This is a genomic window from Rossellomorea sp. ABR4_012 (genome assembly GCF_056159545.1).
In genome coordinates, this window is sequence record NZ_JBSWVK010000003.1 from 224,427 (window position 1) to 455,112 (window position 230,686).

At 41.7% G+C, this 230,686-nt stretch carries 237 protein-coding genes, 1 other RNA gene, 1 pseudogene, 2 riboswitches and 2 other annotated features (2 of these 243 only partly in view); of the genes and pseudogenes, 168 read left to right on the plus strand and 71 right to left on the minus strand.

Going from position 1 to position 230,686, the window contains the following annotated elements; translation table 11 throughout:
* The 10 genes from ACXAFV_RS14145 to ACXAFV_RS14190 all read left to right on the plus strand — a co-directional run.
* On the plus strand, positions 1–612 hold the 3' portion of the coding sequence (locus ACXAFV_RS14145) for a GNAT family N-acetyltransferase (protein WP_475127378.1). Its footprint begins 249 nt before the window's first position; only the last 612 of its 861 coding nucleotides appear in the window; the start codon falls outside the window, past its left edge; the stop codon is at positions 610–612.
* Positions 613–688: 76 nt separating this feature from the next.
* Positions 689–935, plus strand: a binding site (T-box leader).
* A 45-nt stretch (positions 936–980) separates the two neighbouring features.
* Positions 981–1,231: a binding site (T-box leader), on the plus strand.
* A 57-nt stretch (positions 1,232–1,288) separates the two neighbouring features.
* Entirely contained in the window at positions 1,289–2,674 is a 1,386-nt protein-coding gene (trpE, locus tag ACXAFV_RS14150; RefSeq protein ID WP_475127379.1) for an anthranilate synthase component I, read from the plus strand.
* Entirely contained in the window at positions 2,671–3,282 is a 612-nt protein-coding gene (locus ACXAFV_RS14155) for an anthranilate synthase component II (RefSeq protein WP_475127380.1), read from the plus strand. Before trpE ends, ACXAFV_RS14155 begins: the two co-directional genes overlap by 4 nt.
* Positions 3,254–4,279 carry an anthranilate phosphoribosyltransferase gene (gene trpD / locus ACXAFV_RS14160; RefSeq protein ID WP_475127382.1) on the plus strand — a complete coding sequence of 342 codons (1,026 nt, stop codon included), beginning with the start codon at positions 3,254–3,256 and terminating at the stop codon, positions 4,277–4,279. Before ACXAFV_RS14155 ends, trpD begins: the two co-directional genes overlap by 29 nt.
* Positions 4,280–5,068: an indole-3-glycerol phosphate synthase TrpC gene (gene trpC, locus ACXAFV_RS14165; RefSeq protein WP_475127383.1), complete on the plus strand. Its 789-nt coding sequence runs from the start codon at positions 4,280–4,282 to the stop codon at positions 5,066–5,068. It abuts the gene before it with no gap.
* Positions 5,065–5,697: a phosphoribosylanthranilate isomerase gene (locus ACXAFV_RS14170; RefSeq protein WP_475127384.1), complete on the plus strand. Its 633-nt coding sequence runs from the start codon at positions 5,065–5,067 to the stop codon at positions 5,695–5,697. The genes trpC and ACXAFV_RS14170 overlap by 4 nt, the downstream gene beginning before the upstream one ends.
* Before the next feature lie 2 nt (positions 5,698–5,699).
* Positions 5,700–6,902: a tryptophan synthase subunit beta gene (gene trpB, locus ACXAFV_RS14175; RefSeq protein WP_475127386.1), complete on the plus strand. Its 1,203-nt coding sequence runs from the start codon at positions 5,700–5,702 to the stop codon at positions 6,900–6,902.
* Entirely contained in the window at positions 6,895–7,689 is a 795-nt protein-coding gene (gene trpA / locus ACXAFV_RS14180) for a tryptophan synthase subunit alpha (RefSeq protein ID WP_475127388.1), read from the plus strand. Before trpB ends, trpA begins: the two co-directional genes overlap by 8 nt.
* A gap of 145 nt (positions 7,690–7,834) precedes the next feature.
* Positions 7,835–8,008, plus strand: coding sequence for a hypothetical protein (locus ACXAFV_RS14185; RefSeq protein ID WP_475127389.1), 174 nt, complete (start codon positions 7,835–7,837; stop codon positions 8,006–8,008).
* Between the two features lie 354 nt (positions 8,009–8,362).
* On the plus strand, positions 8,363–8,728 hold the full coding sequence (locus ACXAFV_RS14190) for a VOC family protein (protein ID WP_475127391.1): 366 nt from the start codon (positions 8,363–8,365) through the stop codon (positions 8,726–8,728).
* A gap of 68 nt (positions 8,729–8,796) precedes the next feature.
* Here ACXAFV_RS14190 and ACXAFV_RS14195 read toward each other — a convergent pair whose 3' ends face one another.
* Positions 8,797–9,396, minus strand: a complete 600-nt coding sequence (locus tag ACXAFV_RS14195) for a class I SAM-dependent methyltransferase (protein WP_475127392.1) — start codon at positions 9,394–9,396, stop codon at positions 8,797–8,799.
* 108 nt (positions 9,397–9,504) lie between these two features.
* Here ACXAFV_RS14195 and ACXAFV_RS14200 point away from each other — a divergent pair, with 108 nt between their 5' ends.
* A complete protein-coding gene (locus tag ACXAFV_RS14200) occupies positions 9,505–9,999 on the plus strand; it encodes a metallophosphoesterase family protein (RefSeq protein WP_475127393.1) in 495 nt (164 codons plus the stop codon).
* A 48-nt stretch (positions 10,000–10,047) separates the two neighbouring features.
* Here the strand turns inward: ACXAFV_RS14200 and ACXAFV_RS14205 are convergent, their stop codons facing one another.
* Both ACXAFV_RS14205 and ACXAFV_RS14210 read right to left on the minus strand, forming a co-directional pair.
* On the minus strand, positions 10,048–10,872 hold the full coding sequence (locus tag ACXAFV_RS14205; protein ID WP_475127395.1) for a GNAT family N-acetyltransferase: 825 nt from the start codon (positions 10,870–10,872) through the stop codon (positions 10,048–10,050).
* 152 nt (positions 10,873–11,024) lie between these two features.
* Positions 11,025–12,086, minus strand: a complete 1,062-nt coding sequence (locus ACXAFV_RS14210) for a DUF3900 domain-containing protein (protein ID WP_475127397.1) — start codon at positions 12,084–12,086, stop codon at positions 11,025–11,027.
* A gap of 513 nt (positions 12,087–12,599) precedes the next feature.
* Here ACXAFV_RS14210 and ACXAFV_RS14215 point away from each other — a divergent pair.
* From ACXAFV_RS14215 to ACXAFV_RS14230, 4 genes are all read left to right on the plus strand, one after another.
* On the plus strand, positions 12,600–13,574 hold the full coding sequence (locus tag ACXAFV_RS14215) for a cation diffusion facilitator family transporter (protein ID WP_475127398.1): 975 nt from the start codon (positions 12,600–12,602) through the stop codon (positions 13,572–13,574).
* A gap of 127 nt (positions 13,575–13,701) precedes the next feature.
* Positions 13,702–14,331: an NUDIX hydrolase gene (locus ACXAFV_RS14220; protein ID WP_475127399.1), complete on the plus strand. Its 630-nt coding sequence runs from the start codon at positions 13,702–13,704 to the stop codon at positions 14,329–14,331.
* Positions 14,332–14,878: 547 nt separating this feature from the next.
* The gene (locus ACXAFV_RS14225; RefSeq protein WP_475127400.1) at positions 14,879–15,721 is read left to right on the plus strand and encodes an STAS domain-containing protein; all 843 of its coding nucleotides are present in this window, start codon (positions 14,879–14,881) and stop codon (positions 15,719–15,721) included.
* Positions 15,722–15,759: 38 nt separating this feature from the next.
* Positions 15,760–16,203 carry a hypothetical protein gene (locus ACXAFV_RS14230; RefSeq protein WP_475127401.1) on the plus strand — a complete coding sequence of 148 codons (444 nt, stop codon included), beginning with the start codon at positions 15,760–15,762 and terminating at the stop codon, positions 16,201–16,203.
* Between the two features lie 28 nt (positions 16,204–16,231).
* Here ACXAFV_RS14230 and ACXAFV_RS14235 read toward each other — a convergent pair whose 3' ends face one another.
* Entirely contained in the window at positions 16,232–16,483 is a 252-nt protein-coding gene (locus ACXAFV_RS14235; RefSeq protein WP_475127402.1) for a DUF2164 domain-containing protein, read from the minus strand.
* A 232-nt stretch (positions 16,484–16,715) separates the two neighbouring features.
* On the opposite strand from ACXAFV_RS14235, the gene ACXAFV_RS14240 reads away from it, so the two are divergent.
* From ACXAFV_RS14240 to ACXAFV_RS14250, 3 genes are all read left to right on the plus strand, one after another.
* Positions 16,716–17,267 (plus strand): DinB family protein, encoded by a 552-nt coding sequence (locus ACXAFV_RS14240; protein WP_475127403.1) that lies wholly within the window; start codon positions 16,716–16,718, stop codon positions 17,265–17,267.
* 181 nt (positions 17,268–17,448) lie between these two features.
* A complete protein-coding gene (gene cspD / locus ACXAFV_RS14245; protein ID WP_032088076.1) occupies positions 17,449–17,646 on the plus strand; it encodes a cold-shock protein CspD in 198 nt (65 codons plus the stop codon).
* Between the two features lie 136 nt (positions 17,647–17,782).
* Positions 17,783–17,995: a hypothetical protein gene (locus ACXAFV_RS14250; protein WP_475127404.1), complete on the plus strand. Its 213-nt coding sequence runs from the start codon at positions 17,783–17,785 to the stop codon at positions 17,993–17,995.
* A 92-nt stretch (positions 17,996–18,087) separates the two neighbouring features.
* Here ACXAFV_RS14250 and ACXAFV_RS14255 read toward each other — a convergent pair whose 3' ends face one another.
* Together ACXAFV_RS14255 and ACXAFV_RS14260 are read right to left on the minus strand one after the other, a co-directional pair.
* A complete protein-coding gene (locus ACXAFV_RS14255) occupies positions 18,088–18,219 on the minus strand; it encodes a hypothetical protein (protein ID WP_272867395.1) in 132 nt (43 codons plus the stop codon).
* Positions 18,220–18,314: 95 nt separating this feature from the next.
* Positions 18,315–19,493, minus strand: coding sequence for an endonuclease (locus ACXAFV_RS14260; RefSeq protein WP_475127405.1), 1,179 nt, complete (start codon positions 19,491–19,493; stop codon positions 18,315–18,317).
* Between the two features lie 449 nt (positions 19,494–19,942).
* On the opposite strand from ACXAFV_RS14260, the gene ACXAFV_RS14265 reads away from it, so the two are divergent.
* Complete coding sequence (locus tag ACXAFV_RS14265; RefSeq protein WP_475127406.1) at positions 19,943–21,433, plus strand: BCCT family transporter; 1,491 nt, start codon at positions 19,943–19,945, stop codon at positions 21,431–21,433.
* Between the two features lie 123 nt (positions 21,434–21,556).
* Here the strand turns inward: ACXAFV_RS14265 and ACXAFV_RS14270 are convergent, their stop codons facing one another.
* Positions 21,557–22,660, minus strand: coding sequence for an AI-2E family transporter (locus ACXAFV_RS14270; RefSeq protein ID WP_475127408.1), 1,104 nt, complete (start codon positions 22,658–22,660; stop codon positions 21,557–21,559).
* A gap of 155 nt (positions 22,661–22,815) precedes the next feature.
* Here ACXAFV_RS14270 and ACXAFV_RS14275 point away from each other — a divergent pair, with 155 nt between their 5' ends.
* Genes ACXAFV_RS14275 through ACXAFV_RS14290 form a run of 4 tightly spaced genes read left to right on the plus strand, consistent with a single transcriptional unit; the run spans position 22,816 to position 27,394 of the window.
* Positions 22,816–23,592, plus strand: coding sequence for a nucleotidyltransferase domain-containing protein (locus ACXAFV_RS14275; RefSeq protein WP_475127410.1), 777 nt, complete (start codon positions 22,816–22,818; stop codon positions 23,590–23,592).
* Between the two features lie 40 nt (positions 23,593–23,632).
* The gene (locus ACXAFV_RS14280) at positions 23,633–25,201 is read left to right on the plus strand and encodes a spore germination protein (protein WP_475127412.1); all 1,569 of its coding nucleotides are present in this window, start codon (positions 23,633–23,635) and stop codon (positions 25,199–25,201) included.
* A complete protein-coding gene (locus ACXAFV_RS14285; protein WP_475127413.1) occupies positions 25,185–26,294 on the plus strand; it encodes a GerAB/ArcD/ProY family transporter in 1,110 nt (369 codons plus the stop codon). Before ACXAFV_RS14280 ends, ACXAFV_RS14285 begins: the two co-directional genes overlap by 17 nt.
* Entirely contained in the window at positions 26,291–27,394 is a 1,104-nt protein-coding gene (locus tag ACXAFV_RS14290; RefSeq protein ID WP_475127414.1) for a Ger(x)C family spore germination protein, read from the plus strand. The genes ACXAFV_RS14285 and ACXAFV_RS14290 overlap by 4 nt, the downstream gene beginning before the upstream one ends.
* Positions 27,395–27,494: 100 nt before the next feature.
* Here the strand turns inward: ACXAFV_RS14290 and ACXAFV_RS14295 are convergent, their stop codons facing one another.
* Genes ACXAFV_RS14295 through ACXAFV_RS14305 form a run of 3 tightly spaced genes read right to left on the minus strand, consistent with a single transcriptional unit; the run spans position 27,495 to position 28,753 of the window.
* Positions 27,495–27,809, minus strand: coding sequence for a DMT family transporter (locus tag ACXAFV_RS14295; protein ID WP_475127416.1), 315 nt, complete (start codon positions 27,807–27,809; stop codon positions 27,495–27,497).
* A complete protein-coding gene (locus ACXAFV_RS14300) occupies positions 27,797–28,153 on the minus strand; it encodes a DMT family transporter (RefSeq protein WP_475127417.1) in 357 nt (118 codons plus the stop codon). The genes ACXAFV_RS14295 and ACXAFV_RS14300 overlap by 13 nt, the downstream gene beginning before the upstream one ends.
* 3 nt (positions 28,154–28,156) lie before the next feature.
* The gene (locus ACXAFV_RS14305) at positions 28,157–28,753 is read right to left on the minus strand and encodes a TetR/AcrR family transcriptional regulator (protein ID WP_475127419.1); all 597 of its coding nucleotides are present in this window, start codon (positions 28,751–28,753) and stop codon (positions 28,157–28,159) included.
* 91 nt (positions 28,754–28,844) lie between these two features.
* Here ACXAFV_RS14305 and ACXAFV_RS14310 point away from each other — a divergent pair, with 91 nt between their 5' ends.
* From ACXAFV_RS14310 to ACXAFV_RS14330, 5 genes are all read left to right on the plus strand, one after another.
* On the plus strand, positions 28,845–29,240 hold the full coding sequence (locus ACXAFV_RS14310) for a hypothetical protein (protein WP_475127421.1): 396 nt from the start codon (positions 28,845–28,847) through the stop codon (positions 29,238–29,240).
* Between the two features lie 92 nt (positions 29,241–29,332).
* Positions 29,333–29,698, plus strand: coding sequence for an aminoacyl-tRNA hydrolase (locus tag ACXAFV_RS14315; protein WP_475127422.1), 366 nt, complete (start codon positions 29,333–29,335; stop codon positions 29,696–29,698).
* Between the two features lie 26 nt (positions 29,699–29,724).
* Positions 29,725–30,063, plus strand: a complete 339-nt coding sequence (locus ACXAFV_RS14320; protein ID WP_475127423.1) for a VOC family protein — start codon at positions 29,725–29,727, stop codon at positions 30,061–30,063.
* A gap of 92 nt (positions 30,064–30,155) precedes the next feature.
* The gene (locus ACXAFV_RS14325; RefSeq protein WP_475127424.1) at positions 30,156–30,389 is read left to right on the plus strand and encodes a hypothetical protein; all 234 of its coding nucleotides are present in this window, start codon (positions 30,156–30,158) and stop codon (positions 30,387–30,389) included.
* A 90-nt stretch (positions 30,390–30,479) separates the two neighbouring features.
* Positions 30,480–30,941, plus strand: a complete 462-nt coding sequence (locus ACXAFV_RS14330; protein ID WP_475127426.1) for an NUDIX hydrolase — start codon at positions 30,480–30,482, stop codon at positions 30,939–30,941.
* Between the two features lie 403 nt (positions 30,942–31,344).
* Here the strand turns inward: ACXAFV_RS14330 and ACXAFV_RS14335 are convergent, their stop codons facing one another.
* On the minus strand, positions 31,345–31,545 hold the full coding sequence (locus tag ACXAFV_RS14335; protein WP_475127428.1) for a hypothetical protein: 201 nt from the start codon (positions 31,543–31,545) through the stop codon (positions 31,345–31,347).
* A gap of 186 nt (positions 31,546–31,731) precedes the next feature.
* Between ACXAFV_RS14335 and ACXAFV_RS14340 the strand changes: the two genes are divergently transcribed.
* Both ACXAFV_RS14340 and ACXAFV_RS14345 read left to right on the plus strand, forming a co-directional pair.
* A complete protein-coding gene (locus ACXAFV_RS14340; RefSeq protein ID WP_475127430.1) occupies positions 31,732–32,313 on the plus strand; it encodes a histidine phosphatase family protein in 582 nt (193 codons plus the stop codon).
* 40 nt (positions 32,314–32,353) lie between these two features.
* Complete coding sequence (locus ACXAFV_RS14345) at positions 32,354–32,758, plus strand: thiol-disulfide oxidoreductase DCC family protein (protein ID WP_475127432.1); 405 nt, start codon at positions 32,354–32,356, stop codon at positions 32,756–32,758.
* Between the two features lie 26 nt (positions 32,759–32,784).
* Here ACXAFV_RS14345 and ACXAFV_RS14350 read toward each other — a convergent pair whose 3' ends face one another.
* The 3 genes from ACXAFV_RS14350 to ACXAFV_RS14360 all read right to left on the minus strand — a co-directional run bounded on the left by ACXAFV_RS14350 (position 32,785) and on the right by ACXAFV_RS14360 (position 34,315).
* On the minus strand, positions 32,785–33,183 hold the full coding sequence (locus tag ACXAFV_RS14350) for a secondary thiamine-phosphate synthase enzyme YjbQ (RefSeq protein ID WP_475127433.1): 399 nt from the start codon (positions 33,181–33,183) through the stop codon (positions 32,785–32,787).
* A 74-nt stretch (positions 33,184–33,257) separates the two neighbouring features.
* Positions 33,258–33,983 carry a LamB/YcsF family protein gene (locus tag ACXAFV_RS14355; protein ID WP_475127435.1) on the minus strand — a complete coding sequence of 242 codons (726 nt, stop codon included), beginning with the start codon at positions 33,981–33,983 and terminating at the stop codon, positions 33,258–33,260.
* Positions 33,984–34,144: 161 nt separating this feature from the next.
* The gene (locus ACXAFV_RS14360; protein WP_475127437.1) at positions 34,145–34,315 is read right to left on the minus strand and encodes a hypothetical protein; all 171 of its coding nucleotides are present in this window, start codon (positions 34,313–34,315) and stop codon (positions 34,145–34,147) included.
* A 97-nt stretch (positions 34,316–34,412) separates the two neighbouring features.
* On the opposite strand from ACXAFV_RS14360, the gene ACXAFV_RS14365 reads away from it, so the two are divergent.
* The 3 genes from ACXAFV_RS14365 to ACXAFV_RS14375 all read left to right on the plus strand — a co-directional run bounded on the left by ACXAFV_RS14365 (position 34,413) and on the right by ACXAFV_RS14375 (position 37,438).
* Positions 34,413–35,084: an HAD family hydrolase gene (locus ACXAFV_RS14365; RefSeq protein ID WP_475127439.1), complete on the plus strand. Its 672-nt coding sequence runs from the start codon at positions 34,413–34,415 to the stop codon at positions 35,082–35,084.
* Between the two features lie 258 nt (positions 35,085–35,342).
* Positions 35,343–36,023 carry a response regulator transcription factor gene (locus ACXAFV_RS14370; protein WP_475127441.1) on the plus strand — a complete coding sequence of 227 codons (681 nt, stop codon included), beginning with the start codon at positions 35,343–35,345 and terminating at the stop codon, positions 36,021–36,023.
* A complete protein-coding gene (locus ACXAFV_RS14375) occupies positions 36,020–37,438 on the plus strand; it encodes a HAMP domain-containing sensor histidine kinase (RefSeq protein ID WP_475127442.1) in 1,419 nt (472 codons plus the stop codon). The genes ACXAFV_RS14370 and ACXAFV_RS14375 overlap by 4 nt, the downstream gene beginning before the upstream one ends.
* A gap of 5 nt (positions 37,439–37,443) precedes the next feature.
* Here ACXAFV_RS14375 and ACXAFV_RS14380 read toward each other — a convergent pair whose 3' ends face one another.
* Positions 37,444–37,953, minus strand: a complete 510-nt coding sequence (locus ACXAFV_RS14380; protein ID WP_475127444.1) for an Hsp20/alpha crystallin family protein — start codon at positions 37,951–37,953, stop codon at positions 37,444–37,446.
* A gap of 626 nt (positions 37,954–38,579) precedes the next feature.
* Here ACXAFV_RS14380 and ACXAFV_RS14385 point away from each other — a divergent pair.
* Positions 38,580–41,429: a 2-oxoglutarate dehydrogenase E1 component gene (locus ACXAFV_RS14385; protein ID WP_475127446.1), complete on the plus strand. Its 2,850-nt coding sequence runs from the start codon at positions 38,580–38,582 to the stop codon at positions 41,427–41,429.
* A gap of 19 nt (positions 41,430–41,448) precedes the next feature.
* On the plus strand, positions 41,449–42,696 hold the full coding sequence (gene odhB / locus ACXAFV_RS14390; RefSeq protein WP_475127448.1) for a 2-oxoglutarate dehydrogenase complex dihydrolipoyllysine-residue succinyltransferase: 1,248 nt from the start codon (positions 41,449–41,451) through the stop codon (positions 42,694–42,696).
* Positions 42,697–43,101: 405 nt separating this feature from the next.
* Here odhB and sda read toward each other — a convergent pair whose 3' ends face one another.
* Positions 43,102–43,236, minus strand: a complete 135-nt coding sequence (gene sda, locus ACXAFV_RS14395) for a sporulation histidine kinase inhibitor Sda (RefSeq protein ID WP_172251557.1) — start codon at positions 43,234–43,236, stop codon at positions 43,102–43,104.
* 333 nt (positions 43,237–43,569) lie between these two features.
* On the opposite strand from sda, the gene ACXAFV_RS14400 reads away from it, so the two are divergent.
* From ACXAFV_RS14400 to ACXAFV_RS14410, 3 genes are all read left to right on the plus strand, one after another.
* The gene (locus ACXAFV_RS14400) at positions 43,570–45,204 is read left to right on the plus strand and encodes an AMP-binding protein (RefSeq protein ID WP_475127926.1); all 1,635 of its coding nucleotides are present in this window, start codon (positions 43,570–43,572) and stop codon (positions 45,202–45,204) included.
* Positions 45,205–45,379: 175 nt separating this feature from the next.
* Positions 45,380–46,264 carry a gamma-glutamylcyclotransferase family protein gene (locus tag ACXAFV_RS14405; protein WP_475127450.1) on the plus strand — a complete coding sequence of 295 codons (885 nt, stop codon included), beginning with the start codon at positions 45,380–45,382 and terminating at the stop codon, positions 46,262–46,264.
* A 161-nt stretch (positions 46,265–46,425) separates the two neighbouring features.
* Complete coding sequence (locus ACXAFV_RS14410; protein ID WP_475127452.1) at positions 46,426–47,052, plus strand: DedA family protein; 627 nt, start codon at positions 46,426–46,428, stop codon at positions 47,050–47,052.
* Positions 47,053–47,084: 32 nt separating this feature from the next.
* Here ACXAFV_RS14410 and ACXAFV_RS14415 read toward each other — a convergent pair whose 3' ends face one another.
* Entirely contained in the window at positions 47,085–47,423 is a 339-nt protein-coding gene (locus ACXAFV_RS14415; protein WP_475127453.1) for a hypothetical protein, read from the minus strand.
* Between the two features lie 191 nt (positions 47,424–47,614).
* Here ACXAFV_RS14415 and ACXAFV_RS14420 point away from each other — a divergent pair, with 191 nt between their 5' ends.
* From ACXAFV_RS14420 to ACXAFV_RS14440, 5 genes are all read left to right on the plus strand, one after another.
* Complete coding sequence (locus ACXAFV_RS14420; protein ID WP_475127455.1) at positions 47,615–47,821, plus strand: DUF6501 family protein; 207 nt, start codon at positions 47,615–47,617, stop codon at positions 47,819–47,821.
* Positions 47,822–47,894: 73 nt separating this feature from the next.
* On the plus strand, positions 47,895–48,806 hold the full coding sequence (locus ACXAFV_RS14425; RefSeq protein WP_475127457.1) for a GNAT family N-acetyltransferase: 912 nt from the start codon (positions 47,895–47,897) through the stop codon (positions 48,804–48,806).
* A 520-nt stretch (positions 48,807–49,326) separates the two neighbouring features.
* Positions 49,327–50,208 (plus strand): ATP-binding protein, encoded by an 882-nt coding sequence (locus ACXAFV_RS14430; protein WP_475127459.1) that lies wholly within the window; start codon positions 49,327–49,329, stop codon positions 50,206–50,208.
* A gap of 10 nt (positions 50,209–50,218) precedes the next feature.
* A complete protein-coding gene (locus ACXAFV_RS14435; protein ID WP_475127460.1) occupies positions 50,219–52,141 on the plus strand; it encodes a cobaltochelatase CobT-related protein in 1,923 nt (640 codons plus the stop codon).
* A 173-nt stretch (positions 52,142–52,314) separates the two neighbouring features.
* Positions 52,315–53,889: a cation:proton antiporter domain-containing protein gene (locus ACXAFV_RS14440; protein ID WP_475127462.1), complete on the plus strand. Its 1,575-nt coding sequence runs from the start codon at positions 52,315–52,317 to the stop codon at positions 53,887–53,889.
* 23 nt (positions 53,890–53,912) lie between these two features.
* Here ACXAFV_RS14440 and ACXAFV_RS14445 read toward each other — a convergent pair whose 3' ends face one another.
* Positions 53,913–55,046: a toxic anion resistance protein gene (locus ACXAFV_RS14445; RefSeq protein WP_475127463.1), complete on the minus strand. Its 1,134-nt coding sequence runs from the start codon at positions 55,044–55,046 to the stop codon at positions 53,913–53,915.
* Positions 55,047–55,063: 17 nt separating this feature from the next.
* Positions 55,064–55,693, minus strand: coding sequence for a 5-bromo-4-chloroindolyl phosphate hydrolysis family protein (locus ACXAFV_RS14450; protein ID WP_475127465.1), 630 nt, complete (start codon positions 55,691–55,693; stop codon positions 55,064–55,066).
* A gap of 466 nt (positions 55,694–56,159) precedes the next feature.
* Between ACXAFV_RS14450 and ACXAFV_RS14455 the strand changes: the two genes are divergently transcribed.
* Positions 56,160–57,338, plus strand: a complete 1,179-nt coding sequence (locus tag ACXAFV_RS14455; protein ID WP_475127467.1) for a D-alanyl-D-alanine carboxypeptidase family protein — start codon at positions 56,160–56,162, stop codon at positions 57,336–57,338.
* Positions 57,339–57,414: 76 nt separating this feature from the next.
* Here ACXAFV_RS14455 and ACXAFV_RS14460 read toward each other — a convergent pair whose 3' ends face one another.
* A complete protein-coding gene (locus ACXAFV_RS14460) occupies positions 57,415–57,867 on the minus strand; it encodes a cupredoxin domain-containing protein (protein ID WP_475127469.1) in 453 nt (150 codons plus the stop codon).
* Positions 57,868–58,027: 160 nt separating this feature from the next.
* Here ACXAFV_RS14460 and ACXAFV_RS14465 point away from each other — a divergent pair, with 160 nt between their 5' ends.
* Positions 58,028–58,387, plus strand: coding sequence for a DUF1033 family protein (locus tag ACXAFV_RS14465; RefSeq protein ID WP_475127471.1), 360 nt, complete (start codon positions 58,028–58,030; stop codon positions 58,385–58,387).
* A 39-nt stretch (positions 58,388–58,426) separates the two neighbouring features.
* On the opposite strand, the gene ACXAFV_RS14470 is transcribed toward ACXAFV_RS14465, so the two are convergent.
* The 3 genes from ACXAFV_RS14470 to ACXAFV_RS14480 form a co-directional block, all read right to left on the minus strand.
* A complete protein-coding gene (locus ACXAFV_RS14470) occupies positions 58,427–59,581 on the minus strand; it encodes a Ger(x)C family spore germination protein (RefSeq protein WP_475127473.1) in 1,155 nt (384 codons plus the stop codon).
* Positions 59,581–60,693: a GerAB/ArcD/ProY family transporter gene (locus ACXAFV_RS14475; RefSeq protein ID WP_475127475.1), complete on the minus strand. Its 1,113-nt coding sequence runs from the start codon at positions 60,691–60,693 to the stop codon at positions 59,581–59,583. The genes ACXAFV_RS14470 and ACXAFV_RS14475 overlap by 1 nt, the downstream gene beginning before the upstream one ends.
* A 74-nt stretch (positions 60,694–60,767) precedes the next feature.
* Complete coding sequence (locus tag ACXAFV_RS14480) at positions 60,768–62,282, minus strand: spore germination protein (RefSeq protein WP_475127477.1); 1,515 nt, start codon at positions 62,280–62,282, stop codon at positions 60,768–60,770.
* 142 nt (positions 62,283–62,424) lie between these two features.
* On the opposite strand from ACXAFV_RS14480, the gene ACXAFV_RS14485 reads away from it, so the two are divergent.
* From ACXAFV_RS14485 to recQ, 4 genes are all read left to right on the plus strand, one after another.
* A complete protein-coding gene (locus ACXAFV_RS14485) occupies positions 62,425–62,556 on the plus strand; it encodes a YuzL family protein (RefSeq protein WP_475127478.1) in 132 nt (43 codons plus the stop codon).
* Between the two features lie 229 nt (positions 62,557–62,785).
* Positions 62,786–63,001, plus strand: a complete 216-nt coding sequence (locus tag ACXAFV_RS14490; protein ID WP_475127480.1) for a cold-inducible protein YdjO-related protein — start codon at positions 62,786–62,788, stop codon at positions 62,999–63,001.
* Positions 63,002–63,143: 142 nt separating this feature from the next.
* Positions 63,144–63,287, plus strand: coding sequence for a hypothetical protein (locus ACXAFV_RS14495; protein WP_475127481.1), 144 nt, complete (start codon positions 63,144–63,146; stop codon positions 63,285–63,287).
* A 235-nt stretch (positions 63,288–63,522) separates the two neighbouring features.
* A complete protein-coding gene (gene recQ, locus ACXAFV_RS14500) occupies positions 63,523–65,670 on the plus strand; it encodes a DNA helicase RecQ (protein WP_475127482.1) in 2,148 nt (715 codons plus the stop codon).
* A 1,004-nt stretch (positions 65,671–66,674) separates the two neighbouring features.
* Here recQ and ACXAFV_RS14505 read toward each other — a convergent pair.
* Positions 66,675–68,276, minus strand: coding sequence for an ABC-F family ATP-binding cassette domain-containing protein (locus ACXAFV_RS14505; RefSeq protein ID WP_475127484.1), 1,602 nt, complete (start codon positions 68,274–68,276; stop codon positions 66,675–66,677).
* Between the two features lie 265 nt (positions 68,277–68,541).
* Between ACXAFV_RS14505 and ACXAFV_RS14510 the strand changes: the two genes are divergently transcribed.
* Positions 68,542–68,970 carry a DUF4395 domain-containing protein gene (locus tag ACXAFV_RS14510; RefSeq protein ID WP_475127485.1) on the plus strand — a complete coding sequence of 143 codons (429 nt, stop codon included), beginning with the start codon at positions 68,542–68,544 and terminating at the stop codon, positions 68,968–68,970.
* Positions 68,971–69,021: 51 nt separating this feature from the next.
* Here ACXAFV_RS14510 and ACXAFV_RS14515 read toward each other — a convergent pair whose 3' ends face one another.
* Complete coding sequence (locus ACXAFV_RS14515) at positions 69,022–69,747, minus strand: ZIP family metal transporter (protein WP_475127486.1); 726 nt, start codon at positions 69,745–69,747, stop codon at positions 69,022–69,024.
* A gap of 161 nt (positions 69,748–69,908) precedes the next feature.
* Between ACXAFV_RS14515 and ACXAFV_RS14520 the strand changes: the two genes are divergently transcribed.
* The 3 genes from ACXAFV_RS14520 (at position 69,909) to ACXAFV_RS14530 (ending at position 72,904) form a co-directional block, all read left to right on the plus strand.
* Positions 69,909–70,445, plus strand: coding sequence for a YhcN/YlaJ family sporulation lipoprotein (locus ACXAFV_RS14520; protein WP_475127488.1), 537 nt, complete (start codon positions 69,909–69,911; stop codon positions 70,443–70,445).
* 164 nt (positions 70,446–70,609) lie between these two features.
* On the plus strand, positions 70,610–71,821 hold the full coding sequence (locus tag ACXAFV_RS14525; protein WP_475127927.1) for an MFS transporter: 1,212 nt from the start codon (positions 70,610–70,612) through the stop codon (positions 71,819–71,821).
* Positions 71,822–72,052: 231 nt separating this feature from the next.
* Entirely contained in the window at positions 72,053–72,904 is an 852-nt protein-coding gene (locus ACXAFV_RS14530; RefSeq protein WP_475127929.1) for a CvfB family protein, read from the plus strand.
* Positions 72,905–73,193: 289 nt separating this feature from the next.
* Here the strand turns inward: ACXAFV_RS14530 and ACXAFV_RS14535 are convergent, their stop codons facing one another.
* Both ACXAFV_RS14535 and msrA read right to left on the minus strand, forming a co-directional pair.
* Positions 73,194–73,340: a hypothetical protein gene (locus ACXAFV_RS14535; protein ID WP_475127489.1), complete on the minus strand. Its 147-nt coding sequence runs from the start codon at positions 73,338–73,340 to the stop codon at positions 73,194–73,196.
* A gap of 59 nt (positions 73,341–73,399) precedes the next feature.
* Positions 73,400–73,918 carry a peptide-methionine (S)-S-oxide reductase MsrA gene (msrA, locus tag ACXAFV_RS14540; RefSeq protein ID WP_475127931.1) on the minus strand — a complete coding sequence of 173 codons (519 nt, stop codon included), beginning with the start codon at positions 73,916–73,918 and terminating at the stop codon, positions 73,400–73,402.
* A 185-nt stretch (positions 73,919–74,103) separates the two neighbouring features.
* Positions 74,104–74,301, plus strand: a riboswitch (cobalamin riboswitch).
* A gap of 220 nt (positions 74,302–74,521) precedes the next feature.
* On the opposite strand from msrA, the gene ACXAFV_RS14545 reads away from it, so the two are divergent.
* From ACXAFV_RS14545 to ACXAFV_RS14575, 7 genes are all read left to right on the plus strand, one after another.
* The gene (locus ACXAFV_RS14545; protein WP_475127490.1) at positions 74,522–75,460 is read left to right on the plus strand and encodes a helical backbone metal receptor; all 939 of its coding nucleotides are present in this window, start codon (positions 74,522–74,524) and stop codon (positions 75,458–75,460) included.
* Positions 75,423–76,475 (plus strand): FecCD family ABC transporter permease, encoded by a 1,053-nt coding sequence (locus ACXAFV_RS14550; protein ID WP_475127491.1) that lies wholly within the window; start codon positions 75,423–75,425, stop codon positions 76,473–76,475. The genes ACXAFV_RS14545 and ACXAFV_RS14550 overlap by 38 nt, the downstream gene beginning before the upstream one ends.
* Before the next feature lies 1 nt (position 76,476).
* Entirely contained in the window at positions 76,477–77,949 is a 1,473-nt protein-coding gene (locus ACXAFV_RS14555) for a heme ABC transporter ATP-binding protein (protein WP_475127492.1), read from the plus strand.
* 281 nt (positions 77,950–78,230) lie between these two features.
* On the plus strand, positions 78,231–79,184 hold the full coding sequence (locus ACXAFV_RS14560) for an LCP family protein (protein WP_475127494.1): 954 nt from the start codon (positions 78,231–78,233) through the stop codon (positions 79,182–79,184).
* 523 nt (positions 79,185–79,707) lie between these two features.
* Positions 79,708–80,553: a pyrroline-5-carboxylate reductase gene (gene proC, locus ACXAFV_RS14565; RefSeq protein ID WP_475127495.1), complete on the plus strand. Its 846-nt coding sequence runs from the start codon at positions 79,708–79,710 to the stop codon at positions 80,551–80,553.
* 130 nt (positions 80,554–80,683) lie between these two features.
* Positions 80,684–81,799, plus strand: a complete 1,116-nt coding sequence (gene proB, locus ACXAFV_RS14570; protein ID WP_475127496.1) for a glutamate 5-kinase — start codon at positions 80,684–80,686, stop codon at positions 81,797–81,799.
* Between the two features lie 295 nt (positions 81,800–82,094).
* Complete coding sequence (locus ACXAFV_RS14575) at positions 82,095–83,357, plus strand: glutamate-5-semialdehyde dehydrogenase (protein WP_475127498.1); 1,263 nt, start codon at positions 82,095–82,097, stop codon at positions 83,355–83,357.
* 75 nt (positions 83,358–83,432) lie between these two features.
* Here ACXAFV_RS14575 and ACXAFV_RS14580 read toward each other — a convergent pair whose 3' ends face one another.
* From ACXAFV_RS14580 to ACXAFV_RS14605, 6 genes are all read right to left on the minus strand, one after another.
* Entirely contained in the window at positions 83,433–84,173 is a 741-nt protein-coding gene (locus tag ACXAFV_RS14580) for a 3'-5' exonuclease (protein WP_475127499.1), read from the minus strand.
* A complete protein-coding gene (locus ACXAFV_RS14585; protein WP_475127500.1) occupies positions 84,173–86,086 on the minus strand; it encodes a DUF294 nucleotidyltransferase-like domain-containing protein in 1,914 nt (637 codons plus the stop codon). Before ACXAFV_RS14585 ends, ACXAFV_RS14580 begins: the two co-directional genes overlap by 1 nt.
* Before the next feature lie 138 nt (positions 86,087–86,224).
* Entirely contained in the window at positions 86,225–86,761 is a 537-nt protein-coding gene (locus ACXAFV_RS14590) for a D-glycero-alpha-D-manno-heptose-1,7-bisphosphate 7-phosphatase (protein ID WP_475127501.1), read from the minus strand.
* A 221-nt stretch (positions 86,762–86,982) separates the two neighbouring features.
* Positions 86,983–88,176 carry a class I SAM-dependent rRNA methyltransferase gene (locus ACXAFV_RS14595; protein ID WP_475127502.1) on the minus strand — a complete coding sequence of 398 codons (1,194 nt, stop codon included), beginning with the start codon at positions 88,174–88,176 and terminating at the stop codon, positions 86,983–86,985.
* Positions 88,177–88,309: 133 nt separating this feature from the next.
* Positions 88,310–89,149, minus strand: a complete 840-nt coding sequence (locus ACXAFV_RS14600) for an alpha/beta hydrolase (protein WP_475127504.1) — start codon at positions 89,147–89,149, stop codon at positions 88,310–88,312.
* Positions 89,150–89,703: 554 nt separating this feature from the next.
* Positions 89,704–90,936 (minus strand): aminopeptidase, encoded by a 1,233-nt coding sequence (locus ACXAFV_RS14605; protein ID WP_475127506.1) that lies wholly within the window; start codon positions 90,934–90,936, stop codon positions 89,704–89,706.
* Positions 90,937–91,054: 118 nt separating this feature from the next.
* Here ACXAFV_RS14605 and ACXAFV_RS14610 point away from each other — a divergent pair, with 118 nt between their 5' ends.
* Positions 91,055–91,723: a DUF421 domain-containing protein gene (locus ACXAFV_RS14610; RefSeq protein WP_475127508.1), complete on the plus strand. Its 669-nt coding sequence runs from the start codon at positions 91,055–91,057 to the stop codon at positions 91,721–91,723.
* Between the two features lie 168 nt (positions 91,724–91,891).
* Here the strand turns inward: ACXAFV_RS14610 and ACXAFV_RS14615 are convergent, their stop codons facing one another.
* Positions 91,892–93,148, minus strand: coding sequence for a helix-turn-helix domain-containing protein (locus tag ACXAFV_RS14615; RefSeq protein ID WP_475127510.1), 1,257 nt, complete (start codon positions 93,146–93,148; stop codon positions 91,892–91,894).
* 285 nt (positions 93,149–93,433) lie between these two features.
* Between ACXAFV_RS14615 and ltaE the strand changes: the two genes are divergently transcribed.
* On the plus strand, positions 93,434–94,450 hold the full coding sequence (ltaE, locus tag ACXAFV_RS14620) for a low-specificity L-threonine aldolase (RefSeq protein WP_475127511.1): 1,017 nt from the start codon (positions 93,434–93,436) through the stop codon (positions 94,448–94,450).
* 138 nt (positions 94,451–94,588) lie between these two features.
* Here ltaE and ACXAFV_RS14625 read toward each other — a convergent pair whose 3' ends face one another.
* Positions 94,589–94,921: a YckD family protein gene (locus ACXAFV_RS14625; protein ID WP_475127514.1), complete on the minus strand. Its 333-nt coding sequence runs from the start codon at positions 94,919–94,921 to the stop codon at positions 94,589–94,591.
* A gap of 133 nt (positions 94,922–95,054) precedes the next feature.
* Between ACXAFV_RS14625 and ACXAFV_RS14630 the strand changes: the two genes are divergently transcribed.
* From ACXAFV_RS14630 to ACXAFV_RS14700, 15 genes are all read left to right on the plus strand, one after another.
* Positions 95,055–95,459, plus strand: coding sequence for a sporulation protein (locus tag ACXAFV_RS14630; protein ID WP_475127516.1), 405 nt, complete (start codon positions 95,055–95,057; stop codon positions 95,457–95,459).
* 237 nt (positions 95,460–95,696) lie between these two features.
* Positions 95,697–97,436, plus strand: coding sequence for a carbon starvation CstA family protein (locus ACXAFV_RS14635; RefSeq protein ID WP_475127518.1), 1,740 nt, complete (start codon positions 95,697–95,699; stop codon positions 97,434–97,436).
* Between the two features lie 90 nt (positions 97,437–97,526).
* Positions 97,527–97,784, plus strand: coding sequence for a cory-CC-star protein (locus tag ACXAFV_RS14640; RefSeq protein WP_475127932.1), 258 nt, complete (start codon positions 97,527–97,529; stop codon positions 97,782–97,784).
* Positions 97,785–97,811: 27 nt separating this feature from the next.
* Positions 97,812–98,762 (plus strand): ArsA family ATPase, encoded by a 951-nt coding sequence (locus ACXAFV_RS14645; protein ID WP_475127519.1) that lies wholly within the window; start codon positions 97,812–97,814, stop codon positions 98,760–98,762.
* A 208-nt stretch (positions 98,763–98,970) separates the two neighbouring features.
* The gene (locus tag ACXAFV_RS14650) at positions 98,971–99,231 is read left to right on the plus strand and encodes a metal-sensitive transcriptional regulator (protein ID WP_475127520.1); all 261 of its coding nucleotides are present in this window, start codon (positions 98,971–98,973) and stop codon (positions 99,229–99,231) included.
* A gap of 90 nt (positions 99,232–99,321) precedes the next feature.
* Positions 99,322–99,549, plus strand: coding sequence for a sulfurtransferase TusA family protein (locus ACXAFV_RS14655; RefSeq protein WP_446243185.1), 228 nt, complete (start codon positions 99,322–99,324; stop codon positions 99,547–99,549).
* Between the two features lie 53 nt (positions 99,550–99,602).
* On the plus strand, positions 99,603–100,082 hold the full coding sequence (locus tag ACXAFV_RS14660; RefSeq protein WP_475127521.1) for a DsrE/DsrF/DrsH-like family protein: 480 nt from the start codon (positions 99,603–99,605) through the stop codon (positions 100,080–100,082).
* Positions 100,083–100,130: 48 nt separating this feature from the next.
* Positions 100,131–100,700 (plus strand): rhodanese-like domain-containing protein, encoded by a 570-nt coding sequence (locus tag ACXAFV_RS14665; RefSeq protein ID WP_475127522.1) that lies wholly within the window; start codon positions 100,131–100,133, stop codon positions 100,698–100,700.
* Positions 100,701–100,760: 60 nt separating this feature from the next.
* Positions 100,761–101,888, plus strand: coding sequence for an MBL fold metallo-hydrolase (locus tag ACXAFV_RS14670; RefSeq protein ID WP_475127523.1), 1,128 nt, complete (start codon positions 100,761–100,763; stop codon positions 101,886–101,888).
* 81 nt (positions 101,889–101,969) lie between these two features.
* Positions 101,970–102,746, plus strand: coding sequence for a sulfite exporter TauE/SafE family protein (locus tag ACXAFV_RS14675; RefSeq protein ID WP_475127524.1), 777 nt, complete (start codon positions 101,970–101,972; stop codon positions 102,744–102,746).
* Between the two features lie 271 nt (positions 102,747–103,017).
* Complete coding sequence (locus ACXAFV_RS14680; RefSeq protein ID WP_475127526.1) at positions 103,018–103,944, plus strand: DUF1002 domain-containing protein; 927 nt, start codon at positions 103,018–103,020, stop codon at positions 103,942–103,944.
* A gap of 142 nt (positions 103,945–104,086) precedes the next feature.
* Complete coding sequence (locus ACXAFV_RS14685; protein WP_475127528.1) at positions 104,087–104,407, plus strand: hypothetical protein; 321 nt, start codon at positions 104,087–104,089, stop codon at positions 104,405–104,407.
* 173 nt (positions 104,408–104,580) lie between these two features.
* Positions 104,581–104,943, plus strand: a complete 363-nt coding sequence (locus ACXAFV_RS14690) for a rhodanese-like domain-containing protein (RefSeq protein ID WP_475127530.1) — start codon at positions 104,581–104,583, stop codon at positions 104,941–104,943.
* 25 nt (positions 104,944–104,968) lie between these two features.
* Entirely contained in the window at positions 104,969–105,265 is a 297-nt protein-coding gene (locus ACXAFV_RS14695; protein ID WP_475127533.1) for a rhodanese-like domain-containing protein, read from the plus strand.
* Positions 105,266–105,372: 107 nt separating this feature from the next.
* Positions 105,373–105,735 carry a YidH family protein gene (locus ACXAFV_RS14700; RefSeq protein WP_475127535.1) on the plus strand — a complete coding sequence of 121 codons (363 nt, stop codon included), beginning with the start codon at positions 105,373–105,375 and terminating at the stop codon, positions 105,733–105,735.
* A 44-nt stretch (positions 105,736–105,779) separates the two neighbouring features.
* Here ACXAFV_RS14700 and ACXAFV_RS14705 read toward each other — a convergent pair whose 3' ends face one another.
* Positions 105,780–106,046 (minus strand): hypothetical protein, encoded by a 267-nt coding sequence (locus tag ACXAFV_RS14705; protein ID WP_475127536.1) that lies wholly within the window; start codon positions 106,044–106,046, stop codon positions 105,780–105,782.
* A gap of 225 nt (positions 106,047–106,271) precedes the next feature.
* On the opposite strand from ACXAFV_RS14705, the gene ACXAFV_RS14710 reads away from it, so the two are divergent.
* A complete protein-coding gene (locus tag ACXAFV_RS14710; protein WP_475127537.1) occupies positions 106,272–106,412 on the plus strand; it encodes a hypothetical protein in 141 nt (46 codons plus the stop codon).
* 62 nt (positions 106,413–106,474) lie between these two features.
* Positions 106,475–106,993 (plus strand): type 1 glutamine amidotransferase domain-containing protein, encoded by a 519-nt coding sequence (locus tag ACXAFV_RS14715; protein ID WP_475127539.1) that lies wholly within the window; start codon positions 106,475–106,477, stop codon positions 106,991–106,993.
* 70 nt (positions 106,994–107,063) lie between these two features.
* Here ACXAFV_RS14715 and ACXAFV_RS14720 read toward each other — a convergent pair whose 3' ends face one another.
* The gene (locus tag ACXAFV_RS14720; protein WP_475127541.1) at positions 107,064–107,366 is read right to left on the minus strand and encodes a phage holin family protein; all 303 of its coding nucleotides are present in this window, start codon (positions 107,364–107,366) and stop codon (positions 107,064–107,066) included.
* Between the two features lie 227 nt (positions 107,367–107,593).
* On the opposite strand from ACXAFV_RS14720, the gene ACXAFV_RS14725 reads away from it, so the two are divergent.
* The 32 genes from ACXAFV_RS14725 to ACXAFV_RS14880 all read left to right on the plus strand — a co-directional run bounded on the left by ACXAFV_RS14725 (position 107,594) and on the right by ACXAFV_RS14880 (position 139,163).
* Complete coding sequence (locus ACXAFV_RS14725; RefSeq protein ID WP_475127546.1) at positions 107,594–108,031, plus strand: peptidylprolyl isomerase; 438 nt, start codon at positions 107,594–107,596, stop codon at positions 108,029–108,031.
* A gap of 58 nt (positions 108,032–108,089) precedes the next feature.
* A non-coding RNA gene (ssrS, locus tag ACXAFV_RS14730) (6S RNA) lies at positions 108,090–108,277 on the plus strand.
* A gap of 114 nt (positions 108,278–108,391) precedes the next feature.
* Positions 108,392–108,811, plus strand: coding sequence for a flavoprotein (locus ACXAFV_RS14735; protein ID WP_475127549.1), 420 nt, complete (start codon positions 108,392–108,394; stop codon positions 108,809–108,811).
* A gap of 30 nt (positions 108,812–108,841) precedes the next feature.
* On the plus strand, positions 108,842–109,921 hold the full coding sequence (locus ACXAFV_RS14740) for a DUF1835 domain-containing protein (RefSeq protein ID WP_475127551.1): 1,080 nt from the start codon (positions 108,842–108,844) through the stop codon (positions 109,919–109,921).
* A gap of 129 nt (positions 109,922–110,050) precedes the next feature.
* The gene (locus tag ACXAFV_RS14745; RefSeq protein WP_475127553.1) at positions 110,051–110,446 is read left to right on the plus strand and encodes a nuclear transport factor 2 family protein; all 396 of its coding nucleotides are present in this window, start codon (positions 110,051–110,053) and stop codon (positions 110,444–110,446) included.
* A 255-nt stretch (positions 110,447–110,701) separates the two neighbouring features.
* Entirely contained in the window at positions 110,702–112,441 is a 1,740-nt protein-coding gene (locus tag ACXAFV_RS14750) for an ABC transporter ATP-binding protein (RefSeq protein WP_475127555.1), read from the plus strand.
* Positions 112,438–114,225, plus strand: a complete 1,788-nt coding sequence (locus tag ACXAFV_RS14755; protein ID WP_475127557.1) for an ABC transporter ATP-binding protein — start codon at positions 112,438–112,440, stop codon at positions 114,223–114,225. The genes ACXAFV_RS14750 and ACXAFV_RS14755 overlap by 4 nt, the downstream gene beginning before the upstream one ends.
* A 71-nt stretch (positions 114,226–114,296) precedes the next feature.
* Positions 114,297–114,695: a GNAT family N-acetyltransferase gene (locus ACXAFV_RS14760; RefSeq protein ID WP_475127559.1), complete on the plus strand. Its 399-nt coding sequence runs from the start codon at positions 114,297–114,299 to the stop codon at positions 114,693–114,695.
* Positions 114,696–115,243: 548 nt separating this feature from the next.
* Positions 115,244–116,533 (plus strand): ATP-binding protein, encoded by a 1,290-nt coding sequence (locus ACXAFV_RS14765; protein WP_475127561.1) that lies wholly within the window; start codon positions 115,244–115,246, stop codon positions 116,531–116,533.
* Positions 116,534–116,661: 128 nt separating this feature from the next.
* On the plus strand, positions 116,662–117,558 hold the full coding sequence (locus ACXAFV_RS14770) for a cupin domain-containing protein (protein ID WP_475127564.1): 897 nt from the start codon (positions 116,662–116,664) through the stop codon (positions 117,556–117,558).
* Positions 117,559–118,178: 620 nt separating this feature from the next.
* The gene (abc-f, locus tag ACXAFV_RS14775; RefSeq protein ID WP_475127565.1) at positions 118,179–120,095 is read left to right on the plus strand and encodes a ribosomal protection-like ABC-F family protein; all 1,917 of its coding nucleotides are present in this window, start codon (positions 118,179–118,181) and stop codon (positions 120,093–120,095) included.
* Positions 120,096–120,204: 109 nt separating this feature from the next.
* Positions 120,205–120,627, plus strand: a complete 423-nt coding sequence (locus ACXAFV_RS14780; RefSeq protein ID WP_475127568.1) for a GNAT family N-acetyltransferase — start codon at positions 120,205–120,207, stop codon at positions 120,625–120,627.
* Positions 120,628–120,768: 141 nt separating this feature from the next.
* The gene (locus ACXAFV_RS14785) at positions 120,769–121,629 is read left to right on the plus strand and encodes an STAS domain-containing protein (RefSeq protein ID WP_475127571.1); all 861 of its coding nucleotides are present in this window, start codon (positions 120,769–120,771) and stop codon (positions 121,627–121,629) included.
* Between the two features lie 413 nt (positions 121,630–122,042).
* The gene (locus ACXAFV_RS14790; protein WP_475127572.1) at positions 122,043–123,401 is read left to right on the plus strand and encodes an ethanolamine ammonia-lyase subunit EutB; all 1,359 of its coding nucleotides are present in this window, start codon (positions 122,043–122,045) and stop codon (positions 123,399–123,401) included.
* 18 nt (positions 123,402–123,419) lie between these two features.
* Positions 123,420–124,274, plus strand: coding sequence for an ethanolamine ammonia-lyase subunit EutC (eutC, locus tag ACXAFV_RS14795; protein WP_475127574.1), 855 nt, complete (start codon positions 123,420–123,422; stop codon positions 124,272–124,274).
* 138 nt (positions 124,275–124,412) lie between these two features.
* Positions 124,413–125,843: a sensor histidine kinase gene (locus tag ACXAFV_RS14800; protein ID WP_475127575.1), complete on the plus strand. Its 1,431-nt coding sequence runs from the start codon at positions 124,413–124,415 to the stop codon at positions 125,841–125,843.
* The gene (locus ACXAFV_RS14805; protein ID WP_475127577.1) at positions 125,840–126,412 is read left to right on the plus strand and encodes an ANTAR domain-containing response regulator; all 573 of its coding nucleotides are present in this window, start codon (positions 125,840–125,842) and stop codon (positions 126,410–126,412) included. Before ACXAFV_RS14800 ends, ACXAFV_RS14805 begins: the two co-directional genes overlap by 4 nt.
* A gap of 230 nt (positions 126,413–126,642) precedes the next feature.
* Entirely contained in the window at positions 126,643–127,905 is a 1,263-nt protein-coding gene (gene eutH, locus ACXAFV_RS14810; protein ID WP_475127579.1) for an ethanolamine utilization protein EutH, read from the plus strand.
* A 35-nt stretch (positions 127,906–127,940) separates the two neighbouring features.
* Positions 127,941–128,282, plus strand: coding sequence for an ethanolamine utilization microcompartment protein EutS (gene eutS / locus ACXAFV_RS14815; protein WP_475127933.1), 342 nt, complete (start codon positions 127,941–127,943; stop codon positions 128,280–128,282).
* Between the two features lie 14 nt (positions 128,283–128,296).
* On the plus strand, positions 128,297–128,797 hold the full coding sequence (locus ACXAFV_RS14820; RefSeq protein WP_475127581.1) for a EutP/PduV family microcompartment system protein: 501 nt from the start codon (positions 128,297–128,299) through the stop codon (positions 128,795–128,797).
* A gap of 151 nt (positions 128,798–128,948) precedes the next feature.
* Positions 128,949–130,394, plus strand: coding sequence for an ethanolamine ammonia-lyase reactivating factor EutA (locus ACXAFV_RS14825; protein WP_475127583.1), 1,446 nt, complete (start codon positions 128,949–128,951; stop codon positions 130,392–130,394).
* Positions 130,395–130,411: 17 nt separating this feature from the next.
* Positions 130,412–131,776, plus strand: a complete 1,365-nt coding sequence (locus tag ACXAFV_RS14830; RefSeq protein WP_475127584.1) for an ethanolamine ammonia-lyase subunit EutB — start codon at positions 130,412–130,414, stop codon at positions 131,774–131,776.
* 12 nt (positions 131,777–131,788) lie between these two features.
* On the plus strand, positions 131,789–132,793 hold the full coding sequence (eutC, locus tag ACXAFV_RS14835; protein ID WP_475127586.1) for an ethanolamine ammonia-lyase subunit EutC: 1,005 nt from the start codon (positions 131,789–131,791) through the stop codon (positions 132,791–132,793).
* Between the two features lie 12 nt (positions 132,794–132,805).
* A complete protein-coding gene (eutL, locus tag ACXAFV_RS14840) occupies positions 132,806–133,459 on the plus strand; it encodes an ethanolamine utilization microcompartment protein EutL (RefSeq protein WP_475127589.1) in 654 nt (217 codons plus the stop codon).
* A gap of 33 nt (positions 133,460–133,492) precedes the next feature.
* Positions 133,493–135,016 carry an acetaldehyde dehydrogenase (acetylating) gene (locus tag ACXAFV_RS14845; protein WP_475127591.1) on the plus strand — a complete coding sequence of 508 codons (1,524 nt, stop codon included), beginning with the start codon at positions 133,493–133,495 and terminating at the stop codon, positions 135,014–135,016.
* A 15-nt stretch (positions 135,017–135,031) separates the two neighbouring features.
* Entirely contained in the window at positions 135,032–135,325 is a 294-nt protein-coding gene (locus ACXAFV_RS14850; protein WP_071617466.1) for a BMC domain-containing protein, read from the plus strand.
* 29 nt (positions 135,326–135,354) lie between these two features.
* Positions 135,355–136,008, plus strand: a complete 654-nt coding sequence (locus ACXAFV_RS14855) for a phosphate propanoyltransferase (RefSeq protein WP_475127593.1) — start codon at positions 135,355–135,357, stop codon at positions 136,006–136,008.
* Positions 136,005–136,658 (plus strand): hypothetical protein, encoded by a 654-nt coding sequence (locus ACXAFV_RS14860; RefSeq protein ID WP_475127595.1) that lies wholly within the window; start codon positions 136,005–136,007, stop codon positions 136,656–136,658. The genes ACXAFV_RS14855 and ACXAFV_RS14860 overlap by 4 nt, the downstream gene beginning before the upstream one ends.
* A 17-nt stretch (positions 136,659–136,675) precedes the next feature.
* Positions 136,676–136,960: a EutN/CcmL family microcompartment protein gene (locus ACXAFV_RS14865; RefSeq protein WP_475127597.1), complete on the plus strand. Its 285-nt coding sequence runs from the start codon at positions 136,676–136,678 to the stop codon at positions 136,958–136,960.
* On the plus strand, positions 136,960–137,376 hold the full coding sequence (locus ACXAFV_RS14870; protein WP_475127599.1) for a BMC domain-containing protein: 417 nt from the start codon (positions 136,960–136,962) through the stop codon (positions 137,374–137,376). The genes ACXAFV_RS14865 and ACXAFV_RS14870 overlap by 1 nt, the downstream gene beginning before the upstream one ends.
* Positions 137,377–137,412: 36 nt before the next feature.
* Complete coding sequence (gene mdh, locus ACXAFV_RS14875) at positions 137,413–138,360, plus strand: malate dehydrogenase (RefSeq protein WP_475127601.1); 948 nt, start codon at positions 137,413–137,415, stop codon at positions 138,358–138,360.
* 332 nt (positions 138,361–138,692) lie between these two features.
* A complete protein-coding gene (locus tag ACXAFV_RS14880; protein WP_475127603.1) occupies positions 138,693–139,163 on the plus strand; it encodes a hypothetical protein in 471 nt (156 codons plus the stop codon).
* A gap of 79 nt (positions 139,164–139,242) precedes the next feature.
* Here ACXAFV_RS14880 and ACXAFV_RS14885 read toward each other — a convergent pair whose 3' ends face one another.
* Positions 139,243–140,016 (minus strand): putative hydro-lyase, encoded by a 774-nt coding sequence (locus tag ACXAFV_RS14885; RefSeq protein WP_475127605.1) that lies wholly within the window; start codon positions 140,014–140,016, stop codon positions 139,243–139,245.
* Between the two features lie 715 nt (positions 140,017–140,731).
* Between ACXAFV_RS14885 and ACXAFV_RS14890 the strand changes: the two genes are divergently transcribed.
* Together ACXAFV_RS14890 and ACXAFV_RS14895 are read left to right on the plus strand one after the other, a co-directional pair.
* The gene (locus tag ACXAFV_RS14890) at positions 140,732–142,180 is read left to right on the plus strand and encodes a SulP family inorganic anion transporter (protein WP_475127607.1); all 1,449 of its coding nucleotides are present in this window, start codon (positions 140,732–140,734) and stop codon (positions 142,178–142,180) included.
* Positions 142,181–142,194: 14 nt separating this feature from the next.
* Positions 142,195–142,614 carry a universal stress protein gene (locus ACXAFV_RS14895; protein ID WP_475127610.1) on the plus strand — a complete coding sequence of 140 codons (420 nt, stop codon included), beginning with the start codon at positions 142,195–142,197 and terminating at the stop codon, positions 142,612–142,614.
* Between the two features lie 187 nt (positions 142,615–142,801).
* On the opposite strand, the gene ACXAFV_RS14900 is transcribed toward ACXAFV_RS14895, so the two are convergent.
* Positions 142,802–143,740: a nucleoside hydrolase gene (locus tag ACXAFV_RS14900; RefSeq protein ID WP_475127613.1), complete on the minus strand. Its 939-nt coding sequence runs from the start codon at positions 143,738–143,740 to the stop codon at positions 142,802–142,804.
* Positions 143,741–143,996: 256 nt separating this feature from the next.
* Positions 143,997–144,491, minus strand: coding sequence for a lactoylglutathione lyase family protein (locus ACXAFV_RS14905; protein ID WP_475127615.1), 495 nt, complete (start codon positions 144,489–144,491; stop codon positions 143,997–143,999).
* Between the two features lie 109 nt (positions 144,492–144,600).
* On the opposite strand from ACXAFV_RS14905, the gene ACXAFV_RS14910 reads away from it, so the two are divergent.
* Positions 144,601–144,954, plus strand: coding sequence for a winged helix-turn-helix transcriptional regulator (locus ACXAFV_RS14910; protein ID WP_475127616.1), 354 nt, complete (start codon positions 144,601–144,603; stop codon positions 144,952–144,954).
* Positions 144,955–145,011: 57 nt separating this feature from the next.
* Here ACXAFV_RS14910 and ACXAFV_RS14915 read toward each other — a convergent pair whose 3' ends face one another.
* Positions 145,012–145,365, minus strand: a complete 354-nt coding sequence (locus tag ACXAFV_RS14915; RefSeq protein ID WP_475127618.1) for a hypothetical protein — start codon at positions 145,363–145,365, stop codon at positions 145,012–145,014.
* A gap of 45 nt (positions 145,366–145,410) precedes the next feature.
* On the opposite strand from ACXAFV_RS14915, the gene ACXAFV_RS14920 reads away from it, so the two are divergent.
* The 3 genes from ACXAFV_RS14920 (at position 145,411) to ACXAFV_RS14930 (ending at position 148,085) form a co-directional block, all read left to right on the plus strand.
* Positions 145,411–146,658 carry an MFS transporter gene (locus ACXAFV_RS14920; protein WP_475127619.1) on the plus strand — a complete coding sequence of 416 codons (1,248 nt, stop codon included), beginning with the start codon at positions 145,411–145,413 and terminating at the stop codon, positions 146,656–146,658.
* Positions 146,659–147,029: 371 nt separating this feature from the next.
* A complete protein-coding gene (locus ACXAFV_RS14925; protein ID WP_475127934.1) occupies positions 147,030–147,737 on the plus strand; it encodes a DNA alkylation repair protein in 708 nt (235 codons plus the stop codon).
* A 141-nt stretch (positions 147,738–147,878) separates the two neighbouring features.
* Positions 147,879–148,085 (plus strand): transcription initiation factor TFIIIB, encoded by a 207-nt coding sequence (locus ACXAFV_RS14930; protein WP_475127620.1) that lies wholly within the window; start codon positions 147,879–147,881, stop codon positions 148,083–148,085.
* A gap of 63 nt (positions 148,086–148,148) precedes the next feature.
* Here ACXAFV_RS14930 and ACXAFV_RS14935 read toward each other — a convergent pair whose 3' ends face one another.
* Complete coding sequence (locus tag ACXAFV_RS14935) at positions 148,149–149,093, minus strand: MBL fold metallo-hydrolase (RefSeq protein ID WP_475127622.1); 945 nt, start codon at positions 149,091–149,093, stop codon at positions 148,149–148,151.
* Between the two features lie 146 nt (positions 149,094–149,239).
* Entirely contained in the window at positions 149,240–150,538 is a 1,299-nt protein-coding gene (locus tag ACXAFV_RS14940; RefSeq protein WP_475127624.1) for an MFS transporter, read from the minus strand.
* Between the two features lie 325 nt (positions 150,539–150,863).
* Here ACXAFV_RS14940 and ACXAFV_RS14945 point away from each other — a divergent pair, with 325 nt between their 5' ends.
* Together ACXAFV_RS14945 and ACXAFV_RS14950 are read left to right on the plus strand one after the other, a co-directional pair.
* On the plus strand, positions 150,864–151,592 hold the full coding sequence (locus ACXAFV_RS14945) for a hypothetical protein (RefSeq protein WP_475127625.1): 729 nt from the start codon (positions 150,864–150,866) through the stop codon (positions 151,590–151,592).
* The gene (locus tag ACXAFV_RS14950) at positions 151,589–152,332 is read left to right on the plus strand and encodes a hypothetical protein (protein ID WP_475127627.1); all 744 of its coding nucleotides are present in this window, start codon (positions 151,589–151,591) and stop codon (positions 152,330–152,332) included. Before ACXAFV_RS14945 ends, ACXAFV_RS14950 begins: the two co-directional genes overlap by 4 nt.
* A 72-nt stretch (positions 152,333–152,404) precedes the next feature.
* Here the strand turns inward: ACXAFV_RS14950 and ACXAFV_RS14955 are convergent, their stop codons facing one another.
* Entirely contained in the window at positions 152,405–153,121 is a 717-nt protein-coding gene (locus tag ACXAFV_RS14955) for an alpha/beta fold hydrolase (protein ID WP_475127628.1), read from the minus strand.
* Between the two features lie 321 nt (positions 153,122–153,442).
* Between ACXAFV_RS14955 and ACXAFV_RS14960 the strand changes: the two genes are divergently transcribed.
* The gene (locus ACXAFV_RS14960) at positions 153,443–153,853 is read left to right on the plus strand and encodes a hypothetical protein (RefSeq protein ID WP_475127630.1); all 411 of its coding nucleotides are present in this window, start codon (positions 153,443–153,445) and stop codon (positions 153,851–153,853) included.
* Positions 153,813–154,292 (plus strand): hypothetical protein, encoded by a 480-nt coding sequence (locus ACXAFV_RS14965; protein ID WP_475127631.1) that lies wholly within the window; start codon positions 153,813–153,815, stop codon positions 154,290–154,292. The genes ACXAFV_RS14960 and ACXAFV_RS14965 overlap by 41 nt, the downstream gene beginning before the upstream one ends.
* 529 nt (positions 154,293–154,821) lie before the next feature.
* Here the strand turns inward: ACXAFV_RS14965 and ACXAFV_RS14970 are convergent.
* Positions 154,822–156,093, minus strand: coding sequence for a S8 family peptidase (locus tag ACXAFV_RS14970; protein WP_475127633.1), 1,272 nt, complete (start codon positions 156,091–156,093; stop codon positions 154,822–154,824).
* 1,061 nt (positions 156,094–157,154) lie between these two features.
* Here ACXAFV_RS14970 and ACXAFV_RS14975 point away from each other — a divergent pair.
* Positions 157,155–158,699 (plus strand): CPBP family intramembrane glutamic endopeptidase, encoded by a 1,545-nt coding sequence (locus ACXAFV_RS14975; protein ID WP_475127634.1) that lies wholly within the window; start codon positions 157,155–157,157, stop codon positions 158,697–158,699.
* A 4-nt stretch (positions 158,700–158,703) separates the two neighbouring features.
* On the opposite strand, the gene ACXAFV_RS14980 is transcribed toward ACXAFV_RS14975, so the two are convergent.
* Positions 158,704–158,946, minus strand: coding sequence for a hypothetical protein (locus tag ACXAFV_RS14980; protein WP_475127636.1), 243 nt, complete (start codon positions 158,944–158,946; stop codon positions 158,704–158,706).
* A 747-nt stretch (positions 158,947–159,693) separates the two neighbouring features.
* On the opposite strand from ACXAFV_RS14980, the gene ACXAFV_RS14985 reads away from it, so the two are divergent.
* Complete coding sequence (locus ACXAFV_RS14985) at positions 159,694–160,452, plus strand: TerC family protein (protein WP_475127637.1); 759 nt, start codon at positions 159,694–159,696, stop codon at positions 160,450–160,452.
* 163 nt (positions 160,453–160,615) lie between these two features.
* Complete coding sequence (locus tag ACXAFV_RS14990; protein WP_475127639.1) at positions 160,616–162,298, plus strand: hypothetical protein; 1,683 nt, start codon at positions 160,616–160,618, stop codon at positions 162,296–162,298.
* Positions 162,299–162,395: 97 nt separating this feature from the next.
* Here the strand turns inward: ACXAFV_RS14990 and ACXAFV_RS14995 are convergent, their stop codons facing one another.
* Positions 162,396–163,232 (minus strand): YitT family protein, encoded by an 837-nt coding sequence (locus ACXAFV_RS14995; RefSeq protein ID WP_475127640.1) that lies wholly within the window; start codon positions 163,230–163,232, stop codon positions 162,396–162,398.
* Positions 163,233–163,374: 142 nt separating this feature from the next.
* Here ACXAFV_RS14995 and ACXAFV_RS15000 point away from each other — a divergent pair, with 142 nt between their 5' ends.
* On the plus strand, positions 163,375–164,043 hold the full coding sequence (locus ACXAFV_RS15000; protein ID WP_475127642.1) for a GntR family transcriptional regulator: 669 nt from the start codon (positions 163,375–163,377) through the stop codon (positions 164,041–164,043).
* 99 nt (positions 164,044–164,142) lie between these two features.
* Here the strand turns inward: ACXAFV_RS15000 and ACXAFV_RS15005 are convergent, their stop codons facing one another.
* From ACXAFV_RS15005 to ACXAFV_RS15015, 3 genes are all read right to left on the minus strand, one after another.
* On the minus strand, positions 164,143–164,907 hold the full coding sequence (locus ACXAFV_RS15005) for an HAD-IIB family hydrolase (protein WP_475127643.1): 765 nt from the start codon (positions 164,905–164,907) through the stop codon (positions 164,143–164,145).
* Positions 164,908–165,440: 533 nt separating this feature from the next.
* Positions 165,441–166,049 carry an FMN-binding negative transcriptional regulator gene (locus tag ACXAFV_RS15010; protein ID WP_475127645.1) on the minus strand — a complete coding sequence of 203 codons (609 nt, stop codon included), beginning with the start codon at positions 166,047–166,049 and terminating at the stop codon, positions 165,441–165,443.
* A 131-nt stretch (positions 166,050–166,180) separates the two neighbouring features.
* Positions 166,181–166,675 (minus strand): DinB family protein, encoded by a 495-nt coding sequence (locus ACXAFV_RS15015; protein WP_475127647.1) that lies wholly within the window; start codon positions 166,673–166,675, stop codon positions 166,181–166,183.
* A gap of 544 nt (positions 166,676–167,219) precedes the next feature.
* Between ACXAFV_RS15015 and ACXAFV_RS15020 the strand changes: the two genes are divergently transcribed.
* Both ACXAFV_RS15020 and ACXAFV_RS15025 read left to right on the plus strand, forming a co-directional pair.
* A complete protein-coding gene (locus ACXAFV_RS15020) occupies positions 167,220–167,783 on the plus strand; it encodes a sigma-70 family RNA polymerase sigma factor (RefSeq protein ID WP_475127648.1) in 564 nt (187 codons plus the stop codon).
* On the plus strand, positions 167,780–168,799 hold the full coding sequence (locus tag ACXAFV_RS15025) for a DUF4179 domain-containing protein (protein ID WP_475127650.1): 1,020 nt from the start codon (positions 167,780–167,782) through the stop codon (positions 168,797–168,799). Before ACXAFV_RS15020 ends, ACXAFV_RS15025 begins: the two co-directional genes overlap by 4 nt.
* A 366-nt stretch (positions 168,800–169,165) precedes the next feature.
* On the opposite strand, the gene ACXAFV_RS15030 is transcribed toward ACXAFV_RS15025, so the two are convergent.
* The 4 genes from ACXAFV_RS15030 to ACXAFV_RS15045 all read right to left on the minus strand — a co-directional run bounded on the left by ACXAFV_RS15030 (position 169,166) and on the right by ACXAFV_RS15045 (position 171,432).
* The gene (locus tag ACXAFV_RS15030) at positions 169,166–169,612 is read right to left on the minus strand and encodes a hypothetical protein (protein ID WP_475127652.1); all 447 of its coding nucleotides are present in this window, start codon (positions 169,610–169,612) and stop codon (positions 169,166–169,168) included.
* A 118-nt stretch (positions 169,613–169,730) separates the two neighbouring features.
* Complete coding sequence (locus ACXAFV_RS15035; RefSeq protein WP_475127653.1) at positions 169,731–170,081, minus strand: S-Ena type endospore appendage; 351 nt, start codon at positions 170,079–170,081, stop codon at positions 169,731–169,733.
* Between the two features lie 115 nt (positions 170,082–170,196).
* Positions 170,197–170,541, minus strand: coding sequence for an S-Ena type endospore appendage (locus tag ACXAFV_RS15040; RefSeq protein WP_475127655.1), 345 nt, complete (start codon positions 170,539–170,541; stop codon positions 170,197–170,199).
* A gap of 405 nt (positions 170,542–170,946) precedes the next feature.
* The gene (locus tag ACXAFV_RS15045; RefSeq protein ID WP_475127657.1) at positions 170,947–171,432 is read right to left on the minus strand and encodes a hypothetical protein; all 486 of its coding nucleotides are present in this window, start codon (positions 171,430–171,432) and stop codon (positions 170,947–170,949) included.
* A 563-nt stretch (positions 171,433–171,995) separates the two neighbouring features.
* On the opposite strand from ACXAFV_RS15045, the gene ACXAFV_RS15050 reads away from it, so the two are divergent.
* Together ACXAFV_RS15050 and ACXAFV_RS15055 are read left to right on the plus strand one after the other, a co-directional pair.
* Positions 171,996–173,186, plus strand: a complete 1,191-nt coding sequence (locus tag ACXAFV_RS15050; RefSeq protein WP_475127659.1) for an MFS transporter — start codon at positions 171,996–171,998, stop codon at positions 173,184–173,186.
* A 357-nt stretch (positions 173,187–173,543) separates the two neighbouring features.
* Positions 173,544–173,891 (plus strand): VOC family protein, encoded by a 348-nt coding sequence (locus ACXAFV_RS15055; RefSeq protein WP_475127661.1) that lies wholly within the window; start codon positions 173,544–173,546, stop codon positions 173,889–173,891.
* Positions 173,892–174,417: 526 nt separating this feature from the next.
* On the opposite strand, the gene ACXAFV_RS15060 is transcribed toward ACXAFV_RS15055, so the two are convergent.
* A complete protein-coding gene (locus ACXAFV_RS15060) occupies positions 174,418–174,570 on the minus strand; it encodes a hypothetical protein (protein ID WP_475127662.1) in 153 nt (50 codons plus the stop codon).
* 130 nt (positions 174,571–174,700) lie between these two features.
* Entirely contained in the window at positions 174,701–175,003 is a 303-nt protein-coding gene (locus tag ACXAFV_RS15065) for a hypothetical protein (protein WP_475127663.1), read from the minus strand.
* Positions 175,004–175,320: 317 nt separating this feature from the next.
* Here ACXAFV_RS15065 and ACXAFV_RS15070 point away from each other — a divergent pair, with 317 nt between their 5' ends.
* The 8 genes from ACXAFV_RS15070 to ACXAFV_RS15105 all read left to right on the plus strand — a co-directional run bounded on the left by ACXAFV_RS15070 (position 175,321) and on the right by ACXAFV_RS15105 (position 181,155).
* Complete coding sequence (locus ACXAFV_RS15070; RefSeq protein ID WP_475127664.1) at positions 175,321–175,761, plus strand: GNAT family N-acetyltransferase; 441 nt, start codon at positions 175,321–175,323, stop codon at positions 175,759–175,761.
* 159 nt (positions 175,762–175,920) lie between these two features.
* Entirely contained in the window at positions 175,921–176,190 is a 270-nt protein-coding gene (rpsN, locus tag ACXAFV_RS15075) for a 30S ribosomal protein S14 (protein WP_475127665.1), read from the plus strand.
* Positions 176,191–176,214: 24 nt separating this feature from the next.
* The gene (locus ACXAFV_RS15080; protein ID WP_475127666.1) at positions 176,215–176,463 is read left to right on the plus strand and encodes a type B 50S ribosomal protein L31; all 249 of its coding nucleotides are present in this window, start codon (positions 176,215–176,217) and stop codon (positions 176,461–176,463) included.
* Positions 176,464–176,519: 56 nt separating this feature from the next.
* Positions 176,520–176,894: a hypothetical protein gene (locus ACXAFV_RS15085; RefSeq protein ID WP_475127667.1), complete on the plus strand. Its 375-nt coding sequence runs from the start codon at positions 176,520–176,522 to the stop codon at positions 176,892–176,894.
* A 362-nt stretch (positions 176,895–177,256) separates the two neighbouring features.
* On the plus strand, positions 177,257–177,886 hold the full coding sequence (locus tag ACXAFV_RS15090; RefSeq protein ID WP_475127668.1) for a class I SAM-dependent methyltransferase: 630 nt from the start codon (positions 177,257–177,259) through the stop codon (positions 177,884–177,886).
* A 122-nt stretch (positions 177,887–178,008) separates the two neighbouring features.
* Positions 178,009–178,899, plus strand: coding sequence for a fructose bisphosphate aldolase (locus ACXAFV_RS15095; RefSeq protein ID WP_475127669.1), 891 nt, complete (start codon positions 178,009–178,011; stop codon positions 178,897–178,899).
* A gap of 149 nt (positions 178,900–179,048) precedes the next feature.
* Positions 179,049–180,005 (plus strand): phospho-N-acetylmuramoyl-pentapeptide-transferase, encoded by a 957-nt coding sequence (mraY, locus tag ACXAFV_RS15100; RefSeq protein ID WP_475127671.1) that lies wholly within the window; start codon positions 179,049–179,051, stop codon positions 180,003–180,005.
* A gap of 64 nt (positions 180,006–180,069) precedes the next feature.
* Positions 180,070–181,155: an NAD(P)H-dependent flavin oxidoreductase gene (locus tag ACXAFV_RS15105; protein ID WP_475127672.1), complete on the plus strand. Its 1,086-nt coding sequence runs from the start codon at positions 180,070–180,072 to the stop codon at positions 181,153–181,155.
* A 115-nt stretch (positions 181,156–181,270) separates the two neighbouring features.
* Here the strand turns inward: ACXAFV_RS15105 and arr are convergent, their stop codons facing one another.
* The gene (gene arr / locus ACXAFV_RS15110) at positions 181,271–181,687 is read right to left on the minus strand and encodes an NAD(+)--rifampin ADP-ribosyltransferase (protein WP_475127673.1); all 417 of its coding nucleotides are present in this window, start codon (positions 181,685–181,687) and stop codon (positions 181,271–181,273) included.
* 301 nt (positions 181,688–181,988) lie between these two features.
* Here arr and ACXAFV_RS15115 point away from each other — a divergent pair, with 301 nt between their 5' ends.
* From ACXAFV_RS15115 to ACXAFV_RS15125, 3 genes are all read left to right on the plus strand, one after another.
* Positions 181,989–182,636, plus strand: coding sequence for a hypothetical protein (locus tag ACXAFV_RS15115; protein ID WP_475127674.1), 648 nt, complete (start codon positions 181,989–181,991; stop codon positions 182,634–182,636).
* The gene (locus tag ACXAFV_RS15120; protein ID WP_475127676.1) at positions 182,633–182,902 is read left to right on the plus strand and encodes a GNAT family N-acetyltransferase; all 270 of its coding nucleotides are present in this window, start codon (positions 182,633–182,635) and stop codon (positions 182,900–182,902) included. Before ACXAFV_RS15115 ends, ACXAFV_RS15120 begins: the two co-directional genes overlap by 4 nt.
* Positions 182,903–183,217: 315 nt before the next feature.
* A complete protein-coding gene (locus tag ACXAFV_RS15125; protein WP_475127678.1) occupies positions 183,218–183,661 on the plus strand; it encodes a GNAT family N-acetyltransferase in 444 nt (147 codons plus the stop codon).
* Between the two features lie 342 nt (positions 183,662–184,003).
* Here the strand turns inward: ACXAFV_RS15125 and ACXAFV_RS15130 are convergent, their stop codons facing one another.
* Positions 184,004–184,639 carry a hypothetical protein gene (locus ACXAFV_RS15130; protein ID WP_475127679.1) on the minus strand — a complete coding sequence of 212 codons (636 nt, stop codon included), beginning with the start codon at positions 184,637–184,639 and terminating at the stop codon, positions 184,004–184,006.
* A 195-nt stretch (positions 184,640–184,834) separates the two neighbouring features.
* Between ACXAFV_RS15130 and ACXAFV_RS15135 the strand changes: the two genes are divergently transcribed.
* Positions 184,835–185,065, plus strand: a complete 231-nt coding sequence (locus ACXAFV_RS15135) for a hypothetical protein (RefSeq protein WP_475127680.1) — start codon at positions 184,835–184,837, stop codon at positions 185,063–185,065.
* A gap of 72 nt (positions 185,066–185,137) precedes the next feature.
* On the opposite strand, the gene ACXAFV_RS15140 is transcribed toward ACXAFV_RS15135, so the two are convergent.
* From ACXAFV_RS15140 to ACXAFV_RS15155, 4 genes are read right to left on the minus strand one after another with little or no spacing between them, the layout of a single operon-like run.
* Positions 185,138–185,371: a twin-arginine translocase TatA/TatE family subunit gene (locus tag ACXAFV_RS15140; RefSeq protein ID WP_475127682.1), complete on the minus strand. Its 234-nt coding sequence runs from the start codon at positions 185,369–185,371 to the stop codon at positions 185,138–185,140.
* Positions 185,372–185,392: 21 nt separating this feature from the next.
* Positions 185,393–186,826 carry an alkaline phosphatase PhoX gene (locus tag ACXAFV_RS15145; protein WP_475127683.1) on the minus strand — a complete coding sequence of 478 codons (1,434 nt, stop codon included), beginning with the start codon at positions 186,824–186,826 and terminating at the stop codon, positions 185,393–185,395.
* Positions 186,823–187,587, minus strand: coding sequence for a twin-arginine translocase subunit TatC (gene tatC / locus ACXAFV_RS15150; protein WP_475127684.1), 765 nt, complete (start codon positions 187,585–187,587; stop codon positions 186,823–186,825). The genes ACXAFV_RS15145 and tatC overlap by 4 nt, the downstream gene beginning before the upstream one ends.
* Positions 187,588–187,616: 29 nt before the next feature.
* Positions 187,617–189,371, minus strand: a complete 1,755-nt coding sequence (locus ACXAFV_RS15155) for an alkaline phosphatase D family protein (RefSeq protein WP_475127686.1) — start codon at positions 189,369–189,371, stop codon at positions 187,617–187,619.
* A 473-nt stretch (positions 189,372–189,844) separates the two neighbouring features.
* Between ACXAFV_RS15155 and ACXAFV_RS15160 the strand changes: the two genes are divergently transcribed.
* The 4 genes from ACXAFV_RS15160 (at position 189,845) to ACXAFV_RS15175 (ending at position 196,497) form a co-directional block, all read left to right on the plus strand.
* Positions 189,845–191,704 (plus strand): GAF domain-containing sensor histidine kinase, encoded by a 1,860-nt coding sequence (locus ACXAFV_RS15160; protein WP_475127687.1) that lies wholly within the window; start codon positions 189,845–189,847, stop codon positions 191,702–191,704.
* Positions 191,679–192,329, plus strand: coding sequence for a response regulator (locus tag ACXAFV_RS15165; RefSeq protein ID WP_475127688.1), 651 nt, complete (start codon positions 191,679–191,681; stop codon positions 192,327–192,329). Before ACXAFV_RS15160 ends, ACXAFV_RS15165 begins: the two co-directional genes overlap by 26 nt.
* 226 nt (positions 192,330–192,555) lie before the next feature.
* On the plus strand, positions 192,556–193,995 hold the full coding sequence (locus tag ACXAFV_RS15170) for a S8 family serine peptidase (protein WP_475127689.1): 1,440 nt from the start codon (positions 192,556–192,558) through the stop codon (positions 193,993–193,995).
* 24 nt (positions 193,996–194,019) lie between these two features.
* Positions 194,020–196,497, plus strand: a complete 2,478-nt coding sequence (locus ACXAFV_RS15175) for a S8 family serine peptidase (protein ID WP_475127690.1) — start codon at positions 194,020–194,022, stop codon at positions 196,495–196,497.
* Between the two features lie 248 nt (positions 196,498–196,745).
* On the opposite strand, the gene ACXAFV_RS15180 is transcribed toward ACXAFV_RS15175, so the two are convergent.
* A complete protein-coding gene (locus tag ACXAFV_RS15180) occupies positions 196,746–197,351 on the minus strand; it encodes a hypothetical protein (RefSeq protein ID WP_475127691.1) in 606 nt (201 codons plus the stop codon).
* Between the two features lie 344 nt (positions 197,352–197,695).
* Between ACXAFV_RS15180 and ACXAFV_RS15185 the strand changes: the two genes are divergently transcribed.
* The 4 genes from ACXAFV_RS15185 to ACXAFV_RS15200 all read left to right on the plus strand — a co-directional run bounded on the left by ACXAFV_RS15185 (position 197,696) and on the right by ACXAFV_RS15200 (position 199,746).
* The gene (locus tag ACXAFV_RS15185) at positions 197,696–198,061 is read left to right on the plus strand and encodes a DUF2089 family protein (protein WP_475127693.1); all 366 of its coding nucleotides are present in this window, start codon (positions 197,696–197,698) and stop codon (positions 198,059–198,061) included.
* Positions 198,062–198,073: 12 nt separating this feature from the next.
* A complete protein-coding gene (locus tag ACXAFV_RS15190) occupies positions 198,074–198,463 on the plus strand; it encodes an SHOCT-like domain-containing protein (protein WP_475127694.1) in 390 nt (129 codons plus the stop codon).
* A 10-nt stretch (positions 198,464–198,473) separates the two neighbouring features.
* Positions 198,474–198,755 (plus strand): hypothetical protein, encoded by a 282-nt coding sequence (locus ACXAFV_RS15195; protein WP_475127695.1) that lies wholly within the window; start codon positions 198,474–198,476, stop codon positions 198,753–198,755.
* Between the two features lie 19 nt (positions 198,756–198,774).
* A riboswitch (purine riboswitch) is annotated at positions 198,775–198,878 on the plus strand.
* 256 nt (positions 198,879–199,134) lie between these two features.
* The gene (locus tag ACXAFV_RS15200; RefSeq protein WP_475127696.1) at positions 199,135–199,746 is read left to right on the plus strand and encodes a dienelactone hydrolase family protein; all 612 of its coding nucleotides are present in this window, start codon (positions 199,135–199,137) and stop codon (positions 199,744–199,746) included.
* A 73-nt stretch (positions 199,747–199,819) separates the two neighbouring features.
* Here ACXAFV_RS15200 and ACXAFV_RS15205 read toward each other — a convergent pair whose 3' ends face one another.
* Entirely contained in the window at positions 199,820–200,194 is a 375-nt protein-coding gene (locus ACXAFV_RS15205) for a VOC family protein (protein WP_475127697.1), read from the minus strand.
* A gap of 576 nt (positions 200,195–200,770) precedes the next feature.
* Between ACXAFV_RS15205 and ACXAFV_RS15210 the strand changes: the two genes are divergently transcribed.
* The 9 genes from ACXAFV_RS15210 (at position 200,771) to ACXAFV_RS15250 (ending at position 208,593) form a co-directional block, all read left to right on the plus strand.
* Complete coding sequence (locus ACXAFV_RS15210) at positions 200,771–201,535, plus strand: IclR family transcriptional regulator (RefSeq protein ID WP_475127698.1); 765 nt, start codon at positions 200,771–200,773, stop codon at positions 201,533–201,535.
* Positions 201,536–201,552: 17 nt separating this feature from the next.
* Positions 201,553–202,449 (plus strand): fumarylacetoacetate hydrolase family protein, encoded by an 897-nt coding sequence (locus tag ACXAFV_RS15215; RefSeq protein ID WP_475127699.1) that lies wholly within the window; start codon positions 201,553–201,555, stop codon positions 202,447–202,449.
* Positions 202,450–202,459: 10 nt separating this feature from the next.
* The gene (locus ACXAFV_RS15220) at positions 202,460–203,476 is read left to right on the plus strand and encodes a zinc-dependent alcohol dehydrogenase (RefSeq protein WP_475127700.1); all 1,017 of its coding nucleotides are present in this window, start codon (positions 202,460–202,462) and stop codon (positions 203,474–203,476) included.
* A 21-nt stretch (positions 203,477–203,497) separates the two neighbouring features.
* A complete protein-coding gene (gene rhmD, locus ACXAFV_RS15225) occupies positions 203,498–204,682 on the plus strand; it encodes an L-rhamnonate dehydratase (protein ID WP_475127702.1) in 1,185 nt (394 codons plus the stop codon).
* Between the two features lie 37 nt (positions 204,683–204,719).
* On the plus strand, positions 204,720–205,730 hold the full coding sequence (locus ACXAFV_RS15230; protein ID WP_475127935.1) for a TRAP transporter substrate-binding protein: 1,011 nt from the start codon (positions 204,720–204,722) through the stop codon (positions 205,728–205,730).
* A gap of 61 nt (positions 205,731–205,791) precedes the next feature.
* Complete coding sequence (locus ACXAFV_RS15235; RefSeq protein ID WP_475127704.1) at positions 205,792–206,256, plus strand: TRAP transporter small permease; 465 nt, start codon at positions 205,792–205,794, stop codon at positions 206,254–206,256.
* Positions 206,253–207,530, plus strand: a complete 1,278-nt coding sequence (locus ACXAFV_RS15240; protein WP_475127706.1) for a TRAP transporter large permease — start codon at positions 206,253–206,255, stop codon at positions 207,528–207,530. The genes ACXAFV_RS15235 and ACXAFV_RS15240 overlap by 4 nt, the downstream gene beginning before the upstream one ends.
* A gap of 175 nt (positions 207,531–207,705) precedes the next feature.
* Positions 207,706–208,203 (plus strand): LURP-one-related/scramblase family protein, encoded by a 498-nt coding sequence (locus tag ACXAFV_RS15245; protein ID WP_475127708.1) that lies wholly within the window; start codon positions 207,706–207,708, stop codon positions 208,201–208,203.
* A gap of 204 nt (positions 208,204–208,407) precedes the next feature.
* Complete coding sequence (locus tag ACXAFV_RS15250) at positions 208,408–208,593, plus strand: hypothetical protein (protein WP_475127710.1); 186 nt, start codon at positions 208,408–208,410, stop codon at positions 208,591–208,593.
* A gap of 284 nt (positions 208,594–208,877) precedes the next feature.
* On the opposite strand, the gene ACXAFV_RS15255 is transcribed toward ACXAFV_RS15250, so the two are convergent.
* The 3 genes from ACXAFV_RS15255 to ACXAFV_RS15265 all read right to left on the minus strand — a co-directional run bounded on the left by ACXAFV_RS15255 (position 208,878) and on the right by ACXAFV_RS15265 (position 210,814).
* Positions 208,878–209,567 carry an MBL fold metallo-hydrolase gene (locus tag ACXAFV_RS15255; protein WP_475127712.1) on the minus strand — a complete coding sequence of 230 codons (690 nt, stop codon included), beginning with the start codon at positions 209,565–209,567 and terminating at the stop codon, positions 208,878–208,880.
* Between the two features lie 449 nt (positions 209,568–210,016).
* The gene (locus tag ACXAFV_RS15260) at positions 210,017–210,160 is read right to left on the minus strand and encodes a hypothetical protein (RefSeq protein WP_475127713.1); all 144 of its coding nucleotides are present in this window, start codon (positions 210,158–210,160) and stop codon (positions 210,017–210,019) included.
* A gap of 36 nt (positions 210,161–210,196) precedes the next feature.
* On the minus strand, positions 210,197–210,814 hold the full coding sequence (locus tag ACXAFV_RS15265; RefSeq protein WP_475127715.1) for a hypothetical protein: 618 nt from the start codon (positions 210,812–210,814) through the stop codon (positions 210,197–210,199).
* A gap of 290 nt (positions 210,815–211,104) precedes the next feature.
* Between ACXAFV_RS15265 and ACXAFV_RS15270 the strand changes: the two genes are divergently transcribed.
* Positions 211,105–211,893 carry a hypothetical protein gene (locus ACXAFV_RS15270; RefSeq protein WP_475127717.1) on the plus strand — a complete coding sequence of 263 codons (789 nt, stop codon included), beginning with the start codon at positions 211,105–211,107 and terminating at the stop codon, positions 211,891–211,893.
* A gap of 162 nt (positions 211,894–212,055) precedes the next feature.
* Here ACXAFV_RS15270 and ACXAFV_RS15275 read toward each other — a convergent pair.
* Positions 212,056–212,331: pseudogene (locus ACXAFV_RS15275) on the minus strand (DNA/RNA non-specific endonuclease); the annotation flags it as partial.
* Between the two features lie 115 nt (positions 212,332–212,446).
* Here ACXAFV_RS15275 and ACXAFV_RS15280 point away from each other — a divergent pair.
* Positions 212,447–214,846 (plus strand): zinc-ribbon domain-containing protein, encoded by a 2,400-nt coding sequence (locus ACXAFV_RS15280; RefSeq protein ID WP_475127719.1) that lies wholly within the window; start codon positions 212,447–212,449, stop codon positions 214,844–214,846.
* 546 nt (positions 214,847–215,392) lie between these two features.
* On the opposite strand, the gene ACXAFV_RS15285 is transcribed toward ACXAFV_RS15280, so the two are convergent.
* Both ACXAFV_RS15285 and ACXAFV_RS15290 read right to left on the minus strand, forming a co-directional pair.
* On the minus strand, positions 215,393–216,367 hold the full coding sequence (locus ACXAFV_RS15285; RefSeq protein ID WP_475127721.1) for a DNA/RNA non-specific endonuclease: 975 nt from the start codon (positions 216,365–216,367) through the stop codon (positions 215,393–215,395).
* A gap of 614 nt (positions 216,368–216,981) precedes the next feature.
* Positions 216,982–217,194 (minus strand): helix-turn-helix domain-containing protein, encoded by a 213-nt coding sequence (locus ACXAFV_RS15290; RefSeq protein WP_475127724.1) that lies wholly within the window; start codon positions 217,192–217,194, stop codon positions 216,982–216,984.
* A 236-nt stretch (positions 217,195–217,430) separates the two neighbouring features.
* Here ACXAFV_RS15290 and ACXAFV_RS15295 point away from each other — a divergent pair, with 236 nt between their 5' ends.
* The 5 genes from ACXAFV_RS15295 to ACXAFV_RS15315 all read left to right on the plus strand — a co-directional run bounded on the left by ACXAFV_RS15295 (position 217,431) and on the right by ACXAFV_RS15315 (position 223,125).
* Complete coding sequence (locus ACXAFV_RS15295) at positions 217,431–218,468, plus strand: tetratricopeptide repeat protein (RefSeq protein WP_475127728.1); 1,038 nt, start codon at positions 217,431–217,433, stop codon at positions 218,466–218,468.
* Between the two features lie 61 nt (positions 218,469–218,529).
* The gene (locus ACXAFV_RS15300) at positions 218,530–219,927 is read left to right on the plus strand and encodes a M20/M25/M40 family metallo-hydrolase (RefSeq protein ID WP_475127731.1); all 1,398 of its coding nucleotides are present in this window, start codon (positions 218,530–218,532) and stop codon (positions 219,925–219,927) included.
* Between the two features lie 114 nt (positions 219,928–220,041).
* On the plus strand, positions 220,042–220,365 hold the full coding sequence (locus ACXAFV_RS15305) for a nucleoside triphosphate pyrophosphohydrolase (protein ID WP_475127732.1): 324 nt from the start codon (positions 220,042–220,044) through the stop codon (positions 220,363–220,365).
* 22 nt (positions 220,366–220,387) lie between these two features.
* Positions 220,388–221,392, plus strand: coding sequence for an HNH endonuclease (locus ACXAFV_RS15310; protein ID WP_475127733.1), 1,005 nt, complete (start codon positions 220,388–220,390; stop codon positions 221,390–221,392).
* A 356-nt stretch (positions 221,393–221,748) separates the two neighbouring features.
* Positions 221,749–223,125 (plus strand): Sau3AI family type II restriction endonuclease, encoded by a 1,377-nt coding sequence (locus tag ACXAFV_RS15315; protein ID WP_475127734.1) that lies wholly within the window; start codon positions 221,749–221,751, stop codon positions 223,123–223,125.
* A 270-nt stretch (positions 223,126–223,395) separates the two neighbouring features.
* Here the strand turns inward: ACXAFV_RS15315 and ACXAFV_RS15320 are convergent, their stop codons facing one another.
* Positions 223,396–224,079 carry a hypothetical protein gene (locus ACXAFV_RS15320; protein WP_475127736.1) on the minus strand — a complete coding sequence of 228 codons (684 nt, stop codon included), beginning with the start codon at positions 224,077–224,079 and terminating at the stop codon, positions 223,396–223,398.
* 175 nt (positions 224,080–224,254) lie between these two features.
* Here ACXAFV_RS15320 and ACXAFV_RS15325 point away from each other — a divergent pair, with 175 nt between their 5' ends.
* The 3 genes in view from ACXAFV_RS15325 to ACXAFV_RS15335 are tightly spaced (at most 12 nt apart) and all read left to right on the plus strand, a layout consistent with a single transcriptional unit that may run on beyond the window.
* A complete protein-coding gene (locus ACXAFV_RS15325; protein WP_475127737.1) occupies positions 224,255–226,768 on the plus strand; it encodes a UvrD-helicase domain-containing protein in 2,514 nt (837 codons plus the stop codon).
* A gap of 12 nt (positions 226,769–226,780) precedes the next feature.
* Positions 226,781–229,384, plus strand: a complete 2,604-nt coding sequence (locus ACXAFV_RS15330; RefSeq protein ID WP_475127740.1) for a hypothetical protein — start codon at positions 226,781–226,783, stop codon at positions 229,382–229,384.
* Positions 229,365–230,686 carry the 5' portion of a UvrD-helicase domain-containing protein gene (locus ACXAFV_RS15335; protein WP_475127742.1) on the plus strand. It continues 364 nt past the right edge of the window, so 1,322 of the gene's 1,686 nt are visible here — the first part of the coding sequence; the start codon lies at positions 229,365–229,367; its stop codon lies off the right edge, out of view. Before ACXAFV_RS15330 ends, ACXAFV_RS15335 begins: the two co-directional genes overlap by 20 nt.

The window sequence follows — 230,686 nt, forward strand, 5'->3', positions numbered from 1 at the left end:
CACACCATTGCAGAAGAACTGAATAAACTTTTAAGTAAGGAAGGATTAGCGGTCCCGGGATTCGTCTCTGAAAAGACTACCGCACAAAAACTTACTGAAGCATGGTGCAATCTGAAAGGCTGTAATCATGAAATCGGTATGAATCAACGTATATACAAGTTGAATCAAGTAAATGATAGTGCATCCCCTGAAGGTAGATTAGTTACACCGAAGGAGAAAGATCTCCTCCTTCTGGCTAAATGGGTAAAGGCTTTTACTGAAGAGACAGGGGTACACATTTTATCCGAACATGAAGCTCTTGAAAGGGCGCAGGATATGATTTCTAATGAAAAGTACCTCTATTTTTGGAAAGTTGATGGGGAACCTGTTTCCATGGCAAGAGGCGGGAGATGGACAGATAGGGGGATCACCGTGAATTTTGTCTATACCCCGAAGCCACATAGGAGGAATGGATATGCGTCCGCCGTTGTAGCAGGGTTGAGCAGGTTATTGCTAAAAGAGTTTGAATTCTGTACGTTGTACACTGACTTGGAGAATCCGACTTCCAACAAGATCTATATGGAGATCGGATATGAGCCAATCGGTGATTCACTGATGGTAAATATTAAGTGAATTCAAAAAAATGTTCATGTTTTGTGTTGACATCTAAAGTGAAACGGATTAGTATAGAAAACAATAATTCAATGAGCGAATGGCGTTGACGAAGAGAAGTACCCTTTGCAGACACTTAAGAGAGCTAGTGGCCGGTGTGAACTAGTGTGAATGCTTTGGGGAATGGACTTCCGAGCCTCCAAACCGAAATCCCTTGGAGAGTAGGCTTTGGCGAATGTCTTATCGTTACAAAAGACACGCATTCAAGCTATGGACTTCGATGCGGAAGAGTGGACTGTTCAGGCAGTCAACAAAGGTGGCACCACGGGTATCTCGTCCTTTTTATAAGGAATGAGATGCCCTTTTTTATTGTTTCTAAAATAACATATAGTAAATCGTCGAATAAGAGTAGTAAGCTTAAGTGAAGCTTTACAGAGAGTCAAGGAGCGGTGAGACCTTGGCAGGATAGCTTAAGTCGAATGGACTTATGAGAGATGACTTGAAAAGTGAAGTAGGGTCATACGGGATTCCACCGTTATATGGATAGAATATCGGGATTTAAACCCTGTATTCGAAATGAAGAGGGAGTAAATTTGTTACTCCAATCTGAGGTGGCACCGCGGTCAGCATCGTCCTCTATAAGCACATTACATCTGTGTTTATAGGGGACTTTTTTATTTGATTGGAGGAATGGAAAGTGAAACAGCAGGAAGCAGTCAATTATGCAGTGAAAGAATTAAATGGTGATCTATACACGCCCATTTCCCTTTATCAGTCCTTGAAGGGATCTAAAAAGTTTTTGCTCGAAAGTTCATTGAAGCATGAGCAGTCAGGAAGATATTCCTTCGTTGGAAGCGACCCTTATTTAGAATGTAAAGCACACGGAGATGAAGTACAAATCGTAAATCACAAGACAGGTGAAAAAGAAGAGCGCAAAGGTAATCCGATAGAAATTATCCAACATCTCGTCCCTCATGTAGATCAACAGGATCTTGATTTACCTTTTGCAGGAGGAGGCATCGGATACCTCGGGTATGACTCGATCAGGCAGTATGAAGATATCGGGCCCGTGCCTCATGATGAATTAAATATGCCCGATCTTCATTTAATGTTTTACGAAAAAGTGATTGTTTTCGATCATGCTGAACAAAAAATGTATATCGTAGTCCTGGATGCAGAAAAAGGCAAGCTTGAAGAAAAGCTGAATGAAGTCGAAAACCAGATTACAAATGTTTACCTTGATGTCAAAAAAGTACAGCTGAAAGGACTGCAGTTTCAATCTCAACTATCTGAACAGGAGTTTATCGAAAAAATTAAAACAGCTAAAGAATATATCAGGAATGGAGATATTTTTCAGGTCGTACTTTCTCAAAGAATGCAGGCATCTTTTACTGAAGATTCGTTCAGCTTCTACAGAAGGCTGCGACAATCCAACCCGTCACCATACATGTTCTTCATAGACTTTGAAGATTATGTGGTACTCGGGGCATCACCTGAAAGCCTGGTAAAAGTACAAGGCCGGAGGATTACAACCAACCCAATAGCTGGAACGAGAAAAAGAGGGGCCACCGAAGAGGAAGACCACCTTTTGGAAAATGAACTGGCTTCAGACGAGAAGGAAGTGGCTGAGCACAGGATGCTTGTCGATTTAGGGAGAAACGATTTAGGAAAGGTGTGCGAACCCGGATCGATCAAATTATCAAAATACATGCTGGTGGAGCGGTATAAATATGTGATGCATCTGGTATCCGAAGTGAAAGGAATTCTCAAAGAAGAGGTTACTGCTCTCGAAGCCTTGGTAAGCTGCTTACCGGCCGGAACAGTAAGTGGTGCTCCAAAAATCAGGGCCATGCAGATTATTAATGAACTTGAGGTAAAAAAGAGAGGGGTTTACTCAGGAGCCATCGGTTATATAGGGGTGAACGGCAACCTTGATTTTGCCTTGGCGATCAGGACGCTCGTATTGAAGGATAATACTGCTTATGTTCAGGCTGGCGCCGGTATTGTTTATGACTCTGATCCTAAAAGTGAATATGAAGAAACGATCAATAAAGCCAAATCTTTATTGGAGGTGGGAGTATGATCCTGCTCATCGACAATTATGATTCCTTCACGTATAACCTGTATCAGTATTTAAAGGAACTTGGTGAGGAAGTTCTAATAAAAAGAAATGATCAAATCACAATCGAAGAAATTCAGGAGCTGAATCCATCCGGAATCATTTTGTCTCCCGGACCTGGAACACCTGAAAATGCGGGTATCTGCATCGATATTATACAGAATCTTCACTCTAGCGTGCCGATTCTGGGTGTGTGCTTGGGCCATCAGGCAATCGGAGCGGCCTTTGGTGCAAACATCGTGATTGCAGACCACATCATGCATGGTAAAACATCCCTGATACGTCATAACGGTCATGGAATATTCCAATATTTAAGTCAGCCATTGAGTGTGATGAGATATCATTCGCTGGTCATAGAAAGAGATTCCCTTCCGCCACAGTTCGAAACTGCTGCCGTATCGATGGATGACAAAGAAATCATGGCTATAAAACATATACGTTACCCTGTTTTCGGGGTACAATTTCACCCGGAATCGATAGGGACTGCTACTGGCAGAAAAATGCTGAATAATTTTATAGATGAGATGAGAAAGGGGAATACCCGTGAAACAGTTTCTACAAAAGCTATCTAACGGACATTCATTAGAGAGAGATGAGATGAGAAGAGCAGCATACGAACTATTCAGTGACGAAACGACAGATAGTCAAATCGCGTGTTTCTTGACACTGTTGAAAACAAAAGGTGAATCAGTGGACGAAATAACAGGGCTGGTCGAAGTGCTCAGGGAAAAGGCCTTGCCTGTAAGAAACAATATGAGTGGAGTATTGGATAACTGCGGGACCGGTGGAGACGGCTCCAACAGTTTCAATATCAGTACAACGAGTGCATTTGTTTTGGCCGGTGCGGGAGTGAAGGTGGCAAAGCATGGAAACAGAAGCATTTCAAGTAAAACCGGCAGTGCCGACGTACTGGAGAACCTGGGAGTGTCTCTGGACTTCCATGCAAATGATATCAACACCCTTCTGACAGAGTGTAATATCGCATTTCTTTATGCCCCACTCATCCATTCAGGGCTTAAGAGAATCATGAAAGTCAGAAAGGAAATGAAAATTCCAACAATCTTTAATCTGATCGGTCCTTTGACAAATCCGGTGGAGCTTGAAACTCAGCTGATCGGGGTGTACAGGAGAGATAAGCTTGAGACGATGGCCAGGGTATTAGACCAATTAGGGAGAAAAAGGGCGATTGTTTTAAACGGGGCGGATTACATGGATGAGGCTTCACTAGCAGGAGAAAATTATCTAGTGCTGCTCGATAACGGCAGCATCACTTCTTTTACCTTGAAAGGGGAAGATGTCGGACTGCCCCATTATCCCAATTCAATGATCAGAGGGGGAGAAGCTGCTGATAACGCGTTAATTCTTCAAGCGGTCTTAGAAGGGGAAGAAGGACCGTATCTTGACACCGTTTTATTCAACGCAGGAATTGCTTTATTTGCACATGGCAGTGTATCTACGGTAGCAGAGGGAATCAAAGCGGCCCGGGAAAGCATTTTCTCAGGAAAAGCGAAAGAAATCCTTCACTCGCTGATTACGTTCAGTGGGCAAAAGAGAAAGCAGGTGATCTAAGTGTCTACCATCCTTCAAGAAATCATAAATAGGAAAAGCGGCGAAATAAAAGAACTGAAAGAACAGGGTTTCAAAACATATAATCAGTCATTGAAGCATTCGGGCGGTTTATATGATTCTCTAGTAAAAGCAGACAGACTGCAGGTGATTGCAGAAATAAAACGGGCTTCACCTTCCAAAGGAGATATCAAAGTGGAGGTTGATCCCGTCGAACAGGCAAAGGATTATGAACGAGCAGGTGCCGCCGCCATTTCAGTTTTAACGGACACCCCTTACTTTAAAGGAACGATGAATGACCTGGCAGAGGTCAGGAAGCAGGTCAGCCTCCCTATTCTATGCAAGGATTTCATCATTGATCCCATACAGATCGACAGGGCTCATGATGCTGGTGCCAACATCATCCTTCTGATTGTAGCCGCCCTTGATATATCAACTCTTCACTATTTGTTCGACTATGCAGAAAATCTGGGGCTTGAAGTATTGGTAGAAGTCCACAATGAAGAAGAAATGAGAATTGCTTTGGAAATGGGTGCGAGCATAATCGGCATCAATAATCGCAACTTAAAAACGTTTGAAGTAAGCTTGGATGTAACGGAGAACCTGGCAGCCATGATTAACAATAAAAAAATCGTCCTGATCAGTGAAAGCGGGATTAAAAATGAATCTGATTGTGAAAGAGCGGCAAAAGCCGGTGCTCATGGAGTATTGGTCGGAGAGACCTTGATGAGAAGTGAGGATAGTGGAAAGACCCTCTCCTCCCTTCAAGTGTTAAGGGGTGGAGTGTTATGACAAAAGTAAAGGTATGCGGGATACAGCATTTGGAAGCGGCTCAATGGGCGGTGGAAGCAGGTGCAGATGCCGTGGGCTTCATTTTTGCCGACAGCAGACGAAGAATTTCAGTGGAAAAGGCGGCTGCCATCTCTGATTCAATTCCCGAAGGTATTCTTAAAATCGGTGTATTTGTGAATGCATCTAAGGAGGAACTGGAATCCATCGTACAAAAGGTGAATCTCAACTATGTTCAACTGCACGGAGATGAAAGTCCGGCATTTTGCAGTAACCTAAACGTTCCTTATATAAAGGCAGTTGCGGTTAAAGAAAAGAGAGATTTAAATACCCTGCCGCATTATAGTGGCAAATTCGTGCTTGTTGACAGTGGAAAAGGACCGTACAGGGGAGGCAACGGGACCTCTTTCGACTGGGATTATCTTAAAAATTATCACTCCAGTAATCATAAATTGATACTCGCAGGAGGCTTGAAGAAGGATAACGTAAGGAAGGCAATCAGCATAGTAAAACCTTATATGGTCGATGTTTCAAGCGGAGTGGAAAGCGGCGGAATCAAAGATAAAGAAAAGATATTGGATTTCATTAATGAAGTAAGAGCCATAAAAACAGATAGTGAAAGCGGGGAATGACAATGATTTATGCACAGCCGGACCAAAAGGGGTTATTTGGACAGTTTGGTGGAAAATATGTTCCTGAAACATTGATGAAAGCAGTAAAGGAACTTGAAGCGGCTTATAATGAAGCTTCACAGGACGAAGAATTCCAGCAGAAGCTGGGGTATTATCTTAAGGAATATGTCGGGAGGGAGAATCCACTTTACTTTGCGGAAAATTTAACGGAAAAAACAGGCGGGGCAAAACTGTATCTGAAAAGGGAAGACCTAAACCATACCGGAGCCCACAAGATCAATAACACAATTGGTCAGGCCCTCTTGGCCGAACGGATGGGCAAGCGGAAGATTGTAGCCGAAACCGGGGCGGGTCAGCATGGGGTAGCCACCGCTACAGTTTGTGCGCTTCTGAACCTTGAGTGTGTCATTTTTATGGGTGAAGAAGATATCAGAAGGCAAAAATTGAATGTTTTCCGAATGGAACTGCTTGGTGCCAAAGTGATCAGTGTTACGGCAGGAAGCGCCACATTGAAAGATGCAGTCAACGAAGCCCTGCGTTACTGGGTCACGAATGTGGAGGATACTCACTATATTATCGGATCGGTTCTTGGTCCACATCCGTTCCCAAAAATGGTACGGGATTTTCAAAGTGTAATTGGAAAGGAAACGAAGAAACAATTTTTCGAAAAAGAAAACTCACTCCCGCAGGCGATTGTGGCGTGCGTAGGGGGAGGAAGCAACGCAATCGGGATGTTCCACCCGTTTATTGAAGATAAAGATGTTCAATTGTATGGGGTCGAAGCTGCCGGTTCCGGCCTCGATTCAGATAAACATGCGGCAACCCTTACGAAAGGAACGCCGGGGATACTTCACGGGAGCTTAATGTATCTCCTCCAGGATGATGATGGCCAGATTCAGGAAGCCCATTCTGTCTCTGCCGGGCTGGATTATCCCGGGGTCGGTCCCGAACACAGCTATTTGAAGGATATTAATAGAGTCCAATATACTTCAATCTCTGACAAAGAAGCATTGGATGCGTTCAAGCAGTTGTCTCAAACAGAAGGGATCATTCCCGCATTGGAAAGCTCACATGCTGTTGCCTATGCGTTGAATTTAGCAAAGGATATGAATCCGGGCGAATCGGTCGTCATTTGTCTGTCGGGAAGAGGAGATAAAGACGTGGAACAAGTGAAGGAATTGCTGGGAGGTAATGAGAATGGGTAAGGTTTTCATGGAACAGGCATTTCAATATGAATTGGATAAAGGAAATAAATTGTTCATCCCCTATATCATGGCAGGAGATGGGGGGATCGAGAGTTTTATAGATACATTGAAACAACTCGAGGAAGCCGGGGCGACGGCCATCGAAGTCGGCATCCCCTTCTCAGATCCGGTCGCTGATGGCCCTACAATCCAGAAAGCAGGAAAAAGGGCTCTCGAAAAAGGAGTCACCTTGCAGCAGGTATTGGATGAGTTAGTCCGGAGACGAGAAGAAATTGGCGTACCACTAGTGTTCATGACGTACATCAATCCGGTTTTTAAATACGGCATTGACCGCTTTTTCACTCGATGTGAAGAAGCTGGAGTGGACGGGCTGATTATCCCGGATCTGCCAGTTGAGCACCTTGATTTGGTCTCGGCGCCTGCTGAGAAACACGGGATAGCAATCATTCAGCTTGCAACCTTGACCAGTTCCCGTGAACGGATCAGTGAACTTGCAAATCTGACGGAAGGATTTTTGTATGCCGTGACCATAAACGGTACGACAGGGGCGAGAAATGCTGTTAATGAAAAGATTGGCGATCATCTGCAAATACTAAAAGAATATAGTAAAGTACCTGTCCTTGCTGGCTTTGGTATCTCCACCCCTGAGCATGTAAAAGGGATGACCGAGAATTGTGACGGAGTTGTAGTCGGGAGCCGGATCATCGACCTCCTTCAGGAGAACAGGCTCAGCGAAATAAAAGAATTAATCGATGCAGTGAAAGTGAATTCGCTCCAAAGTAAATGATTCACATATTATTTTGTAAACTTGATGGTTATTAAGTAAACGAGGTTTAAAGATAGGTTAATTTATGGTAAAAAGACTTTTCTATCGGTGAAAAATCGATATGATAGAGGTGTATTACAAATGCATCTTATTAGGAGGTCTTTACATGAAATCAATGAAGAAATGGTTATTAATGCTTTTGACGTCGGTATCAGTAATTGGATTTGCAGCAGGATGCAGCGGGGAAACAGAAGAAGATACAGGAACAGAAGAACAAATGGAAGAAGAGTCTAATACAGAAGAAGAGTCAAATACTGAAGAAAGCAACACTGAAGAATAAATAGCTGAACAGTCAGTCCTTTTGGGGGCTGGCTGTTTTTTACTGTCCGGCGGCTATTGATCCTAGTAACTTGTTTCACTCTCCTGAGAGAAAAGAAACTTTACATATTTCTTGTCTTTGATCAAGTGTCCTCATTGATGAAGAAAGGCAGGTATTTTTGTCGCAAAATATACATATTGGGGTATAAAGTAATAGCGGTATTAAGAGACTACTCTAAAATTGTACCTCTTTATGTGGTGGTTTTTTAGTTTAATCCCAGCTTCTTTTTGTTGTCTCTTTTGGAAAATTCAGTTAATGTTAAATTGACAATCCATTTCTAAGATGTTTTTTTGGATAAATAAGGAGGCTTTTATTTTGATAGTAAATAAAATTAATACTGTATTTATTCCTGTTGCCGACTTGAGAAAATCTGTGGATTGGTACGGGCAGATACTGGGATTAAAGATTGATCAAGAGCAATATCGTGAAATAGATGGACTGCCTGTCTATACATTTTCCATGGGGGAGACATCTCTGACTCTAGAAAAAGAAGAGTCATATATGCCGTCAGCATCCACCGTGCCGATTTGTAACATTCATACAACGGAAATAGGAAGAGTAAGAGAAGACTTCCTTTCAAGAGGTGTGGCTGTAGAATCAGAAATTGTCACATTCCCTGATTTTTCCTATTTTAATTTTCGGGATTTGAACGGTAATTTGTTGATGATTTGCACAGGATAATTGATGGTTGGTTAAGATTCCAGCTGCACAATAAAAAACCTTCCAGAAGGATTATGGGAGGTTAACCATTATTTAGTGCACTTTACAGAAACAGTTAATGCAGGACGTACTTTTTTATAAGATATTTGAACGCTTTTGAATCCTGCACCGTCCAAATCGTTCGAAATTTGTTCTGCGTAACTGTGGGCTCTGCTGTCTTTTTCTTCCTCACCCCTGGGTTGTACGGTAATAACCAGGGTTCCGCCGGGTTTGAGCATTTGATGTAAATGGGATAGAGCTTTTTCCGCGTCATTCCACAGTGGATAATTATTCACAGAAAAAATATGGTCATATTCCTCGTCCTTTATATGGAATTGAGAAATGTCCTGGACAAATAAACGGACTCTGCCTTCCTCGATGGCTGCCTTGTTTTTTTGGTGGGCAGCCTCCTTCATCGTGGATGATATGTCGACTCCGTCTACCTTCGAGCCACGATAATCTTGTATGATTTTATTGATGCAATAACCAGGTCCGAATCCTACTTCAAGGATGTGGTCTCCTTTTTTGATGGGCAGCCGCTGAATGGACCACTTATTGATTCTCCGGTTGTCGAATTCCATTACCTTTCCGACGATCCACCCCAGGATTCCCTTCGGTCTCTTGAATTGCTTTTGCAGTGAAAATAGCATGTTATCCCCTCGTTTATGCTTGATAATTGCATCTTTCCACCAACCAGCCATTTTGAAACATCAAACAACCCCAATAGTTTTGATTTTTAATATCGAAAGGAGAAGAAGATGAAAATAACCATACTTTCAGACACACACTTGCCTAAGAAGGGAAAAGGATTTCCGGTCGATTTAGTGAATGATCTTAATGATAGTGAACGGATCATTCATGCCGGGGATTTTCAAACTGTTGACACTCATAACATTTTGATGGAATACGGGGAAATGACCGGAGTGGCAGGAAATGTTGATGAAGAGGGATTACAGGAAATGCTCCCTAAGAAAAGGAAATTGGTATTAAATGGAATCAGAATAGGGGTCGTCCATGGAGACGGCAGCGGCAAGACTACTGAAAAAAGAGCAGAGGAAGCTTTTAATGACGATCCGGTTGATTTAATCGTCTTTGGACATTCCCATATTCCTTATCTACGGTACCATCAAGGCGTATTATTATTTAACCCGGGTTCACCGACAGATAAGCGCAGGCAGCCGATGTATTCCCATGGGGTGCTTAACATTGAAGACGAATCCAAGTGGTCCATCCAGCATAAGTTTTACTCATGAAAAAGGGTGGTGAAAGGTCAGCAGCACCTTATTACCACCCGATTGAGGTCAAATATTGTATCTATAATAATCCTGGCTGTATATCGTTTTAAAACCGCTTTTTTCGTATAGCTTCAATGCATTGCTGTTCGTCGCTGCAACGTCAAGGAATATATCCTGTGTCCATTGGGATTCCTCTCTGACAGTAAGCGAGAGTGCCTTTCGTCCGATCCCCATACCTTGAAATGAAGGCTCAACCGCAAATCCATAGATGAAACTCTGCCCCTGCATTCGCTGTACCCGGATTTTCCCGACAGCTTTTCCGCCAGCTTCGATCATCAAACTTCTTTGTCCGGTTTCCTTACTAATCTGCTTCATCCTGGATTCAGCATCAGAGTGGCTAGTACCGAAACATTCGATGTCTAATTTGATGCAAAAGGGAATATCCTCATCCCTCATTTGTCTGGTAACGATATTCTCCGTCAAGGGTAGATGACAACTCGGATCCCATTTCATTTCATACTCTGTGAAGTCATATGCTGCCCCAATCGAAGAAGCGAATATTTTGCCAGATTGAGACGTACCGGGGACATTGATTAGAAGGGAACTCGCATCCCTGTGTTTCAATGACTCCAGCGCTTCGCTGAACATGTGATGAAAGATTCCCCGTTTCCTGGTCAGGGGATGAACCATCCCGCACAATTCATATCGATTGCCGAAACCATAAAGAGCAAGATATCCGGACAATTGATTCTTATCGTAAAAAAAATAATCATCTTTTAGAGAACCTCTTTGTGCAAGCATGTCCCAATTCAATTTCAACTTTATCCCATCATGGTCTTCACAAATATCCTGGAGGGATTTGATATCGTTAAGCTGATTCTTATTTAACATGTTAACTCTCCTGTAAAAGATAGAATTTTCTTACTAATTTTATTTGATATCCATCTTTAAAACAACTGTTTTTTTTATTTTTTGAAAAAACTCCATAAACAATGGGACCGGAACATTAAAAAAGTCACGGGAAGTTCCGTGACTTTTTTAATCTATTCTTTTGTTTCTATTCGCTGGATTACTTCATGCAGGTCGTCTGGTTTTAAAAATTCCAACGGTGAGAAACCTTTTTCGAACATTACCGAATCGCTTTCGATCATAAGGACATATTTGCCGTTCACTTTCGCTAAATGAATGCTGTCACCGAAGTCGGAGAGAAGGGCTTTTACCGAAACATGATCAAGCTTGACTTTCAATTCCACTTCTGGAGAATGCTCGACAATTTGAGATGCAGCCTCGACTACCTGCTCGGTGGAGAAACGTTCCTGCAGCTCCCGTTTCGGACTGATCGCCCATTCCTCCATTGCCTGTTCGAACTCCACCCGTTCATCGCTTTCTTCTACATATGTTTCTTCAATATGTTCCTTCACCATGCCGTATACTTGGGACTTCACGATCTCTGGCATCGATTTCTCATATTCGACCCACTTAAGGAAGTCTTCAAAGTAGCGTGCATGGGATGCTTGATGGATTTTCAGTTCAGCGGAATCCATCATTCCTTCTTCAGGCATGTAAGGGTATTGAATCGATTTCATATTTTTAGTGGTGATGGCCATTTCGACATTGTGAATCAGGGTGGATGCATCTGTAATTCTTGCCACCTTTGGTTCAAAGTCACACTTCATTATGAACACAAAAGGTTCATCGAAGAATTTTGTCAGTTTTGCAGTAGCTACTAATAAAGCTCCACCACGAATCGCACTTGTCTCGATATACATTTGAACAATCTGGTCACAAGCATCCCTGAACGTCTCCTTATCTTCAGCGGATCTCGTCTTATGAAATAAATTGTAGTTTGGATTGGAAGTTAGTTCATGGCCCGGTTCTACTATAAACCGTCCGATTTTGGTAGGGGCTGAATCCGACTTGGCGTGACGGTCAACCTTTCTTTTTACAATTTTCGTTAGTTCCCCATCCAGGAATGTCTTCAGATGGCTTTCCTCGTATTGTTCGGAAGAAAGTGTTTGAAAGTGTTTATAATGTTTATCTGCTTCTTCACCTTTTCCATCTACTTGAATCAAATAAAAAGAAAGATGTTGAATCGTAAAATCCATTTTTGTGCTCCATTTCTTTGTGGATGATTTTCTCTCTGAGAACCCCTTATAATTTTTCAGTATAAGAAAGGAAAAATGGTTCGTCAATTCACTAATGAAACTTATTCTTTGGAGAGATACTAAATTTGATTGAAGTCCTTTTTATAAAGGGTCTGTTAAAGGCCGCTGTAGATTTCCGTGCAAGACTTCGCTTTCCGCGGGTGACACGTGAGCCTCCTCGTCGCTACGCTCCTGCGGGATAGAAAAGCGGAGGGGCTTTGTTCAGAGGCGGGTGGCATAAGGCGAATCGTCCAAGAAGGCGTTTTTTGCCTTCTTGGACGATTTGACTTATGACATGTGCCTCTAAGCCCGGAGCTGGACAAGTCTCACAATAGTCACTTCTCCCGCAGGAGTCTTCGTCTTGCACTCCAATCAACAGTTAGAAACATTCAAAAACCAACAATAATCTTTAACACAACCAAAATGTTCTTCACGAAAAGAAACTTTAGATAAAGAAGTCCAGAGGTGAATTGTATGAGTAAGCAATCGATATGGGAATTAGTGAAGAAAGGGAATAAGTCCTCTTTGTATGCGATGATTGGCAATACTGTACTTGCAATAGCTAAGGGAGCTGCGTATGTGGCCAGCGGAAGCGGGGCGATGTTTGCATCTGCCATGCATTCATTGGCAGACTCTATAAACCAAGGTTTTGTGTTTATCGGAAGTGTACTGTCCGAAAAAGAACCCACTAAGAAATTCCCGACAGGTTTTGGCCGTGTCATCAATCTATTCTGTATGATTGCCGTGATTGTTGTATCCATCATGGCGTATGAAACAATCAAAGAAGGTGTTCACCTGATCAATCATCCGGCAGAGGTAAGGGGGATTCTGCTCAATCTATCCATATTATTATTGAATATCATTATTGATGGAGCTATCCTAGTCAAGGTGATGAAGGAAATCGGGGAAGAAGCCAGAGATATCAGAAAGGGCATGGGAATCATACAAGGGGCCATCAAAAATGTAAAAAAAGCTTCTCCTCCTACCAGGCTCGTTTTTTATGAAGATGTAGTAGCAGTATGTGGAGCTGTCCTTGCACTTATTGCGGTACTCGTTTCTTACTTCACAGCTTTTCAGCTTCTGGATGGAATCGTCACGATCATCATAGGGTTCCTGATGGTAGGTGTAGCATTCAGAGTGGGGTATGACAACATGGTCGGTTTGATTGGAGTGGCTGCCCCGAAAGATGTTGAAAACAAGGTTGCCGATATGATACTTGAACACGATATGGTAATGGATATATTTAAAATGAGAATTATCCAAGAAGGGAGATATTATCATGTCGAGGCATATCTAGAGTTGAAAAAAGGACTGCCATTATCACAAGCGGACGACATTAAGTTTTCAATCCAGGAAAAATTGATTGCTGACCCTGACATAACGGATGTCACACTGGGAATCATTGAAGACGATGGTATTCAGGGATGGGGAAGAGATGATACTACTTAAATATAAAGATGAAAAAACCGGCAATGAAGTCATTGCCGGTTTTTTGCTGAATTAACATGAAACTTTTCATTTTGTCAGTTACTCTGTTCATATTATAATAAAGGAATAGCTGAAAGGGGGTGGAGAAATGAATGGGGACGATATCATGCAATCAATAAAGGGACGAACCCCAAAGGTCCTGGGCAGTGAAAACTTTAACGAGTACGCCATTTTAGTGCCATTAATAGAAGTTGATAAAGAAACACATATCTTGTTTGAGGTAAGATCTTATAAACTGCGAAGGCAGCCGGGTGAAATTTGTTTTCCGGGTGGAAGAATCGATAAGACCGATAAAGATGCAAAATCAGCTGCCATACGTGAAACCTCGGAAGAATTGGGGATTTCACAAAAGCTCATTACCGATATTCACCCCCTGGATTACCTTGTTTCTCCTTTTGGTACGATCATTTATCCGTTTGCAGGGAAGCTGAATGCAGGGATAAAGGACCTGAAACCAAACGGGGATGAAGTGGAAGAAGTGTTCACCTCCCCTTTGAAAGACCTGCAAAGAAAAGAACCGGAGTTATATGATATTAAATTTTCAATGGAGCCTGAAGAAAATTTTCCATATAAAAGCATTCCAGGTGGAGAAAACTATGACTTTCAGCCAAGGAATTTGAAAGAACACTTTTATTATTATGAGGACAAAGTGATTTGGGGATTGACTGCCAGAATACTTCATCATTTCATTGAAATCGTTTCAAACCAAAAAAAATAATTTAATATCTACAAAATGCAAATAGAATAGACACGATCATCTCATTTTTACTTTCTTCTGCAAAGAAATTTGTCGGAGAAAGTATTTTTATTTGCCTTCATGTCGGCATTTGTTTGGTTTGTTTCCGTTTAAATAGAGGTAAACATAAAACAAATGAAAGAATGTAATCAGGAGGGGAAAAAATGATCATTCGTGCAAAATCATGGAGAATGCTAAGTGTACAAGAAAAAATGTTTATTTTAAAAGCAGTTTGCAATAAGACCATTCAATCAAGTAAGACGGCGGTGAAATAGTATCCTATTCATGAATAGCACCACACAGAGGCAGAGAGGATTTTATAGTATTACATTAGATTAGTACCAGTACCTCCGGCTAAAATTCTCTCTAATCATTCTTTTTATACAGAATCCCCCGCAAGCAACCCAAATGATCTAAACCCACTATAAAAGAAAAAATGAAATGACCTTTGTCAAATTAATACTTTTTTGAAGTAACAATTTTTATCTTGTGATAAAATAAATAGAGATAAATTTGACGGAGGAAACGAATGAACGAGAATATTAAAAAAATCGGACAAGCAATCATTGATAGGAAATTAGAGCTAGCCAATGAAGTTCATGAGGAAAGATTCGGAGAGATACCTGCTGAAGAGAGAGTAAAGATTGCATCAATAGAAAAAGAAATACTTGAAATACGTGCTGGATTTATACATATTTTTGGAGAAGCGCTTATCGATACTCAAAACAAGGAACACTATAAGGATCTCCTCTCTAAATGGGGAAAAGATACTGGAGAGCGAATTTATAATATGGGTGTTCCTTTAGATGAGGCACTGAAAGATACGAATCATTATAGGAGTGGGATTTGGAAAGAGGTTAAACAGCAAGCTCAGAAACATAATATGTCATTGGAGACAGTGTTTGAAGCTCAGGAAATATTGGATCCGCTTCTTGATCAGGCGGTGTATTCATTCAGTTTGACGTATGTGACATTTCATAAAGAAACACTTGAAAAGGCCAATACCGCGTTTTTGGAATTATCTGTTCCTGTCGTTCCGCTTATCACAGGTGTCGCTGTCCTGCCTCTCATTGGAAACATCGATACTCAAAGAGCCCAGCTTATCATGGAGGAAGCTCTTATGCAGGCCAATAAATTGAAACTGAATAAACTCTTTATAGACCTTTCAGGTGTTGCCATTGTGGATACGATGGTGGCTGACCGTATCTTCATGGTCATTTCTGCATTAAAGCTGCTCGGTGTTAAAACCATCCTGACAGGAATACGTCCTGAAATCGCCCAAACCATCACTCAGATTGGCATCAACTTCAGTAATGTCGAAATAAGGGCAAATCTTCAACAAGCTATAGAGGAATTGAAGACACTCATGTAATGGAGGAATAAACCATTGAAGTGCAGGGGGATATACAATTGAAGAGAAAAGCAACCATCATCGCACTTTTATTTGTCATCGTATTATCGGGCTGTAATGGAAATGCAGCAGAGATGATCACCGATGGAAAAGTGATTATCAACAAAGTAGATCAGACCATCACATTTCAAGGAGTATTGACAGATCGGAAATTGGAAGCAAACACATCATTCCAAGCCCGTTTTTTCCTTCAAGGAAGTACGATTAGAAATGCATTGGAAACGGATTTAGTATATACCGATGAAGAATTAAAAAGTGATGCAGATTTGAAAAAGTCTGAAGAATATAAAGTTCAAACAACTCTTAAAATTAAACAACCACAAAAAATGGACGAATTAGTCCAAGTGATCAAAGATAAGGAAGAGAAAGCTGTCACCATTGAAGTCATTAACAAAAATGGGCGGATAGATGATCAGGTCATACATAAGGTGGAAGAAAAGTAGAGTCAACTGACTCTACTTTTCTTAGTTTTTATTTACGCTGCAAAGGTCTTTTTAAAGCATATAAATCATCTTCCATAAGGAGCATTTTATCCATAAGCACCCTTTTGGAGTCCTCGACACCTTTGTTATAAAGAAATGGACCAACCTCTTTCATGAAGAAATCAAACCAATTTTCCGCTCCCAGATCACCAATTTCGTCACCGGTTTGTTCATAGTAAAAGGTTTGGATACGCTGTATCATCTCGTCTTTTTGTTCCTTTGGTATATTTGTAAAAGTCAATTTTTCAACCCTCCACGACTGCTTTCTTATCATCTTAACATAGGATGAGACGTGGATGGTGAGCGTCTACTTTCTCAGGATCCTTATACTATCAAAATTTCTTGTCTTTTACTATTTGCAAGTATAAGGATGCGTACTTTATTTTTTCACTTTTCTGAATTACTTGATAGAGGAAGGAAGTGGATAACTTTTATCTAATAGTATAGAAGTGGATTAGAAAGGGGACATGACAATGGAACAAGATTCTACTTTTTTGATTAAGGAAAAATATGGTCTGCCCAAGGATTTTGGCCTTCTGATGTCGATGATGGACTATGCGAGGTTAACAACTCTTCAGGAAGTTGAACATCTCTCTATGGAAGAACTGGATTACAGGGCGCATGACGAAGCGAATTCAATAGGAATGCTATTGGCTCATTTTGATGCAGTTGAAAAAATCTATCAGGCACTGACTTTTTCTCATTTAAGTGATGAAGAGGTGGACCGGTACGCAGAAACTCTAGAACCTGCTCTGAGTTTAGGGAAAGCGGCGGAAGTGATCAAAGGTAAGGAAGCCCGTGAGTATCTAGAGAGGTTAAACGAGACCAGAAACAAAACGATAAGCCACTTCAGGCAATTACCAGAAGAATGGCTTTATGAAGAGACCGATTGGTGGTATGGAAAGAAAGGCAATAACTTCTTTAAATGGTTTCATGTCTTTGAAGATGAGATTAATCATCGCGGGCAGATTCGTATGATCAAAAAAATCCTATCTAGAGAAGGGAAAATGGAAAAAATCGATTAAACAAAGCAGTTTGACCTATTTTTTTTCCTTTTCTTGAGTTTTGAAGAACAGTCTGTTATAGTATAAATAATTATTTTTGTTCGGTTAAATTTACACGATAGAAGAACATTCGTCTTGAAGCTTAATCGAAGCAAGAATATTAATATTTTTATGTGCAACTGCACTAGGAGGTACTTGTTTTATGCTACAAGGTAAAGTTAAATGGTTCAATGCAGAAAAAGGTTTCGGTTTCATCGAAGTTGAAGGTCAAGACGATGTTTTTGTTCACTTCTCTGCTATCCAAGGTGAAGGCTACAAATCACTTGAAGAAGGACAAGACGTTACATTTGAAATCGTTGAAGGTGCTCGTGGACCACAAGCAGCTAACGTTCAAAAGTAATTAAATAGCAAAACTCCAAACAGAGTACGTTTTTAGCGTACTCTGTTTTTTTGATGAATACATTTTGAAATTTACATAATAATATTATCTGAAACTTTCGTTGTTTTCGATCTTCTAAACTGAGAGGTGATTGATTTTGTGGAGATATTTTAAGAAGTTTTTTATCTTTGCCGGAGTCTTTGTGGGGACGAGCATTATATTGAGCATCATTACAGGGCTGATACTTACTTATTTCTATACAGAAGGCGGCTTTGCCGGTCATCCAATGATAAGTACAATGATCAATGTCATTTCTGCTGCAGTGGCTGTTTTGGTCGCTTATAGACCATTTAATAAGAAGGTGAAATAATCTTTTTTCATCTAAAGAGAAAGAGCAAGAGAGGGGATGAGCCCATCTCTTGCTCTTTCATTAAGTATACAGCTTTTGAATTATATGTCTGATTACTTATTGTTTTGGTTTTGCTGCTGCTGTTGTTGTTGAGCAGCTTTACGCGCTTTTTGAGCAGCGTTTTGCTCTTGAGCGAATTCAGCTTCATTTTTTTGTTGTTGTGGCTTTTGGTTGTTGTTTGTCATGTTTATCACCTCCGTCCTACATTAAGATGCCCGGTTGAGGTGAAATTATTCTATAAAAATTTATATTTTTATCTTTTTTTGATTTCCTTTTACTACTACTTCCAAATCTCATTCACCCACTCCGGGTGATCGATAAATGGATTCCTGTTTCCTTGATAGCGTTCGTAAATAATTTGGTTTCTTCTCATTTCAAATGAATCCACTGGGTCTTCTTTATGCCACTCCAATAATACGGACAATTTCCCATGCAGGGGCTTATTGTTATTTTCAACTTCATTGTTCAGCTCCAGGTCCAGTTCCCCGCTGTCACCTTCATATCGTACATCCATATAGAAGAGCATTCGTGCGACATCCCCTTTGATGGAATCCTTTGGTTCCCAGGAATCCTTGTCATAGAATGTAAGGGGTGCCTCAGGGTGAGGAGATCCGCCATTATCAAAATCCAAATTGCTTCTTGATGAGTTGACGGTCACATCAGTCGGCCTTAAATGGTGCAGGTCCGTCCCCGGTCCTTGAGATGTACCAAAATCCCCGTGCGACTTTGCCCATACATGTTCTCGGTTCCAATCATCCACATTTCCGCCATTTTGAGTTTTGGACTGGGAGCGCCCTGTATATAAAAGGATGACGTTGCTCTGATCCGACGGGTCCTCATCTGTGTTTTTTAAAGCTTCCCAAACCGCGCTGTAAGTAAGTTCATGGTGATCATCAATAATCTCATGAAGCGTTTGCTTCAATTCCTGTCCCTTTTTTCCTCCGGCCTGATGATAATACTCTTCAAGTTCAGGAGAGTCGGGTTGCTCAGGCTCTTCAATGGGATCAGAATCATTTATCAATGCAAAATCGTCAGGAGATTTCAGTCCGGGTTGTGAAAAATAGTTGCTTAACGTTCCAGAAATAGAGAGTTTCTTTCCGAGCAGGGAAGGATTGGTCATAAGACCGAATGTATGCCGGTATCCGGAAGGGACCTGTACAAAAAGGATTTCGTTTATTTCTGTCTCGTCTGCTGAATCCGCAATAGCGATTGCATAATCGCTGGGAAAATCTTTCTTTAAGATCTTGGACTCCGATACAGGCTGGCCGACTACATAGCCTGTGACGGTCCCGCGGCTTCCGTCCTGCTTATTTATGGCATCAATTACAGACATATTGGTGTATTCCCCACTCGAAGGAGAAGCAGTTTCGGGCTGAGTCCCCTGATTGTAGCTGCAGCCAGTTAGTAGAAATACAATTAGTATCAGTACCCTTGTGTTGAGAAATCGGCGGTTTGTCAACTTTTTTACCTCCTTATGTATCACTATCATTGACTACGCTTAGAATAGTCAATGATTCAGAGTGTTCCAGTTAATTACGGAAAGGTTTAAGAAAGGCTTAATGAAGCGAATGTTTGCTTCTAAATCACCAGCCTCAATTAACAGAGCCTTTTTTGTTAAGAGTACATCAAGAAAGGAAGGGATGGTGACTTTTTGTTTTAGAAACAATAAAATGATACAAACTGCCCATGGTTATCAATAGGGAGGGCAAGTATTAACAGGCTCAGTCAAGCCGATGAGCGCAGCCTATTTTGAGAAGCAGATATTGTTGAAAACATACGATTGAATGAGTTGTTTTAAATCTCTCTTAGCAATTGATTAATCCTGACCGCGTTGGGTATTACTAAATTTAAGCTATTATGGTCATCCTAACGAAAAGAGTCACAGTTGGACTGAAAGGGGAAGTGCTTTTGAAGAAGTTTACATCTATGTTTTGGATATCCATATCAATCGGTGTCATATTTGTACTATGGGGAGTGATTTTCCCGGATAACCTGATTTCTGTCATGTCTAATCTGCAGGGAATCCTTCTTGATAAATTCGGATGGTTTTATCAATTTTCAGCCACATTCTTTTTTTTGGTTGCAATATTTTTCGCGTTAAGTAAGTATGGAAAGATCAGGCTTGGGAAAGACGGGGATAAACCTGATTATTCAACACCGACCTGGTTTGCCATGTTATTCAGTGCCGGTATGGGTATTGGCCTCCTATTCTATGGTGTATCAGAGCCTGTCTCCCATTATGCGTCTCCGCCATTCGGGGAAGGAAATACGATCGAATCGGCACAAGTCGGACTTCGCTATACATACTTACACTGGGGATTTCATGCTTGGGCGATTTATGCCGTTGTAGCGCTTGCACTTGCTTATTATAAATTCAGAAAGGATATGCCTGGTCTGCTGAGTGCCACTTTATTTCCTGTCATCGGAAATAGAATCCATGGTCCTATCGGTTATATTGTGGATATCATTGCGGTTTTTGCCACGATATTCGGTGTAGCGATTTCGCTTGGAATCGGTGCCCAACAAATCAACAGTGGACTGAATTATCTTCTCGATATTCCAATCAGCTTCAACGTGCAGCTTATCATCATAGGAGTCGCCACTGTTTTATTCATCACATCTGCTGCAACAGGGCTTTCCAAGGGGATAAAATACTTGAGTAACGCCAATATGGTCTTGGCAGTGGTTTTATTCTTTAGCTTCTTGTTATTGGGACCTGCACAATTCGCACTAGAGTTATTCCTGACGACATTTGGAAGTTATGTACAGAAACTACCGAGCATGGGGCTGAGGTTCTCTCCATTCAATAAGGAAGATAATCAATGGGTAAAGGATTGGACAATCTTCTATTGGGCGTGGTGGATTTCCTGGACTCCATTTGTCGGAACGTTCATTGCAAGGGTTTCAAGAGGAAGGACGGTCCGTGAATTCATTGTAGCCGTCATCATCGTCCCAACAATTATTTGTGCCTTGTGGTTCGGTGTCTTTGGAGGGACAGGCCTATACTTCGATGTTGTGAAAGGGATGGATGTAGCCGGACAGAGTCTTGAAACTGCTTTATTCTATGTATATGATCTCATGCCGTTAAGCGGGCTTTTGTCTGTCGTTTCGTTATTCCTGATCATTACATTCTTCGTTACGTCTGCAGATTCCGCCACTTTTGTACTCGGTATGCAAACCTCTAATGGCAGTCTGAATCCTCCATTCTTCGTGAAGTTCAGCTGGGGGATCATACTGGCTGCGATTGCGGCCATCTTGATGGGAACTGGAGGGATAAGTGGACTACAGGCAGCAACGATCATAACTGCTCTTCCGCTTGGAGTGGTTCTGTTAGTCATGACTTACGGAATGGTTCTATCATTCCAGAAAGAGGTCAAAAGATCAAAGGATATGAAATAAAAGGACTGGGTCTCAAAAAAGGAAGTCACAGTCCGCATTTTATCAATAGATGCAATAAAGACCTGATTCTCGGAAGCTAATGAAAAAAGTTACAACCGGCTGTGGTTGTAACTTTTTTCTGTCTTATTCCCGTCTCAATTCATCGAAGCCTGAACGGCGGAGTTTGATAAACTTAATCAGATTCAAAATGATTGTTTTTGCTACCGCATAGGTAGGAATAGCCAGAATCATTCCGAGTATTCCTGCTAAGTTTCCTGCGACAAGTAAAAGAATGATGATTGTGGCAGGATGTGTATCGAGTCTTTTTCCAAGTATAAGAGGAGAAAGAACGTTTCCTTCGATCTGCTGTGCGATCGTAATAACAACAATGACAAGGATCGCTTTAGTTGGTGAATCAAAAAGAGCAACAATTACTGCCGGAACAGCACCAAGAAATGGCCCAAGGTAAGGAATGATGTTCGTAACTGCACCAATCAATGCCATGACAAGTGCAAAAGGAAGCCCGATGATCAAATAACCGATAAAGGTAAGAGTACCTACAAATAATGCAACCAGTAACTGACCTTGAATATAGGCAGCAAGTGTTTCGTTTGTATCCTTTAACGTCTTTAACCCTTCTTCACGATAAGAGGAAGGCAGAAATTTAGAAATCGCCTTCGGAAGCTTATGACCATCCTTGAACATGAAGAATAATAAGAAAGGAACAGTCACAATCGTGATCGCGATGCTCGTCAGAATACTGAAAAAGCCTTTGATTCCAGCTGTGATATTGTCAGGGAGTGTATTGGCAAAATCAGCCAGCTGTTTCTCGATATCTTTTATCGAAACATAATCCTGAGTCATCATCCACTTGAATTGTTCTGTTTGAGATAAATACTCGATAAAATCCCTGGTTTGTTTTACATACTCGGGTAATTCATTGATCAGACCCGTCACCTGCCTTGAAATGACCGGTGCGATATTTCCGATGATCAGTGCCAGAAGCCCGATGATTAAAGCATAAAGAACAATAATCGCAAGGGTTCTCGGCAGCTTTGCCTTTTCAAGCAAATTAACTAATGGGTTCAACAAGAAATAAAGAAAACCTGAAATGATGATCGGAAAAAAAAGTGTTGAAAAAAGGACACCTATTGGTTCAAAAATAAATGAAATCTTCGTTCCTACATAAAAAATCGTTAAGATGATAAGAACTTGCAGACTCCAAGTGTAAAATTTCTTCCTGTTCAATCGTTTCACCTCTGAATCTGATTAGTAGCGATAGTAAGCTATGTAAGTATCCAGCCTATCCCATATGCTGGATTTAAAATGTTTCCATTAAGTATACCAAACTGATGGGATAAACTACTACTAATATCTATCCTGGAAAGGAACGAAACAGCGTTATGGACCGAATACTAAGTGAACTGCTGAAAATTGAAGTACAGTACGGGGTGAAAATCCTATATGCCGTGGAGGCAGGCAGCAGAGCCTGGGGATATGAGTCAGACCGTAGCGACTTTGACATCAGGTTTATTTATGTACATCCTCTACCACATTATTTGTCTCTTCAGCATAAAAAAGAAGTAATCGAAATTAAGTGCTTTAATCAGATGGAGTTCGTTGGCTGGGATATTAAGAAAGCATTATCGCTCCTTCACAAGTCCAATCCCTCAATTCTTGAGTGGATGACCGAAGAGAACATCTATACAGAGCATAGGACAGTGGGAGAAATGAGGGAACTTGCCAAAAGGAGTGTTTCATCGTTCAAAGTATTGCACCATTATTTGAAAATGGCGAAAAGAAACATCCATCTGTATAAGGAGAAAAATCAGATTAAACCATTTCTGAATGTGATCAGGCCTTTTCTTTCATGTCTATGGGTGGAACAGTTTCATTCATTTCCTCCTAACCATATCTACAAGGTGTTGAATGAAATATTTATCGACAAACGTGCAAAAGAACAAATAGAAGGGATTCTCCTATCAAAAAAGAAAGGGTTTATAGGGATGCCCTCTAGTCGAATTTTCTCCCTTATCACTTATATCGATAAAGAAATTATGCGAATAGAGGTACATCTGGAGGGAATGGGAAGAGAGCAGCCTGGTAAGATAGAAGAATTCAACGATGTGTTTGTACAAATCCTTGAAGAAATGTGGGGATTCGAGGGACTGCGTTCATAATAATACTAAGTTTCACCCTGTATTGGAAGGATATGCATAAGTGCATATTTCATGGAGAACCTATGGAGAAACAAGACCAACTGAGGGTGTTATGATGAGCGGCTTTGACAAAAAGAATAGAAGAAGAGTAAAGCAGCTTATCCATACGGAGGAGCTGAATAGACAGAGTCTTGAAGAACGAATTGAAGAATTCAAGCAGGGATTCTATCATACGGATGATTTAATAGTCCGCGAAATGATCTTTAATGGAAAGCGGGTCATCATTTTATTTATAGATTCCGTCATCAACAATAAAAATTTGCAGACGTATGTCATTCAACCTATCAATGAAGAAAAGGTTGGTGATATAAAGAATGCCATAAACGCGAATTCGATCGTTGAAACCAAAAGCAAGGATGAGGCAATGAACGCCATGGTTGACGGGCATTGTTTGATTGTTACTGAAGAACATGAAATCATGTACCTGATCAGCATGCCAAAGATCGATGATAATCTTAATGAACCGATCAATGAAAAAGTAGTCAGAGGGTCCCATCAGGGATTCAGAGAAGGTATCACGAAGAATATTCACTTTATCAGAGAAAGGATATCGGATCCTCGACTCACGGTAAAGTACGCGACAGTAGGGGAAACTGCGACAACAAAATTTGCACTTGTTTATATCTCAAACTTAACCGACCCTGTTTTGTTGAATACGATTGAGAATCGAATCAGTTACATTAAAGCGGATGCGATTCAATCTCCGGGCAATTTCGAAGAGTTTTTGGAAGATCATCCATTTTCACCATTCCCTCAATTTTTAAATACTGAAAGACCTGACCGTGTGGCCGCAAACCTGATGGAGGGAAGAGTGGCGCTTGTCATGGAAGGAAGTCCCACAGTACTGATATTCCCAGTTACGTTTTTCAGCTTTCTCCAGACAACCGAGGATTACAATAATCGTGCGTTCATTAGTTCATTCTTCAGGATTGTAAGGTTATTCAGTTTTATCATTGCTCTTTGTCTGCCAGCTTTTTATATTGCCGTCATTTCATTCAATTATGAAATCATTCCGGTCGAGATCATTTTTTCCATTAAAAGCTCGCTGGAATATGTCCCATTTCCCCCGCTGATCGAAGCCATGATCATGCAGCTGACCCTTGAGCTGCTCCGGGAGGCATCCATCAGATTACCGAATCCGATAGCCCAAACGATCGGTGTTGTGGGGGGACTTGTTATCGGAACAGCTGTGGTCGAAGCGAATCTGGTCTCGAACACGATGGTCATCGTTGTAGCAATCACTGCGATCTCTTCTTTTGTCATTCCGTCAAATGAACTGAGCACATCCATCAGGATATTAGGGTTCCCGCTAATGCTGATGGCTGCATTCTTTGGTGTATTCGGTATTGTGATTGGGTTGATGATCATACTAATTCATATGTCAAAACTAAAATCACTTGGACATTCCTATCTTTATCCAATCGCCCCTTTGGATATAAGCAGGTTAACAGATACCCTGATCAGGGTACCGATATGGAGGATAAAGGAGAGGCCCCGCGACTTAAAAGCAAAGTACAGGTGGAGGACGTCAGCCTCAAGAGGATGGAAACAAGATGAAAAAGCAGAGTAAGCTGGCTTCCTTTCAATTAACTTTCTTTATCATTCAAACTCAGATTGGTGTGGGCGTCCTTGGTCTCCCATTTAACGTATTTTCGGTCTCAAAAGGGGATGCGTGGATCTCGGTATTGACTGCAGGGGGGATTATACAAGTCATTGTTATACTCATGTGGCTGCTTGGAAGAAGATTCCCTTCATCATCGATTTTAGAATATTCCAAGCTTTTAGTGGGGAAATTTACTGGAACACTTATCACGATAGGCTTTCTCATCTATGGTATCCTTGTGACCAGTTTGATATTGGTTTCTGCTGCTGAAATCATTAAGTCCTGGTCACTTACGCTTACTCCCAAGTGGGTTATCATGGTCCTTTTGATTCTCCCTGCTATTTATATAGGTAAAGAAACAGTAATGGAAATCAGCAATGTGTATGTTGTGGTGTCCGGCCTGATCATGTTCTTGCTCATCGTTTCAGTCATTGTATTGTTCATCTATCCAGTGGATTGGCGATATTTGTTCCCGATTGGTGCTGCAGGTGGATTAACCATTCTGAGGGGAGCAAAAGAAGCGTATTTTTCAATGTTCGGATTTGAACTTCTTTTATTTTTGTACCCTCATTTCAAGCATAATGGCAGTCGGTCCATTTTAAAATCTGTTACTACAGCAAATGTAATCGTCACACTGGCCTATACGTTCTTTACACTTGTCAGCCTGGTGACGTTCAGCCCTGAAGAATTGAAGATTGTTCCTCAGCCTGTTTTATATTATGTCAAATCCCTTTACTTTCAAGTGCTCGAAAGAATCGACCTATTATTTGTTTCTCTATGGGTCGTAAATGTAATAACTTCCTTGACTGGTTATCTTTTTCTGAGCACGGAAAGCTCCACTCAGATATTGAAACGGTTCAAAAAGCTAAAAAGAGGTTACTCTACAATGTTTTTGGGGTTCTTTCCGCTATTACTGGCTTTGATGCCTGGAAATGAGCAGGAAATAGAATGGCTAAATCAATGGGTGGTCAGTTTTTCATTTATTTTCGTGATTGTGATTCCTATACTTTTGTTGTGTATTTCATTGATCTTTAAGAAAAAGGAGAGTGAAAGTGCTTGAAGAAGCTTCTCATAACCGGAGTAATACTCCTTTTTCATCTTTCTATGACAGGCTGCTGGGATCAAAGGCTTTTGAAAGAAGGAAGATTGGTGTACTCTTCAGCTTTTGATTTACTGGAAGACGACAAGATCTTAACCACTGCCGTCATCAGGGACTTTCAAGGGCAGTACCCAACAAATGTAAAAATACAGGGCGAGGGCAGGACAATCCGAGAAACAAGAATGAAAATGGATCGGAAGGTCTCTGGAACTTTCGAGCCTTCCAAAAATAGGGTCTTTTTACTGGGGGAAGAGTTGGCAAAAAAAGACATTTATCAGTTTTTGGATGTATTCTATCGAGATCCAAGCAGTTCGATCTCAGCTAAAGTGGCTGTTGCAGAAGGGAAGGGAGCGGATATCCTCTCTACATTGGGTCAGAAAAACACATTGATCTCAGAATTCTTAGTGGAACAATTAAGGACTGCGGAAGAATCGACAGAAATTGAAAAATATAATCTGCAAACGATATGTACGGTCATGTTTGATGAAGGACAGGATTTTATCATTCCGTTTATCTCGTTAGAGGATGATGAAGTGGTATTAAAAGGGAGTGCCATCTTCCATAAACATTCCATGGCAGGAAAAATAAGCGTTCTGCAAACAACATTATACTTGCTTCTTAAGGATAAAAAAGGAAAAATTGCAAGATTTATTACAGAGGTGGATACAAAGAATGAATCTCCTCTTGATGACTACATTACCTACAATATTGTGAAGCCAAAGTCTAAGATGATCATCGTTTCGGATTCTCCACATGATATCAAAGTCGAGATCACGATGGAAGCGGGGATCACAATCAACGAATACCCCGCAGATAAGTTAAAGGATGAGAAAATGATAAAGAAAATCAACAAAAAAATTGAGGAAGACTTAACAAACCGCTCAATGAAACTGATTGAAACCATCCAAGCAGCCAATGCCGATTTATTCGGGATAGGGAGAGAACTGATCGCGTTCCATCCAAGAACATGGGAAAAGATCGATTGGGAGAAAGAATATCCCGAAATCACAATCACTCCAAAGATTGAAACAGAGATTATCGGTCATGGGATCATCAATTAATTTGGGTTTGCAGCTCTGTTAAACGGTTTAGTGTTGATCAGCCTTAGGGAAATATACAGCTTTAGTTGAAATCTCTCTTCGGTTTAACAGAGCCTTATATTTAAGATACAATCTTGAGCCCAACGATACTGATCATGATCACACTGATGAAAAACAATCTAGCAGGATTTTTCTTCTCTTTAAAAAATATCATGCCAATCACTACTGCGCCTGCTGAACCGATACCTGTCCAAATACCGTAACCGGTGGATACTGGTATGTGCAGAAGGGAAAGGGACAGCAGGTAAAAGCTAAGCGCACCGGCGGAAAAACTGATGATAGAGGGAAGCCATCTCTTATATCCATCGGAAAGCTTCATGAAAGTAACCATGACAACCTCCGCTAAACCGGCGGCGATCAATGCTAACCAAGCCATTCTTCAGCCCTCCTTTGTTCCTTCTTTTCCTTATCGCTTATTTTAAGACCGATGACCCCGATAAGGAGCAGTATGATGAACGTAATCTTTAACAGATTGACGTCTTCCTGAAGGAAGGTCATCCCCACTATAGCTGTTCCGGCAGCCCCAATTCCTGTAAAGACGGCATATGCAGTTCCGATCGGTAGTAATTTCATTGAATTAGAAAAGAAATAAAAGCTGATGACAATCAGGCATGCAGTGATGATGCTTGGCAGAGGCTCTGTAAACCCTTTTGACAACGAAAGACCTGTTGCCCATCCGATTTCCAGGAGTCCCCCGATGATGACGTAGATCCAACCCATAAGTCATTCTCCTTTTCCTTTGAAAATTCCCATTGTGTACACTTTCCACACTGCGTTCATTCTTTTCTGAAAGATGTCTTCCTGATAATAATGATGCTCCAGAAAAACACCATCAACCAGGCATAGAAAAGAAGCTTTGAAATCATGCAGGCTAATTTCTTCCAATGAACCCTTATCATGGGCATCTTTGAAGATCTCTTCCAGAACTCTGGTGATCGTTTCTTCGAATTGAAAGAACTTTTCCTCAATCATTTCTTTAAATTGCGGAGGCGGAAAAAAGGTGACCCGCTTCCATAATAATGCTTCTTCAGTAGTCATCAATCGGCTGCAGTACAAATCGAATAACAGTCTGAGATTGTCCTTTGGAAAGCCTTTTTCCATTTTCTTCTGAAAGTGTTGATAAGCTGTCATTTCAGAAACCAGCAAATCATCCAACACAGCAGAAAAAATATCTTCTTTATTGTCAAAATGATTGTAAATGGATGGCTTTTTAATCCCGACATAGCTGGCAATTTCATGAAGGGACGTATCTTCATATCCTTTTTGTCCGAATAAGCGTAAAGCAATTTTTTTAATTTTATTTTTGTTGTCCTGTTTCATAGTATGAACGCCTCCGAATTTAAACTAACTACCGTTCGTTAGTTTAAATTTTAACTGCTTTTATATTGAAATGCAACCGAAAATAATTGTCATGAGTAACATTCGTATTTCATATAATGACTCTGTTGATTTCAAACAGAAAGGCCGGGGGCTCATGAGGAATGAAAAAGTGAAGATTGCGTTTTTATGTCTTTCGATGGTTTTTTTAGTCTACCTGCTAAATTTCAAAGGGTTCATTGCTTCTAAAGGTGAGAGGTGGATGACGATTGAAGAAAAATATTATCCTGGAGATGGTGCTTTTCTAAAAGGGATTAGGACGGGTGATGAAATCAGAAGAGAAGGTACAGGTTGTGCTTTTAAGTTCAGCATCCACCATAAGCCCGCCATTTACAGTATTGATTGTGACAGGTATGCAGATTACCGAATCGGTGAGAAGGTAAAGGTGACCGTTCATGATGATAAAATAATGAAAATCAGAAGAAAGTAATCCTTCTTTCCATTTCCAATCTTCTAATAAAAACGCTAGTATTGATGTATACATTTTATTGGATTATGTATTCGAGAAAGGGGAAATGGATAGTGACAAATAGAGATCTTGTCCAATATTTCGTCGTAAATTGGGAATTGAACATGTCAAAAGGTAAAACAGCTGCACAAGTGGCACATGCAGCAACACTAAGCACCATTGAAATGGCCTCTACCAACACCTCATTCAAGGATAGGCAGCCTGATTTCGTGGAGTGGTTACAAACTGGAATGAAAAAAATCATACTTAAAGGAAAGCAAGCTGAACTTGAAAAATTGGAAGGTAATGGATTTTTCAGTATCCGGGACAGCGGATTAACTGAGATTGAAAAAGGGTCACTAACCGTAATAGCTTTGCCCCCAATGGATAAGTGGGAAGCAAAAGAGCTTGTCGGGCACCTTACTTTATTAAGGAATTGAACTTAACTTAGAAGGAGTGATGTCAATTGTTTTCGAAAATAGATACGATACATATTTCTGTCAGTGATTTAGAGCGTGCCCGGAAGTGGTATAAGACGGTGCTTGAACTAGAGGAAATCTTTCATTCGGGTCACTATATTGTGTTTAAGGTGGGATCGGGAGAAACTCCGATTACCATTCAGGAGGGAGAAGTCCGTTCTTCCTCAACGAAAACAATATTATTTTCTGATGCCTTGGAAGAAACAAGATTAAAGTTGCTCGATCGGAAAGTGAAGGTTGGGGAGGTTCTAACAGATGAAGGCGTAACGTATTTTGAGTTCAAGGATTTGGATGGTAATCACCTTGAAGTCTGCCATTATCTATAGATATACATATGTTTTACTTTTCTGCATATTTGTTATATTGGTGTGAAAATGGATGATTTTTCTATATAATATGGATGTGGAGGTGAAAAGTTATGGAACAAGGCATGGCAATGGAAGGGATTGGGATTTTCTTTGGGCTTTTTAGTATTCTGTATATAGGAATTGCGTTATTTATTACTGTATTGACAATTGTGTTCATTTTTAAAGCAATGAGTTTTATGAAACATAAAACAGAGAGTGATCGCAAGTTGATTCAAGCCATTGAAAGATTAGATTCAACGCATAAGGCAAATATCACAGAACCTTATGAAAATGACATGCGATGATTGTTATAACCCAATGAAGCATCTGCTCTTCTTGGGTTTTATTATTTATTACATAGTAATAGTACTTGGCAATAGAAAGGAAGTATCCAGATGGGCTACATTGACGAGTTAAGAAAGCTGGTGGGTACCCGGCCTGTGATCCTGCCTGGCGCAGTGGTGATTATACTTGATGAACGGATGAATGTCCTTCTTCAGCAGAGGAGATTTCCAAACGGGAAATGGGGATTGCCTGGAGGTTTAATGGAGTTGACGGAATCCACCGAAGAAACTGCACGAAGAGAAGTAAAAGAAGAAACAAATTTACAATTAGGCGACCTTCACCTATTAAATATATACTCCGGAAAAGATCAGTACATAAAAGCAGAAAACGGTGATGAATTCTATGTTGTTGCCACCGTATACTTCACAAACGAATTCCACGGTGAAATGAAAGCCGAACAAACAGAATCAATCAAACTTGAATTTCACCCACTAAAGAACCTTCCCTCAAACATGGTCGGAAGCCATAAAGAAATGGTAGAAGAATATATAAGACGATATTGCTTAACATAAAAAAGTAAGTAGTATGCATATCTTCTGAACTAAAAGATTTACAATATACTCTCAAAAAATCATAAACCACCCCCAAAAAATGATTCGGCATGAACGAATACTGTATTATCAAGTACTTCATGCATGGAAAGATCATATAAACAACCGGGGAGGTATTTTAAGTATGAACATAGATGAAATACTGGAAGATACCGCAGAACTTGCACAAGAAGATATTCACACGCCAATTTATAGATTTGACATAGATCGACTTTTAGAACAAACGGATGATCTGTAATGATCAAAAGCAATAACCAGTAAGGGAACCCGCTCCCTGATCACATAGATAAAAGCGGTTAACAGACTAACAAAAAAAGGAAAGTCCCAAGCGTAAGGGACTTTCCTTTTTGTTTGCCATTCGCTTTTAGTCATGGCGTTTATGTTTATTGACCAATTCTTTCATCATATTGATGATGGTGGCTCTTTCTTCCTTATTGAAATGCTGTACCCAATTGTTGATGAGCAGATTTTCTTCCATTGAAAGATCCCTCTGTAAAGCATCTTCAAAAATCCCCTTTATCTCAGATCCTTTTCTATGATTATCAATTCCTACTTCAGGTCTCATAACTCTTTATAACCTCCTTGTTTTCTAATTATTTTCCCTTTATTGAATATATAAAACATCCGGATGTGGGAAAAAGAATCGTGAATAGAACAGGGGGTATGATATTTCTCATCAATTATAGGTTCGTTTGTGATAAAATCAGTAAAAACATCTATACAGTAGATTACAGTAGGGGGAGAGAAAGCAATGACTCATATTTGTATCGTCCGCCACGGTCAAACCGACTGGAATCTGAAGGGCAGACTTCAGGGACAGACGGATATCCCGCTTAATGAAACGGGTAGGAAACAAGCTGAGGAGTGCAGGGAGTTTCTGAAGGATATGGAATGGGATGTAGTCGTCACTACTTCCCTTAAGAGAGCGAAAGAAACCGCTGAAATCATCAATGAAGCTCTTCACCTCCCAATAATAGAAATGAATAGTTTCAAAGAACGATATTTTGGTGAAGGTGAAGGATTGACAAGAGACGTAAGAGAGAAGCAATATCCTGACTTTGTATTCCCAGGAATGGAGCCTATCGAGGAACTTGAAGAGCGGATTGAAGCAGGTTTGAAGGATGTCAATAAACAATTCCCGGAAAAAAAAGTCTTGATGGTTTCACATGGTGCCGTCATCCATGCAATTATAAAAAAGTATCACTTAGATGGAAGCAAGCTGGAGAATTTCCGGCTGTTTAACGGATGCTTAACCAACCTGCATCACAAAGAAGAAGTCTGGAATGTGGATGATTATAATGTCACAGATCATTTAATCGAATGTAAGAAGTAACCTCTTAGATTAATAAATATAACGGAGAGGTGTTGGACCTATGGGAATCATTTTATTCGACGGAATCTGTAACTTATGTAATAACTCTGTACGTTTTATCATTCAAAAGGATCCGATGCGGGAATTCAAATTTGCTTCCCTGCAGAGCGAAGCCGGGAAACACTACATGGAGCAATATCATATTCCTCAATCCACTGACAGTATAGTGTTGATTATGGATGGTAATGTATATTTGGAATCGACGGCAGCTTTAAAAATAGCGTCGCGTTTAAAGTGGCCATGGAAGATTTGCAGTATATTTTTGATGCTTCCGAAGCCGGTCAGGGACAGATTGTATAAGTGGATAGCCACAAATCGTTATGAATGGTTCGGTCGTAATGATTCATGTATGATCCCAAGTAAAGAAAACCGAGACAGGTTCCTTGAAGAAAAGACTCCGAATTGATTCGGAGTCTTTGTTCTGAAAGGGTACTATGAACCCATGACGCTAACGGCAAATTTACGATTTCGAGGCCCATCAAATTCACAGAAATAAATCCCTTGCCAAGTACCCAGCAATAATTGTCCTTCTTTAATGATGACTGTTTGGGAATGCCCCACCGTACTTGTCTTTAAATGAGCAGCTGTATTACCTTCACCATGGAGGTCTTTGGAGTGATTCCAGGGATAAACTTCATCAAGTCGTCTTAGAAAATCCGTCTTTACATCAGGATCTGCATTCTCATTTACTGTAATTCCAGCAGTGGTATGCAGTGATTGTATAATGGCCAGTCCCTCTGTAATTTCTGATAGATTGACACAGTCCTGAACGCTGCGTGTGATTTCAATCATTTCATCACGTTTGTGAGTTTCTACGTTCATTATTCTCATTCGTCATACTCCTTCCTGAAAAATACTTCTCCAAGTTTCTATCCAGCAATATCTATGTTTAATCTATTCTGGCCTTAAACCAGTTTTTCCCTCAGCCTCTTAGCAAGGCTGACACCTTCTATATTATCCCCATGTAAGCAAATCGTATCTGCTTGGATGGAGATGACTTCCCCAGTTATGGTGTGCACCTTTTGATGCTCAACCATTCTAAGCACCTGTTCCTCCACTCTGTCAGCATCATGGAGGACAGCATCTGGAAGAGACCTTGGAGTGAGAGTTCCGTCTGCTTGGTAAGTGCGGTCAGCAAAAACCTCGTGGGCGACTTGTAAACCTGTTTCTAAACCAGCCTCGGTCAATTCGCTTCCTGAAAGGCCGAATAATACGAGACTTTCATCTATATCATATACTGATTTCGCGATAGAGCGTGCGAGTTCCCTGTCTTTTGCTGCCATATTGTATAATGCACCGTGCGGTTTTACATGAGTAAGCTTTCCACCTTGTGCCGTTACCATTGCCTGCAATGCACCGACTTGATATTGCACCAGTGCATATGCTTCCCGTGGTGTAATATGTATGATTCTTCGTCCGAAACCCTGAAGGTCCGGCAAACCTGGATGTGCACCTACCTTCAGGTCAAGTTTTAGGGCTTGTTCTACGGTCTGCATCATGACCAGGGGATCGCCGGCGTGCATGCCGCATGCAATATTGACAGAAGATACATACTTCATCATTTCTTCATCTTGCCCAATTTTATAAGCACCGAAGCTTTCTCCCAAATCACAATTTAAATCAATTCTCATCGTAAGCACCCTTTCAAGTATCATCATATAAGTAGTATTCATCTTATCATATGAATGTTGTTCAATCACTTCTAAGGCTGAATCGAGCTAAGGATAATGTATCAGTCGTTAACAACCTTTGGTAGAATGATAGAGAATTACTCAAAAGAAAAAGCTCGATCCTAGGAAGGACTAAGCTTTAATTTTACCTTTTTATAGAGAGATTTTATTTTTCCTTCTTTTACTGGATGATTATTCTCTATTACTCTCGTACGCAGGATAAAATAGATTACTTCTTCAAAGATGGCAAAACATAAAATGAAAGATGCGGAAAGTATGATCCACATTGTCATATCCTTCTCTCCTTTCAACTAAAGGTAATACATATATATGGATATAAATACCTCTTCATGAAAATAATTAAACGTAATGATGAAAGGAAGAAGAGAATTGAAGGCTATCCTTTTTGATTTAGATGAAACCCTGTTGAACAGGGGACAATCATTATTGAATTTCATCAGTGAACAATACGACCGTCTTTTCACAGATTATGGTGTGAACAAAGAAGAGTTCTGCTCAAAGTTTGTGGAGTGGGACCAAAGAGGGTATGTATGGAAAGATGCCGTCTATGAAAAAATGATGGAGTATTTTTCCTTGAATCATTTATGTTCGGAAGATTTAGTGAAGGATTATTTATTGAATTTCGCTCGGCACGCTGTACCATTTCCCGGTTTGCATCATGTATTGTCGACACTGAAAAGAGAAGGATACTTCTTAGGGCTTATTACCAATGGAAGAGAAGATTTACAGACCAGTACCATTGAGGCGCTTAAGATAGCATCATTTTTTGACATCATATTAATTTCAGAAAGCTTAGGCATTAAAAAACCTGATCCCCGTATTTTTAAACATGCTTTGAATCAACTGGGAGTCGAACCTTCAAATGCCATTTATGTAGGTGATCATCCAATAAATGATGTAGAGGCTGCCATTCAATGCGGTATGACCGGGGTATGGAAAAAAACAGAGTATCGGGATGGGCAAGAGATTCATTATAAAATAGAAGAACTATCTGATTTACTGGGCTTGATTAAAATCATTGCCAAAATGAATAGACAATAATCAAATTATGTTAACTTACCCTGTTTTAGCGAAATTTTATCGTCTTCTCATCAGAATTTAATATTGAGAGTGGATGATGAACCCGAGAGCTAATAAGGGAGGTAATCATATGATGTGGATTCGCTTCATACCCATCCTGTTTTTTAGTTTCACAGCTATGACATTGTTCACTTATCAGGGAATTGAAATTTTTCAGGCGTTCAATGACTTTTTCACAACAAAGAAATAAAGAAATCAGTATATTTAGCAGGTGAGTGAATGAATAGAGTTTTAGTAATTGAAGACGAAAAAAATCTATCGCGTTTTATTGAATTAGAGCTTAAATATGAAGGGTATGATACTGGCCTCGCATATACAGGGAGGGACGGGCTGGATTTGGCATTAAACGAAGAATGGGATGTTATACTGCTCGACCTGATGCTCCCGGGCCTTAACGGACTCGAAGTATGCAGGAGGATCAGACAGTCTAAAGAAACTCCCATCCTGATGATAACAGCACGGGATAGTGTGATGGACAGAGTATCAGGCTTGGACAGTGGAGCGGATGATTACATCGTAAAACCATTTGCGATAGAAGAGCTCCTGGCAAGACTGAGAGCTGTCTTTCGCAGGTCGAAAAACGATCTCTCTCAATCCCCGGTTACTACTCATGCCCATAAAGACCTGACAGTTCATAAAGAATCAAGACAAGTATTTAAAGATGGTAATGAAATCATAGTGACGAAAAGAGAGTATGATCTCCTTCTTGCATTTTTGGAAAATAAAAATATAGTGCTGACACGGGATGTCCTGCTGAATAAAGTATGGGGCTATGATACGGAAGTTGAAACCAATGTTGTAGATGTTTATGTTCGTTATCTGCGCAATAAACTGGATTCCCCTGAGGATGAGAGTATCATTCAAACGGTACGGGGAACTGGATATGTGTTGAGGTCATGAACACATGGATGAGATGGTTTACACCATCATCTTTAAAGGTCAAGTGGGCACTTGCAGCCGGGTCAGCCATATTTTTCGCGTTTTTTTTGTTCAGCTTCTTTCAATATCATGCAATTAGCAAATGGATGATTGATGAAGAAGAGAATAACTTCAATCGTGTTCTGGATGAGATCACGGTTTTCTTTAAACAGCGCGGCCCAAATATCGAACTGGAAGATATTTATGACAGCCGAGATTTCATGAAGGAGATTGCAGAAAAGGATCAGACCATCAGGATACTTGACCATCAAGGAGAACAGACTTTGGGAATCAGCGGGGAAAATGAGCCGGCCTTTTATATACCTTTTCAGCCAGTCAGAGATAAAACAGTGAAACTGATCGAATCTGACGGAAGGAAGATATTGATTGGACATTCTCCAATACGATCGAAACAATTCGATGGGTATGTAGAAATCATTCAGCCGCTCAATCGTTATGAAAAAATAATGAAGAACTTATTTTGGATGATGACGATAACCGGCGCTGCTGCATTGCTGTTAAGTGCTTTACTGGGTTATTTAATGGCAAAAAGTTTCATAAGGCCGTTGAATAAATTATCAGAGGCAATGCGATCTATTGAACAAGGTGGATTTCAGAGGCGGGTAGAAAACACGAACGCTCACGACGAAATCAGTGATTTATCACAAATATTCAATAAAATGATGAGTGAGATTGAAAAGTCATTCAACCAGCAGCAGCAGTTCGTGGAGGATGCCTCGCATGAATTAAGAACTCCCATTCAAGTACTCGAGGGACATCTCGCCTTATTAAACAGATGGGGGAAAAAGGATCCTTCGATACTGGAAGAATCCTTACAGGTCTCATTAAAAGAGCTAGAAAGAGTAAAAAGGCTAGTGGGAGAACTCCTCGAATTATCAAGAGCGGATCGTGAAATGACAGATTATGAAAATTCCAACGTAAACATAAAGACAGCAGCAGACAAAATCATCCGTGATTTTGCGTTTCTGCATGAAGATTATGTGTTTCTGGTCAAGAATGAGCTTGGGCAAAACATAAACGCGTTTATATTGAAGAGACATTTAGAACAAGTTCTGGTTATTTTATTGGACAATGCTGTAAAGTATTCCGAACCTCGAACTTTCATTGAAGTTCATTTATCAGAGATTCAGGGGCACCTAGTCATTGATGTGAAGGATGAAGGGATTGGAATACCTGAAGCAGATTTGGAGAAGGTCTTTGATCGTTTCTATAGGGTAGATAAAGCAAGAAGCAGAGAAAAAGGCGGATATGGCTTAGGCCTGGCGATTGCCTCAAAGATAATTAATAATTATGGCGGAACAATCGAAGCGAAAAAAAATGAGCCGGCAGGGACAATCATACGAGTTTCTTTAAAAAAATCATCGAATGCAATGTAGACGTCTCAATATTTTTCTGAGACGTCTATTTCTGTGTATTGCATATCAATGCTTTTTGGAATCTTTAACTCAAGGATGCCATCCTTGAATTGTGCAATCGCTCCTTTTCTCTTTACCAATGAAGGCAGCGTGAGTACTTGCCTGTCACCGTGTTCCGGGATGTTTTCTATGATCGCTTGATTTGATGTGTGAAAAATCTTCATTTGTTTCATCCACTCTTCATCAGGGATTTTCAATCGGATATAAACATCTTCAAACGTCTCGAATATATTGACAGGAATTGAATTGGCAGGCGGAGAAGGTTTTGAATCCTGATGATTTGGTTCGTTACTCATCGGATGTATAAAAGGCTGATGTCCTTTCATTGATTCAGTAGGGTTCATCATATTACTCCATCCGCCGGGAAACATTTTTTTCATCATATCCTGTACATATGAATCAATTTCTTTTGGATTCATCTGATTCATTTGTTCCTTCATATCTTTACTGAATGGAAAAAGGCTCCAAGGGAACATAAGCATCACCTTTCTTAAACACACTCTAAGCGAACCGCAGGATAACCGGATTCTATAGGATGTAATATTCTATGCAAAAATGGGCGAAGAGTTCAAATACATCGGAGGTTAATCTTTTAATCATATGTTGCGGAATCAGGGAGCGGTGTTTAACAGGGTCAATTTTAAGGGAATGAGAGTTATATCTTCGCTAGATGAAACACTTCTAATCTGCAATTCTTACAAATAATAAAAATTAGCGAAAATGATAAAAAGTATTTGGTTTTTTTTAGTAAGAGTAGTAAGATGGTTTATGAAAAAAAGTTACCTTATCAGGCATTCATAAGAGGGTGAATAAGAAAGCGCTTAATATAAAGTTATTTCAGAATAGTCGATTTTACATGAAATTTTTCACAATTTATTATGGGAATATAAGTTAAAAGGATAGCAAGCAGGGGAGAAAGCAAAATTTTAAGAAATTTGTCATTAAGACTTTATCTTAATACTGCACAGTGATAAAATATCCTTGTAAGCGTTTTAATGCTTTGTTAATTATTATTCTTGCATAACAATTAATGACTGTTTATATGGAAGAATACCTGATACCCAAATTATACTAACTGGCAAATAGTTGGAGGTTTTTCACAATGAAAAAGCAATCGACAAACCAAAGCGAGCCATGGCATTCCTTTTATGGACCAAATCTGGGCTACGTAATGGAGGTTTATGAACAATTCCTTGAGGATCCAGCGGAAGTAGATCCTGAATTGAGGGAATTATTTGAACAATGGGGGCCTCCTACTGCTGAAGATGCCGCAGTGATGGCAAATGCGCAAAAAGCAGATACTTCTTTTACTTTACCTGCTCAGCCTACAGCGTTAAGTAAGATGGTAGCCGCTGTCAAGCTGGCAGATAATATTCGTACATATGGACATTTAGCGGCAGATATAAACCCGCTGAATGATCGGAATAAAGATACAAGAAGAATTGAATTGTCAGAATTTGATTTAACGGAAGAAGATTTGAAGAGTATTCCAGTGGATTTTTTATGTCCGGATGCTCCTTCACATATTCAAGACGGGCTTCAGGCTGTTAATCACTTGAAGGAAGTTTATACTAAAAAGCTGGCATTTGAATATGCCCACGTGCATGAATTGGAAGAGAAAAATTGGCTTAGAGAAAAAATTGAATCAGGCTCTTATTTTTCACCGCTGTCGAAGGACCAAAAAACTTCTCTGTTAAAACGTCTGGCGGAAGTCGACGGTTTTGAGAAGTATGTCCATCGTACATTTGTAGGTCAAAAACGTTTTTCAATAGAAGGCTTGGATACGATGGTGCCGCTATTGGATGAATTAATTCGCTATTCGGTTGAAGCCGGTGCCAAGACGGTTAATATCGGTATGGCTCACCGTGGTCGATTGAATGTTCTTGCACATGTAATCGGTAAACCTTACGAAATGATATTTGCCGAATTCCAGCATGCACCAAGCAAAGACCTGATTCCTTCAGAGGGATCCATCGGAATCACTTTCGGCTGGACCGGTGATGTGAAGTACCACCTGGGTGCGGACAGGGAAATTTCTCCGCAGTCATTGCCTACTGCACGAGCACGGGTTACTTTGGCAAATAACCCAAGTCACTTGGAGGTTGTAAGCCCGATTGTTGCAGGATATACCCGTGCAGCTCAGGAGAATCGTGAAGATAACGGTTACCCTGTACAATCATCTGAAACCTCCTATGCTGTGATGATTCATGGGGATGCTGCTTTCCCAGGTCAGGGAGTAGTGGCCGAAACGTTAAATATGAGTCGGTTAAGAGGCTATAATACCGGTGGTTCGATTCATTTAATCGCAAATAATATGATCGGATTCACAACCGAAAGCCGTGACTCTCGTTCAACTAAATATGCATCTGATACAGCCAAAGGCTTTGAAGTGCCTATCGTGCATGTGAATGCTGATGATCCTGAAGCATGCTTGGCTGCTGCTGTATTAGCCTATGAATATCGTAAAACGTTTGGTAAAGATTTTGTCATCGATTTGATCGGCTATCGCAGATTCGGTCATAACGAAATGGATGAGCCGATGGTGACGAATCCGCAAATGTATTCAATCATCCAGAACCATCCGAATGTCAAAAAACTTTACGCTGAAAAGCTGATTTCTGATGGCATTGTCACTCAGGAAGATGTCGATAAGATGGATACCGAAATTGAAGAAGTGCTGAAGGCTGCATTTGAAAAAGTGCCGGCAAAGGATGAAGACCCTGATACAGTTCTTGCACCTCCTGAAGACGTAGCAAATGGATTGCCTGCACTGGACACATCCGTTGAATACAAAAAGCTTCAGCACATAAATGAAGAGTTACTGCAATGGCCGGAAGGTTTCAATGTTTTCAAGAAGCTTGACAAAATCTTGAAGAGACGAAGTCAAGTATTTGAAGGTAAAGGGAAAATCGATTGGGCACATGCGGAAACACTTGCATTTGCATCCATATTAAAAGATGGAACTCCTATCCGTTTAACAGGTCAGGATTCTGAGCGAGGGACTTTTGCTCAGCGCCATCTGGTTCTGCATGATGAAAAGTCAGGTGAGGAATATATTCCACTGCATCATATCCAGGACAGCCATGCATCATTTGTAGTGCTTAATAGTCCATTAACAGAGACAGCAGTTGTCGGATACGAATATGGATACAATGTTTTCGCACCTGAAACTCTTGTCCTTTGGGAAGCCCAATTCGGTGATTTCTCCAATATGGCACAGGTAATGTTCGATCAGTTCATTTCTGCAGGCCGGGCTAAATGGGGTCAAAAATCAGGACTTGTCATGCTCCTCCCGCACGGTTATGAAGGTCAGGGGCCTGAACACTCGAGTGCACGTCTGGAAAGGTTCCTCCAATTAGGCGGAGAGTATAACTGGACAGTTGCAAACTGTTCGACTGCAGGTCAATATTTCCATATCCTGAGACGTCAAGCGGCAATCCTTCAGAAAGAAGAAGTACGCCCGCTCGTTATCATGACTCCTAAAAGCTTGTTAAGAAATCAATTTGCAGCTGTTACGGCTGAAGAGCTCGCTAATGGTGAATTCCACTCCGTTCTGGAACAAAAAGGATTGGGTGAAAATTATGAAGCGGTAGAGCGCATCGTGATAGGCAGCGGTAAGATCGGGATTGACTTGGAAGAAAAACTTCAGGGTATAGATGAAACAGATTGGCTTCATATTCTTCGTTTAGAAGAAATTTACCCATTCCCTAATAATGATTTAGCAGGCATCCTGGACAGATATCCAAATCTGAAAGAACTTGTATGGATTCAAGAAGAACCTAAGAATATGGGAGCTTGGACATTTGTTGAACCACGACTGCGTGACTTGGCACCAGACGGCGTTGAAGTTCAATATGTCGGCCGCCGCAGACGTTCAAGTCCTTCAGAAGGTGAACCGACTGTACACAAAAAAGAACAAGCACGTATTATTAATGAAGCGTTAACTCGATAAGAAAGAGGAGGACATCACAGTGGCAGAAATCAAAGTTCCAGAATTGGCAGAATCAATTACAGAAGGTACGATTGCTCAATGGTTGAAGCAACCGGGCGATTATGTAGAAAAAGGCGAATACATCGTAGAGCTTGAGACCGATAAAGTCAATGTTGAAGTGATCTCTGAAGAAGCAGGTACCATTCAAGAGCTTAAAGCAGACGAAGGTGATACTGTAGAAGTAGGACAGGTCATTGCCATTGTAGGAGCAGGCGGGGAAGCTCCGGCACCATCAGAACAAAAAGAGGAAGAGAAGGAAGCCTCTAAACAAGAGGAGAAAACGGAAGAAAAAACTCCTCAACAAGAAGCTCCTGCTGCCAAAGACGATAAGAAGAATCGTCCGATTGCATCACCAGCTGCAAGAAAGCTCGCTCGTGAAAAAGGAATCGATCTTTCACAAGTTCCTACCGATCCACTTGGCCGAGTGCGCAAACAGGATATTGAAGCCTATGAAAACAAACCTGCATCTGCCCCATCAAAACCTGCGCCGGAAGCAAAAAAAGCGCCAGCTAAGAAAGATGATGGGAAGCCGGTCGAACGTGAAAAGATGTCACGACGCAGACAAACGATTGCGAAACGCCTGGTGGAAGTACAGCAGACAGCTGCAATGTTGACCACTTTCAATGAAATTGATATGACAGCAGTAATGGAATTGCGTAAACGTAAAAAGGATAAATTCTTTGAAAGCCACGATGTTAGATTAGGATTTATGAGCTTCTTTACGAAAGCTGTAGTAGCTGCTCTTAAGAAATATCCTTACGTGAATGCTGAAATTGACGGAGATGAAATCGTCCTTAAGAAATATTATGACGTTGGTGTGGCTGTTTCCACTGAAGATGGTCTAGTAGTCCCTATCGTTAGAGACTGTGACCGCAAAAACTTTGCAGAAATCGAAGGGGAAATCATGGAGCTGGCAACGAAAGCAAGAAATAACAAGCTTGCTCTCTCAGACTTACAAGGTGGTTCCTTCACGATCACAAACGGCGGGGTATTTGGTTCTTTACTTTCTACACCTATCTTAAACGGACCACAGGTTGGTATTTTAGGAATGCACACCATCCAACTTCGTCCTGTAGCTATTGATAAGGAAACAATGGAAAACCGTCCGATGATGTATATCGCTCTTTCTTATGATCATAGAATCATTGATGGGAAAGAGGCTGTAGGCTTCCTTGCAATGGTTAAAAACCTATTGGAGAATCCTGAAGATTTACTTTTAGAGGGATAAGCCTCTTGTTTAAAAATATAGATGAATGTGTTGGCTGATACATGATCAATGTATCAGCTTTTTTTTACCAATTCCCACAGGTTGGCTCCTTTTTTCTTCACTCTTTTTCACCTTCTACATAAAATATAGTAATATGAAAACATGTTTCCTTAAGGAAAGATTAGGACGAAAGGAGCTTATGAGCATGAACCCTCGCAATGCCAAAAAAATCATTTATTATACTTATTTATTTCATAAAATCGGTCTTTTGAATAGTAAACAAAAACAGCAAATAGAGGATTACTATATCCAGAAACACAGTAATTTGGAATGAGCACAAAAAAGACAGACTCTATGATCGAGTCTGTCAGACGTTATTCTCAGGGGGTGAGAATGAGTCATTTCATTTTATCTATATTCCCAGTGTCATGATTTCCTAAAAGGTTTTAATCCACGATTGCGGATTTCTTTTCTTAATAATTGAATCCAGTCTTGATCATTCCCTTGTTTCTCAGCATCACGATAAGCTGCCACCAACTGTTCATTACTTAAGATTTTCATGACCAACCTCCTAGGAATGTTTAAAATATAGAATTTTCTATATTTTCTATATATTCTACATAGAAAAATTGATTTTGAAAAGTGTTTTTTGCTCAAATCCATCCAAAGTAGGATTTTAAGGATTTTTGTAGAAATTGGTTTAATCGATGGTTAATTTGTCTAAATATAATAGTTTAGGAAAATTCGTTACTTCAAGTGATAAATGATAAAGAAATCATTCTAACGATATTAGTTTGAAAATTTCAATTTTTGTGATAATATACACGCATAGAACTACATTTTGACTTTCACACAACGATATTAAAAACAAAGGGGGATATTCGTTTGACCGAAATTTTACAAACTACCATTGGAGATTTACTTGAAGAGAAAGCCCGTATCCAGCCAGACAATGAGGCTGTGGTTTATTCTGACAGAGGATTAAGGTGGACATATGAAGAGTTGAATCTAAAATGCAGGCAAGCTGCTAAAGGTTTTATGAAGCTTGGCATTGAAAAAGGGGATCACATCGCAATCTGGGCGTCCAATACACCTGAATGGATTTTAAGTCAGTTTTCAACAGGGAAGATGGGAGCAGTATTAGTAACGGTTAATACGAATTACCGCACAGCTGAGCTGGAATATTTATTAAGGCAGTCAGACAGTACAACCATCATCTTAATGGAAGAATACCGTGGAGCCTCTTATATTGATATGCTTTATGAAATCTGTCCTGAACTGACGTGTTCAGAACCTGGTAAGTTACATAGTACAAAGCTGCCGAATTTGAAAAATGTCATTGTGATGGGAAATGAAAAATATCCTGGGACATTTAACTGGGAAGAAATCATGGAACTTGGGAATGGAGTGGAGGATGAACTTCTAGACAACAGGATGAAGAATCTGTCACCGCATGAAGTCATAAATATGCAATATACCTCTGGAACGACCGGTTTTCCAAAAGGGGTGATGCTCACTCACTCAAATATAGTAAATAACGCTTATAATGTTGCAGGGTGTATGAGACTGACAAATGAAGATCGATTATGCATACCCGTACCATTCTTCCATTGCTTCGGGTGCGTGATGGGGACACTGGCCTGTGTGTCTGTTGGAGCTGTAATGGTACCTGTACAAGAATTTAATCCAGGACAAGTACTTCAGATTGTACAGGATGAAAAATGTACAGCATTGCATGGAGTGCCAACCATGTTTATCGGGGAATTGAATCTTCCCGATTTCGATGACTATGACCTGAGCAGTCTGCGGACAGGCATAATGGCAGGCAGTAATTGCCCGATTGAAGTAATGAAGGATGTAATGAACAAAATGGGGGCTGAAGAAATCACCATCGCATATGGTCAGACGGAATCTTCACCGGTTATCACGCAAACCCGCACTCATGACCCCATCGAATTAAAGGTTGAGACAGTCGGCAGAGGACTTCCTAATGTAGAGGTGAAAATTGTAGAGCCCGGGACCGACCAGGAAGTTCCCAATGGGACACAAGGAGAGCTTTGCACCAGGGGCTACCATGTGATGAAAGGGTATTACAAGAACGAAGAAGCTACCAATGCTGCCATTGATGACGAAAATTGGCTGCATACAGGTGACTTGGCTGTGATGGATGAGCATGGATACTGCAGGATTACTGGAAGATTAAAAGACATGATCATTAGAGGCGGTGAAAATATTTATCCACGAGAAATTGAAGAGTTTTTGTATTCTCACCCTAAAATACTCGATGTTCAGGTGATTGGAATTCCTGACGAAACCTTCGGTGAAGAAGTGATGGCGTGGGTCATCCTGAAGGAGGGCCAGTCGGCAACATGTGATGAGATCAAAGAATACTGCAGAGGAAAAATTTCTAGACATAAGGTTCCGAGATACATTGAATTTACGGATTCTTATCCGATGACAGCGTCAGGAAAAATTCAAAAGTTCAGGTTAAAAGAACAAGCTCAAAAAGCGATTTCTCCAAAAAGTTAAAGCAAATTGTAAGCGCATTCTAAAAAGCCAATCATCTTTCATCCGGATTGGCTTTTTTTATTTGTTCTTTTCTGATTAATCCAAAACCTAAATAATCTTAAGCGCATTTACCTGAAAAATCAAAAAGATTTTGTTAAAATACATTTAATATCACATTCGTAAGAGGAGAGATAGCGTGAACGTATTTGTTTATGGAACATTAAGAAGACATGAAGAGAATCATTCCCTTCTAAAAGACGCTCAATTACTGTATGAACAAGCGTGGACAGAAGGAACTCTCTATGATACTGAAAGAGGTTACCCTGCCCTTAAAGAAGGTGAAGGTACAGCATATGGCGAAGTATATAAAATAAATGATTCCCTTCTTGCCAAACTCGATGAAATAGAGGACTACATCGAAGGCAGGGAAGAGAATCTATATAATCGACAACTTTGTAAAATAAATACTGATCGAGGGCCGATCGAAGCTTTCGTTTACTATGGGTTAGAGGAAAAAATGTTTCAACATGAAATTTCCTCCGGTGATTGGAAAGTCCATCACTTCATTAATGATAATCCTCAACGGATTTTATATTTTGCTTATGGTTCCTGTATGGACGATGCACGATTCAAACTGGCGAAGGTAGATCATCACTTTCAAGACTGTCTGGGGGCAGGATCTTTGAAGGGGTATTCCATGAGATACCTATTTAAAGTAGATGATGGCGGCCGTGGGGATATCATTGAAGATGGAGGCACGATGGAAGGCGTCGTTTATGATGTACCCCGAGAAGCGGTTGAATATCTGTTTACAAGAGAAGGAGTTGCCCCTGGCTGGTACAGGGCGGCTTTTGTAGATGTTGCAATCGGTGGGGAAATGTATAAAGATGTACTTACTTTCATTGTGAAAACTAAGTTCGACGAAGTACTTCCCCCCGAACATTACGCTCGGGAAATCTTAAGAGGGAGCCTTCCTCATGTCAGTGCAGCATATCATTCGAAATTACAGCAACAGCTTATTGACCTTGGAATGGTTGAAGAACAAGTGAAAAGTCTATTAAAAGACCCCAAGTCTTCATAATATATATCATTACACATAAATAAATGAGTTGAACAACCAGAAAAGCATCGTTTATTTAACCATATTCTATCAAGAATTACTATGCTTGTTTCCTTCAATGGTAAATGAGCCTGATAAGAACGTTTATTGAACGAGTCTTTTTTAAGGAAACGGGGTGCTTTATGGATACCTTACTTTACCTTGTCGACCAATATGGCTATATAGCTATGTTCCTTTTCAGCTGGATCGTATTTTTAGGCTTGCCTGTTCCTAATGAAATAGCAGCTGCGTTTGCAGGGTATCTTTCTGAATGGAGGCATTTCAACCCATACACCTCGTTTCTATTCATGTACAGCGGATTAATAAGCTATGGTATGTTCGGATTTCTTATAGGGAAGCAATATGGAACCAGGCTGCTGCTTCGTTTTTTTAAAGGAAGTAAGACACAAGGGCTAATAAAGAAATGTGAGACTTGGATTGATAAATATGGATTATTCGCTATTTCCATTAGCTACTTCATCCCCGGCGTCCGTCTTGTGATGCCGTATATTGCCGGTACTGGAAAGGGCATCACATTGTTGAGGTTTTTGTTGTATGCAGCGCCTTCTGCATGCATATGGGCACTGGTTTATTTTCAAATAGGAAGATACTTTCCTGTCAGTTTTCAGTCAATGGTGGAAGAAGTCAGTTTGAAAGCAGGAATGACAGCTGGTTTTATCGTTTCGGTAATACTCCTTTACTTCATCTTCATATTTTTAAAAAAGAAGCATCCTTCTTTAACCAAAAAAAAGGTAAGATACAGAAAATAAATAACCGATTTAACGTTAATCGTTAAATCGGTTTAACTATGTGGTGAGGATTCATCTTTAATGATCGTGTAAAAATGATCGAATACTCCAATTGCTTTGATGGTGGTACGGTCGCCGTTTTGGTCTTCGTATATTTTTCCCACAGTATTAAATAACAAATATTCACTCTTTATATTTGAACCGGTCTCGATTAGGGTATATACAGAGTTTTCATCTGCTTTTTTTGTACAGGATACCTTCTCTTTACAGTCTATCTGATATTCTTCCTTCAGCCATGTATAAAATTGTTCTTCCGACGGCCGGTGAGTAGTCATATAATAGGCAAGGAAAAGTAGAGAAATAAAGAGAATCTGGAAGATCGCTTTTTTCATTGATTATCGCCTTTCGAATTATATTCTCCTATAATATACCATATGCTGTGAGAGAATGACAGGGGTATTAAGAGAAGAGAATAATGTGCAAAGTCGTTTATAGATTCAATGGAATTCAGTGAAGTTTGCAGTTGAACAAAAGACTGGGGAAGAATATACTAAATACATACAATCGTTCTAGGAGGATTTAGATGATACATCATACTTGGACAGAAAATAACGCAGTGAAGCTAGTTAAATGTGTACATACCGATGCAAAAAAATACACGGTGGAAAATGTTCTTGAAATCGGCAAAGAATACGAAGTGAAAAATGAATCTGAAGACTATTACTTTGTTATTGATGAAAGCGGCAAAATGGGAGGCTTCTATAAAGAATACTTCGAAGAAATAAAATAAGGTTTTCATGAAGCTGATTTCTTCTTTTAGGTTGAAATCAGCTTTTTTTAATTCGTGATAAAGGGGGAAGTTTATGGAGCGTCATTCATTTACCATAAAAACAGCAATGCTGGAAGACCTGCCTTCCATATCAGGGTTATTTAAGGAGTACGAAACAAAGGTATATGGAGAAAGTCAAACCAGCGAAATGGAAATTCGTGAAATAGTAACGTCGATAAAAGAAAAGGATCGTAAAGGGTTGTGGGAAAATGGGGAACTGAAAGGTTTTTCTATTCTGACAGAGAAAGATCATCGCCTGCCTTCTCTCTTATTAACTTCCCCTGATGATACTATGTGTCTATATATGAATGAATTGCTGGATGAGCTTTTCCAATCAGCTGTTAGGAAAAAGGACAACGTCAAGGATGAAAAGGTGATTGTCTTATCAGCAAATCTTGATATAGAAAGAGAGACCCTTGAAGAATATGGTTTCCACCCTGTTCGCCATTGGTTTCAAATGAAATTGGATCTGAATGAGTACAAGGCTGGTATGCGTGTGACCGATTCAAATGCCGCAATATCAACCTTCCGTATAAAAGATACAGAACGGTTGCATGAATCATTTGAGGAAGTGTTCTCTGATCATTTTGATTACCACCCAACGAGTCTTGAAGAGTTTAAAAAGAGATTTGAGCGTGAGTCATTCGATCCGGATCTCTGGTTCTTATTGAAGAAAGAAAATAATTTGATTGGCTTTATTTTGTGCACTGTCAATGATGAAACGAAAATAGGAGAAATCACTCATTTAGGTGTGCAGAAGAATTGGAGAAGAAGAGGATTTGCTAAAGTTCTGCTGCATCATGCATTCGAAGCGATGAAACAAAAGGGGATGACATCTGCGGCTCTTTCAGTAGACAGTGACTCTCTGACTGATGCGACTGTCGTATATCAAAAAGCAGGGATGTATGTCCACAGAAGTTTCACCCGCTGTGATTTAACCGTATAAGATCTTCTGAAGAGGCTGGGACAAAAGTGTTTTAACCTAAGTAAAACTCGAGCTAATTTGTGTAATAAGAGCCAAATTAGTTCGGGTTTTTAATTTGATCAAATAGAGATTTAGATTTAGCGCTCACCAGCGGTTGATTGGAGTGCAAGACGAAGACTCCTATCAGAAAAGCGGAGGGGCTTTGCCCAGAAGAGTGTGGCATAAGACGAATTGTCCTAGAAGGCGTTCTTTGCCTTCTTGGTCGGTTTGGCTTATGACATGTGCCTCTAAGCCCTGCAGCTAGCCATGTAAGACCCCGCAGGCTAAGCCAAGGAGGCTCACGGGCTACCCGCGGAAAGCGAAGTCTTGCACGGAAATCATTAGCGATATTAAGAGCCTATACATAAATTGTTCGTCTTTATGTGGTGTTCTTTTAGTTTTGTCCCAGCCTCTTTTTTTATTTCAAACTCCTTTTTTTGCAGTGAAAGCGCTCTTACATGTATGATGTGTCTAGTACGATGAATTTGAAAGGATGTCATGGATGAATTACGAAACAGCTCTACCGGAAACGGTTATTGATATAATCAACCAAAGAAAAGAATTATTTAATACATCACAGTATGGATACCTAATTGGGGAGGGAGGATACTCGTCAAGTGATCATCACATCATTGAAGACAGCATCATCTCTTTATCAATGGGGAAAAACGTTCTGTTGAAGGGTCCGACGGGATCAGGTAAAACAAAACTTTCAGAAACCTTGTCTTCCATCTTCACACAGCCGATGCACAGTATAAACTGCTCCGTCGATCTGGATGCAGAAGCTTTACTTGGTTATAAGACGATCACGGATAAAAACGGCAAAAATTCGATTGAATTCATTGAAGGTCCCGTAATCCAGGCAATGAAGAAAGGGCACCTTTTATATATCGATGAAATCAATATGGCGAAGCCTGAAACTTTGCCGATCCTAAATGGTGTACTGGATTACCGCAGAAGCATCACGAATCCTTTCACAGGGGAAGTGATCAAAGCTGCACCTACTTTTGGTGTAATTGCGGCCATCAATGAAGGATATGTAGGTACTGTTCCATTGAATGAAGCGCTAAAAAACAGATTTGTCGTTGTCGATGTCCCTTATATTGAAGGTGAAGTATTGACTTCAGTCATTAAAAGTCAAAGCCAGTTGAATGATGAGAAACTAATTAACAAATTCGTTGCCCTTTCTTCCGATTTGTTGATTCAGGTAAAAAACGGCCAGGTCTCAGAGGAAGCTGCATCGATCCGGGCTCTACTGGACGCTTGCGACCTTGCAGTATTCTTACCCGCTAAACGTGCCATTCAACGTGGAATTATTGATAAATTGGAAGATGAGCGGGAGAAAGCGGCTATAAAAAATATTGCGGAAACCCTATTTGAATGAGGGATCGATAATGGAAAGGTTTATACAATTCAACGATGAAACCATTGATTCATTTCTATTCATGGAAATGGCGGATTTAGCAAAGACCCTGTCCAAAAATGGTGAGATGGAATTGAAATATGGTCCTTTTTCTTATATTGATTATAAACAGCAAACAGTTTATGTCAGCCATTTTTGGGATCATAGGAACAGGGTGGATGAGCTAAACGGATTGAAAAGTGATATTTACCTCAGGACTGTCGGAAACCTCTCGGAAACGGACAATGAAGAAGTGTTTAACTATATTAACAAGGTCAAACATACTTCCATCCCGAAATTTTCAAAACAATTATTTGTAATGGGCGAAGACTTGCGTCTGGAAGAGATTTGCAAAGCAAAACGCCCGGGAACCAGGCAGGCATTTTCAACAAGAAGAGATTTATATCGTCAGTATTTCAAAGCTCAACTAAAAGTCAATTTAACGAAAAGCGTATTTACTGATTCCTTGTTTAATGCATTATTTCTTATGTTGAATGCCCAGTCACCACTTGAAGAGCCTCCATCCATTAACGAAGAAATCGACTTGGCCATACCGTACCTTCAATCCCGGCTCACCCGCTTCTATGAAACGGATTCAACTGCCGAGGTTGTAAGGATCTGTTTGGAGATCATTGAGGTGGTCGATGAAATCGTAAAGAAAGATATGCTGAATGAATATTTTCATTTACCGGAAGATGCATATGAACAAGCAGATCCACCTGCTGAAACCTTTGAGGACCTTAAACGGAAGGACCCATTGGCTAATCAGGATGTTCTGGAGGAAGAGAGTACCGGGGATGAAGACGTGATGGATGAAGAATTCCGTACATGGCATAGGGAAACGGAGGATAAAGGTGAATCCTTTTTACAATTCGACTTGGATCAAGGATCACAATCGGACTTAATGGGTGAAGGAGTCCGGGAAGGGGACGATGGAGATCAGGCCATGGCAATGGTCCAGGGATCCGCTCAGGAAACTGACATGGAACATTATGAAAATGTGAAAGCAGCGGAGAAAGAGCATGAAGAACTGAAAGGAGGGGGGGAAAGTAAATACGGAAAAGATAATCGATTCGCAGTTCCTTATTTTCTTTCACCTTCGATTCCGAGCTTTGAAGAGCAGCAGCTATATCGCACTTATAAAGCTGAAATCTCGCCTTTTCAGAAAAAACTTCAGAAGATGATTGAAAAAACGCTCGAGCATAAAAGGATTCAACCAAGGTCAGACCTGCATTTTGGTAGATTAAACAACAAACTGCTGCGGTTTATCACTGATGATAATCCGAGACTTTTTTACAAAAAACAAAATCCATCGACTGAAATTGATGCTGTCTTTTCTCTCTTGGTTGATTGCTCCGGATCGATGTTTGATAAAATGGATCAAACAAAATTGGGAATTACCTTATTCCATGAGTCCTTGAAATCTGTTCGGGTCCCTCATGAAGTAGTGGGTTTCTGGGAAGATACCAATCAGGCAACCAAGAGCAGCCAGCCTAATTACCTGAAACCCGTGCTGGATTATTCTGCTTCTCTGAAACCTTCTTCTGGAGCGGAGATTTTACAACTGGCACCAGAAGAAGATAACAGGGATGGATTTGCCATCCGTTTAATGACAGAGAGAATCTTGAGAAGAAATGAAAAACAAAAATTTCTCCTTGTCTTTTCAGACGGTGAACCTGCAGCGATGGATTATGATCAGAATGGAATCGTTGATACACATGAAGCAGTTTTGGATGCAAGAAAACAAGGTATCGAAGTCATCAATGTGTTCTTATCAAACGGACCAATCGATGAAGGCCAGCGAAATACGATCCAAAATATATATGGAAACTACAGTATTTTGGTCTCTGATATTGAAGAGCTTCCTGACGTATTATTTCCATTGCTTCGTAAACTTCTTTATAAAAGCATTTAAAATGAATAGACTTTAGGCGATTCACCAAATAGGTGTAATCGCCTATTTTTTCGTATAGAAAATAATTCTTTTCATAATATTGTATTAGTTGGAAAGTTTAAGGTTTAGGAAGCGTGAGATGGGTTATTAATGTAATCATAAGCAAAAGGCTGTTTCTTATTGGAGGTTGTATTGTGGAAGAAATAGATTTGCATCATATCTTTGAACTCGGACTTATATTGGTGATGATCGCAGCGGGGATAACTGCGATTGCTAAGAAATTCAAGCAGCCTTACCCCATTGCACTTGTCATAGTAGGAGCTTCAATAGGATTATTGAACATCCCTATCTTGGAACCCCTTAAGGAATTCATCACCGAGGGAGAAGTCTTTAATTTTGTCATCATCACTCTTTTTCTGCCCGCACTGTTAGGAGAGGCAGCTTTGAAACTCCCTTTTTCCCAATTGAATGCAAACAAGGAACCGGTATTGGCCCTTGCCTTCGGAGGAACGTTTCTTTCCTTTTTGATCATCGGGTTCTCTGCCTATTATTTCTTTGACTTTCCAATTCCTGCAGCATTTGTTTTTGGTGCGCTGATGAGCGCAACCGACCCTGTGAGTGTGCTGTCCATCTTCAAAAGTGTGGGAGTGAAGAAGAGGCTGGCAGTCGTGATCGAAGGTGAGAGTTTATTCAATGATGGGCTGGCGGTTGTCTTATTTAATATTTCCGCATTCTATTTATTAACATACATAGACGCTGGGTGGGCAGGCCTCGGCAGTGGTTTGTGGGAGTTCATTCGTGTTGTTTCACTGGGGGTGATTATTGGAGGATCATTGGGCTATGCCTTTTCCATCCTTACAAAGTATTTTGACGATTACCCTTTAGAGATCATATTTAGTATCATTTTATTTTATGGATCGTTCCTGCTCGCTGAAAGTGTCCATGCCTCAGGGGTTATTGCAGTAGTGATTGCAGCCCTCATTTTCGGAAATTATGGCGGGAAGATTGGTATGAGTCCTACCACAAAGCTGAACATCAACAGCTTTTGGGACGTAGCGGCTTTACTTGCTAATTCCCTTGTTTTTCTAATGGTCGGTCTTGAAATAACAAGGATTGATCTGATGGAAAAATGGCCGTTGATATTTGCAGCCATTCCGATCGTACTGATTGCAAGAAGTATTGCCGTTTATACCAGTCTATCGTTGATCAGTAATTTCCCTCATAAATGGAAGCATATATTGAATTGGGGAGGTTTAAAGGGGTCGCTTTCTGTTGCCCTTGTATTAAGTCTCCCGAGGGATTTTCCTGCCAGAGAGGATGTATTGATTCTGGGATTCAGTGTAGTACTCTTCAGCTTGGTGGTTCAAGGATTAACGATTAAGCCGCTAATTTCTTTAATGGGTGTTAAGGCAAAAGAAGGGGAGCACCAAGAATTCCAAGAACTGCTGTCCCAAGTCCATCGATATGAAACGGCAATTTCTGAAATCCATCGCGTCAAACAGAAGCTTTATATTACCGATTCAGTTTCAGACGAAATAATAGATATGTATAAGAAAAGAATCGATATGATAAAAGCCCAATTGAATGATCTTTATGAGGAAAATCCTGAGTTGAAAAATAATCAGATATCAACGATTAAGAAGCATGCATTATATGCTGAATACGACGCTATAATGAAGCTTGAAAAGGAAGAAATCATCTCAAGTAATCTCGCTGAAAAGCAATATGACGCAATTACTGATGCAATAGTAAACAATGAAGAAAAATGAAGAGGCACCGTTCAGGCGCCTCTTCATTTTTTTATCTCCATTAATTTTTGTTTTAATTCCTGTTCCATGACCACCATTTCCTGTTCGGCTTGCTGACGTTTTTGACGTCCTTCTGCTTGAATGGTCAAGGTTTCCTCGATGGTTGCTATTAAATTTTCCTGCGTTTTCTTAAGGGTTTCCACATCAATGATTCCACGCTCGTTTTCCCGGGCAGTCTCAATGCTGTTTGTTTTCAGCATTTCCGAGTTTTTCAATAAAAGGTCATTCGTTGTACGGGAAACCTGTTTTTGAGCCGTGACTGCTTTTTGCTGATTTAATAGGGTGAGTGCTATCGCTATCTGGTTTTTCCACAACGGTATCGCAGTAAGAATGGATGCTTGGATTTTTTCAGCGAGCGCCTGGTTGGTATTTTGAATCAAGCGGATTTGCGGAGCAGATTGTATGGTCATTTGTCTGCTCAATTTAAGGTCGTGAATCCGCTTGTCCAGGCGATCAAGAAACTGCATCGTATCATTTACCTCTTGAAATAGAAGTTCGTCACCTGATTCTTCCGCTTTTTTCCGTAAAGAAGGAAGGAGTGTGTGCTGGATTTCATCCCGTTTAATTTCCGCTGCAGCAATATAAACATTCAGAGCCTGAAAGTAATCCTTATTTTTTTCGTAAAGGGTTTCCAAAAGTCTATTGTCATCCAACAATGTTTTCTGGGAATGTTCCAGTCTTACAGAAATGCGGTCAATCTGAGAACCTATTTTTTGATATTTAGAAAGAACTTCCTGTATGGAAGAAGAGACTTTTCTGAATAGCTTTTTGAAAATCCCTTTTTGCTTTGAGTTTAATTCTTCAGGATTCATCTGTTCCAGTTTTTTCATAAGATCGCTTAATACGTCCCCAATTGGTCCGATGTCCCTTTTTTGAACATGTTCGAGCATCGAATGGGAAAAGCTCGATAATTGGTTTTGTGCGGCAGTACCGTATTTTAAAATGGCCTCATAATCTTTATAATCGATCTGCTCAGCTAGTTGTTTAGCCTTTTCCTGCTGTTCTTTCGGAAGGCGGTCCATTAAGGCGGGATTACTGGGAGGATTGGTATCCGCTTCATTTGAAAAAGGATTGGAAAGCAGATGATCTAACTCATTAAGCTCCTGACGTTGTTCCATGATAAAACCTCCATCATCTATTTTAAATCTTTTTTATGCGAAAGGTGCTGGTTGGCAAAGTTCAATTCTATTTTTAAATTATCCATATCATTAGCCAATACCATTTCTAAATCCTTCTCTAATGAATCGATTAATTCATCCAATGTGGACCGGGTCTGCTGGAGGGATAAAAAAGCTTCTTGGCTTTTGCCTGGCTGGGCTGCCAGGAAAGTATATTTCTCCGTCAGCTCGACAACGGAATCCAGATGGTAGTAGAAGAAAGATTCAGCTGAGTAATAACGTTTGGGTTCTTTATTTACTAACTGAAAGATTCTTCTTGATAACCGGTTTATTTCAAGAATTTGTTTAAATGCACCTAATGAACGGACTTTTAATTGCTGTTTCTGAAGCCGTTTGATTTTTTCCTTCGCTTCTTTTAAATTCTTGCTTATATAGCGATATTCCTTTCTTGTTAGTCCTTTTTTATCCAGCCACAAGCTTTTTTGGATTCCTTTAACAAGCAGGAAGGTAAGTATACCTGTGACAATACTGAATAAAAAAGTCAGGGGAAATCCAATGTCCAAAGACAGTAAATAAACAATGAAACTGGCAGTGCCGATTGAAACGGCAAGTATACTTCTTATAATTAAATGCAAAAACGTATTCATTTCATCTACCCCTTAAAAGAATGCTTTCCTTTTATACGTTCAACTGTTCGAAAAAGTTTCAACGAAGTTATTCTAATTGTAACAGAATACAGGGCATGGTCATACTGGTCGGAAATTTTATATCAGTCCCATCTACTGTAAGGAATTGACTGCATTCTTTCAGTTTAATAACATTTCCGGAATTTGTGATTAAAGTTTCCTATTTTTTGATAAAATGTTTTAGTAAATAGAAAAGTGGAGGCGGGTCGCCCAGAGGCGACAAGCATAAGCCAGGGCAGCCATAAAGGCGTTTTTTGCCTTTCTGGATGGCATGGCTTATGTCTCGAGCCTCTAGCCGCAGTAGCTGGACAAATAGAAAAGCGGAGGCGGCTCGTTCAGCCCCGACAAGCATAAGATGAATGAGCCGGGAAGGCGCTTTTTGCTTTCTTGGACCATTGACATATTGACGAGACAGGTGTGTGGACAGATGAAAAAAACGATCACGCTGATGATTATTGTGCTCTTCTGGGTGTCTTCACCCATAGCATCAGCTCAGGAAAATACAGTAAAAAAGCCGGATACCCTTTTTAGTAAATCGGCTGTCTTAATAGATTCCGGGACAGGAAGTGTTCTTTATTCGAAGAATGCCCATAAAAGAATGAACCCGGCAAGTATTACAAAGATCGCTACAGCCATCTACGCACTTGAACATAGTACCCTGGATGAAACTGTTACAGTCAGTGAACGGGCTTCGAATACCGAAGGCTCTACCGTGTATTTGCTCACCGGAGAGAAGATTTCGATGCAGCAGTTACTACAGGGATTGATGATCAACTCGGGAAATGATGCTGCAGTAGCCATCGCGGAGCACACGGAAGGCTCCGTAGATGCTTATATGGAAAAATTGAATGAATTTCTAAAGGATGAGGTGGGTGTAAAGAATACTCACTTTGATAATCCTCACGGGCTCTATCACGAAGATCACTATACGACAGCATATGATATGGCTAAAATTACAAGCTATGCATTAAAAAACGATGCGTTTAAAGAGCTGTTTGATATCGACTCGATGGATTGGTCCTCTGAAGGATGGAAGACAACCTTATACAACCATCATAAAATGGTCAAGGGTGAATTGCCTTATCCCGAAGTGACGGGTGGTAAAAATGGGTTTGTGCCTGAAGCCAACCATACCCTTGTCACTTCAGCAGAAAATAATGGATTATCGATTGTAGCTGTGACGATGAATGCACAGAGTAAACGTGCTATATATGGAGACACGAAATCACTATTGGATTACGGATTGAATCAATTCACCCGCACATATGTATCCAAGGAAAGTAAATTTCAAACAACTATGGATTCGTACGAATTACAATCTGATTTTCATTATACAAAGCACCTCAACGAAACAGTAAATGAGGTGGTTGATAAAAATGGCATCCTGACGATTTATAACGAACAACATGAAAAAATAGCTTCCACGAAGCTTCAAGCGGCTCATACTTCCTCTGAAAAGCAGCAAGAAGTCCTGGCTTCGAGCAGTAATGGAACGGAAGAAAGTGAATGGACGGATTCTGCCGCATTTTACCCTGCCTTTCTTTATATGATCATCCTGGTGATGGCTGCGATTTCTATGCTGAGGAGAAGGGAACGCGGTCTCTAGTGCTCCATATGTGATAAATGGTCTGCACGCAGAACAAATAAACAGGCTGTCCCGTCGAGGACAGCCTGTTTTATCATCAGTCAACGATTATATATCCGATCATGGGTCCGTTATTTTCCATTGTTTTATGAGTTTCACATATCAAGCGGTACGTGCCTTCTTTAGTGAAAGTAACATTAACGATTGTTTCTTCCCCTTTCTTTACAGTGCCTTTTATATTTGTTCCTTCGATGTAAAATGGATGTTCTTTTCCATTCACACCATGTATTCGGAGCTGTACTTGTATATCCTTTTCGACTACAATGGTGCCCGGGTCCCAGCGATATGATTCAATTTCGTTTCCATCAGCGCCTTGAGTCTTGAACTCGCCCGTCACCAATTCAATGGTCTGTACATCAGACGAACCCCCTAATGAAACCGTAGGGTAAGAATGTTGGGTTTTATAAGCCCAAATGGATCCTATACTGATAATTAGAATGGTAAAGAAGATGGCAATAAGTGATGATTTTTTCAGTACTAAAAATTTCAAGATTTCTCCTCCTTATAATAATTAATCAGAAACCTTAATTTATTGTTATGCGGAGAAGAGGGGGAACTTGTCTAATTAATGAGAAGTGTATGATCAAATCCATTTCATTTTACGTTTTATTTATGTAAAATTTGATGGAGAGAGCAAGGAGGGTGGAGCATTGGAAAACACTTGGAAAGTGATCTTGACACGAAGTGATGCCGAACCATGGTGGTTTTTTGAAGATTGGACACGCGATATTGTGGAAGAGTGGAAGTTCGATAATAAAAGTGATGCCATAAGAAAATATCTGGATGAAAGTATAAGGTTAAGCAGGGATTTTCCTGAAATGAAGACGAAGAAGTACAATTCAATCGCATTTTGGGATGAAAACGAAGTAGAGTTCTGTGAAGCTTGCGACGATGATTTGCAAATATATCATGGTATCATTTTATTTGAAAATGATCATCTTATCGAGAATGATGATACTCTTGAAAAAATAAAGGAACAAATACAATCTTTAATGAACAAAAAAAATTGAGAAAAAAAGAATGTGGCAGCTGCCACATTCTTTTTTTCCTTAATCTGTTACTCCGGTTCTGATTAGCTTAAGTTGGACATTAACATCGAACTCGGCATCTTTATACATCTCCTCCCACTTCTTATCGGTGAGGGATGCATGCTTTCTTCCCGTTTTATATTCCATTCCAAAGCCTATTGGATCAGCATTGACTTCCTGCAGCATGTGGATGTTCTTCATGATCTTTTCTTCTATAAATTTACTTGCTTCCACTTCAATAAGTTTAAGGGTTTTCGGATCAGAAAGCTTCAATTTTTCTGTTATTTCATGAAGTCGTGCATCAAGGGTTAATTTTACTGTAAAAGTGGGTTTATCATGATGTTCAGCTTTAATATGGTGATCTGACTTTATACTGTCAAATACGATGTAAATCTTCTCTACATCATTACTTTCTTCCCTGTCCCCATTTCCCCCTTCGGAAAGGTGTGGTTTAAAAGGGGCAATGGGCAATGCGACTTCAAAACTACCGGCAGTATGATAGTTTTCAACTAACGCCCGAATATAAAACATATCTTCCTTTTCAATTTCCTTAACAAATTTATCCTTGTGGAATACGGCAAATCCGTCAATACCCAATTTGCCTTTAGAAGCAGAGAGTATAGGCAGTATGGGATCTTTTCCTATGCTTCCATAGTTTGTGATGAATTCCTGCAGGGTTGGGGCAATCATGAGCTCACTTTCCACATTCTGCTTCACAAGATTATATAAATAGGTGCCCTTATTTGAATGTTTTTCAATCATTTGATAGGTGAGTAAATCCTCTGCTGTAGTATCAGAAACTGCTAAGTACACCATATTCCCAATTGACGAATCCCTTTCCAGTGTATCAACGAGATGAGAGATGCCCTTACCTGCCAATTCTCTACCGTATATGGCGATCCTTAACTGTCCGGAAACAAGTTTATGGTCAGTATCAAAGTTTAGCGATATTCGGTTACCTTTAGAAGAATTTGCTTTACTTGTGAGTACTTTTTCAACATCCTGCATAGCAGGGTTGAATTGATAGAGTACAACCGTTGCTTTAAGTTCCTTATTTTCCGCTTCGTCGTATCCTACAGCCGTAATCAATCCTAATTTCTCTAAATATTTATATTCCACGCATCCCGTGATGAATGAAAGCGCCAATACGATCGAGAGGAGCAAATATCGTTTCATTATCCTTTTACTCCTTTCATTTTAGTGAATGACTGTTTTATTTTCACTAGAACTAATAAGAAACAGGGATAAATAAAAGACAAAATAAAAGCAGCTGTACCCACTTTGTCGGTAACTTTATTCATCGTCAATCGATCCTCAATCAGAAGACTTCCCGCAACGAGCAGAACGGCAAAACAATAGATCGTTTTTTTCTGGGAAAAATTAAATACACGTTTGACGCCCCTCGTGGCAGCCCAGAAAAATATGCAAATATTCGGCAGAATGATCAGCATCCAAAAAGAAACAGCGATAAATTCGAATCTTTCCAGATTAGGGATCCTTACAAGTTTAAACATGGAGAGAACAGGCCAGATCGTCTTCATTAATGATTCATGAGAAAAAAAACCTATACTTATCGCAGTTACCAGAGTCAAAAGAAAGGTACTGTACCATGTACCGATCAATGAATATTTCAACGCTTTCTTCTTTTCTTTAATGTATGGATAAATAAATAATAATAGTTCAAAACCAACCATTGAAAAGCTGACCTTATAAATCGCCTTCAAGTGCTCTTTCCAAGTAGAGACGAATACTGGTTGAAGGTGGTTAACGTCTAAATGTCTGATTGGTGTATAGATCATGACCACTAGCCAAAGAGTGAGAATTAAACTAATAAAGGTAACACCAACAACCACTCTGATACCGCCAAGAACCGCATAGCTGGCCAAAAAGACCAGAAAAGCCACTAAAAGCCAAGTCGGCATCTTCGGAAAAATCCATGCCTGCACCATCTCTGTATAATTCATCATGATTACATACGTAACGATCAAAAAATAGAGGATGTACACCACATTAAATAGTTTACTTATCCACTTCCCGAATACATCAAATTGAATGCCATATAGATCCGCACTTGAATAACATGCAAGTAATTTTGACATGATGAACAGAACGATGGAAACAAGTATCCCCGACAAAATGGTAGAAATCCAAGCATCCTGTTTTGATTCCATATAAACAATCCTCGGAATCCCTGCTATACCGACACCAATTTGAGCTGTATGAAGAACAAAAGCAACCAGATAAGCGTTGAATATCAAATTTTTCTTAGGCTCGAGATTTACTTTCATTCTCCTCATCCTTTTTGCAGACTTTGTTCACACAGAGATTATTGGCTTAATCAAAATAGAAGGAAAGATGAAGCTTATTCATCCACATCTTTTTTCTCCTTCATCTTTTTAGCAGGAATGCGAGTCGAATCTTCTGGGCGGTTTGATACCGGACGTTGTAATAAAAATTGATAAGGGAGGCGGAAAAGGCTATACTTCAAGTCAGTAAATCTGAATGGGTAAACTGGTGACAAAAATGGTCGTCCCAATGTGGTAACTTTCAATAAATGAATCAGAATGAAACAAAGACAGAACATGATGCCTACCCCGCCATAAAGCCCAGCCATTAAAATGATAGGAAAGCGAATCATTCGGACTGCCGCACCGATGGCATAGCTCGGTGCGGTAAAGGACCCAAGGGCGCTGATCGCAATGATGATAATCAGGATATTACTGGTGAATCCTGCGTCGACAGCAGCCTGTCCGATAACGATACCGCCAACGATACCCATGGTTTGACCAACCTTCGTAGGAAGTCTGGCTCCAGCTTCTCTCAAGAGCTCTATGACAAATTCAAAAAGAAGAGCTTCAAAAACTGGAGGGAACGGAACATTGGAACGTGATTGCCCCAGTGAAACCAATAGTGCGGAAGGGATCACCTCATAATGAAAAGTGAGCACGGCAACATACGCAGGCGTCAATAGAACAGAAAAGAATATGGCAATGAATCTTATTAACCGGAGAAAAGTCCCCATATTCCATCTCATGTAAATATCTTCAGTCGATTCAAAAAAATTCATAAAAGTAGAAGGACCGATAATGACAGTGGGACTTCGGTCCACGAGCAGACCGATTTTTCCGTGCAGCAATGAAATCGTTAGCCGATCAGGAAGTTCTGTTGTGATGAATTGAGGGAAGACAGTCAGGGAATTGTCTTCTATCATTTGCGATAGAACGGTTGAATCGATGATACTATCCACCTCAAGATCCATCATTCTTTGTCTGAATGTATTGACGTTTTCTTCATCTGCTATATCTCTGATATAGACCATCTGAACTTTCTTTTTAGAACGTGTACCGATCATTAACGTCTCTACACAAAGCTTGGGATCGTTTATGTTAGAACGGATGAGATTTAAGTTTTTAGATATCGATTCTGTGAAAGCAATTTTGGGACCGAAAACAAGCGATTCAGTTTCCGCCTTTTCTAATCCGCGGGTCGCTTTATCCTGTACATCTGCGAGAATCCCGTATGTATCATTTTCTCTGAACATATAAGCAGAACCATTAACTAATTGTTCTACTACTTCACTAATTTGGTTTGTCCTTGAAATGTTCGCTATGTTTATTTTATTTGCGATTGTTTCCGAGTCAATTTCATCCTTACATTCTTCAAGGGGACGAACGATGGAGGTGTTCAATGACTTAACATCGATCAAATCTTCGAAATAAATGATGATGATTTTCTGGTTGAGCGGCTTCAGTATACGGAAGATTAAATCATCACTGCTGCTCACATACGATTTTATCTCTTGTTTGAAGTTTTCTATATCGAAGCTATGAGCAGCGTTCGTTTCTAAGTTAGCAGCTGCTTTATTGCGTCTGAACACTTCTCATCACCCTATGTCTATATTTATTCTTAGAGTTCCCAGCTTTTATTTTCTTACTCATATCTAAGAGAGGATTCGGAAGAGAGATAGCGTACATATTTCACAAGGTGAATGGTAAAGATAAAAGTGGAGGTGATGATAGATGAGTAGAAAAAAAGAAGATCCATCGAAGGCGATGTTAGGCTCTTCCCAAGTAGAAGGACAAGGAACGACCAATCAAGAATTACCCGGTGGCACGAAAGCAGATTCTTCAAGATCTAAGAAGAAAAAGTAATCAGAGGCTAATCCATTTCCCTCAGTCTGATCGGTTCTTGCCGACAGGGCGACTGTGTATATAAATATGAAAGAAAGTATGGTATAATGGTATCAATCGCAGAAAAATTACCTACACAACACCCAGTTTCATTATATAACCACTCATAAAATCTGCTGAGCAACACTACCACAATCAGTTTTTTCGTGCCTGGCATGGAAATCCTGCTTACCTTAAAGGAGGACATTCAATGGCTTTTGGTCGTCGAAATCAAGTAGAAGAAGAAATAAAAACTGAGGAAACAGAAATTTGGGCTTGTTCTTCTGATGATTGCAAAGGATGGATGAGGGATAACTTCAAGAGCGAAGAAACTCCTAAATGCCCGCTTTGCAACGCTGATATGGAAAAATCAACAAAAGTACTGCAAGTAGTGGATAATCCCCATCCAACAATGAAATCGTCCTGATCCGTCTAAGAATCAATCATCTGATTGGTTCTTTTTTTTGAGTGAAATTCCCCCTTTGCCTCAAAATATTCTCATATCCTTAAACGCTTTTTTTATTCATGAATAGTATGTAATGTATGCAGGCAAAAAAGGAGGGAGCACGATGGCAAACAAAGTTAAAAAGGAAAAAGAAGTTTCAGCAGAGGCTGAAAAGAATGAACATACACTCTGGGACAACTTTTGGAAAATTTCAAAGCCGGAAGTAAGTGAAACAAAGAAAGAAGAAACTACCTTCAGATGGTTTTGATCAAATCCTCCAGGAACTGCACAGGGAATGAAATCACTGTGCAGTTTTTTCATTTTGTTTGTAATCTTGATTTCGTTACGAAGAACGTTTTTTGAATATAAATAAAAATTATCTTAAGCGTACCCAAGGTGGCCAAGTCTACTTATTGATGTTTTTATTTTTTCGTTTCCTATGTATTGGCACAGGATTTAAATTAGAATACAATGAAGAGAAGAAACGGCGGGGAGGTAATATTTTGATAAAAGAAGCTGAACACGTACTAAAGCAATATTTCGGTTACGAAAAATTTAGAAATGGACAGGCTGAGATTATCTCAAACATCTTATCAGGTCGGAATACTGCCGGCATCATGCCGACAGGCGGCGGGAAATCAATTTGTTACCAGGTTCCTGCATTGCTGCTTGATGGAATCACACTTGTCATCTCTCCTTTAATTTCACTCATGAAAGATCAGGTCGATTCATTGACCTTCCAAGGGATACCGGCAACTTATATAAATAGTACCCTGAGAGCGGGGGAAGTGGAACAAAGAATGGAAGAAGTATCTCATGGAGAATACAAACTGCTTTATGTAGCCCCTGAGCGGCTGGAATCTTCACACTTCATCGACTTCCTTAATTCAGTGAACATACCATTGGTCGCTGTTGATGAAGCACATTGTTTATCCCAATGGGGACACGATTTCAGACCTAGCTATTTAGGAATTTATCATGCAGTAAATCAGCTTTCCTCCAATCCGGTTATTTTAGCTTTGACTGCTACAGCTACCCCTCAAGTTCAAATCGATATCCTCAACCATTTACATATTCCTTCAGAAAACAAAGTATTGACTGGTTTTCAACGAAACAATTTATTTTTTAATGTTCTAAAAGGTGAGGACAGGAAACGATGGGTTGGCCAGTATGTACATAGGAACATACAGCAATCAGGGATCATTTATTGTGCAACCCGGAAAGAAGTAGAAAGTGTCCATGATTATTTAGTAAAAAAAGGATTGTCTGCCGGGAAATATCATGGAGGTCTTTCTGATTCCTTACGCCTCGAGCAGCAGGAGGCATTTTTGAACGATTCAATTATGGTGATGGTTGCAACCAATGCATTTGGAATGGGCATCAACAAATCAAATGTACGCTATGTTGTCCATTATCAAATTCCAAAGAACATGGAAGCTTACTACCAGGAAGCAGGAAGAGCGGGAAGGGACGGTGTTGAGAGTGAATGCATCTTACTTTTTTCCCCGCAGGATATTCAGACTCAACGCTATATCATAGAACAGAATGTGATGAGTCCAGAATTACATCGCAATGAACTTCAAAAGCTGAGGGACATGGTGGATTTTGTTCATACTGAGTCATGCCTCCAAAATTACATTCTTTCTTATTTCGGGGAAGAGGCCTATACAGAATGCGGCCACTGCAGCAATTGTCTCGACGACAGGGAGACGGAAGATGTAACCGTTAAAGCCCAAATGGTGCTCTCATGCATGATCCGTATGAATGAGCGATTTGGCACATCTCTTATAAGCGGTGTTCTGACTGGTTCTAAAGGGAAGAAAATAGTCGATTTTGGCTTTGATAAATTAACCACATATGGATTGTTAAAAGGGGAATCGCAGAAGGAAGTCGGACTATTCATTGATTACTTGATCGCAGAAGGAATCATTGCTGTAGAAGGTGGCAGCTTCCCGATCCTGAAGGTTTCCAGTAAAGGAAAAGAAGTTTTGCTTGGGGAGAGGGAGGTTTCAAGAAAGAAACAGGTAACTGCTGCTCCCGTATTATCAAATGACGATGATTTATTTCATACACTCCGGATGCTCAGGAAGTCCATCGCGGAGGAAGAGGGAGTACCGCCATTTGTTATCTTTTCAGATAAAACGCTGCATGATATGTGTTTGAAGCAGCCTTCCAATGATACTGAATTTCTGAATGTAAGCGGGGTCGGAGAGAGCAAGTTGGAACGGTACGGAGAACCTTTTATGAATGAAATACATTCATTTTTACAAGAGAACCAGGATTATTCCCGAAAGGTTGATCAAAAAGCCTCCTCCGGTTCTTCTTCCGCACGGCCGAGAGAAAAGACTGATGAACCCTCTCATATTCTGACTTTCCGGATGTTCAGAGAGAATAAAAACATAAAAGAAATAGCTGGTGCACGTGAAATGAGTACTGCTACGATAGAGAATCATATAATACGTTCCTACGAGGAAGGGATGACCGATGATTGGACGATCTTCTTCAATGATAATGAAGAATCCTTGATCGAAGAGGCCGTTAAAAAGGTCGGGGAGAAACCATTGAAGCCAATCAAAGAGGAACTCCCCGATAACATCACTTATTTTCAAATCAAAGGGTACTTAGCCAAAAAGAGAATAGGGAATGAATAAGGCTTTTCCAGAACCTTTATGATATTATTCTTAAGGGTGGGACATAAGTGTGTTAGTCTAAGTAAAACCCGAACTAATTTGAAGTAGGCAAATTAGTTCGGGTTTTAAGTGTTGTTTAAACATACAATTACATTTTAGCTTTTTTTAGCGGTTGATTGGAGTGCAAGACTAAGACTCCTGTGGGAAGCTTATCAGAAAAGCGGAAGGGCTTAGTTCAGAGGCGGGGGGGCATGAGTCGAATCGGTCACGAAGGCGTTCTTTGCCTTCATGGTCGGTTTGGCTTATGACCTGTGCCTCTAAGCCCTGTAGCTAGACATGTGAGACCCCACAGGAGCGCAGCTCCGAGGTGGCTCACGGGCTACCCGCGAAAAAGCGAAGTCTTGCACGGAAATCAATAGCGGTATTAAGAGTCTATACTGTAATTGTTCGTCCATATGGGGCGGTTTTTTGATTTTGTCCCAGCCTCATTTGATGTTGTACGTTTTTGCTATGAAAGAGAGAGATAATCATGGGATCGTGGCATAACACAGGGATTTTTGTGGTAATATTCACGAAAATAGTTTCGTTCTCCATGTGGAGGACTTAAATCAAAGGGTGCCTTTTGTTGAAAACAAGGTTTATGATCCGTTTTCGCAATTTATGATCCATTTCAGGAAAATACGATCCATTTACAGGATATATGATCCATTTCAGGGAAATACGATCCATTTTAAAAATTTATGATCTTTTTGTCGAAAAATCTTTAAGTAGAGCCCCCCTTAAAACCTAAAATCAACAGACCATTTCCCATACTAAAGGACGGCACTATCATCACGAATTCATGCCCTCTCCTCAGACAGGATTTTACCGGTTAATAAACGCTATCTATGCCGCCCATCCAAATATCCACAAAAAAAAACGCACTGGAGATTTCAGGATGAAATCTCCAGTGCGTCTATTTTACCATTCGAACTTAACATTGCCATTCGGTATGAACCATTCAATCTGACTGGTGTTCGAACTCTTTAAGCTTTTTGGGATGCTTTCATTTCAAGGAATTCATCATAAGTAGTCTGCTTATCAATGATTCCTCCATCCGTGATTTCAATGATGCGGTTTGCGATCGTTTCGATGAACTGATGGTCATGGGATGCGAAGATCATGGCTCCCTTAAACGCGATCAATCCATTGTTCAATGCAGTGATGGACTCTAGATCCAAGTGGTTGGTAGGCTCATCCAATAAAAGGACGTTAGAACCGCTCAACATCATCTTGGATAACATGCAGCGGACTTTTTCCCCACCTGAAAGAACACTAGGTTTCTTTAAGACTTCTTCACCGGAGAACAACATACGTCCCAAGAATCCGCGAAGGAACGTCTCACTTTCATCCTCTGGCGAATATTGGCGCAGCCAGTCTACCAGTGAAGGCTCCGAACCTTCAAAGTACTCAGAGTTATCTTTAGGGAAATAAGCTTGAGATGTAGTGACACCCCATTTATAAGAACCGCTGTCCGGCTCCATCTCACCAGCCAGGATTTTGAACAGAGTGGTTTTCGCAATTTCATCTGCTCCGACAAGGGCGATCTTATCTTCCTTGTTCATGATGAAGCTGACGTTGTCTAAAACCTTGACTCCGTCGATCGTTTTCGTCAGGCCTTCGACTCTTAGTACGTCGTTCCCGATTTCCCGTTCAGGCTTGAACTGAACATAAGGATAGCGGCGGGAACTCGGCTTGATATCATCCAAAGAAATTTTATCCAAGAGCTTTTTACGGGAAGTCGCCTGCTTCGATTTGGAAGCATTGGCAGAGAACCTTGCGACGAAGGCTTGAAGTTCTTTGATTTTTTCTTCTTTCTTTTTATTCTGATCCTGAGCCATTTTAAGTGCCAGTTGACTGGACTCATACCAGAAATCATAGTTTCCGACATAGATTTGGATCTTCCCGAAATCAAGGTCGGCGATATGCGTACATACTTTGTTAAGGAAGTGACGGTCATGTGATACGACGATGACCGTATTCTCAAAATTGATCAGGAATTCTTCCAGCCATTGAATCGCCTGGATATCCAAGTGGTTGGTAGGCTCATCCAGCAGCAGGACATCCGGTTTCCCGAACAGGGCCTGAGCAAGAAGGACTTTTACTTTTTCTCCACCTGTAAGCTCGGACATTTGTTTAGAATGAACGTCCTCACCAATCCCAAGACCTTTCAATAGAATGGCAGCTTCGGATTCCGCTTCCCAACCATTTAACTCAGCGAATTCACCTTCTAATTCAGCGGCTCTCATGCCGTCTTCATCAGAGAAATCTTCTTTCATGTAAATGGCATCTTTTTCCTGCATTACTTCGTATAAACGGGTATGTCCCATGATAACGACTTTCAACACTTCATATTCTTCATACTCAAAGTGATCCTGCTTCAAAACAGCAAGGCGTTCACCTGGAGACATGGAAACATTCCCGGTTTGTGCTTCGATATCACCTGAAAGGATTTTCAGGAAAGTCGATTTACCTGCACCGTTCGCACCAATCAGTCCGTAACAGTTCCCAGGAGTAAATTTTATATTCACGTCTTCGAATAACTTGCGGTCACCGAAACGTAAGCTTACATCTGATACTTGAATCATTCATACTACCTCCCAATACTCAATCTAAGAGATTATAACACGTGAAAGGGTGAAAAAGATAGCGTTTAGAAGAATCCAAGTAGTAATGAATTCATTAAGAAGTAAAGTTGTTTACCTTTTCTCCTGGTGGCCAAGGTGAACTGTTTATTCCTGAAGCCACTCCAAAAAAATTGGGCAGCTATGTTCAGATTTTTACTTTGATTTAACCTACCCAATGAAGTAAACTATAATTACACAAATTCCAATCAGAAAGGTATGAATTAAAATGAGTGCTCAACATTCCATACCGAAACCTTTAGTAGACTTAAATCAATGGTTCATTGTAAGTTTTGTCATTCTATCCTGGATACTTCAGCTTCAATGGCTCTTATGGATTCCATTTTTAGCTGTTCTCTCAGGAGCGGTCTTTAAATATAATCCCGTTATGAAAATAGGAAGGTTGTTCTTGAGGAAAGATGCCAATGCTTATCGTCCTGAAGATGCAGGTCAGCAGAGATTCAATGCAGTAATCGCAGCCTTTTGCCTGGGATCTGCCCTGGTCAGTGGATTGCTTCATTGGACAATGGGATTTTATCTTTTCTCTGGAATGGTATTCCTTGCTGCATCTATCGCTCTGGCGGGCTTCTGCATCGGATGTTTCATACGTTATCAATGGCATCGGCTGCACTATAAACAGAAAATCATTAAAGAATGAACCAATCAAACAAGGACTCACCTCATCTTACCCGAGGTGAGTCCTTGTTCGTTATAGATTTGTAAAAATATATGAGAGGATGATCCCTGCTGCGGAAATGAATCCAATCAGCGGCCCCCCATCTTCAAATGCTTCTGGAAGCATGGTAGAAGAAACCATGGCTAACAACCCTCCGGCACCAAAAGCTCCGATAATGTACTCTGTACTTTCAGGAGCATTCTGTAAAAAAGTATACCCTAAAAGGGAACTTAGGGAAGAGACCACTCCAACACTGCCCCAGAGAATCAAAATCTTTTTAATGCTGTATTGATCAAGCTTCAATCCGATACTGCTTGATAATGCTTCTGGAAAATTACTGATAAATATAGCTACAATAAAAACCCATTGTATGGATTGACTTTCGAGGAAACTCACGCCGATGATAATGGATTCTGGTATGGCATCCATAAGGGTCCCTATGTATATGGCTAACCCAGAATGATTATGAGGATTCTTCTTTGAGCGTTTCCGCTGGCTTCCCCCTTTTTGGGAGATCCAACATTCAAACGTTGTAAACATGGCTGCACCTAATAAAAACATGGAGGTAATATGAATAATTTTTGCATTGCCCGCGGCTTCGCTAAGCAAATCAAAGGTTGCAGAACCAATGATAAGTCCTGTTCCGAATGCCATGATAAAGGCAGTGATTCTCTTTGGTATCTTAAAGAAAATGCCGATCAAGGCTCCTAAAAATAAAGATAAACTTGCAACTCCTCCCCAAAGTGCTGCCTGAAACATCTCACTGCCTCCTTTATGTTATTAGTATAGAAATGCCTCTACTTTACATACAGCCAAATCATTTCCTTATGACGTTCTTCAACCAAAATGCCGCTTTTGAATATTTACTCCCAAAATGGGAGATAGTAAAATCGATGATTTAATCATAAGGAGGAAACAACATGAAAAAGTATCTAATCGTTACTTTACTCGGAGCAATGGTTTCATTGGCGGCAGCCGGATGCGGAATGAACAATGATAATATGAATGAGCAAGGCATGAATACGAAGTATGATAACGGTGCGCTGGAAAGGGTAGGGTATGACAGGGATCGAACAGGAGATTATATGAACGTAAATGATACCGGAACCCGTGATTCAGTGAGAGAAAATTATTCATTATCAAAAGAAGCTGCAAATAATGTTGCAGATTTAAAAGAAGTGAAAAGAGCTTACGTGATGAGCACTGAAAGAAATGCTTATGTTGCAGCAGTTTTGGAAAACGGAGAAAATGAAGTTAGTCAAAAACTTGAAGATAAAATTGCAAATCAGATCAGAAATGTAGATGCAGGAATTGAAAATGTCTATGTATCAACCAACCCTGATTTTTTTGATCGTATGAGAGGGTATGCAGACAGAGCGGAAAACGGAGAACCGATTGAAGGGATTGGCGACGAATTCGTGAATGTTTTGGAGCGGGTATTTCCAGATAGGGAATAATAAAATATTGCATGATAAAAAGCCGCTGAGTATAGACTCGGCGGCTTTTTATCATGTTCATTATTGGTTGTTTTTAGAGAAAGTCTACAAAAATAGAATAAATTTCATTATACTATTTAGCATACCGAAATAAATAAGGGGGAGATCATTTGGCTCAGGCCGCAATGAAACGAGTACATAAGCAGCAAAATGCTACAATTTACGGAATCCTATTTGCCATCAGTTCAGGACATTTCATCAATGATACGTTACAGTCAGTGGTTCCTGCCATGTTTCCGATCATCGAGAGATCTCTTCATTTAAGTTACATACAAATTGGGTGGATTGCGTTTGCGTTGAACATGACATCATCATTATTGCAGCCTGTATTTGGTTATTATGCAGATATGAAATCCCGACCATACTTATTACCGCTGGGGATGCTTTCTAGTTTGATCGGCCTCATAGGATTTGCACTATCAGGCCACTTTTTATGGATCATTCTGTCTGTTTTGTTTATCGGCTTTGGCTCAGCCATTTTTCATCCAGAAGGTTCCAGAGTCGCATATATGGCAGCAGGACAGAGGAGGGGACTCGCTCAGTCGATCTATCAGGTCGGGGGGAATACGGGACAATCACTCGCTCCTTTGATTACCGCATTCATCTTTGTTCCATTCGGCCAAAAGGGGGCACTTTGGTTTTCCATTGCTGCGGTCATGGGGATTCTACTATTATTTAAGGTATCCAACTGGTATTCGAGGCAGATTCAAACTCAGGAAACAACACATGTCCGGAAGAATAAAGGTGTGAAATCTTCGCCAATCCATCGAAAGATTAAGTGGACTATGGTATTAGTTGTGTTTTTGGTATTCGCCCGGTCTTGGTATGGAGCCGGTTTATCGAATTATTATCAATTTTATTTAATTGAAGACTACGGGTTATCCATCAAGGAAGCGCAGGCTTATATTTTTACATTCATGTTTGCAGGTGTGCTGGGCACCTTCTTAGGCGGTCCGTTGGCAGACAGATTTGGTAAACGGAATATCATCTTCTTTTCAATGTTGGGGGCTGCACCTCTAACTTTGGCACTACCTTATTTGTCGTTAGCAATCGTATTCCCGGTTATTTTCTGCATCGGTTTCATTATTTCATCGAGCTTCAGCGTCATTGTCGTGTATGCACAAGAATTACTGCCTAAAAAGATCGGAATGGTCTCAGGTCTGACAGTAGGACTTGCATTCGGTATGGGCGCAGTGGGGGCTGTTCTTTTCGGTGGACTTGCAGATCTATATTCCATTCGGTTTGTCATGATCCTATGCAGTTTTCTCCCTTTACTTGGAATGCTCACATTTTTACTTCCAACGGACGAAGCAGTAAGGAAATACAATCATAATTAAATAATCTTGGGGGACCCTGGGTTTAAGCTATGGGTCCCTGCATACAACCCGCAAATGAATATTTTGGAATCCACAAATTTATTATTTTCAAAATACATTTACTACTTCCTGCAGAAAATAAGCACTATACATATAGAAGAAAAAAAGATATATTAATTCAATATACACGATGTGTAATGAGCGGATGAATGCTATTACCATTTGAATTGGAGGAATTTGATCATGTCTTCATTGAAACCGGGAACAGTAGAAGAATTATATGTCGACCATGAAGTGCAGTACGGCTTCTTTTTAACAAATGAACATGAAGATCGCGTACTGCTGCATCATTCAGAAATAACAGATGATATTCAAGAGGGGGATACAGTCAAAGTATTTCTCTATCACGATAAGGATGTCAGGCTGACAGCAACCATGCGTATTCCAAAGATACAGGCAGGAGCTTATGGATGGGCTGAAGTAGTAGATAAGCGCGAAGATTTAGGTGTGTTTGTCAATATCGGACTTCCTAAAGATATTCTTGTATCTGCAGATGATCTTCCAAAGTTCCTTTCCTTATGGCCGGAGCCGGGCGACCAATTGTTCATGTCATTAAATCGGGACAAGCAGGACCGTTTATACGGAAAGCTTGCAACGGAAAATATCATTGAGCAAGTGTCGAGAAGAGCATCCAAGGAAATGCTGAATGCGAAGGTCCAAGGCAGGGTTTACCGTCTTTTGAAAGTAGGTACCTTCTTTTTATCCGAACAGGGATACCGTTGTTTTGTACATGAGAATGAACGGAAGCAAGAGCCGAGACTGGGAGAGTTGGTTGAAGGAAGAGTCATCGATGTAAAGGATGATGGAAACCTGAACGTCTCATTCCTCCCGCTCAAACAAGATAAGATGCATGATGATGCAGGTGTGATACTGGCGTACCTTCATCAACGGAATGGCGCGATTCCGTTCTGGGACAAGAGTCAGCCGGATGAAATAAAGGAACGCTTCAATATGAGCAAGGCTTCCTTTAAACGTGCGGTCGGGAAACTGATGAAAGAAAACAAAGTATATCAAGAAGAAGGCTGGACGTATTTGAAGAAGTAGAAAGTAAAAAGGAGCGCGGAATTATTCGCCTCCTTTTTTTGATTGTATAAATGATTTCCTATAAAAAAGATTGGGCTTTAGTAAATGATTCGGTTGGGGGGACATAGGAAGGTTTGAGTTAAAAGCGGAGGCTTGCTAAGGCTGAATGACAGCACATGGGATATGAAAAAATGTAACAGAACCGAGAAAATCTAGCGATTGATGGCTTTTCTTGGTGGAGGATTTCCCCGGTTCCTTCTTCTTAACTTATACAAAAGTTATCATACTATTCGTTTTGGGCTCGACCTATTTACTCTCTGTCTTTTTTTTCCTCACCTTGCTCTGCATTTTTGTAATTCACTTTGTCTTCATCAGGGTAGGGATCGAAAAAATTGACTGCCTTTCCTGGCCCTTCGAATCCGATTACTTGTTCCTTGTCTTGATTTTGTTTTTTCATCAAAAAACCCCCTTTCTTCACATCTAGTTTGTGAGAAAGGGGAGACTTTCATGCGCAGGCTATGACTCCCAGTGATTACTGATGAATTCATCCCTGCCGGATACTTTGCGGTCAGCTTTATACTCTTCAGGATTTTTTTTATAAAACTTTTGGTGATAATCTTCAGCAGGGTAGAAAGGTGCTGCAGGCAGGATCTTTGTCACGATCGGCTTTGTGAATCGTCCGCTGTCTGTAATTCTTTGTTTGGATTCTTCTGCCGCACATCTTTGTTCATCATTATGATAAAAGATGGCGGTGCGATACTGATCCCCGCGGTCATGAAATTGCCCGCCGTCATCAGTTGGGTCGATTTGGGGCCAGTATAGGTCCAATAGATCCCGATATGGGAATACGGAAGGGTCAAATGTGATTTGAACCACTTCATAATGTCCGGTTTGTCCTTCTTTTATTTCTTTATATGTGGGATTTTCAACGTGTCCGCCTGAATAACCAGACACTACATCAATGATTCCGGGTAATTCATCAAAAGGTTTTACCATGCACCAGAAACAGCCACCGGCAAAAGTAGCACGTTCGATTTCTTTCTTCATTCCAAACAAACCTCCTGCAACTATTTGCTGCTGTAATGTAGTAAAGATATTTTAGATTGAACAAATTTTATCACTTTCACATCGTGTTTGACAATCAAAAAAACTGTGACACTAATACAAAAAAATATTTACCGGACATAAAAGCTCCTGTATAATTCATGTGAACGGAAAATTACATAGTTGAATGATCGGGTGAAGCGGAGTATGTTTTCATATTCCAGCGCTTCTTAAAAGGGAAGTTGGTGCAACTCCAACGCGGTCCCGCCACTGTAAATGGGAGCAAGCTGCAATGAACCACTGTACATATGTACGGGAAGGTGCAGCAAGCAATGACCATGAGCCAGGAGACCTGCCTGACATCTTTGACACTGGTACTACGCGGATAGGAAGGTGTAACATGCATGCATGGCATTTACATAATGGTCCTAATTGCATATTACACAGCATCGCCTTTTCGGGGATGTTTTTTTATTTGTCTCTAAGTAGGGTTTGATCGATGCATGTTCAACTCCTCAAACATTCAGGTAAGGGAAAGAGCGCAGCGATCATTCTGAAAGCGGTTTAAATGATGAGGGAAGAAGGAGAGAAACAATGAAAAAAATCAGTAGTTTGATAATTATTTTAATGCTGTCTGTATTATTGGCTGCTTGTGGAAATGAGCCTGAGAATCAAAAGGCAGGGGAAGGTACTGAAGAGAAATCTGTTGACCAGTCCATTCAAGTGAAAGATGCTTTAGGTGATGAAATCACGTTGGAATCCAAACCCGAACGAATCATTTCGTTAATTCCCAGTAATACGGAAATACTATTTGAACTGGGTCTTGGTGAAAATGTCGTGGGAGTGACAGATTTCGATAACTATCCCGAAGAAGCTGCTGCAAAAGAGAAAATTGGAGGAATGGAATTCAATGTTGAGAAAATCATCAGCCTCAATCCAGAGCTTGTGCTTGCACATGAGTCTACGGCAGTGAGTGCGAAAGAAGGATTAAATCAATTACGTGACTCAGGAATCAACGTATTCGTGGTCAGGGATACACAGAAAATAAATGAAGTATACACAATCATAGAGAATATTGGTAAGCTGACCGGAACGACAAAGGAAGCGGAAAAGCTTGTATCTTCTATGAAAAAAGATCTTCAAGAACTTAAATCAAAAGCAGAAGAAGTTGAGCAGCAGAAGAAGGTGTACGTGGAAGTGGCTCCTGCACCGGACATTTACTCAACAGGAAACAATACCTTTATTAATGAGATGCTTGAATTGATTAATGCAGAAAATGCTTTGAAAGATCAGGAAGGATGGATCGCCGTCAATCAAGAGGAGGTCATCGCAGCGAATCCTGATGTCATTATTACCACATACGGTGATAACGAACAGGTCATGACCCGGGATGGCTGGCAGGGTATCAATGCAGTGAACAATGAACATGTTTATGATGTAAATCCTGATCTAGTGACCCGTACTGGTCCTAGATTGGTAGAAGGAGTAGAGGAAATTGCCAAGTCTGTTTATCCGGAGATATTTACAGAATAGAATATGGATCATTTATCTGCTGGCATTGAGTATTCTTATCCTATCTTTATTGATCGGGATATCGATAGGAACTGTAAAGGTTCCCATCATTGATATCCTTAAGATCATCAGTGCCGAAATGTTTGGGAACGGCTCAGCGGGGGCTGTCGACCCCATGCATTCAAACATTGTATTTTCCATTCGTTTACCCCGTGTTTTATTGGCTTTACTAGTTGGGAGCTCCTTAGCGATAGCGGGAGCTTCCTTTCAAGGTTTATTAAGAAACCCTCTTGCCGACCCGTATACTCTGGGGATGTCCTCTGGAGCATCGGTCGGTGCAGTTGTCACTCTGTTTTTCAATATAAGTCTGCCGTTTTTAGGCCTGTTCACACTGCCAGTCATCAGTATCTTTGGTTCATTGCTTACCGTATTCCTTGTGTTGACGTTTGCAAGGAAGGTCGACCGCACGATGAAAGTGGAAACGATCATACTGACAGGGATCATTTTCAGCTCGTTTCTAGGATCCGTCATCTCTCTTATGATCGCTCTTTCTGGTGAGGAGTTAAGGCAGATTATCGGCTGGCTGCTAGGCAGTGTATCCATGAGGGGCTGGGATTATATTTTTATTGTATTTCCTTTTTTTGTTGCCGGGACGCTCCTTCTTATGTTTAATGCCAAGGAATTGAACGGCATGAGCTTCGGGGAAGAGCAGGCCCGCCATATAGGAATCTCCGTTCAGAAGAGAAAATATATGGTTCTGATTGCAGGAAGCACATTGACCGGGGCGGCGGTTGCAGTATCAGGTACCATCGGTTTTGTAGGGCTGGTGATCCCTCACTTTATCAGAAGGATCATTGGATATGACCATCAGCATGTACTACCGCTTTCGGTTATTACAGGCGGGGCGTTTCTAGTTATTGCTGACTTGATTTCGCGTACAGTGATTAGTCCGTCTGAATTGCCAATCGGAGTGATCACAGCATTGATCGGAGCTCCGATTTTTGCCTATATACTGCTTAAGAAAAGGGGGGAGTAACATGCTCGATGTCCATCGATTATCTGTGGGCTATGAAGAAACGTCTATCATAGAGAACATTGATTTCCAAGTTGAAACAGGTGAATTCTTCGGCATTTTAGGGCCAAATGGGAGCGGGAAGACAACGCTCTTAAAGGCACTCTCGGGGATCCTCCCCCATACATCAGGAACAGTCAATCTGAATGGAAAATCCCTGGCTGATTATTCCGCCAAAGAGTTAGCGAAACTGGTAGCCGTGCTGCCCCAAAACTCCTCGCACTCCTTTTCATACAGTGTGAAAGAAACGGTCATGCTTGGGCGCTACCCGCATCAGAAAGGAATTTTTAAATCGATTTCCTCCTACGATGAAGAAATTGTTCATGAGGCCATGACTCAGACGGGCGTAGAGGGTCTGCATCATCGTAAACTTGATGAGCTGTCAGGAGGAGAAAAGCAAAGGGTGTTCCTTGCCCAGGCCCTTGCCCAGGAACCGAAGATCATCTTGTTGGACGAACCGACTAATCACCTGGACCTCTCTTTTCAAAAAAGCTTGCTCGAATTATTAAAGAAACAAACAAAAGAGCGTAACTTGACAGTCGTCTCTATCTTTCATGATTTAAACCTTGCAAGTCTTTATTGTGACCGGCTCCTTCTTCTGCAAAAGGGTATGACCAAAGTAGTCGATCACCCCGAAGAAGTGTTGAAGGAAGAACATATTCAAGAGGTCTACGATACAGAGGTAAATAAACAAGCCCATCCACATGTAGCCAAACCTCAAATTGTCATCCTGCCTGATGAGAAAACAGGTGATGAAACGGTGGAAGCGCGTGAGAAGTTCCTGACAGTTTCTACTGAAATGATCACCTATCAGTCACCCATTTACATGAAGTGCATGTCCTCAGGGGTGATCGGTTCAGGATTTGGATGGTACAAAAATGTAGTGAACCGATACGTTTCCCCCGAATATGACTGTACCGATTACCGGAGGGATATGATAAATTTCCTTGAAGAAAAGGATTTTGATCCTTCTTTCACAGTTGGAATGATGACAGCAGTGAACCTGGAGGATGTGGAGTATGGTTCGTTCACTGTGGATGAGCATTCAATTTTTGTAGTCGTGACGGCAGGTGTAGGGAATGCTGTGGATGTGACTGGCACTCACCTACTTCCTCAAGAGATGAGGCCGGGCACGATCAATACTTGGGTATTTGTCAATGGAAAGCTTTCAGATGAAGCTTTCATAGAAGCCCTTGTAACATCCACTGAAGCAAAAGTCAGGGCGATGCAGGAACAAGAAGTGTATGATCATAGGACCGGCACACTCGCAACCGGTACACCGACAGACAGCATCCTGATCGCTTCGACCCATCAAGGGACGGCTTATCCCTTCGCCGGGAGCGTCACCCCGCTTGGGAGGCTGATCGGAAAGGGTGTATTTGAAACAACGAAGAAAGCCATTGAATCTTATCGTCACAGAAGCGGGAAACCGTCATAAGTGAATTATCAAGTAATTGAAAGCTGGGTCGTTAATTATACAGACTCAGCTTCTTTTTTATATAGAGGAAAGGACAATACGTTTAATTCCACAGTATATAAGGGTATTAACTTCAGAACCTAAAAAAACTCACGATATCTTATTAATTATGGTACGATAAAATTATCATGCTGGAAATTCATGCATGTCCCTCCATAACCTGAGTATTGAGTTAGGATGGATAGTAGAGTAGAATTTCTCAATAGCTTGCTGTCATTTCATTTTGCAAAGAAGGTGGAAAAATGGATTCAAGACTCGATCGCAAGAAACGAAAGAAAAAACGTGGCAGAAAAATGATCATAGTGCTATTATTAATCATTTTATCGTTATTAGGCTATTCAGCTTTTCAATTTTATAACGGATATCAGATGGCTGATGGCGAACAGAATATGAAAGAATATAAATTTAACGGGGTCAAAGACGAAAATGGCAAGATAAACGTATTGTTATTGGGCGTAGACAGCAGGGGGGAAGAGAAATCCCGCACTGATACTATGATGCTCGCACAAGTAGATCCCAAAACGAATGAAACAAAGCTGGTCTCTTTTATGCGGGATATCTATGTGGAGATCCCCGGATACCAGAATTATAAGTTGAATACCGCGTTTTACTTAGGTGGACCGGAATTATTAAGAAAAACGATCAAGCATAATTTTGATATTGATATTCAGTATTACATGATGGTAGATTTTAAAGGATTTGAACAATCAGTTGATATCCTTGCTCCAGAAGGTATAGAAATGGACGTCGAGAAAGCGATGTCTGAAAATATCGGAGTCTCCCTTGAACCGGGAGTCCAGAAATTAAATGGGAAAGAATTACTAGGCTATGCCAGATTCCGTCAAGATGCAGAAGGGGATTTCGGACGGGTTGAGAGACAGCAAAAAGTCATCACGGCTCTAAAAGGAGAAGTTCTGACCATCGACGGTGTCACCAAGCTGCCTAAACTCGCTGGCTCCATACAGCCTTATATTCAAACGAACATGTCTAAGCTTGATCAGATTTCCATTGTTAAAGATGTTCTCTTAAGTAATAGCGATGAAATCGACAAGCTGACGATCCCAGTTGAAGGTTCCTATGATTTCGGAAGCTATGAGGGAGTAGGTTCAGTCATCGAATTGGACTATGAAGAAAACATCCAGGCGCTTAAAGATTTCCTGAACGGGAAGAGCTCGGATGAAGTAACGGAACAATAATATATTGTAGAATGCACATCGGACGTTTTCGTCTGATGTGCATTTTTTATTGTGTGGGTGATCGGGGATGTCGGTCTGGCAGTTGTATCCTTATTTTCCCAAGTGACGGAATTATCGACGGAATCGAAAGATTAATGGTCGATAGTAAAAGATTATCGGCCCAAACTAAAAGTTTACTGCGATAAACGGCAATATTCCGTCCACTCAATCTGATAAAAGCCGCTTATTCTTAGAAAGCAAACCAAATAATTCTGATTATACGGGATTATCAGTGATTTGAAGCTCTCAGAGGGCATTTGAATCACTGAAAAGGGAATGATAACGCTTCCACTTTCTTTTTCGGCTTATTCCTTACTACTTCCTATTATCGCCTTGATATCATCTACCAGCATGTTACGATTATAAACGTTGTGAACAAAGCACAAGACAAAGCAAACATTCAAATTTTATTTAACAATAATAATGAAATAAACAATCAATATTAAAACAACCTTATTAAATGAATGGAACGGAGTGGATAGGCTTGTTGAAAAATAAAACAGTAGCTTTTTTAGGTGCAGGTAATATGGCTGAAGCAATGATTTCTGGAACGGTTCATAGCGGAAAGATCCCTAAAGATCAAATTATTGTTTCAAATCGAAGTAACAAAGGAAAACTTCAAGAAATCAATGAAAAATATGGTGTGCGCACCCTGTTAAAAGATGAACTTTCTTTTGGAGAAATCGATATCCTCATACTTGCTATGAAGCCTAAAGATATAGATAAAGCGTTAGATTCCATTAACCATCTTGTAAAGAAAGATACAGTCATCATGTCAGTTCTTGCAGGAATTACTACTTCCCATATGGAGGAACAGCTTCCTGCAGGTCAATCAGTCATCCGTGTGATGCCGAATACGTCAAGTATGCTTAAGGAGTCTGCCACAGCTATAAGTGCAGGCAGATTTACGTCAGAAGAAGATATGAAGAATGCGAAAGAATTACTTTCAAGTATCGGTGAAGTATATGTAATTGATGAAAGTAAAATGGATATTTTCACTGGGATTGCCGGAAGCGGACCAGCTTACTTCTATTATTTAATGGAACACATCGAAAAGACTGGAGCAGAAGCTGGATTAGATCCGAAGCTCGCACGTAAGATCGGTGCACAGACAATCTTCGGAGCAGCTAAAATGATGCTGGAACGTGAAGAAACACCAACACAACTAAGAGAAAATGTAACATCCCCTAATGGCACGACAGCTGCCGGACTTGATGCATTAGCAGAGTTTGGTGGAGGAAAGGCTATCTCAGAAGCTGTAAAAGGAGCAGAAAAAAGATCCAAAGAAATAAGCTCTGAATTACAGTCCCGACAGTTAGTAACGAACTAATAAACACTTAAATAAAACCTCTATTAAAACAAATTACCATTTAAAGAAGAACGTGAAATACAGAAATACAAGTCCGTCCCTCATCACAACTATGGGACGAGGGACGGACTTTTTTACTAGGAGTGATTGGATGTCCCAAGAAAATAAGAAGAAACGCATTGTGATCAAGATTGGAAGTAGTTCATTAACGAGCTTGCATGGAGAGATGAGCCGCAGAAAATTAGAACGTTTAGTGGATGAAGTTGTACGCCTGAAAGATGACGGTCATGAAGTATTACTTGTATCTTCTGGAGCTGTCGCTGCAGGATACCGTAAACTGGGCTGCTTAACACGTCCTAGCTCTCTGCCTGAGAAGCAAGCCGCAGCTGCAATTGGTCAAGGTTTATTAATTGAAGCTTACTCTGATCTGTTTATATCGCATGGCTACGTCGCTTCGCAAATTCTGATTACTCGTAGTGATTTTTCAGATGAAGACCGTTACAACAATGCACGCAACACGATTAACGTTCTGCTGGAACGAGGCATCATCCCGATTGTAAATGAGAATGATACGGTAACAGTGGATCGTTTGAAGTTTGGAGACAACGATACCCTTTCAGCGAAAGTAGCAGCTTTAGTGGACGCAGATCAATTGATCATTCTGTCTGATATTGATGGACTATATGATTCTGATCCACGTAAGAACCCTGAAGCAGAATTGTTGGAAAGCGTTACGGAAATCAACGATGATATTGAAGATATGGCAGGAGAACCGGGCAGTTCAGTAGGTACCGGGGGCATGCGCTCTAAAATTGATGCATTCAAAATTACAATGGCATCAGGCATCCCTGCATTTCTTGGGAAATCCGGTAACACCAATATCATTTATGATGCCGTGCAGCATACTGCGAAAGGGACGTATTTTGAATCAGCAGATGATGCAGTGAACTTGGATTCCAAGAAGCAATGGATTGCATTCAACTCAGGTCCAGAAGGTGAAATCACCATCGACCTTAATGCAAAAGAACGTATCCTTGAACAGAAAGAAAGCCTGACAATCAATGATATTTATACTGTGAAAGGTCGCTTCGACAAAGGTGCTGTCGTAAGAATCCTGGATAGTGGAAATGAAGAAGTCGGCCTCGGAATGGTCAACTTCCGTTCAGGCCAACTAAAAAATCCATCAGACATCAAAGACGACCAAATCGCAGTAGAAATAGACCACCTGGTATGCCACATCGAAGTACCGATTCCAGTTGGAGTGTAAGAAACTTTCGGATTCAGGGACTTAATGATATTGAAATAAGGATTAATATTATTTTCTATCAAAACTGCTCTTGTTAATGGGTATTCTTCATAATATTTCGACACTAGCGGTTGATTGGAGTGCAAGTTGCAGACTCCTGCGGGAAATGCGGAGTAGGGGAGACCCCGCAGGCGCAAGCCGAGGAGGCTCCCCACCCGCCCGCGGAAAGCGGAGACTTGCACGGAAATCATAAGCGGTAATTAAAGTGATTGACCAATATACAATTGGCAATACAAAATAAATCAGGAGGCATTTGATGACTTTAACAATTGAAAAAACCGATGTAAAAAAACAAGCGATGAAGGCAAAAAAAGCTTCTAAAACATTAAGTTTATTAACAACCGAACAAAAGAACAAAGCATTGCATAAAATTGCTGACCACCTGGACGCAAATTATCAAACTATCTTGGATGAAAACGAAAAAGATCTTCAAAAAGGAAGAGAAAAAGGATTTGAAGAAGCGTTCATGGATCGTCTTTCACTAACAAAGGAACGTGTGGAAGACTTTGCAAATGGACTGAGACAAGTTGCTGACTTAGAAGATCCAACAGGAAAAATTGTTTCAGATTGGACACTGGAAAATAAACTTCAAGTACAAAAAGTAACAGTTCCTCTTGGTGTTATCGGCATGATTTATGAGGCCCGTCCGAATGTTACAGTGGATGCAACAGGTTTAGCATTGAAATCAGGAAATGCCATTGTTTTAAAAGGCGGTTCTAATGCCATTACTTCAAATAAAGCGATTGTAGATGTCATGCATGACGCTTTGGAACAAACAGATATTCCAAAAGAAGCGGTTCAATTCATTAATACAACTGATCGTGAAGCTACCAATGAATTGTTCACAATGAAAGAATATATTGATGTTCTGATACCACGCGGCGGTGGAGCGCTTATTAATGCAGTGGTAAACAATGCAACGGTACCTGTTCTGGAGACAGGTGTAGGGAATTGCCATATCTATATTGATAAAGATGCTGATGTTGAAAAAGCATTGAATATCCTCATTAATGCTAAAACGGATCGACCAGCTGTATGTAATGCAGCTGAGACAGTCATCATCCATGAAGACTGGTTTAAAGAGCATAAAGATGCATTTACATCTAAGTTAGCTCAATCTAATGTTTCAATTCATGGTGATGAAAAAGTGGTAGAAGCAATTAAAGATGCAAAGCTTGCTAGTGAAGAAGACTGGGCGAACGAGTATCTAAGCCTGGATATCGCAGTAAAAGTTGTAGAATCACTTGATGGTGCAGTGGATCATATTGAACAATATGGTACAAAACATTCAGAAGCCATTGTGACTGAAAATGAACAAACTGCGAAGAAATTCATGATGCTAGTCGATGCAGCAGCACTTTATCACAATGCATCAACACGTTTCACTGACGGCGGAGCTTTAGGATTCGGTGCTGAAATCGGAATTTCAACTCAGAAATTACATGCACGAGGACCAATGGGACTTCCTGCATTAACGACTGTGAAATATATGATGCATGGTACCGGCCAAATCCGATAAATCGATAATAAGAAGACCTTCAGGGGCAATGTGCCCGCTGAAGGTCTTTTTTGGTTGCAGATAACTGCATTTCCTTTACTTATCATTGATGAATTCATGCAATGCCTGAATCGTATGCACCTCTTGTGCATAACAAAGCTTCAGCAGCTTTTCGAATACTTCAGCCGTCATGATGGCATCATTCAGTGCATGATGCCTTGTTCTCTTAGTGATTCCGAATTTTTTTACCATTGCATCCAAGTAGCAGTCATTCCGCTCCAATAATGCATTGGCGAGAGCAAAAGAATCAATGTATTCGGGTAAAAAGGAGGGAAGCTCCCATTTGTGCAATCTCTTTTGAAGAAAATTGATATCAAAGCTTGCAGGGTGTGCGACTAAAATCGTTCCTTTGCTGAATTCAAGAAAATGTTTCAGTCCTACAGGAAGAGTGACGCCATTCTTGAAATCCTTTCTTTTTAAGCCAGTGAATTTCTTTGTCTTTCTTGATACTGTTTGAAGAGGATCGATGACCTTGTAAAATGTCTCTTTCTCCTGAATTTCCCCTTCAGAAACCTTTACTGCCCCAATCGAAATGATTTCATCACCTACTTCAGGGAAGAAACCAGTGGTCTCCAAATCGAAAATGGTAAACGTGCAATTATACAAATGTTTCTGCTGAAGAGTAGGTTTTTCTGATTCAAATTCCTTCAAAGCAGCGGCTACTTTATCATAAGAGGGGCGTGCTTTTTCACCGTTTACCTGAGCCCTGAAAAAAAACTGCTGCCATAAATAATATTTCAGGATGCGATATCCTACATTTATACCAATGTCATTCATTAAACCACCCGATTTCTGTTAAAGCTTATTTCCATCACTTGCTGTAATCGGTTTGCAATCTGGATGGCTTCCTTCAATCTTTGACGTTCTTCTTTGGACAACTCGCGGACATCAATGTCATTGCTTAACAGTTTGCCTTCTTTTAACTCTTTCAGGTTTTGTTTTGTACGAAGATGTAAAAGGATGTTCATGGCCATCTTAACATTCTCTGCATCTCTAGGGTGGAACGCCTGCATGTTTTTCAATGCATTTACTCTTTTGATGGTATTTACTTCTTTCACACCATATTTTACACAGTGAATCCTGATCATATTGACAATCTGCAAAAGGCCAGATTTCTTGATGTTGAATAAGTGGTTCTTGGGCTTCAGGTTTACTCTGCCCAATGGTCCGACAGGGAGCTTGAAGCGCAATGCATCTTTTCTAAGAAGCTGCTGCATGTTGAGGGAACGCTTTGATTTTTCAGCCAGATAGTTACGGATTTCCTCAGCAATCGAATAGTCACCATAGATTGGCCGGAAATCATAAAACATCGTTGTATTCTGAACTTCTTGTGCATCCATTTCATGCAGCCATTCATCGATCGCTTTTTTCCAATCCGTATAGGATCGTTTCCATTTCTGCTCTTTTGCCATTATTCCGCCTGTACATTCAGGGAACCCGCATGCTGCAAGTTTATGATTTAACTTTTCTGTAAAGGCTTGAAAATACGTATCAACCCTTTTCGTATCTGACAAATGACTGTAGTCATCCAATATGATTCCGTTATCCTGGTCGGTATGAAATCCCTGCTCACTCCGTCCCTGGCTTCCCATTACAATGAAACAATAGTTGACGGGTGCACGTCCAAATCCTTCTACCCGCATTTCTTTCTCAGTTAACTGAATGATTTTTCGGTGCAGTCGGTCATTGTAATTACTGATGACTTCACATACATCATATCCCGGGCTGTCCTGCAGGAGAAGGTCACCGATGAATTGCTGGAAGGTTTCACTTTTGACAGTAGCCAGTTGAACCAATTCTTCCTTACTTACTGCTTTTTGAATCCGATATGATAAATCGAGGTAATTTGAGTCCTGAATATTTAGGAATGAGCTGCTTGTAAGCACTCCTACAACCGAATCATTCCGTATGATAGGCATAAAATCAACTTCTTCATGTTTGAAATAAGATAAGGCTTCGTATGCGAAGGACTCATCTCTGATCCAAAAAGGGTTGCATTTCATCCAATCCTTCACTTTTTCAGATCCAGTCGGCTCAGTTAGATAGGAGAGAATCTCTCTCTGGGTAAGAATTCCTTTCATTTTTCCGTTCGAATCCACTGTGACCAACCCGTATGTATCTCTTTCTTTCATTAACTGTGCAGCTTCAAGAATCGTATCATCTTCACCGATAAAAGAAGGGAAGTCCATCAGATTATGTACTTTTGTACGGAAAAGAGAGATATTTTCCTCATCATTATCTGACGACTTCGATTTGATTTCATCATATAAAGTCTTCATGCGGTTACCGATACTTTCAAACACAATTTTTGAGAAATCGTTATTTTTTGTCATGATATCAAGCAGGCGCTGCTTCTGTATACGGAACACATTACAATCTTCCATTGCTTGTACCGAAAAAGTCATTTCCCCGCTTGTCAGCATGATCATAATACCAATCAAGTCACCCGGATAGTAAAATCTTAAAGAATATTGCTTTCCGCTTGTCCGGTGAAGGACATTTTTAGCCAGGCCGGAAACCAGGAAATATATGTCAAGTTCTTCGAGTGTTTCGTCTTCATGGAAAAGGAATTCACCTTTTTTAAAAGTAGTATATTTTGAACCCGATAATATATAGTTTAATTGGTCTTCCGTAAGCACATCAAACGGATAGACGTTTTTGACAATTTCTAAAAGTTCATGCTGATCCAAAACGATTCCCTCCATTTCTAACCAGTTCCATAGTACTCTAACATAGAATTCCCTATTTGGAAAAGGATAAAACGGTGATGAGAGAGGGGATAATGAAAAATAAAAACCCTGCTGAATAGAAGGCAGGGGATGGGTTCACTATGAATTTGAAAAGCTTACAACAAACTTTGCTGCTTCAAATAATGACTTAAAGACAAAATCAGCTTCATAAAGCGGAGAAGGAGCATCTGCAATTAATATTGTTTTACATCCTGCTTTCCGACCTGCCTCTATATCCGGTTCTCTGTCACCAATCATAAATGAAGAAGATAGGTCGAGGTTGTATTTTTCTGTAAGGTCAAGAATCATTCCGGGTTCCGGTTTTCTGCATGCACAACCTTCGTTAGGTTTATGGGTGCAGCAGGAAACTTCATGAATCTTTCCTCCTGCTGTTTCAAGTTCCCTGACCATATAATCATGGATTGATTGTAAATGTTCATTTGATAAATACCCAAGACCGACGCCGCCTTGGTTGGTTACGACAAATAAATGATAGCCTTCATCGGTCAATAATTGGACTGCTTCCTTCACACCTTCCAGGAAATAAAACTGCTCCGGCTTGTTCACAAACTTTACTCTTTTTGATTTTACTTCATTAATGACCCCGTCACGATCCAGAAATACGGCTTTATTCAACAATAACACCCCTCATTCGATTATTTTCTACAATGATACATATGATTTGTCGCATCTTGCGGTTTCCAAGGAAATAATGACAGACTATTCTGTCATTATTTCGGAACGAAAATGAAGACTCTCGATATCAAGTTTACCCAATTCAGCTGGTTATTTACACGGTAGAAGGGAAGGGAAATAAGAAAAGGAAAGTCTCTAAAGAAACTTTCCCGTAAAATAAGTCAACGTTTTTGAATAAATACGACCTTCAGATAGTCACCTTGCTTGTATTGGTTAATTGTCTTGAAATCTTCAGGAAGTGTGAATTCTTCCATCAGCTTATAAGATCCATTGGTTTCTTTGAAAGCAGCCTCTATGAATCCTTTGAACTTCTTCATATTGAACGTGCTGCAATTTGTAGATGCTACAATCACACCATTCTTTTCAGTGATGGCGATAGCTTCTTTAAGAAGGTCCTTATAGTCTTTAGAAGCAGAGAAAGTGTGCTTTTTGGAACGTGCGAAACTTGGCGGGTCAAGGATGACCATATCAAATGTAAGTTCTTTCTTCACAGCAAATTTAAAATACTTGAATACATCTTCCACGATAATGTCTTGTGCCTCGTAATCAATCCCGTTGATGCTGAATTGTTCAATTGTTTTACTCAGGCTACGATTTGCTAAGTCCACACTTGTTGTTTCTGCAGCACCCCCAAGGGCAGCGAATACTGAAAAAGCTCCTGTATAGGAAAAGGTGTTAAGAACCCGCTTGCCATCTGCATACTTATCGCGGATCAGCTTTCTCACTTCCCGTTGATCAAGAAATACTCCGACCATTGCACCGTCATTGAGATAGATGGCGAAGTTGACTCCGTTTTCCTTCACAAGTAAAGGAAAGGAAGGGCGTTCGCCATGTACGAAGTCATCTTCTTCCACATACTTTCCTTCAACGGCAAATCGTTTCTTCTGATAAAGGCCTTTATAATTGGGAAGTTTTTTTATTACAGAGACAATATCTTCTTTAAACGAGTAGGCTCCCATGCTGTACCATTGGATAAGGTAGTATCCTTCAAAGTAATCAACAGTGATTCCTCCAAAACCGTCTCCCTCACTGTTAAACAGCCGGAACGCTGTCGTGTTTTCGTCATAGAAAAAATGAAGGCGTTGGTTGACTGCGTTTTGAAACTTTCGATCGAAAAAATCCAGGTCGATCGTTTCATGTTCTTTCCAGCTTACAAGCCATCCGATCCCTTTATTTTGTTTTCCGTAATATCCCCTGGCAATGAAATTCCTGTTGGTATCTACAAGGTTTACGATGTCTCCTTCATTGAGGCCGTCAACAGGGGAACTGACATTCTCCTTGTTTAATAGAGGAAAGCCCTTAAGAAATTGTTTTATGTATTTAGGGTTAGCTTTTAAGGTGATTTCAGTTGTCATGCTTTTCATCCTTACGTTTCGTTAGTCTTGTGTAGTATAGAACTTCTTCAGAGATAACGCAACCGTCATATATGCGCAGGAGAGTAGAACAAAAAAATCTTACCCTGATCTCCAGGGTAAGATTAGTGAGTTATTATTTCCCCCATAAAAAATCACCTGCAAGACGGTCGACTTTCGTTGTCTCATGCAGTCCGCTGTGGGAAATGGAAGGGTCATAAACAATTTTCGATGAAAATTCATTTCGATCATAGATTTTTTCGCTTGCCAGCGCACTTGGTACATTCACGATATCGTCACCCGAACCTGCTATGGACAGCACTTTGATTGCTGGATCGATTAAATGACGATTGTGATACAGCTGTTCAATTGCTTTGGAGTCTGGCTTTAAATCAATCACAGCAGCACCGGTGTTAATTTGGTCATATGAATCCTTTGTCACTCCCAAAAAGGGTGTGGCGATGGAAATGAACTTATATGTTTTTGGCAGAAATTCTTTCCCATGTGCGTTTTCAAGATACTTGGTTGTCGCCAGTCCGCCCATTGAATGGCCGATCAGATTCACATTCTCCACCTCAAAGCGATGATGCAAAAGTTTCATTGCATTTTCGAGCCATATCGCTTGTTTATGCAATGCTGCCCGATTATCCTCGAAAATAACCTGGACGAGAGGAGGGGCAGAGGGGTTCTTGGGTATCGTTCCTTTATAAGATACATTTCCATTTTCGGAAACATAAATTTCCAAAGTCTTTTTTCCCCAGCCATGATGATGCTCAAAGCGGTCAAGCATCGTTTTGAATGAATTATACGTTCCTTTGTATCCATGTACAAATACCGTTGGATATCGTTCAACCTCTGATAATGCTTTTTCGCTTGATTGAACATTAGACGTCTTGAATAAAGCAATTATGATAAAAAGAGAGGCTAGTAAAAGTCCGCTCCAAAATAATGTAGGTTTATTCGTGAAGATTGACAAATGATATCGCTCCTTAAAATCCTATATCTTTATTGTAAGCGATTCGTGCGGTATTGAAAATGTTATAAAAGAAATTTATTTGTCATATTGTATGTAATTTATGGAAATTTAAATATTGCTCAAAAATGAGGGTGGGACAAAACTAAAAAACTACCCCATAACGACGAACAAATTCAGTGTAGACTCTTAATACCGCTAATGATTTCCGTGCAAGACTCCGCTTTCCGCGGGTAGCCCGTGAGCCTCCTCGACAAGTGGTGTAACTGTCCAGCTGCAGGGCTTAGAAGCACATGTCATAAGCCAAACCGACCAAGAAGGCAAAGAACGCCTTCATGGACGATTCGTCTTATGCCACACGCTTCTGGGCAAAGCCCCTCCGCTTTTCTGATAGGATCTTCGTCTTGCTCTCCAATCAACCGCTAGAAAGAGATAAATTTAAATATCCATTTGAACAAATAATAATCCCGAACTAGTTTGCCTATTAAAAGCAAACTAGTTCGGGATTTAGTTAGACTAAAACTCTTCTGTCCGATTTTCTTTAAAGACGTTAGTAATTAAACCCAGTCACCGTTCCTGAAGATTGGTTGGGTTGTCCCGTCTGTTTTTTCTCCATCGATATTTAAATCTTTGGACCCAATCATGAAATCTACGTGTATCATGCTCTCGTTAAATCCGATGGCATTCAGTTCTTCTTGACTCATTTCTTTGCCATTTTCTACACATACGGACAGAGCCCTTCCAAGGGCGATATGACAGGATGCATTTTCATCGAACAGTGTGTTATTAAAGATGATATTTGTATTCGAGATAGGGGAGTTGTGTGGAACCAGAGCAACTTCTCCCAAATAAGATGCGCCCTCATCCGCCGCTAAAAGATTTTTGAGCGTTTCATATCCTTCCCTTGCAGAAAAATCGACTACTTTTCCATCTTTGAATGTCAACGAGAAATCTTTAATAAGAGTTCCCCCATAATTAAGTGGTTTCGTAGAGCTCACCACGCCATTTACGCTTGTCTTATCAGGGATTGTAAAGACTTCTTCAGTCGGCAGGTTCGGTACAAATGGAATTCCTTTATCATTTGTAAACTGGGCGCTTATCCATTTAGTTTGGGGATTGAATCCAATCGTCAAATCTGTTCCGGGTCCCTTATAATGAAGTTTTTTATACTGCGCCTGATTTAGCAGGCTGGCTCTTTCATTCAGGTTACTAATGTGCTGTTCCCATCGTTCAACTGTTTGTTCCTGGTCTGTTCTGGTGGTGTAAAAAATGTTTTCCCAAAGTTTTTCGACTGCCTCAGTCCGTTCAGACTCAGGGAATACGCTCTGCGCCCATTCCTCGGTTGGATAAGCTGCAATCAGCCAGCTTATTTTCCCGCCGCCTATATAAGCTGAGAATTCCTTGGATGCTTCTGCAGCTACCTTATTCAATAGTGCGACTCTTCCGGGATCTGCTTGTTTGAGCAGCGACGGGTTGGGAGCAATAAGGTTCAATAATGCAACGTTGTTCTCAGCCATCTCAATATATCCTTTTTGTTTCCAATGTGGGAATACCTTTAAGCCTTCCTCACTGGATTTTTCCAGACGAATTCTCTTTAACTCTTCATCATGGAAATCTGTCATGACGTGAAGGGCTCCTGCTTCGTATGCTTTTGCCGTAATTTGGCGAACGAATTCATAAGCTGAAATAGGAGCGGAAATTAATAGTTCTTGATCTTTTTGCAGGTTCAGACCAACCTGTACAATAAGATCGGCGTATCTTTCTAAGTTCTCTGTGTAACGTGAATTCATTGTTTGAGTCCCCCTTTAAGTATCCTTTTTAACTATATAACTTTATTCAGAAAATTTCCATTTATTTAAGGGATATTTTCTGTTGGATATCAAATGATATTTACTGATAAAGGAAGTGATGGAAGTGGATTTCGATCTAATATGGAAAGCCATACTTGTTGTGATCGGCGGCACACTATTGTTAAGGATTGCAGGCAGGAAATCAATTTCCCAAATGTCACTTGCCCAAGTAGTCATTATGGTGGGAATAGGATCTCTTCTTGTTCAGCCCATTGTCGGGAAAAGCATTTGGTCCACCTTAATTGTGGGATTAGTATTAGTAGTCTCTTTAGTTGTGGTTGAATATCTGCAAATAAGGGTGGATTGGATTGAAAAGTTCATTACAGGAAGAGCAAAGATCCTGGTCAAAAATGGAGAGTTACAGGCTGATACTCTTAAAAAACTGAGACTCACTGTTGATCAATTAGAAATGAAGTTAAGACAAAATCAAATCCGTTCCCTTTCCGATGTTGAAGAAGTCACGTTAGAACCGAATGGACAGGTAGGATTCGTCCTAAAAGAGAATAAGCAGCCTTCGACAAAAAGTGAAATTCAATTATTGAAACAAGAGATCCATGCATTAAGATTGATGATTGAAAATACATCCCTGGGTGGTAAAAGTCGTTTTACATCTTCGATATCCGCAGCAGAAGCTGTTTCTTCATCAACGATTCAGGAAGGAAACGATTTGTTCAGAGAAGTCGAAACGGGTTCTCATATTATAGAGCCACCTGATGAATTGCAATAAAAAAAGACTGGTCACTAAAAACCAGTCTTTTCAAAGTTGTTATTGTTTAACACTGTATGGCGGAAAATCCTCCTCTGGAGAATTGATGACAACCACTCCGCCCAGTGCCATTGCAGTTAAGCTGGTTACAATGATTAATTGTTTTATCTTTTTCATGATCTCACCTCCCTACAAGGACAGCATATCTTCATAGATGGAATTGGATTCCTTTAAATGAAATGCTGCATTTTTATATTTTCTTACTCCCTGGTAATATTGACCAAGGAATTTAGAATACTCAGCATATAATAGTTGCTCGCCATTTTCTCTGAAGTAGGGCAAAGTATGTTCTTTCATAAAATTCTCAAAACCGTCAGGAAAATCATTCAAGGCATAGTGGTAATAAGACAGTTGATAATATTTATCAGGAAATAAGTCTCTTGAACATAATTTCAAGCCCTCTGGAAGCCAATATCGTACCTGATTAAATTGGTTTAACTTAAAGTACTCCTTTACAAGGGCCAAAACGGAATTGAGTTTTCCTTCCACATCTGATTCTTTAAGTTCAATACTCCTTAAATAGTGAAGGATGGCTTCTTCACTTTTATTCATTACGGATTTTAAATAACCCAGGTTTTGTTCCACCATGGAACTGAGACTGTTGTAATTGATAGACGTGCTAATGAAGTTTGCCCACTCATAATGTTTGAGTGCTTCTTCGCTGTACCTGATTCTCCGGTAGCAAATACCCAGCAGCAAGTGAACTTCAGCACACCTCTTTTGGAAATAAACACCTTGAAAGATGGATAATGATTTTTCCCCATAGTAAATCGCAAGCCTGTACACATTCAAACGTGTTAATACCAGACTGAATAAATAATAAAGGTCCGCTCTTTCTTCTTCATTCACTACACTGCCTAATACATAATAGGTTTCTGCCTCTTTAAGCTCAGCACGTGCTTTCTCATATTCGTGAAGCAGGTAATAATAATTGCCCTTGTACTTGTGATAATAAAACCTCAGTGTATCTGATAATTCTTTGTAATGAGTATGGATATGTATTAAATTGTTCCGGGCATGAACGAGGTCGGAGTGAATCAATTGAAATCGAATGCACAATATTTGATAATAAAGCTGAGGAGTCAAATCATCCGTGTCCTTCAGCTGTCTTTTTATTTGTTCATGATAGCTTTCTGCTTCTTGGAGATTTTTCCATAATAGCGAGTGGTTCCACTTTTCAAGCAGCTGATTCAGTTCCTGTCCGTCGTTTCGGAGGGAGGACACACCAAGACGTTCACATAATAATTCAATAATATCATCAGAGGGTGTGACTTGGTTGTTTTCCAGTTTCGAAAGATATGAGATGGAAATGATCCCTTTTGATAATTCCTCTTGAGTTAAATTTCTTTTTTGTCTATGGAAGCGGATTTTTGAACCAATATTCATGTTCTTACTCCTCTAACCTTTATTGATGTTTTAAAGATAGGAATCACCATGTGTCTACTATTATATAAGACACATGGTTCAGTCGTTTTAACTACGTGTCTTTACACCTTCCGTTAAAATAGTATCATAAAAAAGAAGTGAATGTTGCGAATATTCCTATAATTATATTTTTAAATAGGTAATTGTAATTATCTTCAATCTTACAGGTGTATAGTTCAACCTATTGTGCAAACAATTTTTTGTTATAATGTGTTAAATGAAATTGAGAGTTCAGGAGGGGATAAAATGATCGATTTACGAAGTGATACTGTAACCAAACCAACCCGGGAAATGAGACAGGCAGCATTTGAAGCTGAAGTGGGGGATGATGTATATGGTGAAGATCCTGCCGTAACGAAATTAGAGCAGGAAGCTGCCCGCATATTGGGAAAAGAAGCGGCACTATTTGTTACAAGCGGTACACAGGGGAATCAAATAGCCGTCCTCACTCACACCCGTCCCGGGAATGAAATTATATTAGAAGAAAATTCCCATATTTTTTATTATGAATCTGGTGCAGTTGCAGCTTTGGCAGGTGTCCAGACCAGAACGATACCAGGTGTAAAAGGAGAAATGGATCCAAAAGTCGTAGAAGCAGCGATTAGGGTTGAAGATCAACACTTTCCAGAAACTGGATTAATCTGTATCGAAAATACCCATAATCGGGCAGGAGGAGCCATCATTTCAACAGAGAATATGGAATCTATACATTCAATTGCCAGAAATCATTCGATTCCGGTCCACGTTGATGGAGCAAGACTATTTAACGCTGCAGCCGGGAGTGGAAGGGATGTACAGGAATTCACCAAACATTGCGACACTGTTCAGATTTGCTTATCGAAGGGTTTGGGAGCACCAGTCGGATCAATCATAGCAGGCGATAGTCCATTCATTAAAAGGGCAAGAAAGTGGAGGAAGAGACTTGGTGGAGGCATGCGGCAAGTAGGGATCATCGCTGCCCCCGGCCTGGTGGCACTGACAACCATGAGGGAACGATTGGTGGAAGACCATGAAAAAGCTGTCGTCCTAAAAGAAGCTTTACAAAGCGCTAATGGAATCCGTGTTGTGAATGATGTTGATACAAACATAGTGGTGGCAGATATTCAGGGCAGTGGACTTTCCACTGAAGGCTTTGTAGAACTACTGAAAGACAAGGGAATTATGATAGGTGGTTTCGGCCCTCATACTGTAAGGTTTACCACTCACTACGATGTAAGTATGGATGAAGTGGAGAAGGTGGCTAAAATCCTTAAGTCCATTTAAGTCAAAAAAAGCCGGGAAGAAGATCAGGCATCCAACCAGCTTTTTCTGAACACAGTATTTTAATTGATTGGAAATCGGTTCCGGGCAGAGCATAAATGATTTTATACTTGTGACAAACCGTACCCAACCAATACTTTACTAATTATTCTTTTGGGGATGAGGCATTTTTCCCTGGTGATGATGCCATCTCATCATATAACCGTTTTCTTTTAGTTTTTGATAGCGTTCCTCCATTTTCTTAAGCATCATATCACCTTGTTCTTTCGTGAAAACACCGTACTCTACATACTTGTTAATCAGTTCTTTTTTTGTGGTGAACAACTGCTTATGCAGTTTGTCCAGTTCTTGTTTCTGATCCTCCGAGAGATTGACTTTCTGAGGAGTGAGCTGCAGCCCTTCAGCAGAAGCATATCCATGCAAGTTGATGCTTAGCAGACAGACAGTGATGAGTGTGAAAATTACCTTTTTCATTCATATCCCTTCTTTCCTTAAGTTTCTTTAATAGTTTCAACGAAAATTTAGCAATATATGTATAGGCATTTAATGATTTTGGGTAATGTATAGTGATGTTCATTCAATCTTTGAAGCAGAAGGTGGTCATAATATGCTAGAAAAATTCTTATCCAGTATCGGGATCGGACATGTAAAAGTTGATACCGTAGTGGGAAAAGCGTCCATTAAGCAAGGCGAAATAATCAAAGGTGAAGTAATCATAGAGGGAGGAAACGCAGATCAGCCGATCAATGAAGTTCAATTGCTCCTTTTACATAAATATGAAGAAGATAAAGAGGACAGTGACTTTCCTTACCACGAAAAAGAGTTGAAGACCATCAAATTAAATGATATCGGAACGATAAAAGCAGGGGAGAAAAAATCAATCAGCTTTCAATTTCCAACAGATAGCAATCATCCCAAAACAACCAAGACCGATCAAACCATCTTAAGGACGACAGTCGATATTCCTCAGGCGGTTGACCCGACAGATGAAGACAGTATTATAGTGAGTTGACAGACGGAACCGGAATCTAATGGATTCCGGTTCTTTCGTATAAAGGACCTTTTTCCCAGGCCTGTGAAATGTGAAATTTAATAAGGAAAAATCCCGTTGAAAAGATGGATAAGCCAATGTAAAATATAGTAAGCGCATACATTCTAAAAATTCTGTATTTTTACCTCACCATGAATTGCTTCCTGAATGAATAGTGGATGATATGGCTGTATTTTTTTATTTAGAAGGAGGAGTTTTATGGGAGGAATCTGGCTGGCATTAATAGGGGGGATAGTATTTTTAATTGGGTACAAGTATTACTCTAAGCTGATTGCGGAAAGAATCTACCGATTAGATCCGAACTACGTCACTCCTGCACATCAATTTAAGGATGGCGTTGACTTTGTACCGACAAATAAGTTTGTCCTATGGGGACATCATTTTACATCTGTGGCTGGTGCTGCACCGATTGTAGGTCCTGCCATCGCTGTTTATTGGGGTTGGCTGCCCGCCTTTTTATGGGTGATTCTCGGGACGGTCTTCGCTGCAGGTGTCCATGATTTCGGCACACTCGTCCTTTCTGTCAGAAACAAGGGGCAATCAGTTGGTACATTGGCCAGTAAGCTGATCGGAAAGCGGGCAAAAGTACTCTTTCTTTGCATTATCCTAATCCTTGTACTAATGGTAAATGCAGTTTTTGCATGGGTTATTGCAAATTTATTTATTACATTTCCAGCTAGTGTGCTGTCTGTCTTCATCCAGATACCATTGGCGGTATGGATCGGGTATAGAGTTTATAAACGAAGCGGAAGCATGCTGCTGCCATCCGTTGTCGCCCTTCTGGTGATGTATGTATCTGCCATCATTGCAAGCAGAGTGGAATTCCTTCAAATCGACCTTGTTAAGTATTTCGGAGGTGAAGGAGCATCATCACTATTTGGTTTAAGTTCCACCAGCATGGCATTCTTTGTCTGGATTGTCATTCTAATGATTTATGTGTATATAGCGTCCACCCTTCCTGTCTGGAAGCTATTGCAGCCCAGGGATTATATCAATTCACACCAATTAGTGGTCGGTCTGGGTTTACTTTATTTAGGATTATTATTTTCAAATCCACAAATTACAGCACCGATGACCAATAGTTCGGCTGATGTTTCATGGTTTCCGTTATTGTTCATTACCATTGCTTGCGGAGCGATATCAGGCTTTCACGGATTGGTCTCATCCGGTACTTCATCTAAACAACTGAATAAAGAAACAGATGCCAGGTTTGTAGGGTATTTAGGGGCCGTTGGTGAAGGGGCATTAGCTCTTATTGCAATCATTGCATGTATCACCTTTTTCCCGAGTGTTGAAGAATTCAAAGCTACATACAGCGGATTTGCGGCTGCAAGCGGTGCAGGTCTGGGTGTTTTCATCCAGGGAGCGGGACAGCTTGCAACAGGATTAGGAATCCCGGCAGATATTGCTGCTACAATCGTTTCCGTCATCATTGTGAGCTTTGCGGCAACTACCCTCGATTCTTCTGTACGATTAATGAGATACATCATTGCAGAATTAGGCGAAGAGTATAATGTCATGCCGCTTACGAAAACACATGTTGCGACAACGATAGCCGTTGTTTCCAGTGCGGCCCTGACACTCCTGCCGCAAGGTCCAAAAGGATTCGGCTCTGGAGGATATCTGCTATGGCCGTTATTTGGGACATCGAATCAATTGTTGGCCGGCATCAGTTTATTGTTGATCACTATATGGCTCAAGAGACAGGGAAGAAACTATCTGGCTACATTGATCCCAATGCTGTTCCTGATGTTCATGACGCTTTGGGCAATGATTAATCAGGTGATATTCGAATGGTCCGGAATAGGAGAAGCAGAAGGAAATATGCTTTTATTCATTTTTGGCAGCATCATATTGATATTCACACTATGGATTTTAATTACAGCCGCCTCATCCCTTTCTAAAAGAGGAGAGGATCCGACACAGTTCACTGCCTGAACATTTTGAAGATAGGGGACCCTTTTGAGCAAAGGCGCTTAAAAAGGGTTCCCTTTTATTGAAGGGGGGTATAGGATGATTGATTCATCAATGAAAGAAAAATTCAAACACATCATCAAACTATATGATGAGATCATTAAACATCCTCATAAAACAGAAATTGCAAGAGAATTAAGAGATGAGGATGATTTGTTCTTCTTATTATTATATTCGGATATGCTCGGACTGCCGAATCCGGTTTTTTATTACACATTAGAACTTTACCCGTATATGATAGAAAAGTTTCATGATTGGCATTTACGGATGGGGATGGAGCATTCCCCGTTAGAAGGAATAAGGTGCTGCTGATGCTAAGAGGAAGGTGTGAAAAAGTGAATGAATGAAATTGAAAATCAATCGATCCTTTTTGTAGGGGGGAAAGGAGGGGTTGGAAAGTCCACTTCTGCTTCTGCATTAGCCTTGATGTTCGCCAAATCAGGGAGGAAGACACTTATCATTTCAACGGATCCTGCTCACAATTTAGGTGATATCTTTCATAAGAAGATAGGCGAAGAAATAACGCCTTTACTTGAAAACTTATGGGGCCTTGAAATAAACCCTGAAACGGAAACGGATAAGTATATAAAGGGCGTAAAAGGTAATTTAAAAGGTATGGTCAAGTCCTCTATGATTGAGGAGGTTCACCGGCAAATCGATATGGCGGCATCTGCACCAGGTGCTGAAGAAGCAGCTTTATTTGACAAGATTGTATCGATTATTTTAGAAGAAAAGGAAGAGTTTGATAAAATTATCTTTGACACTGCACCTACCGGACATACAATCCGTCTGCTTTCGCTTCCTGAGTTGATGGGTGTCTGGATGGACGGCATGCTTGAAAGAAGAAAGAAAACGAATAAGAACTACTCTCAGCTGTTGAATGATGGGGAGCCGGTAGAGGACCCGATTTTCGACGTATTACAGAAGCGAAGAGATAAGTTTGCAAGAGTTCGCTCCATCATGTTAGATTCAGCAGAGACCGGGTTCATCTTTGTCTTGATACCAGAGAGGCTCCCGATCTTGGAAACGGAAAAAGCCATCGAATTGATGAAGAAGCATAATTTGAAGATACAAGGGTTGATCGTCAACAAAATCCTGCCGCCTTCAGCAGATGGGTCATTTCTTCAAAAAAGAAAAGAGCAGGAGAAAGCTTACCTGCAGCTGATGAAGAAGAAGTTTACCGAACAGAGTTTATATGAAATTCCCTTATTAGAAGAAGATGTGTGTACACTCAACCACCTTGATTCATTCGTTTTGCATTTACAGCAGGAGGTATCCGGTAAGGTATAAGGAATTATTCAAAATAATATTGTTGAGCAAGCAATGTGATGGTCGAATCAATCGATCATCACTTTTTTAATGTAGAACAGAATCTTGAACGGTAGTCGAGAGTGGAAAAAAATTTATTATTTAGTGTTGACAATATACCTGGTAGGGTATAATATAGTGAGTGTAGCAAGAAAACAACACAATAAGCTTGTTTCTGGGAGGTGTCTTTATGGAATACAATTCTCAAGTTAAAAATCGAATCAAACGTGTTGAAGGGCAGCTCCGGGGAATCTTAAGGATGATGGAGCAAGGGGAAGATTGTAAAGATGTGATTTCCCAGCTGTCAGCAGCTAAAACTGCTCTTGATCGTTCGGTTGGCTTGATTGTAAGTTTAAACCTTGTTGAATGTGTGAGAGATTCACATGAATCTGGTGAAAATACAGATGAAATTGTAAAGGAAGCAGTAAACTTGTTAGTGAAAAGCAGATAATGAAAAAGTGTTGACAACTTTTTTTATATCATTTAACATACCCTTATAGGTATATAAAAACTTTTAACAACTATTTAGGAGGAATTTTAAATGAACGCAGATAAAGTATTAGACGCAAAAGGATTAGCTTGTCCAATGCCAATCGTAAAAACAAGAAAAGCAATCAAGGAGATTGAAGCAGGTCAGATCCTGGAAGTTCAAACGACTGACAAAGGTGCCAAGAGTGATTTAACGGCATGGGCTAAATCAACTGGACATGAGCTTGTAGAGTCTAAAGAAGAAAACGATGTATTCACATTCTGGATTAAAAAAGGATAATTTTTTTTGAGGGGGAATATACCCCTAGTTGTATTAAGAGGAGGAAAAAACAGATGTCAGAGACAAAAACAACAAACATTATTCTCTTTAGCGGAGATTATGATAAAGCAATGGCTGCTTACATCATCGCTAATGGTGCGGCGGCTTACGATCACGAAGTTACTATTTTCCATACATTTTGGGGTCTTAATGCGTTGAGAAAAGAAGAAATGGTCCCTGTTAAGAAAAGCTTCATGGAAAAGATGTTCGGCAAAATGATGCCGCGCGGTGCAGATAAATTGGGTTTATCCAATATGAACTTTGCAGGAATGGGTCCTAAAATGATCAAAGGTGTCATGAAGAAGCATAATGCAATGCCGCTGCCTGACTTGATTGAGATGGCCAAGGAGCAAGATGTAAAGCTGGTTGCTTGTACAATGACAATGGATTTATTGGGACTTCATAAAGATGAGTTAATGGATGAGATCGAATATGCAGGTGTAGCCGCGTATCTAGCGGATGCAGAAGACGGTAATGTAAACTTATTCATCTAAATTTTTTTAAGAAAAAATATACCCTATAAGGTAATTGGAGGTTATTGTATGACTATTGAAGCGAATGTTGTATTAGATGCAAAAGGGTTAGCATGTCCTATGCCGATCGTAAAAACGAAGAAAGCGATGAAAGACCTTGAAGCCGGGCACGTGATTGAAATTCAGGCGACGGATAAAGGGTCAAGAGCCGACCTTCAAGCATGGGCGAAGAGTTCAGGTCATGATTATCTTGGTACGATTGAAGAAGGCGATGTTCTGAAGCATTTCGTTCGTAAATCAAGCGGCGAAGATAGTGTTGAGCGTAAGCACGAAACGGTTACCAATAATGAAGAGTTAGCTGGTAAGCTCGGCGATGAGAATACGCTCGTATTGGATGTTCGTGAAAAGGCAGAATATGCATTCAAGCACATTCCCGGAGCGGTATCCATTCCGCTAGGGGAATTAGAAGCAAAAGCTGATGGGCTTGCTAAAGATAAGAATATTTATGTTGTGTGCCGCACCGGTAACCGCAGTGATATGGCAGCACAAATGTTAACAGATAAAGGATTTGCGAATGTCATCAACGTAGTGCCAGGCATGAGCGAATGGTCAGGCGACGTAGAATCTGACGTTGAATAATAGATATTAAATGATTAACAGATAGAAACTATAAAAGAAATTAATTGGGAGGTAGAAACAATGGCAGTGAAAGCAATGAGTCCGAAAGAAGTAGCACAAAAAGTGATCAAAAAAGAAGATTTGTTCATCTTGGATGTACGTAACACAGACGCATTTGAAGATTGGAAAATCGACGGACATACGTTTGAATATCTGAACATTCCTTACTTCGATCTTTTAGATGGAGTGGAAGAGATTTTAGAGGAACTTCCAAACGATAAGGATATCCTGGTTGTCTGTGCGAAAGAAGGTTCTTCTGTCATGGTGGCAGAAATGCTTTCAGATGAAGGGAAAGATGTTGCTTATCTGGAAGGCGGAATGAAAGCGTGGAGTGAGCATCTTGAACCGGTCAAAGTCGGTGACCTCACTGACGGAGGCGAGCTCTATCAATTCGTCCGTCTAGGGAAAGGCTGTCTTTCATATATGGTGGTTTCAAAAGGTGAAGCGGCAATCGTTGATGCTACACGAATGACTGATATTTTCATCGATTTTGCAAAAGAGAAAAATGCTGAAATCACACATGTATTTGATACTCACTTACATGCGGATCACATTTCAGGCGGACGTAAAATCGCTGAAGCGACAAATGCTGCTTACTGGCTGCCTCCAAAAGATGCAGAGGAAGTTACGTTTGAGTATGCAGCTCTTGAGGATGGCAATAAAGTCGTTATCGGTAACTCAACAATCGACATCAATGCTTTATATTCACCTGGACACACAATCGGGTCTACTTCTTTCGTCATTGACGAGAAGTATCTATTATCAGGAGACATTCTGTTCGTAGACAGCATCGGACGTCCTGACCTTGCTGGTAAGGCAGAGGACTGGGTTGCAGACTTGAGAGAAAGTCTATACAAACGTTATAAAAATTTATCCATGGAGCTGACTGTATTACCCGCTCACTTCATGATCATCGATGAATTAAATGAAAACGGTACTGTCGGAGAAAAACTTGGTACACTATTTGCAAAAAATCACGGTTTGAATATTGAAAATGAAGATGAGTTCAGAAAATTGGTTTCTGAAAATTTACCACCACAGCCAAATGCTTATCAGGAAATCCGTGAAACAAACATGGGCAAAATCACACCTGATGATGAAAAGCAGCGTGAAATGGAAATCGGACCAAACCGCTGTGCAGTTCGATAATCTGACTCTTTTTTAAACTCGAAGAAATAAATGGGGACCTTTTAAAGAGGTTCCCATTTAAAGTAAAGGAGGAACTTTACAGTGGATTTGGCATTTATCATTACAGTCTTTTTAATTGGCTTCATTGGCTCATTTATTTCCGGGATGGTAGGGATCGGAGGCAGCATCATCAAGTACCCGATGCTTCTATATATTCCTCCATTACTGGGAGTCGCATCATTTTCCGCTCACGAAGTATCCGGTATCAGTGCAGTGCAAGTGTTCTTCGCCACACTTGGCGGGGTATGGGCTTATCGTAAAGGCGGTTACTTGAACAAAACACTCATCACTTATATGGGTGTGAGCATCTTGATCGGAAGCTTCATCGGTGGCTATGGTTCCAAGGCCATGAGTGAAGACGGCATCAACCTTGTATATGGAGTACTTGCTTTAACAGCGGCAATCATGATGTTCATCCCGAAAAAAGGGATAGATGACATCAAGTTTGAGGATGTTACATTCAATAAATGGCTTGCAGCAGTTTTGTCCTTAATCGTCGGGATCGGAGCAGGAATCGTTGGAGCTGCAGGAGCATTTCTATTAGTCCCGATCATGCTTGTGGTTCTTAAAATCCCTACAAAGATGACGATTGCATCATCACTTGCCATTACCCTTATTTCTTCTATCGGCTCGACAGTCGGGAAGATCAGTACTGGTCAAGTAGATTATGTACCTGCATTGATCATGGTAGTAGCAAGCTTAATCGCATCTCCATTGGGTGCAACAGCAGGTAAGAAAATGAACACGAAAATATTGCAGACCATATTGGCAGTACTGATTTTGGGTACCGCTATCAAGATTTGGCTCGATATCCTATAAGAAATTCTCAGACACCTGTCTCTCTCTGCGTTGATTCACTATCGCAGCGGGGGCGGGTGTTTTTTTACTGTCTAACACTCCTATAGTTGAGGTGAAAATTACCAAGCGCATTACTAAAAAAATTTGAAACTTATTTCTTTGTTAAACGTCTATTACAATGTAGAGAAATAAGACCAGAGAATGATGCAAAGTAAGTTAGGCACTTGTACAATGGATAAAAGTTTGTAGATTTGCTAAAAACATTGAATGCAGTAAAAAGGAGAATCGAAAAATGAAAAAATTAATGAGTATTGTACTTCTTATACTATTGGTAATTGGTTTAGGCCAGCCAGCAGCGGCTTCAGATAACAACAACGAAAAAGAAAGTATCAATGAAAAATTTGGAGTTCCGATTGTCGTATATGGTGAGACACTCACAGCAGAGCAAAAAAAGTCTGTACAGGAACAGCTCGGCATTGATGAGAATGACGATGTGGAGGAATTTACTGCAACAGGGGAAGACCTTGTTAAATACATCGAAGGGGAAAATAGAAATGCCCGAATGTTTTCTTCAGCAAAAATCACCAGACAGGAAAAAGGACAGGGTCTGAATGTGGAGATCGTTACTCCTGATCATATTACTGAAGTAACCGAATCCATGTATGCCAATGCGTTATTGACGGCTGGGGTAGAAAATGCAAATGTGGAAGTGGCCTCACCTGTAAAGGTAAGCGGACACTCTGCATTAACGGGCATCTATAAAGCTTATGATGTAAGTGGGGAAAAACTTGATTCCGTACGTATGGAAGTGGCGAATGAAGAGTTAAATGTTGCAACTGAATTAGCTAAAGATGCTGGCATCGATAAAGAAAAAGTCAGTGAGCTGCTGACAGAAATAAAAAAGGAAATTGCAGAACAGGATCCGGCAACTAAAGAAGAAGTGCAGAAAATCGTTGAAGAAGAGCTTAAGAATATGAACATCGAGCTAAGTCCTGAAGATCGTCAATTATTGATTGATTTATTTGATAAAATCAGATCCCTCGATATCGACTTTGATAATGTGCAGCAGCAACTCGAGGATTTGACGAAGGATATTCAATCGACCATCAAAGATATTGTAAATGATGAGAGCTTTGGTCAAAAGGTATCTGATTTCTTTACGAGCTTATTGGACGCAATAGCTGAATTCTTCAGATCGATAAAAAATTTATTCTCATAACATTGATTAAGAAGCCCAGGTACATTCCGGGCTTCTTTTTTCTCTGTCTTCCCATCATTTACACCGATACTTTTTATTTACTAGTCAAATGCCCTTCCATAATTCCAATTTGTTAATAGGCTAATAAAGAGGAGTGTCAGATATGAACTTTAAACGAAATATGTATGGAATGAATTTTAATCAAAGTCCTGCTTTTTCAAATATAGATCAATCATACCAAGGGCCATATTCACAGTATGGACCGGTAGGAGGACAGCCTGGATACGGATATGGATTTCCTGGTTATCCTCCGCCAGTACAGGGTCCGGGACCTGGTCCAGGCTTCGGGTATGGGTATGGTTATGGCTATGGCATAAATCCGTTAGGTGCAGGGCTGATCGGATTGGGATTAGGATTTTTAGGAGGACAGATTGTAGGTGGCCCATTCAATAAATTCGGGAAAAGATATTATTACTACTATTGATCATTAGCACCAAAAATGTAACCATCGAAAAGCTGATTCTGTATAATGAATCAGCTTTTATGCTTTTTCCACGGAAATCAACATCGGTGTTTAACAGAACGAAGAAATAATATTTGACTAAATACCTATAGGGGTATAAAATAAATATATACTAAACAAAAAGAGGTGTTTTCATGGAATTTATCGGATTGATAATCATGGCATTCTTGGTTCTTTTATATATAAGGCAAATGAAGCCAGGAAAAAATATTAAACAAATCACCACTTCGGAGTTGAAAAAACACTTAGGAGATACTACCAAACAATTTATTGATGTACGCACTCCTGGTGAGTTCAAAGGAAGACATATAAAAGGGTTTAAAAATATACCGCTAAATACCCTACAAAAGAATATGGACAAGCTCTCGAAGAATAAGGAAATAGTCATTATCTGCCAGAGTGGCATGAGAAGTGCCAAAGCGGGTAAAATCTTATCTTCTTCAGGGTTTCATTCTGTTACAAACGTCAGAGGCGGAATGAATGCCTGGTCTGATTAAACTAATTGTAGAAAGGGAAATGAGAATGAATCGTATCACACCAATGGAATTACAAAAGAAATTTGAAAATGGTGAAGTTCTAAGTATCATCGATGTAAGAGAAACAGCCGAGGTGAGGGCAGGGAAAATCAAGGATGCAGTAAATATTCCCTTGGGTCTTTTGGAATTCAGAATGAATGAATTGGATAAGACAGAACAATATTTCATTGTTTGTCAATCGGGTGGAAGAAGCAGTCAAGCTGTGCGGTTTCTTGAATATCAAGGCTTTGATGTGGTGAACATAGATGGTGGAATGTCTGCTTGGAAAGGTAAGCTTCAATAATACTGTTTTTAAAGGGCTGAACTCTTTTGGTCCTTTTTGTTTTCTCCTTGATAAACAAGGTAATCATAGTAAGGAGTAATTGTAGTATAAAAGAAATGAGATGAAGCATGTTGAAAGAAACAAATGAATCCAAATATATCCAGCAGCATCTAGCGAATGAACGGACCTATCTAGCTTGGATCAGAACATCAATTGCTATATTGGGGATAGGCTTTTTAACAACCAGCCTTCATTACACATCAACGCAGGAGAATGAATTTCAAGGGAAAATCACTGTTCTGATAAGCGGGGTAAGTATATTAATCGGTCTATTCCTCATTATCGGCTCAACCATAAATTATTATCGGGCACGTAAGCATATCAACACACAAACCTTTACATCCGCCAATGCCGTCATCATCTTCATGTCTATCGTTGCAATGATCATTTTGCTATTTGTATGTATTTATTTATTTTCGTTGAATATATAAATACATCCTTTTGAAGCAAAAAAAGCAGGGGATGAAATCCCTGCTTATTGGTTATCCTGTTTCTTTTCATTATAATATTGGACTGACGTCATTGCACCTTCACTGACCATAGAATTGTCTTCGATATTTTGAGGGTCTGGATTACCGCCTTTTTCAACTGGGAGGTCTTCTGATTTACGTTTTTTGATCTTTGTCATTAATCCTTCTTTCATATTGTGCAGGTGATTTCTGTTTTCTTTGGAAGATAACAACCATCCTAAAGACCCAGCCGTTACAGTAGCACCAACTAATAATGTTTTATTTACTTTCATATATTCTCCTCCTAGGAAATGCATATTTTTTATGTTTCTTTGCTTTTTGTATTCCCCGCATCTGTTCTTTTAAACATATAATTAAATCCAAAAAATAGTAATCCAGACAGAGTCATCTGTACTTCTTGATTCAGGGAATTATCGTAATGAGAGAACCTATCATAAATATTCTTTCTAATTTTTGGCATAATACTTGTATGATACTCAATTGAGAAAGGTGATAGCATGAGGAAGGTAACAAGCAAACAAATGTCTGCAGTCATTTACATAGTCGGAGCAATGATGACGGTGATAGCGATTGCCGTTTCCCTGGTCCAAACCAATACCATCATTAAAGCGATAAAGAAGTACAGTCCGTATAATTAAGGTTTATTAGTTGCAAAGAACTTCTATTGTCAGCACAATAGAAAACATGGGAGGGATGTAAGATGAAACTTAAAGGTAAAAAAATCATTCAGCTTGTAAGCGGAGATTTTGAAGACCTTGAACTGTGGTATCCTGTCCTCCGTTTGAGGGAAGAAGGAGCCGAGGTTCATATTGTCGGGGAAAAAGCAGACGAAGAATATATTGGAAAATACGGAGTGCCGATTGTTTCCGACTTTTCATTTGATGAAGTCAATCCGGAAAACTATGACGCCATATTAGTACCGGGAGGGTGGTCTCCAGATAAATTGCGGAGATATCCAGAAGTCATTGATATGATTAAAGAAATGAATTCACATACCAAGCCAATCGGCCAAATATGCCATGCCGGCTGGGTATTGATTTCTGCCAAAATATTAAACGGGGTAAAAGTAACCAGTACGCCAGGTATCAAGGATGATATGGAAAATGCCGGTGCCCATTGGGTGAACGAGCCTGTGGTGGTTGATGGTCATATCGTTTCCAGCCGCAGACCGCCTGACTTACCAGATTATATGAGAGCTTTTATTGACGTAATGGATTAATTTTAAAGACCGAAATAGTACCTGTCTTCAGTAATGAAGAGGGTATTATTTCGGTCTTTTTATGATAGAACTATTTTTCATTTTTATTATTTTGCCTTTTGTCATGATCATTCAATCGTGCAAAAAACGTCTGTTTAATGGATTGATGGGTGGTGATGGCGGCTCCTGTACAAATGAATCCATTTGCAATGCCGTTAAAATCGAATCCCAATCTCCAACTGCTGGCTGCCACACCGACCACTAATAATATCCAAATGATCAACCAGTCAGGAACATGAGGTGTTCTTTTTAGTGCAAAACCTAATACCCAAAGTGCAGGAACCAGAATCGTTAATTGAGGATGAATGGTTATTCCGTTGAACAATTCTGTCATATGCAGAATCCTCCTTATGAATCGACCTGTTACTAATCTATTCTGCAGCCTTACACATTCATGACAATTTAAAGGAAGGACATTGCATACGATACAAATAGCCCATATAAAAATTGAAATGAATGGAGGTGAAGGCAAAGTTGAGGAATTCTAATGTTAAAAGTGACAACACATACCTTCAGTGATAAAATATGAATGAATTTATATAAGATTAGGAGTTGTTAATAATGACGAAAAAAGGATACATACAATTTCAAACAGGTGAAAAGATTGAATTTGATTTATTCCCTAATGAAGCTCCGGGAACAGTAGAAAACTTTGAGAAGTTAGCAAAAGAAGGATTTTATGACGGCTTGACATTCCACCGTGTAATCCCTGGATTTGTGAGTCAAGGGGGCTGCCCGAATGGAAATGGAATGGGTGGACCTGGCTACACGATCAAATGTGAAACGGAAGGCAATCCTCACAAGCACGAAGAAGGATCCCTATCAATGGCTCATGCAGGTAAAGACACAGGCGGAAGCCAATTCTTTATCGTTCATGATCCACAGCCGCATTTAAACGGTGTTCATACCGTTTTCGGAAAAGTGACTTCAGGAATCGATATCGTGAAATCAATGAGAAATGGCGATGTAATGGAGAAAGTTGAAGTATTCGACGCTTAATTATTTTATCTGAGATATTTCGGTTGAAATTCCTGTGGAAATCATATAATATATAGAATACAAGCTGCGTTGTACGTAATCATAACGAAGTTTTAACCTTTAAACTGTAACAGGGAGTTTTATATCGAAGCCGGAATGTCAAGCCTCCACGATAGAGGACGACAGGAAGTCTTCTGCAAACACCCACTTTGAGGAGTGGTGGTTTAAAACTTTCTTATCTAACATTACGGCAAATGTGGCTCTAACTTTACAAACATCAAGCCAGTTCTCATAAGAGGGCTGGCTTTTTATTTTGTTTAAAGATTTTTTGTCCTATCAATCTGAATAAACAAAGTATATTGAATACATAAGGAGGCAGTTATGGCTGACGACTCATTTAGAGAATTTCTTGATGCTTTTTTAGCTGCATGGAAACAATCATCGATCAGGGAGATGGAAAAATGTATATCTACTGATTATCAAGCCAGAGAAATATCCGGGGGTGACATAGCGGACTTTGGTTATGAACAATCGATCAATGGCTGGAAACAAGGGTTTGATTTCGTAAAGGAAAATCAAGCCCAATGGGATATAAACGAAATCTCAATCATCCCTTTAAGACAGAGTGAAATGCTCGTTACCTTATCAGCGACTATCATCATTCATGGAAAATCAATGGAAACAGTGAATTTGTTTTTTGACACGTTCAAAAAATATGAAAGTGGCGATTGGAAGCTAATCAGAAGTTACATAGAATCAGGGGTTCCGATTAAGAATGTAAAGAGAATACAGGATGAATAACGATATTAGAATCTGAAGGGGGTGTAGGAATTGATCGATGATTATAAAAAAATCGTGAGAAACACCACAGAAAATGAAGCAAAATCACTTTTATTACAAACATTGATCCGAATCCAGATGGCAGAAGAAAAGGGGCAGTATTCAGATGAGCAGCTTTTGATTGACCTGAAAAGTACCTATGCTGATTTTCTGGGGTATAAACGTAATGAAGCGAAAAAGGAGAATCATAGACACTACAATACTGCACATATTGTGTTTGGTGATTCACCTTCAGGCAGTTTAAAGATGGCGTTAAAGGAGAAGGACGGCCATCAGTACGAAACGGTCATCCATTTTTCAGATATGTTTTCGGTTGGACCCGTATGGCGATTACATGCAGATGAGGGAATCAGATGCAGGCATGACTGGATTAAAAATCACCTTATTACTGATGACGACTATATCCATGAATATCAAGACAAATTCAACCAGACGCTCATAAAAATTGACTCGATCCCAGCGCATTCATCCATCATCATCTGGGCTGGTGAAAACGCTAATGAACAAACGGCATTGAGATATGTTTTATATTTATTGAAAGAAAAAACAAATCGAATCTTTCTCGTCAATACGACTCAATCATTAAAACAGCAATTTGATACTCCGGAATGTGAACACTTCCCTCTGCACACCGGAGAAATTTCACCTGATAAACTTCTAGTGATGTATGAGGATAACAGGAATGTCCAGATGTTGACTCGGATGCAACGGAAAGTGTACGAAGAGAAGTGGGAAGCGCTTTCTTCTAAACAGGAAGTTCTGAGGGTATGGGAAAAGCATGAAATACGAAGTGTTGATGAAACTTTTTACGATGACAATATCATTCAAGCAGCAGAAAAGATACACAGAGAGCGTAAAAATGATGACTTTATGAAATCAGCACGCCTCATAGGTGAAGTCATCGGCCATTTAACTCAATATACCGGTGACGAGTTCTTGGAGTATCGGGTCAGACAGTTGATCCTGAAGGGTGTTTTCGAAATGAAAGGTGTCCCGAAAGCAATGAGGTTTTATAGCGTGAGGCTTCGATCGGATTATTTGAACATTACTAATTCTAGTAGTAAAAGTTGATACTTGCAGAAATCATGCTGTAAAATAAATTAAGGTATTATCCAATTAATCTGAAAATTACCTTCACATCTATCTTAAATTTCCTTTAAAATAGAAACTATCACGTTTGTAATTGAAAGGATGATTAAAATGAATGAAATACAGACTAATAGTACTCACTCACAGAAAGAGAAAGCAGTGACTTTTCTACAAATGGTAGCATCGGGGGACGTCAGGGAAGCATTCAGTAGTTATACAAGTCCTGACTTCTGTCACCATAACCCTTATTTCCGCGGAGATACTGAATCTCTTATGACAGCAATGGAAGAGAATGCTGCTGAAAACCCGGAAAAGATCTTTGAGGTCAAACATGCTGTTGAAGAAGGAGAAACCGTTGCGGTTCACTCCCATGTAAGACAGCATCCAGAGGATCTTGGAGCAGTTGTCGTCCACATCTTTCGCTTTCAGGATGAACGGATCGTTGAAATGTGGGATATAGGGCAGCTCATACCAGAGAATTCCCTTAATGAGAACGGAATTTTTTAATGTTTAGAAGGTTGAACAGAAATCAACTATCTGACCACTGTTTAGTGGGTAAGAACGTTTCTTTTGCTTGCGTGAGGCAAGTGAGAGGGGCGTTCTTTTTGTGTGCATGAGTTTCTGTCAGCTCCTCCCCCAAAAGTCGTAGAAAACATTTGACCATTGGACGAAGAGACACCTTAAAAAGAAGAATAATATAAAGAATATGGTGAATATTTTCATTTCTTGGTATAAAATTGAATTTTGTGAGGGGGATCGAACATGAACTTATTAAAGACTACTATTTACCATTTTAAGCCTTATTGGAAAAAGCTGCTGGCTGCTCTTCTATTATCCATTGTAGGCGGTTTGTTTACAATTGTACCTTCCATCTTGGTGAAACGCTTGGTGGATGATGTGATTGTTGGAGGAGACATGGGTTTCCTCATTTGGGTCGTCGGGGGAATCCTTGGTGCATACTTAGGTAAATCCCTGTTTGAAACGATGCAGGAATTTGTACAGGTGAAGATCGGGCTGGATGTGATTACGGATATGCAAATCCGTGCCTTTAGGAGGCTGCATCGGACGCCGATGTCGTTTTTCTCGAAGACGCCGAGGGGTGATATGCTTTTTCGACTGACTCATGATGTCGAATCGGTTCAGAATCTGAATAATACGGTCGTTCCGCGTATTTTGCAGCAGGTTGTTGGTGCGATTGCAGCATTCTCGACGGTGTTTGTTTTATTCTGGCCTGCGGCGGTAGTGATGTTTGCGGTGTTTGCCATCTATATCGTTCCATCCTTTTCTCTCGGGAAAAAGATGCGGACGATGAGCGCGGTCCAGCGTGAGATGAGTGCGGATATGTACCAGCATTTGCAGGAAAGCATCGAAAGCGTCCGATTGGTGAGAACCTATCAGACACAGGATCAAGAAGTCGGAACGCAAGAGAAGAAACTGACAGAATGGAAGCGTTTCTCAATTCGTGCTGCATTAATCGGAAAGGTCAATTGGCGCCTCGGAAACTTGTTCAACATAGCAGCTCCAGGTGTTGTCATGCTGATCGGGGGATTGGCGATCTGGGATGGTAAGATTACGATTGGTACACTGATTGCCTGTCTAAGTTTCATCCCGATCATGTTTTTGCCGGTCCGTTCGATGGCTGAGCATGCACTCACGATTCAGCAGGCCATTCCTGCGCTGCAGCGAATCTATGAGTATTTTGATCTGCCTGAGGAACATGAGGAAGACCTGCCGTTTTTTGGAGACGTAAAAGGGAAGATTGATTTGGAAAATCTCTGGTTTTCGTACCCTGGAAGCGATAAGCAGATCCTGAAAGGTATCTCCCTATGCCTGGAGCAGGGAAACCACATCGGAATCGTCGGCACAAGCGGCGGAGGGAAAAGTACACTCGTCCAGTTGCTGCTCGGGTTGTATGAACCTGAACAAGGTTCCGTTCGAATCGATGATAAGAACCTTTTTGAGTATAATCGTAACAGTTTCAGAAAACAGGTCGGAGTTGTCTCCCAGGAAACGTTCCTATTAAACAGCACACTAAAGCAAAACCTTCTATATGGAAAGCCTCACGCGACAATCGAGGAAATGGATCGTGCAGCAGGTGCAGCCGGTCTTAAGGAATTGATCGACTCGCTAGACGATGGATATGAAACGATTGTCGGCGAAAGGGGTTTGAAGCTATCTGGAGGACAGAGACAAAGGGTGGCGCTTGCTCGTGCAATTCTGAGACAGCCGCCTGTCTTGATTTTTGATGAAGCGACTTCTTCTTTGGACGGGGAAACGGAAGAACGGGTACAGGCGTCCCTTGAACAGTTGATTCCCGGCAGGACGACGATCACCATCGCTCACCGTCTTGTGACGGTGAGGAACGCTGATATGATCATCCTTCTCGATCAAGGAGTGATTGCTGAAAAAGGTACACATGAAGAGCTGCTCCTGCAGAGAGGGAAATACTATGAATTATATAAAGCCCAATACAGTGAATTGGAAAAGGAGATGATAGGATGAGCGTGAATGCTGTCTCCCAACAGAAGAATCGTGACGGCAGAAGGGTTCTTGCTTTCCTGCGTCCGTATAAAAAATGGGTCATAGCCGACTCGATTGTCATCGCGATCAGCCAGGTGTTTTCGGCGCTGATCCCGACACTGGCACTAAGCTGGCTTGTGGATACGATCATCCCTAACGAAAACTACAATTGGCTGTGGGGGCTGATGTGGCTCCTGATTCTATCGGCAGTCCTGGATCTGGTGATGATGGTCATTGATGAATATTTCTGCCATCAGACCGCAAAAACCGTGACGAACTGGCAAAAGCTGCGCCTATTCCGTCACTTACAGATACTGCCGTATTCGTTTTACCACAACAATTCCACTGGAGAAATGCTTGCGAGGGTGTCGGATGATCCGGATACACTTCACAATTTCCTTGCTTGGGAAGGATCGACCTTCATGGCGAGTGTGCAGGGAGTGATCATCTATAGTCTAGTGCTGCTATGGATTCATCCTTATCTTATGATCACCAGTGTGGTCCTCGGGGTGATTTTTTACTGGACATCCAATTATGTTGGAGCGAGAACGAGAGCTGCGTCTGCAGATGCGAGAAAAGAAGCTTCCAGGTACCTTGAGAGATTAAGAGAATCTGTCACGGGTATTCATTTATCAAGGGTGATGGGAGTCTCTGACAGTGAGGTGGAAAGTGTCATTTCAATTCGCGACAGCTTTGTCCAGCACTCGATAAAAGAACTGAAGGCAAGAATGCAGTCCGTTGTCGTGATTGCGAGCTATAACGGATTTGCTCTCGGACTTGTTTATTTGATAAGTACAATCTTGATTTGGAATCAAGGTCTTACAAGCGGACAAATGCTGACAGCGGGTGGCCTTGTGACCATTGCAGCGAATGAGATGCAGAAACTCCTCCGAAACTGGCTCTCTGTCAGAAGAACAGGCCCAGCGCTGGATCGTTCAGAAATCCTCTTGGCTGAAAAAGCCTCCGAAGCAGAGATGACAGAAGGTGTCTGCGGTGAAAGGGCAATCGGGAACATCCGTTTGAAAGACGTTGCGTTTGCCTATCCTGGAAAAGATGAAAACGTGTTAAAAGGGGTTTCCTTTTCAATAGGAGCAGGTGAGAAATGGGCGTTGGTCGGCCCAAGCGGTTCGGGAAAATCAACCATTGTAGACCTGTTATTCAAGCTTTATGATACCGGGGTCGGACGGATTGAAGTAGACGGCCGCGACATCCGCGAGTGGGATACAGGGTGGCTGCGTTCCCAAATGGCGATTGTGACCCAGGATGTCCTGTTGCGAAGCGGTACCTTAGCGGATAATCTGAGGATCGGAAAGCGGGATGCGACAGAGGAAGAATGTCAGAAAGCGCTGATTGACAGCGGGCTCGGTGACCTACTTGAAACCTTGCCGGAAGGACTCGACACTCAGGTTGGTGAAAGGGGAGGCCTTCTTTCCGGAGGTCAAAAGCAGCGGCTGTCTCTTGCCAGAGCCCTTCTAAAGGATGCACCGATTCTCATCCTCGACGAAGCCAGCTCCGCCCTGGATCCGATTACTGAAACCAAGATCAACGAAGCTGTACTTAGAGCAGGAAAAAATCAAACGATTATCATCGTGTCGCATCGATTATCAACCGTGCTTGCTGCTGACAAGATCGTCGTCCTTGAAGAAGGAAAGGTCGTGGAACAAGGAAAACATGCCGATCTTTTAGTAGATTCAAAAGGGGTATACTCCCGACTGTTCGGACGGGAAGTTGAAATCGGCGGGACATCGATTGATCATGTTTCATAAATGTCTATATTTGTGGTAGGAACGGTTCTTAAAGGGCCGTTCTTTTAATTGAATGATAGGAGATGGTAAGTTTGAATGTTGAAATTTTGAGTTTCACAGAGAGACCTATTAAAGCTGCTGAATTGATGAGACTTTATCGAGATGCAGGGTGGTGGGAAGAAAGAGCGGAACAGGATATTGAGAAAGTATTACAGCAAGCGAGTTCGGTTGGTGCCTGGAGTAATAATGTCCTTATAGGGTTTGCGAGGTCGGTGGGTGACGGTGAATTTAGAGCGTATATTGAAGATGTTGTGATACATAAAGAGTTTCAGAAATCCGGGATTGGAACAAAGCTTGTATCATGTTTACTAGATGAGCTTTCTAATATTGATGTGATCAGTTTGTTTTGCGAAGAGGAATTACTCCCATTCTATGAAAAAAATGATTTTAAGTTCAGCAAGGCTCAATTTGTCATGCATAAAAAAAGTTGAGTGTGATAGCTGAACATGCAATCGAGGGTGAAGATAAAGAAACAGGTAATATACTTAAAAACATTATTAAAAAGCTTCGTGTTTCTTTACGAAGCTTTTTAGGTGCTGCTATTTGGGGAATTTATGGACATCCGATTTACTTGAATTTCTTTTGAAGAAAATATACACCCTTAACCTTAACTAGAAATCTTTATCTTTCTTCGATTTCTTTCTGAAAAACCATATGGTCACTCCAATCAGTACCAAAATAATGATCAGAGGAAGAATCAAAAATAAAGAAAATCCTGTTGTTCCAAGCATTGAAGTTCCTCCCAGCTAAATTAATGTTTTTGATAAAAAACTATTCCCTTCCTTTCTTTCATTAAAACGTTCAAATGTGCAAAGGCCCGTCCCTCGATGTATTAACGTGTTAACGCATCGAGGGACGGGCCTTTGAATGAAAGTTAGTCTATTAATCCATCGAATCTAAGGTATAATAGTTTATAGAAAGTTTGTGTTTTTCTGTAAATAATTCGTTTATGAGAATTGAAATAACGGAGGCATTACCGATGGGGCATTCAGAGTTATTTAACGGTTTACTGATTAACCTTCTTGTCATACTGATCATCATATTGCTGGTAAACTTTTATCATTTCTCCAAACAACGAGTATATAAAGTTCAAATCAAAACTTTACACATATACATCATCAGTACCTTGTTAATTCTTCTTTGCTTGATGCTCTCCGTACAATTAGAAGAAGGACTAATGTATGATTTGCGGTTCATCCCATTTCTATTGGGAGGGGTATACGGAGGGAGAAAAGTGCTGCCCTGGCTAGCATTAACGATGATTGTATCCCGCCTTCTGTTTATGGGATCGGGCTTTCTGCTGGCGGTTGCGCTGACCATTCTTTCAAGCACGGCAATCTTCTATCTGATTCCTAAATTATCTGAAAAGCCATGGGTGACGAGAGTGTATTGGTTTACGTGCTTCTCATTCTGCTACTCGATTCTCGCTTTCTTGCTGCCATATTTGCTTTTTGGTTTCAGTGATTACTCTTCTTTTATCATTTATTCAGTGACTCTTACAGGCTCGACGTTCTTTGTCTTTTATTTGTGTGAAATGATACGGACCACCAATATACTGCAATTGGAATCCATTAAATACGAGAAGATGCAAGTGGTCAGCCACCTGGCTGCTAGCATGAGTCATGAGGTAAGGAATCCGCTAACAACGGTAAAGGGATTTCTGCAATTGATAAACGAAAATCCGGCAGATGCATCGACCAACACTGAGCTTTCAAAGATAGCGGTCAGTGAAATCGATCGGGCCACTGAGGTCATCAATCAATACTTGAACTTCGCCAAACCTCATCCTGAAATGGATATTGATGTGGATGTCACTGGAGAGATAAAACGGTCCCAGGAAATCATCATGCCCCTTGCGATCAAAAAGGGGACGATTGTGGAGGCGGAACTATTACATAACCATTCAATCAAAGGCGACCCAAATAAGCTTCAGCAGGTCCTGATCAATGTCATGAAAAACGGGATTGAAGCGATGGAATCTGGCGGAATCCTGAAAGTCAACAGCTATGAAGAGGATGACCGTCTCGTGATTGTAATCAAAGACACGGGAATTGGTATGACCAAAGAACAAGTTACTCGACTAGGCGAACCTTATTTTTCACTGAAAGGGAAGAACGGAACGGGGCTTGGGATGATGACAGTCTTTCAATTGGTTGCCGGGATGAACGGGACTGTAAAAGTCGTCAGTAAGAAAAATAAAGGAACCTCGATCATTTTGTCCTTTCCTGTATCGACAGAAAGGTATGAGAAAAAGGCAGAGGTAATATGATGGTAAGGCCCTTTCCCCGATGCGTTAATGCGTTATCACTCGAGGAAAGGGCCTTTTTGGGTGAACGCACATACGCCGGATTCTCTGCATATCATATCGTGGTAAAAAAGTGAAGGGAATGAGTATAGATGTATGATCCATATTATACCAATGGGAATCCGGTACACCCGAATTTCATGCCTGGAGGACAGGAGAATCATCAGGTAGTGGACGTATTACTGAACGGAATCATTGGAAAGGCTTCAGCGGTTGATTTTTACAGCCGGCTGGCAGATGCGGCACCAGATAAAGAGCACAGGAATCACCTCGTCCACATTGCTGAAGACGAAAGAGCGCAGTGGGGCCGGTTGACAAGTCTGTATACCTCAATGACTGGAGTGCAGCCGATGTATGAGATTGAGCAGATTCCGTTTTATAGTTATCGGGAAGGTCTGCAAAGAGGCTATGAAGCGGAACTGGAGAGCTATGAACATTACCGGCTGGGTACATTGATTACCCAAAACCCTTCGATTTATGAAGCGTTTTTAAATGCTTGTAAAGGTGAATGGGAGCATGCGGACACATTGAGATACTTGGGTTCTGCCGGAAGTCGAATGGATTATGGTCCGGAACCGTTCACTTTTAATATTGACGAAGCGACAGTCAACAACAATACATTCCGCACAGCCGTCTGGACTGGGGAACATCTGCAAGTTACGTTGATGAGCATCAATGTCGGGGAAGATATCGGACTGGAAAAGCACCCGGAACTTGACCAATTCCTTCGAATCGAGCAAGGGCAGGGCATCGTGCAAATGGGGGATGACCCAAATAACCTGACCTTCCAAAGAAATGTTGAGGAAGACTACGCAATCCTGATCCCGGCTGGTACGTGGCATAACCTGACCAATACAGGAAATGTGCCCCTGAAGCTTTACTCAATCTATGCACCTCCACAGCATCCGAAGGGCACTATTCATGAAACAAAAGCGGATGCGATGGCTGCTGAAGAAGCAGAGCATGGCAGGTATTTTGGTTCATTTTGAAATTGAGAGACAGAGACGGTTTTCTATTTTGGAGGGCCGTTTTGTTTTATTCATGTACTAATTAGTGTCCCAGAAATAATTATAATTTACAAAATAATGAAAAAGTGAGATAATCAAGCAAATGAAGAAGGGGGAAAGTAAGTTTATGGAACCAACAAATTGCTAATTATTAATTTTATCTTAAATTAATAGGGATTTTATTTAGAACGTTAATTTGCCTAGTTTCAATAGGTTTATTTGTTATGTTCTTTATGGAATCAGGCAATTTAGAAGGTACTTACTTACTTTACTCAGGTTGATCACTAAATGGATTGGCGGCAAGTTTTTGATAACGATGCCGGATGTGTGTTGTTACCACGGACGGCTTCTGTCAGCGCACAATCCATGGTCGTAATAATCGAGTACACAAGACTGTAAGAAGACGATCTTCTTACGGTCTTTTTTTTTGGCTCTTCTCTGAAAGAGAATATTGGAAAATTGAATGAAGTAGTTGATGGGTGGAGAGGATGCTCGTATTTATACTCCACAGAGCCATTTTATATTGACTGAATAGGTATGTAGTTCTTCTTGATGCTGTCCATAAAGCGTAACGCACAATATGGATGAAAGAAGGAATCAGTATGCTTGAATTATCATTGAATGGTGTAAAAAAATATATGGATGCCACACTGGTTTTAGAAGATATCTCGTTTGAAGTATTTACCGGAGAGAAGATCGGGATTGTAGGTGTCAATGGAAGCGGGAAGAGCACAATTCTGAAATTGATTGCTGGGATAGAGCCGATGCATTACTATCCAGGCTACCCGCAAACCTCGAGCTACGGTTATGATGAAGGATTTGTAAATGTACCTAAAGACGCTGCTGTGGCGTTCCTTGAACAGATGCCCCAACTCCCTGATGGACTGAAGGTCATCGATGTCTTAAACCTTGCCTTTGAAGAAATTCACCTCATCGAGAAGCAGATGCGTGAAGTAGAGGAATCGATGAAAACACTAGAAGGTACGGCTCTTGAAAAAGCCCTGACGAAATACAGCGGCCTTGTTCAACTGTATGAGGTAAGAGGAGGATATGAGGCAGAGGAGAAATTAGGCCGGGTATGTACCGGGTTGAAGTTCGATGAGAATTTTTTAAGCAGGGATTTCGATTTCTTGAGCGGCGGGGAAAAAACAACAGTCATGCTCGGGAAGCTCCTGATTCATGCACCGGACATCCTGCTATTGGATGAACCGACCAACCACCTGGATATGGAGTCGATCGAATGGCTCGAGGGCTATCTCAAGAGCTACAAGGGGATTGTCCTCATCGTATCCCATGATCGTTATTTTCTAGATAACGTGGTTACAAATATCATTGAAATAGAGGATATGGTATCCAAGACGTATAAAGGGAATTATTCCTCCTATGTCCTGCAAAAAGAAGAACATTTGCGCATTCAATATGAGCACTTCCGGGAACAGCAGAAAAAAATCGGCAACATGGAAAATCAGGTCAAAAATCTAAGGGACTGGGCGCTTCGTGCCGATAATAATAAGTTTTTCCGAAGAGCTGCAAGCATCCAGAAAAAGCTCGAAAAACTCGATAGAATCGACAAACCGGTATTCGAAAAAAAGAATATGAGAATTGATTTCACAGCTTCCGAGCGATCTGGAATTGAAACGGTAAAAGCGGTTGGGCTTTCTAAACGTTATGTTGATAAAGTGATTTTCAAGGATGCTGGATTGATGATTCATTACGGTGAAAGGGTAGGGCTGATCGGTTCGAATGGAAGCGGGAAGTCGACATTCCTGAAGATGCTTCTTGGAGAGGAACAGCCGGATGGCGGTGTGGCGGAATTAGGGGCCAATGTTATGCCGGCTTATCTGCCTCAAAAAATCACGTTTAAAAATGAAGAGCTTACTGTGTTGGAAGCTTTTAGGGAAGACATCACGATTGTAGAAGGAAAAGCACGTGAATACCTGGCGAAATTCATGTTCTACAAAGGTAGTGTCTTCAAAAAAGTGAAGCAACTGTCAGGTGGTGAACGAATCAGGCTGAAGCTGGCCATGCTGCTGTTTAAGGATATCAATATATTGATCCTTGATGAGCCGACAAACCATCTCGATATTGCTTCAATTGAAACCCTGGAAGAAGCGCTGGAGGAATTCAAAGGAACCATTTTCTTCATCTCCCACGACCGTTATTTTATCAATAAGATGAGTGAGAGAGTGGTCGCGATTGAGGGTCATGGATTTAAAAGCTACACTGGGAATTACGATGATTATCGAACGGAAATAGAGAAAATAAAAAACAGGCAGTTAATGAAAAATCCTGTTGAAAAAGTAAAGAAACCACGAAAAAAGGTAGAAGATCATAATAAGGAAGAGGAAAAAGTCTTGGCAGAGGTGGAAGCGCTTGAGAATGAAATCATTCAACTGGATGAAGCCATGGCCAGGGATGATATAGAACATGAGCAGCTCAACAAGCTTTATAGAAGGAAACAGGAGTTGAATGTAGAGCTTGATTCAGTAATGGAGATATGGATGAGGTCTGCTGAGTGAATATGAGGGGATGACGGGACAAAGTTCCTCCCCCCTTTCCCATAACGAAAAGAGAGTGATGTATAGCGTGTTACTAAGAAGGTTTCATAAAAGAGATGCAGAACTGACGATGAATCTATTTAAGGAAACGATTAATGCCATTAATCTAGGGGACTATTCGAAATCACAAGTTGAAGTGTGGGCAAGCAGCATCACGTGTATAGAAATGATGGCGAATCGTTTAGAAGCGAGCATTGCCTATGTGGCCGTTATTGACGAGCTTATTGTAGGGTTCGTGAACATTAATAAGATGGGTGAAGTTGATTTGCTTTATGTTCATAAAGATTATCAAAGACAGGGGATAGGAGCCGGACTATTATCCAAGGTGGAAGACATGGCCGAATCGATAGGATTGATAGATCTGTTTACAGAAGCAAGCATTACGGCAAAGCCTTTCTTTGAATCCCAGGGTTATAAAGCAATAAAAAAGCAAATCAAACAAGTAAACGGTATCGACTTCGTCAATTTTTTGATGCTAAAAAAGAGGATTTGAACCCTGGTTTTAAAAGATATGAACTCCCGAAAGGTGATTGAGTTTTCAAAATTGTGATATTCAAGCCAACCACCCATGCTCCACATACGTTATGATAGAAATAAATGAAAAATATTATATAAAAAAAAGAGGGGTTCGCGGATGAATACTGAAAACGAGGCATTATATGAATTTATATTGAAAAATACAGATGAACTGACCAACACATGGTTTAAATCCAAAACAGCTTCAATAGGGAGTGTCTATTCAGAAAGTGCGCCTATTACCATTGAGGAGAAGCTTCGGGCTCAAAACAGGAAATTCATCATGACGATCGCTCAAATATTCAAACATCATGACGATGGAAAAAAGTATGAATCGATTAAACAATGGGCCACTGAAGTTGCCAAAGATCGAGTGTTAACGAATACTCCATTAAATGAAATCATTCGTCAATTCAAGTTGTTCAGACAAATCTATTGGAATAAAATCAATGATTTCACCCAAATGGATTCATCGAGTGTACCTCCAGCTCAACTGTTAGAATGGTCGAATCAATTCAACTTTGCGTTTGATACAGTCATCGAAGAATTTGTAAGTACGTATACAGATTTCCATCAAGCCACTCTTTCAGCACAACAAGAAGTGATCATGGAACTGAGTTCACCTGTCATTAAATTGACTCAATCAATCGCTGTCTTGCCTTTGATCGGCAATATCGATACTCATAGAGCAAAAACAATGATGGAATCAAGTCTCGAGCAATGCCAGGAGAAAGGTATAGAGTGCCTGGTCATCGATATATCTGGTGTGGCAATTGTTGATACAATGGTAGCAAATCAAATATTCTTGCTCGTATCTGCTTTAGATTTAATCGGGGTGAGAAGCATCATCACCGGTATGAGACCGGAAGTAGCTCAGACAGCCACACAGCTTGGACTCGATTTTTCAAAAATTACTATCTACTCAAATCTGGAGAGAGCCCTTGGAAATATTAAGGGGGTTTATGAGAGTTCAATTTGATTGAATGAAATCGTGTTAATATTGATAGTATATAAAATAATATTTATTTGTTTTTAACATTGGGATAATGTTATTCAACTTAATATAAAATTACAACAGTTATGATAGTTTGCTTGTAAATTGTGGGGTGTAAATATCCTTTGTCTTCAGTGAATGACCACAATTCGTAAGGACTCCGAAAGATAGGAGTAAAAAAGAATCTAGGGAATTCTTTTAAAAAAATCTTTTTTTTCTGAAAACTAATTGCTATAATGTTGATACAAGTGAAAATTAAATGGTGAAGGCGCCATAATAGATAAACTAAAGCTGGTTTATCTATTATGGCGCCTTTTTGTTATCATCCGGTGATTGTTAAAAACGCTTTCTGTTAAAACGCAACAGAAGCCTTAACTGTAGAAAGGTGGGAAACACATATGTATACATGTTCAGTCAAGAATGTACGATTTCAGTTTCGTTCTGTCAGCGAGGTGCTGGCAAAAGCGAGCGAGGAGAAGTCAGGGGACATAATGGCGAAGATTGCGGCGGAGTCATATTTGGAAAGGATGGCAGCAAAGATCGTATTAGGTGAGATGACGCTTAAAGAAATTTATGAAAATCCGGTAATCCCGTATGAGAAAGATGAGATTACAAGAATCATTTATGATGATGTGAATCAATTCATCTATAAAGAAATTTCGGGGTGGACAGTCGGGGAACTTCGCGATTACATCCTGGCTCATAAAACGGGTACCCCTGATTTATTCAGGCTTAGTAAAGGATTGACTAGTGAGATGATTTCCGCAGTGGCGAAGCTGATGTCGAGCATCGATTTGGTGATGGCCTCGCAGAAGATCAGACCGACGGCTCATTGCAATACGACGATCGGGGAAGCAGGCCGCCTCGCGTTCCGCTGCCAGCCGAATCATCCAACAGATAATCCAGAAGGAATCCTGGCCTCCATGAAAGAAGGGCTGTCCTATGGATCTGGGGATGCGGTGATTGGTGTGAACCCAAATAATGATTCAGTTGAATCGGTTTCAAAGATTTTACAAATGACGCATGATTTTATGCAAAAGTGGGAGATTCCGACCCAAAACTGTGTATTGGCCCATGTTACCACCCAAATGAAGTCACTGGAAAGGGGAGCGCCAATCGCGCTGATGTTCCAAAGTCTTGCAGGTACTCAAGAAGCAAATGATGATTTCGGGGTTTCAAAGGAAATTCTGGACGAAGCTTTTGAGATGATGGCTAAATACGGTACGTCTACTGGACCCAATCAGCTTTATTTTGAAACGGGGCAAGGGTCTGAAGTGTCTCTTGATGCCCATTCGGGAATCGACATGCAGACCCTGGAGGCACGGACGTACGGGTATGCCCGACACTGGAAGCCTTTCATGGTGAATAACGTGTCTGGATTTATCGGCCCTGAAACACTCTATGACGGAAGACAAGTGATTCGCGCAGACCTTGAGGATCTGTTCATGGGGAAATTACATGGATTGCCGATGGGGATTGCTCCTACCTATACGAATCATATGCAGATGGATCAAAATGATCAGGAAATCGGCGGGATGCTGACGGCCCTTGCCGGGGCTAACTTTTACATGGGGGTTCCTGGTGGGGATGATGTCATGCTCAGCTACCAGGATACAAGCTACCACGATGATGCAAGCCTGCGGGAAATGCTGGGGCTTCGTCCTCTGGCTGAATTCGAAGTCTGGCTTGAGAAGATGGGAATCATGGAAAATGGCAGATTGACAGAGCGCGCAGGAGACCTATCTATTTTCAAATAAGAAAGGAGGGGAATGAATATGGATATCCAAACGATTGTGAAACAGGTACTTGAAGAATTGGAGAAAGCTGAACCGAAGAATACTCCGTCTCAAGCGAATGAAGAGAAACAAGCTGGCAAGGACCACATGTATGAAAAACAAAAGGTGGTAAGGGTAGATGATCCTTTAGATTATGATGTGGTTGAGAAAGCCCGGTCCATTACACCCGCGAGAATTGGGATCGGACGGACAGGCACCAGGATGAAGACGAAGGAATACCTCGACTTCCGCATTGATCATGCCGCGGCTCAGGATGCAGTATTTAAAGGGGTTTCAGAAGAATTCCTGAAAAAAATGAAGCTGTCTGTCCTTCATTCCAAATCTGAATCGATGGATGAATATTTAATGAATTTGGACAGCGGACGCCAGCTTGATGAGGGATCAAGAAAATGGGCAGAGGAAAATCTATCAACAAATAAGCAAGTGCAAATCATAGTTTCCGACGGACTCAGTTCTACGGGGATAGAAGAGAATATTCCGGATTTGCTTCCGGCGCTGATCCAGGGCTTGAAGGGGAAAAATATTACACTTGGAGAAACGGTATTTATTAAAAGGAGCCGTGTGTGGATACAAGATGTTATCGCGAAGATTACCAAATGTGATGTGGTGATTTCATTGATCGGCGAGAGGCCTGGTCTCGCTACCTCTAAGAGTATAAGCGCATACCTTATTTATCGTCCTGGTGAAGATACAGTGGAGGCAGATCGAACGGTCATTTCCAATATACATGATGGGGGAATCCCCCCTGTGGAAGCAGGTGCTTACTTGGCTGATTTACTGGAAGATGTATTGAAGAATAAGGTCAGTGGAGTGGAGTATGCAAAGCTTAAGTAAGTTACTAATCGATAGAAAAAAGTTACTAATCTAGAATCTATTGACCTATAATATTATTTCTTTCCATTGACAACCCTAAAAAAAGAGAAATATAATGTTCTATATTCAGAATTTTCTGTATGGACAGGGGTTTTATAAATGGCAAACAATTCACTGGAATATTTATGCAGTATTCATACGGATCTATCTAAGGAAGATATACTAAAGATCCAAGAAATAGCGGCAAACCTTCCGTTGATGGCTGACTTGAATAAAGCCCATATATTTGTGGATTGCCTGACAAAAGAAGGAATGCATGCAATAGTAGTAGCAGAAGCTGCTCCAACAACGTCGAGATCGATTTATAAAAATACCGTGGCAGGAAAATTCGTCTATGAACCATTTGAGCCTTCCGTCTTATATACGTTAAGAACGGGTCAGCCCGTGTTTCATAATCGGGCGATCACACAGGAAGGAAAAACGGTTGAACAAAGTGTCGTTCCAATTAGAGGAATAAATGATAGCGTCATTGGGTCCCTGATTATGGAAAAGGATATAAGTGAACAGCTTCAGCGTCAGAGAAAATTGGAAGCGCTATCAGAGGCGACAGAAGCATTGAGTGAAATTCTCATCAGTGCGAGTGAGAGTCACCCTATTATCCCCGAAGTAATTGAAGAATCCCTATTCTTTATTGAGAAAGATAGCAAAATATTGTACAGCAATTCTGCTGCTTCCAATATGATTCAAGAGCTAGGGATGGGGGAATGTATCGCAGGTGATTTTCTGGTTCAATATTTTCCGGAGATAAAGGAAATTCTGCATTCTTCTGAAGAATTACTCGTGAAAGAAATTAAATTTTACAGCAATGTATTTAAGGTGAAGAAAATACAGCTTGGACAGTCTGATCGACCGAACGGAACATTTATCATCTTTAAGAACATAACAGAACTAAGAGAAAAAGAAAGAGAGTTGATTGTAAAATCAGTTGCCATTCGCGAAATTCATCATCGGGTCAAAAACAATCTGCAAACGGTGGCAAGCCTGCTGAGATTACAAATGAGAAGAGGTCTCCCGGAAGAAAGCAAAGTCCATTTTGTCGAAAGCCTGAATCGTATCTCAAGTATTGCATCCGTTTATGAAATCATATTGGCAAATTCGAGTGTAGACGATGTCGATCTTTATAGCTTGATTGAGAAGATCGGGAATATGCTGGTGTCGGAAACAGAGGATCATAAGATGATCTCAATCACATATTCCGGCCCTCAATTACTGATAAAATCGAGTAAAGCCGTGTCGGTGGCTTTAGTTCTAAATGAATTGATTCAAAATTGTATGAAGCATGCCTTCAAAAACATGAGTGAAGGGGAAATCGATGTGGTCTTCCAACGTAAAGAGGGAGACTTGGAGGTTCAGGTCATTGATAACGGTGAAGGTCTTTCACCCGGCTACAAGTCTTCACTTGGCCTGGATATTGTACAGATGATGATAGAGCATGACTTGTCAGGGCAATTTCTGATTGAACGAACCCAGACTTCCGGAACAGCGGCCGTGGTTAAATTTCCGTTAGAAAGGGAGGAGGCTCTTGTATGAGTAAACGAATCATGATCGTTGAAGATGAGTCGATCGTTCGCCTTGACGTTTCCATGATGCTAGAGGATGCCGGCTATGAAGTCATCGCCCAGGTTGGAGATGGTGAAAGTGCCATTGAAAAAGCTTTTTCATTGCATCCTGATTTGATCATCATGGATATCAAAATGCCGAAATTAAATGGCTTGAAGGCTAGTGAAATCATTTCAAAACGTACGAATATTCCCATCCTGCTTTTAACGGCATATAGTCAGCGGGAATACATTGATAAAGCAAAGCAGGCCAATATCATGGGCTATCTTGTAAAGCCGGTGAAGGAATCGAGCCTGATTCCAGCCGTTGAAATAGCCTTGCAGCAAGCAGAGAATGCCAAGGCCTTCAGACAGAAGGTAGAAGACATGAAAGAAGAACTCTCAGGGAGGAAAATGATCGAAAAGGCAAAAGGGCTGATCATGGAAAAGTTCCACTTGCCTGAAAATAAAGCCTACAACAAGATGCGGAAAATCAGCATGGATAAGCAAGTATCCATGGAAATCGTGGCACAGAGGGTTCTTCATAAGTATAAAAGTTAATCATTCATACAAGTGAATAAAAGAAGCGAGGGTGCTCATGCGGTTTGTGCATTTGAAACCGCAGGGCACCTTTATGCTTTTTTTAGGATTTGGCTCTGTTAACGAGGTATTGCAGAGGTAAATGCGGAGGGAATCTATCCTAAGCACCCTTTTTAAGAGCCAAGGATATATATTTGCAAAAGATCACCAAGGGGTATTCATAAATTTCATTTAAACAAGGGGGAAATGTTATGGAAATGATAGGGAATGTTGTGATTTACATCATCATGGCGTGTGCTGTGCTGGGTGCTTTTGCCGCCATCCGCAATAGTGATGACGGGCTGGGGAAGCAGTTTATGGAAGGTCTGCACGCTGTCGGTCACATTTTTGTACCTGCGGCGGGAATCATGGCTTCGATTCCTTACCTGTCATGGTTCATTGACAAGGTTTGCGGTCCATTTTTCGCAGCAATTGGGGCAGATCCTGCAATCGCAGCGACATCCATTTTAGCCACGGATATGGGAGGCTATCAACTAGCCGAGGTACTAAAGGAAACACAGGAAGGATGGATCATGGCCATGATTGTTGGATTCATGGCCGGGGCCACCATCGTATTTTCCATCCCAATGGGTCTGGCAATGCTTGATAAGCGTGACCATAAATATATGGCACTCGGAGTGATGTCAGGGGTATTGACGATTCCGATTGGTGCGCTTATCTCAAGTACGATCATTGCCTTCTCGAATTCAAATGTCCGTGATTTCATTTCAACTTCAGGAGAAGCGAAATTTCAATTTGCTTTAGGATATGGACAAATCCTATTGAACTTGAGTCCGCTTTTGATTTTCGTTGTTCTCATTGCGGTCGGGCTTTATTTCCTTCCTGACCTGATGATTAATGGATTCATGTGGTTTGGGCGGATACTGGATGCTGCGATTAAGCTAGTTCTCGTATTTTCAATCGTTGAAATTTTCACAGGTCTCTTTTCAACCGTATTCGGTGGCTGGGGCTTCCATCCAATCATGGCGGATGAAGCGGATCAATTCCGTGCACTTGAGACTGCCGGGTATATCGGAATCATGCTTGCCGGGGCGTTTCCGATGGTTTATTTACTTCAGAAATATGCAGGTGGACCGCTTGAAGCAATGGGGAGAAAAGTAGGACTCAGTAAAGAAGGAAGTGCAGGTATCGTTGCTACGATCGCTAATATTTTGGCCATGTTCAAGCTGGTTAGAACGATGCCTCCAAAGGATAAGGTCATCAATATTTCATTTGCTGTCTGCGCGGCATTCTTACTTGGAGATCACTTGTCCTTTACAGCAAACTTCCAGCCCACATTGATTCTTCCGATTATTGTAGGGAAGATTTCTGCGGGTGTAATCGGAATCGGTCTGGCTTATTGGCTATCTGTACCGAAAGCATTGGAACTTGAGAAGAAGGATCGTGCAGCGGGGATCATAGGTGAAGATGAATATTTAAATAAAGCTGAAGAGGATAAAGCGAAAGCAGTGTAAAATACTGCTGTAACAAACTAAGGGGGTGCCAAACAATCATGGATGAGAAGAAACGATTTATACAGGAGTTCGTACCTGGAAAACAAGTCACATTAAGTCATGTGATTGCTAATCCTGATCCGGGCATGTTTGAGAACTTGGGGATTCAGCAGGCAGGGTCCTTGGGGATTTTGACCTTGACGCCGAGTGAAACGGTCATTATCGCAGGCGATCTGGCTACAAAGGCAGCCGATGTGCATTTAGGATTTCTTGATCGATTTACCGGAAGTCTGGTTATTGTCGGAAGTGTTTCTTCTGTTGAAATGGCCATGGAGGAAATCAATCGTTTTTTATCAGAGACACTGCAGTATACCCCTTCAAAAATCACTAAATCATAAAGGGGGGATGACCTGTGAACAGACAAAATCGAGCCATGCTCATTGGATCGATCGGGGCTGGGAAATCGACATTGACGAATGCCCTTTTGGAAAGGAACGAAAGGGCTGTCAAAACCCAATCCTTAAACTATTCTGACTGGATTGTCGATACTCCTGGGGAATATACGGAGAATCCTTTTTATTATAAAAACATTATGGCGACTTCACTTGAAGTTTCACATGTATTGTATTTACAGGATGCCACCAGAAAGAAAACGATCTTCCCGCCTAATTTCAGTACTGGTATTAATAAGCTGCCAATCGGTGTTGTCACAAAGTGCGATTGTGATAAAGCCGATGTCGAAGAAGCTGTGAGACAGTTAAAAAGAGTGATTCCATCCGGACCCATCGTCCTTGCATCCGCGGTTACGGGAAAAGGGATTCAAGAGATCAGGGAACTAGTGAAATGCAAATCGCTTAAAGAGATGAGGGAATACGTATCCGCAACGACAGAACGGAACATCTTCTTTTTTTGAAACCCTTTACAAAATTCAAAAAATAGACTATATTCAAATTATAAAAAGATTTTCGAGCAAAGGCGCTCAATACAACCGTCAAAAAAATGACGGTTCGTATTGGGCGTCTTTTTTTACTTATTAAAAACTCTGGAGCAGGGGGTGAAAACCTTTGAAACGTTATGATCCTCAAAAAGAGGAGATTCTGAGTGCCGGGATCGATATTGGGACCAGTACCACAAAAGTCGTCATCAGTAAATTTTTTCTTATGAACATGGCTGGCGGCACCCACATGCCCCGCATCGAAATTATAGATAAAGAGATTCTTTACAGAAGTCCCATATTCAGAACTCCTCTTCAATCCAGAACCTCAATCGATATCGAAGCAGTCGAAAAGCTGGTGAAGCAAGAATATAAACAAGCTGGAATCAGCCCAAGTGATATTAAAACAGGGGCTGTGATCATCACGGGCGAAACGGCTACAAAAGAGAACGCACAGCAAATGGTCCACCATTTATCCGACCATGCAGGTGATTTCCTTGTTGCAACCGCCGGCCCTGATTTGGAAGGCATTGTCGCAGCTAAAGGTTCTGGGGCTCATGAATTTTCTAAGAAAACGGGGAAATCCATCGCAAATATCGATATCGGCGGCGGCACAGCAAATGTCGCAGTCTATAAATCCGGCAAGCTCTCGGGAACCTGTACGCTGCACATAGGCGGAAGGCTGATCGAGTTTAAAGGAGCCACCATCCAAAGCATCTCCCATCCCATTCGAAAAGTCTTGGAAAACTTAGGGCTGCCTCTCAAGGAAGGGGATAAACGGGAGGCATCAGAAATCAAAAGAATAACAGATTTCATGGCAGGCTCTATTGCTAGGATGTTGGATCGAAACCTATTAGAACACGACCTTCCCCTTTTGCTGGGGCATAAGCCAAATTGGCTGGAAGATATCGATTCGATCATGTTTTCGGGTGGAATAAGTGAATGCATCTATGCACTTGAAGCGTCAAATGCTTCTCAAGCACAATATGACGACATCGGAAAAATGCTGGCTGCTTCTCTGAAAGAATGTAAAGCGTTGTCGAAATGGGAGTGGGTGAAGCCAGTTGAAACAGTCAGGGCTACGGTTCTTGGTGCTGGAACGCAGACGACCGAAATCAGCGGTGCGACCATTCACGTTGAAAGCAGGGATCTTCCCCTGAGGAATCTCCCTGTCTATCAACTTCCATTCGGACATGATCTTGAAAAGGGTTTGAAACGGATACCCCAAGCAATGGAACAGGCATTGGAAGTCTATGATTCACAGCGGGAAGGCATCAATTTCGCTCTCTACCTGACGGAAATCCCCTATCTGGGATTCAAGGATGTTCAGACACTGGCACATGCCTTGCTCGACGCCATCAGAACTAAACCCAGACCAGGCCAGCCTCTTGTCATCGTCCTTGAAAGCGACCATGCAAAGGTTCTCGGTCAGACGCTTAAGACGTTGAACCCCACACAAATGGTCATCTGCATCGACCAGATCAATGTAGAGCACGGAGACTATATCGATATCGGGAACTTGCTTCAAACAAACGTGGTTCCTGTCGTCATTAAAACATTAACCTTCCATCATTGAGAAAGGAGGCGCGGGTTGTGAACCTTAAAACAACTTATTTAGGAACGGTATATCAATTTTCATCTTTAAAAGAATTATTCGCAAAAGCAAATGAAGAAAAGTCAGGCGACCGCCTCGCAGGAATTGCTGCTGAAACGGTTCAAGAAAGGATCGCGGCCAAGGAAGTGTTGAGCCAACTGACACTCGCTGAGATCAGGGAGCATCCGCTGCTATCTCCCGAAGAAGATGAAGTATCCCGGATGATTGAAAATCAGGTGAATAAACCGGTCTATGAATCAATCAAAAGCTGGTCCGTGGCTGAGCTGCGGGAATACATCCTTGAAGATACCACTTCAGGGGAAGATTTAAAGAGGCTGGGCAGAGGCTTGAACAGCGAAATGATAGCTGCGACTGCAAAGCTCATGTCGAATCTCGATCTTGTTCACGCAGCAAACAAGATTGAAGTCTTAACGAAATGCAATATTACGATCGGTTATCATGGGACACTCGCTTCCAGGCTGCAGCCGAACCATCCGACAGATGATGTCGAAGGGATGATTGCATCCCTAAAGGAAGGATTGGCATATGGGATGGGGGACGCTGTCATCGGGATCAACCCTGTCGACGATTCAGTCGAAAGTGTCAAACGGCTGCTTCACGCGACCCACAGATTTATCGATGACTGGCATATTCCCACTCAAAACTGTGTGCTTGCCCATGTGACGGCCCAGATGAAGGCGATTGAACAAGGAGCGCCGGCCGATATGATCTTTCAGAGTATAGCTGGTACGGAAGCGGCGAACCGTTCGTTTGGCATTACAGCTTCCTTGTTGGATGAAGCGAACGAAATGGCGAAGACGCTCGGGACAGGAACCGGCCCGCAGCGCTTATATTTTGAGACAGGGCAGGGTTCAGAGCTTTCAGCTGAAGCGCATTTTGATATCGATCAAATGACCCTTGAAGCAAGAAACTATGGATTTGCTGCCTGCTACGATCCGTTCATTGTGAACACGGTTGTAGGCTTCATAGGTCCTGAATACCTTTACAACAACAAACAAGTCATCCGTGCAGGGCTTGAAGACCATTTTATGGGGAAAATGCACGGCATCCCAATGGGAGTGGATGTGTGCTATACCAACCATATCAAAGCAGATCAGAATGACATAGAAGATCTCGGCGTTCTCTTGACAGCTTCGGGAGTTAATTTCGTCATCGCAACACCAATGGGGGATGATTGCATGCTGAACTATCAATCTCTCAGCTATCATGATGTCGCTGCCCTGCGACAAACAATGAAGAAGCGTCCATCCCCTGTTTTTGAAGAGTGGCTTGAGAAAATGGGGATCTACGAAAACGGCAAGCTAAGCAAGAGCGCCGGGGACGCGACCATTTTTTCACGATAGGAGTTGAAATGAATGAACCCTGAGCTTATAGAACAAGTAACTAAAATGGTGATAGAAAAGATCCAAAACCAGCAGCAATCAACAGAAAAGCACAGTACTGAGAAAGCTTCACCGGTTAAATTTTGGAATCTAACATCGACCTCTGAAAATAAAAGCAATTTTAAGCGTACACAGGATCAGTCCCGTACTGAAAGTGATGGAAAGCTGATTGAGTTCAACCGCTACACGGACTCAAACACAACAAACACCCTGAAAACAGAAGGAAACTCAATGGACAACAAGAACAGCGGCCATCAGGAGGAGGCTTCAGTCTCTGAAGAGCTTCAAGAACTGAAGGATAAGACTCCGGCACGGATCGGAGTGGGAAGGGCAGGGGTGAGACCGAAAACGAATACGTGGCTGAAATTTCGTTATGACCATGCAGCAGCCGTTGATGCTGTTTACGGAGATGTAAATGATTCACTGTTATCCCGCCTCGATTTATTTAAAGTAAACACCCTGGTCGAGGATAAAGAGATTTACATCCGGAGGCCTGATTACGGAAGGAAGCTTTCAGAAGAAGCGAAGCAGACCATTTCGGAGCGCTGCAATAAATCCCCGACCGTACAAATTGTTGTATCAGACGGCCTGAGTTCAAGTGCGATTGAAGAAAATGTGGAAGATGTCTACTTTTCATTGAAGCAGTCACTCACAAGTTTGGATCTAGATATAGGAACCTCATTTTATATCGAAAAAGGAAGAGTTGCAGTGATGGATGATGTCGGGGAACTCTTGAAGCCCAAAGTGGTGGTCTTGTTGATCGGTGAAAGGCCGGGTCTTGTCAGTGCGGAATCGATGAGTGCCTATTTGTGCTACGAACCGAGAAAAGGAACGATCGAAGCAGACCGCATGGTGATCTCGAATATCCATAAAGGCGGCATCCCTCCTGTAGAAGCGGGGGCATATCTCGGGACCGTCATTCAGAAGATTTTAAAATATGAAGCAAGCGGTGTATCGCTTGTGAAGAAGGAAGAATAGGAGGGGACGGAAATGGCATTAGAACGAATTCAGGCAGACATCCTGGCCATTCGGGTCATTCCCAATGTAGACAGCGGATTAGCGAAACATTTCAACCTTGATCCCTATCACAGGAGCCTGGGGATCTTCACCTCCACCGTCGATGATATTGGGTACACAGCTCTTGATGAAGCAACAAAGCGGGCAGAAGTGGAAGTGGTGTATGCACGCTCTTTCTACGCTGGCGCCGGTCATGCTTCAGGTCCTTTATCAGGCGAGATGATCGGGGTCATGTCAGGACCTTCTCCCGATGAAGTGAAAAGCGGGATGGAAGCAGTACTCCAGACGGCGGAATCGGGTGCTTTCTTTGAAGCTTTGGACGCTGATAAGAGTCATGCCATCTATGCGCATGTTGTTTCGCGGACAGGCACGTATCTTTCCAAAGAAGCAGGAATTAATCAGGGGGAGCCTCTTGCCTATCTAATTGCACCGCCGCTTGAAGCGGTCTACGGATTGGACGCTGCCCTAAAGGCCGCAGATGTCGAGCTCGTTAAATTTTTTGGTCCTCCGTCAGAAACGAACTTCGGCGGCGGTCTCCTGACTGGTTCCCAATCAGCCTGCCAGGCAGCAGCGGATGCTTTCCGTGAGGCCATCACAGATATCAGTCACAACCCAACCAGATATTAATCACTGAGAAAGAATCGAAAGGAGCGTGGTAATGTGCAATTTGATAACGATCTCCAGTCCATCCAGGAAATGCGGAACGCTGTCAAACGGGCAAAAGAAGCTCAGGCTGAATACTTGTCCTACAGCCAGGAACAAGTCGATGAAATTGTGAAGAATGTGGCAGAAGCCGCTTATGCGAAATCACTTGACCTTGCCCGGATGGCAGTGGAAGAAACCGGGATGGGGCTCGTAGAACACAAAAAAATCAAAAATGAAGTCGGATCCAAAGACGTCTATGAATCGATAAAAGATGAAAAGACCGTTGGCATCATCGGCGAGGACCGCGTAAATAAAGTGACAGAAATCGCTTATCCCTTCGGTGTAGTGGCAGGCATCATCCCGACGACCAACCCTACTTCGACAGCCATTTTTAAAACACTGATTTCCTTGAAAACGAGAAATGCAATCGTCGTCAGCCCCCATCCACGGGCAGTAAACTGCACAGTGGAAGCATTAAAAATATGCAATGAGGCCGCTGTTAAGGCGGGAGCGCCTGAAGGGTTGGTGGGGTGGATATCCAAACCATCCATGGCTGCAACAAATGAGTTGATCAAACATCGCGATATTGATGTGATCCTCGCAACAGGGGGAGGCGGTCTTGTCCGTGCTGCTTATAGTTCGGGGAAACCGGCTTACGGTGTCGGACCGGGAAACGTCCCGGTTTATATCGAAAAGTCAGCGAAGGTCAACGAAGCGGTCTCGATGATCGTCGACAGCAAATCTTTTGATAATGGCACAATCTGCGCAACGGAGCAGGCGATTGTCGTCGACCGGAATATCCAGCAGATGGTCATGCGCGAGCTGAGGAATAATGGGGCCTACATCCTCAATAAGGAAGAAAAAGCGACTCTTGAAAAAATCATTTCCCCAGCCCCTGGAAAATTGAATCCTGGGATCGTGGGGCAGCATGCAGTGAAAATAGCCGAGATGGCAGGAATCACGGTCCCTTCCGACACACGGGTGTTGATAGCAGAAGAGACCAGGGTCGGAAAACACATACCGTTCTCTATCGAAAAATTGTCGCCGATCTTTGCTTTATATACGGCTGAAAGCTACCAGGAAGCCAAGGATTATTGTATGAAGCTATTAAATCTCGGCGGAAGGGGGCACAGTCTCTCGCTTCATACAACAGATGAGGATGTAGCAAAAGAGGTGGCATTTGAAATGCCGGTGTCCAGGATCATGGTCAATACCCTGTCATCCATAGGTGCAGTAGGAGCGACAACAGGGTTAAAGCCTTCCTTGACATTGGGATGCGGGTCTTTCGGGGGGAATATCACATCCGATAACGTATCCGCCCGCCACTTGATCAATATTAAGAGGATGGCCTATGGAATCAAGAGTCCTTCTATACCGAAAGCATCTACTTCTGATCTCCCGAAGGCAAGAGAAAACGGGAATCAAGAGGTAGAAGAGATTGTCAATCAAGTATTGAAGCAGGTGCCGGGGAAAGAGATGGACCCAGCGAAGATTACTGAAATGGTTAATCAAGTCATTAAAAAATATCAACTAAATTAATTGGAGGAATGAAAAATGAGCAGAGAATTAACAGCATTAGGAATGATCGAGACTAAAGGATTAGTGGCATCTGTTGAAGCAGCGGATGCAATGGTAAAGGCTGCGAATGTGCATTTAGTAGGGAAAGTCCACGTTGGAGGCGGAATCGTGACGGTACTGGTAAGAGGAGATGTTGGTGCAGTCAAAGCGGCTACTGATGCAGGGGCGGCGGCAGCTCAGCGCGTAGGTGAAATCATGAGTGTACATGTCATCCCGCGTCCTCACAACGAACTTGAAAACATCCTTCCGAAGCTAGAGGTAGAAGTCTAAAACCGGCATCACAGTTAGGAGCATGAAGCATGAATAATGAAGCCATTCAAACGATTGTGGAAGAAGTCATGTCCCGATTATCAGTTGGAACAGAGAAGAGGAACTCTGTTCCGATGGCGGTTTCAGCACGGCATTGCCATTTAAGTCAAACAGACCTGGAAGCACTTTTCGGAGAAGGGTATACGCTGACGAAAAAAGCCGATCTATCTCAGCCCGGTCAATTCGCAGCGAACGAAACAATAACAATCGCCGGACCAAGAGGGAGCCTTGAAAAAGTGCGCATTCTTGGTCCTGCTCGCCATATGACCCAAATTGAAGTAAGCCGGACGGACTCTATTAAACTGGGAGTGAAGCCCCCTTTACGGGAGTCAGGTGACATCAAAGGCTCCGCCCCTATTACGCTTGTGGGACCAAAAGGGAGTCTCTATAAGAAGGAGGGTCTGATCATCGCCCAGATGCATATTCATATGACTCCCGAAGATGCTCAGGGTTTCGGGGTCGAAAACGGAGAATATGTGGAAATTAAAGTCGGCGGCGAACGTCCGCTCATATTCGGCAAAGTCCTGATTCGGGTATCTTCCAGGTACAAACTTGAAATGCATATCGATACAGACGAAGCGAATGCTGGGTTAATAAATGGAAAATCAGCATGTAAATTGGTGAAAATCGAGGGGATTCTATGATTGACCGTGAACTGGTGGAACAAATCGTCTTCGAGGTTTTAAAGAAACTTGACCTTTCAGAAAGCCAGCAGGTGTATCATTCAAAGGCCAATCTCTTGCTGATAGGGAATCCATCCAGCCTGGAACCTGCCCATCTATCAAGGCTGGAGTCCAGCTGGAATGTATTTACCTGTGAATCTCTGGAACAAGCGGAATTGCATACTGCAGAAAGAGTGATTTTCCTGGATGCTTCACAGGATCTAATCGTGAAGGGTGCGTTAGGAATAGGGGATACACCGGAAACCGAGCTCTTGTCACGGTGCATCCTGGAATATGTTCCCGTCACAATTATTCCGAAAATACACTTAAACAAGCATTTGTTCAATGGAAATCAGCAAAACTCAGAATATATCAAGCAACTCCACTCTTATACAAAGCTATTATTGAAATTTGGCGTGAAGGTTGAAGCGTTGAACGGTTTCCTCGGTGAAAAGGACGAAGAAAAGAAACAGGCATCCTCATCTAAAGGTAAATCAACACAGCTGCTGACACAAAGAGATATTCAAGATCATAAAGAAGATGAAATACAAGTGGCGAAACAAACAATTATTACCCCTTTAGCACGTGATGCAGCACAAGATCTGGGGAAACGTATTATCGTAATTGATTGAAAAGGGGAGAAGTCATCATGCAATTAGGGAAAGTAATTGGCAACGTATGGGCAACCAGGAAAGAAGATGATCTGAAAGGGTTGAAATTCTTAGTCGTAAAACCTGAACTGCCGGATGGACCTTCAAAAGAAGATCCTTTCATTGCGGTGGACCGAATTGGAGCAGGTGTCGGGGATCAGGTGCTGGTTACCCGTGGAGGTGCAGCTGCCAATATGTCCACTGAACCTAAATTGCCCATCGACTCTCTCATAATCGGAATAATCGACTCGATTGATGTGGAAAAAGAAAGAGGTGAAGGATGATGAGTAGAGCACTGGGATTGATTGAAACAAGAGGACTTATCGGCTCCATCGAAGCGGCGGACGCGATGCTTAAGTCTGCCGATGTCACCTTGGTCAAACAGGAAAAAGTGGATGCCGCACTTGTGACCGTGCTGGTAAAAGGAGATGTAAGTGCTGTTCAAGCGGCTGTCGATGCCGGTGAAGAAGCAGCGAAACGTGTGGGAGAGCTGGTATCTGCCCTGGTCATCCCCCACCCGGATGAAGAGATAGAGAATGTTCTTTTTAAAGATAAGAAAAAACCTGAGGTCAAGTCGGAAAAGGATTCCCAGCCCATAGGAAAACGTGTTCCGAAGAAAAAGCCGGAAGCTCAACCGCCAAAAAATACGGCAAAAAAAGCTGCTGAACACAATGAAAATCAACCACCAAAGGCCCCTTAATCATCAGGTTTAGGTGAGAGAACGGAGGATAGCATCATGGCATTTAAAAGGAAAAAAATTGCAGTGATCGGAGCGGGATTCACAGGTACCACAGCTGCATTGATGCTCGCTCAAAAGGACTTGGGAGATATCGTTATCGTTGATATCCCCTCACAAACCAACCCGACCAAGGGAAAAGCACTCGATATGCTGGAAGCCGGACCTGTACAGCGGTTCAATGCAAAGATTACAGGTACATCAAACTATGAAGACATTCAGGACGCAGATCTTGTTCTCATCACAGCAGGGCTGCCAAGAAAACCGGGAATGAGCCGGGACGATCTTGTCGCAACCAACGAAAAGATCATGAAAGACGTTTCAGAAAACGTGAAAAAATATGCACCGGACAGCTATATCATCGTCCTCAGCAATCCTGTGGATGCAATGACATACGTATGCTTCAAAACCACCGGATTTCCTAAGAATAGAGTCATCGGACAGTCTGGTGTACTCGACACGGCCCGTTTCAATACATTTGTTGCACAGGAGTTGAACGTATCCGTAGAAGATGTCACCGGCTTTGTCCTTGGCGGGCACGGAGACGATATGGTACCGCTTGTGCGCTATTCCTATGCAGGTGGAATCCCGCTTGAAAAAATCCTACCACAAGACAGAATCGATGCCATCGTGGAAAGAACACGCAAAGGCGGGGGAGAAATCGTCAACCTTCTCGGTCAGGGAAGCGCCTATTATGCTCCCGCAGCTTCGATGGTCCAAATGGCAGAAGCCATTTTGATGGACAAGAAAAGAATTCTTCCGTCGATCGCGTATCTGGAAGGTGAATACGGTTACAGCAATGTATACCTAGGAGTACCGACTGTATTAGGCGGAAACGGAATCGAGAGTGTCATCGAAATCTCTCTTACAGGTGAGGAGGCTACGGCACTGAACAAGTCGGTAAAGTCGGTTGAGAAGGTGTTACATCTGCTTGAGGTTAAAAAGTAGTTGGTCAATTAATGGTCATGGGCCGAGTCCTATGGCCTTTTTTGATTTCTGAAAATAGCTTTAGTATTCTGCGTGAAAAGTGACTTGTTTAATGATTGAAGCAAGAAAATAGTCATTTTTTTATATTCCACTATGGTAATATGAGGTTAATTAATTTGCAGAAACTTCAATCAGTCACTGGAGGATAAAACTACAAAAAAAACTACATGAAAGGGATAACTAATTATTCGAAAAATATAAATGGTAATACCTTGGATTTAATGGAAGGAGAAACTTTTCGGATTAAATAATAATCTAGTAAAGGTTGGTTATAAAAGAAGGTGGTGAATTTGTTGAATATAAAAATGATCATTCTACTAATGCTCACTTCTATTATACTGGTACCGCATATCGCTGAAGGTAAAGCATTTGTGATAGCGTCAGAAAAAGCTGGAGGGTATCATTACTCCGTTACTAAAGAAGAGAATACATACACTTGGAAAATTGCTCATCGGGACAAACAAACAGTAATTGAAGAAAATGAGGCGAATGAAGAGCAATTGGAACGATTCAGGCTTTCCGTTGAGGATATCAATACATATATAGTCGAACTGCTGATTTCTGCCGCATACTTTCTAATCGTCATTATCTCGATTCTCATTATTGTAAAGAAAAGTAAAAAAATCCTTAAAAGCGGCTATTTCGTCATCATTGCCTCATTTGCGGTAATCGCCCTATACAACAGCATTTTAACTTTCATTGATTTGAACTCTGCGTTGGAAGAGGCAAACTATTATTATACGATGCTGATATCTTCAACTTAAGAGCATTTGAACAGGTGGGTGCCAGTCTTGCTAAAAGAATTCCTTAAGAAACGTCTGGATCATGATCACATCAAAGCTTTTAAGGACCATTCAAATACTCTTCATTCTTCCAATCTGTCACAAACATATGACCAGGGGCGTGCGTGATCATATAAGGGATTTCAGCTTGAAGCGCTACTGCCTGAGGGGTGACGCCGCAAGCCCAGAACATCGGGGTCTCACCTTCTTGGATTCCCACAAAATCACCAAAGTCGGGCTTTGTGATATCCCTGATGCCGATTTTCCCGGGATCTCCGACGTGTAGTGGGGAACCGTGCATTTCCGGGAATAAGGAGGTGATGTCCGCTGCTTTTTGAACCAGTGAATTTGGAACCGGCCTCATCGACACGACCGTCGATCCTTCAAACACACCCGCTTTTTCAGTAGGGATGGATGTTTTGTACATTGCCACATTCTTATTTTCCTCGATATGTCGGAGCGGGATGCCGCCTTTGATCAGCTGGCTTTCAAAAGTAAAGCTGCAGCCGATTAAGAAGCTGACGAAATCATCTTTCCAGCAGTCATCGATCCGATGCTTCTTGTCCACCAATTTTCCGTGCTCATACACATGGTAGTGGGGGATGTCAGTCCGGATATCGGAACCTTTCGCATACTTTGATTCAAATTGTCCCGCTTCGAGTACTTCGATGATCGGGCATGATTTAGGATTTCTCATGGTGAACAGCATGAAGTCGAAGGCGTATTCCTTGGGGAGGACGACCAGATTGGCCTGTACATAATCTTGACAGACACCGGATGTATGGGTATTGTGGTCCCCGGATCTGATGTTTTTTCTTAGGTCTGACGGTAACATGGTTAGAGGCTCCTTCCTTTGATTCTTGTTGAATGGGTGAAGCGGTTATATGATTCTTTGATTTTTATCATTGTAACATGAATGGGAGGAATGGAAAGTTTGGTGGTTGGGACTTGACTGCTGATGTGTTAAAACTTTAAGGAGCCGGGATGGTAAGGGCTTTAAAATAAAATTGGGCAAAGGGACCTTTCCCTATGTACTTCAAAACATAGGGTCTGACTCCGTGCGAATTTCGCGCGCTGAGGGTCAGACCCTATTTTTATGCTTATTAACCCTATTTCCCAACTCAAATTCATCCTTACAGAAGCTTTTTAGCTGAAAAAAGACAAATTCATCTCTTACAAGCTAGAGAAGGAGATGAATTCGCTGGGTGGAATCAGTGAAATTCCATTTTAGGGCAGTATTCAAGCCACTATCCAGATTTATAAGCCACATTTGAAAAATACAAACCAGTTTCCTGATATACGAGCCAGATTTTAAATATTCAAGCCAAATTCCGATTATACGAGCTACTTAGAATTATTCTAATTTAATCCGGAGAAATTTGATGAGGTTCAAGGTTCAAGGTTCAAAATAGGGGGACGCTTCGATTGGGGCCAGAGCCTATCTTAGACCTGAATCTACTGAAAATGGACCAAGGGACCTGTCCCCGTGGCCCGTAAATGCTTAATTTAATGTGTGATGGCACATATTAAGTGAACAGGAGGGGATGCAAATGGAACAACTTTCTTATAAAGCATCGTGGACTCACAATATTAGAGGCGATATTTTGTCGGGATTAGTGGTTGCTCTGGCTTTGATTCCGGAAGCGATTGCCTTTTCTATCATTGCGGGTGTGGATCCAATGGTAGGTTTGTATGCTTCCTTCACGATTGCCGTAACCATGGCATTTGTGGGAGGAAGGCCAGGTATGATATCAGCTGCCACCGGGGCCATGGCTTTATTGTTTACTAATCTGGTTGCCGACCATGGGATACAATATCTGTTGGCAGCAACTGTTTTAACGGGTATTTTTCAAATCCTCTTTGGAATGTTTAAATTGGCACGATACATGAAATTTATTCCGCGTTCTGTGATGGTAGGTTTTGTGAATGCATTAGCCATTCTCATCTTTTCTTCTCAATTACAACATTTTGAGGGAGAAGAGTGGATTATGTATGGTTTGGTAGGTCTGACACTCGCTATTATTTATCTGTTACCTTATTTAACAAGAATCGTTCCATCTACACTAGTGGCTATCATTGTCGTTACCGCTCTTTCTATTTATATGAATTATGGGGTGCGTACCGTCGGGGACATGGGGGATATAACCCGTTCGCTCCCTGATTTTTTGATCCCTGACATCCCTATTACCTTTGACACGCTGTTGATCATTTTCCCTTATTCCCTGGCATTGGCGGTGGTTGGATTGCTGGAGTCATTATTGACAGCCACTATCGTTGATGACATGACCGTAACCGAAAGTGATAAAAATATAGAGAGTAGAGGGCAAGGCATTGCCAATATTGTGACAGGCTTCTTTGGCGGGATGGCCGGATGTGCCATGATCGGTCAATCTGTCATCAACGTCAAATCCGGCGGGAGAGGAAGATTGTCTTCCTTGATAGCAGGGGTATTCTTAATGTTCTTGATCGTTGTACTAGGGGATATTGTCGTCCAAATTCCAATGGCAGCACTCGCAGGGGTCATGATCATGGTTTCGGTCAGTACCTTTGACTGGAATTCCTTGCGTACCCTTCATCTTGTTCCTAAAAGTGATGCGGTTGTGATGATCATCACTGTGCTGGCTGTCGTTTTGACTCATAATTTAGCCATTGGCGTGTTTACAGGAATCTTATTAAGTGCCATCTTCTTCGTTTCAAAGATTTCGCAGATCCGCGTGGAAAGTAAATTGGAAGGAGATATAAGGACGTACAAGATATTCGGAGAACTGTTCTTTGCTTCTGTAACAGATTTGATAAAGAAATTTGACTACAGCGAAAATGTGAAAAGTGTTGAGCTCGATCTCAGCCACACCCACATTTGGGATGATTCCGCTGTAGCGGCAATCGATAAGATTGTATATAAGTTTGAAGGCAGCAATATTACCGTAAAGGTAAAAGGATTAAATGAGGATAGTACAGAATTAGTAAATAAACTGGCGAATAAACTTGGATCGCATTAAAAGGGGGAATCAATATGTATAAGAAAATCCTATTGGCTTCAGATGGATCCGAACACTCCAAGCGTGCTGCTGAAAATGCTATTCATATAGCGAAGTGCAGCAAGGATTCTACCGTTGAAGTCGTCTATGTAGTGGACCATGATCGCGTGAAGTCAGATGTTTTGAAAAATTGGAACTCAAGTGAAATGGGTGATTCCCGCATCGAGAGGATGAAGGATGTGGAAAGGATCGCAAAGGAAGAGGGGGTTTCATATACACTGACCATTTTGCATGGGGAACCTGGCCCAATCATTGTAGACTATATTAATAAAAACGATATTGATATTGCCATCATCGGGAGCAGAGGCTTGAACGGTCTTCAGGAGTTTGTCTTAGGAAGCGTCAGTCATAAGGTAGCCAAACGAGCCAATTGCCCTGTTCTGATTGTGAAGTGATTGATCCCGCAGATGTATAGGGTTTGACCCAATGTGAAAGGCAAAGGTGAAAGGCAAAGGTGAAAGGCAAAGGTGAAAGGCAAAGGTGAAAGGCAAAGGTGAAAGGCCCGTCCCTCGTTACGGTAAAGCTTTACCGTAACGAGGGACGGGCCTTTGGAGTGGGCCGGGGACCTGTCCCCGCGGCCCGCTATTTCTCCCCGGAAGAACTCATCACTTCGATAAAGTCCTTTACAAACGCTTCATAATCCAGTTCGAGATAAATATTGATGTTTTTTTCTGCCGGTTTGGAGCTGACTCTGAAGTCGGCGATCGAGGTACCCATTCCGCTGCCTGCGGTGAGGACCTCGACTTCCCTTCTGATGGTTTTGCCCATTGACGGGTTGACCATGAGGGAGAGGGTCACGACGTCGTGCATGGGTGCACCGTTGATGCCGGGAATGAGCTTTTTGTAGGCGTTTATATAATAGTTCATGACGTCGTCCAGGATTTGGACGAGAGGGTGATCGGTCATTTCAAGGATGGTTTGTACGTGTTCCATTGTGATGATTGCTTTGTTTGTGACGTTCAGGGGTGCGAGATAGATATCATCGAAGTCGGTCATTACCAGGTGTGAAGCGGTCGGATCACCGTAAAAGTTGGCTTCGGCTGAAGGGGTGACGTTACCTGGAACTAAAAAGGCACCACCCATAATATAAAATTCCTTTACGTCTTGTGTCAGGTCTTCCCCTAAAAGAAACAAAGTGGCAAGTGATGTGTTTCTCCCTACATCCACAACCGTAAGTCCCTTGTTGTTACGGATGATGGTGTATAGTTCCGAGAAGTTGGTGAGCTCTACTGAAATATCTTCTGGGGGACGTATAGGGCCAAGTCCTTCCTCACCATGGATTTCTGGATAATACGTAGGCATCTCACCTGACAAAGGGGCGTTGGACCCTCCGATGATGGGAACATCTTCCCTTCCGGCCAGTTTCAATAAGTAGGCGATATTATCTGTCGACTGCTTCTTGTCGACATTTCCATAGCTGGATACAATGGCGAGGACTTCGATCTCAGGGTTGAGCAGTGCGTACATGATGGCAACCGAATCATCGATGCCAGGATCAGCAAACAGAATGATCTTTTTCATCTTTCATTCTCCTTACATTCAGTTTTAGGGGGTTTTTATAGCGTATCGAATTGGGGAAGAGATTATTCCATTGGTGGGACTTTCAGTTTATGAAGTTGAATCGGTGAAGGGTAGGTATATAAGCACAAGGTGTGAAAATGGACGCTTGAACGCCTGCGTTGTGACAGGGAATAAATTTGCTGGACCGGCCATATCACCAGCTTTATTTTATGAATAAAGGCAAACACGACAATGTGTTTGCCTTGGTCTCAAAGATTTAATAAGCACCTTCTGAATAAGTCAGCTCATAGCTGTGTGTATAGACTTCAAAGATGTTTCCGAATGGGTCTTCCACATACACCATTTTAAATGGTTTTTCCCCAGGGTAGTACTCTCGGATCGGCATGCGCTGTTTGCCTCCGTGGGCTTTGATCTTTTCGACGATGCCTTCAATGTCAGGATCCTGGACACAGAAGTGGAAAATCCCTGTCTTCCAATATTCGAAGTTATTTTCAGGCTGTTCATTATGATGGAATTCAAACAGTTCGATCCCGATTTTGTCACCCGTTGAAAGGTGAGCGATCCGGAAGCTTTCCCAATCGTTTCCGAATACATCCCGGCACATCTGTCCGATCGGTGTATCGTCATTTTTGACTTCAGATGGTTCCATGATGACATACCACCCGAATACTTCCTTATAAAATTTCACGGCTTGTTCCACGTCGGGGACGGAGAGGCCGATATGAGAAAAAGATCTAGGATATGGATGCATGTTGTATACCTCCTATTTATATTTTGACAAGTCTTATTATAAATCCGTAAGCTTTTATTATGTAAGAGTGCACTTTTTTGTGAGAAACTAACCTAAAGGTAAGTAAGGGGTGAATGAGAGCTTGGAGAAGAACGTGCAAGTCGATGATAAAGGCAAATTGAAATGTTCGATTGAATATACATTAAACAAAATCGGTGGTAAATGGAAAACCGTGATCCTTTGGCATCTGAGCGTTGAAGGGACGTACCGTTACAATGAACTGCGGCGTCTATTGCCAGGGGTTGCCCATAAAGTATTGAGCCAGCAGCTGAAGGAACTAGAGGAAGATGGATTGATCAAAAGGAAGCAATACAATGAAATCCCTCCGAAGGTTGAATACTCGGTAACCGGGAAAGGCATGACGTTGAAGCCGGTTTTAGAGGCGATGCATAGGTGGGGGACGGAGCAGGCTGAAGAGTGTTGATGAGAGGGCTGGCATTATCGTGTCAGCCCTTTAAATATGGTGCCAGGTTCTTCTGCTTCAAAAGCAAGGAAACCTTCCCTGTTCGCTCAAGGGGTGAAACGTGGATACCCCCTGGCTATGCAAAAAGCCGATGCCCAGAAAAAGGACAGGAAGGCGTTGATAAAAACCGTTGCCACCCAGCTTTTCCTCTGCTACGATTATCTTACCTATAATAGAAACGGGGGTTTTTCTTTTGACAGCTTCGATGAGATTGCGTTCCGGTATGTCAATTGCGAATTGAATACGTTTGGGGGCTCTGCCTTTGTTCAGGGCGATGGGATAGATCTGTCTGTCTTTAAGAAAAACCAGTGTTTGACGGTTGTTTTTAAAAGAAGGGAGGAGTCTCCCTTCTTTTTTGTTGCCATTGAACATGCATGAGCCGGTTTTTATCAACTTAATAGAAACGAGTGATAGGAAATGGAAATGGTCAAACACAATGATAAGGAAAATTGGCTGAGGAATATCATTCTCTTTTTGAGCAGCCAGACGATTTCGCTGTTCGGATCGGCGCTGGTGCAGTATGCAATCATGTGGCATATCACATTGACGACGGAGTCCGGTCTGATGATGACGCTGTTCATCATTTGCGGGTTTATCCCTACCTTCCTTTTGTCACCGGTTGCAGGTGTGTGGGCGGATAGATATAACAGGAAGATGTTGATCATGCTGTCGGATGGGCTGATCGCGTTTTCCACGCTGATCCTGGCGATTCTCTTTTTGATGGGCTACGACTCGATCTGGCTGCTGTTTGTCATGGCAGCGGTCCGAGCACTTGGGACCGGTATTCAGACACCTGCCGTCGGGGCGATTTTGCCGCAAATCGTGCCGAAGGATAAATTGACGAAGGTGAATGGGGTGAATGGAAGCATCCAGGCTGTCATCATGTTCGTGGCCCCGATGGTCAGTGCGGCACTGCTCGCAATGGCGTCGATTGAAACCATCTTTTTCATCGATGTGGTTACGGCTGCGATTGCCATCTTCACACTGCTAGCTTTCTTGAAGATTTCGGTGCATCAGAAGGCAGCGGATAAACAGACGACGAGCTATTTCAGCGACTTCAAAGAAGGCTTGCAATATGTCAACAGCCATGGATTCCTGAAGAAGTTCTTCCTGTTCTTCGCAATTTTCTTCGTGTTGATGGCCCCGGCTGCCTTTTTGACGCCGCTGCAAGTGACACGGAGTTTCGGCGATGACATCTGGAGACTGACCGCGATTGAGATCGCCTTCTCTGTCGGTATGATGGCGGGAGGTGGAATCATTGCCTCATGGGGCGGGTTCAAGAATAAGATTGCAACCATGACATTCGCAAGCCTGATCATGGGGTTCTGCACCTTTGCGCTTGGCGCCGCCCCGATTTTCTGGGTGTACCTGGTGTTCATGGTCCTATTCGGCATCGCCATGCCGATCTTTAATACACCGACGATGGTGTTGCTGCAAGAGAAGGTTGAAGAAAACTTTCTCGGAAGGGTCTTCGGTGTGATGGGGATGATCTCGACCTCGATGATGCCGATCGGCATGCTGATCTTCGGACCGATCGCGGACATCATCGACATCGAATGGTTACTGATCGGAACAGGTGTGTTTACCATCCTGCTCTCCGTCATGCTTGGACGCGATCAAGTATTGATCGAAGCTGGGAAACCTGTGGTTAGCACTGAAGTATAAGGAGCAAGGAGAGAGCTGTCATAGAGGCAGCTCTTTTTTTGGTAGAGGAAAAAACAGGATCGAAAGAGAATACTAATACTAAACGGGAAACTGATAAGGAGGACTGGGATATGAATAAGGAAATCACACAGGAAAGCGAATTGCCGAAGATAAGCAAGCCTGCGGAGCGCGGGCTTCATAACGCTGGGTTTTACCGGCTGGAGCAATTTACCGAAGTGACGGAAAACGATATTCTGAAGATCCATGGGGTCGGGCCGAAAGCTGTGAGGATTTTGAAAGAGACTCTAGGCGAGAAGCGGCTGTCGTTTGCCGGAAATAAGAACGGGGAATTAGACAAAGCAGGAGTGAAGGAAGTGAAGGATGCTGAGAATCTGGATGCCGAAACGGTGATGCGGGAACTCGAAGCGCTCGGCAAGGAACGGTCGAAGAAAATGTACATATCCAATGGGGCGATGGAGCCGGTATTTGGCGTTGCGACCGGTGCGATGAAGCCGATCGCGAAAAAAATAAAAATCAATCAGAAGCTGGCGGATGAACTTTACGCTACCGGAAACTACGACGCCATGTACTTTGCAGGCATCATCGCCGATCCGAACGCCATGACCGAGGAAGATTATGACCGCTGGATGAACGGTGCGTATTTTTATATGCTGTCGGATTATGTGGTTGCCGTGACGCTCGCTGAATCCCATATTGCACAGGAAGTTGCCGATAAATGGATCGCGAGCGGGGAAGAGCTGAGGATGTCGGCGGGCTGGAGCTGCTACTGCTGGCTGCTCGGGAACCGGAAGGACGATGAGTTTTCCACAGAGAAGCTTGCGGGTATGCTTGAAAAAGTGAAAGAGACCATCCATGATGCGCCGGAACGGACGAAATCCGCCATGAATAATTTCGTGTACACAGTAGGGATTTCCTATGTGCCGCTCCATGAAAAGGCGGTCGAAATCGCGAACGAGATCGGACCGGTTGAAATGAAACGGGACGGTAAAAAGAGCAGTATCCTGAAGGCTTCCGAAGATATTCAGAAGTTTGTGGATAAGGGGAAGATCGGGTTTAAGCGGAAGTATGTGAGGTGTTAGAAGCATGGGGAAGTGTTTCCTGATACAAAATCGGGAACCTTCCCTTTGTTTTATTCGTATGTAAAGTAAGATATCAAAAGTGGAACCTGATAGGTCAGCAAGGAAGTGCTGTCGTTTTAGGTCCAGGGGGGAGGTCTTACAATGAACAATCCAGAGAGGGCAACAGAATGTCCAAAATGCGGAGGTAAAGAACTGGGCATCGGAAAACATAGCGGGTATGCGGTGATGGCCCCGGTAAATAAAATCAGTATGGGATCGAACGTGGAATACGTTATTTGCACGGATTGCGGGTTCATCATTGAAGGGTATGTGAAGAAGCCGGAGAAGTTTAAGGGGACGTTGATATAGTGTATTGAAATAAGGGTCAAATCACGGTAAACGTTTATATCAGGATTAGACCCTTTTTCAATTCTATTCAGCATAAAATCTATATACTTTAGAAAGGTTGTCCCCGATTCCTCCAACACCCTTCCAATTTTTATAGCTGGATGGAGTCTGGAAGTCGGATACAAACGATTCCAATGAGACCTTTTTTTCAATTGCTTCTTTCGTTTCTTCCTGTAAAAAGGATATATAACCTTCTATTTGATCAAGAAGTTCTTCTCTTCCGAATTTCCCATGACCAGGGACAAAGAGATCAATCTCCATTTCCTTCACTTTCTTCAATATGCTGCTGAATTCTTCAGGATTATATATGGGTACATGCAGTTCTTCCGTGACTAAATCTCCCATGAAGGCAATTTTTTCTTGGGGCAAATACATGAATGTATCACTCGGAGTATGCCCTCCGCCAAGACAGTGCAATTCCACTTTTCTTTTTGAACCTTCGATGATCAATTTCTCCTCAAATAAAACGGCCGGCAGAACAATTTCCATATGGGGTAAGTCATCAAGCACGTTCGACATTTCGTTATACTGATTCGTCAGGCTTGATTTGATGATGGGATCTTGGGTGAGTTCGATTTGTTTTTTTATGTTAGAAAGGTATTCTTTCGTATCTTCGATTTCTTTCTCGACATCATCCAGTTTGTTTTTTTCTTTGGACCATTCCTTCGTAAGGGACGTGGAAATGATGGTTGAATCAGTGAATGCCTGGTTACCGAATACGTGGTCCCCGTGGTAGTGGCTGTTGATGAGGTACTTTACCTTTTTTCCTGTAAGGGATTCCGCTTGTTTTCTTAACTCATGGCCGGCTGAAGGAGTGGTGAATGAATCGAAAACCAATAATTCATCACCGAGATCCACGATCCCCGCGTTACTCCAGGCACCTTTTCCCGGGATTGAAATCGCGGCATAAACGCCGTCGGACAGGGTGTATATATGAAAGAATTCTGTCTTTGTTATTGCGGTTGTCAAGATTGTTTCCCCCTTGTAACGATCTAGTTCACTATATTATTTTCCATCGAGGGTATGAATTCCTGCATATGAACAGCACAAAGGGTCCGTCCCACGTATGATCCAAGGGGGCAGACCCAATTTTCTAATGATGAACTTTCTTTGTTTCAGCCAGTTTGCCTCGACCCCATAAGAAACCATATCATTGCTGGAATGAGTACAAGCGATATAACTCCTCCGCCAATGGAAAGAGCAGGATAGCTGGAGAAAGCTACGATGACGCCTGACAGCACGCCGCCTGAAGCCCCAGCCAATGCAACGAACACGTCCACTGATCCCTGGGTTTTTGCTCGTGTGGCAGGATCTGTTGAGTCGACAAGGATCGCAGTCCCGCTGATGAGTCCGAAGTTCCAGCCGAGGCCGAGAAGTCCGAGTGCGACGGAGAGAGCCGGGATCGAATTCGGCGGTGCCATCGCTGCAAGGATTCCGGAAGCGAGAAGCGTGAGGGCAGATGCGAGAACCATGGGCATCCGTCCGATTTTGTCCACTAGGACCCCGGTGACAAGTGACGGAAGGTACATCGCACCGATGTGGATGCCGATGATCAGACCGATGGCCGTCAATCCATGTCCGTGATGCCCCATATGGACAGGAGTCATCGTCATGACGGCGACCATGACGATCTGAGTCAAGATCATGACGGACGATCCGAGGAAAATGCCCCGTCTGTTACTTTGGGAAGAAGTGGACGCTTCAGAGACAGTGCTCCCACCTGCTGATTTCAATGGTGCAGAAAGAGCTTTTGCCACGATATATGGGTCTGGGCGCATAAGCGCAAAGATGACAATCCCGGCCAGGATGTATGCAGCTGATGCCAGAATGAATGGTCCGCCCAGAGGCGGGATGCCAATCGATTCGGCAAATCTGCCCATCACATCAACCAGGTTAGGTCCAGCCACCGCCCCGAATGTGGTGGAGACCATGGCAAAGCTGACCGCAGTCGCTCTTTGTGACGGTTTTGCCAAGTCTGTCCCTGCATAGCGCGTCTGCAGGTTAGTCGCAGAACCCGCACCATAAATCAAAAGCGATATGAAAAGAAGGGTGATGGAACTGGTGACAGACGCGGCGACTGCTCCGATTGCGCCGATGCCCCCGATGATGAAACCGATAGAAAGGCCGATCCGTCTTCCATGTCGTTGAGACTGCCGTCCGACAAAGAGGGCGGCCCCGGCTGAACCAAGTGTGAACAGGGCAACCGGTACGCCTGAGAAGCTGTCCGTCCCGAGCATATCCTGAGCCAGAAGCGCGCCTACCGTTATACCGGCAGCAAGCCCGGCGCCACCAAAGACCTGTGCGATCATGATGATGATTAACGTGCGTTTATAGAGAGCCTGCTGGTGGTCGGAGGAGTCCTGACACCTTGTGATGGCTTCTTCATTGTGTATGAAACTAGTATTTGTCTTCATCTGTTATTCATCCTATTCAGGGAAATTAGTGAGAAATTGCGATTATCAATCTTTGATTCTCCTAAAGAATTTATGAAAGTCTATTCAATTATATACGTAAGCAGGTATAGAGGGAAGGGGAATTATGGAAACCTTGGGTACCTTGGTCCATAATTGAACCGCGGTACCTGTCCCTGTGGTCCGCCTCACCGAAGGCCCGTCCCTCGTTACGGTAAAGTTTTACCGCAGCGAGGGACGGGCCTTTTGGTGGTTGGTAGTTAATGTTAAAATAAAGGATTATAATGGAAGTGGTTTTTAGTTTAAGTAGAGAAAGGAAAAGGGGATCATGTTTAATTTTGATTTTGGAACCGATGCTGTATCCGTAGGGTTGGATGTGGCTGCCTGGGTGCTTATCGGGTTGGCGGCTTTTAGGCTGTATAAAAAACAGCAGGTGAAACCTAAAGTATGGAAGATTGTTGTTGTCATAGTGGCAGGGTTGTTCTCATTCTCATTTAATTGGGAGCTGTCAGGAACGATGTTGAAGATCCCGGTATTACCGCTTGGCGTGTGGGTCTTGTATTGGATTTTAAATAGAGTAGAAGACAGGTGGGACAATTACCGATCGTTTGCCTGGCTTGGGTTCGCGGGGAATTTCATTTTCCTTGCGGCTGCCTTGGTTTCGATCCCGCTTTATTCATTGGTGTATCCAGGCAGCGATGCATCAACCCACATAGCAGATGCGGGTATTGCTTCGATCGTCGCCACTCATCCGTCAGGAGAAGCGGATATGGTCCTCGATAAAGATAGATTAGTAGACCAGCTGCCATCTATGAAGCTGGAAAAAGTACAAAGTGCCTCATGGTATGAAGAGATGTATCACCAGTCGGAAGGTAAACGAAACAAAAATGAGCGTTTCCCTTATCAGCTGATTGGAGCTTCATCAAAGTGGGGAACCGGGATGAATCCGGTCATCTATGTGGAGGATGACGGGAGAGGAATCCTTATCACCACCTATCGCGACCAACTCTATTTCAGGTTCAATGATTCGGTCTTAAAGGAGGGGATGGCAAGGTGACTGGGAAAAAGAAAAGAATATTCATAGGAGCCGCCATCTTATTTCTTGTCGGGACTTTTGCAATCTACTGGTTTTATTTTTCAAAACCTGCTTCTCTTCCGGGTGCACAACAGATAATGAAGGAAATCAATGAATTACTGCCTGAAGCAGATGCCGGGGAGATCCAGGAGACGATTCTGGTCGACGATAAGCATGCTGTGGCCCCTTTTAAGTCAAAAGAAGGAACCTATGGTGTCAGCAATTGGGTCTGGAAACATCACGAATGGAAGCTCGTCACTGTGCGGACGGCAGGGGAACCGAAGATATGGAAAGTCGATCCGGATGATCCGTCGAGCTATCACATCGTCTGGAATATCGACCCTGCAGAAGGCAGTCTCCATACGTTGAATTATTATTTTATCAGGGAGCGGTATTATTCCATTACTGGTGATAAGCATCATTACGATCCGAGTATCCAGATGAAAGAGGAAGTCTCTTTTCAGGAGCAGCCGTATGGAGTCATGAAGCTGCCGGATGATTGGGCTGCCGTGATGGAAGCGATGGATGATGGAAGCTCTGGGAGTGGGTCATTAATCGTTGATGATTTTATTCAAAAGCCTCATTTGAGTTTTGGATGGATTCCTCTCGATGAAAAGGGTGAGGAGTCTTTTCCTGAAGACGCGGTAAATGGATCGAGTATTCAGACTGGGAATGTGCAGGAAGAGCATATGATGATTCTTAATTTGGAGGAGGTAGAGTGAGGAGATGCGGCATGGGGACAGGTCCCGGTTCCCGGCTAGCAGGGGGATCTTCTGTCCCCTTTGTTCTTCCTTTTACATTATTCTATTCAACCATTCTGCTAAATCCCGAACCATCTCAGCAGTAAAAACATGATTCACACCTTTATGAATCTTGAACTCTACATTCGTCCTTTTTTCACTTTCCGTTAAGTATCGATGGTAGTCTTTCTGCCCCTCAATCGATATGATTTCATCAGAGTCCCCATGAATCAGGAGGACGGGTGAAGGTGGGTTCACTCTTTCTATTGGATCATACTCTCTTAATCTCTTCTCTTCAGCATGCGCGATCTTTCCCCGTCCATCCTTCGTTCTGAATAGCTTTTCCGCCAACAAAAACGATCCGGAACCGTTTATATTGGCCAGCCCGGAAATGGCTGGTTCACGGGCGAAGATTCCATTTGCAATGAATCCACCCATCGAACTTCCGGCAAGAACGATATCCTCTTTACGTTTTCCCAGGGCAGTGACAAATTCGTCAAATTCATCGATGCTTTCAAAAATCGTTTGCCAAAAGTAACGCTGCGTTGTATCCGGATCAAAGTGATTTTCTAGCGGCTGCCTTGTATCGTGGTAGATGATTTCAGGGATGATGACCTGATATCCTTCTTTAGATAATTCCTCCGCTACATCAATATATCCAGCAGCAGACCCGCCCCAGCCGTGATAGATGATCACTGTTTTATGACGATTAACTGCTTCAGCGGGTGGGGTAGAGTAATATTTATATTGGTTGGTGTTATGGTTTTGCATAGTAGACCTTCTTTCGGTAAAGTGTGGTGTCCCCGGTATCTTCCTAATAATCAATGGTTGTATCTCCAAGAATGAATATTGGAGGGAATCAATGCTATTAAGAGAGTGCTTGCAACAGCAGTTCATGAAAAAATTCCCATATACACTCTTCTTTATATTACCATATTGGTCTATATCGTTATTGAAAATCTATGACTAAACATAACTGTGAATATCCAAAATATAGTAAAATGTAATAATATAAAAATTTCTGACTGAATTTCGTGAACTCTCATGCCCGAGGCTTAAAAAAGCAACCCACGATAGAACGGAGGCCCCTTGTTGATTATCAAAAAATGGATACTCATCACCATCCTTTCGCTCGCTTGCCTGATCGGCATCTCGGGTTATTGTATCTATCACTACCCTATTGTGGAAGATCACTATGATGAATTGACGATTACGAAAAATGGACAGATTGTTTACGTCATAGATGATCAGGAAGAGATTCGTTTGATAAAAGACATGATCAATACCAGTCCCAGAAGCTTTCATCCCCAGAATGGATTTCGTTATGATTATCTGCCTCATGGTGTATTCATCTTTAAGAATGGAAATGAGAAGAAAGAGGTAGCATTTGTGATGCCGAAAGGGAATGTGGTGACGAAATATTGGGAGATCAAGACGGCTTTTGTTATTGGTGGAGACCCCAATGAACATGGAAAGCAGAAGATTTTGGGACCGGGTTTTTGAATTTACGAAGGGAAAAAAGGGGGTGTTTCCCATAAAGAAAATCATGCTGGCAGCTTTCGTATTGAGTATCCTGGCAGGGCTTTATTTTCTTATCATCCGCGGTAATCCCGTTGAGTATGTAGATCTGCGCATAGAAGAGGCTCCAGAAACGATCCAGAAAGTGTTGCGGGAGCGTGAAGGCACGCTCGGCTTTCAAATTTTTCAGGAGGGTGAGTATACCTACATTTATTATAAAAGTGAAGACGCTCACGATGAATATACCACCACGGATGTCAGTTTGAAGGAAAGAAGAAGGAGAGTCGTCGTGACGGCAAGAGTTGCTCATGCAACGAATGACGGTGATGTGAAGTACTATGATCTGTTGAGGATCGATCATGTAGCGGAGGAAGATATGATTCTTGAGGAGAAGATAGATGTTCCTTACTTGAGGAGAAGATAGATGTTCCTTAAATGATAGGGAAGGAATCAAGGGGGGACTGCTGGATGAATAAACTCAAGAAGCAGGAAATATGAATCTATTTGTTTGTTTTTAGCTGAAAACCAATCTGATTAATTAAAAAAAGACAAATTTATTTTTACATGCTTACAAAGGAGTTGAATCAGGGGGCTGAAAGCTGCAAAACCTCATTAAGGGACAGGATTCAAGCCGGATTTTCATTTTTTAAGCCACTTTCCAGATTTACGAACCAGATTTGAAAAATACAAGCCAGGTTCCTGATATACAAGCCAAATTTCAATTTTACGTGCCACTTAGAATTATTCTAATTTCCATCGGTAGAAAAGATGGGTCTGGTACTACACTTTGAAAAAGAACCGTGGGCCAGTCCCCACGGCCCTCCTCAAAAAGTACCGGGGAACCTGTCCCCATGGTCCTAGTATCCCGGATGCCCGGTTTCCTCGAGGCTTAATAATCAACAAAAAAACCTCCTTATCCTTATAGTCATGAGGATAAGAAGGCTTTTCACTCTTTATTGGATTACTGTCGGGAAGCCGAATCCAGAAGCGATGTCATCACCTTGTTCGGCATGTAAGCCTCCAAGGATGTCCTTCGCTTTGGCTCTGTTTTGAAGTTCTTTTCTCAGGTCTGCGTTAGATATGGACGGATTTTCTGCCCAAATCTTTGCGGCAAGTCCCGATACGTGCGGAGTCGCCATAGATGTACCGCTGATTGTATTATATTGACCATCATTCCATGTGGATAAAATATCTCTTCCAGGAGCAGAAACTTCCACATCCTGTTCTCCGATCACATAGTCTCCGTCTGTTGCAGGGTTTCCTCTGGAAGAGAAATCTGCGATGCGGAGGGTTCCATTTTCATTGGTATTCTCAAGGGCAGCCACAGCAACGGCATCTTTAAGACCGCCTGGATATCCAATCGTATTCTCATCAGGACCTGAATTTCCAGCAGCCGCTACAACCAGCGTACCGTTATTGTTTGCATAGGTGACTGCCTCGGAAATCAGCTCGTCCTTCCCATCAGAACCAAGGGACATCGAAATCACAAGATTCACGCCAAGGCGCTTTGCTTCATCGGACGCATGACGGATGGCAGCAGCGATATCATCAGAGAATCCCATTCCCGTATCGCCGAGAACTTTGTAAGCCCATAGCTTAGCATCCGGAGCAACACCATAAATACCTGTCCCTGCATCTCCCCCGTCAGCTAGAACGCTTCCGGCTACATGGGTTCCGTGACCGTGTAAATCAGAACAGCTTCCGTCACTTATAGGGGAAAGGAGACCAGTGAAATCCTTACACTGTTCATCGCGATTCTTTAAGTCCTGATGACTGATGTTCACACCTGTATCCAAGACAGCTACCCGGATGTTTTCGCCTCCGTTTGTTGCTTGAATGGCAGGGTCCTCATAGATTGCTTCAATTCCCCAAGGTGTTTGATCCTCAGGGGATACAGCATTATTCGAGCCTCCAGGCAGTTCTAACTGAACTTTTGATACTTTTTTAACGGATAGAAATTTGCTGTTTTGAAGAGCTTCATACTGACGTTGATTGACACTCGTTGAAAAAGTCTCCCCATCCAAATCCCATCTCGATCCGTATTTAGCCTTCGCCTCCTGCTTGGCCACATTCTTCTCCGCTTGTATGTAGACCCTGAATTTTTCCTGCCCCGTGTCTTCAACCTGTGACAGTTCGTCTGCCTGCACGCCAAAGGAAGGGACAATTAAAGAAGCACCAAGCAGGAGTGACCCTACCCATTTCCATTTTTTCTTCACGTTTTTCATCCTTTCTGTCTCAAATGTTAATATTCTGTATTTTCTTACAATATAAAACTAGCAAATAAATACAAGGGTGAATATAGGTTGTTATTCCTGTGGGAGAGAGGGAAGAAATAGGGTTTATTACATATATTGGGATACTCAGATGGGGTTCTGTTAAATAACGGAAGAGTTTTATCCCATAATACTTAAAAGGGACTCTGTGGGCATGAACGGTAAAGACTAAATATTTAGTAAATTATACTATGTTATTTTTTTGTAAATACTGCTCTGACGTTTCGTTCTGAAGACAATGAAAGGATGTAGGTCAAGGGAATAGGTCAATTGGTTCAGGCGGGGCACGGGACCTGTCCACGCGTCTCTCATATAAAGGAGATAATCTGTTGGCTGGAAGCTGCCATCCCCCGCTTTAGCGGAAGGATTCAAGCCGCTTTTCAGTTTGACGTGCCAGAAAAGAACCGGGGGACATATTCCAGTGTCAAACCAGTGCTGCCAGTTTAGAATGATTATCATAAGATCATATATTTTGATTTAGGATCGTATTTTTGGAAAGAGGATCATAAATTCGGAAAACGGATCGTATTTTTTGTCGAATGGATCATAAATCTCCAGTTTGGATCATATCCAGCTTCCAGGTCACTTTCAAGCGGGTCTTATTCAGAAAAAACGAACCCTTTTAATCTTCTTAACTCTATTTTTTTCTTAAACTCTTGTTTACCGAAAATTTTTTAATTAAAAATAGACAAATTTATGTTTTACAAGCTCAAATAAAATAAAAATCTGCTGAATGTAAGCTGAGTACCCCCGCTTTTAGCGGCAGGAACCAAGCATTTACAAGCCAGAAAAGAACCAAGGGACCTGTCCCCATGGCCCCTGCGTCAATAAAAAATACATATTTTAACATAATCGACACAATGTTGTGGCTGAATTTCTAATAAAGGTAAATATTCCTATATTTGTAGTAAAAAAACACGTACATTAAAAGTAGGAAAAAAATTACATAAGGTACTGTTGCCGGGAAGGTTAACATTCCCACCATCGTACCCACAAGCCCAAGGGGGAGTAAGATGGACACGCAGATGATCATTTCCGTCATTATTTTAATTACGCTGGCGGAAGCCGGTGCCGTCATCTTGTTTGTGAAATACAGGCGGGGGGACATGGATACGAACCCGTTTGTCACCATCTTGAAGAAAGAATGGGTCATCTTTTTTCATGCATTGTTTAAATGGAAGTTAAAAAAGAAAACTCCTCAAAATGTCCGCACTTACGCCTACCACAAAGGTTCAAACTATTTCTGGCTATTCATCGCGCTCCTTCATGAACAGGTGATCGAGGGCATCGTTTTTCATATCTACTTAAAAGAAGTGGATCCCCTCCGAGCAAACATCCTGGTGGTGCTCCATGTCTACACGATCCTCTACATGCTAGGCGATTATAACCTCGTTAGAAATTCACCTATTCAGCTAAAAGGGAACCATGTCCTGATGAATATCGGGGCGAGAAGGTCGCTGCGCTTTCACTTCAGGGACGTCGCAGCCATCCAGCCTGCAAAAACTCACTATCATACACACGGCGGCATGATCCATGAAAAGAATGTCTTCCACGTTACTGCACTACCGAGGGTGCTGACGCGGATCTTCGGGGTGACGGATGAGCTTAAATATGAAATCGTCTTTAGGGAACCGATTTACGCACGCGGCTATTTCGGCCAGAAAAAAGAGGTTAGGAAGGCCTTGATCTATATGGATGATCCCGAAGCACTCATCAGTGACCTCAAGGATAGGACGGCCGATTATGATGAGGCAGAAGAAATGGAAGAAGAACGGTTCACTGCTGCAGCTGTCGAAAGAAAACGGCCGGCTTTGATCAACTGGAAGGTGTATTTCACCCTTCTTTTCCTTAACATTCTGGGGGCACTTGCGATCGCCCCTTACGCGATTGCACGGGAAAACCTTCATGAAGTCATGGGGCTGAGCAAGCTGTCCTTCACCCTGTTTTATGTCGTGCAAGTTTTACTGGAAGCGGGTATCCTGTTGTTTATCGGGCTGTGGCTCGCTAAAAAAGTAAAGCTCACTGTCCCGATCATCGAGGTAATGTTCAATAAAAGCAAGCCGCTTCGTTCTTTTAAGATGAAGGGTATTTATTCTGCCCTGTACGGGATCCTTGCTGGAATCGCCATCAGCATCTTCAGCCTGATCGTTTCAAAACCGCTCGGTGTGGACAATTCCTCATTGAATGAGCCTGCCTGGTGGCTGGGCTTGCTCGGGTCGTTCGGAGCGGCCGTGAATGAAGAGTCAATCTTCCGGCTGTTTCTTATTACACTGATTCTTTGGATGTTCCTGAAGTTCACGAAAGGGGCGGTGACGAAGACGAAGATATGGATGGCGATCGTCCTTTCATCCCTGGTCTTCGGGGTTATGCATTACAGTGTAGCCGCTGCCAACTTAGAAATGAGTATGGGGATCTTCCTCAGCATGCTGGTGATAAATGGGATCGGAGGACTGGTGTTTGGAGCACTCTTCGTCTTCATGGGGTTGGAGTTTGCAATGATTGCTCATTTCACTGCGGATATTGTCCTTCATGTGTTGGGGCCGCGGGTGGTGGAGTAAATACTTAAGGGTGGCCAAACTTCTTAATAAATTCTTCATGTCCGCCTACAACTTGTTCAATAACTTTTTTAAGGTTTTGGTCAAGATCGTTCATTCTTTTGTGAGAATGGTTGTTTGAAAGATAGTTATTTGTCATTTTTAAAGAAATCGGTACAAACTTCTGTCCCGTGTCTGGATTGGTGATGGATACTTTTTTGAAATCGTTATCGAAAGTAAGTAGGAAGGCTGAATGACTTGCAGCTGGCATTCGGCCCGGTTCTAGTTCCGGGTAATAAAATATACATATATTAATAATAGCCACTTTTTAGTAGCTTTAATTCCTGAATGGGAGGGGACAGGTTCGTTGTCCCAATCGCAGAATGAGTAGGCTGATCCCGCTGTTCGCGGGGCTATTTGTTTTAAAAGTAGAGCCGAATCTGCTATTTAGCCTGCACCTCATTCAGTCTCCAAAATCCAGTCAGCTAAAAATAGACTCATTTATCTTTTACGTGCTTGGATTGTGGCAGGAAGAGAGGTCGTGGGCTTTCCATTGGCTAATCCAGCCTCCTGCGGATAAATTCAAGGAAGCAGGTCAACGTACCTGACCCCGTGGCCCACTCCGCCATCTACTCTCACAGAAAAAATAATAAAAACACCTACTTGACGATATATTCAGCCGCTTGCTATAGTTAACTTACAGCCACCGTTCTGGTGGGAAACGTGAATAGGAAAGACTCCAAAGGGGAGTAGCTTTCAAGTATGCCGTCATTCCGTGATGGGGTTCCCATCTCCGGCTCACTTGGCAACGAAGACGTTGCTTGCGAGACCTTTGCCTGATTAGGTAAAGGATTTCTTGCGTATAGATGCAGACCAAAGACCTTTACCAATCGGTAGAGGTCTTTTTCTATGGGAAAAAGGAGTGGTGTGAAGGGGATGGAAGGGTTGTGCTGCAACTTATCGCTGTATCAATGTCAGTGTGAATGCCTATCAAAAATGGAGAAATGAGGGATGACGGTTGGAATGGTCACTATTACTGGAGTACGGTTGGGTTTTAATGATTTTGATCGCTTTGGAAGGGATTCTGGCTGCGGATAATGCGCTGGTTATAGCTACTATGGTCCGCCATTTACCGGAGCAGAAACGGAAGAAGGCGTTGTTTTATGGTCTGGCAGGGGCATTCCTTTTCCGATTCGGTTCGCTGTTCCTGATTTCGTATCTCGTGGACATTTGGCAGGTGCAGGCGATCGGTGCATTGTACCTGCTGGGGATCGCTGCTTACCATTTAATTAAAAAGCACGTCATTAAGAAACAAGTGGAAAAAAAGAAAGACAAGGAAGAGCCGAAGGGATCCGGTTTCTGGTGGACAGTGGTCAAAGTCGAAGCAGCGGATATAGCATTTGCGGTTGATGCGATATTGGCGGCAGTTGCCTTGGCAGTGACCTTGCCTAAGACAAATCTTCCGGCAATCGGCGGACTCGACGGTGGACATTTTATCGTCATTTTACTGGGTGGGATCATCGGCCTCGTGATCATGCGATTTGCAGCATCAGCGTTTGTCGGCCTGCTGGAGAAACGTCCCGGACTTGAGTCGGCTGCTTTTGTCGTGGTCGGCTGGGTCGGGGTCAAGCTTGCCGTCTATACGCTGGCTCATCCATCCGTGGGGATCATTGCCTACGAATTTGCGAAAGGCCCAGTGTGGAAAGGGATTTTCTGGGCGGTGCTGATCGGGATTGGAATTGTTGGATGGGTGAAATCGAAACCGAAGGAAGATTGATCGTGTTAATGAACAGATAGAGGGTTTGTCCCCCTGTACCGAGGGCGGGCCCTGTTTTTGTTATTATTTTATAGTTTAGTAGGTAATAAGACACGTGTATTCTATCTTTCCCCATAATAAAATGATGAAGAAACCTATTGATTTGTTTAGAGAAGGGGAAATTATGAACGAACTTACATTACGAAATATGATGAAGCAGCTGCACAGTCCTGATCCTGAAAAGCGCTTTGATGCGATGGGAAGTTTCTATGAATTAAAAGAGAATGATGACCTGAAAATCCGGGTTGAATTGTTGAAGGATATGGTGAAGGCAGCGGCTTCTTCTTTTCCGGAGCGTGTCGACAGCTGGGATAACCCTTCTCTTTGTTTGATTGATTTTGTCTGTGATTATCCGATGCCGGAAATCATTGATGAAATCGTTCTGAACTTTGATCGGTTGGATCCGCAGGCAAAAGTCCGTGCCCTGGAATGTTTGTTATTGACGAAGGATGAAGGGATTTTTCAAGAAATCAGTGATAAAACGGTTCAATTGATTCTGGATGAGGAAGTCGAACTGCCGATCGAGGAGCTATGTGAGTTTCCGGTGCTCCTACGGGGGATTGTGGATAAGACGTTTGACAAAATTGAATCACCACATTATAAATTTATGATCTATGAATTCATTGCAGCCATCAATGAATCAGGGGTTGAGCCCGGGTATAAACGGTCTAAAATCTTACCGGTGCTCCTTGCGGATTATAAACAGCTGAGGGACGAGTATCAATCATACGATGCAGAATATCAGCCCAAATATGTGTATAAATCGTGGAAAGATTCCTATTTCCTGCTGAGGTACCGGATCAATATCCTGATCGGATTGATGAACTTTTATTTTTCCGAAGAGGCAGAGGAATATTTAAAAGAGGCTGTTTTGTTCAATGATCCGCGAATCAGCAGCAATGCGGCAGGCGTGTGTATAAATAAGAACATTCATGTCAGCGGGGACATCCTTGAAAGGCTTTCGTCCAATATGGAAAGTTCGGAAATGATGTATTGGGGGTTGGCGGAAAGCAAGAAAGAACATTTATTCCCGATCAGCCCGAAACAGCCGGTTCTGGCAAAGTCACACCTTTTCAGCCATCTCGTATTCCTGCGTGATGAAGAAGGGGAGCATCTCGGTATATATCCGGAGAATATCCAGGTCGTTGATTCAGTCGACACCGTCAATTCATACGGCCAGCCTCTCCGCTATTATCTGTTGAGCTTCAAGCATGAAGGGGAAGTCCTGGCGGCGTGGGCAGGAGGCTATATTTTAGAGGAAGAGGACGACGGTGCGGAAATATGGGAAGGCACCTACACCGATTTCGAACCTTTTCATGACAAAACTGTTGAAGAGCACAAGCAGCTGTTTATGAAAAAGCGTGAAGAGGATCATCTTGAAAGTGAACAGGCGGTATATTATGAAAGTTCCCCAAGCCTCTCAAAAGGATTATGGTTATTCTATGCCCTGCTTATTACCCATTGGATAAGGGTCTTCATGAACGGGATTGATGAGGATGTGTTCATTTCCATCGGTTTCACCGTTCTAGGCGGTATTCTGACAATCTATGAACTTTGGAAGAAAAAGCGGAGTGCCGTATCCATCGTCGGCAGGGAATTGATCAAGGTGGCAGGGGATAAGAAGGAAAGCATCCCTCTTCAGGAGATCAAGAAAGTGACTTACGATAAAAAGAAAATCAACATCTTCAACAAGGAGAATGTCCTTCAATTGACGATACCTATGCGCTGGGTGGAGTATGATGAGCTTCACTATGCGATGGCTGAACGTACGAGTCATTTGAGGGATCAGCCTTATATACAGGATTAGGGCTTGATCGTTTGTTAACGAACAAACGAACAAAGGGGCCTGACCCCCGGTACACTAAAGCATTAGTGCGCTGAGGGTCAGGCCCTTTTTATCTTATTTATGTCTTCGGAAACGTAAACCCTTCCCCAAACACATCTCTCACATCGTGCACAACGACAAAGGCTTTCTCGTCAATTTGCTGGATCATTTTCTTTAAGAGGAATAGCTCCTGCTTATTGATGACCACATACAAGATATCCTTTGATTCTTTCGAATAATGACCTCTTGCATTGATAACGGTCACGCCTCGGTCCATTTCAGCGCTCACTTTTTCAGCGATGTCGTCCGTCTGTGCAGAAATGATTGTGACCGCCTTTCTCGTATCGAAACCATCAATCAAGTAATCTAGGATCTTCGTACTGATATAAATCGAGATTCCGGTGTACATCGTATTTTCGATCCCGATCACAAACGAAGAGCCAAGGACAACGATAATATCGAAGACAAACATCGTCGTGCTGACAGCCCAGCCGAAATGCTGATTGAGCATGCGGGCAATGATCGTCGAGCCGCCCGTCGTACCTCCCGAACGCAGCACAATACCAAGCCCGAGACCGATGAATACCCCGGCAAACACAGTCCCAAGCATGATGTCTATGGATTCACCCATGCCTTCTGTCAATTTAATAAAAAGGGACGTAAAGAAGATCGCAAGCATCGTATACCATGTCACGCGTTTATTGAGCACCTTGTATCCGATCGCAAGGAGAGCTGCGTTCATCACGAAGTTTGTGATACCCGGCGACCATCCAAGGACATAATAAAGGGTCATCGAGATCCCGGTCACGCCGCCTTCACCGAGTTCGTTCGGAATGGCAAACAAGTTCACGCCAAGGGCAAAGAACAGGGACCCTACTATGATTAACGTAATTTCTTTCGCAGTTGTTGTATTCATGTCATCACTCCGTTCTATTGGAATACTAGGATACTATAGCACAGGGGAAATGTTTGAACAAGATTGTTCTACAATATTATTCGATAACTGCCAAACCCTATGATAAAATAGGAAAAAAGCACGTATAGGCGGGTTAATGTAAATGCGAAAAGAAACAGTCGAGCAAAAAGTGTACCACCTCATCAAAAATGCCATCTTGAACAGGCAGATCGCGCCAGGCAACCAGCTGGTGGAAAGTGCGATCGCCGAAAAGGTCAATGCAAGCCGGACACCGATCAGAAGCGCCATTGCAAAACTAGAGTCGGAAGGTCTCGTGAATGTGATCCCGAATAGGGGAGCATTCATCGTCCAGCCGACGATCGGTGAAATGGTAGAGGCATTTGAAATGCGAAAAAATCTGGAAGAAATGGCGGTCCAGAAAGGATTCTCGCATCTCGGAGAGGAAGAAATCATCCGGATGAAACAACTTCTTAAGGAAATGAGAACGGCCTGCGATCAACGGGAAATTCTTTTATATCAGGAAAAAAACAATGCCTTTCACCTTATTCTCGGGGAGGTAAGCGGCAACCGCTATCTCGTTGAATTCATGGAGGAATTATTCAACCGGATCACCATTTATATGGTGTTATATGATGTGTTCGATGAGGAGAATGAAGAACGGGATCTGCTCGAACATGAACGGATGATCAAACATATTGAAAGCGGAGAAGAGAAAGAACTCCAAACACTACTCATGAAGCATCTTGACAGCAGCTTGAGAAAGCTCCATCAGGATAAGGTCAATTATCAGTCGATTGGGGAGTTGTTTTAAAAAGGGAGTCCGCCTGATTGGGGCTGCTTAGAGTGAATGGTAATAGGGTCCTGTCCCCCGGTAAGCGCACGTCACCGGGGGACAGGCCCTATTTAGATTTTATACTTTCTCGAGACAACCGTAATCACACAGTTCACGAAGTTTGCGGATGATTTCCCCTTCATAGTCTCCCAAGAGGGAAATGGATTCATCTGCGTACCCGGACAGTTCTTCATGATGGCCGATCATGACAGAGTGCGTGGCTCCTTTGAACAGTTGGATGTCGTTTGCGTCATTTCCAAAGGCAATATAGTCACCGGACAGCTGCTGCATGGCTGTGAGTTTGTGAATGCCTTTTGGGCTGATATCGATGACATCTTCCTGACCGTGCATGTGGATGACCACATCCAGATGGGACAATTGTTGTAGCAATTCGTCTTTGTTGTCAGCGCTGAGAATCAGCACTTTGATGATGGATGCGTGGTCTGTCAGGCTGATATTGGATGCCCGTTTCTCAGGATCGAGATTGTTGAGGATGGGATGGCTGTCGCTTCCGGTGTAGGAATAGTCCCACTCCCCGTCGATAAGGTACGTCGCACGGTGATCGTTGATCAACTTCTTTATGTATTCCACTTGCTCCTGTGAAAAACTTCTGGCAAACGTAATGTTTCCCTCTTCTGAAATCAATGCCCCATTTCCGCCGATCAAGGTGTGATGATGAAAATATTCATGTAGTACGGGGAGCATGTCCCGTATCGGCCTGGCCGAGGCGAAGATGATGGTATGCCCTGCGGCCTCAAGATCTTTGAGGGCATCATTGATCCGGTTCGAGACGGGCACGCCTTTAAAGCAAATGGTCCCGTCGAGGTCAAAGACGAAGTTCATGGAAGGTATCCTCCTTTATGTTGGTAACAACCTAATATTACTATTTTTTTACTTTTGTTGGGTATCTTTTTGGCTATGGAAATTGTGCTTTTTTCAGTGAGTGGATGGGGAGGTGCTGCTGGTTCTAATATCGAGGGGAGTTTGTAAATAGTGAGTCTGCCTGATGAGGCGGGGATTTTCTTTTTGGAAGATGGCTCGAGATGACGGCAATTCTGGCGTTTTGATAATATATTTTGATTTATGATAATAAAAGTTGTGTTTTTGATAATATATCCGGATTTTTGATAATATCAGGTCCGTTTTTGATAATAAGTGGGGGCCGGCGGTTTGGTTTTGGGGTGCAGCCTGCCTGAATTGGGCTATATGCCTTAAATATAGACTGGAACCAAACGCAACGACGAATTTAAAGAGATTTTTTTGAAAAATAATGCTGCTTTAGAGCAAATTTACAAGGAAATCGGAGCATCCCCGAATGTTGGGCTTGTCCTCTGACACAAAACTGTGTGTCAAAGGACGAGCCTCATTTCTTAGCTCTATCCTCGATTCCGCTTCATCCACAACGCAATCCCCTGCTCATCCGTACGCGGGATTTTTTCCAGTTGCTGAATCACCCGATCTTGCCGGTTCGCAGGATGGTTTTGGCTTAATTTCGCTTTTCCTTCGATTTTCGTGATGTGCATTTTGAAGCCCTGGATTCCTTTGTTCAGGCCGGCAAGATACTTTGAATCGACATCTTCTAATTTGTAGGAGCTGTCAGTTTCTTCATACTTCATCACCAGATCCTGCAGGGATTCTTTTACCTCATCTTCATCCTCCACAAGCTCGATTTCGCCGTATACGTGGACGGTCACGTAATTCCAGGTGGGGACGGACTGATTCGTCTCATACCAGGAGGGGGAGATGTAGCAATGCGGACCTTGGAAAATGGCGAGGACGGTTTGGCTACCGATTTCCTTCCACTGCGGATTTGGGCGGGCAACATGTCCGTATAAACAGGTTTTTTCCTTATTCAACAGTAAAGGTAAGTGAGTGGCAAAAGGCATTCCGTTGTGTTGGGAAATGAGCGTCGCAAAGCCGTGTTCGTTTATGATGTCATATGCAATCGAGTTGTCTGTGATCTTAAAATGATGCGGGATGTACATGGTGTTTCTCCTTTCAATTAATCTATGACATACACATTCGGCGGGAAAGGGGGGAAACCCTTTTTTATGTTGAGAGAGGAAAGTCATCTCGATTGTACAAAAAAACCGGCTTCCGCCGGTTTCCTCTCTGCCTATTTTGAAGCATTCATCGCTTCCCATTCTTCTTTACTCGGACCATAGACGCCGGGAACTTTCAAATCGGCCTGTCTCATCAGGACTGTCAATTGTCCGCGGTGATGGGCCTGGTGCTGGATGAGCAGGCGGAATACGGCCTGAATCGGCATCTCCATCCCGAATAAATTCACCATTTCATTCATCTTTTCATCTGAGACCTGCTCAGATACGGCTTCCGTCAGACGCTGACTTACTAGTTTATAAGTTTCGCTGATTTCAGCAGCTGTGGCAGGTGCCTCTTTCCTTAGATCCGGAACCTCAAATGTGATGCCGACTTGAGACGGGAAGTAATAAGCGGCTCCCGTGATGTGCCAGGCGACACTTCCGATGCTGTACAATCCTGGAGCAGCCTCTTGCTTCAACGATTCATCGGTCAGTGCATCAAGCACCTTTTGCGTGACCGCTGCTTCCTGTTTCCATTCCTGTAAGAAATCATTGACTGTTGTAAACATTGTAATACCCTCCCCTTTTTTGAAAATACGGACTTTCTGCTTTATTGTATCATGGCAGGGTTGAGGGGGCTTGTTTGGAGGGCTGGGTTTGAGAGATTTTTTTTATAGAGCCATCAATTACTGGTCCAATTCGATCATGTACCTACCTGTTCGATCATAACAAAAATAGCTTGATAATATGACAGGGTGTTCGATAATAAAGTTGAGAGGCTGGCATCAATTCGATAATAGAACGGTCATTTCCGATAATAAATCTTTCGTTTTCGATAATAGTTTTGAAGAAATCGATAATAAAAGAGTGGATGGGTGCTGCCCGGCGCTGGAATTTGGTTGATTGTGCAAGGAATCGGGCCAGCATTACAATCATATGCCTCACGAAACAGAGGCTGAGTGATACATATACATATTCGGGCTATATTTTGTGTGTTTAATAGAGTTTTTAGCTGTGAAATCCGGTAATTTTTATTTTTATTGAGAATAACTCCTTACGCCAGTCGTTGTACTTTATGAAAAAGCTTTTTCAATAACAAAAGGAGCGGAAAAGATGAAAAGTTCCTCGACAAACTTTGTTACCCGGTTAAAGAAACAGAAAGAAGATGCACTTGAATTCATCATCGAAGAATATATGCCGCTTGTGAAGACGATTGCGGCGAAGATCCTTCACAGCATGAAGCAGCCAGATATCGATGAATGCATCAATGATGTGTTTCTGACGGTTTGGCAAAATGCGCATCAGTTTCAAGGTGAACCGCAGGATTTTAAAAAATGGATCGGCATGATTGCGAAGTATAAAGCGATCGATCGGTATCGTCAGGCGAAAAGGCGGATTGAGCGTGAGCAACCGGATGCCATGCTGAAGGAGAATGAGAGTGCCTTCCGAACGGAAGAGTCCATTTTGAAGCGTGAAGAGAGAGATGAATTATTGGCTGCGATTAGTCAGTTAAAGGATCACGACCGGGATATTTTTATGATGAAATATTATTTGGAGCTTTCGAATGGGGAAATTGCTGACAGCCTCGGATTGACGAAAGCGGCCATCGATAACCGTCTGTACCGCGGTAAGAAGATCTTGGCCACTAATGTGAAGGTAAAGGAGTTGCTGATATGAGCATGAAGGAATGGATGGAACTCGATGTCGATCAGCTTGAGTTACTGGACGTGACGGATGTGGAAAAAGAACGGGTGAAACAGCACGTATTGAAAAAACGCAAAAAAGCACCGGTTTGGCGCAGGGCTGCAGCGGCTGCTGTCATTATTATCGGGGCGACAACGGCAGCAAGTTTTGCGATCCCGTCTGTTGCGTCACAGATACCATTTATGGATGACGTCATCCGTTATTTCAACGGTGAAGACAACAAAAACTTTGAAACTTTTTCTACAGATATCGGTCTGGCAGAGAAGGATAATGGGGTGACGGTCATGATTGACAATGCGGTATACGACGGGACGAATATTACGGTGTCGTTTGCGATTGAAACGGAGAAAGATTTCGGAGAGGCGATGCACATCACAGGGCCGAATTGGTTTGAAGTCGCCGGGTCAAAAGGAAGCAGCGGCACGAATGAAATCACAAAGATCAGCGAAACGCGCTATGTCGGCTTATTTACCTTTACGCCGCACTTTGAAGATGGAGAGTATCCGGAAGAGGTCGACATCAGCTGGACACCTCACGCCTTTTCGAACATTGAGAATGATACAGAGGTTGAGGGGGATTGGTCATTCGCCTTTTCGCTGGAGCGCGTGGAGGGAGAGCAGAAGCTAGTGAATAAAACCGTTCAAGATAAAGATGTGACCTTTACGCTGAAATCGATTGAATTCACGGATGTATCCACGGTCATTGCCTACGAGCAGGCGGTGAAGAAAGAGTTCCATGAAAAGTGGCCGAGTGTGACTCCAGTATTCCGGGTCACCGATGATCTCGGTCATGTGTACATGGACGGCACGGGCGGCGGCGGTGTTTCGCACGATGAAGGGAAAACCTTTGAAGGAACGACCGCGTTCGGTACAATCCAGGAAGGTGCCAGTCAGCTCATCATCCAGCCGATTGAAATTGCCAGTTTGATGTCTGGGAAGGGGCATGAGGAGATTGAGCTGGATCCGATTGTGATTGAGTTGGGTGAATAAGGCGAAATTCAGTACCTTTAACGGGGGAAAAGTCATGTTTCCTTCCAGGGTTTTATAGTATGCATTATCCTCTTGTCTATAATTCCCTTAACATTTATAAGAGCCACGGGGACAGGTTCCGTGGCCCACCTGAGCCAATTGACCTCTCCCTGTGGCTCTCTGGAGTGCGGGGGTTGCTGAAGAATTGTTGATAATCAGTTCGGCCATGCACCGGTCAGTTGTTCAGCCATAGACGCCAGCATAATGTCTGACGAGGGGAACAAATAAGCTATGGTATAGGCAAATAAAAAAAGGATCTTTAAAAAGAAAGATCCTTTTTGTTTCTTAACGGGATGGAGTCAATATTCTAAAAATAAGGGAAAATAGTTAGAAGATTTTTTTTGCAATCAGTGTTGGGTTTAAATAAGCTGGTATATTCTGTACAACAGAAGGTCGAACGGTTATCTGATCAGAAGAATTTAATGTTATTAGAATGGTCTTAGATCCTGGTGAAGTAGCAAGAGCACTGGTGTTGGTAAAAATGATACGGGAAGTAGTAACCTCAGACCCATTAACATAAATACTGTATCGAACTGAGGAACCAATAGGACCTTGATTAGTCAATGAAAAATTAACTTCATATAAACCAAAGCTATTTACGGTTATTGTTTCTGTTGCAGGATCAGACGTCATTCCAGAAGTTGGTCCTGCATTAACGAATTGCAACGGTACATTGTTTGCAGCAAGAATGAATCCATCAGTACCATATAACGAACCAAATACAGGCTGCTCTTTCGGAAGGTTTATTGGAGGGCAACAAGGATTTCCACACACTACTAAAATATCCCCCTTTCAAATGCTAATATAGTTGATCTATCCAATTTATAAGGTTTACGTACCTATTAATGTTGAAATGGATGATGAGAAGAATTTAGTATGTTTATCGACTACATTATGCTAGAACACGTTTATAAAGAGTCATACAGTACGTACCGCTTTCTCCTACATCTGCAAATATTGTTAAAGAAACAGGGTTAATTACTGATAATGATACTGTAGAACCAGGTGTGGCTGATTCTGATACAACTGATCCATCAACACGTGCAATATTGATTGAAATATTATCTGGGCTTGCCGCTGAATTGAAGGCCTGAAACGCGCCTTCAAAATAATCGCCGGCAGGCGCTGACCATACTAATTGAGGCCCGGTCCCAACACCAACAAAGTTTCCGCAAATCTTCTCTTGAAAGAATTGTGCTGGAGGACAGCAGGCACCATCGGATCCACCATTTGAATTACACATAGCTATCTCTTCCCTTCACAAATTTTTAATGAACATGCTTTCGTTATTCAGGATAAAAACCAAATATAGGTTTGTCCATTTTGAAATACAACGTTTTATTTAGTTTTTATACACCTTATGCTAGAACACGTTTATATAGGGTAATACAGTACGTACCGCTTGTTCCGACAGGTGCTGTGATATTAAAGGTTGCTGGATTGATGACAGATCTAGAGATGGTAAAGCCGGGTGGAACAGTAAAAGGAGTATTATTACCGTTACCATCGATGACATTACCAGTTACGTTGCTTCCACTACTTGCAGAGTTGAAGATCTGAAATGTTCCTTCAAAGTAAACCCCGGCTGGAACTGACCATACGATTTGACCAGTCCCATCTCCTCTAAAATTCCCGCAGATTTCCTCTTGGAATATTAGTGCTGGAGGACAACAAGCTCCAGACGAATGTTTTTTGCTACACATCGCTATCATTCCTTTCTATTAATGTAAGAATAGTAATAGTATATGGAAATAAGTGAGAATTCGTTTGGACAGGTGTGGAAATAATAGAGTTTGTTTAATAGTTCTATTAAGTAGAGTAGCTGCGGGTTCAATAAGATAAGAATGGTCTCCGTACTTCCTGGGACAACTTCTGGAAGCAGCCTGGATTGAACAAGGGAGTATTGGTGATTGGTTAGGGAAAAGAACCATGGTACCTGTCCCCATGGTGTAAATTGCAGCCCCCAACCAGTGCCAATTTCAGTGTTAATTCGAGTGCCGGCCATTATTCAGGTTAGGGGGAGTAGAGTTCATATGCTGAAAACACTAACCCATAAATAAAAGAAAGCACTTAATTCAAGTGCCTTCTTCGTAGAAGTAATGAGCAGATTATACTGGATCATTTGGAGCAACAGGATCAGCTGGATAAATCACAGTAATAAAGAATCTCACTCTACTCGCAACTTCCGCTGAAGCGACAAGTTGATTCGCATTAGGAGCAGATAACGCCACTTCGCTGTTTGGTGAAACGGTCACATTTACTAGATTAACAGGTGGCAGACTATCTGATGTTGAAGCACGTTGTATGGTCACATCCACAGAGTTGGCAGAGAGGTTTCGAGCGATAACGGTCATTAGTCGAACAGGTTCATTTGGAAGTGAAACTCCTGGTGCATATTTAAAAATCGTATTTTCAACTAATTCCTGTATGGTACCACCATCTGTGGGTGGTGTTACACCCACGATTGCATCCACACAGAAGTCTTGGCGTATTAGCAGGTTATTACACTCTATCACGACATCACTATGAATCCTGTCATTGCGGCATACTTCCCCGGATTCTTCAGGACAATGGCTTGGACATTTCTTTCCCATAATCAAACCTCCTTTCAAATTGAAGCTATAATAGTAAATGCAATCCTAGTACAAGTTGTTACGGCTACTATCTTATTTCTACTAATTTATAAACTGAACTTATTTTGTGTACTAACTACCATAGCAAGATAAATAGAATTAATTCTGTAAAAGAATATGAATTCTTCCTTCTACTATAGGAATCAGAACTTAACAACGAGAACTCACCATTACAGTGGGGAGTTTTTGCTTTTCTGGAATAGACTGAAGTGAATGGTGGGGCTTGGGGGACGAGTCCTAATATTCACTTGTCTATAACTGGAAACCTCTATATAATAAAAGGGAATCTTAAACATAAAGGAGGGAAACTCATGCAATCGTTCACTGTAGACATCAGAGCCAGAAAGAAATATCTTGTTTTCATGATGTCTATTTTTGGATTTTCAGCTGCCAACGGGACAGGTCTGTCCATTTTTAGCTGAATATCCATGAACGATGTATGATTTCCTGAAAATAGCGAAAGCCGCAGGGGATGATGCCCTGCGGCTTTTTTTGACTTTTTGTTTAAGAGAGGACGACATTCAATGAAAACGAAAAACAATATATATTTGCTCTATTTTTATTTATTCTTTGCACAGTTATTTTTTGACCGCGCTTTGTGGGTCATTTATCTCGGCGATAAGGGCATGACGTTCGGTGAGATCGGGCTGCTGGAGGCGCTGCTGCACCTAGCCATCGTGTTATTTGAGGTGCCGACCGGTATGATCGCCGATTTGTACGGAAGGAAGGTCAGCCTGGTGATCGGGAATCTGTTCAGCCTCCTGTATGCACTGTTAATGCTGATCAGCGGGACGTTTACTGTGTTCACGCTCGCGTTTCTGTCGATGGGGCTGATGGTCACCTTCCATTCAGGCGCCGAGCAGGCATTTGCTTATGACACATTGAAAAATCAAAATCGAGAAAAAGACTATACGAGGGTGATCGGGAACATGATGGCGATTTCGTTATTATCGCTGAGCCTGGCGAAATTCCTAGGCGGCTTCATGGCCGAGGTCAGCTGGGAATGGGTGTACGGCTCGACGATCGTGACCCATGTCCTTGCCGTGATTCCGCTGCTGTTCATGAATGAGCCACAGCGCGAGAAGACGGAAGACATCGGCGGGCGCTGGTATAACCAGTGGGTCCATCAATTCAAACTTGGTGTGAGGGTCTGGAAAAACAATCCCGTCATCCACCGGCCGGTCGTGCTGTTCATCCTGGCGAGTGCCGTCATGGTAATCATCGTGTTCTATGGACAGGAATACTTCATTCAACTGGGCTACTCCTCGATCGTAGTAGGGGCAATATTCACGATTGAAGGACTCCTAGGGGTTGTGATGGCGAAGGTCGCGTACAAGGTGGAAGAACGGTTCAAGTTTTTCAATATCCTCTATTACGGGTTGGGACTATTCCTTTTGTTCTTCATTCTGTTCATCTTTGCCACCGACTGGGCGATCCTGCTGTCATTCCTGTTCCTCGCGCAGCTGCTGAGCCTGTTCGAACCGATTTTCAGCTCATTCATTCAGCGGTTCCTGGAAAGCAATGTCAGGTCGACGTTCCTTTCGCTGATCGGCTTGATGGAGAGTTTTGTGATCATGATCAGCTTTCCGTTGTTCGGATATGCGATTGAACGTAGCGGGTTTACAGATGGTTTTGCCGGCTTGCTGCTGATCTTTTTTGTGATGTCCGGCGGGTATTTGGCTGTTGGACGGATCAGGGGTCGGGGGAACGGGTGATGTGGATGGAGCGCGGGGGCAATGGTGAGTCACGCCGCGGGCCACTTCTCTATTTGAGTCATTGGGACAGGTCCTACGGCTCATTTCGACATTTGAAAAAACGTTCTACCTAAACGACACAAGAAATGACGTATGGATTGGCATGCGTCATTTCTATTTATTCGATATTTTTTTGTTTTGATATGACAATTGACATAAATTTCGGACAATACTTATTGTACAATTAAAAGAGAGTACCAAAACCAATGTCGAGTTAGGCGCTGTTTTGATTATCGATATTTTACATCATTCTTCTGCGGGCGTGAATGTTAAAATGGAAACAGTGTTAAAGATTGACGAGAGACAGGAGTGGGAAAGATGATAAAAGGTTTCGGAGGAGTATTTTGGAGAACGAAGAATATGGAAGATGTGAAAAGATGGTACAGTGAAGTGCTGAAGATTGATATTGAAAATTGGAATGGGACTGTGATAAAACCCGAACCAGGAAATGAAACGATCTTTTCATTCTTTACCGAGGACAGCAGTTATTTTCCAGCAGAACAGCAAGTGATGTTGAATTTTCAAGTGCATAATCTGGACGAGATGATGATGCACCTTGAACGGATTGGTGTACCGCTTGTAAAGGAAAAAGAGGTTAGTGAATTTGGACAATTTGTTTGGATTGAAGATCCAGATGGCCGACTGGTCGAGCTTTGGGAGAAATAGCAACAGGTGGTTCATTGAGGTAAGAAACTCGCCAATTCATAGGGCCAGACCCCCGCCAAACAAAACATTAGCACGGCGGGGGTCTGGCCCTATTTTTTTGGCTCTTTTTTGTGATGACGGACGGGTATGGCTGTTGGACGGATCCGGACTTGGTTAAAGGGATAGATTTTCAATCTCATTAAATTATAAATTGATGGCTGATTCCCGGCTGTAGTGTTGCCGGGAATCAGCCCTTTTTGTGTGGTTTTGTTTAAAATAGACAAATTCATCCCTTACAAGCCTGAGATTCAGGGGAAAACTCGGGTGACAAGCTGGTGAAACCGTGCCCGATGTCATCAATCAAGCCACTTTCACCATTTATCGCCCCACTTATCAGATTTACAAGCCAAATCACAGATTTACAAGCCACTTTTGAAAAATACAAGCCAAACCACAAAATTACAAGCCGGATTTCAAATATATAAGCCACTTAGAATGATTCTAATGGAATGTCATCAATGGAGGCAGGATGGAATTAGAAAACTCACTAGTCCCGCATCGCACCAGCTTCACGGGAAGTCATCGAGCCCTGTCCGGCACTCACATCTTTTTGGATTTGTTTTTTCACTTCCTGGGCATTGGTTCCGGCAGCTTCCGGTTTCATCGCTGAATCCAACTTCTGTTGTTGGTTTTGTTTCATGAAAGTTCACCTTCCTTAGTTGATTTAAGCTTTTATTATGAACGGAATGGGATGGGGATATGCGTTTAGGCGGCAGGAGAACCCACATCTGTATTACATAAAGACGGAGATTACTCGCTGATTTTAACCGTTATCCGGGTCTTTTAGTAAGGTAGATGTGAAGGGAAGAGAGCAATATGATGATTCCATTCAGTATATAGAGTCCTGAAAAAACCACCGCCAATATGCCGGCGCCCCAGCCGCTCTCATCAAATATAGATACGAACATAAGCGTTCCGAAAAAGATGATAGGGGTCAGAAATAGAAAAATGATACCAGCCCACAACCGCCTTTTAATACTGCCGGCCGATTTCTTGAATGCAAAATAGTTAAGCAGGACAAACACGAAAATCTCGAGAACAATCGTCAAAAACAAACCTAAGCCGTCTGACATTCAATTCACCTCTTTGTTGGAAAATAAATGCAAATTCATTCTACCATATAGATGGCTGTCTATTTAGACAATTTATCACTTGCGAACAAAAAATCCTTGAGCTGAAGCCGTTAAACTAAAGTCATTAAAAATATTTTTACTAATCATATAGAAAAATATGGTATGATCATTATGCCTGAGTTTATATGGCCATCTTTGTTAAGGGAGGCGTTCAGTATGAAAAACAAAACTGCATTGAATAAGGTAAAACACCAGGGGAGCACGCCTCATTAACAAAGGTGATGGAGCGGTCCCCTAGATCGAAAGGGGAATATAAGATGAATGTCAGATTAGATGAAATCAACTCTGAAAATTGGTATGAGTGCTGCGGGTTGGCGTTAACGGAAAAACAAGCCGAGTACATGGAATCAAACGCGGTTTCGATCGCACAGACGAAATTCGAACCGGGGCTGAAGGCATATGCGATATACAGCGATGGGAAGATGGCCGGGTTCCTGATGTTTAATTCAGTCAAGGAAGAACTTGACGGATACTGGATCTACAGGATCATGGTGGATCAATCCTGGCAGGGCCAAGGAATAGGGAAAGAAGCAACGAAACTGATGATCGAGGAAATGGCCAAGCTGCCGGTTGCGGACAAAATTGTGGTCGGCTACCACCCGGATAATAAAGGAGCTCATCACCTATATGCAGGCTTGGGGTTTGTTGATGAGGGAGACCGGTTTGGCAGGGAGATAGCTGTCGTTAAACATATATAGGAATGGGACGGATCCTCATTGAGGGACCGTCTTTTTTTGGCTTCGTTTTGCGAGGATCGGTAACTTTCAGTTGCATAATCGGAATGATTATGATTTAATACTTTTATACTCATTAAATCGTAATGATTACGATTTGAAAATAGATAGGAGGACATACAGTTGGCGAAGAAATCGAAAGTCGCAAAGGAAAAGAAGCGTCAGGAGACGGTGTTGAAATATGCAGAGTTAAGGAGAGAGTTGAAGGAGAAGGGGGATTACGAAGCGCTTAAGAAACTTCCTCGGGATTCATCCCCTACCCGCCTGAAGAACCGCTGCGATGTGACGGGGCGTCCTCGCGGATATCTTAGAAAGTTCAAGATGTCTCGTATTGCATTCCGTGAATTGGCGCATAAAGGGCAGATTCCCGGTGTGAAGAAATCAAGCTGGTAATAGAAACAAGGAGGAAAATGACGGATGAAAAAAGGAATTCACCCAGACTATCAAGATGTAGTGTTTATGGATACGAACAGCGGATTTAAGTTCCTGACGGGTTCGACAATGACGTCAGCTGAAACGATTGAGTGGGAGGACGGGAATGTCTATCCGCTCTTAAAAGTGGAAATCAGTTCCGACACCCACCCGTTCTATACGGGAAGACAGAAGTTCTCCGATCGCGGAGGCCGTGCGGAGCGCTTCATGAAGAAATACAATATGAAAAAATAATCGGAGGGGGCTGCATACATGTGCAGCCCGTTTCTGTCATAAGAAAGGTGTTAGGCATGAATGGACATATGATGGAAATACTGGCGAGAGACATCGTGCAGTCACTTCCTCCACGAAAGAGAGAGATGTATCAGTATATCGTCCAGCGGGAGGATGAACTTGCCAGGCAGGCTTCAACCTCGGATGAATTCATGGAACTTCTCATCCTGCACGCTCCCCACCGGCAGGCCGCCGATCACTTTCATCTCACATTTGGGGAGTTCATGGCGGAGATGAGGGAGATCGAAAAGGAGATTAATCGTCAACTAGATCAGAAGCTTCAGCAGGTGAAGTGGGTGGATTGTACGGATGTGATTGAGCGCGGGGAGCCGGGGGTATCCGATAAGAAGTACTTTTATTTTTCGGTTGGAATGGGATCGGTTCTTTGGTAAAGCTAGTCTTAGCGTATGGAAGGACATAGTTTGATCATAAAAGTTTCAAGACGCTCATAACAAGAGCTATTTGGTCATATATCCAGAGAATTGAAAATAAACTAAAGCTGCTTCCGGCCATTCGATAATATATTCCTCAATTTCGATAATAATTCTTTGGATTTCAATAATAAATTCAAAGAATTCGATAATAAAAGGGCGAGAAGGTTACTGATTTTGTCTGATTTGACTTGAAGGAGGATCTTTTTAACGATCGAATGCTAAATAGTGATGGAGCTACGATATAATTTGTAGAAATATTAAAAAATGGTCCATTTCAGTGTCATTAAGGCTGAAATTTTCATTGAAAAGGGTGTGTTTTCATGACAGAATTCTGGGAAGCAAGTTTCATACAAAATCAAACGATGTGGGGGTTCGAACCTGCAGACTCTGCCATCCGTACGAAGGATTTTTTCCTTGAGAAGAACGTGAAGGATGTGCTTATTCCGGGTATTGGTTACGGCCGAAATGCGAAGGTTTTTATGGAAAGCGGTATGAGTGCAACTGGTATCGAGATTTCTAAAACGGCGATAGAACTGGCGAGGGAAAGCAGAATGGAGATTCCCATCTACCATGGTTCGGTATCCGATATGCCGTTTGACAACAAACAGTACGACGGGATATTCAGCTATGCGCTCATTGACTTGTTGAGTGAAGAGGAGCGGGGAAAGTTTATCAGGGACTGCTACGACCAGCTGATACCCGGCGGATACATGGTGTTTACGACGATTTCAAAAGATGCCCCGATGTATGGGAAGGGCAAACAGCTCGGCAAGGACTATTTCGAGATCATGGAAGGTGTGAAAATGTTCTTCTATAATAGCGAGTCCATCAAGCGTGACTTCGGGGATTATGGGCTTGTGGAAATTTCGGAGATAGTGGAGCCCCATAAGAATGCGGAGGGGAAGCCACCGTTTCCGTTTATGGTGATAACATGTCATAAATCCAACTAAATAGAGATCCACCATTTCTGAAGAAAACATCCAATTCCCGCATAATATGTGTTAACTCCCGAAAAAATGGGGAACTAGTATAGAGGAAGGTTTACCAGAAGAATGAAAAAGGAGTGGAACGGATGAATCAGAGTCAATTGGATCGAATGAAGAATGGTAAAGGGTTTATTGCAGCGCTGGATCAGAGCGGCGGCAGTACACCTAAAGCGTTGGAAGCGTATGGCGTGATTGGGGATGCCTATTCGAATGACGACGAAATGTTTGAGCAGGTGCACGAGATGCGTACGAGGATCATGACGTCTCCTGCTTTCACCTCAGAGCACATCCTCGGAGTGATTTTGTTCGAGCAGACGATGGACAGCAAGGTAGAAGGGAAGTATACGGCGGATTATCTGGCTGACAACGGAATTGTCCCATTCTTGAAAGTGGATAAAGGGCTTGCTGAACAAGAAAATGGCGTCCAGCTCATGAAGCCGAATCCGGATTTGGATGAGACGCTTCGCCGTGCGAATGAACGGAATATTTTCGGCACCAAGATGCGTTCGGTCATCCATGAGCCGAATGAAGCGGGGATCAAGGCCGTGGTGGATCAGCAATTCGAGATCGGCAAGAGAATTATAGCGGCCGATCTCATTCCAATCATCGAGCCGGAAGTGAATATCCACAGCGGGAACAAGGAAGAGTGCGAAGAAATCCTGCGGACGGAGATCCTCAAGCATCTGAATGATTTGTCCGAAGATGAAAACGTGATGCTGAAGCTCACCATACCGACAAAGGCCAATGCGTACAAAGAATTGGTCGAGCATCCGCGCGTCGTCCGGGTGGTTGCCCTGTCCGGAGGATACTCCCGTGAAGAAGCGAATGAGAAGCTGAAAGAAAACGATGGAATGATTGCAAGCTTCTCCCGTGCACTGGCTGAGGAATTGAGGGTCAATCAAACGGGTGAAGAATTCGACGAAGCGATGAAGAGTGCGATTGAGTCGATTTATAATGCTTCTGTTCATAAAAAATAAAGCGTTTCGGCCTTCTGCTTCCTTTGGGAGTGGGAGGCTTTTTTATGTGCATCATGATCATACGCAGCTTTTTCGCATAGATTAAAGGATATCAACCGTCTTACTAGAACTTATATATAGGAAATAAATAGAAAAGGAGAATACTAGATGTGAGTGATCAAATCATCCCGGCCATCATTGCTTTTATAGTAGTCGCTGTGTTGTCCCCGTTTTTCATTGCTCTATTAACAAAATTAAAGCTGCTTCAGCCGATCAGGAAAGAGCTTCCTTCCAATCATCAGTTGAAAAAAGGGACTCCGCTGATGTTTGGAATCATTCTTTTAACAGGCATTATCGTATCCGTCCTATTTTCGCCTACCCCATTTATGTATTTCCTGGCTGCTACGTACATCCTATTTGGTTTTATCGGTTTTTTGGATGACTTTTGGAAGGCTTCACGCCAAGATCCATTAGGGGTATCGGGCAGGACAAAGCTCGTGCTGCAATTTCTATTTACGGGTTCATTGCTTTTCTACGTGATCAGCGGACTGGGGATAGATACCGGAATTCGTATTACTCAAAATGTCTCCTTTGATATTCCGATGGTGGTTTATATCATTGTGATCGCCTTATTTGTTGTTGGTTCGGCCAATGCCATCAATTTTACAGACGGCCTGGACGGGCTGTTAGGCATCGTTGCCATCCCTACATACTTTTTCTTTTTTGTCATATCGGACACACCAGAGGTGAAGCTTTTTAGTTTGGTCATGATCGGATGCCTGCTCGGTTTTCTTATTTATAATCTCTATCCTGCCAAAGCATTTATGGGGGATACCGGATCATTGGCGATCGGCGGATCCCTTTCATTTCTTGCCGTGATTGAGAAGGTGGAGATTCTCATTCCGCTGTTATTCATCATCTATTTTGCCGAGCAGCTTTCGGTGATCCTTCAGGTTGCCTCATTTAAAATGACAGGGAAGCGGATCTTCAGGATGACACCGATTCATTTTCACTATGGCTTGAGATACGGGTGGTCTGAGAATACGATTGTCACGGTGTTTGGGTTTGTTTCCTGGGTTTGTACGTTTATTTGTTTGGCATATTGGAGGTTTGTACTGCATCCATAAAGGAAGATTCTTACCAGAAATCAATTTCTAAAGTCTTTTAATTCCAATTAAGGTGGGCTATTTATTGAATAATACATTGACAGATCTTTTAAAAATTAATTATCCGATCATTCAAGCACCTATGGCGGGTGGAATTACAACTTCTCAATTGGTATCTGAGGTATCCAATTCTGGCGGCTTAGGAATGATGGGAGCAGGTTACATGACTGCTGAGCAAATAAGAATACAAACCAGGGAAATCAAACAATTAACAACAGGTAACTTTGGAATCAATCTATTCGTCCCTAATGAATTTAATTTCACTGATGCATCCATCAAATTCGCTGATGAGAAATTAGAACCTATAAGAAAGGAACTACATGTTCAAGAACCTGACCGTCTTGAAGTTCCTCAATTTAACCAAGTGGTAAACTCTTTTAATGAACAAATTAAAGTGGTGATTGAAGAAAAGATCCCTATCTGTTCATTTACTTTTGGTATTCCTTCCGCGGAAATCATTCATGAGTTAAAGCGACAAAATATTATGTTGATTGGAACAGCCACCACTGTTTCGGAAGCAGTTGAAATTGAAAACAGTGGGATGGATATGGTTGTGGTTCAAGGAAGTGAAGCTGGCGGACATCGAGGAAACTTTATAAAGGACACTCAAGAAAGTTTGGTTGGATTAATGTCCCTAATTCCTCAAGTAGTTGATTCTGTAAGTATTCCCGTCATTGCCGCTGGTGGAATTATGGACGGAAGAGGTTTGATGGCTTCCCTATGTCTGGGAGCTCAAGGTGTCCAGATGGGTACAGCATTTTTAACGTGTGCTGAGAGTGGTGCTAACCGTCTGCATAAAGATGCAATCTTAAATACCAATGAAGATATCATAATTTTAACGCGTGCATTTTCTGGTAAATGGGCAAGAGGTATAAAAAATAAATTCACGTGTGATATGCAGGAATGCGAAGAGTTATTACCAGATTTCCCCATTCAAAATTCATTAACTAAAAGAATAAGAAAAGCATCTTCACTACAAGGCAAAGATGCTTTTATGTCCCTTTGGTCTGGGCAAAGTCCCAGATTAGCTAAAGAACAAAGCGTGTCTACACTGATAAATTCAATCATCAAAGAAGCCAAAAGCATCCAAGAAGGAGTGGCATACTTTTAATGACTATTAATATAGAAAGATGTACCCTTGCTGATTCACACTAAACTGGAACACACTCTTTTTATTTGGGTGATGAAGAGCAAATGGATATCATTATGGTTAAGAAATGTTGAGATTAATCGTATATTACAGCTTTTCCTTGTTCACGTAACTTTCTTAAAGAGGTAAGCATATGATTTATTTCTTCATCGGAATGTCTTTCCCATGTACGTAATTCAGCTATTATTTTCAAAGGCGATTTAGACCTATATGAACGTGTTGGGTTTCCAGGAAACTTCTTGTCTGTTAAGTTCGGATCATTTTCAAAATCACCTAATGGTTCTACAATGTAAATTCTTTCTTTTGATTCAGATTTTGCTAATTCAGCACCCCATTTAGCCGCATTTAATGTTGCAGTGAAATATATATAGTTGGATTTTTTGTCCTGGTAATTTGATAAGTGCTGCGGTTCTAAAAGATCCCCAATGTTTAGTTTTGCTTTAGTACCATGAAAGAAAGGACCATGATCCAAGACATTTTTTTTGTCATCCATACTGATACACCTCGTATACTTTAGATTTGTATATAACAGTATAGGGCAGGATCTATAGAAAGAATAGTCTGTAAATAATTTTTCATTAGTAGTATAATGTAAGTAGAGAGAACAATGTAGAACGGCGATTACCTATCATTAGGAAACAACAATTATGGTTTCTTGGATTCTATCGATCTGATTTGTATTAAAAAGTGATATGAAACAATCGGGAGCAATAACTGAAGATCAGATAATTGATCTCCGGCTATTGCTCTTCTTCAATTATTGGGAGTTTAGTTGAAGAGGAGGGGGAGAATGAATGAGTGAGCAAGGTCAATCTTTAAAGGAACGTATTGATCTAGAAGATGGGTTGAGATTAGTCTATCAGGAACCCGAAGAATACATCCGCTATTATTCCATTTATTATGGACAAAAATATGCAGATTACTTTTTTAGAAGGTCCACGGCGGCAATGATCGAAATTGCATCCATTTTTGACTGCGGATATTTAATCTTGAAGGATGAAACCATCGTTGGCGGTGTATTCCTGAAACCTCATTTCATGGCAGATTTATTTGTTGTGCCGCCTTATGATGATTATGAAGGGTTGGTCCATAAGCTTTTAAACTATTTAAAAAAGATATCGAAAACTGAAGATGAAATTTACTTTATAGACATTGTAGAAGAACACGTTCCTGCTTATAAACAACAAGGATGCCAGGTTCGTGAAGTCAATTATTGGATGATCCGTCCAACACAATCGTTGAAGGCAATGCTTCCTGAAGGATATAGATCAAAATCTGTTTCAAGTAAAGATACGGATGATATAGCAGGTTTAATCATGAAAGCCTTTAAAGCAAATAGAGCATATAAACAGATCGCAGCCAAAGAGGATTATATTCAACACGTGATGGAATTCATAGAAAACATAAAAACAATAGAATCATGGATGAGTCTTCAAGAGTGATTGTAGATAAGAGCACTGACAGCATTGTGGGTGTCTGCCTTCACATGGAATTTGAAAACTATCCTCTCATCATGAGTTTAGCCGTGGATCCTGAACACCAACAAAGGGGTCTTGGTCGATTTTTGTTATCCCATTCTATTAACATTTCGAGTAAAGAGTACCCGGCTACCCGTTTGGCTGTACTTAAAGATAATCCAGCGATTAAGCTTTATGAAGACCTTGGGTTCATTAGGAATAAGTCTATAACGGATATGTATTTAGTATGATTGAATTAAGAAGTTGGTTCAAAAGTGATTGTTAAACGGGGCAATTGCTGGAGGTCAGATAGTTGATTTCGGGCTATTGCCTATCTTTAACTATTGGGCAGGTTAGTTGAAGAATTGGATTCGGGATTATGATAAATGAAAATTGAATTATTCGGTGCATTTTGAAATAATTATTGTGGCAATATCCCATTTCTTGTGTTTGTTCCAGACTATAAATAACCAATCCGGTTTTGTTGAAAAGAAATGGGTCAGTAAAAAAATTATGAAGAATAGAACAGCTTAGTTGTAGAAAAAATCGTCAGAGGTGAAGTTAATTTGTGTTTTAAATTTATTCCCATAAATATGGAGTTTGTAAAAGAAATTGACTCATGGAATTATGAGGGCTTTATTGAAGAAGTAGTAATGACTCCATATTATGAGTCATTCAAGGAGACTAATAAATTAAAAGGGCCTGGTGGTTGCGACGGGTTTGTAGCATTATTAGATAATGAGGCTGCTGGTTTATTTGAGTTCAACACAAATGGAAACATTATGGAAATAGGTTTAGCTCTAAAACCTAATTTAGTTGGCGAAGGCTTAGGGGCAAACTATGTCCAACAAGGAATAGAGTTTGGTATTAAACACTATAACACTAACATTGATATCGTAAAATTAGTTGTAGACTCGAAAAACAAAGCAGCAATTCGTGTCTATGAAAAAGTAGGATTTAGCAGTGTTGGACAAAAAGAAAACGAAATTGAAATGAGAATGATTTTGTAAGCAGTTTAGTTTAAGAAGAACTAATATAGATAAGTAAAAATTCTATATCTATCAAATGTAGAAACTCAAGGAGCATTTCTAAATGCCAAGTTTCTTTGTAAGATTTATAGCTATTTTTTCACAATGTCTTTTATTTTTATTAAAGTAAAGGGAGCTTTAACGAAATAAGAAGATTATATAGACATAAAAATAAAAGACATCTAATGGCTCTGGTTTTTTACTGTTAAATACAGTGATAATTACATTACTATTTCTGCTTCTAATTTGGGTGTGAATCAAGGATTCCCCCCTAAACGGAACCCCTTAGAGGCAGAACCTTTTTTGATGTTTGCAAAAAAATGCTCAGTTCAACCTAACCCCAGCAGGATCCACATCATTCCTCCCGTCACCTGTAAAATGAACAGCATGCAATCGAACATCCTCCTCCTTATTGAAGACAATGCTCCATTCATCATTCCCGACATTCAAACGCGATTCTTCCTCATGAAGGACATCCAGGTCCAACAATTGGGCAACCGATCCAGGGTGTAAAGTAAAAGGAACATTGATCTTCATTTGACGGATTACTGTATGCTGTTCCTCCGTCACCACATCGCTTCTTCGTTGAAGCTCGATCCGGAATTTCCACGGAGTCGAAATGAAGGTTCTCCGTTCGCCTTCGCTGACGGCCCAGTCCAGTTCGCCAGCCCTGCCAAGGATTTCGCTGTACTCTTTTTCATCCACCAGAACACCGATATGATCGAACCGGTCCCGCTTGCCCTGTCCGAATGTCACATTTGTCTGCCCTTTGACCATCTCGATGATCCTGAACGCAATTTCTTTTCCTTGAAAATCATCCCAGGTCAACGGGGGATTGAAGGTTTGCATCTCACCATCCAGCCTGCCGACCCTCAACACGGTCTGGAAGCCGAGCTGCTGATAAACGTGTTCCATTTCCTTTACTTTGTCTGTCCAGTAGTGGTAATGAAATAATTTCATAGGTTTTCTCCTTTGGTTAGTATTTGTGAAAGCGCCCCTTTTTATATAGTATACGGGTGATTGCGTGTTTTTTCTTCGTATGAAAGATTGAAGGGGTGTAAGACTTTTGACATAATGAGGAAGGAATGTCAGTGGAGTTGAGGAATGTCACTGGTTACGGGGAACAAATAACCAGGTAAAAGGGGAGTTATTCGTTTGTACTTGATCCTATCGATTTTTTTAGCGAGTATACTAGGTTTGGTATTGTTTATAACGGGGCCTTGGGTTGGCGGCGTCCTTGCTTTCGGCATCATTGCAGGTTGTTTGTTCAGGGGGCTATATCTGTTGAATGACATACATAGAAGAGTAGCGAAGGAAATGCCGAATCCGGATAAGGCAAGAGAGGTATATGAGAACTTTTTGAGAGAGAGAGAGGAGAACGTTTAAGATAGACAAAACGATTTCCATCATCAAAAACGTCCAGAGTAAGAAACCCTGGACGTTTTTTTGCGCTGAATGTCAGCTGCCTGTATGCTGCTTTTCTTTTTCCAAGGCCTTCAGTCTTTGACCTTCGTCTGCAGAAGGACTCTTGTCTTCATCATGTCCATTGACTAAGTCTTTGGTGGCGCTTTTGAATTCTTTTAATGTGCTTCCGAAAGCACGTCCGATTTCCGGTAGTTTCGAAGGGCCGAAGATGATCAACGCGATCACCAATACAAGGATTAATCCTGGGATTCCGATATTCGTTAGCATACTTTTCTCCTCCTGTCGGTTTTATAAAATTGGCATGCCGTGACGCTGGAACGCAGCTGCCTCTAAATCCGACATTCCCTGTACTTCCGCAAAGGCCGATAGTTTGTCAGAGATTTTCGGTGCGTAGGCAGCCGGCGGGGCGGCATGGCCCTTCAGCCTTCTGCGGGCTGCATTTTTCCTGGCGAATGGTCCCCAGATCGCAAAGGTCATCCCGGGTGACTGGATATTGATGAAGAACGTCCGGCCGTCTGTTGAGAACGTAGGCCCTGCAAGCTCGGAATCGTTCACTTTATTTTCTGCGAACACGTACGTTTCGCCCTCTGGTGTCATCCCGATGACACGATCGACACCGCCGCCGTCTTCAGCGATCCACAGATCTCCCCAGGGTGTGATGCAAATATTATCAGGCATTTCCAGATCATTTTGCGCAGTAGATTCATAGAATAGCTCCAGTGTATTGGTGGCCGGAATATAGCGGTACACACGGCCCAAATCTTTATCCCCGGCGGATGTATCATCAAACCAGAACACGCCGCCTTCAAAATAAGCACCCTCCAGACGGCTGAAGGCAATGCATCCTTTTCTGCCTGCATCAAGGGTCGGTTTTTCCGGATCTACATCTTTCCAAACAATGCCGAATTTCTGCCCTGTATGGAACTGGCTGGTTTCATCCATGCTCATTTCTTCGTAGGCTGCCGCTTGAAGCTTGCCGCCTTTTTGCAGGGCACCGACCCTTTGACTGCGGTCGTTAGGAAGGAAGCGATACAAATAACTTGGACCGGCGTCTTCGGTCAGATAAACGACACCTGTTGCCGGGTCGATGGCCGTGGCTTCATGGGAAAAGGCACCCATGTCGCGAATCGGGGTTTTCGAGATGTTGTTTTCAGGGTTATTTGGATCTACTTCAAACACATAGCCGTGACCTTCTTCGAGCGTTTCTTCACAAGTAAGCCATGTGCCCCAAGGAGTCGCCCCGCCTGCACAGTTACGGATGGTACCGGAAGATGAGACGTATTCCTTCCTTACTTGGCGGTCAGGTCCGACCACTAAAGAAGTGGTTCCGCCCGATTCTTCACGGCGGTAAGGATTTTTCCCGATCACGGGGTATTTAGTATTCCCGCTCAATTCATGGTTTCTCACGAGAATAGTAGAGTTATGGGTGCCTGCATAGGCGGCCATCCCGTCGAACTTGGCAGGGACGGGCCTGCCGTCCGAAAGTGTTCCGCCTTCTTCTGAAATAATCCGGTACTGGAAGCCGCGCGGAAGGTCCATCACTCCGCCCGGGTCTTTGACAAGCGGACCATAACCGCCGGCTGCTTTACTATTTTTCGTTGTACCGGCAAATACTTTATTACTACCCAAAGACATCAATCCAGTGGTACCAAGGGCAAGCGCAGCTGTGCCGATCCCGCTTGCTTTCAGAAAGTCTCTTCTGTTCATATCGTGTTTATTCAAGTCCTTTCACTCCTTAAAACTAAATTTTCCTGAGCTGCATCTGACTCCGCAGAACGAGAAGCGCGTTTCTTATACGCAATCGTTGAACATGTAATGCTGATCTCATATAAAAGCAGAAGCGGCAGGATGACGAGTACATCCGAAAGGAAATCCGGCGGTGTAATCAACACGGAAATGACAATCAGCAAAAAATAGGCGATCCTTCTTGATTTTTTCAATTTTGCCGGATCCAAAATGCCAAGTACCGTCAGGAAGACGATCACCAAGGGCATCTCAAATAAGAGTCCAAAAGGGACAGTAAGGTGCAGCATAAAGCGGAAATATTTTTCCGCGGTAAACATCATTTCAAACTGGCCGGCGGAAAGGGTGGTTAAGAAACCCAGGACGATCGGGAAAAGTAAGAAATAACCGAACCCAATGCCGAAAATGAACAAAAAGAATAAGGCTGGAATGAAGCGTACCGTCACTTTTCGTTCTCTTGGGCTCAGACCCGGTGCGACAAACCGCCAGATTTGATAGGCAGCGACGGGGATGGTTGCAGCCAGTGAGAAAACGGCTGCTATCATCAGGTACACCCATAAAATGTCGCTCGGTCCGAGAATCGCAAGTTTCGTGTCTAAATCTCTGATCAGCCACTCGTAGATCGGTTTCACAAAAGCCAGCCCCGCTATAAGGAAACCAATAAAGGCGAGCACGGTTTTGATGGCCCGGCTCCTCAGTTCTTCCAAGTGTCCGATCAACTGCTGGTTGCGATCATTCATAGCCTCAGCCTCCTCTATGCTAAACTAGGCTAGTTCATTTGCTTTTGTTTGCCTTTTTGGGCTTGTTTTTTATGGGCGCGGGCGTGCGCTTCATGACGATCATCTTCCACTTCAGTCGACTGCAGCTTCCCTTGTGGAACGGTTGATGCTGAGATTTCCTTCAGTCCTTCTGAATCTTTTTCGTAAACAAATGAAGCTCTGGTAGAAATATCTGCACCAGGGTTGGAGACAAATGGAACGACACGATAATCGGTTCTCCACTGGGTCGGTGTGACATGGCAGCGGACATACCCACGATAATCGTTGAAAAATTTTATATGTTCGTTCTGCTGGAGGATGCGGTCCGTGTCTGCGCGTTTGTCCGCTCCGTTCCCGCCTGATGTGATCGACGTGCCGACAAACTCAGCTCCAAGCATATTCGAAGACGGATCATCAAAGTCTGCCAGGATATTAGAAGCCCAGTTCGCGTGTACATCACCTGTCAGGACGATCAGGTTATCCATGTTTTCTTTTCGTGCAAATTCCGTGATGCGCTCCCTTGCAGGTGTGTAGCCATCCCAGCCATCCATACTGTATAACGGCTGATCAGGGCTTGGGCCATAGTTTCTTTTTGCAAAAAAGATCTGCTGGGCAAGTACATTCCAGGAGCTGGTGGATTTGCCGAGATGATCAAGAACCCATTGTTCCTGCTCGCCGCCAAGCAGTGTGCGTGAAGGGTCCAGGGATTCTGCCGTCTGCGGAGAGCTTTTATCTCCATTCGCCTGATCAGAACGATACTGGCGGGAATCGAGGACCATGAAATTAGCCAAGTTCCCGTATGAGAACTGACGGTAAAGCTGCATGTCCGCGCCGTGCGGCATCGACGATCGTCTTAATGGCATGTGTTCATAGTAAGCCTGATAAGCAGCAACTCGCCGTTTCACGAACTCTTCCACAGATTGTCCTTTTTCAGGGATCGTATCAGCATAGTTGTTTTCCACTTCATGGTCATCCCATGTGACAACCCAGGGGAACGCCGCATGAGCAGCCTGCAGATCCGTATCTGAACGATATTGGGCATGACGGTTCCGGTAGTCCTCCAACGAACGGATTTCCGGTCCTTTATGGTGCCGGACATTTCCTGTTTTAGCTACATATTCATCAGGACCGTATTCATAAATGTAGTCCCCAAGATGGAAAACGAGGTCAAGGTCTTCTTTGGCCATATGCTTATAGGCAGTATAATAGCCATGCTCATATTGCTGGCAGGAAGCAAAGGCAAAAGAGAGGCTAGCGACGTCTGCATTCAGGGCAGGGAGGGTTTTCGTTTTTCCGATCGGGCTGAAATCCTTCCCGGCTTTGAACCGGTAATAGTACACCGTACCTGCTTCGAGGTTCTCTACCTCGGCATGTACGGAGTGTGCGAGGGCCGGACTTGCCACTTCCGTACCGCGCTGAACAATATGCCGAAAATGTTCATCTTTCGCGATTTCCCACTTCAAGGGAATCTTACGGTCAGGCATGCCGCCGCCATTAAGAGGGTCGACTGCTAAACGTGTCCATAAAACGATACTATCCGGGAGTGGATCCCCGGAAGCTACCCCAAGTAAAAACGGATAATCCTGAAACTCTTCTTCTTCTGCGGACACAGAAAAACCGCCCATCGAATGAGCAATCACCATTCCTAAAGAAATGCCAGCGACTTTCCCCGCTCCCTGAAGGAAGCTGCGACGGTCGACCCCTTTATGTAAGGTCTCTTCATTCAGTCTTTGAATCCAATTTTCCATCGGTCTCTCATTTGTCATGCGGATGACTCCCTTCATGAATCTATTGAATACAACAGCTCATATTATAGGAGACTATTTTTAATTTGTTGTAAATGAATGTAAATAGAGGATAGAACAGGAGGGTCATCATTCCTGGGAAAAAAGATTGGTTATTGTTTGAATATTTCATTAAATGGGAGAGATTCAGCAGATTTATCCAATTTTAAGTGGGCGGTCAGTCTCAGTTTTCTTAACATGGGTGAAAAGAAAACTATATAATAAAATGAAAATTATGATGACGTTTGAAGCGAGGGAAGGGCAGGACGAGCTTTAGGGAGGAAAAAGAAAGCTGCTGGATTGACACGGATGAATGCTCTTAGTAGGTGTGTCTGACCCAGTTCATTCATCGATACAGCCCCAGTATGGGCGTCTGCATTCTTTTGATATTTGAATTTCGGCTGGCTTGGGGGTAAAATTAATTGAAAATTAAAACAATGAATAGGAGGGGGAAGGTGGAAACCGGAATTTTTGAGAAGAGGGAGATGTACTCAAGGGTCTATTTATATATGATTTCCTTCCTGGGGTGGCTGACTGTTATTTCAGCTGTGCTTTTCGTTGAGCCAGTTGAAAACTATCTTGTCCTCTTGCTTTTATTTATTTTCCTTATTGTCAGTGAATATTATCCTATGCCTGTATGGAGAGGATTTACGGCCATTACTTTTCCTATTGTGTATGTCATTTTTTTGTTGTTTGGCTTCTCGGTCACAGCGATTACATACGCCACGGCTGTTTTGCTGGTTAATGTAAAGCATCAGCGGCCTTTAAGAACCATTATTTTTAATCCTGCCCAATTGGTTCTAAGCCTTTTGGCAGCTACTTTTTTTCTCAACGAGCTTGACCCCTTTATTCAACAGGCAATTGATTCATCTTTCCTGCAGGGGATATTTCAGTATTTCTTTATGCAGCTCTTTTTTTTCTTGGTAAATAATTTGATTGTCGATATCGTCCTTTTGCTCAGGCCGCAAGCTTATACTTTCAAATCCTGGGCTACAAAAACCCTTACAGAGTTAAACTGTGTGTTGATTTCCTTGCTTTATGGGGGATTGTTATATGTGCTTGGAAGCCAAAATAGAGGGGAAATCGATGTTTTTTCATATTTCTTTTTCTTTTCTCCGCTGGTCGGTTTCGCGCTTTTAAGCTCTGCCATTGTGAGGCTTCGTGCTGAAAAGAAAAGATTGAAATCCCTATTTATCATCACCTCCCAACTCAACCAGTTAGTACCGGGAGAAAAATGGTTGAATGAACTCAAAACCACTTTCTCGGAGTTTATCAATGCAGATGCATTTGTATTATGGGTCAAGGAGAATGGACAATGGAGTATGCAATTTCAGAAAGGGGATACAGTCCATGTTACAGAGTTGGATCAGGAGACGGCGGAAGAATTTGAAGAAGTGAAGGAACCCATTATATATGGAGATATGAGCATGAATGTAATGAAATCAACGAACTTATTTAATGATCGCTTAAAAGCCCAAGTCTATTTCCCTTTGCGAGTTGAGAAAGAAACGGTCGGAATGCTGGTGGCTGCAAGGACTCGAACCAAGAGTTTTACGGATGAGGATGTTCAATCCATTGCGACGCTTTCAAACCAATTGGCGGTGACCATCAAGACTCGTATGCTGTTCAAAGAGAAGGAAAAGCGAATCTTACTTGAAGAGAGGAATAGAATTGCAAGGGATATCCATGATGGGATTGCACAGACACTCGCGGGGGCTGTGATGAAATTGGAATCGGCCGGCCGAAGGTTCAATAAGAAGCCTGAAGAAACCCTGAAACTCGTTGATGAAAGTGTCTTTGGGCTGCGGGAAAGTTTGCGGGAAGTTAGAGAATCCATCTATGCCTTGAGGCCGTATCCTACAGAAAGAGTGGGTCTGTCAAAAGCGATAGAGGCAAAAACGGAAGCAGCCAGAAGAGAATTTTCGCTCAATATCTCTTTCAAAGTTAGAGGGGATGAAGTGGAGTTAAATTCCATGGTTGAGAAAGTATTGTTTGATATCTTTCAGGAAAGCTTGCAAAACGTCATCAAGCATGCAAAGGCCACTACCGTTGAGATTCTGTTGTGTTATGAATACGAGCATATTTTACTGCGGGTCAAAGATGACGGTGTCGGATTTTCACTTTTTCAAGCGATGCTTGATGCGAGGGAGAATCCTCATTTTGGAATCCTGCAAATCAATGATTCTGCTGAGAAAATCAATGCATCCCTTCAAATTGACAGCAAAGAAGGTGAAGGGACGGATGTGACCATCACTGTTCCTAGGATGGGATTGGAAGGAGAAAGCGACAATGATCAAATTATTATTGGTGGATGACCATGCAGTGCTGCGGGATGGGCTGAAAACCATCATCGAGTCAGAAGATGATATTAACGTTATTGGGGAAGCCGTTACCGGAAGCGATGCATTGAATAAGGTAAGAGAGCTGGCTCCCGATATCATTCTAATGGATATCAATTTACCGGGAATGAACGGAGTAGAGGTAACAAGGATCTTGAAACAGCAATACCCTCAAATCAAGGTTCTGATATTAACCATGCACAGCCATGAAGAATATTTTATGTCGGCCATCAAAGAAGGAGCAGATGGCTATCTATTAAAGGATGCACCATCGGATCAAGTGGTAGAGGCTGTAAGAACTGTGTTTCATGGAGAATCGGTTATTCATCCTTCACTAACTAGAAAACTCTTAACCTTCCATCAGCAGAACCATAGAAATGATAAGGAAGAGAATTCACTCACGGAAAGAGAAAGGGAAGTTCTCTCTTGTCTGGTTGAAGGGTTAACCAATAAAGAAATTGGCGAGAGGCTGTTTGTAAGTGACAAAACGGTTAAAATCCATGTGAGCAATATATTTAAGAAACTAAATGTGAAAAGCCGCTCACAGGTGATCATCCATGCAGTTCAAAACAAATTAGTGCCCTTCCCGCCAAGTTCTTGAAAGCGAATAAAGTGAAGCTATATGTAAACCGGTCATGGGCCTCAGCCTATGGCCGGTTTTGTTGTGTTTTACTCTATTGATTGCCTGTTGATGTCTCACCTGATGTGCTCGTTTTTGAGGAAAAGAGTACTAGGTTATCTACTACTAAAGTAGTAACCATATACTGCTCATGCTCTGTTTATTTACTACAGACGCATAATAGTCGAAAGATTAGGAAAATGAGAGAATGAATACATGGAAAGGAGTGGATAAAGTGAAGATAAAAACGATTTTCATTTCACTTTTGTTGATCATAACGATGTTTTCTTCATCTTGGGCCCATCATGAGGCATCAAGCATGGACCGTAAGGCGGTAGTAGATGAGAACCTTGTAGAGGAGATGGCCACAGCTTTGGAGCCTGTTGAAGTGATTGTCACCTTTGAAGAGGGAGCTCATGAAAATAGGGCAAACATCTTAAAGGAAGCCGGCATAGATGCAGGTTTGAGTTTTGAAAGTCTGCCAATGGCAGGAGTGCTGGCCACCAAATCTCAGGTGGAGAAGCTTGCGGAATCCCAAGAAGTTGTTTCGATTTACTTAAATAGAGATTTGACATATGAAAATGAAGATGGCACTTCCATAACGGGTGTGGATGAAGTACGTACTAACCCAGTTATGACGAAACAAAATGGAGGTCTTCCTGTGTCCGGTAAAGGAATCGGAGTGGTCATTAACGATAGCGGGGTAGATGGAACCCATGATGACCTCGAATACGGCAGTCATCTGGTTCAAAACGTGCTCGGTTCCACCAATCTCCACGCAGTGGATGCAATCCTTCCAGTTACTTACACAGAGAATGTCCCTAACACCGACAATAACTCAGGACACGGGACTCATGTCGCTGGTATTGTCGGCGGTACAGGAACCATGTCGGGAGGTAAGTATGAAGGCGTTGCACCGGGTGCCAACTTAATTGGATATGGTTCCGGAGCGGCACTGGCTATGCTCGATACGATTGGGGGATTTGATTATGCCCTGACCCACCAGCGGGAATATAATATCCGGGTCATTACGAACTCCTGGGGAGATACGAGCGAAGCAGGTAAAGAGTTTGATCCCTATGATCCTATTAATATCGCCACAAAGAAATTATTTGACAGAGGGATCATCACAGTCTTTTCAGCGGGCAACTCTGGACCGGATGCTTCGACGATATCCGGAAATTACAAGAAAGCCCCCTGGGTAGTAACGGCATCAGCCGGAAACGATACCTATGAACTTGCTGATTTCTCTTCAAGAGGAGAACAAGGAAAAGGAGGTACAGTGACAGTAGATGGGAAAGAGTGGACTTGGTCTGACAGACCTACCATTACGGCACCGGGAGTGGATATTATTTCGACACGTGTGCTGTCGCCGCTTCCGCTTCTTGGAGCAACTAAGGACGCCGAATACATTGACCCCGCTTATATCCCGTATTATACAACGATGAGCGGTACTTCGATGGCGGCACCTCATACTGCAGGAGTCATTGCGCTTTTATTGGATGCAAATCCAACGCTTACTCCTTTAGAAGTGAAGAGTATCTTGGAGGAAACGGCCAGACCCATGCCGGGTTATGAAATATGGGAAACCGGTGCAGGTTACATTGATGCCTTCAAGGCAGTGGAAAATGCTTTTCAACAATATTAATAGACTTTGAGAGAGGAGAATACTATGAAGAAGATTGGTTTGGTTTTACTTGCGGTGTTCTTGATTATCCCTTCATTCTTTATCGGGGGGGCAGCTGCCGAAACGACAGGTACCCCAGGGGCAGTTGTGGATTCGAAGATTCAGAACGTATTGGAAACGGCGTCAACTGTAGAGGCTATTGTTACATTTAAAGGGGACGGTGCCCCTGGAGCCGATCATCTTGACTTATTAAGAGAAGCGGGTGTGACGACAGGGGTGACGCTGAAGTCTCTTCCAATGGCCGGAATCATTGCCACTAAGGCGGGGATTGAAAAACTTGCAGACTCTTCAGAAGTGCAATCCATCTACTTAAATGAGGAATTAGAGTTTTTCAATGCGGATGCAACAGCCATCACCGGCGTTGACAAAGCAAGAACCGATCAATCTTTTCAAGAAAAGAACGGTGGTTTCCCTGTAACGGGTGAAGGCGTAGGTGTGGTTGTCAATGACAGCGGTGTCGACGGCACGCACAAAGACCATGAACTCGGAAGGAATCTTGTTCAAAATGTCATGGCACCTGCCAATTTAAACGCACTGGAACCGTCTCTTTTACCGATTACTTATCAAGAAAATGTACCGAACACAGACACCAATTCCGGACACGGAACGCATGTGGCAGGTACGGTTGGCGGAACAGGTGCCATGTCTTCAGGAAAATATGAAGGGGCAGCACCTGGAGCTGATTTGATTGGTTATGGATCAGGAGCGGCACTATTTGTTCTTGACGGGATTGGCGGGTTTGATTATGCCATCACCCATCAACAGGAATACCAAATTAGAGTAATCACTAACTCTTGGGGGTCTTCCGGGGATTTTGATCCGAACCACCCAATTAACATCGCAAGTAAAAAAGCATATGACAGAGGAATCACTGTTTTATTTGCTGCAGGGAATGAAGGGCCTGGTGAAAACACACATAATCCGTATGCAAAAGCACCATGGGTCATTTCCGTGGCAGCTGGGGTAAAAGACGGTACACTGGCTGATTTCTCATCAAGAGGCACAAAGGATGCAGGCGGAACATTCGTCATGGACGGTCAGGAATGGACATGGATGGATGAACCATCCATAACAGCTCCAGGTGTAGATATCGTCTCGACTAGAGTATTGGCACCTGTTTCCAGTCTGGCGATTGACCAGGATGCCGAGACCCTTGATCCAGCACATGTGCCATACTACACAACAATGAGTGGAACATCTATGGCAACTCCGCATGTAGCGGGAATTGTGGCTCTCCTTCTCGAAGCAGAACCTACAATGTCACCAGCAGGAGTAAAAGAAATTCTTCAACAAACCGCCACCAATATGCCAGGATACGAATCTTGGGAGGTGGGAGCAGGGTATGTGAACGCATATGCAGCTCTTGATGCTATTTATAACGGAAAGGAATATGGTCAGACTCTTAATATGAATCAAGCTTTCAACAGCAGTGTTGAGTCGGAAACACAAAGAGAAGACTTTACAGTGGATTATGATCCGGCTGCTTTACTCTCTACTAACCAGCATGAGTTCACTGTGGAAGAAGGTTTAACTTCCCTGACAGCCAAGATCAATGCTAAAGGACTGCTTGAGGAAACAGGAAACCCTGTTAACCTCATCCTCATTGCACCGAATGGAGAGGAGCACAGTTCAGGTATCAGCGTGCTTTTTCCATTGTATACTGATCGCACTGTCACTGTTAATTCTCCTCAGCCTGGTCTATGGAAAGTGGAATTAAGAGGGCTGAAAGGAAGTGAATCAAATCCGCTTGGTGTGAGTATACCTGAAACGGTGAATGGATCTCTTGCTTTTTCAAAAATCAGTGGGTTTACGGGATTGAACGATATTAGCGGACACCCAGCTGCTTCTGCCATCCAGATGGGGGTTAAGGAACGTCTATTTGATGGACTTTCCACTGGCAATTTCAATCCAGGTTCATACATTGACAGAAAGCATCTTGCCCGGTATTTGGTGATGGGTGCTGAAATCCGTCAATCTTTACCTCTCGATACAAAGGGTACTTTCACTGATGTGAAGTCAAAGGATAAAGCATTTGTAGAGGCTGTGACTGCCAAGGGGAGTGCTTTCCGTGATGAAAGTCATAACCAGAATGCAGTTGTACTTGTGGATGAAGCAACCGGGAATTTTTCTCCTAATGCCAGCGTAAGCCGTGCAGAACTTGCTTATTCTCTTGTTCAAGCGATTGGATTACAAGAAGAAGCACAGCAATTTGAAGGAGAATTAACGGTACAGTACAAAGATGAAAGGATTGCCATTGAAGATGCTTCCGTTGTACCGGCAGAATTAAGAGGATATGTGCAACTTGCGCTCGACTTAAACATCCTTAATGCACAATTTTCATCTGAACAAGGACCTTATGATCTGGAACCAGTAATCAAGGCTTCCTTTAACCCAGAAGAAAAAGTCGCGCGTGGAGATTTTGCGGTTGCGATGACCCGCTATTATCAAGCATTTCTAAAATAAGAAGAACAGCCATTTCAAGCTTTTGAGTTAGGGAATTTCTTCACATGCATCCCAACCAATTGTTCCTTATATTAAAGGAAGAGTATATGTAGAAGAGATGGGTCTTTAGAGGCTCATCTCTTTTTGTGATCCCTCCCGTTACTTCGCTAGTATGGGTGAGGGGGAGGTGGAAATATTATTAGCACTCCCAAGTCCCAAAAAATAAGGTCTGACCCCCCTGGTGCTCTACCAAGTGTCAGACCCATATCCTACTTCAACTGCAACTCAATCTCATATTCCTTATATTCCGCTTCAAAATCATCCTCCGGTCCCTGATGGCCGCTGAATTCAAGTTTGATCCATTCGATATCTTCTGCATGGCCTCTTTCAAGGTACCAGATGATATTACCTTCCTTGATGACGCCTTTGTCGATCTCGCCACCGATGTTGTCGGAGACCCACATGTCAGGCATGTCGATCTGTTCTCCGGTGCTGGTTACGAGCACGGCCTGGTCGGGGTAGAAGGTGAACTTTCCATCAGTGGTGTTTTCCATTTTGAACTTTACCCCAACTGCTGATGCCTTGGCATTTTCATCTTCCATCGTAGGGGCTTGATCCGTGACGACCGCTTTTTGAATTTCCATTTTCAAGCCCTTGTAGTTATCGGACCATTTTGAATCATTGTAGTACGTCCAGATATCTTCCTCCTGCACTTCTTCCTCTGGTTTTTCTTCCTTGCCGGCATCACTATTCGTTTTCGCCTCAGCTTTTTCTGTATCGTTTTGAACAAGTTCCTCAACTGCTGCATCACTTCCGCAACCTGCAAGCATAAGGGCCATGGCACCTGCTAACATGAAATAAACCATCTTCTTCATAAAATAATTCCTCCTTAGGGGATTCATTTGGAAATGTAAATAATTTCCTTGTAGTTCCAGTTTACCGGGTGACCTGTTTGGATTTTTGATATGGTTCAAGGTTCTATTTCAAAATATAAAGGACTGGCCGCGGGTTAATTTGAACAACCTGAGACCTGTTAGATCCTGGAGCGTGGCCGCACCTCATAACTTAAAGGTGTTTGTATTTTTTATCAGGTAAAATCAATAATATTAATATAAAAATTAATTATTTAAATTATTTTTTAAAAAATATTAACTTTTGTTATTTACAGTTTCTGTTTATTGATATATAATCAAATCAACTAAAGGAAAGGAATTCCAATATGGCTTATAAAGTAATCACGAATTGTCCGGTCTGCAGTGAAACGATGAAGATTACGAAGCTGCAGTGTTCTCATTGTCAGACGACGATTGAAAATGAGTTTGAGTTATCGAAGCTGGCTTCGCTGTCAGCGGATCAGCTGAATTTTGTGGAAGTATTTTTAGCGTGCAGAGGGAATATAAAGGAAGTTGAGAAGGAACTGGGGATTTCGTATCCAACGGTTCGAGGCAAGCTGACGGAGATCATTTCATCACTAGGCTATGTACAGAAGAAAAGAAACGACGTTGACGAGAAGAAGGTTGTCACGATGCTTGAAAATGGCGAAATCACTCCGGAGGAAGCCATTAAACTTTTAAAAAACGAATAGGGGGAACGTTCCATGAATGAGGAAATCACAAGAGTGTTGACCATGGTGCAGGATGGGAAGATTGATGCAGCGAAGGGAGCCGAACTGATATCTGTGCTAAAAGAGAAAGAAGACACAGGAGGCAGGGTGACGGAAAAAAAGGCACACTATGCAGACAAGACATTAAAAGTCCGTGTCGTATCAGCTGAAGGTGACAACGTCTCGGCCAATCTGCCGATCAAACTGATCAAGGCCGTATTAAAGGCGGGACACAGCATCGCAACGGGCATTCCGCAATCCGAAAAGTATGTAAAAGATATTGACATCAACCTTATTTCAGAAGCAATCGAACATGAACTGGAAGGTCCTATCGTCGATGTGAAATCGGCAAACGGAGATACCGTTTCAGTCATCATCGAATAGTGGGTAGCCTATGCTCCATATAAAAGTGAAATCAGAAGACGTCCGGTTCTCCATCCCGATTCCATATGCCCTTTTGAACGTGGGCATATCCATCCTATCCTCTAAGTTTTTTCATCAACGACTCCATCATTGGACAAAAGAGAATTTTAATAGAAAGCAGCTGGACTTTACGATTCTGGACATCGATCGAAAGGCGCTAAAGCCCATCTACAAGGAATTGAAAAAACATAGGGGGTTGGTGCTGGTAGATGTGAAGGCGAAGGACGGTACAGAGGTTTTGGTTAGGCTGTAATTTACATCATTGATGTAAATAATTGAATAGAAATAAAGCTCGTATAAACTCAGTAATACAGTCTGAGAGTTTCTACCCGGTTCCCATCGTAAGAACCGGACTACGAGATAATGTTTGCTTATTGGTATAAGAAGATCATTTATCAACTAATAGCGGACTGGAATGTCAACTTTCGTTATTAGCATCTATGATAAAGAATGATTTTTTATGAGTGTGTAATCAAAAGCCAAGTAAAAAGTGGGACTTATCACTGGTTTGAGGATAAGGCACTTTTACTTGGCTCTTTTAGTTGTTCATATATCCAAGTCAAATACAAAATGAATAGAAGCATACTGGGGTGTAGATCTTGTTATGCTTTTTTTCAGAAAGGGTGTTTACGATGATTCCTCCAAGGAAAAGTGATCAGCTCGTCATTATCGTGCACGAAATTCACGGGTTGAATCAGCATATGAGGTATATCTCTGAATTGATCAATAATCTGGGAATGGATGTGATTTGCCCCGACCTTTATCCACCGGGGACTCATTTGGGGGAAAGCGAAGAAGAGGTGTATAACAGCTTTTTTAAGCATGTTGGATTTCAGAAAGCCGCATCCCACATCAAGGAATCCATTGAGGATAATAGAGGGAAGTATAAGAACATCTATGTAGTGGGATTCAGCGTTGGAGCCACTGCTGCCTGGTTATGCAGTGGTCATGAGGGTGTTTCAGGAGTTCTATGTTTCTATGGATCAAGGATAAGGGATTATGTTGGAGTGAATCCGACATCTCGTACTTTACTATTCTTTTCAAACAAGGAAAAGACGTTTGATGTAAACCCTCTTATAAAAGAACTTGAGAAGAAAGAGAACAAGTTTATCGACATTCATGTATTTGATGCTGGACATGGATTTGCCAATCCGTATTCTAAAGAGTTCTGCCAGGAAGCGTTTGATACATCGTTCTCTCTTTTGAAAGGGGTTTTAACTAAGACGGCGGAGGTCATGGAATAACAGCGCTGGGTCTATCCCCCGGAAACGCAATCATTAATGCTCCAGGGGCTGGCCCATGTGATTGGCAAGCATCTCACCAGTGCACTTGAAGTTTATTCCCATTTGGATCGTAAAAGTGAAAATAGGCATGTCCGTTATCTTCTTGTATATCCTCAACCGTGACGCCATTATCTGCTAGATGTTCATGGAATTTCGATAATTCAGGACTGGTAAAGCCAATGTTGAAGGCTGACTCATTATGAACTGTAAAATGTGCATATGTTTCATCAGCAGTGGGGACTAAGATAAGCAAAAATGGCCCATCATTTATTTTTATAACCGCAAATGGATCCTCCGTAATGGTCAACAATTGCAGTCCTAACACGTCCCTATACCAGTGGGCAGACTCCTCTAAATCTCGTACAGGGATTCTAATGTAATGAACTTGTTCAATAAACGATTTACTCATTGGTTATCTCTCCTTTGTTTGATTGGGGGTAGGTTTCAAAACCAAATACAGAATTTGTTTACACAGACTCGTAAACTCCTAGACTAGCATTTTTAAAAAGAGGGGGGAGGTGGAAAACTTTTAGATGTAATAGCTATATAGGAAATTATCGCATTTATTATTGATTATTTCCATATTTATGAAAAATCAAGTGGGAGATACGTGCCCACGCTTCCTAGATGTGATCGGTGTCGAGGATATGGATCGAAAAGAACGCAGACGTTAGGTGAACACTTAACGGTCTGCGTTTTTTGACATTTCCTATCCTCTAGAGACTGGAAATTGCCTAGGAACTTCTTCGGAAGTGATATACTCACGACTACTCTAAACTCCTCGCTTAATCTCCATGTTCATCAGGTTTCCTATAACCGTACTATACTTTTTTATGAACTGCTTGAAGCGTTGTTAACTTGTGTTAAAAGTGTGAATTTATTTTTAAAGAAAAGTTTGACAATTAAAAAAATTATGGTAATCTTTATTTATAAGTTTAATATATAAAACTTGGTTTATTATAGTAAACCATGGAGGTTAAGATGAATGAAACAAAAGTATTGGGTTCCAGCTTTAGAACGAGCAAACTTGATTATTGAGTTAATTGCAAATCATCCTTCCCAATTGAGATTGATTGATCTCTCTAAAAAGTTAGACATCAATAAAAGTTCCATGTACTCCTTGTTGAACACACTCGAAACGATCGGTTGGATTAAAAAGGATAAAAAGGACTTTTACACATTAGGACCGGTATTGGGTTCTTATAGTTCTGCTTATTTTAGCCAATACGATATTTTGGAAACCTTTTCATCGGAAGCAGGTCATTCCATCAAAGTTGTTGATGAGCACATTCAACTGGGGACGTTGGTAGGAAATGAAGTCTTTTATTTAGCCAGGGAAGATGGAAGCTCACCGGCGCGCTTAGTAACAGATCCCGGTATGAAATTTCCAGCTTACGCTTCAGCGATAGGCAAAATCAATTTATCACATTTGGATTATGAAGAATTAGTAGAGTTATATCCTGAGAAAGTATTTGAAAAGAAAACAGAAAATACCGTTGAAACCGTTGATGAACTGTGGGAGCAGCTAGTGAAAGCAAAGAAAGACGGCTTTATTACAGAAGAACAAGAAGGAGCCATTGGTTTTTGTTGTGTGGCAGCCCCTATATATAATCAAGAAAATCAGATCACAGCGGGAGTAAGTTTTACGATGTTGGAAAATAGCTGGAAGGAAAAGCGGGAAATGGCTACTGAAGAAATTATGAAGCTAGCTAAAAAGTTGTCTACAAATCAATCATTTGTAAATAAATAAAGGAAAGCAGGGATAGGATGAAGCTACTTACTTATCATGTGAAAGATGAAAAGAAAATCGGGATGTTAGAAAACGATTTGGTTTATTGTTTGGCAGAACTTGCAGAACTTTATAATGCTGAAAGAAATGAAAGCGTCACCATTGAAGGGGATATGCTTTCCCTGATTGAAAACCATCAAACTGCGATCTACAACATATGGGATTGGGTGCAGACAAATCCAAAACAGGCAGCGGGCAGCGCAGTACCGGTTCAGGAAGTGACAATCGCAGCCCCTATTTCAAATCCTGGAAAGGTGGTTTGTGTAGGGAATAATTACATGGATCATTGTATTGAACAAAATGTAGAACCTCCAAAGAAGCCAATGATCTTCTCAAAATGGGCTACCTGTATTATTGCAGATGGAGAAGACATCGTGCTTCCTCCAGATTCAGAACAAGTCGACTATGAAGCTGAACTCGCGGTTGTGATAGGCAAAGCCGGGAAAAATATTTCCGAAGAGGAAGCCTTTGATCATGTATTTGGTTATACCATCTTAAATGATGTAAGCGCACGAGATATACAATTTGAGGACGTACAATGGGTGCGGGGGAAATCCTATGACACATTTGCTCCATTAGGTCCCGTCATTGTGACAAAAGATGAAATTGAAGATCCTCACAACCTAGACATCAGATTGGAAGTTAATGGTGAACCTCTTCAGGATTCAAACACAAAACATCTAATCTTTAACATTCCACACATCATCTCTTATCTATCAAAAGGCTTTACTTTTCAACCTGGAGATATCATCGCGACTGGAACCCCTCATGGAGTAGGCGTGTTCCGCAACCCTCAAATATTCTTACAACCTGGTGATTCCTGCAAAATAGAAATTCAATCAATTGGAGTATTAGAAAACAAAGTAGTCAAATAGGAGGGAAAACATGAAAGTCTTATCTTGGAATGGTCCAAAACAAATTGATGTAGAAGAACGCCCAATACCTGAATGTAAAAAAGATGAAGTGCTAATCAGGGTTGACGTAGTCGGGATCTGCGGGTCGGAAATTGAAGGATTTCTGGGTCACAACAGTCTGCGCGTACCTCCACTCATTATGGGACACGAATTCAGTGGTTTTATCGAGGAAATGGGGGATGAGGTACAGAATGTAGTGATCGGATCCAAGGTCGTTGTAAACCCCTTGATCAGTTGTGGAAATTGTCCGAAATGCAGGAGGGGCCTTGAAAATTTATGTGACAACAGGCAAATCATCGGCGTCCACAGGCCCGGTGCATTTGCTGAATATGTCGTGGTACCTGCAAGTTCGGTCATAGAGGTTCCTAAGACTTTAGATTCGCATACCGCCTCATTATCTGAACCTTTAGCATGTTGTTTAAGAGCGGTCAGAAGGGCTTTGGAGCACCATCCTTTTTCTAATGTATTGATTTATGGTGCTGGTGCAATAGGAGTGTTAAGTGGTTTTGTGGCAGATATTCTAGGAGCGAGAAAAGTAGTCATTGCAGACATTAACAATGATCGTTTGAACACCTTGAATAATGTCGGTTTTAACCATACTTTAAATCCAAATGAAGAAAGCTTTGAAGAGAAATTAAACGAAATGGCTGGACCTGAAGGAATCGATGTAGTCATTGATGCAGCCGGTTTTCTGCCGACACGCACACAAGCAGCCAGTATCGTGAATACTGGAGGGGTCATCATGAATATCGGACTGGGTATAGATGAAACCCCTTTACCTGTAAATGTATTCATAAGAAGTGAAATTACCGTGTTAGGTTCTTTTTGCTATACAAAACAAGATTTCTTAGATGCAGTCAATCTTCTTGTAGATTCCAAGATTAATATAAAAGGCTGGACTCAAGTGCGGGAATTAAATGAAGGTCAGCAAGCTTTCTTGGATCTCATCGGAAACAAGGTTGAAAACAGCAAGATTTTTCTAAGTTAAATAATTTTCAGGAGGTAACTCATGGGTGTGACTGGAAGAAAAATTACGGCAGTAAGGGCATATGTAGCAAGCGGCGGCGGGGGAGATTATCACGATCAGAAAGAAGAACACTGGATTGTGAATCAAATCTCTACTCCGATGAGTATTTATCCGGATTATAAAAAGACGAGAACCAGCTTTGGAATAAATGCATTGAAGACATTGGTTGTAGAAATTGAGTCGGACAATGGTGAAGTGGGAGTGGGGATTTCCACTGGGGGATTTCCTGCTGCCTGGATCGTCATGAACCACTTGGATCGATTCATTGTCGATCAGCCTGTTGAAAATATTGAACAGATTTGGGACCAGATGTACCGCTCTACCATGTATTACGGAAGAAAAGGCGTAGTCATGAATGCTATCTCAGCTGTTGATTTAGCTTTATGGGACCTGTTGGGGAAAATTCGCGAGGAACCGGTTTATGCCATGATTGGAGGGAAAGTGCGGGAAGAAATCCCGTGCTATGCAACAGGACCCCGTCCAGACCTGGCTAAAGAAATGGGTTTTATCGGAGGGAAGCTTCCATTAGTATACGGTCCGGCCGATGGGGAAGAAGGACTTAGAAAGAACCTGGAAACTGCAGCTTCGATGAGGGAGAAAGTAGGTGAAGACTTCTGGCTTATGTGGGATTGCTGGATGTCGTTAGACCTCCCTTATTCACAAAAACTCATGCAAAAATCTGATGAGCTCGGTTTTAAATGGATAGAAGAGTGTTTTAATCCTGATGATTACTGGGCTTACAGAGATTTAAAGAAGAGGGCATCAAATAATATCCTTGTTACAGGAGGAGAGCATGAGGCCACTCGTTACGGATTTCGTATGCTTCTGGAATTCTGTGATTTGGACATCGTCCAGCCTGACGTCGGATGGTGTGGCGGGTTAACAGAATTAATTAAGATTGGGAACCTGGCAGAGTCATATGGAAAATATGTCATTCCTCATGGCAGCGGAATTTATAGTTATCATTATGTTGTAACAAAGACCAACAGCCCTTTTGCAGAATACTTAGTGATGAGCCCTAAAGCGGATGAAGTGGTCCCGCAGTATTATCCGCTATTAGAAGGAGAAGTGATCCCGGTTAACGGGAAGGTGAAGCTCAATGACAGACCAGGGTTTGGGGTTAGTCTGAACAATACTTCAAACTTACAACTGATCCATAAAGATTAACTATTATTAAACAAAGGGGATGGAATACGTGAAGAAAATGATGATTATTTTCACATTAGTAATCTTGTCTTTTGGTCTTGCAGCTTGTAATGGCGGGAACCAGGAAACGAATTCAGGCACCGCTTCAAGCTCTTCGGGTGGGGAAGAGATGACGATTCGTTTAGGATCCCACTTACCTCCCAGCCACTCAGTTATTGCAGTGACTGAAAAATTCAAGGAGATTGTTGAAGAAAAGTCTGAAGGCCGTATTACAGTGGAAATTCATCCTTCAGGTGAATTGGGCGGACAAAGTGAATTGATTCAGTCCCTTCAAGTAGGATCTGTTGAAATGACGATAAATGATGCGGGTGTCCTATCCAACTTCGCTCCTAAAGTAGGGGTGCTGGATTTACCTTACACGTTTAAAGATTATGATCACGTGCATAAGGTTCTCGATAGTCCTGTTGCAGAGGAATTAGAAAAAGAGCTGGATGCGATTGGAGTTAAATCAATTGGTTGGGTTGATTCTGCATTCCGTGATTTGTTAGTAAACGAGGAAGTCTCTTCAATAAAAGATGTAAATGGCCTGAAAATAAGGGTTCCTGATGCACCTCAATACTTAAGGACCGTACAGTCATGGGGAGCTTCTGCAAGCACGATTCCTTGGGGTGACTTGTATACATCACTTGAAACGGGAGTAGTGGATGGTTTTGAAGGTTCAGCCGAGAGTATCCATTCATCAGCCCTGCATGAAGTGGTGGATTATCGAGTTCCGACAGAGCATATCTTCACGGTCTTATCATTAAACATCAGCAAAAGTGTATTTGAAGGCATGTCGAGTGAAGATCAAACGTTGATTGAAGAAGCAGGACGCGAAGCTGCACTTTATGGAAGAGATTTAGCAATGGAAAGAGATGTTGAGTATAAAGAAAAATTAGAAGAAGAGGGCTTAAAAACTCTCGAGATCGATAAAGAAAGTTACAAGAAAGCAGCCATGGAATTTGTTAATGAGTACGCTAAAGAAATTGAAGTGACGGATCTGTTAGAAGAAATAAAAGAACTTCAATAAACAATATAGGCCAGCAAACGTTTGCTGGCTTTCCTTTTCAAAACTAAAAGGGGTGAAGACCTTGGAAAAGGGATTTAACAAAGTCATTAGGGTATTGTTATTAGCCTTATTTTCAATCATTACGTTATTAGCAGTAGTACAAGTCGTAACCCGGTTCGCAGGAATATCGATGAGCTGGATAGATGAAGCAATGAGATTTCTATTTATTTGGTTTGCTTTCATAGGCTCAGCTTATGCCATTCGTGAAAAGAAGCATATTGTTGTAGATCTACTGAGTGAATCGATTTCAAAAAATATAATAAGAGTACTGGATGTTCTCGTGCATCTCATCATGTTGTCATTCATCTTTGTATTAATTAAATATGGATATGAAGTAGCAAATGTAATGGGGATTCAAAAGTCTTCATCTATGAGAATTCCTATGTTTTATGTGTTCTTGGCCATACCTGTCAGCGGCTTATTGATGCTTTTTTATACGATATTGAACCTGGTGGATTTAATTAGAGGAGAGGAGGAACGTATATGACGCTTTTAATTATGTTTGGTATTTTAATTATTTTACTTGTTATTAGAATGCCGGTAGCGTTTGCTATTGGAGTATCTTCTCTTGTCACGTTGGTCATTACCACGGATGTCACACTCTCCCTTATTATTCCTAGAATATTCAATACTCTGAATAGCTTTACGTTCCTTGCTATTCCTTTCTTCATGCTGGCGGGTTCGATTATGGAGCATGGAGGTATATCGACGAGACTCGTTCGTTTTGCAAATAGTTTATTAGGTCATATTAAAGGCGGACTTGGTCATGCCACGATTTTTACAAGCACGATTTTTGCAGGGATATCCGGTTCCGCATCGGCGGATACCTCAGCTGTTGGATCCGTTATGATTCCATCTATGGTCAGACGCGGGTACCCAAGAGGATATGCTGCAGCATTGACTGCCTGTGCAGGTGCCATTGGACCAATCATCCCACCAAGTATCATCATGATTATTTACGGATCACTTACGGGGTTATCTATATCCAAGCTATTTTTAGCAGGAGCAATACCTGGGATTATTATGGCCATAGGCTTAATCATCACAAACTATCTTGGTGCCATCAAATATAATCTGCCTTACGAAAAGAGGGCTACATTAAAAGAAGTCTGGAAGAGCTTCTTAGATGCATTTTGGGCATTGCTTGCCCCTGTAATTATTATCGGGGGAATACTATTAGGTTTCTTTACAGCTACTGAAGCGAGTGTAGTCGCTGTCATTTACTCACTGCTGGTAAGTATGTTCATTTATAAAGAACTAAATCTAAAAGACTTGTATAAAGTGATCATACAATCAACTCATACCAGCGTCATGGTACTATTTATTGCAGTGACTGCCTCTATTTTTGGATGGATATTGGCGAATGAAAAGCTGCCTTTGAAGATATCGACATGGCTGAGTGAATTTACAACGAATACTTACCTGATCATGCTGCTTATTGTTATCATCCTCTTAATCATTGGATGTGTAATCGAAACAATCGCAGCATCGATTATCTTTATACCAGTGCTTGCAACAATTGCTGCAGCAAGTGGGTTTGACCCTTACCATTTTGCCACTGTAGTTGCCATCTGTTTGATAATAGGAGGCGTGACTCCACCTGTAGGAGTACTTCTCTTTATCACAAATGGTATTGCTGAAGCGAGATTTAAAGATACTCTTAAATATCTGGTACCGTTCTTTACATTGATCATCATTGTTGTGTTATTGGTCGCTTATATTCCTTCGTTGTCTACGTTCCTTCCTGGTTTGATTGAATAGGATGAACCTTTTCCCTGGTTGGGGAAAAGGTTTTTTTATTTCTTTCAGTTACTGCTGGATTTAATAGCTTGGAAGGGATGCAGGTGGCTATGAATAAAAACAAATGCATCATTATGGAACCAAATCCCATCTCAATCGTACATAAAGTAAAGATAAAAAAGCGGGAGGCATGATCATGAAACAACTCTATATAAAGCAGAAGGTATTTAGTCTCAGCGGGAAATTCACGGTAAAGGATCAGGAGGAGAAGGACCGGTATTATGTGGAGGGAAGTTTCATGAAGGTTCCGAAGACATTCTCCATTATGGATACAAACAGGGATGAAGTGGCTCTCATTACGAAAAAGGTGCTCAGTTTTTTACCGAAGTTTTTTGTTGAGGTGAATGGGCGAGAGGTATTGACGATCAAGAAGGAGTTCTCCTTTCTAAAAGCTCGCTATTCAATCGATGCGGCAGGCATTGAAGTGCGGGGGAATTGGTGGGATATGCATTTTCAGGTGTTACAGCATGGCAAGGTTGTGGGCGAAGTGGATAAGAAGTGGTTCAGTTGGGGCGACAGTTACCGAGTGCAAGTAATGGATGAAGAGTTGGAGACGATGATGATTGCACTGGTTGTTGCGATTGATTGTGTGAAGGCGGATGAGTCGTCTGCTTCGTCTGGAGGGGCGGTATAAAGTAGGAGTGTGAAAGGGAAGAAGGACAGTTTTTGAAGTGGGGGACTGATTTGGAGGAAGCGTCGGGTTCCCCAATTTTTAAGCGTAAGTGTGCATTATTCAACCTTAAAGGGAAATCGGCAAGAGAGGTCGGGGTTCGTCATTCATAAGCAAGAGAAACCCCTGTCTTTCCGTGGTAACTTTCAAACAAAAGGAGCGGTAGATGTGAAACGACCGGTTATGAAACAAGTGTTACTTTATATAATAGGAATGATGATCGGGCTTACGATAGGCATTGCATTTTTTATTCCAATTGTAGAGGATACGACCATAGGTCTTGTCATCGGGTTTAGTCTGGGTATTATGACAGGATTGTCGCTGCAGCCAATTGCTAATAAGAAGTGGGTTTGAATATGATGAATTCCTTGTCCAAAAGACTCAATCCTTTCGCTAAGGGTTGAGGCTTTATTTTTGTTTTTTAATAAATCATCACCATCTTCTCAACCCGCGCAACCATCAATACCGAACCAAGGATTTCAGAAGCATCCGTTTCTATATGGGGAAAAGCAGTTTAGGATGAGTATTATATCAAAGGAGTAAGGGGATTGATGTTGTGAAATAGCAGTCACATCATCAATCCCCTTTTTGTGATTTATTCGGCGTTTACTAAGAATTCCTTCAAGAATCCTCTAAAGCTATCTTTCAAACAAACCGCCATGAAAACAGTAATAGTATTTCATATCCAAGTTTAAGACCTTGTTCAATGATTTTTCAGCCTCTTTTAAATTCAATGCAAATTGCGGATTGGCGACCGCTAAGGCATTCTCTTTGATTACAGCGGCATCTCCAGTGATGACCGCATCCAGTTTTTCGCTGACGATGGATATGTGGCCAGGTGTATGTCCTGGCGTAGAGAGGATTTCACAACCTCCGGCCCAATCCAATATATCACCGTTTCTAAATACGATATCGACCGGAACGCTTTTTATCTGTTTAAGACGATCGATGAAGGATAGTCCGAAGTCTCTATGTTCTGCCGGCAATGTCTCCAGCATCTCTTCTGCCTGTATAAGGCGGAGTGACTTCTTATTTCCATTGATATATTCTTTTTCTATTTCACCGGCTGCCACCTTGATGACAGGATACTTTTCCTTTAATTCATGTAAGGCTCCCATATGGTCGTCATCATGATGAGTGATAATCACGTAGGTTATGGATTCGGGCGGGATTCCTTTACTTTTGAGTTCCTTTTCCAATAATGAGAGCATGCCTGGGTATCCGCAATCGACCAATATCACTTCTTCATCACTTCTTATGACAGTGGGGTGAATGGCTATTTTTTTGTCATTATAATTAAATGTCAAATCAAGCTGGATAAATTCCATTTCGTTCACTCCATCCTTCCAATTCCCATGTAAAAACAATTGTTATAGATTATTAATATTATAACCTGATAAGAGATTGCTGTCCTTGGAATGGATATCCCTCCACTACCAGGTTCAATAGAAATGAATCTGACAATCCGGTATCCATTCATTATAGGGGGTGAATTTAGGCAACCTTAAAGTTTTAATGCTTGTATTCGATTAATTCTCCTTCTCATCTCCATCAACCATATGGGACATCCCGCATTCACCCTTATCATACAAAATAACGGTATAGACTTTTGCCAGCATCTCGGCAAAGGGAAGGGAAACTCATGACTGCCCCCGGGACCGCCGTGCAGGAACACAATCGGTTCACCGTTGAGCGTCAGGTGTTTTTCCATCATATCCATCCTTTACAGAGGAATAAATAGTCGTTTCATATAAAGCGTTTAGCTGTTGTTGTTCTTTCACCCCATGAAGTAATTTAGTAACCAAAACAGCAATGGCATAATCATGACATATGGTTTTTTGTCAGGTGGCAATACATAGGCAAGAACCATTCCGATCAAGGCAAATGGAATCACTAGTTTCCTGTATGTAGTTTTCTTCAATATCACAGCCTCCAAACGTTGTGCTGGCTTCGCTATTTATTCCAAGCTCCCCGCATAATCCTCCTTCACCCAATAGGTAAGCGAACCGTCCTGGTTGATCTTATAACGCAGATTCGCTTTCTGGAGTCCTTCGATCATGAGGGGCTGCAGCTGACTCAACTTCAGATTGCTTTCTTCTATGTAGGTCGACAGGATTTCAGGGTGATAGGTATTCGATTGGGACGTTGAGACGAGATAATCGACCGCCGCTTGTTTGATCACATAAAGCTCCATCGTTTTGGTGTGCAGGTCTTTAAAATCGCGTGGGGGCTGCAGTTCCATGAGCTTCAAATAGTTTTGTTTCACCATGATATCCGTTTCATTGATGTCCAACTTGAGCGAACTCAGGTCTCCGTTAGCCTCATTGATCTTTGTCATCAGCTGCTTGAAGCTTTGGTCACTAGAACTGAAATATTGTTCACGCTCCTGCAGGTAGCTTCTGATCTTCTGGTCATGGTGGATGGTCAGTTCATAGTAGATCTTCATTGGCTGGCCGCTGGCAAATAAGGCGAGCAGGATGAACCCGATTGCTCCCCAGGACCATTTGGGCGGTGTTTTCTTGTTCGTTGGCCTGTACCGATCATCATTCCAGTAATCTCTTTCAGCTATGGGCATTTCTTGATTCCTCGATTCATTCTTTTCTAGTAAAATACTTCTTTTATATTACCATAATATTACAGTGTATCGATCTTATTTTTTTAAAGTAAGGAGTCTATCATGAATCATTTCAATCTTATGCAATTCTTTGAAGGCTACGTAAGGAAATATAGAAGGAAGTGTATATAAGATTGGCGTGGGTTCAGTTATTAGCAGGATACCCACCTTCACCACTATCTTTTTACTTCATACGATAGTATTAATAGAAGTTTTAACTTCTATTAATTTCGCTGAAGGGGGGTGTGTCTATGACTAGAAGGAAGTGTCGTAGAATTACACGCAGTAGGGACGTTTTTACAATTGGTAATAAAGCTAATGGTCGGGCCAAAGTGAAAAATAAGCTTTCCATTCAACTACCTGTTTGTCCAGGTGATGACTTCTTTTTGAATCTCGAAACGATTGTGAGTATCTGCTGTAAGAGTCTTGGGGGAGGAGGGTTTATAGCTCTCGATTCTCTTGAAGCATCTATTAGTGGGCCGGCAAGTATCACAAGTATCCTAGTCAAACCTGCTGAGGACTGTCCGGATGGATGTCCAGAGGGGTCCATCTCAGGTTTTCTCTCGCCTGATGGAAAACAAGCTTTTGTTATATGGGATGATTTTCTTGTTGAATGTGTTCTTAATGAGGGTGGCGGTTTATGTGGGAAATGTGTATGTAAAAATAAGAAGTGCTGTACCTTACGTTTCCCATTAGAAGAAGATGGGGAAGTGCCTAAGAAACAACCTATCCTGTTTACTGGAACAATAAGAGGATTTGCGAGTCTGCTGGAAGGCTGCGGTGGACCCTTCACTGGACAATTCGAGACAGACATTAGCATTGAAGCCAAATTTATTCATTGTAAGCATCCTTGCTGTAAGAAAAAAGGAGACAAGCGTGGAATATTTGAAAACCCCGTTAAATTAGAAACAGAGCTGGACCAAATGAAAGAAGAACATTCTCTGAGGATGAAAGACAAATACGGTAAAGCCATATTGCCATCCCCAGATTTTTTAAAACAACAATGCAATCTCCTACTTGACGAACGCTTTGTCCACTGAGGGGGTTAGACATTGAACTTCGAAAAAGTTCTGATTTATCTTGGAAGAAGGGAAACAACATTATTGTGAGTTCCTGCATGACTTTATCAAAATGAAAGCAATCTTGGCCAAGAAAAAAGCTTGGGGAGTCCCAAGCTTCTTGTTATGGCTTCGTATCGATATCTACTCTCCAACCATCCCGTCTCCATCATTATCTCGCATATGAGGGTATAACCAGTGAACGCTTGTGATTGGCATGCTGAAGCCAGCTGCTTTTGCTTCTTTTATTGTCACCAGTCCACTACCGTCCGTATCAATGCTTGAGAGGTCGCCGTCTGTGTTTGAATTCGATGAGTTTGGGTTGGAGCTCTCTGAACTGGAAGGCTTACTTTCTGTTAAGCCGAGTGATTCGTTTACTTCATCAGGGTTCGCATTGTCGAATGTATCAACGATTACGTTAAGACTAAAATGCCTTGCGAGTGAAAAATGGGTGTAAAGAAATTTCTTGAAGATAATGGGTTTATCTGTGATACAATGATATCCTAGTACATATTTTGAAAAAGGGGAGATTAGCGTGGATGAGAAGAACCCGAGGATATTAGCTTATGCCAATTCGAAATTAGCAAATGAATGGCATTCTTCAAAAAATGGGGGACTCACTCCTTTTGATATTACAATTGGTTCTGGCAAGAAAGTGTGGTGGCGGTGTTCTGTAAATCCTAATCACGAATGGGAAGCAAAAGTGCTAAATCGTGGGAAGGGGAACGGATGCCCTTTTTGTAGTGGGAAACGTGCATCGATAGAAAACTGTTTAGAGACTTTAAATCCGCAATTAGCCAAGGATTGGGATGAAAAGAGAAACGGTTTATTAACACCGAAAGATGTAACAACAGGTTCTAATAAGAAAGTGTGGTGGCGGTGTCAGATTGATGATACTCATAGCTGGCAAGCAACTATAAGCAGTCGTCATTCTGGCGGCCACCAATGCCCGGTTTGTTCAGGTCGGGTTGCATCAAAGAAAAACAACCTTGAACTTTTAAACCCGCTATTATCAAAAGAGTGGCATCCAGAACGAAATAGTGGAAAATCACCTCGAGATTTCACACTCAATTCCGGACAAAAAGTGTGGTGGCGATGTTCTGTTGATCCTAGTCATGAGTGGGAGGCTGTAATTGCTAGTCGTAATGCAGGTCATGGGTGCCCTGATTGTGGATTAGAAAAAACAAAAAAATCTCGATTAGAGAAAAACAAACGTAAAAGTTTGGCGGTGTTACACCCTGAATTATTAAAGGAATGGGACTTCGAGAAAAACAGTGAATACTCCCCCTATGAACTCGCTTCAAAGTCGTCTACTAAAGTATGGTGGAGATGCTCAGAAAATCCATCTCACCGATGGGTAACAGCTATTGTGGATCGTTCTAAGGGCAGTAAGTGTCCATATTGTATTGGTCGATTAGCATCACTAGAAACATGCCTAGCAACACTTAACCCAACTCTTGCAAAAGAGTGGCATCCTACTAAAAATGGAGAAATGACTCCTCACGATGTTGTCCCAGGTTCGGGGTATAAAGTTTGGTGGTTGTGCTCTAACAATCCGGAACATGAATGGGAAACAACAGTTGTTAACCGTCATATAAGAGGAGATGGATGTCCTATTTGTCACACTAGAACGTCTTTCCATGAACAAAGCATTGTGTATTACTTGAAACAAGTTTTTTCGGATATTGTCAATCATGAAATGGTATATGACGGCTACGATAGGAAAGAATTAGATGTTTACATTCCTTCTCTATCATTAGGTATAGAATTTGATGGTCATTACTATCATAAAAATAGGCACGTTCAAGATATTGATAAGAACGCTTATATGAACCAACAGAACATTCAATTAATTCGGATCCGTGAACGTCCATTACAAGAATTAAAAGATTTTGGCTGTCAGAACTACCTCATTGAACCGAACGACATATCCGAAATGAACGGAGCTCTTCAATTCATTCTGGATTTCATTTCCCGCAACTATAAGCTGGACTTACTTTTACAAAGGAAGTTGACACTTCTGAATGATATTATCGATGTTGATAAACATCGATCCGGCATTTATGAACAATACAATCTAACGGTACGAAAAAACAATCTAAATGAAAAGGAACCTCTTATTGCTCAAGAGTGGCATCCCACTAAAAACGGTAAACTCCACCCATCGCATGTTTCTTATGCTTCTAATCGTAAAGTTTGGTGGCTATGTGATAAGAATCATAGTTATTTAAAAGTGGTTTCCCAAAGAACAACAGGAAGAAGAGGTGGATGCCCGTATTGCGCTGGGAAAAAGGTATGTTTGGATAATTGTCTGCTTACTGTTAATCCTGAATTATCAAAAGAATGGCACCCGACAGAAAATGGAGAGTTAACACCAAAAGACGTTGTGCCAGGGAGTCAGAAGAAAGTGTGGTGGCGCTGTAATAGAAATCCTAAACACGAATGGGAAGCAGTAGTTAGCAGCCGTAATAGCGGAAATGGTTGCCCTTATTGTGCAGGGAGAAAAATTGATGACTCAAATTCTCTCTTTTCAAAAAATCCAGAAGCTTCTCGTTTGTGGCATCCGTTGAAAAATAAAGACTTAACCCCCCATGATGTAGCGCCTAACTCTCATAAACGAGTATGGTGTCAATGTGATATTCATCCTGAGCATGAATGGCAAATACTTGTTTCGAATTTAAATAAAGGGAGAGGTTGCCCAACATGTGCAAAAACTACTCGAAAAAAGCGCGCGCTTGAAACAAAAAACAAAAAATATTATGAAAAATTAAAAAACATCGCAAAAGAAAAATCAGGAGAAATTCTCAGTGAAAAATACTTAGGTCAAAGAGAGAACCACGAATGGAGATGTATTAATGGTCACACGTTTACCATGAAACCTAGAAGAGTAATTGAACAGGGGGCTTGGTGTCCAGATTGTGAAAATATAGATTAGCTTTCACTCAAAAGTCAGGTTGCTGAAATTTAGTAGAAGCAGGTCATAAAATGACCTTCTTTTTTTATTCCGTTAACGACCAATTTATCAGCACTCAACAATCAAACTCTCGTATTTTCCTCATATCGCGGACATGGCTTATTATAGTAATAGTGTGTTATATCCAGTTTGATTTTTGTTCAAAAAAGTTAGTTTTACTAAGTTAGCTGGCAGTAAGCACAATTGTTGTAATCTTATATAATTGTAAAATTGTTCAAGAGAGGTAAATAAATGTATCCGGAAAGCGCCATTATAAAAATTTGGTATTTTTTTGGGGCGGGGACGGTTCTTCCCCTCCTTTCTAAGGTGGGGCTTGCTATGCAATAAATTTTTTGTGAAATGAGAAAAGTAGAGAGGGAACCGTACCCACCTAACCTGGGGATTATCAAGTGGTAAGACTGACACAGGTAATACGAGCTGTACTTAGGTCTTTATCAAGTTGGCATCATGGTCACGAAAAAAGCTTGGGGAATCCCAAGCTTCTTGTTATGACTTCATATCGATATTCTACTCTCCGACCATCCCGTCTCCATCATTGTCACGCATATGAGGGTATAACCAGTGATCGCTAGTGATTGGCATGCTGAAGCCCGCTGCTTTCGCTTCATTAATTGTCACCAGTCCGTTACCGTTCGTATCAATGGTTGAGATATCGCCGTCCGTGTTTGGATTCGTTGAGTTTGTGTTAGAGCTCTTTGAACTGGAAGGCTTACTTTCTGTTAAACCGAGTGATTCGTTTACTTCATCAGGGTTCACATTGTCGAATGTATCAACGATTACGTTCCCTCTTAGCGTATAGGTATACTGATAACTTGAGGGGATCTGCGTTTTTGTATTTGGATAGGTGATAATGGCTTCGAAATTAGTGGCTCCACCTGCGTCCCGGATACTTTTTTCCATATACGCTTGATCACCGTGCCGGTTAAGCGTGCTGTCTTGAGGGGTGATATTATAAGCATTCGATACCCCGCCGAGAGAGTCAGCAATGATATGCCCTTCATCTAATACAGTACTTTCGACGCCAGGAACCTTTGCCTCATCAGAATAGTATCTGCCAGACGATGTTACCGGTTCCGTGCGGTCATTTTGTAGTAAGATTTCGTCTGCAGTGACGCGCACCAGCTGACCGTATTCATTCGTGAATGCCCAATACTCGCGGTCCCCGAAACCAATGTCAACGACGACGTTCGGTTGACGATCCCCAGACAAATCACCACCATCGACTTCAAGGAGATCGAATCCTGGAAATTCTTCATCACCTGTTTCGGTTGAGGTTTCTTCTGCGACTGCTTCCTCTACTTCAGTCTCATCCACAATCTCCGGAGCTGCTTCTTCCTTTTCCCCATTTATATCTGTAATCTCCGTTGCTGCTATTTTCGAATCTGCTTCTTTATCTGGAGTGGTTGAATCTCCTACGTTGGCACAACCAACGATAACCATACTCGTTAAAAGCAAGAGTAATCCGTTTATTTTCTTTTTCATTGTTTAGACACCCCTATAATATGTTTCTGACTGACCGAAATCCCTTCGTACATTTTACCACAAATTGTTATTAATCCTTTGAGTTTTCACTAATCTGAATAAAATCACACTTCAAATAATATGTCTTAATAATAAGAAATCCATAGTGTATTATACGGCAAGGGTTCATTTGGCAGAAAAAAGAACTGACACCCTTTTTCAGGTGCCTGCTCTACAATACATATGCGAATTTCTTCTCATATGTACGATGGATATAGCCTGTTGCCCAGACAAAGAAAACTATGCGTGTAACCGATATAAATATACCGGGCCATTCCTTTTGAGGGATGGCCTATTAGTGTTTAAAAAGAAAGCAGCAACTTACTTCCGTCTTAAGCTACTGCTTTCTTTCTTTGCTAACATAATAACTTCCTTCACATTAGACCCCCTGTAAACGGAAGTCTTTTTATTATTATCTGTAAAATAGATTTCTCCATAATCATGTTCACGGGTAAAACCGAGAATCATAAAATTGAATGTTTGCTTATCTTTTAATAGGCTGAATTCTTGTTTTTTGATGTTAATGCCCCCAATGAACTACCAAGTCTATCTTGTGTGAGTTCTTCTTTTTTCTATTATACCAATTTATTGGAAAATCTGAAATTTATTATGCTGTTTAGTGTTAGTGCACTCGTGATTCTATTTCCCCGCTCAATAATCCTATAGCCTTCTTCTGACATATCAACTTTCCAAGCAAACTCAGCCTGTGGCAGTCCAAGCTCATGTCTTCCACGTTTTAAATATTGATCCAGTAATTTTGCGAAGAGCTTATTTTCTTCATTTATCAAAGAATTCTCCCATTTTTTACCCATTATCAAATCGGGGAAAAAATGAGTACCACGAACAGGTAATTGATTTATTGAAAATTATGTAAATTATTAAAGGTTTTTTCATCTTACAAATAAAAATTGAAACAGATGTGGATTTTTCATTCTTATAGCTGTAATTTTAAAGAGACCTTGGAATTATTTTCTGAAGACCAAACTAGATTAAATACTAGATATTTAAGGGATTGATGAATCAGATGCTACGAAATAAAACTGTTGAAGAACTTTTGGATATGGAAGAGGAATTGAAAGCAGAAATCGATACAGAAGAAAAACCATATTATTATAAGTTGATAGAAGTATATGAACATCTTTATAGAGCCATAGGAAAAGATCCTCACACGGAATATCAGTCAAGTTTGCATAGTATAAAAACCAAACTTATTTCTTACCTGGTTAAATACGGCACCCACCTCAAAACCGTTGATCGAAAAGACGATTATGCTTCAGAGAGGACTTTAAAAAAAGCCATTGGTTATGAAAAAAAGCTGCCGATTGCACATTACAGGCTTGGTTTCTTATCTTATAAAAAGAGTAACTTTACTCAAGCCCTTACATATTTCCAAAAGGCGCTTAATTATCAAAAGCAGGAATGCGATGCTGCTTATAAGCTGAATCATCAGCAATTGCATAATGCCCATCTGTATTTGGCCAACTGTGGTCTATTTATTGCGAAGCAGACACAAGAGGAACTGGAGGACCTCCATCTTGACGTTGATCTAAATAAGTCGCTTGCTTATAAGGTATCGCCTTTATATCAGATGATTTCAAATAATGAGCAGTACCTGGCAAATCATGAATACCTGGTGATAACTCCTGGGAAAGAAGAGTATTGCAGCAAAGAGGATATTGAAACTTTGCAGGATATAAACGAAAGCCTTGTTCTCGATTATTCCGGCAGGGAGTATCTGTTAATATTTAACGGAAGAGAAAAAAGATTATCTAAAAGCCATGCGGAAATGCTGCGGTACTTTCTTATAAACAGTAAAGAAGACTCTCCATTAACAAGACACCACTTTTTCGATATTTTTTCTGTATCCGGCGAAAACGGCGAAGTGCCGAGAAATACTTACATACAAAATGTCAGAAGGATAAGGAACAAGCTCAGCGAAGCAGGAATAACGGAAGAGCTCCTGGTTAACAAAAGTGACAGGAATGAAACCGCGTATTATTACAATCAGAACTACCCTTATATGATCATACAACGGAGTGATGACACATTTCTCCTGAACTGATGACAGGTCTGTCATCGCCTTTTTGAGATACTTAGTTTACAAACAAAGGGGAGATGATGAGATGGGAAAAACCTGGAATCAATTATTTATAAGGTATGGCTGGTTAGTGACTGAGAAAGAAGAAAATATTTTCGATTGCAACAGTGAAACAAAGGAAAATCTTGAATTCTTAATGAGGAGCCTGGAAACCGCGCATGTGAACTATTCAATGTTCGACAGGGAACTGATTCTTTATTCACAGACAGTCGCAGAGGAAGAGTGGATTGAAGCTGTTGACTATGATGGGCGCGGCCGCGGAGAGGGACTTTGGTTCAGGTCGGGGATCGATCAACCTAAAGTTGCAGAGCTTGACACCTATATTAGCGCTGTCGTTCGGCAGTTGGTTCGATTGGGGTTCTATACAATGGGCTCATGCGACGGACATGAAAGAAGACCTGCACATGTGATTATTACAAAAGAAAGTGACATTGAGGAACTGTCAGGACTATTACTGGCACTGGGAGATAAAAAGAGGATTTACTGGAGAGAGCAGCGTAAAAGTTATCATGTATCTCTCCACTTAGACCGATTTGAACTATTGGACCTTGCTGAAAAACTTTCCCTTATAAAAGAAGACTGGATTGGGGAAGGGTATGATTTCATTAAAGAGAAACTGTTTCAACGCCAGGTAGAGGAACTGCTGATGATTCCAGGCTCCAGCGGGAATGAAGGAAAAGTCAGAAACTACGTAGCAGAAAAACTCAAGCCCCTGGTTGACCATTTGACGATTGACCGTACCGGGAACATCCTGGCTGAGAAAACCTGCAAAAGCGGTATTGGACCGGTCATTTTGTTGAATGCTCACTTGGATACAGTTATTGAAATCGAGAGGGACCGAGAAATCATAAAAGACAACAATATCTGGTCGAGCAGCAATGGAATACTGGGAGCGGATGACCGTGCGGGAGTCGGTGTTCTACTCCATATAGCCGAATATCTTAATCACTCTTCCTTCAGTGGAAAAGTGAAGTTCATCTTCACGGTCGAAGAAGAATGCGGCTTGGTGGGAGCCGGTCAAGTTGATGAATACTTCCTATGGAATACAGATGCAGCCATCGTGGTCGATCGCCGTGGCACGGGTGATATTGTCACTTCGTGTGGAGGTTTCATACCTTTCTGCCATCCTACCTATGGTAGCTTCTTTGAAGATGTAGCGGGGGAAGAAGGATTAAATGGTTGGAGGACGACTCCAGGAGGAAGCAGCGATACACGGATTTGGGCATCGCACGATATCCAATGCGTCAACCTGTCAGCAGGATATTCGAATGAACATACTGCAAAAGAATATTTAGATGTAGAAAGCTGCTACAGAACAGCTAAGCTGATAGAAGGGGTATTTAAAAGAGGAAAAGAGCTGAAGAGTATATTAAGAGAAGTCAGGCGTGTAGAAGCAAAGGAGTTTCTTAGTGAAGCACGATAATTAGTAAGATTAAGAGTTTAGGGCCACTGTTTCAGATGGCTCTTTCTTTATTGATTTGGTAATATGTAGGTGGAAGTCGTAATTATTGAAAATATCTTTTATGGAGGGATCCCTTTGCCTGTATATAACAAACTAGTACGAGACAAGATTCCTGAAATCATTGAATCAAACGGTAAAGAATTTACAACAAAAATTCTTTCTGACGAAGAATTTATTACCGAATTAAAAAATAAGAGTTTTGAAGAGTTAGAGGAATATTGTGATACTGAAACAAGAGAAGAAGCTTTGGAGGAACTGGCTGATTTGATGGAGATTGTTCATGCATTCGCCAAATCCCATGGTACAACCCTGGAAGAAGTTGAAGAGATACGATGTGAGAAAGCAGAAAGACGTGGTGCTTTTGATGAAAAAATCTTCTTGATTGAGGTAGAGGATTAAATACATTAAGGGAAGGATTTAAATGAGTCATAAACTAAAGGTCGGAATGCTAAAAGAGGATTACTTAACTGATGAAGAAATCTGGAGAATATTTACGATCGTCTTATCGAGCAAATCAGTCAAATCAGCTACATATAAATATGCATTGATCAAAGCATTGATTGAAAACTTGTATCAAGTTAACGAAGATTTTGAATTGACTTATGATCAACTAGCCTACTCATTTACGAAAGTGTATTGGAATTTAATTGTTCATCATAACCTGACCCAACACAATAGAGGAAAGAATGCCAGAGTAGTGTCAATTATACAAGATGAGCAAAGGAAACACTCCATACCCCCAGAAATGGTTTTTGATAAACTCCAAGATTCTTTGCAGTTGAAATTGATTAGTAAAATAAAAACAACAATGAAGATTAATGTCTTCGGTGCATTATATGGTGATACCAGAGAAAAGTTTTATGCATTTGATCATAAAACAGAGAAGTTAAGGTTAAACCCTCCAGTTCATACTTTTATGCTTAATTATCAAAGGCTTATCGTACACCTCACTAATTATCATATGGCAGCAATGGTTGAGGAGCTAAACGAAGTTCCGAGTATTAATTACCTTCTTAGAAAAGTAGAGAGCATTGCTAAACGTTCATCACTTCAGCCGTTTGAGGAGATTCTTCTATCACATTTTGAATCGAGATGTTTTTATTGTGGAAAAGCATTGACAGGCAAGCAGAGAGAAACTCATGTTGACCATTTTATTCCGTGGTCATTTGTACAGTCAGATCATTTATGGAACCTTGTTTTAGCTTGTAATCAATGTAATAGTTCAAAAAGTGATAAGCTGGTGGAGAGAGGATTTCTTGATATCATTATAGAACGCAATGAAGAATTAATTTATTCAGAGAATAATAGGTTGCTTGATGATTTTATGCAGAATTATCAAGCGGAAAAGATTATTATGCTTTACGATTATTCTGTTAAAAATGGATTTGATTCTGTGTGGACTCCATCAATGGGAAAAAATAATTAACTATGTAGCAAGTATAGTAAATCAACAACTACTTTCCTGCTTATACGTGTAAATACTTAAATCATGAAATATTTGTTTTTTGGGGATTAACAAGTGAAGATTGTTTTGTATATTGCTCTTTGTATTTCGCTTGGCAGTTCTTTAAGCTATTATTCTGTTGCCAACAGTGAATCAATCTGTCTATTAATTCATTTATTTATGAAATTACAATTACCAGAGATTTTTTTAGAGTATATCAAGTTGGTTCAAGAGAAGCGGTTATATTATTAATAAGAGAAAAAATGAAGTCAAAGTATGGCACAAACAATGTAAATAGCCTATCTTTTTTGATTTCTAAAATGACTTGAGGTGTTTGAATGTCAGAAGTTTATTCTTCTTCATGGACTGAACAACAAATATTCGATGTAGCGGATACTCTCATCGGGAAAAAACTTGGTGAGTTGGACAATTCCGGCTGGTTAAAGAAGAAAAAAGACAAAGGTAGTATAGGGAATATGATTCAATCGGATTATTTCGGTATTCCTGCTAACTCCATCAAAGGTGCCGATTTCGCTTATCATGGGATTGAATTGAAAGTGACACCGATTCTTAAGAAACCAAAAGCCGGCTTCAGCTCAAAAGAGCGACTTGTATTGGGAATGATCAACTATATGGAGGATTATGAGATTCCATTTGAAAAGAGCATCGTGCATAGAAAAGCGGGAAACATGCTGGTGATTTTTTACCTCCATGAAGAAAACAAGCCAGTGGAAGAATTCAGAATAATAAAGACTTCCCGTTTTCAGTTGCCGATTTCTGATGTACCTCAAGTTCAAACAGATTATAAGAGTATCATAGATAAAATCCAACAAGGAAAAGCAAATGAAATAAGTGAAGGACAACAAAAAATACTGGGGGCTTGTACTAAAGGGCAAGGAAAAGGAAAGGACTTCGTCAAACAACCATTTTCCCCAGAGAAAGCCAAGTCACGTGCATATTCTTATAAAGTAGGTTATATGTCTGCTTATTTCAGGAACCTAGTGACACCTGAGCAAGTCGAACATATCTATATACCTCCTCAAAAAAGCTTCCTCGATACGGTCAAACAAATTTTGGATAAATATATCGGAAGGACCGATAAAGAAATACAATCCGAGTTGCAAATGGAAGTGAGGGGTAAAAGCGGTCTTTTCAATTTGATTGGTTACATGTTTGGTAAAAAGGGTGAAAACCTCAATCATACCGAGGAGTTTTTAAAAGAAGGTTATGCAATAAAAACAGTTCGAAACAGGTTTGATAAACAAAAAAACCAAGATATGTCATTCCCTAATCTTGATTTTACTGAAATAGCCAATGATGAATTCGAGGAGTCTACTTGGTATGGGTGGTTTGCAGAAACAAAATACATATTGGCAGTATGGGATGAATATGAGGAAGATAAAAATAGATTTCTAGGTTATACAGTGTGGACACCTGAAGAAGAACTAGTCTCAACGGCCTCCAATCTTTATTATCATATAAAACATATGCTCAATTCAGATTCCATAGTTGTCGAAATTGATGAAACAAAAGGAAAGCACGGAAGATGGTCCGATAATCTACCCGGCGGGAAAGAAGACTATCCACCATTTCAGATTCGTCCTAAGGGTTCAGGAAAGAGTATATTTGTGACTTTACCTTCTGGATTGGTACTAAAGAAAAAATGTCTTTTCATTAATAAGGAATATATAAGAAAAATTGTCGGATTGGATTAATCAGGAATAAGCATCGAAAGGGGATAGAAAGAGTATCCCCTCTTTTTGAAAATCGTCATGTTTAAGTATTGGAGTAACTTCAACACCGATAAGAGGATATGTTTTTATTAATGGTTGAAGAATTTTCACGTACATTGTTCAAGATGAGAAACCTCCAATATGATAATTTTTTTGTCAAGGAGTATCTTGTAGCAAACTGTGTGAAAAGAGACAGGCAGGGTTAATGGTTGGTTATTAGATAGGAATCTCAGGGAAGCAAGGAGAAATGTGTTATTTCAACCATCTATCCGAGTTGTTCCACTTATCCCTTGGATAGGGCTTATCACGATAAATCTTAAAATGAAACTCTGCTAATGACTTGTATATCTCTTTGTTTACCACCAAGTTTACAGGAGCCTCGCCAAGGTGCTTTGAAAGGCTATATCTCATTTGGTGAATACCATTTACCTTAAGCTGTTGATTTATTTGATTGACTCTATTCATTATAAGAATAGAATTGACATGACTGTTAATATTGGCTTTTGAAAGATGACTTTTATTTAAACTGTCGATCAATGACTTTCTGTTCACCAACATTACTTCCACATTTTTTATATCCTCTTGTTTAAGGTCATTTAACTCAACGTGTTTTCGTATTGGCCATGCAAATAAATAATGCGTGCTCACTTTTTTATCATCAAACAACCAACCTTCTTTTTGTTTTCCCCCTTTTTTATAATGCAATTCCAACGCAAAGGTATTCAATCCGTCCGGATAATGCAATGCAGCTTTCTCATCTATGATGTATTTAGTTCCATTTCTCTCGATGGTAACATCCATGCCAAGATATTGCTCGTTTTTATTGTGGTGTCTGTAGAAATTATCTATTTCAATTTTATTATAAAAAAAACGGTCCAGAAATCCACCCAGAACTTTCTCACCAACTGAATCTCCGGGAAATTTACTTTCAATCATAACTTACTCCTTACATCCTTTTTTTACCACTATACTATATGAGTGGTATGTCTAAAAGAAAAAATCTAATAATCCTAGCAATATATGAAACCTCCACTTAAATCATTTCCATATTAATGGTATTCTAGTAAAATAGATAGAGTCACATTTTCCTGCCAAGGAGGAACTTGAAAAAATGCAACGAATGATTCAATACTCTTACATATTATTTGCAGATAATGAATTCATAAATGAAAAACTAGTAGAAATCTCCGATTTGTTGGCAAGAGGGGTTAAGGTCCTCCTGTTTACAAATTCAGATTTTCAGTTGGTAGATAAAGATGATTTTGAAGGATATCTCGACGCCAAACTCTTACATATTCATAAAGAGGATATATCGATAACACAGGCACTTGAAGTTATTGATGGTCAATCACTTGAGGAGATGAAACACATTGCCCAGTTCTTTCCTCGGTTCAATATCGAACAGTTCTTAATCGAGCATGCAGATTTTGATGAAAATATCATGGTGAAGGCAGGGGCTGGCACAGGGAAGACGAGCGTCATGATCGACCGGATCCTTTATCTTCTGTTGGCAGCCAAGCTTAAACCTGCTGAGATAGTAATGATCACTTTCACTAGGGATGCTGCAAGGAATATGTATGATAAACTGCGTGAGAGCTTATTTTTACGCTTCAAGACTACAGGGAACCGGGACATTCTAATGTTGATAGAGCATCTTGCCGATATAAGGATTCAAACGATTCACTCCTTCTCTAAATCTTTACTGAAGGAAGTTGGTTCACTCGGGGGCTTTGGATTGAATGTGACACTACGGAGCTTCAAGCAAAAGAAGAAAGAGTGGATTGAAGAGGAGCTCGATCGGTATTTCGAAATGGAACTCTCTCAAGCATCAGGGAGGATTGAAGTGCTGATTTCTCCATTGAAGCTCTATGAGTTGATAGATACCATATATGACTTTTCGGAAAAGTTCGAGCAAAAGGGATTTTCAACTACGGAAATCCTTAAGGGAACGGATTTTGGTCAAGGAACTATGGGCAACGAACGCATGAATAACCTGTTGCAAACCGTCATCCGGAGGGTGGAGCGCCGCTTTCAGGAAGAGAAAAATCTTTTGAATGCGGTTACAATGAATGATTTGACGAGGCAAATAGATGAAATAAGGGAAAGACATGGGGTGGATGCATTTAAGAATATTAGCCAACCCATTTCCCATCTGTTCGTGGATGAGTTCCAGGATAGTGATGATATTCAAATCCGGTTGATAGCCACCATCCAAGAGGCATTTTCGGCAACTTTGTTCGTTGTAGGAGACATCAAGCAGTCAATCTATCGCTTTAGGGGTGCAAACCATACCGCTTTCAAAATCTTGAAAGAGAAGCTTGTGCAACGCCATATTTTTATCGATGACGGAAAATACTACCTCAAGAAGAATTATCGTACGACCAAACAATTGTTGGAACAAATGGATGTCCATTTTTCAGTGTGGGGGGAAAGGAGATATCTTGATTATGATGTCGATGGTAAGGATAGCAGTGACCGCTTGGTGGGCATGAGGAGCGGCATGGAAGAGAATCCATTGAAAATAGAGACGAAACGTGAGGAAACGAAAGAGAATATGAGGACTCATATTTTACCAAAGATAGTCGCCGGGTTGAAGAAGATAGTTGAGTTGAATGACTCTAAACAAAAGGGAGAAAAGCGGGAAAAGATTGCAGTCCTGACCAGGACAATCGAGGAGGCCAGGATAGTCGATGAGTGGTGCAGGGGGCAGAAACTGTTGACCAAGCTCGAAGTCGGTGGGGGCTTCTTTCAGTCAAAGGCGGTCCGCCATTTTCATTCCTTGGTACTCGCCCTCCTCCATCCTGAAGATGGTAAATATCTAAGCAACCTGTTGCATGGCCCATACGGGCAATTGCAGGACTATATCCTTCATGAACTTGTCAATCGAAAGGGGTTCAGGGAATCGTCAATCGAGAGGATGAAGGAATCTACCGCCTTCCCATTCCAGCGTTATCAACGTCTTCTGACCTATCAACCTGTCTTATCGGTACTGAGGACAATCATTGAGGAAAGGGAGCCATTAAATTGGATATATTCCCGTCGCATGGATGATTTGGTTAATTTTCTTTCGAAAGATTATACGCCCGACCAACTTCAACGACAGGCAGTCAATGATACGGAAAAATATAAGTTGAATGTAGGTAAATTATTCGAAATGCTCCATCAGGCATTTTCAGCTGAATTCGTCTCCCTTCAGAAGATCGAGAGTTGGCTGAGTATACAGATTGCAACCAACCGTGATGAAGAGGAAATGACTGTGGAAGGCATGGATACGGAAATTGATCATGTTCATATCCTGACGGCTCACCGAGCAAAGGGACTTGAATACCATACTGTCATCATCCCTTTCACAGAGCGTCCTTTCACTACTTCATTCAGCAAAATCATCTTTGACATTGAACGCCGGAGGGTCGGCTGGCTTATCAATAAGCCAGGCCATGAAGAAAAGAAAAATAATCATTTTGAGTTGCTGAATCAACAAGATGATACTGAATCGATTCAGGAGGAAACAAGGCTTCTCTATGTAGCGATGACCAGGGCGAAGAATCAGTTGATTATCATCCGGAACCTTAAAAACGATACCTATAATATGACTTGGTCGAAAATTTTAAAACAAGAAGGATAGGAGGAGTAAAGGATGAGTGGAAAAGTGAATGTCATCATGTATGAGAATCCGTATACCTTTCAAGATTTGCCCGAATATTCCCCATTCAAGACTTCCCCTCACATTTGTGCAACAGAGTCATTGAAGCATGGTCTTAAGGAGAAGGTGAGATCAGGGCTTTTCTCGGCAACGGAGGTCATCCAGAAATTCTATCCTGAATGGAATGATGTTGATAAGCGGTTCGAGCAATATGCTGAACTGGCTGATCACCTAAGGGCATGGGATGATGATTGTACAGCGAAAGTCATCCAATCATTCAAGCGCAATAAGCTGAATGTATTGATTACTATGAGAAATCTTACTGAAATCGGATTGAGGCCGGAACTTTTACGCTCATTCTGTAAAAAGGTAGAAGAGCGTGTTTTTTGCGAAATATGGGAGAAAATGTTGCCTACTTTCGATACCTATATGGAAGATGCAGCAAAAAATCTAGATTCCTTGGATACCATACAATCGTTCATTGGTACTTCAGGGAATACCATTGTCCTTCATGGCTTCTACTTCATCACGCCTGTCCAGCACCATGTTTTCACCAAATGGAAGGAGCTGGGGATGAACCTGGTATTCATTAATCTTTATAATAAAAATCATCCTGCGATTTTTTCTTTTCTGGAGGAAAGTTTCTCTGTGGAAAATGGCTGGGTCTCTAAAGAGGAGTGGATGCTGACGGAATCAGGGGACATGTCTGCGGCAAGCAGGATGTTTGCCTCTGCATTTGAAGGAAGTTATAAAAGGCACCCATTGCCGTCCATTTCAGAGAAACCATATGAATATATGATCGATTTTGTACAGGATATACAGGAAAACCACCGTTATATTTCACCAAACCAGGATGAACTGACTGGGAGATTGATGGAGTTCAAGCCCGATATGTTCATAGAAGAGCGACATTTTCTATCGTATCCCATCGGTCAGTATTTGCTGCATCTCCACTCCGTTTGGGATGAAGCGAAGCAAGAGTATCTCTTGACCGGTTCGATGTTGGCTGAATGCTTTGCATCCGGGTGGCTGGAATACGATGGCCATAATGCAAGAAGTTATACAAATCAGCTAAGGGCAATCCTACCGTACTTTGAAAAATGCCACGCCGTTGAAGAATGGCTATCGTCCTTTGAAAAATTAAAAGTGGCGAAGCGTTCATCATCTGGCTCCATCAAAACTCATGGGTTGAGAACAGGGGATCATTTCAAGGCTGTCCGTGTGAACCCGGTGCTTAGGTTTTCCTTCCTATCTGTGACACTCAAGGAAATAGGGATTATCGAGGGCTTCATCAAAAAGCTGCTACAAGATGCGAGATGGTTGATGAACATAGAGGAAGAGCGGGTGACGATCAAGACACACTTCAATCGTATAAAGCAATTAATCGATAATCATGAAACGCGGGACTCCCTACTTGGGAAGACGGAGAAAAAGCTCGTCTCACAGCTGGAGGATATGCTGGGGCGCCCTGGACGCTCGAACAGAGCCTATCATATTTCCGACTTATCGGATGCGATAGTCGTCTTCCTGAAAACGGGACTTAAAGATAAGGATGAAGAGGATTTTGAAGAACCAATGGATGATGAAGTGAATATCAGGATTCAAAAGATGCAAGCCATTGACGGGCTCATCTATAAGAATCCCAATCAGGTCCTTCATTTATGCGGATTAGACGAAAAGCACTTTCCTAATGGGCAAACGCCGATGCCCTGGCCATTGTCCGAAGCCTTATTGAGGGATTTGGATGATGCGGCTGCGAACATGTATTTATTCAGGAAAAAGCATGAGCTTTCCTTTTCAAAATATTTGTTTTATTCAGGACTTTGCTACAACGGGGAAATCCAGCTGTCTTGGATAAAGAATTGGAATGACCACGAAAACCTCAACAAATCCATTTATGTTCAGCTTTTGGAAGTAGAAAAAGCATCTGGCTATGAAGGTTCTCAATATCAATATGTAAAGTGTTCCTCCGGACCGGCTGAGGATCAAAAGGGAAAAGTGGTCGAAGAGCTTTTATCATATCCGAATGAAGAATTCGTTGAAATGAATTTATGCAAGCGACGCTTTTTCTACAGTAGTGTCGCCGACCGTTTTTCAACCTATAATTCCTCATTTCACCATGGATTCCTGATGGGGAATGTGGTGAAATTATATGCTTCCATCGGAAAAAACAAAATCGAAGTCATGGGGTTGATGAAGACTCTTTTCCCATTCATGAGCGATGTTCGACTCCGTGCAATCATTGATACCAATATGGAGGAAAACCTCGTTAAGAGCATGAGGAAGTATGGATTGACCAATCGGTTGAAGTATGAGGATGTTGAATACGCAGAAAGCACCATGTATTTTCAATACCTGACCCACCGTGGTGCCTTCCAAAATGAACGGTGGAAGACCTCATATGCAATGGTGAAAGGAAAAAGGCGGGAACGGAATGACCTCGCAACGCAAATCGCTTTAATAGACGGGATATTGCCTGGGGCGAATCCATCAGAATTTTGCAAGCTCTGCCCACATGCCGGATATTGCGAGGATGCTTTTTACGCTGTCGATATTTCTAAAAAAGGATGGGATGACAATGACACAAATGACAATTGATGAGAAGAATTTGAACGAAGCATTCGGACTATTGAATGAGGCATTGTCGACTATCCCCAGCACAGCGAATGATATAGTAAACCAAACCAAGAAGTTCCTTCATAACATCGAACTGAGTGATGAGCAGCAAAAGGTAGCAATGATGGAATCCACCCATTTGCTTGTGAAAGGCACGGCTGGAAGCGGAAAGAGTATAACTCTTTTAACCAGGATGATGCAGAAGATGTCCGAGGAATTCGGAAAAAGGTTACTGTTCGTTTCCTACAGTGAGGAATTAATTAAAGATGCCCAGAACCGTTTTAGGCAGTCTAGGTATTATGATGCAATCCAGGAACATAATCATAGGGTCGATTTCCTGACCTTTCATGAATTGGCGCATCGTTTACTGGCATCTATCGGCATCAAAGTACGGAAGTTCCGGACTAATCATAAGGGATTGAACAGTGGGGAGGACGGGGTGAGGGCCCGTATCCTCCGTCTGATGGATTTGCTTGAGTCCGATGAGTTCAAGGAGCTTCCGGCTATCCATACAATCAAGAAAACACAGAATACTTCGTTTTTGTCAGAGGAATTTGCGTGGATGAAGGGGAATGGTTTCATCACCGAAGAAGACTATCTGATGTGTGATCGGGTGGGGCGTGGGCAGCTGCCGAATATATCTGTGAAACAACGGTCGACCATCTTCAGATTATTCGAATATTATCAAGAGGATCAGTTGAAGAACTTCTATAATAGGGTTGATTCAGAAGATTTTGCATTGCTCATCATGAAAAACTTCCACCTTTTCAAGAGGGAGCAGATGTATGACCACATTTTCATCGATGAGGTACAGGACCTTCAACCGATGCAGCTCAGGATCTTAGTTGCGTTCAACAAAGGTACTTTATCCCTAAGTGGCGACGAGAGGCAAAGAATATATAAAAGCAGCCCATTTTCCTACAAGGCACTTGGCATCAATATACGAAGCGGCAACAACGTCGTCTTGAAACGGAACTGGCGTTCGACTTATCCCATAATGAAGCTGGCGAATTCCCTGAAGTTCAATCGCTCAACCGAAGACTCCAAGTATGACGATGAGAAGTATTTTCCGCGTCCCGGGCAAAAGCCAAAGATAAAGGCTTTTAAAGCCTACCCTGATATGCTGGATGAAATAGGCAGAAAAATTAGAAGCATACATCGGGAACATCCGGATAGGACTTTCGCAATTATCCACCGTAGGCATGACACGCAGGATGAGAATCACATTAAAATTTACCTTGGGAAATATTTCAAGCTCAGAACCTACATTGAACGCATCACGGA

Excerpts from the sequence above, each read along its gene's own strand:
- ACXAFV_RS14155 (WP_475127380.1), top strand. The coding sequence starts at position 2,671 with ATGATCCTGCTCATCGACAATTATGATTCCTTCACGTATAACCTGTAT.
- ACXAFV_RS14170 (WP_475127384.1), top strand. The coding sequence starts at position 5,065 with ATGACAAAAGTAAAGGTATGCGGGATACAGCATTTGGAAGCGGCTCAA.
- trpB (WP_475127386.1), top strand. The coding sequence starts at position 5,700 with ATGATTTATGCACAGCCGGACCAAAAGGGGTTATTTGGACAGTTTGGT.
- trpA (WP_475127388.1), top strand. The coding sequence starts at position 6,895 with ATGGGTAAGGTTTTCATGGAACAGGCATTTCAATATGAATTGGATAAA.
- ACXAFV_RS14185 (WP_475127389.1), top strand. The coding sequence starts at position 7,835 with ATGAAATCAATGAAGAAATGGTTATTAATGCTTTTGACGTCGGTATCA.
- ACXAFV_RS14195 (WP_475127392.1), bottom strand. The coding sequence starts at position 9,396 with ATGCTATTTTCACTGCAAAAGCAATTCAAGAGACCGAAGGGAATCCTG.
- ACXAFV_RS14200 (WP_475127393.1), top strand. The coding sequence starts at position 9,505 with ATGAAAATAACCATACTTTCAGACACACACTTGCCTAAGAAGGGAAAA.
- ACXAFV_RS14205 (WP_475127395.1), bottom strand. The coding sequence starts at position 10,872 with ATGTTAAATAAGAATCAGCTTAACGATATCAAATCCCTCCAGGATATT.
- ACXAFV_RS14210 (WP_475127397.1), bottom strand. The coding sequence starts at position 12,086 with ATGGATTTTACGATTCAACATCTTTCTTTTTATTTGATTCAAGTAGAT.
- ACXAFV_RS14215 (WP_475127398.1), top strand. The coding sequence starts at position 12,600 with ATGAGTAAGCAATCGATATGGGAATTAGTGAAGAAAGGGAATAAGTCC.
- ACXAFV_RS14220 (WP_475127399.1), top strand. The coding sequence starts at position 13,702 with ATGAATGGGGACGATATCATGCAATCAATAAAGGGACGAACCCCAAAG.
- ACXAFV_RS14225 (WP_475127400.1), top strand. The coding sequence starts at position 14,879 with ATGAACGAGAATATTAAAAAAATCGGACAAGCAATCATTGATAGGAAA.
- ACXAFV_RS14240 (WP_475127403.1), top strand. The coding sequence starts at position 16,716 with ATGGAACAAGATTCTACTTTTTTGATTAAGGAAAAATATGGTCTGCCC.
- cspD (WP_032088076.1), top strand. The coding sequence starts at position 17,449 with ATGCTACAAGGTAAAGTTAAATGGTTCAATGCAGAAAAAGGTTTCGGT.
- ACXAFV_RS14255 (WP_272867395.1), bottom strand. The coding sequence starts at position 18,219 with ATGACAAACAACAACCAAAAGCCACAACAACAAAAAAATGAAGCTGAA.
- ACXAFV_RS14275 (WP_475127410.1), top strand. The coding sequence starts at position 22,816 with ATGGACCGAATACTAAGTGAACTGCTGAAAATTGAAGTACAGTACGGG.
- ACXAFV_RS14285 (WP_475127413.1), top strand. The coding sequence starts at position 25,185 with ATGAAAAAGCAGAGTAAGCTGGCTTCCTTTCAATTAACTTTCTTTATC.
- ACXAFV_RS14295 (WP_475127416.1), bottom strand. The coding sequence starts at position 27,809 with ATGGCTTGGTTAGCATTGATCGCCGCCGGTTTAGCGGAGGTTGTCATG.
- ACXAFV_RS14300 (WP_475127417.1), bottom strand. The coding sequence starts at position 28,153 with ATGGGTTGGATCTACGTCATCATCGGGGGACTCCTGGAAATCGGATGG.
- ACXAFV_RS14305 (WP_475127419.1), bottom strand. The coding sequence starts at position 28,753 with ATGAAACAGGACAACAAAAATAAAATTAAAAAAATTGCTTTACGCTTA.
- ACXAFV_RS14310 (WP_475127421.1), top strand. The coding sequence starts at position 28,845 with ATGAGTAACATTCGTATTTCATATAATGACTCTGTTGATTTCAAACAG.
- ACXAFV_RS14325 (WP_475127424.1), top strand. The coding sequence starts at position 30,156 with ATGGAACAAGGCATGGCAATGGAAGGGATTGGGATTTTCTTTGGGCTT.
- ACXAFV_RS14330 (WP_475127426.1), top strand. The coding sequence starts at position 30,480 with ATGGGCTACATTGACGAGTTAAGAAAGCTGGTGGGTACCCGGCCTGTG.
- ACXAFV_RS14335 (WP_475127428.1), bottom strand. The coding sequence starts at position 31,545 with ATGAGACCTGAAGTAGGAATTGATAATCATAGAAAAGGATCTGAGATA.
- ACXAFV_RS14340 (WP_475127430.1), top strand. The coding sequence starts at position 31,732 with ATGACTCATATTTGTATCGTCCGCCACGGTCAAACCGACTGGAATCTG.
- ACXAFV_RS14345 (WP_475127432.1), top strand. The coding sequence starts at position 32,354 with ATGGGAATCATTTTATTCGACGGAATCTGTAACTTATGTAATAACTCT.
- ACXAFV_RS14350 (WP_475127433.1), bottom strand. The coding sequence starts at position 33,183 with ATGAGAATAATGAACGTAGAAACTCACAAACGTGATGAAATGATTGAA.
- ACXAFV_RS14355 (WP_475127435.1), bottom strand. The coding sequence starts at position 33,983 with ATGAGAATTGATTTAAATTGTGATTTGGGAGAAAGCTTCGGTGCTTAT.
- ACXAFV_RS14360 (WP_475127437.1), bottom strand. The coding sequence starts at position 34,315 with ATGACAATGTGGATCATACTTTCCGCATCTTTCATTTTATGTTTTGCC.
- ACXAFV_RS14370 (WP_475127441.1), top strand. The coding sequence starts at position 35,343 with ATGAATAGAGTTTTAGTAATTGAAGACGAAAAAAATCTATCGCGTTTT.
- ACXAFV_RS14375 (WP_475127442.1), top strand. The coding sequence starts at position 36,020 with ATGAACACATGGATGAGATGGTTTACACCATCATCTTTAAAGGTCAAG.
- ACXAFV_RS14380 (WP_475127444.1), bottom strand. The coding sequence starts at position 37,953 with ATGTTCCCTTGGAGCCTTTTTCCATTCAGTAAAGATATGAAGGAACAA.
- ACXAFV_RS14385 (WP_475127446.1), top strand. The coding sequence starts at position 38,580 with ATGAAAAAGCAATCGACAAACCAAAGCGAGCCATGGCATTCCTTTTAT.
- sda (WP_172251557.1), bottom strand. The coding sequence starts at position 43,236 with ATGAAAATCTTAAGTAATGAACAGTTGGTGGCAGCTTATCGTGATGCT.
- ACXAFV_RS14410 (WP_475127452.1), top strand. The coding sequence starts at position 46,426 with ATGGATACCTTACTTTACCTTGTCGACCAATATGGCTATATAGCTATG.
- ACXAFV_RS14415 (WP_475127453.1), bottom strand. The coding sequence starts at position 47,423 with ATGAAAAAAGCGATCTTCCAGATTCTCTTTATTTCTCTACTTTTCCTT.
- ACXAFV_RS14420 (WP_475127455.1), top strand. The coding sequence starts at position 47,615 with ATGATACATCATACTTGGACAGAAAATAACGCAGTGAAGCTAGTTAAA.
- ACXAFV_RS14425 (WP_475127457.1), top strand. The coding sequence starts at position 47,895 with ATGGAGCGTCATTCATTTACCATAAAAACAGCAATGCTGGAAGACCTG.
- ACXAFV_RS14430 (WP_475127459.1), top strand. The coding sequence starts at position 49,327 with ATGAATTACGAAACAGCTCTACCGGAAACGGTTATTGATATAATCAAC.
- ACXAFV_RS14435 (WP_475127460.1), top strand. The coding sequence starts at position 50,219 with ATGGAAAGGTTTATACAATTCAACGATGAAACCATTGATTCATTTCTA.
- ACXAFV_RS14445 (WP_475127463.1), bottom strand. The coding sequence starts at position 55,046 with ATGGAACAACGTCAGGAGCTTAATGAGTTAGATCATCTGCTTTCCAAT.
- ACXAFV_RS14450 (WP_475127465.1), bottom strand. The coding sequence starts at position 55,693 with ATGAATACGTTTTTGCATTTAATTATAAGAAGTATACTTGCCGTTTCA.
- ACXAFV_RS14455 (WP_475127467.1), top strand. The coding sequence starts at position 56,160 with ATGAAAAAAACGATCACGCTGATGATTATTGTGCTCTTCTGGGTGTCT.
- ACXAFV_RS14470 (WP_475127473.1), bottom strand. The coding sequence starts at position 59,581 with ATGAAACGATATTTGCTCCTCTCGATCGTATTGGCGCTTTCATTCATC.
- ACXAFV_RS14475 (WP_475127475.1), bottom strand. The coding sequence starts at position 60,693 with ATGAAAGTAAATCTCGAGCCTAAGAAAAATTTGATATTCAACGCTTAT.
- ACXAFV_RS14485 (WP_475127478.1), top strand. The coding sequence starts at position 62,425 with ATGAGTAGAAAAAAAGAAGATCCATCGAAGGCGATGTTAGGCTCTTCC.
- ACXAFV_RS14490 (WP_475127480.1), top strand. The coding sequence starts at position 62,786 with ATGGCTTTTGGTCGTCGAAATCAAGTAGAAGAAGAAATAAAAACTGAG.
- ACXAFV_RS14495 (WP_475127481.1), top strand. The coding sequence starts at position 63,144 with ATGGCAAACAAAGTTAAAAAGGAAAAAGAAGTTTCAGCAGAGGCTGAA.
- ACXAFV_RS14505 (WP_475127484.1), bottom strand. The coding sequence starts at position 68,276 with ATGATTCAAGTATCAGATGTAAGCTTACGTTTCGGTGACCGCAAGTTA.
- ACXAFV_RS14510 (WP_475127485.1), top strand. The coding sequence starts at position 68,542 with ATGAGTGCTCAACATTCCATACCGAAACCTTTAGTAGACTTAAATCAA.
- ACXAFV_RS14515 (WP_475127486.1), bottom strand. The coding sequence starts at position 69,747 with ATGTTTCAGGCAGCACTTTGGGGAGGAGTTGCAAGTTTATCTTTATTT.
- ACXAFV_RS14520 (WP_475127488.1), top strand. The coding sequence starts at position 69,909 with ATGAAAAAGTATCTAATCGTTACTTTACTCGGAGCAATGGTTTCATTG.
- ACXAFV_RS14525 (WP_475127927.1), top strand. The coding sequence starts at position 70,610 with ATGAAACGAGTACATAAGCAGCAAAATGCTACAATTTACGGAATCCTA.
- ACXAFV_RS14535 (WP_475127489.1), bottom strand. The coding sequence starts at position 73,340 with ATGAAAAAACAAAATCAAGACAAGGAACAAGTAATCGGATTCGAAGGG.
- ACXAFV_RS14545 (WP_475127490.1), top strand. The coding sequence starts at position 74,522 with ATGAAAAAAATCAGTAGTTTGATAATTATTTTAATGCTGTCTGTATTA.
- ACXAFV_RS14555 (WP_475127492.1), top strand. The coding sequence starts at position 76,477 with ATGCTCGATGTCCATCGATTATCTGTGGGCTATGAAGAAACGTCTATC.
- ACXAFV_RS14560 (WP_475127494.1), top strand. The coding sequence starts at position 78,231 with ATGGATTCAAGACTCGATCGCAAGAAACGAAAGAAAAAACGTGGCAGA.
- proB (WP_475127496.1), top strand. The coding sequence starts at position 80,684 with ATGTCCCAAGAAAATAAGAAGAAACGCATTGTGATCAAGATTGGAAGT.
- ACXAFV_RS14575 (WP_475127498.1), top strand. The coding sequence starts at position 82,095 with ATGACTTTAACAATTGAAAAAACCGATGTAAAAAAACAAGCGATGAAG.
- ACXAFV_RS14580 (WP_475127499.1), bottom strand. The coding sequence starts at position 84,173 with ATGAATGACATTGGTATAAATGTAGGATATCGCATCCTGAAATATTAT.
- ACXAFV_RS14595 (WP_475127502.1), bottom strand. The coding sequence starts at position 88,176 with ATGACAACTGAAATCACCTTAAAAGCTAACCCTAAATACATAAAACAA.
- ACXAFV_RS14605 (WP_475127506.1), bottom strand. The coding sequence starts at position 90,936 with ATGAATTCACGTTACACAGAGAACTTAGAAAGATACGCCGATCTTATT.
- ACXAFV_RS14610 (WP_475127508.1), top strand. The coding sequence starts at position 91,055 with ATGGAAGTGGATTTCGATCTAATATGGAAAGCCATACTTGTTGTGATC.
- ACXAFV_RS14615 (WP_475127510.1), bottom strand. The coding sequence starts at position 93,148 with ATGAATATTGGTTCAAAAATCCGCTTCCATAGACAAAAAAGAAATTTA.
- ltaE (WP_475127511.1), top strand. The coding sequence starts at position 93,434 with ATGATCGATTTACGAAGTGATACTGTAACCAAACCAACCCGGGAAATG.
- ACXAFV_RS14625 (WP_475127514.1), bottom strand. The coding sequence starts at position 94,921 with ATGAAAAAGGTAATTTTCACACTCATCACTGTCTGTCTGCTAAGCATC.
- ACXAFV_RS14630 (WP_475127516.1), top strand. The coding sequence starts at position 95,055 with ATGCTAGAAAAATTCTTATCCAGTATCGGGATCGGACATGTAAAAGTT.
- ACXAFV_RS14635 (WP_475127518.1), top strand. The coding sequence starts at position 95,697 with ATGGGAGGAATCTGGCTGGCATTAATAGGGGGGATAGTATTTTTAATT.
- ACXAFV_RS14640 (WP_475127932.1), top strand. The coding sequence starts at position 97,527 with ATGAAAGAAAAATTCAAACACATCATCAAACTATATGATGAGATCATT.
- ACXAFV_RS14645 (WP_475127519.1), top strand. The coding sequence starts at position 97,812 with ATGAATGAAATTGAAAATCAATCGATCCTTTTTGTAGGGGGGAAAGGA.
- ACXAFV_RS14650 (WP_475127520.1), top strand. The coding sequence starts at position 98,971 with ATGGAATACAATTCTCAAGTTAAAAATCGAATCAAACGTGTTGAAGGG.
- ACXAFV_RS14655 (WP_446243185.1), top strand. The coding sequence starts at position 99,322 with ATGAACGCAGATAAAGTATTAGACGCAAAAGGATTAGCTTGTCCAATG.
- ACXAFV_RS14660 (WP_475127521.1), top strand. The coding sequence starts at position 99,603 with ATGTCAGAGACAAAAACAACAAACATTATTCTCTTTAGCGGAGATTAT.
- ACXAFV_RS14665 (WP_475127522.1), top strand. The coding sequence starts at position 100,131 with ATGACTATTGAAGCGAATGTTGTATTAGATGCAAAAGGGTTAGCATGT.
- ACXAFV_RS14670 (WP_475127523.1), top strand. The coding sequence starts at position 100,761 with ATGGCAGTGAAAGCAATGAGTCCGAAAGAAGTAGCACAAAAAGTGATC.
- ACXAFV_RS14680 (WP_475127526.1), top strand. The coding sequence starts at position 103,018 with ATGAAAAAATTAATGAGTATTGTACTTCTTATACTATTGGTAATTGGT.
- ACXAFV_RS14685 (WP_475127528.1), top strand. The coding sequence starts at position 104,087 with ATGAACTTTAAACGAAATATGTATGGAATGAATTTTAATCAAAGTCCT.
- ACXAFV_RS14690 (WP_475127530.1), top strand. The coding sequence starts at position 104,581 with ATGGAATTTATCGGATTGATAATCATGGCATTCTTGGTTCTTTTATAT.
- ACXAFV_RS14695 (WP_475127533.1), top strand. The coding sequence starts at position 104,969 with ATGAATCGTATCACACCAATGGAATTACAAAAGAAATTTGAAAATGGT.
- ACXAFV_RS14700 (WP_475127535.1), top strand. The coding sequence starts at position 105,373 with ATGTTGAAAGAAACAAATGAATCCAAATATATCCAGCAGCATCTAGCG.
- ACXAFV_RS14705 (WP_475127536.1), bottom strand. The coding sequence starts at position 106,046 with ATGAAAGTAAATAAAACATTATTAGTTGGTGCTACTGTAACGGCTGGG.
- ACXAFV_RS14710 (WP_475127537.1), top strand. The coding sequence starts at position 106,272 with ATGAGGAAGGTAACAAGCAAACAAATGTCTGCAGTCATTTACATAGTC.
- ACXAFV_RS14715 (WP_475127539.1), top strand. The coding sequence starts at position 106,475 with ATGAAACTTAAAGGTAAAAAAATCATTCAGCTTGTAAGCGGAGATTTT.
- ACXAFV_RS14720 (WP_475127541.1), bottom strand. The coding sequence starts at position 107,366 with ATGACAGAATTGTTCAACGGAATAACCATTCATCCTCAATTAACGATT.
- ACXAFV_RS14725 (WP_475127546.1), top strand. The coding sequence starts at position 107,594 with ATGACGAAAAAAGGATACATACAATTTCAAACAGGTGAAAAGATTGAA.
- ACXAFV_RS14735 (WP_475127549.1), top strand. The coding sequence starts at position 108,392 with ATGGCTGACGACTCATTTAGAGAATTTCTTGATGCTTTTTTAGCTGCA.
- ACXAFV_RS14745 (WP_475127553.1), top strand. The coding sequence starts at position 110,051 with ATGAATGAAATACAGACTAATAGTACTCACTCACAGAAAGAGAAAGCA.
- ACXAFV_RS14750 (WP_475127555.1), top strand. The coding sequence starts at position 110,702 with ATGAACTTATTAAAGACTACTATTTACCATTTTAAGCCTTATTGGAAA.
- ACXAFV_RS14755 (WP_475127557.1), top strand. The coding sequence starts at position 112,438 with ATGAGCGTGAATGCTGTCTCCCAACAGAAGAATCGTGACGGCAGAAGG.
- ACXAFV_RS14765 (WP_475127561.1), top strand. The coding sequence starts at position 115,244 with ATGGGGCATTCAGAGTTATTTAACGGTTTACTGATTAACCTTCTTGTC.
- ACXAFV_RS14770 (WP_475127564.1), top strand. The coding sequence starts at position 116,662 with ATGTATGATCCATATTATACCAATGGGAATCCGGTACACCCGAATTTC.
- abc-f (WP_475127565.1), top strand. The coding sequence starts at position 118,179 with ATGCTTGAATTATCATTGAATGGTGTAAAAAAATATATGGATGCCACA.
- ACXAFV_RS14780 (WP_475127568.1), top strand. The coding sequence starts at position 120,205 with ATGAATCTATTTAAGGAAACGATTAATGCCATTAATCTAGGGGACTAT.
- ACXAFV_RS14785 (WP_475127571.1), top strand. The coding sequence starts at position 120,769 with ATGAATACTGAAAACGAGGCATTATATGAATTTATATTGAAAAATACA.
- ACXAFV_RS14790 (WP_475127572.1), top strand. The coding sequence starts at position 122,043 with ATGTATACATGTTCAGTCAAGAATGTACGATTTCAGTTTCGTTCTGTC.
- eutC (WP_475127574.1), top strand. The coding sequence starts at position 123,420 with ATGGATATCCAAACGATTGTGAAACAGGTACTTGAAGAATTGGAGAAA.
- ACXAFV_RS14800 (WP_475127575.1), top strand. The coding sequence starts at position 124,413 with ATGGCAAACAATTCACTGGAATATTTATGCAGTATTCATACGGATCTA.
- ACXAFV_RS14805 (WP_475127577.1), top strand. The coding sequence starts at position 125,840 with ATGAGTAAACGAATCATGATCGTTGAAGATGAGTCGATCGTTCGCCTT.
- eutH (WP_475127579.1), top strand. The coding sequence starts at position 126,643 with ATGGAAATGATAGGGAATGTTGTGATTTACATCATCATGGCGTGTGCT.
- eutC (WP_475127586.1), top strand. The coding sequence starts at position 131,789 with ATGAACCCTGAGCTTATAGAACAAGTAACTAAAATGGTGATAGAAAAG.
- eutL (WP_475127589.1), top strand. The coding sequence starts at position 132,806 with ATGGCATTAGAACGAATTCAGGCAGACATCCTGGCCATTCGGGTCATT.
- ACXAFV_RS14850 (WP_071617466.1), top strand. The coding sequence starts at position 135,032 with ATGAGCAGAGAATTAACAGCATTAGGAATGATCGAGACTAAAGGATTA.
- ACXAFV_RS14855 (WP_475127593.1), top strand. The coding sequence starts at position 135,355 with ATGAATAATGAAGCCATTCAAACGATTGTGGAAGAAGTCATGTCCCGA.
- ACXAFV_RS14860 (WP_475127595.1), top strand. The coding sequence starts at position 136,005 with ATGATTGACCGTGAACTGGTGGAACAAATCGTCTTCGAGGTTTTAAAG.
- ACXAFV_RS14865 (WP_475127597.1), top strand. The coding sequence starts at position 136,676 with ATGCAATTAGGGAAAGTAATTGGCAACGTATGGGCAACCAGGAAAGAA.
- ACXAFV_RS14870 (WP_475127599.1), top strand. The coding sequence starts at position 136,960 with ATGAGTAGAGCACTGGGATTGATTGAAACAAGAGGACTTATCGGCTCC.
- mdh (WP_475127601.1), top strand. The coding sequence starts at position 137,413 with ATGGCATTTAAAAGGAAAAAAATTGCAGTGATCGGAGCGGGATTCACA.
- ACXAFV_RS14885 (WP_475127605.1), bottom strand. The coding sequence starts at position 140,016 with ATGTTACCGTCAGACCTAAGAAAAAACATCAGATCCGGGGACCACAAT.
- ACXAFV_RS14890 (WP_475127607.1), top strand. The coding sequence starts at position 140,732 with ATGGAACAACTTTCTTATAAAGCATCGTGGACTCACAATATTAGAGGC.
- ACXAFV_RS14895 (WP_475127610.1), top strand. The coding sequence starts at position 142,195 with ATGTATAAGAAAATCCTATTGGCTTCAGATGGATCCGAACACTCCAAG.
- ACXAFV_RS14900 (WP_475127613.1), bottom strand. The coding sequence starts at position 143,740 with ATGAAAAAGATCATTCTGTTTGCTGATCCTGGCATCGATGATTCGGTT.
- ACXAFV_RS14905 (WP_475127615.1), bottom strand. The coding sequence starts at position 144,491 with ATGCATCCATATCCTAGATCTTTTTCTCATATCGGCCTCTCCGTCCCC.
- ACXAFV_RS14915 (WP_475127618.1), bottom strand. The coding sequence starts at position 145,365 with ATGTTCAATGGCAACAAAAAAGAAGGGAGACTCCTCCCTTCTTTTAAA.
- ACXAFV_RS14920 (WP_475127619.1), top strand. The coding sequence starts at position 145,411 with ATGGAAATGGTCAAACACAATGATAAGGAAAATTGGCTGAGGAATATC.
- ACXAFV_RS14930 (WP_475127620.1), top strand. The coding sequence starts at position 147,879 with ATGAACAATCCAGAGAGGGCAACAGAATGTCCAAAATGCGGAGGTAAA.
- ACXAFV_RS14940 (WP_475127624.1), bottom strand. The coding sequence starts at position 150,538 with ATGAAGACAAATACTAGTTTCATACACAATGAAGAAGCCATCACAAGG.
- ACXAFV_RS14945 (WP_475127625.1), top strand. The coding sequence starts at position 150,864 with ATGTTTAATTTTGATTTTGGAACCGATGCTGTATCCGTAGGGTTGGAT.
- ACXAFV_RS14955 (WP_475127628.1), bottom strand. The coding sequence starts at position 153,121 with ATGCAAAACCATAACACCAACCAATATAAATATTACTCTACCCCACCC.
- ACXAFV_RS14965 (WP_475127631.1), top strand. The coding sequence starts at position 153,813 with ATGAACATGGAAAGCAGAAGATTTTGGGACCGGGTTTTTGAATTTACG.
- ACXAFV_RS14970 (WP_475127633.1), bottom strand. The coding sequence starts at position 156,093 with ATGAAAAACGTGAAGAAAAAATGGAAATGGGTAGGGTCACTCCTGCTT.
- ACXAFV_RS14975 (WP_475127634.1), top strand. The coding sequence starts at position 157,155 with ATGGACACGCAGATGATCATTTCCGTCATTATTTTAATTACGCTGGCG.
- ACXAFV_RS14980 (WP_475127636.1), bottom strand. The coding sequence starts at position 158,946 with ATGCCAGCTGCAAGTCATTCAGCCTTCCTACTTACTTTCGATAACGAT.
- ACXAFV_RS14990 (WP_475127639.1), top strand. The coding sequence starts at position 160,616 with ATGAACGAACTTACATTACGAAATATGATGAAGCAGCTGCACAGTCCT.
- ACXAFV_RS14995 (WP_475127640.1), bottom strand. The coding sequence starts at position 163,232 with ATGAATACAACAACTGCGAAAGAAATTACGTTAATCATAGTAGGGTCC.
- ACXAFV_RS15000 (WP_475127642.1), top strand. The coding sequence starts at position 163,375 with ATGCGAAAAGAAACAGTCGAGCAAAAAGTGTACCACCTCATCAAAAAT.
- ACXAFV_RS15005 (WP_475127643.1), bottom strand. The coding sequence starts at position 164,907 with ATGAACTTCGTCTTTGACCTCGACGGGACCATTTGCTTTAAAGGCGTG.
- ACXAFV_RS15010 (WP_475127645.1), bottom strand. The coding sequence starts at position 166,049 with ATGTACATCCCGCATCATTTTAAGATCACAGACAACTCGATTGCATAT.
- ACXAFV_RS15015 (WP_475127647.1), bottom strand. The coding sequence starts at position 166,675 with ATGTTTACAACAGTCAATGATTTCTTACAGGAATGGAAACAGGAAGCA.
- ACXAFV_RS15020 (WP_475127648.1), top strand. The coding sequence starts at position 167,220 with ATGAAAAGTTCCTCGACAAACTTTGTTACCCGGTTAAAGAAACAGAAA.
- ACXAFV_RS15025 (WP_475127650.1), top strand. The coding sequence starts at position 167,780 with ATGAGCATGAAGGAATGGATGGAACTCGATGTCGATCAGCTTGAGTTA.
- ACXAFV_RS15035 (WP_475127653.1), bottom strand. The coding sequence starts at position 170,081 with ATGTGTAATTCAAATGGTGGATCCGATGGTGCCTGCTGTCCTCCAGCA.
- ACXAFV_RS15040 (WP_475127655.1), bottom strand. The coding sequence starts at position 170,541 with ATGTGTAGCAAAAAACATTCGTCTGGAGCTTGTTGTCCTCCAGCACTA.
- ACXAFV_RS15045 (WP_475127657.1), bottom strand. The coding sequence starts at position 171,432 with ATGGGAAAGAAATGTCCAAGCCATTGTCCTGAAGAATCCGGGGAAGTA.
- ACXAFV_RS15050 (WP_475127659.1), top strand. The coding sequence starts at position 171,996 with ATGAAAACGAAAAACAATATATATTTGCTCTATTTTTATTTATTCTTT.
- ACXAFV_RS15055 (WP_475127661.1), top strand. The coding sequence starts at position 173,544 with ATGATAAAAGGTTTCGGAGGAGTATTTTGGAGAACGAAGAATATGGAA.
- ACXAFV_RS15060 (WP_475127662.1), bottom strand. The coding sequence starts at position 174,570 with ATGAAACAAAACCAACAACAGAAGTTGGATTCAGCGATGAAACCGGAA.
- ACXAFV_RS15065 (WP_475127663.1), bottom strand. The coding sequence starts at position 175,003 with ATGTCAGACGGCTTAGGTTTGTTTTTGACGATTGTTCTCGAGATTTTC.
- ACXAFV_RS15070 (WP_475127664.1), top strand. The coding sequence starts at position 175,321 with ATGAATGTCAGATTAGATGAAATCAACTCTGAAAATTGGTATGAGTGC.
- ACXAFV_RS15080 (WP_475127666.1), top strand. The coding sequence starts at position 176,215 with ATGAAAAAAGGAATTCACCCAGACTATCAAGATGTAGTGTTTATGGAT.
- ACXAFV_RS15085 (WP_475127667.1), top strand. The coding sequence starts at position 176,520 with ATGAATGGACATATGATGGAAATACTGGCGAGAGACATCGTGCAGTCA.
- ACXAFV_RS15090 (WP_475127668.1), top strand. The coding sequence starts at position 177,257 with ATGACAGAATTCTGGGAAGCAAGTTTCATACAAAATCAAACGATGTGG.
- ACXAFV_RS15095 (WP_475127669.1), top strand. The coding sequence starts at position 178,009 with ATGAATCAGAGTCAATTGGATCGAATGAAGAATGGTAAAGGGTTTATT.
- arr (WP_475127673.1), bottom strand. The coding sequence starts at position 181,687 with ATGGATGACAAAAAAAATGTCTTGGATCATGGTCCTTTCTTTCATGGT.
- ACXAFV_RS15115 (WP_475127674.1), top strand. The coding sequence starts at position 181,989 with ATGAGTGAGCAAGGTCAATCTTTAAAGGAACGTATTGATCTAGAAGAT.
- ACXAFV_RS15130 (WP_475127679.1), bottom strand. The coding sequence starts at position 184,639 with ATGAAATTATTTCATTACCACTACTGGACAGACAAAGTAAAGGAAATG.
- ACXAFV_RS15140 (WP_475127682.1), bottom strand. The coding sequence starts at position 185,371 with ATGCTAACGAATATCGGAATCCCAGGATTAATCCTTGTATTGGTGATC.
- tatC (WP_475127684.1), bottom strand. The coding sequence starts at position 187,587 with ATGAATGATCGCAACCAGCAGTTGATCGGACACTTGGAAGAACTGAGG.
- ACXAFV_RS15155 (WP_475127686.1), bottom strand. The coding sequence starts at position 189,371 with ATGACAAATGAGAGACCGATGGAAAATTGGATTCAAAGACTGAATGAA.
- ACXAFV_RS15165 (WP_475127688.1), top strand. The coding sequence starts at position 191,679 with ATGATCAAATTATTATTGGTGGATGACCATGCAGTGCTGCGGGATGGG.
- ACXAFV_RS15170 (WP_475127689.1), top strand. The coding sequence starts at position 192,556 with ATGAATACATGGAAAGGAGTGGATAAAGTGAAGATAAAAACGATTTTC.
- ACXAFV_RS15175 (WP_475127690.1), top strand. The coding sequence starts at position 194,020 with ATGAAGAAGATTGGTTTGGTTTTACTTGCGGTGTTCTTGATTATCCCT.
- ACXAFV_RS15180 (WP_475127691.1), bottom strand. The coding sequence starts at position 197,351 with ATGAAGAAGATGGTTTATTTCATGTTAGCAGGTGCCATGGCCCTTATG.
- ACXAFV_RS15185 (WP_475127693.1), top strand. The coding sequence starts at position 197,696 with ATGGCTTATAAAGTAATCACGAATTGTCCGGTCTGCAGTGAAACGATG.
- ACXAFV_RS15190 (WP_475127694.1), top strand. The coding sequence starts at position 198,074 with ATGAATGAGGAAATCACAAGAGTGTTGACCATGGTGCAGGATGGGAAG.
- ACXAFV_RS15195 (WP_475127695.1), top strand. The coding sequence starts at position 198,474 with ATGCTCCATATAAAAGTGAAATCAGAAGACGTCCGGTTCTCCATCCCG.
- ACXAFV_RS15200 (WP_475127696.1), top strand. The coding sequence starts at position 199,135 with ATGATTCCTCCAAGGAAAAGTGATCAGCTCGTCATTATCGTGCACGAA.
- ACXAFV_RS15205 (WP_475127697.1), bottom strand. The coding sequence starts at position 200,194 with ATGAGTAAATCGTTTATTGAACAAGTTCATTACATTAGAATCCCTGTA.
- ACXAFV_RS15210 (WP_475127698.1), top strand. The coding sequence starts at position 200,771 with ATGAAACAAAAGTATTGGGTTCCAGCTTTAGAACGAGCAAACTTGATT.
- ACXAFV_RS15215 (WP_475127699.1), top strand. The coding sequence starts at position 201,553 with ATGAAGCTACTTACTTATCATGTGAAAGATGAAAAGAAAATCGGGATG.
- ACXAFV_RS15220 (WP_475127700.1), top strand. The coding sequence starts at position 202,460 with ATGAAAGTCTTATCTTGGAATGGTCCAAAACAAATTGATGTAGAAGAA.
- rhmD (WP_475127702.1), top strand. The coding sequence starts at position 203,498 with ATGGGTGTGACTGGAAGAAAAATTACGGCAGTAAGGGCATATGTAGCA.
- ACXAFV_RS15230 (WP_475127935.1), top strand. The coding sequence starts at position 204,720 with ATGATGATTATTTTCACATTAGTAATCTTGTCTTTTGGTCTTGCAGCT.
- ACXAFV_RS15240 (WP_475127706.1), top strand. The coding sequence starts at position 206,253 with ATGACGCTTTTAATTATGTTTGGTATTTTAATTATTTTACTTGTTATT.
- ACXAFV_RS15245 (WP_475127708.1), top strand. The coding sequence starts at position 207,706 with ATGAAACAACTCTATATAAAGCAGAAGGTATTTAGTCTCAGCGGGAAA.
- ACXAFV_RS15255 (WP_475127712.1), bottom strand. The coding sequence starts at position 209,567 with ATGGAATTTATCCAGCTTGATTTGACATTTAATTATAATGACAAAAAA.
- ACXAFV_RS15265 (WP_475127715.1), bottom strand. The coding sequence starts at position 210,814 with ATGCCCATAGCTGAAAGAGATTACTGGAATGATGATCGGTACAGGCCA.
- ACXAFV_RS15270 (WP_475127717.1), top strand. The coding sequence starts at position 211,105 with ATGACTAGAAGGAAGTGTCGTAGAATTACACGCAGTAGGGACGTTTTT.
- ACXAFV_RS15285 (WP_475127721.1), bottom strand. The coding sequence starts at position 216,367 with ATGAAAAAGAAAATAAACGGATTACTCTTGCTTTTAACGAGTATGGTT.
- ACXAFV_RS15295 (WP_475127728.1), top strand. The coding sequence starts at position 217,431 with ATGCTACGAAATAAAACTGTTGAAGAACTTTTGGATATGGAAGAGGAA.
- ACXAFV_RS15300 (WP_475127731.1), top strand. The coding sequence starts at position 218,530 with ATGGGAAAAACCTGGAATCAATTATTTATAAGGTATGGCTGGTTAGTG.
- ACXAFV_RS15310 (WP_475127733.1), top strand. The coding sequence starts at position 220,388 with ATGAGTCATAAACTAAAGGTCGGAATGCTAAAAGAGGATTACTTAACT.
- ACXAFV_RS15315 (WP_475127734.1), top strand. The coding sequence starts at position 221,749 with ATGTCAGAAGTTTATTCTTCTTCATGGACTGAACAACAAATATTCGAT.
- ACXAFV_RS15320 (WP_475127736.1), bottom strand. The coding sequence starts at position 224,079 with ATGATTGAAAGTAAATTTCCCGGAGATTCAGTTGGTGAGAAAGTTCTG.
- ACXAFV_RS15325 (WP_475127737.1), top strand. The coding sequence starts at position 224,255 with ATGCAACGAATGATTCAATACTCTTACATATTATTTGCAGATAATGAA.
- ACXAFV_RS15330 (WP_475127740.1), top strand. The coding sequence starts at position 226,781 with ATGAGTGGAAAAGTGAATGTCATCATGTATGAGAATCCGTATACCTTT.